This window comes from Pseudophaeobacter sp. TrK17 (assembly GCF_042192375.1).
Taxonomy (GTDB): Bacteria; Pseudomonadota; Alphaproteobacteria; order Rhodobacterales; family Rhodobacteraceae; genus Pseudophaeobacter.
Genome location: NZ_CP071700.1, coordinates 3,979,495 through 4,204,132, shown reverse-complemented (window position 1 = coordinate 4,204,132; position 224,638 = coordinate 3,979,495). Strand labels below are relative to the sequence as shown.

Annotated in this window: 226 protein-coding genes, 1 tRNA gene and 2 riboswitches (2 of these 229 running past the window's edge); of the genes, 124 read left to right on the top strand and 103 right to left on the bottom strand. The window is 58.6% G+C overall.

Annotated elements, in window-relative coordinates:
* The 3 genes from JZI28_RS20060 to JZI28_RS20050 all read left to right on the top strand — a co-directional run.
* Window positions 1-58, top strand: the end of a protein-coding gene (locus JZI28_RS20060; protein ID WP_375698739.1) for an SAM-dependent methyltransferase. It extends 773 nt beyond the left edge of the window; the window shows 58 of its 831 coding nt (coding positions 774-831); the start codon falls outside the window, past its left edge; it ends in the stop codon at window positions 56-58.
* A gap of 153 nt (window positions 59-211) precedes the next feature.
* Window positions 212-1,273, top strand: coding sequence for a ferrochelatase (gene hemH, locus JZI28_RS20055; protein WP_375698738.1), 1,062 nt, complete (start codon window positions 212-214; stop codon window positions 1,271-1,273).
* A gap of 71 nt (window positions 1,274-1,344) precedes the next feature.
* Window positions 1,345-4,353 carry an aminotransferase class III-fold pyridoxal phosphate-dependent enzyme gene (locus tag JZI28_RS20050; RefSeq protein ID WP_375698737.1) on the top strand — a complete coding sequence of 1,003 codons (3,009 nt, stop codon included), beginning with the start codon at window positions 1,345-1,347 and terminating at the stop codon, window positions 4,351-4,353.
* A 124-nt stretch (window positions 4,354-4,477) separates the two neighbouring features.
* On the opposite strand, the gene JZI28_RS20045 is transcribed toward JZI28_RS20050, so the two are convergent.
* Both JZI28_RS20045 and JZI28_RS20040 read right to left on the bottom strand, forming a co-directional pair.
* Entirely contained in the window at window positions 4,478-4,660 is a 183-nt protein-coding gene (locus JZI28_RS20045) for a hypothetical protein (protein WP_009810308.1), read from the bottom strand.
* Window positions 4,661-4,797: 137 nt separating this feature from the next.
* Window positions 4,798-5,418 carry a L,D-transpeptidase gene (locus JZI28_RS20040; RefSeq protein WP_375698736.1) on the bottom strand — a complete coding sequence of 207 codons (621 nt, stop codon included), beginning with the start codon at window positions 5,416-5,418 and terminating at the stop codon, window positions 4,798-4,800.
* A gap of 167 nt (window positions 5,419-5,585) precedes the next feature.
* Here JZI28_RS20040 and JZI28_RS20035 point away from each other — a divergent pair, with 167 nt between their 5' ends.
* Window positions 5,586-6,077, top strand: a complete 492-nt coding sequence (locus tag JZI28_RS20035; protein WP_375698735.1) for a CAP domain-containing protein — start codon at window positions 5,586-5,588, stop codon at window positions 6,075-6,077.
* An 84-nt stretch (window positions 6,078-6,161) separates the two neighbouring features.
* Here the strand turns inward: JZI28_RS20035 and JZI28_RS20030 are convergent, their stop codons facing one another.
* The 8 genes from JZI28_RS20030 to JZI28_RS19995 all read right to left on the bottom strand — a co-directional run bounded on the left by JZI28_RS20030 (window position 6,162) and on the right by JZI28_RS19995 (window position 15,612).
* A complete protein-coding gene (locus JZI28_RS20030; RefSeq protein ID WP_353396406.1) occupies window positions 6,162-6,686 on the bottom strand; it encodes a murein L,D-transpeptidase family protein in 525 nt (174 codons plus the stop codon).
* A 65-nt stretch (window positions 6,687-6,751) separates the two neighbouring features.
* Entirely contained in the window at window positions 6,752-7,567 is an 816-nt protein-coding gene (locus tag JZI28_RS20025; RefSeq protein WP_375698734.1) for an ion transporter, read from the bottom strand.
* 39 nt (window positions 7,568-7,606) lie between these two features.
* Window positions 7,607-8,854, bottom strand: a complete 1,248-nt coding sequence (locus tag JZI28_RS20020; protein WP_375698733.1) for a class I SAM-dependent RNA methyltransferase — start codon at window positions 8,852-8,854, stop codon at window positions 7,607-7,609.
* A 100-nt stretch (window positions 8,855-8,954) separates the two neighbouring features.
* Window positions 8,955-10,802, bottom strand: a complete 1,848-nt coding sequence (locus JZI28_RS20015; protein ID WP_375698732.1) for an ABC transporter ATP-binding protein — start codon at window positions 10,800-10,802, stop codon at window positions 8,955-8,957.
* Window positions 10,799-12,637 (bottom strand): ABC transporter ATP-binding protein, encoded by a 1,839-nt coding sequence (locus JZI28_RS20010; RefSeq protein WP_375698731.1) that lies wholly within the window; start codon window positions 12,635-12,637, stop codon window positions 10,799-10,801. Before JZI28_RS20010 ends, JZI28_RS20015 begins: the two co-directional genes overlap by 4 nt.
* Before the next feature lie 230 nt (window positions 12,638-12,867).
* Window positions 12,868-14,037: a CCA tRNA nucleotidyltransferase gene (locus tag JZI28_RS20005; protein ID WP_375698730.1), complete on the bottom strand. Its 1,170-nt coding sequence runs from the start codon at window positions 14,035-14,037 to the stop codon at window positions 12,868-12,870.
* A complete protein-coding gene (locus JZI28_RS20000) occupies window positions 14,034-14,630 on the bottom strand; it encodes a CoA pyrophosphatase (protein ID WP_375698729.1) in 597 nt (198 codons plus the stop codon). Before JZI28_RS20000 ends, JZI28_RS20005 begins: the two co-directional genes overlap by 4 nt.
* A complete protein-coding gene (locus JZI28_RS19995; RefSeq protein ID WP_295449978.1) occupies window positions 14,623-15,612 on the bottom strand; it encodes an Hsp33 family molecular chaperone HslO in 990 nt (329 codons plus the stop codon). The genes JZI28_RS20000 and JZI28_RS19995 overlap by 8 nt, the downstream gene beginning before the upstream one ends.
* A 95-nt stretch (window positions 15,613-15,707) precedes the next feature.
* On the opposite strand from JZI28_RS19995, the gene JZI28_RS19990 reads away from it, so the two are divergent.
* Window positions 15,708-16,196, top strand: coding sequence for an NUDIX hydrolase (locus tag JZI28_RS19990; protein WP_375698728.1), 489 nt, complete (start codon window positions 15,708-15,710; stop codon window positions 16,194-16,196).
* Between the two features lie 341 nt (window positions 16,197-16,537).
* Entirely contained in the window at window positions 16,538-17,509 is a 972-nt protein-coding gene (locus JZI28_RS19985; RefSeq protein ID WP_375698727.1) for an IS481 family transposase, read from the top strand.
* Between the two features lie 18 nt (window positions 17,510-17,527).
* Here the strand turns inward: JZI28_RS19985 and JZI28_RS19980 are convergent, their stop codons facing one another.
* On the bottom strand, window positions 17,528-18,799 hold the full coding sequence (locus JZI28_RS19980; protein WP_375698726.1) for a PP2C family protein-serine/threonine phosphatase: 1,272 nt from the start codon (window positions 18,797-18,799) through the stop codon (window positions 17,528-17,530).
* A 171-nt stretch (window positions 18,800-18,970) separates the two neighbouring features.
* Here JZI28_RS19980 and JZI28_RS19975 point away from each other — a divergent pair, with 171 nt between their 5' ends.
* Window positions 18,971-19,294, top strand: a complete 324-nt coding sequence (locus JZI28_RS19975; protein ID WP_295449489.1) for an Hpt domain-containing protein — start codon at window positions 18,971-18,973, stop codon at window positions 19,292-19,294.
* Between the two features lie 204 nt (window positions 19,295-19,498).
* Here the strand turns inward: JZI28_RS19975 and ilvA are convergent, their stop codons facing one another.
* Both ilvA and JZI28_RS19965 read right to left on the bottom strand, forming a co-directional pair.
* On the bottom strand, window positions 19,499-20,725 hold the full coding sequence (gene ilvA / locus JZI28_RS19970) for a threonine ammonia-lyase IlvA (RefSeq protein ID WP_348154192.1): 1,227 nt from the start codon (window positions 20,723-20,725) through the stop codon (window positions 19,499-19,501).
* 80 nt (window positions 20,726-20,805) lie between these two features.
* Entirely contained in the window at window positions 20,806-21,558 is a 753-nt protein-coding gene (locus JZI28_RS19965; RefSeq protein ID WP_297341997.1) for a hypothetical protein, read from the bottom strand.
* 136 nt (window positions 21,559-21,694) lie between these two features.
* Here JZI28_RS19965 and JZI28_RS19960 point away from each other — a divergent pair, with 136 nt between their 5' ends.
* Entirely contained in the window at window positions 21,695-22,921 is a 1,227-nt protein-coding gene (locus JZI28_RS19960) for an argininosuccinate synthase (RefSeq protein WP_295449480.1), read from the top strand.
* Between the two features lie 322 nt (window positions 22,922-23,243).
* Window positions 23,244-24,590 carry an IS1380 family transposase gene (locus tag JZI28_RS19955; protein ID WP_040176196.1) on the top strand — a complete coding sequence of 449 codons (1,347 nt, stop codon included), beginning with the start codon at window positions 23,244-23,246 and terminating at the stop codon, window positions 24,588-24,590.
* A gap of 11 nt (window positions 24,591-24,601) precedes the next feature.
* On the opposite strand, the gene JZI28_RS19950 is transcribed toward JZI28_RS19955, so the two are convergent.
* Window positions 24,602-24,742: a hypothetical protein gene (locus JZI28_RS19950; protein ID WP_158441640.1), complete on the bottom strand. Its 141-nt coding sequence runs from the start codon at window positions 24,740-24,742 to the stop codon at window positions 24,602-24,604.
* A gap of 80 nt (window positions 24,743-24,822) precedes the next feature.
* On the opposite strand from JZI28_RS19950, the gene JZI28_RS19945 reads away from it, so the two are divergent.
* On the top strand, window positions 24,823-25,275 hold the full coding sequence (locus JZI28_RS19945) for a DUF1810 domain-containing protein (protein WP_375698725.1): 453 nt from the start codon (window positions 24,823-24,825) through the stop codon (window positions 25,273-25,275).
* Window positions 25,276-25,389: 114 nt separating this feature from the next.
* Complete coding sequence (locus JZI28_RS19940) at window positions 25,390-25,674, top strand: SCP2 sterol-binding domain-containing protein (protein ID WP_375698724.1); 285 nt, start codon at window positions 25,390-25,392, stop codon at window positions 25,672-25,674.
* 75 nt (window positions 25,675-25,749) lie between these two features.
* Here the strand turns inward: JZI28_RS19940 and JZI28_RS19935 are convergent, their stop codons facing one another.
* Window positions 25,750-26,463: an HAD family hydrolase gene (locus JZI28_RS19935; protein WP_375698723.1), complete on the bottom strand. Its 714-nt coding sequence runs from the start codon at window positions 26,461-26,463 to the stop codon at window positions 25,750-25,752.
* Complete coding sequence (locus JZI28_RS19930) at window positions 26,463-27,389, bottom strand: D-amino acid aminotransferase (protein ID WP_375698722.1); 927 nt, start codon at window positions 27,387-27,389, stop codon at window positions 26,463-26,465. Before JZI28_RS19930 ends, JZI28_RS19935 begins: the two co-directional genes overlap by 1 nt.
* Before the next feature lie 142 nt (window positions 27,390-27,531).
* On the opposite strand from JZI28_RS19930, the gene msrA reads away from it, so the two are divergent.
* Window positions 27,532-28,197, top strand: coding sequence for a peptide-methionine (S)-S-oxide reductase MsrA (msrA, locus tag JZI28_RS19925; RefSeq protein WP_295449464.1), 666 nt, complete (start codon window positions 27,532-27,534; stop codon window positions 28,195-28,197).
* 99 nt (window positions 28,198-28,296) lie between these two features.
* Here msrA and JZI28_RS19920 read toward each other — a convergent pair whose 3' ends face one another.
* On the bottom strand, window positions 28,297-29,169 hold the full coding sequence (locus JZI28_RS19920; RefSeq protein WP_375698721.1) for a ribokinase: 873 nt from the start codon (window positions 29,167-29,169) through the stop codon (window positions 28,297-28,299).
* A 4-nt stretch (window positions 29,170-29,173) separates the two neighbouring features.
* Complete coding sequence (locus JZI28_RS19915; RefSeq protein WP_348154204.1) at window positions 29,174-31,429, bottom strand: NADP-dependent malic enzyme; 2,256 nt, start codon at window positions 31,427-31,429, stop codon at window positions 29,174-29,176.
* Window positions 31,430-31,742: 313 nt separating this feature from the next.
* Between JZI28_RS19915 and JZI28_RS19910 the strand changes: the two genes are divergently transcribed.
* Window positions 31,743-32,591 carry a flagellin gene (locus JZI28_RS19910; RefSeq protein ID WP_375698720.1) on the top strand — a complete coding sequence of 283 codons (849 nt, stop codon included), beginning with the start codon at window positions 31,743-31,745 and terminating at the stop codon, window positions 32,589-32,591.
* A 143-nt stretch (window positions 32,592-32,734) separates the two neighbouring features.
* Entirely contained in the window at window positions 32,735-35,368 is a 2,634-nt protein-coding gene (mutS, locus tag JZI28_RS19905; RefSeq protein WP_375698719.1) for a DNA mismatch repair protein MutS, read from the top strand.
* A gap of 109 nt (window positions 35,369-35,477) precedes the next feature.
* Here mutS and JZI28_RS19900 read toward each other — a convergent pair whose 3' ends face one another.
* Entirely contained in the window at window positions 35,478-36,038 is a 561-nt protein-coding gene (locus JZI28_RS19900; protein ID WP_295449449.1) for a nucleotide exchange factor GrpE, read from the bottom strand.
* Between the two features lie 11 nt (window positions 36,039-36,049).
* A complete protein-coding gene (gene hrcA, locus JZI28_RS19895; RefSeq protein ID WP_295449975.1) occupies window positions 36,050-37,117 on the bottom strand; it encodes a heat-inducible transcriptional repressor HrcA in 1,068 nt (355 codons plus the stop codon).
* A 142-nt stretch (window positions 37,118-37,259) separates the two neighbouring features.
* On the opposite strand from hrcA, the gene rph reads away from it, so the two are divergent.
* From rph to JZI28_RS19875, 4 genes are read left to right on the top strand one after another with little or no spacing between them, the layout of a single operon-like run.
* Window positions 37,260-37,973 carry a ribonuclease PH gene (gene rph / locus JZI28_RS19890; protein WP_295449446.1) on the top strand — a complete coding sequence of 238 codons (714 nt, stop codon included), beginning with the start codon at window positions 37,260-37,262 and terminating at the stop codon, window positions 37,971-37,973.
* Window positions 37,970-38,584 carry an RdgB/HAM1 family non-canonical purine NTP pyrophosphatase gene (gene rdgB, locus JZI28_RS19885; RefSeq protein ID WP_375698718.1) on the top strand — a complete coding sequence of 205 codons (615 nt, stop codon included), beginning with the start codon at window positions 37,970-37,972 and terminating at the stop codon, window positions 38,582-38,584. Before rph ends, rdgB begins: the two co-directional genes overlap by 4 nt.
* Window positions 38,577-39,731, top strand: a complete 1,155-nt coding sequence (gene hemW / locus JZI28_RS19880; protein WP_375698717.1) for a radical SAM family heme chaperone HemW — start codon at window positions 38,577-38,579, stop codon at window positions 39,729-39,731. The genes rdgB and hemW overlap by 8 nt, the downstream gene beginning before the upstream one ends.
* A gap of 24 nt (window positions 39,732-39,755) precedes the next feature.
* On the top strand, window positions 39,756-40,109 hold the full coding sequence (locus JZI28_RS19875; RefSeq protein WP_375698716.1) for a YbaN family protein: 354 nt from the start codon (window positions 39,756-39,758) through the stop codon (window positions 40,107-40,109).
* Here JZI28_RS19875 and JZI28_RS19870 read toward each other — a convergent pair whose 3' ends face one another.
* The 7 genes from JZI28_RS19870 to JZI28_RS19840 all read right to left on the bottom strand — a co-directional run bounded on the left by JZI28_RS19870 (window position 40,110) and on the right by JZI28_RS19840 (window position 47,558).
* Window positions 40,110-41,006 (bottom strand): ParB/RepB/Spo0J family partition protein, encoded by an 897-nt coding sequence (locus JZI28_RS19870; RefSeq protein ID WP_375698715.1) that lies wholly within the window; start codon window positions 41,004-41,006, stop codon window positions 40,110-40,112. It lies immediately after the preceding gene.
* Window positions 41,007-41,020: 14 nt separating this feature from the next.
* A complete protein-coding gene (locus JZI28_RS19865) occupies window positions 41,021-41,830 on the bottom strand; it encodes a ParA family protein (RefSeq protein ID WP_295449431.1) in 810 nt (269 codons plus the stop codon).
* Window positions 41,823-42,443 carry a 16S rRNA (guanine(527)-N(7))-methyltransferase RsmG gene (rsmG, locus tag JZI28_RS19860; RefSeq protein WP_375698714.1) on the bottom strand — a complete coding sequence of 207 codons (621 nt, stop codon included), beginning with the start codon at window positions 42,441-42,443 and terminating at the stop codon, window positions 41,823-41,825. Before rsmG ends, JZI28_RS19865 begins: the two co-directional genes overlap by 8 nt.
* Window positions 42,440-44,314, bottom strand: coding sequence for a tRNA uridine-5-carboxymethylaminomethyl(34) synthesis enzyme MnmG (gene mnmG, locus JZI28_RS19855; protein ID WP_375698713.1), 1,875 nt, complete (start codon window positions 44,312-44,314; stop codon window positions 42,440-42,442). Before mnmG ends, rsmG begins: the two co-directional genes overlap by 4 nt.
* A 12-nt stretch (window positions 44,315-44,326) precedes the next feature.
* Window positions 44,327-45,613, bottom strand: a complete 1,287-nt coding sequence (mnmE, locus tag JZI28_RS19850; protein WP_375698712.1) for a tRNA uridine-5-carboxymethylaminomethyl(34) synthesis GTPase MnmE — start codon at window positions 45,611-45,613, stop codon at window positions 44,327-44,329.
* Between the two features lie 32 nt (window positions 45,614-45,645).
* A complete protein-coding gene (gene rho, locus JZI28_RS19845) occupies window positions 45,646-46,917 on the bottom strand; it encodes a transcription termination factor Rho (RefSeq protein WP_295449418.1) in 1,272 nt (423 codons plus the stop codon).
* A 185-nt stretch (window positions 46,918-47,102) separates the two neighbouring features.
* Window positions 47,103-47,558 carry a CopD family protein gene (locus JZI28_RS19840; RefSeq protein WP_295449416.1) on the bottom strand — a complete coding sequence of 152 codons (456 nt, stop codon included), beginning with the start codon at window positions 47,556-47,558 and terminating at the stop codon, window positions 47,103-47,105.
* A gap of 412 nt (window positions 47,559-47,970) precedes the next feature.
* Between JZI28_RS19840 and JZI28_RS19835 the strand changes: the two genes are divergently transcribed.
* From JZI28_RS19835 to dnaQ, 4 genes are read left to right on the top strand one after another with little or no spacing between them, the layout of a single operon-like run.
* Window positions 47,971-48,570, top strand: a complete 600-nt coding sequence (locus JZI28_RS19835) for a Maf family protein (RefSeq protein WP_375698711.1) — start codon at window positions 47,971-47,973, stop codon at window positions 48,568-48,570.
* A complete protein-coding gene (locus JZI28_RS19830; protein ID WP_375698710.1) occupies window positions 48,567-49,400 on the top strand; it encodes a shikimate dehydrogenase in 834 nt (277 codons plus the stop codon). Before JZI28_RS19835 ends, JZI28_RS19830 begins: the two co-directional genes overlap by 4 nt.
* A complete protein-coding gene (gene coaE / locus JZI28_RS19825) occupies window positions 49,397-50,020 on the top strand; it encodes a dephospho-CoA kinase (RefSeq protein WP_375698709.1) in 624 nt (207 codons plus the stop codon). The genes JZI28_RS19830 and coaE overlap by 4 nt, the downstream gene beginning before the upstream one ends.
* Entirely contained in the window at window positions 50,013-50,741 is a 729-nt protein-coding gene (dnaQ, locus tag JZI28_RS19820) for a DNA polymerase III subunit epsilon (RefSeq protein ID WP_353396457.1), read from the top strand. Before coaE ends, dnaQ begins: the two co-directional genes overlap by 8 nt.
* Before the next feature lie 77 nt (window positions 50,742-50,818).
* Here the strand turns inward: dnaQ and secB are convergent, their stop codons facing one another.
* The gene (gene secB / locus JZI28_RS19815) at window positions 50,819-51,304 is read right to left on the bottom strand and encodes a protein-export chaperone SecB (RefSeq protein WP_295449401.1); all 486 of its coding nucleotides are present in this window, start codon (window positions 51,302-51,304) and stop codon (window positions 50,819-50,821) included.
* A gap of 90 nt (window positions 51,305-51,394) precedes the next feature.
* Window positions 51,395-51,919, bottom strand: coding sequence for an FxsA family protein (locus JZI28_RS19810; protein ID WP_375698708.1), 525 nt, complete (start codon window positions 51,917-51,919; stop codon window positions 51,395-51,397).
* A gap of 116 nt (window positions 51,920-52,035) precedes the next feature.
* On the opposite strand from JZI28_RS19810, the gene JZI28_RS19805 reads away from it, so the two are divergent.
* Genes JZI28_RS19805 through JZI28_RS19795 form a run of 3 tightly spaced genes read left to right on the top strand, consistent with a single transcriptional unit; the run spans window position 52,036 to window position 54,364 of the window.
* Window positions 52,036-52,692 carry a Tim44/TimA family putative adaptor protein gene (locus JZI28_RS19805; protein WP_295449395.1) on the top strand — a complete coding sequence of 219 codons (657 nt, stop codon included), beginning with the start codon at window positions 52,036-52,038 and terminating at the stop codon, window positions 52,690-52,692.
* Window positions 52,689-53,765, top strand: coding sequence for a murein transglycosylase A (locus JZI28_RS19800; protein WP_375698707.1), 1,077 nt, complete (start codon window positions 52,689-52,691; stop codon window positions 53,763-53,765). The genes JZI28_RS19805 and JZI28_RS19800 overlap by 4 nt, the downstream gene beginning before the upstream one ends.
* Window positions 53,765-54,364: a Smr/MutS family protein gene (locus JZI28_RS19795; protein WP_295449389.1), complete on the top strand. Its 600-nt coding sequence runs from the start codon at window positions 53,765-53,767 to the stop codon at window positions 54,362-54,364. Before JZI28_RS19800 ends, JZI28_RS19795 begins: the two co-directional genes overlap by 1 nt.
* 27 nt (window positions 54,365-54,391) lie before the next feature.
* Here the strand turns inward: JZI28_RS19795 and JZI28_RS19790 are convergent, their stop codons facing one another.
* From JZI28_RS19790 to hslV, 4 genes are all read right to left on the bottom strand, one after another.
* Window positions 54,392-55,516, bottom strand: a complete 1,125-nt coding sequence (locus JZI28_RS19790; protein ID WP_297341596.1) for an alpha/beta hydrolase — start codon at window positions 55,514-55,516, stop codon at window positions 54,392-54,394.
* A 109-nt stretch (window positions 55,517-55,625) separates the two neighbouring features.
* Window positions 55,626-56,939 carry an ATP-dependent protease ATPase subunit HslU gene (hslU, locus tag JZI28_RS19785; protein WP_353396465.1) on the bottom strand — a complete coding sequence of 438 codons (1,314 nt, stop codon included), beginning with the start codon at window positions 56,937-56,939 and terminating at the stop codon, window positions 55,626-55,628.
* A gap of 12 nt (window positions 56,940-56,951) precedes the next feature.
* Window positions 56,952-58,022 carry a hypothetical protein gene (locus JZI28_RS19780; RefSeq protein WP_375698706.1) on the bottom strand — a complete coding sequence of 357 codons (1,071 nt, stop codon included), beginning with the start codon at window positions 58,020-58,022 and terminating at the stop codon, window positions 56,952-56,954.
* Between the two features lies 1 nt (window position 58,023).
* The gene (hslV, locus tag JZI28_RS19775) at window positions 58,024-58,614 is read right to left on the bottom strand and encodes an ATP-dependent protease subunit HslV (RefSeq protein WP_295449377.1); all 591 of its coding nucleotides are present in this window, start codon (window positions 58,612-58,614) and stop codon (window positions 58,024-58,026) included.
* Window positions 58,615-58,878: 264 nt separating this feature from the next.
* Between hslV and JZI28_RS19770 the strand changes: the two genes are divergently transcribed.
* Entirely contained in the window at window positions 58,879-59,070 is a 192-nt protein-coding gene (locus JZI28_RS19770; RefSeq protein ID WP_295449374.1) for a DUF1127 domain-containing protein, read from the top strand.
* A 69-nt stretch (window positions 59,071-59,139) separates the two neighbouring features.
* Here JZI28_RS19770 and JZI28_RS19765 read toward each other — a convergent pair whose 3' ends face one another.
* From JZI28_RS19765 to regB, 11 genes are all read right to left on the bottom strand, one after another.
* Window positions 59,140-59,505, bottom strand: a complete 366-nt coding sequence (locus tag JZI28_RS19765; RefSeq protein WP_375698705.1) for a Lin0512 family protein — start codon at window positions 59,503-59,505, stop codon at window positions 59,140-59,142.
* Window positions 59,502-59,852, bottom strand: a complete 351-nt coding sequence (locus tag JZI28_RS19760) for a Lin0512 family protein (protein ID WP_375698704.1) — start codon at window positions 59,850-59,852, stop codon at window positions 59,502-59,504. Before JZI28_RS19760 ends, JZI28_RS19765 begins: the two co-directional genes overlap by 4 nt.
* A 182-nt stretch (window positions 59,853-60,034) precedes the next feature.
* A complete protein-coding gene (locus JZI28_RS19755; RefSeq protein WP_375698703.1) occupies window positions 60,035-60,250 on the bottom strand; it encodes a DUF6500 family protein in 216 nt (71 codons plus the stop codon).
* A 70-nt stretch (window positions 60,251-60,320) separates the two neighbouring features.
* A complete protein-coding gene (gene trxA, locus JZI28_RS19750; RefSeq protein WP_039966187.1) occupies window positions 60,321-60,641 on the bottom strand; it encodes a thioredoxin in 321 nt (106 codons plus the stop codon).
* Window positions 60,642-60,703: 62 nt separating this feature from the next.
* Window positions 60,704-64,072 (bottom strand): double-strand break repair helicase AddA, encoded by a 3,369-nt coding sequence (gene addA, locus JZI28_RS19745; protein ID WP_375698702.1) that lies wholly within the window; start codon window positions 64,070-64,072, stop codon window positions 60,704-60,706.
* Complete coding sequence (addB, locus tag JZI28_RS19740; RefSeq protein WP_375700132.1) at window positions 64,069-67,023, bottom strand: double-strand break repair protein AddB; 2,955 nt, start codon at window positions 67,021-67,023, stop codon at window positions 64,069-64,071. The genes addA and addB overlap by 4 nt, the downstream gene beginning before the upstream one ends.
* Window positions 67,013-67,720 carry a nucleotidyltransferase family protein gene (locus JZI28_RS19735; protein ID WP_375698701.1) on the bottom strand — a complete coding sequence of 236 codons (708 nt, stop codon included), beginning with the start codon at window positions 67,718-67,720 and terminating at the stop codon, window positions 67,013-67,015. Before JZI28_RS19735 ends, addB begins: the two co-directional genes overlap by 11 nt.
* Window positions 67,720-68,727, bottom strand: coding sequence for an aminoglycoside phosphotransferase family protein (locus tag JZI28_RS19730; RefSeq protein WP_375698700.1), 1,008 nt, complete (start codon window positions 68,725-68,727; stop codon window positions 67,720-67,722). The genes JZI28_RS19735 and JZI28_RS19730 overlap by 1 nt, the downstream gene beginning before the upstream one ends.
* A complete protein-coding gene (tsaE, locus tag JZI28_RS19725) occupies window positions 68,714-69,247 on the bottom strand; it encodes a tRNA (adenosine(37)-N6)-threonylcarbamoyltransferase complex ATPase subunit type 1 TsaE (protein ID WP_375698699.1) in 534 nt (177 codons plus the stop codon). Before tsaE ends, JZI28_RS19730 begins: the two co-directional genes overlap by 14 nt.
* 109 nt (window positions 69,248-69,356) lie before the next feature.
* Window positions 69,357-70,913, bottom strand: coding sequence for a PAS-domain containing protein (locus JZI28_RS19720; protein ID WP_375698698.1), 1,557 nt, complete (start codon window positions 70,911-70,913; stop codon window positions 69,357-69,359).
* An 89-nt stretch (window positions 70,914-71,002) separates the two neighbouring features.
* Window positions 71,003-72,394, bottom strand: a complete 1,392-nt coding sequence (gene regB / locus JZI28_RS19715; RefSeq protein WP_295449342.1) for a sensor histidine kinase RegB — start codon at window positions 72,392-72,394, stop codon at window positions 71,003-71,005.
* Window positions 72,395-72,535: 141 nt separating this feature from the next.
* Here regB and JZI28_RS19710 point away from each other — a divergent pair, with 141 nt between their 5' ends.
* From JZI28_RS19710 to JZI28_RS19700, 3 genes are all read left to right on the top strand, one after another.
* Window positions 72,536-73,153: an SCO family protein gene (locus JZI28_RS19710; RefSeq protein ID WP_295449339.1), complete on the top strand. Its 618-nt coding sequence runs from the start codon at window positions 72,536-72,538 to the stop codon at window positions 73,151-73,153.
* Between the two features lie 95 nt (window positions 73,154-73,248).
* Window positions 73,249-73,803, top strand: a complete 555-nt coding sequence (locus JZI28_RS19705; RefSeq protein ID WP_027242086.1) for an ActR/PrrA/RegA family redox response regulator transcription factor — start codon at window positions 73,249-73,251, stop codon at window positions 73,801-73,803.
* 8 nt (window positions 73,804-73,811) lie between these two features.
* On the top strand, window positions 73,812-74,963 hold the full coding sequence (locus tag JZI28_RS19700; RefSeq protein WP_375698697.1) for a DUF563 domain-containing protein: 1,152 nt from the start codon (window positions 73,812-73,814) through the stop codon (window positions 74,961-74,963).
* Window positions 74,964-74,982: 19 nt separating this feature from the next.
* Here the strand turns inward: JZI28_RS19700 and JZI28_RS19695 are convergent, their stop codons facing one another.
* Window positions 74,983-75,579 carry an HD family hydrolase gene (locus tag JZI28_RS19695; RefSeq protein ID WP_295449330.1) on the bottom strand — a complete coding sequence of 199 codons (597 nt, stop codon included), beginning with the start codon at window positions 75,577-75,579 and terminating at the stop codon, window positions 74,983-74,985.
* Window positions 75,580-75,861: 282 nt separating this feature from the next.
* Here JZI28_RS19695 and ahcY point away from each other — a divergent pair, with 282 nt between their 5' ends.
* Window positions 75,862-77,253 carry an adenosylhomocysteinase gene (ahcY, locus tag JZI28_RS19690; protein WP_297341714.1) on the top strand — a complete coding sequence of 464 codons (1,392 nt, stop codon included), beginning with the start codon at window positions 75,862-75,864 and terminating at the stop codon, window positions 77,251-77,253.
* Window positions 77,254-77,671: 418 nt separating this feature from the next.
* On the top strand, window positions 77,672-78,013 hold the full coding sequence (locus JZI28_RS19685; RefSeq protein WP_295449324.1) for a DUF2853 family protein: 342 nt from the start codon (window positions 77,672-77,674) through the stop codon (window positions 78,011-78,013).
* Between the two features lie 336 nt (window positions 78,014-78,349).
* Here JZI28_RS19685 and JZI28_RS19680 read toward each other — a convergent pair whose 3' ends face one another.
* From JZI28_RS19680 to tsaD, 5 genes are read right to left on the bottom strand one after another with little or no spacing between them, the layout of a single operon-like run.
* On the bottom strand, window positions 78,350-78,745 hold the full coding sequence (locus tag JZI28_RS19680; protein WP_375698696.1) for a DUF1761 domain-containing protein: 396 nt from the start codon (window positions 78,743-78,745) through the stop codon (window positions 78,350-78,352).
* A gap of 46 nt (window positions 78,746-78,791) precedes the next feature.
* Window positions 78,792-79,214, bottom strand: a complete 423-nt coding sequence (locus JZI28_RS19675) for an EVE domain-containing protein (protein ID WP_375698695.1) — start codon at window positions 79,212-79,214, stop codon at window positions 78,792-78,794.
* Complete coding sequence (locus tag JZI28_RS19670; protein WP_295449315.1) at window positions 79,214-79,486, bottom strand: YciI family protein; 273 nt, start codon at window positions 79,484-79,486, stop codon at window positions 79,214-79,216. Before JZI28_RS19670 ends, JZI28_RS19675 begins: the two co-directional genes overlap by 1 nt.
* A gap of 1 nt (window position 79,487) precedes the next feature.
* Window positions 79,488-80,450, bottom strand: coding sequence for an NAD(P)H-dependent glycerol-3-phosphate dehydrogenase (locus JZI28_RS19665; protein WP_375698694.1), 963 nt, complete (start codon window positions 80,448-80,450; stop codon window positions 79,488-79,490).
* Window positions 80,447-81,544: a tRNA (adenosine(37)-N6)-threonylcarbamoyltransferase complex transferase subunit TsaD gene (gene tsaD / locus JZI28_RS19660; RefSeq protein ID WP_348153942.1), complete on the bottom strand. Its 1,098-nt coding sequence runs from the start codon at window positions 81,542-81,544 to the stop codon at window positions 80,447-80,449. Before tsaD ends, JZI28_RS19665 begins: the two co-directional genes overlap by 4 nt.
* A gap of 75 nt (window positions 81,545-81,619) precedes the next feature.
* Here tsaD and JZI28_RS19655 point away from each other — a divergent pair, with 75 nt between their 5' ends.
* The 10 genes from JZI28_RS19655 (at window position 81,620) to JZI28_RS19610 (ending at window position 94,806) form a co-directional block, all read left to right on the top strand.
* Window positions 81,620-82,384 carry a uroporphyrinogen-III synthase gene (locus tag JZI28_RS19655; RefSeq protein WP_375698693.1) on the top strand — a complete coding sequence of 255 codons (765 nt, stop codon included), beginning with the start codon at window positions 81,620-81,622 and terminating at the stop codon, window positions 82,382-82,384.
* Between the two features lie 53 nt (window positions 82,385-82,437).
* The gene (locus JZI28_RS19650; protein WP_375698692.1) at window positions 82,438-83,784 is read left to right on the top strand and encodes a COG4223 family protein; all 1,347 of its coding nucleotides are present in this window, start codon (window positions 82,438-82,440) and stop codon (window positions 83,782-83,784) included.
* A gap of 10 nt (window positions 83,785-83,794) precedes the next feature.
* Window positions 83,795-85,312, top strand: a complete 1,518-nt coding sequence (locus JZI28_RS19645; RefSeq protein WP_375698691.1) for a heme biosynthesis protein HemY — start codon at window positions 83,795-83,797, stop codon at window positions 85,310-85,312.
* A gap of 173 nt (window positions 85,313-85,485) precedes the next feature.
* A complete protein-coding gene (locus tag JZI28_RS19640; RefSeq protein ID WP_375698690.1) occupies window positions 85,486-87,108 on the top strand; it encodes a GMC family oxidoreductase in 1,623 nt (540 codons plus the stop codon).
* Between the two features lie 19 nt (window positions 87,109-87,127).
* Complete coding sequence (locus JZI28_RS19635; protein ID WP_297339318.1) at window positions 87,128-88,747, top strand: long-chain-fatty-acid--CoA ligase; 1,620 nt, start codon at window positions 87,128-87,130, stop codon at window positions 88,745-88,747.
* Between the two features lie 200 nt (window positions 88,748-88,947).
* Entirely contained in the window at window positions 88,948-89,781 is an 834-nt protein-coding gene (locus JZI28_RS19630; RefSeq protein ID WP_375698689.1) for a flagellar motor protein MotB, read from the top strand.
* Between the two features lie 123 nt (window positions 89,782-89,904).
* Entirely contained in the window at window positions 89,905-91,206 is a 1,302-nt protein-coding gene (locus JZI28_RS19625; protein WP_375698688.1) for a flagellar hook protein FlgE, read from the top strand.
* Window positions 91,207-91,249: 43 nt separating this feature from the next.
* Window positions 91,250-92,695, top strand: coding sequence for a flagellar hook-associated protein FlgK (gene flgK, locus JZI28_RS19620; protein WP_375698687.1), 1,446 nt, complete (start codon window positions 91,250-91,252; stop codon window positions 92,693-92,695).
* Between the two features lie 3 nt (window positions 92,696-92,698).
* Window positions 92,699-93,703: a flagellin gene (locus tag JZI28_RS19615; protein ID WP_297339320.1), complete on the top strand. Its 1,005-nt coding sequence runs from the start codon at window positions 92,699-92,701 to the stop codon at window positions 93,701-93,703.
* 2 nt (window positions 93,704-93,705) lie between these two features.
* Complete coding sequence (locus JZI28_RS19610; protein WP_375698686.1) at window positions 93,706-94,806, top strand: flagellar basal body P-ring protein FlgI; 1,101 nt, start codon at window positions 93,706-93,708, stop codon at window positions 94,804-94,806.
* Window positions 94,807-94,961: 155 nt separating this feature from the next.
* Here JZI28_RS19610 and JZI28_RS19605 read toward each other — a convergent pair whose 3' ends face one another.
* From JZI28_RS19605 to fliF, 5 genes are all read right to left on the bottom strand, one after another.
* Window positions 94,962-96,173 carry a GTP-binding protein gene (locus JZI28_RS19605; RefSeq protein ID WP_375698685.1) on the bottom strand — a complete coding sequence of 404 codons (1,212 nt, stop codon included), beginning with the start codon at window positions 96,171-96,173 and terminating at the stop codon, window positions 94,962-94,964.
* Window positions 96,174-96,385: 212 nt separating this feature from the next.
* The gene (fliP, locus tag JZI28_RS19600) at window positions 96,386-97,129 is read right to left on the bottom strand and encodes a flagellar type III secretion system pore protein FliP (protein WP_375698684.1); all 744 of its coding nucleotides are present in this window, start codon (window positions 97,127-97,129) and stop codon (window positions 96,386-96,388) included.
* Window positions 97,126-97,422: a FliM/FliN family flagellar motor C-terminal domain-containing protein gene (locus JZI28_RS19595; RefSeq protein ID WP_295449270.1), complete on the bottom strand. Its 297-nt coding sequence runs from the start codon at window positions 97,420-97,422 to the stop codon at window positions 97,126-97,128. Before JZI28_RS19595 ends, fliP begins: the two co-directional genes overlap by 4 nt.
* A complete protein-coding gene (locus JZI28_RS19590; RefSeq protein ID WP_375698683.1) occupies window positions 97,415-98,017 on the bottom strand; it encodes an ABC transporter ATP-binding protein in 603 nt (200 codons plus the stop codon). The genes JZI28_RS19595 and JZI28_RS19590 overlap by 8 nt, the downstream gene beginning before the upstream one ends.
* Window positions 98,017-99,690 carry a flagellar basal-body MS-ring/collar protein FliF gene (fliF, locus tag JZI28_RS19585; protein WP_295449265.1) on the bottom strand — a complete coding sequence of 558 codons (1,674 nt, stop codon included), beginning with the start codon at window positions 99,688-99,690 and terminating at the stop codon, window positions 98,017-98,019. Before fliF ends, JZI28_RS19590 begins: the two co-directional genes overlap by 1 nt.
* A gap of 119 nt (window positions 99,691-99,809) precedes the next feature.
* On the opposite strand from fliF, the gene fliL reads away from it, so the two are divergent.
* The 16 genes from fliL to JZI28_RS19505 all read left to right on the top strand — a co-directional run bounded on the left by fliL (window position 99,810) and on the right by JZI28_RS19505 (window position 116,219).
* Complete coding sequence (gene fliL, locus JZI28_RS19580; RefSeq protein WP_295449262.1) at window positions 99,810-100,334, top strand: flagellar basal body-associated protein FliL; 525 nt, start codon at window positions 99,810-99,812, stop codon at window positions 100,332-100,334.
* Between the two features lie 9 nt (window positions 100,335-100,343).
* Window positions 100,344-100,817 (top strand): hypothetical protein, encoded by a 474-nt coding sequence (locus JZI28_RS19575; protein ID WP_297339323.1) that lies wholly within the window; start codon window positions 100,344-100,346, stop codon window positions 100,815-100,817.
* Window positions 100,817-101,446: a MotE family protein gene (locus tag JZI28_RS19570; RefSeq protein WP_375698682.1), complete on the top strand. Its 630-nt coding sequence runs from the start codon at window positions 100,817-100,819 to the stop codon at window positions 101,444-101,446. Before JZI28_RS19575 ends, JZI28_RS19570 begins: the two co-directional genes overlap by 1 nt.
* A 76-nt stretch (window positions 101,447-101,522) precedes the next feature.
* Window positions 101,523-102,392, top strand: coding sequence for a flagellar motor stator protein MotA (gene motA / locus JZI28_RS19565; protein WP_295449254.1), 870 nt, complete (start codon window positions 101,523-101,525; stop codon window positions 102,390-102,392).
* Window positions 102,389-104,944, top strand: coding sequence for a hypothetical protein (locus JZI28_RS19560; protein ID WP_375698681.1), 2,556 nt, complete (start codon window positions 102,389-102,391; stop codon window positions 104,942-104,944). Before motA ends, JZI28_RS19560 begins: the two co-directional genes overlap by 4 nt.
* 490 nt (window positions 104,945-105,434) lie before the next feature.
* Window positions 105,435-107,468: a flagellar biosynthesis protein FlhA gene (gene flhA, locus JZI28_RS19555; protein ID WP_375700131.1), complete on the top strand. Its 2,034-nt coding sequence runs from the start codon at window positions 105,435-105,437 to the stop codon at window positions 107,466-107,468.
* Window positions 107,465-108,241: a flagellar biosynthetic protein FliR gene (locus JZI28_RS19550; RefSeq protein WP_295449245.1), complete on the top strand. Its 777-nt coding sequence runs from the start codon at window positions 107,465-107,467 to the stop codon at window positions 108,239-108,241. Before flhA ends, JZI28_RS19550 begins: the two co-directional genes overlap by 4 nt.
* Window positions 108,241-109,323, top strand: a complete 1,083-nt coding sequence (flhB, locus tag JZI28_RS19545; protein WP_295449242.1) for a flagellar type III secretion system protein FlhB — start codon at window positions 108,241-108,243, stop codon at window positions 109,321-109,323. Before JZI28_RS19550 ends, flhB begins: the two co-directional genes overlap by 1 nt.
* Window positions 109,323-109,727, top strand: a complete 405-nt coding sequence (locus tag JZI28_RS19540) for a hypothetical protein (RefSeq protein WP_295449239.1) — start codon at window positions 109,323-109,325, stop codon at window positions 109,725-109,727. The genes flhB and JZI28_RS19540 overlap by 1 nt, the downstream gene beginning before the upstream one ends.
* A gap of 266 nt (window positions 109,728-109,993) precedes the next feature.
* Window positions 109,994-110,773, top strand: a complete 780-nt coding sequence (locus JZI28_RS19535; protein WP_375698680.1) for a transglutaminase family protein — start codon at window positions 109,994-109,996, stop codon at window positions 110,771-110,773.
* A gap of 48 nt (window positions 110,774-110,821) precedes the next feature.
* On the top strand, window positions 110,822-112,249 hold the full coding sequence (locus JZI28_RS19530) for a circularly permuted type 2 ATP-grasp protein (RefSeq protein WP_297339926.1): 1,428 nt from the start codon (window positions 110,822-110,824) through the stop codon (window positions 112,247-112,249).
* Window positions 112,250-112,253: 4 nt separating this feature from the next.
* The gene (locus tag JZI28_RS19525; RefSeq protein WP_375698679.1) at window positions 112,254-113,195 is read left to right on the top strand and encodes an alpha-E domain-containing protein; all 942 of its coding nucleotides are present in this window, start codon (window positions 112,254-112,256) and stop codon (window positions 113,193-113,195) included.
* Between the two features lie 12 nt (window positions 113,196-113,207).
* A complete protein-coding gene (locus tag JZI28_RS19520) occupies window positions 113,208-114,005 on the top strand; it encodes a transglutaminase domain-containing protein (RefSeq protein ID WP_375698678.1) in 798 nt (265 codons plus the stop codon).
* A gap of 47 nt (window positions 114,006-114,052) precedes the next feature.
* Window positions 114,053-114,787: a peptidase gene (locus JZI28_RS19515; RefSeq protein WP_375698677.1), complete on the top strand. Its 735-nt coding sequence runs from the start codon at window positions 114,053-114,055 to the stop codon at window positions 114,785-114,787.
* A 235-nt stretch (window positions 114,788-115,022) separates the two neighbouring features.
* Entirely contained in the window at window positions 115,023-115,895 is an 873-nt protein-coding gene (locus tag JZI28_RS19510; protein WP_375698676.1) for an SDR family oxidoreductase, read from the top strand.
* A 12-nt stretch (window positions 115,896-115,907) separates the two neighbouring features.
* Window positions 115,908-116,219, top strand: coding sequence for a hypothetical protein (locus JZI28_RS19505; protein ID WP_375698675.1), 312 nt, complete (start codon window positions 115,908-115,910; stop codon window positions 116,217-116,219).
* A gap of 60 nt (window positions 116,220-116,279) precedes the next feature.
* Here the strand turns inward: JZI28_RS19505 and dxs are convergent, their stop codons facing one another.
* From dxs to JZI28_RS19475, 6 genes are all read right to left on the bottom strand, one after another.
* Entirely contained in the window at window positions 116,280-118,208 is a 1,929-nt protein-coding gene (gene dxs / locus JZI28_RS19500; RefSeq protein WP_375698674.1) for a 1-deoxy-D-xylulose-5-phosphate synthase, read from the bottom strand.
* Between the two features lie 40 nt (window positions 118,209-118,248).
* A complete protein-coding gene (locus tag JZI28_RS19495) occupies window positions 118,249-119,112 on the bottom strand; it encodes a polyprenyl synthetase family protein (protein ID WP_375698673.1) in 864 nt (287 codons plus the stop codon).
* A gap of 4 nt (window positions 119,113-119,116) precedes the next feature.
* Complete coding sequence (locus JZI28_RS19490) at window positions 119,117-119,368, bottom strand: exodeoxyribonuclease VII small subunit (protein WP_295449213.1); 252 nt, start codon at window positions 119,366-119,368, stop codon at window positions 119,117-119,119.
* Window positions 119,365-120,291 (bottom strand): histone deacetylase family protein, encoded by a 927-nt coding sequence (locus JZI28_RS19485; RefSeq protein ID WP_375698672.1) that lies wholly within the window; start codon window positions 120,289-120,291, stop codon window positions 119,365-119,367. Before JZI28_RS19485 ends, JZI28_RS19490 begins: the two co-directional genes overlap by 4 nt.
* Before the next feature lie 110 nt (window positions 120,292-120,401).
* Window positions 120,402-121,103, bottom strand: coding sequence for a response regulator (locus JZI28_RS19480; RefSeq protein ID WP_297339932.1), 702 nt, complete (start codon window positions 121,101-121,103; stop codon window positions 120,402-120,404).
* A complete protein-coding gene (locus JZI28_RS19475) occupies window positions 121,100-121,636 on the bottom strand; it encodes a MarR family winged helix-turn-helix transcriptional regulator (protein WP_295449205.1) in 537 nt (178 codons plus the stop codon). Before JZI28_RS19475 ends, JZI28_RS19480 begins: the two co-directional genes overlap by 4 nt.
* 170 nt (window positions 121,637-121,806) lie before the next feature.
* Here JZI28_RS19475 and JZI28_RS19470 point away from each other — a divergent pair, with 170 nt between their 5' ends.
* Window positions 121,807-122,673, top strand: a complete 867-nt coding sequence (locus JZI28_RS19470) for a branched-chain amino acid aminotransferase (protein WP_297339933.1) — start codon at window positions 121,807-121,809, stop codon at window positions 122,671-122,673.
* Window positions 122,674-122,826: 153 nt separating this feature from the next.
* On the opposite strand, the gene JZI28_RS19465 is transcribed toward JZI28_RS19470, so the two are convergent.
* On the bottom strand, window positions 122,827-123,255 hold the full coding sequence (locus tag JZI28_RS19465; RefSeq protein ID WP_295449201.1) for an organic hydroperoxide resistance protein: 429 nt from the start codon (window positions 123,253-123,255) through the stop codon (window positions 122,827-122,829).
* 121 nt (window positions 123,256-123,376) lie between these two features.
* Here JZI28_RS19465 and JZI28_RS19460 point away from each other — a divergent pair, with 121 nt between their 5' ends.
* Window positions 123,377-123,820 carry a MarR family winged helix-turn-helix transcriptional regulator gene (locus JZI28_RS19460; protein WP_375698671.1) on the top strand — a complete coding sequence of 148 codons (444 nt, stop codon included), beginning with the start codon at window positions 123,377-123,379 and terminating at the stop codon, window positions 123,818-123,820.
* A gap of 57 nt (window positions 123,821-123,877) precedes the next feature.
* Here the strand turns inward: JZI28_RS19460 and JZI28_RS19455 are convergent, their stop codons facing one another.
* On the bottom strand, window positions 123,878-124,819 hold the full coding sequence (locus JZI28_RS19455; RefSeq protein ID WP_295449197.1) for a DMT family transporter: 942 nt from the start codon (window positions 124,817-124,819) through the stop codon (window positions 123,878-123,880).
* Between the two features lie 96 nt (window positions 124,820-124,915).
* Between JZI28_RS19455 and JZI28_RS19450 the strand changes: the two genes are divergently transcribed.
* A complete protein-coding gene (locus JZI28_RS19450) occupies window positions 124,916-126,421 on the top strand; it encodes a malonyl-CoA synthase (protein WP_375698670.1) in 1,506 nt (501 codons plus the stop codon).
* Between the two features lie 25 nt (window positions 126,422-126,446).
* Here JZI28_RS19450 and JZI28_RS19445 read toward each other — a convergent pair whose 3' ends face one another.
* From JZI28_RS19445 to aroC, 3 genes are read right to left on the bottom strand one after another with little or no spacing between them, the layout of a single operon-like run.
* Window positions 126,447-127,391 carry an AEC family transporter gene (locus tag JZI28_RS19445; protein ID WP_375698669.1) on the bottom strand — a complete coding sequence of 315 codons (945 nt, stop codon included), beginning with the start codon at window positions 127,389-127,391 and terminating at the stop codon, window positions 126,447-126,449.
* The gene (locus JZI28_RS19440; RefSeq protein WP_375698668.1) at window positions 127,388-128,074 is read right to left on the bottom strand and encodes an HD domain-containing protein; all 687 of its coding nucleotides are present in this window, start codon (window positions 128,072-128,074) and stop codon (window positions 127,388-127,390) included. The genes JZI28_RS19445 and JZI28_RS19440 overlap by 4 nt, the downstream gene beginning before the upstream one ends.
* Complete coding sequence (gene aroC / locus JZI28_RS19435; RefSeq protein ID WP_375698667.1) at window positions 128,071-129,177, bottom strand: chorismate synthase; 1,107 nt, start codon at window positions 129,175-129,177, stop codon at window positions 128,071-128,073. Before aroC ends, JZI28_RS19440 begins: the two co-directional genes overlap by 4 nt.
* Window positions 129,178-129,429: 252 nt before the next feature.
* Window positions 129,430-129,526: riboswitch (TPP riboswitch) on the top strand.
* A 32-nt stretch (window positions 129,527-129,558) separates the two neighbouring features.
* On the opposite strand from aroC, the gene thiB reads away from it, so the two are divergent.
* From thiB to JZI28_RS19420, 3 genes are read left to right on the top strand one after another with little or no spacing between them, the layout of a single operon-like run.
* Entirely contained in the window at window positions 129,559-130,539 is a 981-nt protein-coding gene (thiB, locus tag JZI28_RS19430; RefSeq protein WP_375698666.1) for a thiamine ABC transporter substrate binding subunit, read from the top strand.
* Window positions 130,515-132,071, top strand: coding sequence for a thiamine/thiamine pyrophosphate ABC transporter permease ThiP (locus tag JZI28_RS19425; protein WP_375698665.1), 1,557 nt, complete (start codon window positions 130,515-130,517; stop codon window positions 132,069-132,071). Before thiB ends, JZI28_RS19425 begins: the two co-directional genes overlap by 25 nt.
* Window positions 132,058-132,750, top strand: coding sequence for an ATP-binding cassette domain-containing protein (locus tag JZI28_RS19420; RefSeq protein ID WP_375698664.1), 693 nt, complete (start codon window positions 132,058-132,060; stop codon window positions 132,748-132,750). Before JZI28_RS19425 ends, JZI28_RS19420 begins: the two co-directional genes overlap by 14 nt.
* Window positions 132,751-132,807: 57 nt before the next feature.
* Here the strand turns inward: JZI28_RS19420 and JZI28_RS19415 are convergent, their stop codons facing one another.
* Window positions 132,808-133,248 (bottom strand): 6,7-dimethyl-8-ribityllumazine synthase, encoded by a 441-nt coding sequence (locus tag JZI28_RS19415; protein ID WP_349387156.1) that lies wholly within the window; start codon window positions 133,246-133,248, stop codon window positions 132,808-132,810.
* Between the two features lie 86 nt (window positions 133,249-133,334).
* A riboswitch (FMN riboswitch) is annotated at window positions 133,335-133,540 on the bottom strand.
* Between the two features lie 149 nt (window positions 133,541-133,689).
* Here JZI28_RS19415 and JZI28_RS19410 point away from each other — a divergent pair.
* The 4 genes from JZI28_RS19410 to JZI28_RS19395 all read left to right on the top strand — a co-directional run bounded on the left by JZI28_RS19410 (window position 133,690) and on the right by JZI28_RS19395 (window position 137,213).
* Window positions 133,690-134,292: a glutathione S-transferase gene (locus JZI28_RS19410; protein ID WP_375698663.1), complete on the top strand. Its 603-nt coding sequence runs from the start codon at window positions 133,690-133,692 to the stop codon at window positions 134,290-134,292.
* A 207-nt stretch (window positions 134,293-134,499) separates the two neighbouring features.
* Entirely contained in the window at window positions 134,500-135,060 is a 561-nt protein-coding gene (gene petA, locus JZI28_RS19405; protein ID WP_295449171.1) for a ubiquinol-cytochrome c reductase iron-sulfur subunit, read from the top strand.
* A gap of 12 nt (window positions 135,061-135,072) precedes the next feature.
* On the top strand, window positions 135,073-136,404 hold the full coding sequence (gene petB, locus JZI28_RS19400) for a cytochrome b (RefSeq protein WP_295449167.1): 1,332 nt from the start codon (window positions 135,073-135,075) through the stop codon (window positions 136,402-136,404).
* A gap of 17 nt (window positions 136,405-136,421) precedes the next feature.
* Window positions 136,422-137,213, top strand: a complete 792-nt coding sequence (locus JZI28_RS19395) for a cytochrome c1 (protein WP_297338920.1) — start codon at window positions 136,422-136,424, stop codon at window positions 137,211-137,213.
* Window positions 137,214-137,370: 157 nt separating this feature from the next.
* On the opposite strand, the gene mtaB is transcribed toward JZI28_RS19395, so the two are convergent.
* Both mtaB and dapF read right to left on the bottom strand, forming a co-directional pair.
* Window positions 137,371-138,627, bottom strand: a complete 1,257-nt coding sequence (gene mtaB / locus JZI28_RS19390) for a tRNA (N(6)-L-threonylcarbamoyladenosine(37)-C(2))-methylthiotransferase MtaB (RefSeq protein WP_375700130.1) — start codon at window positions 138,625-138,627, stop codon at window positions 137,371-137,373.
* Window position 138,628: 1 nt separating this feature from the next.
* Window positions 138,629-139,453 (bottom strand): diaminopimelate epimerase, encoded by an 825-nt coding sequence (gene dapF / locus JZI28_RS19385; RefSeq protein WP_375698662.1) that lies wholly within the window; start codon window positions 139,451-139,453, stop codon window positions 138,629-138,631.
* A 201-nt stretch (window positions 139,454-139,654) separates the two neighbouring features.
* Here dapF and JZI28_RS19380 point away from each other — a divergent pair.
* Window positions 139,655-139,730: transfer RNA gene (locus JZI28_RS19380), tRNA-Lys, on the top strand.
* Window positions 139,731-139,993: 263 nt separating this feature from the next.
* Here JZI28_RS19380 and JZI28_RS19375 read toward each other — a convergent pair.
* Window positions 139,994-140,707, bottom strand: a complete 714-nt coding sequence (locus JZI28_RS19375; RefSeq protein ID WP_375698661.1) for a substrate-binding periplasmic protein — start codon at window positions 140,705-140,707, stop codon at window positions 139,994-139,996.
* A gap of 125 nt (window positions 140,708-140,832) precedes the next feature.
* A complete protein-coding gene (locus JZI28_RS19370; protein ID WP_375698660.1) occupies window positions 140,833-141,441 on the bottom strand; it encodes a 3'-5' exonuclease in 609 nt (202 codons plus the stop codon).
* 446 nt (window positions 141,442-141,887) lie between these two features.
* Here JZI28_RS19370 and JZI28_RS19365 point away from each other — a divergent pair, with 446 nt between their 5' ends.
* Both JZI28_RS19365 and JZI28_RS19360 read left to right on the top strand, forming a co-directional pair.
* A complete protein-coding gene (locus JZI28_RS19365) occupies window positions 141,888-144,077 on the top strand; it encodes a thiamine pyrophosphate-dependent enzyme (protein ID WP_375698659.1) in 2,190 nt (729 codons plus the stop codon).
* Complete coding sequence (locus JZI28_RS19360) at window positions 144,074-145,117, top strand: ACP S-malonyltransferase (RefSeq protein WP_375698658.1); 1,044 nt, start codon at window positions 144,074-144,076, stop codon at window positions 145,115-145,117. Before JZI28_RS19365 ends, JZI28_RS19360 begins: the two co-directional genes overlap by 4 nt.
* 226 nt (window positions 145,118-145,343) lie before the next feature.
* Here the strand turns inward: JZI28_RS19360 and JZI28_RS19355 are convergent, their stop codons facing one another.
* The 3 genes from JZI28_RS19355 to JZI28_RS19345 all read right to left on the bottom strand — a co-directional run bounded on the left by JZI28_RS19355 (window position 145,344) and on the right by JZI28_RS19345 (window position 148,234).
* A complete protein-coding gene (locus JZI28_RS19355; protein ID WP_375698657.1) occupies window positions 145,344-147,032 on the bottom strand; it encodes a DUF427 domain-containing protein in 1,689 nt (562 codons plus the stop codon).
* 235 nt (window positions 147,033-147,267) lie between these two features.
* On the bottom strand, window positions 147,268-147,969 hold the full coding sequence (locus JZI28_RS19350) for a hypothetical protein (protein ID WP_295452334.1): 702 nt from the start codon (window positions 147,967-147,969) through the stop codon (window positions 147,268-147,270).
* Window positions 147,941-148,234, bottom strand: a complete 294-nt coding sequence (locus JZI28_RS19345; protein WP_375698656.1) for a hypothetical protein — start codon at window positions 148,232-148,234, stop codon at window positions 147,941-147,943. The genes JZI28_RS19350 and JZI28_RS19345 overlap by 29 nt, the downstream gene beginning before the upstream one ends.
* A 251-nt stretch (window positions 148,235-148,485) precedes the next feature.
* On the opposite strand from JZI28_RS19345, the gene JZI28_RS19340 reads away from it, so the two are divergent.
* From JZI28_RS19340 to JZI28_RS19325, 4 genes are all read left to right on the top strand, one after another.
* Entirely contained in the window at window positions 148,486-148,962 is a 477-nt protein-coding gene (locus tag JZI28_RS19340; RefSeq protein WP_297338913.1) for a hypothetical protein, read from the top strand.
* A gap of 139 nt (window positions 148,963-149,101) precedes the next feature.
* The gene (locus JZI28_RS19335; protein ID WP_375698655.1) at window positions 149,102-149,719 is read left to right on the top strand and encodes a ribonuclease HII; all 618 of its coding nucleotides are present in this window, start codon (window positions 149,102-149,104) and stop codon (window positions 149,717-149,719) included.
* Window positions 149,720-149,830: 111 nt separating this feature from the next.
* A complete protein-coding gene (locus JZI28_RS19330; RefSeq protein WP_295452344.1) occupies window positions 149,831-150,934 on the top strand; it encodes a site-specific DNA-methyltransferase in 1,104 nt (367 codons plus the stop codon).
* A gap of 197 nt (window positions 150,935-151,131) precedes the next feature.
* Window positions 151,132-152,520, top strand: coding sequence for an adenylate/guanylate cyclase domain-containing protein (locus JZI28_RS19325; protein ID WP_375698654.1), 1,389 nt, complete (start codon window positions 151,132-151,134; stop codon window positions 152,518-152,520).
* Window positions 152,521-152,857: 337 nt separating this feature from the next.
* Here JZI28_RS19325 and JZI28_RS19320 read toward each other — a convergent pair whose 3' ends face one another.
* Complete coding sequence (locus tag JZI28_RS19320) at window positions 152,858-153,994, bottom strand: alkane 1-monooxygenase (protein ID WP_375698653.1); 1,137 nt, start codon at window positions 153,992-153,994, stop codon at window positions 152,858-152,860.
* 130 nt (window positions 153,995-154,124) lie between these two features.
* Window positions 154,125-155,228: an A/G-specific adenine glycosylase gene (mutY, locus tag JZI28_RS19315; RefSeq protein ID WP_375698652.1), complete on the bottom strand. Its 1,104-nt coding sequence runs from the start codon at window positions 155,226-155,228 to the stop codon at window positions 154,125-154,127.
* Window positions 155,229-155,312: 84 nt separating this feature from the next.
* Here mutY and JZI28_RS19310 point away from each other — a divergent pair, with 84 nt between their 5' ends.
* Together JZI28_RS19310 and JZI28_RS19305 are read left to right on the top strand one after the other, a co-directional pair.
* Complete coding sequence (locus JZI28_RS19310; RefSeq protein WP_295452354.1) at window positions 155,313-155,840, top strand: DUF721 domain-containing protein; 528 nt, start codon at window positions 155,313-155,315, stop codon at window positions 155,838-155,840.
* Window positions 155,837-156,508 carry a DsbA family protein gene (locus JZI28_RS19305; RefSeq protein ID WP_348153854.1) on the top strand — a complete coding sequence of 224 codons (672 nt, stop codon included), beginning with the start codon at window positions 155,837-155,839 and terminating at the stop codon, window positions 156,506-156,508. The genes JZI28_RS19310 and JZI28_RS19305 overlap by 4 nt, the downstream gene beginning before the upstream one ends.
* A 90-nt stretch (window positions 156,509-156,598) precedes the next feature.
* Here JZI28_RS19305 and lpxK read toward each other — a convergent pair whose 3' ends face one another.
* The 5 genes from lpxK to JZI28_RS19280 all read right to left on the bottom strand — a co-directional run bounded on the left by lpxK (window position 156,599) and on the right by JZI28_RS19280 (window position 162,592).
* Entirely contained in the window at window positions 156,599-157,597 is a 999-nt protein-coding gene (gene lpxK, locus JZI28_RS19300) for a tetraacyldisaccharide 4'-kinase (protein ID WP_375698651.1), read from the bottom strand.
* Window positions 157,584-158,768 (bottom strand): 3-deoxy-D-manno-octulosonic acid transferase, encoded by a 1,185-nt coding sequence (locus tag JZI28_RS19295; protein WP_375698650.1) that lies wholly within the window; start codon window positions 158,766-158,768, stop codon window positions 157,584-157,586. The genes lpxK and JZI28_RS19295 overlap by 14 nt, the downstream gene beginning before the upstream one ends.
* A 40-nt stretch (window positions 158,769-158,808) precedes the next feature.
* Window positions 158,809-159,615, bottom strand: coding sequence for a 3'(2'),5'-bisphosphate nucleotidase CysQ (locus tag JZI28_RS19290; RefSeq protein WP_297338905.1), 807 nt, complete (start codon window positions 159,613-159,615; stop codon window positions 158,809-158,811).
* Complete coding sequence (locus JZI28_RS19285; protein WP_375698649.1) at window positions 159,602-160,948, bottom strand: TldD/PmbA family protein; 1,347 nt, start codon at window positions 160,946-160,948, stop codon at window positions 159,602-159,604. The genes JZI28_RS19290 and JZI28_RS19285 overlap by 14 nt, the downstream gene beginning before the upstream one ends.
* A gap of 123 nt (window positions 160,949-161,071) precedes the next feature.
* On the bottom strand, window positions 161,072-162,592 hold the full coding sequence (locus JZI28_RS19280) for a DUF2125 domain-containing protein (protein ID WP_348153844.1): 1,521 nt from the start codon (window positions 162,590-162,592) through the stop codon (window positions 161,072-161,074).
* 142 nt (window positions 162,593-162,734) lie between these two features.
* On the opposite strand from JZI28_RS19280, the gene JZI28_RS19275 reads away from it, so the two are divergent.
* The 3 genes from JZI28_RS19275 (at window position 162,735) to JZI28_RS19265 (ending at window position 165,394) form a co-directional block, all read left to right on the top strand.
* Complete coding sequence (locus JZI28_RS19275; RefSeq protein ID WP_295452373.1) at window positions 162,735-163,484, top strand: SDR family oxidoreductase; 750 nt, start codon at window positions 162,735-162,737, stop codon at window positions 163,482-163,484.
* Window positions 163,481-164,095, top strand: a complete 615-nt coding sequence (locus JZI28_RS19270) for an enoyl-CoA hydratase/isomerase family protein (protein WP_375698648.1) — start codon at window positions 163,481-163,483, stop codon at window positions 164,093-164,095. The genes JZI28_RS19275 and JZI28_RS19270 overlap by 4 nt, the downstream gene beginning before the upstream one ends.
* A 102-nt stretch (window positions 164,096-164,197) precedes the next feature.
* Complete coding sequence (locus tag JZI28_RS19265; protein WP_375698647.1) at window positions 164,198-165,394, top strand: TIGR03862 family flavoprotein; 1,197 nt, start codon at window positions 164,198-164,200, stop codon at window positions 165,392-165,394.
* Between the two features lie 45 nt (window positions 165,395-165,439).
* Here JZI28_RS19265 and JZI28_RS19260 read toward each other — a convergent pair whose 3' ends face one another.
* The 5 genes from JZI28_RS19260 to JZI28_RS19240 form a co-directional block, all read right to left on the bottom strand.
* Window positions 165,440-166,033, bottom strand: coding sequence for a glutathione S-transferase family protein (locus JZI28_RS19260; protein WP_375698646.1), 594 nt, complete (start codon window positions 166,031-166,033; stop codon window positions 165,440-165,442).
* Between the two features lie 93 nt (window positions 166,034-166,126).
* Window positions 166,127-167,155, bottom strand: a complete 1,029-nt coding sequence (gene holA, locus JZI28_RS19255; protein ID WP_295452384.1) for a DNA polymerase III subunit delta — start codon at window positions 167,153-167,155, stop codon at window positions 166,127-166,129.
* The gene (gene lptE, locus JZI28_RS19250; protein ID WP_375698645.1) at window positions 167,152-167,676 is read right to left on the bottom strand and encodes an LPS assembly lipoprotein LptE; all 525 of its coding nucleotides are present in this window, start codon (window positions 167,674-167,676) and stop codon (window positions 167,152-167,154) included. The genes holA and lptE overlap by 4 nt, the downstream gene beginning before the upstream one ends.
* On the bottom strand, window positions 167,663-170,230 hold the full coding sequence (gene leuS, locus JZI28_RS19245) for a leucine--tRNA ligase (RefSeq protein WP_375698644.1): 2,568 nt from the start codon (window positions 170,228-170,230) through the stop codon (window positions 167,663-167,665). Before leuS ends, lptE begins: the two co-directional genes overlap by 14 nt.
* A 97-nt stretch (window positions 170,231-170,327) precedes the next feature.
* The gene (locus JZI28_RS19240) at window positions 170,328-170,816 is read right to left on the bottom strand and encodes a DUF3576 domain-containing protein (protein WP_375698643.1); all 489 of its coding nucleotides are present in this window, start codon (window positions 170,814-170,816) and stop codon (window positions 170,328-170,330) included.
* A gap of 392 nt (window positions 170,817-171,208) precedes the next feature.
* On the opposite strand from JZI28_RS19240, the gene JZI28_RS19235 reads away from it, so the two are divergent.
* Window positions 171,209-172,201, top strand: coding sequence for a porin (locus tag JZI28_RS19235; RefSeq protein ID WP_375698642.1), 993 nt, complete (start codon window positions 171,209-171,211; stop codon window positions 172,199-172,201).
* Window positions 172,202-172,322: 121 nt separating this feature from the next.
* Window positions 172,323-172,985 carry a YggS family pyridoxal phosphate-dependent enzyme gene (locus tag JZI28_RS19230; protein ID WP_375698641.1) on the top strand — a complete coding sequence of 221 codons (663 nt, stop codon included), beginning with the start codon at window positions 172,323-172,325 and terminating at the stop codon, window positions 172,983-172,985.
* 6 nt (window positions 172,986-172,991) lie between these two features.
* On the opposite strand, the gene JZI28_RS19225 is transcribed toward JZI28_RS19230, so the two are convergent.
* Together JZI28_RS19225 and ribA are read right to left on the bottom strand one after the other, a co-directional pair.
* Complete coding sequence (locus tag JZI28_RS19225) at window positions 172,992-173,513, bottom strand: L,D-transpeptidase (protein ID WP_297340775.1); 522 nt, start codon at window positions 173,511-173,513, stop codon at window positions 172,992-172,994.
* Window positions 173,510-174,598, bottom strand: a complete 1,089-nt coding sequence (gene ribA, locus JZI28_RS19220; protein ID WP_375698640.1) for a GTP cyclohydrolase II — start codon at window positions 174,596-174,598, stop codon at window positions 173,510-173,512. Before ribA ends, JZI28_RS19225 begins: the two co-directional genes overlap by 4 nt.
* 186 nt (window positions 174,599-174,784) lie before the next feature.
* Between ribA and JZI28_RS19215 the strand changes: the two genes are divergently transcribed.
* The 5 genes from JZI28_RS19215 (at window position 174,785) to JZI28_RS19195 (ending at window position 178,509) form a co-directional block, all read left to right on the top strand.
* Complete coding sequence (locus tag JZI28_RS19215) at window positions 174,785-175,471, top strand: response regulator transcription factor (protein ID WP_295452403.1); 687 nt, start codon at window positions 174,785-174,787, stop codon at window positions 175,469-175,471.
* 222 nt (window positions 175,472-175,693) lie between these two features.
* Entirely contained in the window at window positions 175,694-176,482 is a 789-nt protein-coding gene (locus JZI28_RS19210; protein WP_348153821.1) for an exodeoxyribonuclease III, read from the top strand.
* 237 nt (window positions 176,483-176,719) lie between these two features.
* Window positions 176,720-177,652: a tetratricopeptide repeat protein gene (locus JZI28_RS19205; RefSeq protein WP_295452409.1), complete on the top strand. Its 933-nt coding sequence runs from the start codon at window positions 176,720-176,722 to the stop codon at window positions 177,650-177,652.
* Between the two features lie 27 nt (window positions 177,653-177,679).
* A complete protein-coding gene (locus JZI28_RS19200; protein ID WP_375698639.1) occupies window positions 177,680-178,324 on the top strand; it encodes an LON peptidase substrate-binding domain-containing protein in 645 nt (214 codons plus the stop codon).
* Entirely contained in the window at window positions 178,321-178,509 is a 189-nt protein-coding gene (locus JZI28_RS19195) for a Trm112 family protein (protein WP_027242269.1), read from the top strand. Before JZI28_RS19200 ends, JZI28_RS19195 begins: the two co-directional genes overlap by 4 nt.
* A gap of 410 nt (window positions 178,510-178,919) precedes the next feature.
* Here JZI28_RS19195 and JZI28_RS19190 read toward each other — a convergent pair whose 3' ends face one another.
* Entirely contained in the window at window positions 178,920-180,146 is a 1,227-nt protein-coding gene (locus tag JZI28_RS19190; RefSeq protein WP_375698638.1) for a UbiH/UbiF/VisC/COQ6 family ubiquinone biosynthesis hydroxylase, read from the bottom strand.
* 154 nt (window positions 180,147-180,300) lie between these two features.
* On the opposite strand from JZI28_RS19190, the gene JZI28_RS19185 reads away from it, so the two are divergent.
* From JZI28_RS19185 to JZI28_RS19165, 5 genes are all read left to right on the top strand, one after another.
* Window positions 180,301-181,635, top strand: coding sequence for an amidase (locus tag JZI28_RS19185; protein ID WP_295452420.1), 1,335 nt, complete (start codon window positions 180,301-180,303; stop codon window positions 181,633-181,635).
* A 142-nt stretch (window positions 181,636-181,777) separates the two neighbouring features.
* Window positions 181,778-182,962 carry an aminotransferase class I/II-fold pyridoxal phosphate-dependent enzyme gene (locus JZI28_RS19180; RefSeq protein ID WP_375698637.1) on the top strand — a complete coding sequence of 395 codons (1,185 nt, stop codon included), beginning with the start codon at window positions 181,778-181,780 and terminating at the stop codon, window positions 182,960-182,962.
* 112 nt (window positions 182,963-183,074) lie between these two features.
* The gene (locus JZI28_RS19175; RefSeq protein ID WP_375698636.1) at window positions 183,075-186,188 is read left to right on the top strand and encodes a DNA translocase FtsK 4TM domain-containing protein; all 3,114 of its coding nucleotides are present in this window, start codon (window positions 183,075-183,077) and stop codon (window positions 186,186-186,188) included.
* A gap of 99 nt (window positions 186,189-186,287) precedes the next feature.
* Complete coding sequence (locus tag JZI28_RS19170; protein ID WP_295452427.1) at window positions 186,288-186,890, top strand: outer membrane lipoprotein carrier protein LolA; 603 nt, start codon at window positions 186,288-186,290, stop codon at window positions 186,888-186,890.
* A gap of 199 nt (window positions 186,891-187,089) precedes the next feature.
* Entirely contained in the window at window positions 187,090-187,644 is a 555-nt protein-coding gene (locus tag JZI28_RS19165; RefSeq protein ID WP_375698635.1) for a LysE family translocator, read from the top strand.
* A 66-nt stretch (window positions 187,645-187,710) separates the two neighbouring features.
* Here the strand turns inward: JZI28_RS19165 and JZI28_RS19160 are convergent, their stop codons facing one another.
* Both JZI28_RS19160 and JZI28_RS19155 read right to left on the bottom strand, forming a co-directional pair.
* Window positions 187,711-188,298 carry a lytic transglycosylase gene (locus tag JZI28_RS19160; protein ID WP_348153806.1) on the bottom strand — a complete coding sequence of 196 codons (588 nt, stop codon included), beginning with the start codon at window positions 188,296-188,298 and terminating at the stop codon, window positions 187,711-187,713.
* A gap of 60 nt (window positions 188,299-188,358) precedes the next feature.
* Window positions 188,359-189,246: an AEC family transporter gene (locus JZI28_RS19155; RefSeq protein WP_375698634.1), complete on the bottom strand. Its 888-nt coding sequence runs from the start codon at window positions 189,244-189,246 to the stop codon at window positions 188,359-188,361.
* An 85-nt stretch (window positions 189,247-189,331) separates the two neighbouring features.
* Here JZI28_RS19155 and hspQ point away from each other — a divergent pair, with 85 nt between their 5' ends.
* Entirely contained in the window at window positions 189,332-189,658 is a 327-nt protein-coding gene (gene hspQ, locus JZI28_RS19150) for a heat shock protein HspQ (protein ID WP_295452439.1), read from the top strand.
* Window positions 189,659-189,902: 244 nt separating this feature from the next.
* Here hspQ and JZI28_RS19145 read toward each other — a convergent pair whose 3' ends face one another.
* The 3 genes from JZI28_RS19145 to JZI28_RS19135 all read right to left on the bottom strand — a co-directional run bounded on the left by JZI28_RS19145 (window position 189,903) and on the right by JZI28_RS19135 (window position 192,633).
* On the bottom strand, window positions 189,903-191,480 hold the full coding sequence (locus tag JZI28_RS19145) for a gamma-glutamyltransferase family protein (RefSeq protein WP_375698633.1): 1,578 nt from the start codon (window positions 191,478-191,480) through the stop codon (window positions 189,903-189,905).
* Window positions 191,481-191,813: 333 nt separating this feature from the next.
* On the bottom strand, window positions 191,814-192,251 hold the full coding sequence (locus JZI28_RS19140; RefSeq protein WP_375698632.1) for an ATP-binding protein: 438 nt from the start codon (window positions 192,249-192,251) through the stop codon (window positions 191,814-191,816).
* 43 nt (window positions 192,252-192,294) lie between these two features.
* Window positions 192,295-192,633, bottom strand: a complete 339-nt coding sequence (locus JZI28_RS19135) for an STAS domain-containing protein (RefSeq protein WP_295452447.1) — start codon at window positions 192,631-192,633, stop codon at window positions 192,295-192,297.
* Between the two features lie 100 nt (window positions 192,634-192,733).
* Here JZI28_RS19135 and JZI28_RS19130 point away from each other — a divergent pair, with 100 nt between their 5' ends.
* From JZI28_RS19130 to JZI28_RS19080, 11 genes are all read left to right on the top strand, one after another.
* Window positions 192,734-193,906 (top strand): acetyl-CoA C-acyltransferase, encoded by a 1,173-nt coding sequence (locus JZI28_RS19130; protein ID WP_348153798.1) that lies wholly within the window; start codon window positions 192,734-192,736, stop codon window positions 193,904-193,906.
* Window positions 193,907-194,002: 96 nt separating this feature from the next.
* Window positions 194,003-194,458, top strand: a complete 456-nt coding sequence (locus JZI28_RS19125; RefSeq protein ID WP_375698631.1) for a GAF domain-containing protein — start codon at window positions 194,003-194,005, stop codon at window positions 194,456-194,458.
* Between the two features lie 233 nt (window positions 194,459-194,691).
* Window positions 194,692-195,261 (top strand): XRE family transcriptional regulator, encoded by a 570-nt coding sequence (locus tag JZI28_RS19120; protein ID WP_348153795.1) that lies wholly within the window; start codon window positions 194,692-194,694, stop codon window positions 195,259-195,261.
* Window positions 195,262-195,264: 3 nt separating this feature from the next.
* Window positions 195,265-195,894 carry a LysE family translocator gene (locus tag JZI28_RS19115; protein ID WP_348153793.1) on the top strand — a complete coding sequence of 210 codons (630 nt, stop codon included), beginning with the start codon at window positions 195,265-195,267 and terminating at the stop codon, window positions 195,892-195,894.
* Complete coding sequence (locus JZI28_RS19110) at window positions 195,891-196,274, top strand: GFA family protein (RefSeq protein WP_375698630.1); 384 nt, start codon at window positions 195,891-195,893, stop codon at window positions 196,272-196,274. The genes JZI28_RS19115 and JZI28_RS19110 overlap by 4 nt, the downstream gene beginning before the upstream one ends.
* 15 nt (window positions 196,275-196,289) lie before the next feature.
* A complete protein-coding gene (locus JZI28_RS19105) occupies window positions 196,290-198,737 on the top strand; it encodes an FAD-dependent oxidoreductase (RefSeq protein WP_375698629.1) in 2,448 nt (815 codons plus the stop codon).
* 77 nt (window positions 198,738-198,814) lie between these two features.
* The gene (locus tag JZI28_RS19100) at window positions 198,815-199,708 is read left to right on the top strand and encodes a homocysteine S-methyltransferase family protein (RefSeq protein ID WP_375698628.1); all 894 of its coding nucleotides are present in this window, start codon (window positions 198,815-198,817) and stop codon (window positions 199,706-199,708) included.
* Window positions 199,709-199,737: 29 nt separating this feature from the next.
* Window positions 199,738-200,745: a GlxA family transcriptional regulator gene (locus JZI28_RS19095; RefSeq protein ID WP_375698627.1), complete on the top strand. Its 1,008-nt coding sequence runs from the start codon at window positions 199,738-199,740 to the stop codon at window positions 200,743-200,745.
* A gap of 86 nt (window positions 200,746-200,831) precedes the next feature.
* The gene (locus tag JZI28_RS19090; protein ID WP_375698626.1) at window positions 200,832-203,282 is read left to right on the top strand and encodes an FAD-dependent oxidoreductase; all 2,451 of its coding nucleotides are present in this window, start codon (window positions 200,832-200,834) and stop codon (window positions 203,280-203,282) included.
* 234 nt (window positions 203,283-203,516) lie between these two features.
* Entirely contained in the window at window positions 203,517-204,767 is a 1,251-nt protein-coding gene (locus JZI28_RS19085) for a D-arabinono-1,4-lactone oxidase (protein ID WP_375698625.1), read from the top strand.
* Entirely contained in the window at window positions 204,764-205,936 is a 1,173-nt protein-coding gene (locus JZI28_RS19080) for an alanine racemase (protein WP_375698624.1), read from the top strand. Before JZI28_RS19085 ends, JZI28_RS19080 begins: the two co-directional genes overlap by 4 nt.
* Window positions 205,937-206,231: 295 nt before the next feature.
* Here the strand turns inward: JZI28_RS19080 and JZI28_RS19075 are convergent, their stop codons facing one another.
* The 8 genes from JZI28_RS19075 to JZI28_RS19040 form a co-directional block, all read right to left on the bottom strand.
* Window positions 206,232-207,209 carry a tyrosine-type recombinase/integrase gene (locus tag JZI28_RS19075; RefSeq protein ID WP_375700129.1) on the bottom strand — a complete coding sequence of 326 codons (978 nt, stop codon included), beginning with the start codon at window positions 207,207-207,209 and terminating at the stop codon, window positions 206,232-206,234.
* Window positions 207,122-207,409: an excisionase family DNA-binding protein gene (locus tag JZI28_RS19070; protein WP_375700128.1), complete on the bottom strand. Its 288-nt coding sequence runs from the start codon at window positions 207,407-207,409 to the stop codon at window positions 207,122-207,124. The genes JZI28_RS19075 and JZI28_RS19070 overlap by 88 nt, the downstream gene beginning before the upstream one ends.
* Window positions 207,410-207,423: 14 nt before the next feature.
* Window positions 207,424-208,092 carry a hypothetical protein gene (locus JZI28_RS19065; protein WP_375698623.1) on the bottom strand — a complete coding sequence of 223 codons (669 nt, stop codon included), beginning with the start codon at window positions 208,090-208,092 and terminating at the stop codon, window positions 207,424-207,426.
* Window positions 208,093-208,099: 7 nt separating this feature from the next.
* A complete protein-coding gene (locus JZI28_RS19060) occupies window positions 208,100-208,366 on the bottom strand; it encodes a hypothetical protein (protein ID WP_375698622.1) in 267 nt (88 codons plus the stop codon).
* Window positions 208,367-208,636, bottom strand: coding sequence for a hypothetical protein (locus JZI28_RS19055; protein WP_375698621.1), 270 nt, complete (start codon window positions 208,634-208,636; stop codon window positions 208,367-208,369). It abuts the gene before it with no gap.
* A gap of 82 nt (window positions 208,637-208,718) precedes the next feature.
* Window positions 208,719-209,003, bottom strand: a complete 285-nt coding sequence (locus tag JZI28_RS19050; RefSeq protein ID WP_027242532.1) for a hypothetical protein — start codon at window positions 209,001-209,003, stop codon at window positions 208,719-208,721.
* A complete protein-coding gene (locus tag JZI28_RS19045; protein ID WP_027242533.1) occupies window positions 208,993-209,274 on the bottom strand; it encodes a hypothetical protein in 282 nt (93 codons plus the stop codon). The genes JZI28_RS19050 and JZI28_RS19045 overlap by 11 nt, the downstream gene beginning before the upstream one ends.
* A gap of 229 nt (window positions 209,275-209,503) precedes the next feature.
* A complete protein-coding gene (locus JZI28_RS19040) occupies window positions 209,504-209,806 on the bottom strand; it encodes an XRE family transcriptional regulator (protein WP_375698620.1) in 303 nt (100 codons plus the stop codon).
* An 87-nt stretch (window positions 209,807-209,893) separates the two neighbouring features.
* On the opposite strand from JZI28_RS19040, the gene JZI28_RS19035 reads away from it, so the two are divergent.
* Entirely contained in the window at window positions 209,894-210,121 is a 228-nt protein-coding gene (locus JZI28_RS19035; protein ID WP_375698619.1) for a hypothetical protein, read from the top strand.
* A complete protein-coding gene (locus JZI28_RS19030) occupies window positions 210,118-210,441 on the top strand; it encodes a hypothetical protein (protein WP_375698618.1) in 324 nt (107 codons plus the stop codon). The genes JZI28_RS19035 and JZI28_RS19030 overlap by 4 nt, the downstream gene beginning before the upstream one ends.
* Before the next feature lie 32 nt (window positions 210,442-210,473).
* Here the strand turns inward: JZI28_RS19030 and JZI28_RS19025 are convergent, their stop codons facing one another.
* On the bottom strand, window positions 210,474-211,229 hold the full coding sequence (locus JZI28_RS19025; RefSeq protein WP_375698617.1) for an HIRAN domain-containing protein: 756 nt from the start codon (window positions 211,227-211,229) through the stop codon (window positions 210,474-210,476).
* A gap of 44 nt (window positions 211,230-211,273) precedes the next feature.
* On the opposite strand from JZI28_RS19025, the gene JZI28_RS19020 reads away from it, so the two are divergent.
* The 19 genes from JZI28_RS19020 to JZI28_RS18930 all read left to right on the top strand — a co-directional run.
* A complete protein-coding gene (locus tag JZI28_RS19020; protein WP_375698616.1) occupies window positions 211,274-211,696 on the top strand; it encodes a helix-turn-helix domain-containing protein in 423 nt (140 codons plus the stop codon).
* Window positions 211,680-212,336, top strand: coding sequence for a hypothetical protein (locus JZI28_RS19015; RefSeq protein ID WP_375698615.1), 657 nt, complete (start codon window positions 211,680-211,682; stop codon window positions 212,334-212,336). The genes JZI28_RS19020 and JZI28_RS19015 overlap by 17 nt, the downstream gene beginning before the upstream one ends.
* Window positions 212,337-212,530: 194 nt before the next feature.
* Window positions 212,531-213,106, top strand: a complete 576-nt coding sequence (locus JZI28_RS19010) for a hypothetical protein (RefSeq protein ID WP_375698614.1) — start codon at window positions 212,531-212,533, stop codon at window positions 213,104-213,106.
* A complete protein-coding gene (locus JZI28_RS19005) occupies window positions 213,103-213,882 on the top strand; it encodes a hypothetical protein (RefSeq protein ID WP_375698613.1) in 780 nt (259 codons plus the stop codon). Before JZI28_RS19010 ends, JZI28_RS19005 begins: the two co-directional genes overlap by 4 nt.
* A gap of 103 nt (window positions 213,883-213,985) precedes the next feature.
* Entirely contained in the window at window positions 213,986-214,366 is a 381-nt protein-coding gene (locus JZI28_RS19000; protein ID WP_375698612.1) for an HNH endonuclease, read from the top strand.
* 194 nt (window positions 214,367-214,560) lie between these two features.
* Window positions 214,561-214,935 (top strand): P27 family phage terminase small subunit, encoded by a 375-nt coding sequence (locus JZI28_RS18995; protein WP_375698611.1) that lies wholly within the window; start codon window positions 214,561-214,563, stop codon window positions 214,933-214,935.
* Window positions 214,922-216,589 (top strand): terminase large subunit, encoded by a 1,668-nt coding sequence (locus tag JZI28_RS18990; protein WP_375698610.1) that lies wholly within the window; start codon window positions 214,922-214,924, stop codon window positions 216,587-216,589. Before JZI28_RS18995 ends, JZI28_RS18990 begins: the two co-directional genes overlap by 14 nt.
* Window positions 216,586-217,866, top strand: a complete 1,281-nt coding sequence (locus JZI28_RS18985) for a phage portal protein (RefSeq protein ID WP_375698609.1) — start codon at window positions 216,586-216,588, stop codon at window positions 217,864-217,866. The genes JZI28_RS18990 and JZI28_RS18985 overlap by 4 nt, the downstream gene beginning before the upstream one ends.
* Entirely contained in the window at window positions 217,863-218,786 is a 924-nt protein-coding gene (locus tag JZI28_RS18980; RefSeq protein ID WP_375698608.1) for a S49 family peptidase, read from the top strand. Before JZI28_RS18985 ends, JZI28_RS18980 begins: the two co-directional genes overlap by 4 nt.
* A gap of 109 nt (window positions 218,787-218,895) precedes the next feature.
* The gene (locus tag JZI28_RS18975; protein WP_375698607.1) at window positions 218,896-220,203 is read left to right on the top strand and encodes a phage major capsid protein; all 1,308 of its coding nucleotides are present in this window, start codon (window positions 218,896-218,898) and stop codon (window positions 220,201-220,203) included.
* A 74-nt stretch (window positions 220,204-220,277) separates the two neighbouring features.
* A complete protein-coding gene (locus tag JZI28_RS18970; protein ID WP_375698606.1) occupies window positions 220,278-220,760 on the top strand; it encodes a hypothetical protein in 483 nt (160 codons plus the stop codon).
* Window positions 220,761-220,772: 12 nt separating this feature from the next.
* A complete protein-coding gene (locus tag JZI28_RS18965; RefSeq protein WP_375698605.1) occupies window positions 220,773-221,348 on the top strand; it encodes a hypothetical protein in 576 nt (191 codons plus the stop codon).
* A gap of 1 nt (window position 221,349) precedes the next feature.
* The gene (locus JZI28_RS18960) at window positions 221,350-221,679 is read left to right on the top strand and encodes a head-tail adaptor protein (protein WP_375698604.1); all 330 of its coding nucleotides are present in this window, start codon (window positions 221,350-221,352) and stop codon (window positions 221,677-221,679) included.
* A complete protein-coding gene (locus JZI28_RS18955; protein ID WP_375698603.1) occupies window positions 221,676-222,125 on the top strand; it encodes an HK97 gp10 family phage protein in 450 nt (149 codons plus the stop codon). The genes JZI28_RS18960 and JZI28_RS18955 overlap by 4 nt, the downstream gene beginning before the upstream one ends.
* Before the next feature lie 4 nt (window positions 222,126-222,129).
* A complete protein-coding gene (locus tag JZI28_RS18950; RefSeq protein ID WP_375698602.1) occupies window positions 222,130-222,522 on the top strand; it encodes a DUF3168 domain-containing protein in 393 nt (130 codons plus the stop codon).
* Window positions 222,515-222,934 carry a phage tail tube protein gene (locus JZI28_RS18945; RefSeq protein WP_375698601.1) on the top strand — a complete coding sequence of 140 codons (420 nt, stop codon included), beginning with the start codon at window positions 222,515-222,517 and terminating at the stop codon, window positions 222,932-222,934. Before JZI28_RS18950 ends, JZI28_RS18945 begins: the two co-directional genes overlap by 8 nt.
* Window positions 222,934-223,287: a hypothetical protein gene (locus tag JZI28_RS18940; RefSeq protein ID WP_375698600.1), complete on the top strand. Its 354-nt coding sequence runs from the start codon at window positions 222,934-222,936 to the stop codon at window positions 223,285-223,287. The genes JZI28_RS18945 and JZI28_RS18940 overlap by 1 nt, the downstream gene beginning before the upstream one ends.
* Before the next feature lie 11 nt (window positions 223,288-223,298).
* Complete coding sequence (locus JZI28_RS18935) at window positions 223,299-223,583, top strand: hypothetical protein (protein ID WP_375698599.1); 285 nt, start codon at window positions 223,299-223,301, stop codon at window positions 223,581-223,583.
* Window positions 223,583-224,638: the 5' portion of a hypothetical protein gene (locus JZI28_RS18930; RefSeq protein ID WP_375698598.1), read on the top strand. 927 nt of this gene lie beyond the right edge of the window; only the first 1,056 of its 1,983 coding nucleotides appear in the window; the start codon lies at window positions 223,583-223,585; the stop codon falls past the right edge of the window. Before JZI28_RS18935 ends, JZI28_RS18930 begins: the two co-directional genes overlap by 1 nt.

Below are 224,638 nucleotides of genomic sequence, written 5' to 3'. Positions count from 1 at the left end.
TGCCAAGATGCGCCTGTCGGAGGCGCTGAAAGTGCCAGAGACAAAATTGCCCAAATAGGCCCGCAACCGCGCCAATAAGAAAAACAAATCACTGCGCCAATATGATCCAATTGGCCTTTGGCACCGTAACGTCATAGATTATGGCAAAGTGTGACCCACGCCATGGTTTCCACAAGCAACGCTTTGCCGCAAATACAGGACCACCGCCCCTATGTTGGATTCTTCCGCTCCCGCCACCTGCCCCGCCCACGCGCCAGCAGATCATCCAAAGATCAAAGGCGAAAAGGTCGGCATCCTGCTGGCAAACCTCGGCACTCCGGATGATTACAGCTATTGGCCGATGCGCCGCTATCTGGGCGAATTCCTATCGGACAAGCGGGTGATCGACTACCCATCCTGGAAATGGCAGCCGCTGTTGCAATTGATCATCCTGACCAAACGGCCATTTTCCTCGGGCGCGGCTTATAAATCGATCTGGAATCACGACAAGGGCGAAAGCCCGCTAATGACCATCACCAAAGACCAGACAGCCAAGATGGCTGAGGTGATGTCCCAGCGGTATGGCGATCAGGTCATGGTCGATTACTGCATGCGCTATGGCAACCCGTCGACGAAATCCAAAGTCCGCGCCATGGTTGAGGCCGGATGCCAAAAGATCCTGTTTGTGCCGCTCTACCCGCATTATGCTGGTGCCACATCCGGCACTGCCAATGACCAGTTCTTTCGCGCCCTGATGGAGGAAACCTGGCAACCGGCTGCGCGCACGATTCAACCCTATTTTGACCAACCCTCCTATATCGAAGCCCTGGCCCGCTCGGTGGAAGAGGCCTATGGTAAGGCCGACAAACGTCCAGACATTCTAGTGGTCTCCTACCATGGCATGCCAAAACGCTATCTGATGCAGGGGGATCCCTACCACTGTCAGTGTCAGAAAACCACGCGACTGCTGCGCGAGCGGCTCGGATGGGACGACACGCAGATCACCACCACGTTTCAATCGGTCTTTGGCCCAGAGGAATGGCTGAAACCCTACACCGTTGATCACGTCGCCACCCTGGCCAAAGAAGGCAAGAAAAACATCGCGGTAATGGCCCCGGCCTTTTCCGCCGACTGCATCGAGACCCTGGAAGAAATCAACGAAGAGATCAAAGAGAGCTTTGAAGAGGCCGGCGGCGAGGACTTCCTCTATATCCCCTGCCTCAACGACGACGACGACCATATCGCGGTGCTTGCCGGCGTCATCGAGAATAATCTCAAAGGTTGGCTGGACTAATCTCCCCTCCCTGGTCCAAATAGGATCCAATATTGGACTGCCAGTTTTCGGCAGACGGGGAGACGATTATAATGAACCTACAGCACTGGGCTGATGCCCTGAATTCCCATTGGGGCATCACCGCAGATCTGCGCCGCTTGGACGGCGAATATGATCTCAACTTCATGGCTACAGACACAGAGGGCACCGGCTATATCCTCAAGGCCATGCGCCCCGGCTGCGAGGCCTGGCTGGTCGAGATGCAGGTGCAGGCCTTTCAACATATCGCCACCCGCAACCCGGATCTGCCCTGCCCACGGGTGATCCCTGCCGCTGACGGTGCTGCCATGCTGTCTCTACCGGACGCAGAGGGCGCTGCGCGGTTGTGCTGGGTGCTCGAATGCCTGCCCGGCAAATGCTACGCCAATACCGCCCCCAAAACCCTGTCGCTGATCCATGAGGTCGGCGCGGTGCTGGGCGGCGCGGGCAAGGCTCTGGCCGATTTCCAGCACCCCGGATTGCAACGCGATTTCAAATGGGACCTGATGCGCGCCGGCTGGGTAGGCTCTGAAATCGACTCTATTGCGGAGCCCGCCAGACAGAGCCTTATTCGGGAAATCGACACTGATTTCGCCAAGTTAGAGCCTGTTTTGGCGACCCTCCCCAAGCAGGCCATCCACAATGATGCCAATGATTACAACATCATGGTCACGGGAGAGCTGACCGAGCCACGCCGGGTTTCGGGCCTGATTGATCTGGGCGATATATGCGCCGCGCCGCGTGTCTGTGACCTGGCAATTGCCGCCGCCTATATCGTGCTGGATCATACCGATCCCGAGGCGGCGCTGGCGGCATTGGTGGCAGGTTATCACAGCGCCTATCCGCTGAGCCCGCAGGAGGTTGATCTGGTCTATCCGTTGCTGCGAATGCGACTGGCAGTCAGCGTGGTGAATTCGACCCTAATGTCGGCGGAAAACCCCGATGACCCCTATGTGACCATTTCCCAGGCCCCCGCCTGGCGCTTTCTCGAAGGAGTGGATATCCACCCCGGATTACTGTCGGCGCGGCTGCGGGCCGCCTGTGACATGCCAGTCGTGGATGGTGCCGATCGTGTCATGCAATGGATCGAGTCTGAGCGGGGGAATTTTGCCAACCTCATGGGCGAAGACCTGTCTGATGCCCCCATGGGCTCGCTCTCGGTAGAAAACTCCACCTGGCCGCAGAACCCATTCCACATGCCCCTGGCCGAGGCCGCGCGGGTTGGGGAAGAATTCGAAGATGGCGGCAAGATCTGGCTGGGGTATTACCACGAGCCACGGCTGATCTACGCCGAACCCGCCTTTCGCAAAGGGCCCTACAAGGCCAGCAACCGGCGCACCGTACATCTGGCAGTGGACGCCTTTGCCCCGGCTGGCACGCCTATGTTTGCGCCCCTGGCGGGCGAAGTCTTTGTGGTGGAAAACCGCACTGGGCATCTTGATTATGGCGGGGTGATCATTCTGCGCCATGTGACCCCGGCGGGAGATCCGTTTTACACGCTTTACGGCCATCTAAACCCCGAATGCTGCTCCCGGCTCAAGGTTGGCGACCAAATCGAGCAAGGCGCCGCGTTCTGCCGCCTGGGCGATGCCAGCATGAATGGCGGCTGGGCGCCACATGTGCATTTCCAGCTGGCGCTGACCACCCAAGGGATCGAGGCCGACTGGCCCGGCGTTGGTGACCCGGACGAGATGTATCTGTGGCGGGCCGTCTGCCCCAATCCGGCGGCGCTGCTGAACCTGCCAGATGACAAGTGTCGCTATGAGCCCACCAGCAAGGAGGCGATCCAACAGGATCGCAAGGATCATTTTGGCGGCAATCTCAGCCTCACCTATGCTGATCCGGTGATGCTGGTGCGCGGCTGGAAACACCATCTTTTTGATGAATGGGGGCGCCCCTACCTGGACGCCTATAACAACGTGCCCCACGTCGGCCACGCCCATCCCCGCATTCAGGCCATAGCGGCGGACCAGCTGAAACGGATGAACTCCAACACCCGCTACCTGCACCCGGCGCAAACCGCCTTTGCCGATAAGATCCTGTCCAAGCTTCCGGACCATTTGGAGGTGTGCTTTTTTGTCAATTCCGGCAGTGAAGCCAACGAGCTGGCTCTGCGATTGGCCCGCGCCCATACTGGTACCAAAGGCATGGTGACGCCAGATCACGGCTATCACGGCAACACCACCGGGGCGATTGACGTCTCTGCCTATAAATTCAACGCCAAGGGCGGCATTGGCAAATCCGATTGGGTCGAGCTTGTCGAAGTTGCGGATGACTATCGTGGCAGCTATCGCCGCGACGATCCTGAACGGGCGCAGAAGTTTGCCGATCTGGTCGATCCCGCCATTGCCGCGTTGCAACAGCGCGGCCAGGGGATTGCCGGTTTCATCGCTGAGACCTTTCCCTCGGTTGGGGGCCAGATCATCCCGCCCAAGGGCTACCTGCCTGCGGTCTACGACAAGATCCGCGCCGCGGGGGGCATTTGTATCGCTGATGAGGTTCAGACCGGATTGGGCCGTCTGGGAGAGTATTATTTTGGCTTTGAACACCAGGGCGCCAGCCCTGATATCGTGGTCATGGGCAAACCCATTGGCAATGGCCATCCCATTGGCGTGCTGGTCACCACCCGCGCCATCGCCGACAGCTTTGCCAAGGGGCCTGAGTTCTTTTCGACCTTTGGCGGCTCAACACTGTCCTGTCGCATGGGCAAAGAGGTTCTGGATATCGTGGATGACGAAGCCCTGCAGCAGAACGCCCGCCTGATGGGCGCAGAACTGATCACGGGCCTCACGGCATTGCAGGACAAACACGCCAGCATTGGTGATGTGCGCGGCATGGGGCTGTTTCTGGGGGTAGAGCTGATCACCGAGGATGGGTCTGAGGCGACGCAGATCTGTTCCTATGTGAAAAACCGCATGCGGGACCATCGTATTCTGATCGGCAGCGAAGGGCCAAAGGACAACATCCTCAAAATCCGCCCGCCTTTGACCATTGATAGTGAAGGGGTCGAGATGATTCTGGCCGCTTTGGACAGCATTTTGTCCGAGGTCGCGCAGTCCTAGAAACCGGACTTGGGGCTGTTTCCGTGCTGCTCAGCACGGGCAGCCTCAGCGCTCCTAGACAGCAAGCGCACAATAAAAAAGGCGGTGATAAATCACCGCCTTTTTAAAGTCGTATGCACAGCAATTAGCTGCTTGCAACAGCAGCGCCAACCAGGACGAGCAGCAGCAGTGGCAGCAGGATGCCGCTGGAAGAGCTGGTTGCAGCTTCTTCGATTACTACGGGCTCAACGATTGGCTCAGCCAGGTTGCCAGCAGAAGCGGTGGATGCAGCGGCGGTCAGTGCGGCTGCGAGTACAAGTTTGTTCATGTTAACCTCCAGAATTAGCGCAGACCCAAAAATGGCCTACGCACCCAAGACTTACCTCGTGATTTTTTCTAACCAGTAAAGCCCCAAGATTGCAATTGCTTGTTGGTGTTTTCCAGCTTTCGAAACGCTGCATGTCGTCAAATAAGCAACACTTGCGTACCCACTTTCGCCATCTCAAACAGCTCGGCGATATGCTCGTTATAGAGCCCGATACAGCCATTGGAAGATCTGCGGCCAATCTTGCGCGTATCGTGGGTTCCGTGGATCCGATAGTACTTCCAGCCCAGATATAAAGCATGTGTTCCCAATGGGTTATCAGGGCCGGGGGGAATGTAGGCGGGCCATTCCGGATTGCGCTTACGCATATTCGGTGTCGGCGCCCAGCCGGGCCCGTCTACTTTACGGGTGATTGACGTTCGCCCCCGACGGGTCAGATCGTTTGACAGCGGCACAGATGAGGGGAAAAGTCTGTAGTTATTCCCATCTTCAGACCAGTAGTGCAGAGCGCGGCTGTCGATATCCACAAGAATCGCTCCCTTGCGCAGATGATCAAAGTACGGCTGCCAGCGTTTTGCCCGAAAAGCAGAGATATTTCGCTTTACCGGCGGTTCTGGTTCGGGCGGCGGGCGCAAGGGGTCAAAGGCTTGTTCTTCCTCAGGTTCTGGCGCCACTTGGGACAAGGCAGGTGAGGCTACCATGGCTGCAGTTCCAGCAAGGAACTGCCGACGGGAACCGCCGTTGAAAAAGGATCGTGTCATCTGAAATTTCCTGCTCATTATAATCCAGGCTGCCCACCATAGTATGGCCTGAAAGCCGCAGTCGCAAATCAAACCATGAAATATCTGGGCAGATTGGTGCAGGCCTGTTTGCGCAGCGACTGCTTGATAGGCTAAGTGCTTGGACGAATGATAGAGCGAGACTTGTGATGAAGCGTGTATTTTTATTTCTGATGGCCGCCACTCTGGCGCTGGCAGCGGCCTGCACGCCGACGACTGAAAACGGAAGCGGCGGCAAGGCTTACCGCATCCGAAACGCCGACAAGGTTCAGCTGCGGATGCTGGATTCGGTCAATGCGCTACGCCAGGCTGCGGCCGCACCAGCGATACAGCTTAACGCGCAGCTCAATGCTGCTGCTGCAACCCATTCTCGTGACATGTCGGTGCAAAACCGACCCTGGCACTTTGGCTCCGATGGGTCCTCCCCATTGGACCGGGTTGCGCGGACCGGATATACTGGCTCAGTTCTGGGTGAAAACATCTCTGAAACCTATGAAAATGAGCTTCAGACGCTCACCGCCTGGATGGAAGAGGCAAGCACCCGCGCGGTCATTTTGGACCCCAAGGCAACCCAGATGGGCTTTTCCTGGTTTCAGGAATCCAATGGCAAGATCTGGTGGACGCTGGTGACGGCCAACTAGGCCAGGAATCACCACAACAGAACAGCAAAAAGGGGCCACCAGGGCCCCTTCTTTTTTGGATGAATACAGGTGTTCTGCGCGGAACTATGCCCGCAACGCGATAGGTGTGCCGTCTCGGACCATGGCATAGATCTCTTCGATTTCTTGGTTGCGCACTGCGATACAGCCTGCTGTCCAGTCAGACACCCGCGCGGCCCGCTTGCGCTCTTTTTCGCTGTTCGGCTCACCGTGAATAAAGATCTCACCACCGGGGCGTTTGCCCAGCGACTGAGCATAGGCGCGATCGGCTGCGTTTGGATAAGAGATACCAAGGGACAGATGGAACGCGCTGTTGGGGTTGCGCCGGTCAATGCGATACAGTCCTTCGGGGGTTTTTCCATCGCCTTCGACTTGCTTGTGACCAAGCGGCGCAAACCCGAGGTCCATCTTATATTCCCGCAGGATGCCTTCGCCGTTCAACAAATAGACCTTGCGGGCGCCCTTGTTGACCACAACGCTGGTCACCTCTGGCCCGTGATAGGTCTTGAAACGGCTCACGTAATTGCTTCTGCCGCAGCCCGCCACTGCCAGGCTGGCAACTGCACTTAATCCAAATGCGCGTCTGTCCATGTGTTTTTCCTGTACCGCCTGCTCGTCTTTTTAGCGCCATACTCCGAATCGGCAAAATATCAAAATCACAACTTGCTGTCTGGTTGCTCGCCGGGCACGGATTCGGCGGATTTCACTGCCGCAAGCTGCCCCTCGATTGCCTTCAGGCGTTCCAGGACTTCGTCACGGTAGGCATCTGTCCGCTCCCCTTCTTCGGCTGAGTGCGCATCCTGCATCGAGTTTACAATCAGACCGACCAGCAGGTTCACCACCGCAAATGTTGTCACCATGATAAAGGGCACAAAGAACGCCCAGGCATGGGGATAAACCTCCATCACCGGCCGCACGATCCCCATGGACCAGCTTTCCAGCGTCATGATCTGAAACAGCGAATATCCCGATTGCCCCAAGGTGCCGAACCACTGCGGAAAGCTGGCGCCAAATAGTTTGGTCGCCATCACCGAGCCAATGTAGAAGATGATCGCCATCAGCAAAAAGACCGAGCCCATGCCCGGCAGCGCGGTGACAAAGCCCTCAACCACCCGGCGCAGGCTGGGGGCAACGGAAATCACCCGCAACACCCGCAGGATTCGCAAGGCGCGCAGCACTGAAAACCCCTGTGCACCAGGAACCAGGGCGATACCCACGATCACAAAATCAAACAGGCTCCAGCCGCTCAGGAAAAACTTGAAGCGCCGCACGATCAGCTTGAGCAGGATTTCGACGATAAAGACACCCAGGCAGATCTTGTCGATCAGATGGATCAGCTCACCGGCCCGCGCCATCGCAACTTGCGAGGTTTCCAACCCCAGGGTCACCGCATTGACCATGATCACCGCCATGATGAAGCGGGTAAATCGAGTGTCTTCCAAAAGTCCGTTCAGGCGATCAATCACAGTCATCAGAATCTATCCGGCTCTGCTCATCAGGGTAAAATTGCATCAGTCATCCAGCGTAAAGCTGGCAACAACTTCGGTATGGGCTGACCATCTGAACTGGTCAACAACCTGCACCCAGTTGAGCATATAGCCGGCTGCCACCAGGGTCTTGGCATCACGGGCAAAGGTCACCGGGTTGCAGGAAACATAGGCGATCACCGGTATCCGCGATTCGGCCAACTGCGCCACCTGGGCCTCGGCCCCGGCGCGGGGCGGGTCAATCACTGCCGCCTCAAAAAAGGCGCCAAAGGGTTTCAGGTCTTCGGGCAGCAGCGGATTGCGGAACAGATCCCGCACATCGGCGGTGAGCTTTTTCAGCCCCTTCCCCTGACGCCAGCCCAAATTCAGCGCCTCGATCATCGCGGGCTCGCTTTCCAGCGCCAAAACTTCGGCATGGGCTGCGAGGGGCAGCGAAAAAGTACCGCAGCCCGCAAAGAAATCAACGATGCGCTTGGCGCCTTTGGTGATCTCCAGAACGCCAGCCAGCAACGCGGCTTCGCCGTCACGGGTCGCCTGCAGAAAGGAGCCCGGCGGCGGACAGACCCGCGCGGAGCCAAAGGCTTGCAAGGGCGGTTGTTCCATCGCCACCTGCTCATCCTCCCAGGTCAGACGCGCAACCCCGTGTTGCCCCGCCAGTTCAGCAAGCGCGCTGCGCAGGGTGCTGTCCAATGGTTTGCCATCCCGCACCAATACGTCCAGCCCGGTTTCAGAAGTGGTGAGCGTCACAGAAAGTGGTGTCTTGCGGCTGGCGCCAGTCATCGCCAGGGCCTCGGCCAGGGGGATGGCGGCGATCAGATCCGGGTCCAGCAACTGGCAATCCGGGATCGGCGTGATCACCCCAGAGGCCCGCCCGTGAAACCCGGCCATGGCCCCCTTTTTGGTGCGCCGTACCGCCAGAGTAGCGCGGCGTCGCGTCTGCGCGGGCGAGGTATGGATGGGGCGGAATGTGGTCTCCACCCCCTGGGCCGCCAGCGCCTTTTCCACAATTCCCAGCTTCCAATCGGCAACAAACCCATCGCTGGCGTGCTGCAGCTGGCAGCCACCGCAGGATTTGTAGTGGCGGCAGGGCGCCTGAATACGGTGCTCGGACGGGGTCTCGATACGGATATCGGTCAATTGTGACCCCTCTTGCACGCCGCTCACCTGCTCGTCTGGCAGGGTGCGGGGGGCAAAAAGCGGGCCATGGGCGACTCCGTCACCTTGGTGGCCGAGTCGAAGGATGGTTGCTGTGGTTCTGGCTACATCTGTCATTCAGGCTAGATAGCGACTGCGGCCTAATGAAAAAAGGACAAAACCCGACAAACGCAGAGAAAGCCGGGTTTTATGCGTGCAGGCCGCGGTTTTGGCAAAATCACTCGGCGGCGGCGCTGTCCTCGGCATCGGTGCAGATAAACCCACCCGACTGGCGCGCCCAAAACTGGGCATAGAGCCCGCCCAAATCCAGCAATTCCCTATGGCTGCCAATTTCGGCAATCTGCCCCTGTTCCATCACGATGATCCGGTCCATTTCGCTCAGCGTAGACAGGCGATGCGCAATAGCCAGCACCGTCTTGCCCTGCATCACCCGTTCCAATGCGGCCTGGATCAGCGCCTCGACCTCGGAATCCAGCGCAGAGGTGGCCTCATCCATGATCAGAATCGGAGCGTCCTTCAGAATCGCCCGCGCCAGAGCAATCCGCTGCCGCTGCCCGCCTGACAGTTTGACCCCCCGTTCGCCAAGAAAGGCATCATAACCCTGACGTCCCTGCCCGTCTTCGAGATCGAGAATGAACTCATGTGCCTCGGCCTGTTTTGCCGCTGCGATCAGTTCTGCCTCGCTGGCATCGGGCCGACCATACAGGATGTTATCCCGCGCCGACCGATTGAACATCGCGGTTTCCTGAGTGACCATGCCAATCTGACCGCGCAGGGAATCCTGCGTCACCCCGGCAATATCCTGCCCGTCGATCAGAATCTTGCCACCTTCCCCGTCATAGAGTCGCAACAACAGCGACACGAGGGTCGATTTCCCCGCCCCCGAGGCGCCAACAATGCCCAGTTTTTCACCCGGTTTGATGGCGAGCGAGATATTGCGGATGCCGCCCATATCGCGGCCATAGGCAAAGGCAACATCATCAAAGCTAATCGCCCCTTCGCTGACCTGCAACGGCTCTGCAGTTTCGATATCTTCGACCCGATCAGGGCGGGACAGGGTCTTCATGCCGTTTTCGATCTCCCCCACATTCGAGTAGATCGCCATCAGGGTGAAACTGACCCAGCCGGTCATCTGGGCGATACGGATCGAGACGGCTCCGGCGGCGACGATATCGCCCTCGCTGGCCATACCGTTGCGCCACAACAGCAGGGTGGCGCCGATCAAAAGCACCGGCAAAAGCCCCGCAAGGGTCATCAAGCAAAACCGGAAACTGGCGGCCAAATAGCCAAAGTCCAGTGCGGTATCGCGGAATTTCGCCATCGCATCCTGGGCGCTGCGTTCCTCATGGGTGGCATGGGCGAACAGCTTTACCGTCTTGATGTTGGTGATGCTGTCCACCACCTGCCCGGACACCATCGCCCGCGCACCTGCGCGTTTGCCCGACCGTTGGCGCACCCGCGGCAGGAACCAGCGGATCAAGGCAAAATACCCCACCAGCCAGACCAAAAACAACAGGGTGATGCGGCTATCAATCGCCCCAAGCAGCGCCAGCGAGCCCAGCAATGAAGCCAGGGCAAAGGCCACCACATTGATCATCTCGGTCGCAACCGAGGTCACCGCCGAGGCCGTTTGCATCTGCTTTTGCGCAATACGTCCCGCAAAATCATCGTCAAAGAACCGCACCGACTGGCCCAACGTCCAGCGGTTAAGCCGCGACAACACCAGCGGGTTCACATTCGGCTGTACAATGATGGCATTAGACGCCGCAGAAAGCCCAAAAAGCACCGGGCGAACCAGCATGAAAAAGCCCAGCGCCCCCAGAATCACCAGGATATTGCCGCTGCTGAAAAACGCATCCGGCCCGCTGGCCAGGGCGGTGTCGATCACCAGCCCCAGGAAAAAAGCGGTTCCCGCCTCCATGGCGCCGGCAAAGGCAGAAATCGCCGCCGCTAGAAAAAGCATCGGCCAGGCTCCGGCCAGCACCCAACGCAGGAACCCCCCCAGTTGTTGTGGCGGTGGTCCCTTGGCCGGTTGGAAGGCGTCGATCAGATTGCCTAGTTTCATTCAGCTGCCTCGATATTCAAAAATCCGCCGGACTGACGCGCCCAGAACTGGGCATAAAGCCCTTGAGCCTGCAACAGCTCCTCGTGGCAACCTTGCTCTGCGATCTTCCCGTCATCCAGTACCAGAATGCGGTCCATCTGTGCGATGGTGGACAGCCGATGTGCAATGGCAATCACCGTCTTGCCCTCCATCATCCCATAAAGAGTCTCCTGAATGGCGGCTTCGACCTCGGAATCCAGCGCCGAGGTGGCCTCATCCAGCAGCAGTATTGGCGCATTCTTCAGGATCACCCGCGCCAGAGTGATCCGTTGACGCTGGCCACCAGAAAGCTTGACGCCGCGCTCGCCCACATGGGCCTCATAGCCACGCCGCCCCTGTGGATCCTCCAGATCCAGAATAAACTCATGTGCCTGCGCCTGTTTGGCTGCCGCCAGGATCTGCTCCTCGCTGGCATCCGGGCGCCCATAGAGCAGGTTATCGCGCACCGAGCGATGCAGCAGGGCGCTGTCTTGCTGCACCATACCGATATTGCTGCGCAGACTGTCCTGGGTGATGCTGGCGATATCCTGACCATCAATCAGGATCTGCCCTGCATCCGGATCGTAAAACCGCAACAGCAGTTTGACCAAGGTCGATTTTCCAGCACCCGAACGCCCCACCAGACCAATTTTTTCACCCGGCTTGATGGTCAGGTTCAACTGATCCAACCCGCCAGCCTCGCGGCCATAGTGATGCGACAGATCTTTTAGCACCACCTCGCCCTGGCTCAGACGCAGGGGTGCGGCATTGGCGACATCCACCAGATCAATGGGCTGGGCGATTGTCTCCATGCCCTCGGCCACCACGCCAAGCTGCCGAAAGAACGAAGTCAGCGCCCACATGATCCAGCCGGTCATGGCGTTCAGCCGCAGGGTCAGCGCCGTTGCAGCCGCCACCACCCCGGCAGAGGCAGACCCGATCATCCACAGATGCAGCGCCCAGCCGACAACCCCAACAATCAGCAACCCGTTCAAGCCCACCAGAACCCCGTCCATCACGGTGAAGATGCGCATTTCCTGCTGAAAGGTCTCGCGGGTCTTTTCAATCGCGTCTTTGGCATAGGAAAGTTCCCGGTCATCATGGGCGAACATCTTGACCGAATGGATATTCGAATAGCTGTCCACCACCCGGCCAGTCACGGTGGACCGCGCATCCGAAGCCGCCTGGCTGGCCGGTCCCACCCGCTGAATCGTCCAGCGCACAAGAACCCCATAAAGCACAAACCAGATCAGCAACGGCAGCATCAGTCGCGGGTCTGCCACCGTCAGCATGATTGCCGCGCCCACCAGATAGGCCAGCGAAAAGGTAATGGCGTCAAAGACCTGAAACACCACCTCGCCCGCTGCAGGCGGCGTCTGCATGATGCGGTTGGCAATCCGGCCGGCAAAATCATTCTCAAACCAGGACACCGACTGGCGCAGCACATGTTTATGGGCCCGCCAACGGATCAAGGTGCCAAAGTTCGGCAAAATGGCGTTGTTGAGCAGCAAGACATCCGCCAGCTGCAGCAACGGGCGCAACACCAGGATGAACAGCGCCACCAGGATGAGCTCGGTGCCATAGCTCTGCCAGACCTGCTCTGGTGGGTTGGACAGCAGATCAACCACCCGCCCCATGTAGTAGATCAGACCAATTTCGATTGCGGCCACCACCACCGACATGCAGGCAGTCAGGATAAACACAGCTTTGAACGGCTGAGAATAGGCCTTCAGAAAGGGCCAAAGCCGGGTCGGCGGTTGATCCGTTTCCGGATAGTCGCAATAGGGGTCGATAAGGTTTTCAAAAAAACGAAACATGACAGTGTGCTCCAGTTACTTGAGCAAATAGGGAATGCAAAAATGCAGACAAGAGGCGTGACCGTGCCCCCCTTCAAACGGGTGGTACGGCGTTAGCTAAACCAGATCCCGTAGTACATTCGCATTCCTCCCGGCATGATTGTTTTGGCTAAGGCAGAAATAGTCATAAATTCCATCGTCTGTCACCCTCAGATTTTTGGCCCGCATGGCAAAGCCCGGTGTCTGTGGCGTTATTTCAACTGTTGCAGCAGCTCTGCACGGTCCAAGGTAAACCCCGACGCGATCCAGGCTTGCTCGAGCTGTTTCAGGGCTGTGCCCAGCGCCGCACCCGAAAGATCAGGCATCAGATCAGCCGCTACAATCGGAAAGATCGCTTCGGCGCCACGCACCAAATCAGTCTCTAATTCAGGCGAAATTGGCTGTTCCAACAGTGCTGCTCGCAACAGGCAGGCACTGTGGGCCAGATCCCGCCCCAGCCGGTAGCTCAGCTCGGTCGCCGTGGCAGAGGCGCTGACGGCATCGCGCAGCTGCTCCAGCTGGCGGGCCTCTGCCTTGCTCAATCGCAAATGCCCCTGCATCTCAGCGCCGCCCAGCGCTGCCAGGCGCCGCACCGGATCAACCTGTGCACCGGCCTCCAAATGAATGAGCGGTGCCAGCGCCCGGTCATCTGCGCCCGGCAGAATTTGCCCCAACACACCGATCTGGCGCATCACTGCAATCGCCGGGGCTGGGTCGGGCGCACCGAGAAGTTTCAACAGCTCAGCCGTGACACGTTCCAGCGACAGCTGCGACAGCCCCTCAAGATTGGCAGCAATCGCGGCCAGAGCATCCGGGTCAAAGCCGGCGTCGGTGTCGCCATACCAGGCGTGAAACCTGAAATAGCGCAGGGTGCGCAGGTAGTCTTCGCGAATGCGGTGTTCAGCGGTGCCAATAAACCGCACCCGGCGCGCTTTCAGGTCTGCCATACCCCCCAGGGGATCGACGACTGTGCCATCGGGGCGCGCATAGATCGCATTCATGGTGAAATCGCGGCGCGCGGCATCCTCGGCGATCTCTTTGGAAAAGGCCACCACAGCGCGACGGCCATCCGTTGCAACATCTTTGCGAAACGTCGTCACCTCGTGGGGGATCTGGTTTTGCACCAGCGTCACCGTGCCATGGTCAATCCCGGTTGGAATCGCCTTGATTCCTGCGGCTTTGGCCAGGGCCACGACCTCATCTGGGGTGGCATCGGTGGCAATATCAATGTCGGAAACCGGCACCCCCATCAGGGCATTGCGCACACAGCCGCCAACAAATAGGGCTGCCGCCCCCCGCTCGGTCCCCTCTGCGGTCAAGGCCGCGCAAACAGCCTGGGTTGCTGGATCCGTCAGCCAAGGCTGCCCCGCCAATAGGGTCATTGCTGCAGTGCCCCGGCAAGATTGCGCAGCATCCGCGCCGTGGCGCCCCAAATATAATAGGGGCCAAAGGGCACCGTGTAATAATGCCGCCGGGTGCCACGCCAACTGCGTGAGGTCACGATATAATTGTCCGGGTCCAGCACATGGCTGAGTGGCACCGAAAAGACCTCGGCCACTTCCCCGGCTTCGGGGCGAATATCAAAGGGCTCATGCAGCAATGCCACCACGGGGGTCACCTGAAAGCTGGTGACGGTCTCGTGGCTGGGCAAAAGGCCGATGACCTCCGGCAGGTCATTGGGTAGACCAATCTCCTCCCAGGCCTCGCGCAGGGCGGCGGCAGTGACATCGACATCACCCTCATCCACCTTCCCACCGGGAAAGGCGATCTGGCCAGGGTGGTGTTTCAACGCCGAGGATCGTTTTGTCAGGATAACCCGTGGCGCGTCTTCCACCAGCGAGATCGCCACCAGAACCCCGGCTGGGCGCAGCCTGCGTTCTGGTGGAAGGGCGAGATCAGGGTTGAGATCAAAATCCGAAGATCCTGCCCCCTGATCCGCCAGCACGGCTTTCAGACTGCGCCGCAGCTCACTCATCGGTAGCAGTTTCCGCTTCAAAGCCAACTGTTTTTGGGTCCAGATCATAATGCGCACTGCAGAACTGACAGTCGGCTGTTACCCGGCCCTCATCCGTCGTCATGGTGGCAATATCCTTGGCCGAGTAGATCGACAGGCTTTGACGGACGCGATCCTCGGAACAGGTGCAGCCAAAATGGACCGCCTGCGCATCATAGACCCGTGGCTCTTCCTCGTGGAACAGGCGCAAAAGCAGCTCTGTTGGGGTCACTGAGGGACCAATCAGCTCCAGCTCTTCGACGGTGTTCAGCAGGGTGTTGACGCGATTCCAGTTTTCCTCAGCCTCGCCTTCGACCAGATCCGCAGCCCGGAGCGTGGCTCCGCTGCCCTCTGCATCGGCGGCCACAAAAGGCGAAGCCTTTGGCATATGCTGCATCATCACGCCACCGGCGCGCCAATGTTCGGCAACACCGGGGCTGGAGGATTTCCCATAGGTGAGGGTAAAGGTCGTCGGCAGCTGCTCGGACTGGGCAAAATAGGCGCCAGCACAGGCAGCCAGCGATTCGCCATCCAGCGCGGCAATCCCCTGGTAGGGTTTGGTGTCTTCGCCCTGGTTGATCATCACGGCAAAATAGCCTTCTCCCACCTGATCAAACGGCGCGGAATCGGTCAGACGCTCTGCATCAAAGCTGGCATAGGCACGAATGCGGGCCGGTTCGCCCTCGCTCGCCGGGGCGTAATAATCGGTGGCGATCATCCGCACCGGGCCCTTGGACTGAATCTGCAGCGACAGTTTCCAGCGCAGCTTGATCGTTTGCCCGATCATCGCGGTCAGCAGTGCCATTTCAGCCACCAGGGCCTCGACTTGGGGCGGATAGTTATGTTGTTTCAAAATGCCATCAAGCGCGGAATCAAGCCGCACCACACGGCCCCGCATATCAGATGCATCAAGCTGAAAAGGCAGGACGGTATCGTCCCATGCGATTTTTGATCCAAGAGTCATGTTTGATCCAACGGTCATGGGGGTTTCATTAGGAGCCGATGATTGGCATATCGAGCCTATATAGGGTTTTCCACGATAGAGTGAAGGGGGCGCAGATGATCAGACGGTTTGGCGCGGTGCCACGGCATAACCAGCGGTATCAGATGCGCCCCGGCGCCTATGCTATATTGCCGCGAAATGGGCGGTTTTTGCTGACCTGCCAGATGGACCCGCATCCCGATATCCAGCTGCCCGGCGGCGGTATCGATCCTGGAGAGTCACCCCTGCCCGCTCTGCACCGCGAAGTCTATGAAGAAACCGGCTGGTCCATTGCTGCACCTCAAAGGCTTGGAGCATTTCGGCGCTACACTTTCATGCCAGAATACGATCTCTGGGCAGAAAAACTGTGCCACATCTACCTGGCGCGCCCTCTGCGCAAACTGGGGCCGCCGACAGAATCCCAGCATGAGGCGGTTTGGATGTCGCCAGAGGAGGCGATTCAACGCCTGGGAAATGACGGTGATCGCCATTTTGCCACTCTGTTCTACAGCCGCAACCAAGCCAAAACACAGCCCAAATGCTCCCGCCCCTTTTTGAAGGGCTAACGCCAATCAACAGGGTTGGGCCGGGCAGCACGCCAAGGCGTGCTGCTGTTGGCGAGCTTTTCTCAGGGGAGCAGGGCACATTTGCCTGTTTTCACGTTTGCCTGTTTTAAAAACTCAAACCGACGCGCAACCGCAGACCGCATTTGCGGTCTGCCGGGCCCAACAAGAGCGGATTATCTTTGATAATCTGACGATTGGCGGGAGCTCCCCCTGGGCTTGAACAGAGGAATGCCGCTGATCTGAAGACCTAAGTGTTCCATCCCGGACGATCACATAGATCCTCGCCGATCCGCATTTTTCATGGCAAGATCGGTTTTCGGTGACATTCGGGAGGGCGCTTAATGCTGATCCATCTTCATAACCAAGCGACAACAACGCCTAAGATACGGGCTGCCATCCAGGCGAGCGACGAGCCTGCATGGGTTCTGGCTGAGCGTTTTGGCACAACCGAACAGACAGTTTGGAAATGGCGCAAGCGCGACAGTGTCCATGACCGTAGCCATACCGCTCATCGGCTGCAAACGACGTTGACGCCTGCTCAGGAGGCCGTTGTGGTTGCGCTGCGCAAGATGCTGCTAGTGTCGCTGGATGACCTGCTGGCCGTGGTGCGGGAGTTTCTGAACCCGGACGTCTCGCGCTCTGGACTGGATCGGTGTCTGCGGCGGCATGGGGTCGGCAACCTGCGCGATCTTAAGCCAAAGGCCGCCCGCCCAAAGCAGAGCGCCTTCAAGGCATACGAGCCGGGATATCTGCATATCGACGTGAAGTACCTGCCACAGATGGCTGATCAAACTTCCCGCCGGTATCTGTTTGTTGCCATTGATCGGGCTACACGCTGGGTTTTTATCCGTATCTACAGCAGCAAGACAGCGGCCAACGCGCGCCGCTTTTTGCGTGATCTAGAGCGGGCTTGCCCACTTCGCATCCGAACCATACTCACAGACAATGGAAAGGAGTTCTCCGACCGTCTCTTTGGCCTGCGCAAGCGCGAACAAAGCGGAAAACATGATTTCGACAAGCTCTGCGCCGAACTGGACATCGAACACCGTCTGACGCCGCAAAGATCGCCCCAAACAAACGGCATGGTCGAGCGCTTCAACGGTCGCATCGAAGACGTGCTGCAAAGCCACCACTTCCGATCAGGCGAAGAACTGGAGACCACGCTGCACCGCTATGTTTGGCTCTACAACCAACAGCTTCCGCAATCAGCCTTGGGCAGCAAGACGCCCTTGCAAGCGATGAAGCACTGGCACAAACTCAAACCAGAACTGTTCAACAAACTGCCATACTACCGTCCGGGATGTGACAGCTAAGGGGCCTCGCTTTTGCCCTCAGGGGCCCTCATATTCAAACAGAGTTGCGGACACATCGTCCTCTAGCCCGTATTCCTGCGACAGGATCTGAGTGAGGTTCCAGTACAGATCATCCAGGAATTCCTTGCCGCTCTGACGCGAATCGCATTTGCTGATCAGATCCAGCAGGCCTTCAACCTCGAGCATCTCGCCGTTCTCAAGCCGCGCTTCGGTAAAGCCATCAGAATAGAGCAACAGCCGGTCACCCTTCTCCAGAACCACTTCTTCCTGGCTATAACTGATATCCGGCACCAAACCGATTGGAACGCCACCTTTGCCCAAAAATTCGGTGCTGCCATCCCGTCGTAACAGCAAGGGATGCGGATGCCCCGCCTGCACCATCTTCAGCAAACCGCTGCGCAGATCTACGATACAATAGGCCATGGTGAAGTATTCTTCGATGCCGGTATCGGCAATCAGGCGAGCGTTCAGCAAACGGGCCACCTCATCCGGTTGACGCAACGCGTAGAACCGTTTGAACCGCTGCTCCATCCCGACATTCTGATCAAAATAGGTCGAAGACAGATAGCCCCCCAGACGGGCTGTCATCATCGCCGAGGTAATCCCGTGGCCGGACACATCAATCGAATAAAAGCCGATCCGATTCACCCCTGGGCAAAACATGCCAACCAAATCGCCACCGATATGGCCACAGGGTTTGAGCAACAGGCTCACGGTAGAAGACCCAAACTCCTTTGAGAGTTCGGGCACCAGAGATTCCTGTATCTTGCGGGCCTGAATGAGATCTTGGTCGATGGCATCGTAGACGCTCTGCAACTCATCCAGAGTGTCAGAAACGATTCGGTTCTTTTCTGACAGCTCTCGCTGCATTTTTAGGATACGTTCCCCTGCCGAAATCCGCGCCCGCAGCTCATCCGAGCTCACCGGCTTGGTCAGGAAATCATCCGCCCCGGCATCCAGACCTTCGGCCACCTCATTCTTTTCACTTTTGGAGGTCAGCAGGATGAAATAGGCATAGTTGTCTTTGGATTGTTCGCGAAAGGCCTGGCAAAATTCCAGGCCATTCATCCCCGGCATCATCCAATCGCTGAGAATCAAATCAGGCGGATCTTGCCGGCAAATCTCCATTGCTGCGGCTCCGCTTTCGGCCTCAACAACATCGAATCCCCATTTCTGCAAAGAGGCAACCAGAATGCGGCGCTGCAAACGGCTGTCGTCGACCACCAACACACGGTTGATAGACCCGCTCATAGCGTGTTCCTCGTTGTCCAGTGAACTGTCCGGCAGCACCCTCGGTACCTCTTACAAAATGATCGCGGTCTTCTATCTGCTGTCACTATCAGGGCAGACCTTTAATAGGATATGAATATTGAAAATTGTCTCTCGCCCCCTTTTTCACCTTAAATTTACTACATACAAACTAACTGTCTCTCTCAAACTGAAGGCAAATAGGAACACGCAATGATAGATTGGCCTCGGGTAAACGAGCTGAAAGACGAGATCGGTCAAGATGATTTCGGCGAAGTTGTGGAACTTTTTCTGGAAGAAGTCGAAGAAATTATCAAAAAACTTCGTGACGATGATCGCAGCCAGCTTGAACAGGACCTGCATTTTCTCAAGGGCTGCGCCCTAAATCTCGGGTTTGACAGCTTTTCAAAGCTCTGCCTGCAAGGTGAACGTCAGGCTGCTGAAGGCCAGGCCAGCGAAGTCGATCTGCCGGCGATTCTTGATATGTTTGAAGCTTCAAAACACAGCTTTCTCACGGAACTTCCCAATCAAGGCTAGTTTACATCACTCCGGTGTTTGACGTTTGTCACTTTAATTTTATCAAATTTTACAAAAATCTAACGCCCTTTCTTTGATCTGCGGACTGTAACCTGGGTTGGCCTGTTGCGGCCAGCCTGCCCGCCCTGCTGGCGGCCCCGGTTGCGGCAACCAGACGACGTCCTGTCAACCGGCATCACCAGGCCTCCCCCTCTGTGCCATCCTTCAAATCAGAAACTGAGCCAGAGTCTCATCATTGGTGATATCTGTGTAGGACATACCCGCGTCATCCAGCCGTGCTAAAAAGTCCGTAAAGTTTTCTGGCCGTTTGGTTTCGATCCCAATCAGGACCGAGCCAAAATTGCGGGCCGACTTTTTCAAATATTCAAATCGGGCAATATCATCCTCAGGCCCCAGAATGCCCAGGAACTCTTTTAATGCGCCGGGTCGCTGTGGCAGCCGCAGTAAAAAGTATTTTTTCACGCCAGAGTATCGCTGCGCCCGTTCTTTGACCTCGGGGAGGCGCTCAAAATCAAAATTCCCGCCAGAGGTAACGCAAACAACCGTCTTGCCCCGAATCCAGGTCCGCAGATCGCCCAGTGCTTCGATGGCCAAAGCGCCGGCTGGTTCCAAGACGATTCCCTCGACGTTCAGCATTTCGACCATGGTGGTGCAAACCCGGTCTTCAGGCAGCGCGATCACATCTGGCAAAGCCACATGTTTCAGCACCTCAAAAGGGCGCTCGCCCAGCCGCCCCACCGCTGCGCCATCAACAAAGGTATCCACCTTGTCCAAGGACACTGGGCGTCCAGCTGTCAGCGCCGCGCGCAGGCAGGCACCGCCCGCAGGTTCCACAAAAAGACTATGCACCCGGTCGCCAAACCAGCTGGTCACCCCGGCGGACATACCGCCGCCGCCCACCGGCAAAATCACATGATCGGGGACCCCACCCAACTGCGCTTCGATCTCTACTGCGATGGAGCTTTGGCCTTCGATCACATCTGGATCGTCAAAGGGCGACAAGAAATGCCCGCCTTCACGGGCGCACCACTCCTGCGCTGCCGTCAAGGTGTCGTCAAAATAGTCACCGACCAAATGGATCTCGACATTGTCACCACCAAACATCCGGGTTTTCTGGATCTTTTGCTGCGGTGTGGTCACCGGCATAAAGATCACGCCTTTGACGGCCATGTGTTTGCACATAAAGGCAACGCCCTGTGCGTGATTGCCGGCTGAAGCACAGACAAACAGCTCCTTGCCAGGTTGCTTGCGCATGGCATTAAAGGCACCACGGATTTTGTAAGACCGGACCGGGCTCAGATCCTCACGCTTGAGGTAAATTTCCGCCCCGAAGCGCTCGGACAGGTGGACATTCTTTTGCAGCGGCGTGGGCGGAAACACATCGCGCATCGCCGCCTCGGCCGCACGGGCCTGGGTCATAAAATCGGTCATATCCCTTGATTGGCGCAACCCCGCCCCCAAGGCAAGGGGGCAGGATCAAAGCATACCGAAGAATACCAATCCGGGCTTTGTCAGATCGGGCGGCCTTCGATGTAGTGACCATAAAGTGTGGTGAGGATGCTGACGTTGACCAAAGACATGACCAACAACACTGCATAGAGAACAATCGGCCCAATGATTGGCACCAACACAAACAGAGCCGCCATGATGTTCAGCAACAGTTGAAACAAGAAACCAATAAAAATAAGCCCAACAATGGTCCAGGTTTCGCCCGTGGTTGCCTCCCATGCTTCTTTGATCTTCAGTGACTTACCAATGGCCGCAGCAGGAAGCACCGGCAACAGGCGGTACAGCCCAACCACAGCAGAAAGCACCAGAATAATGGCAAAGACACCTGCTAGAACTGGTGACATCGCACTCAAGCCAAACATCACAATCGCCGCAGGTATCATCGCGATCATCATCAAGATCCCGAGCATAAGAGCATGCCCGATGTAAGAGAGAATGCGGTCAAACCGAAACGGCGGAACCCATCCCTGCGGGTATTCTTCCAGCAGCACAAAGCGGTGCCAGGAGGTCACGATCCACAACATCATGATCATCACAAACACCCAGGTGGCGAAGAAAACCATCCAACTATTGGCAATCAACAGCCCCAAAGCCTGCTCATCCTGAAGGACAGAAACAGACACTCCGATATATGAAAGCGCGGCAAAGACACCGACAAAAGCAATCACCACAGGCACCAGCCCAATCTGCAGGGCTTGTTTCAGGTTGCGAAACACCATCCCAAAGGAATGGGCAAAAATCGACCAAGACTTCATCTAAATTCTCTCCATCACAATACTGCGGCTTATGTCGCACGCTATGCGAGTGCGCAATACAGGAAAAGGCCAGTAAACCTTGCCCTCACGTTCGAAACCCGCTATCGCCCAGTCGATCTGACTGAGAGGAAATTCTATGTCCGCGCCCAAGAAAGTTGTGCTGGCCTATTCCGGTGGCCTTGATACCTCAATCATCCTGAAATGGCTGCAGACCGAATATGGCTGCGAAGTTGTTACCTTCACCGCCGATCTCGGCCAGGGTGAAGAGCTGGAGCCCGCCCGCCAAAAGGCTGAGCTGCTAGGCATCAAGCCGGAAAACATCTACATTGAGGACGTCCGCGAAGAGTTCGTGCGCGATTTTGTCTTCCCGATGTTCCGCGCCAATGCCGTCTATGAGGGTCTCTATCTGCTGGGCACCTCAATCGCGCGTCCGCTGATCTCCAAACGTCTGGTTGAGATCGCCGAAGCCACTGGCGCTGATGCCGTGGCCCATGGCGCCACCGGCAAGGGCAACGACCAGGTGCGTTTTGAGCTGGCCGCCTATGCGCTGAACCCCGACATCAAGGTGATCGCACCCTGGCGTGAATGGGACCTGACCTCACGCACCCGCCTGCTGGAGTTTGCTGAGCAAAACCAGATCCCCGTCGCCAAAGACAAACGTGGCGAAGCGCCGTTCTCGGTTGACGCAAACCTGTTGCACACCTCTTCTGAGGGCAAAGTGCTGGAAGATCCCGCCGTCATGGCGCCAGACTACGTCTACCAGCGCACCGTTCATCCCGAAGATGCGCCAAATGAGCCCGAGTTCATCGAAGTCGGCTTTGAAAAGGGCGATGCTGTCTCGATCAATGGTGAGGCCATGTCGCCCGCCACCATCCTGACCAAGCTGAATGAATACGGCGGCAAGCACGGCTGCGGCCGTCTCGACCTGGTTGAGGGTCGCTTTGTTGGCATGAAGTCGCGCGGCATCTACGAAACCCCCGGCGGCACCCTGCTGCTGGAGGCGCACCGCGGCATCGAGAGCATCACCATGGACCGTGGCGCCATGCACCTCAAAGACGAGCTGATGCCAAAATACGCCGAGCTGATCTACAACGGCTTCTGGTACAGCCCCGAGCGTGAGATGCTGCAAGCCGCCATCGACGCCAGCCAGACCCATGTCACCGGCACTGTGCGTCTCAAACTCTACAAAGGCTCCGCCACCTGCGTTGGCCGCTGGTCGGACCACACGCTCTACTCCGAAGCCCATGTGACCTTTGAAGAAGATGCCGGCGCCTATGATCAGACCGATGCAGCGGGCTTTATCCAGCTCAATGCACTGCGTCTTAAACTACTGGCCGCCCGCGATCGTCGCTTGAAAAAGTAAGTGGCCTTACACACTAAATTTTTGAAAGGGCCGCACCAATTGGTGTGGCCCTTTTTGCTACCGTTATCTGGCGAGATCAGAAAACTCATGATAGCAGCCGTGATTGGCTGTCCACCCACCCCCTAAGCCGCGACCGCATCCGAAATATTGATAGTTTCAAAGAGCGTCTGGCGCAGTAGTTCTGCATCCGCTAGGGTCTGGAAAATATCGGCGCAGACGGAGTTTGGGCCCGCATTTCCCAAGTAACTTGACGTTTTCGCGCCTCCAACGGCCACTAATGTGTTATATTTCAGTATGTTAATTTGGCTGAAGGTGGTGGATTATGGATCACCCAGAGGGTGCACGCGAAACGGGTGATGGGCGGCTCAGTTTTGACCGCCGGGTCCGGCTGGAGTTTCATGGTTCCAAGATCAGCTCGGACGGTGGATTACTGTTGTTCAGGGAATTGGATGAAGTGCTCGGCCTGCACGACATTGCGGGCGGATTTCTGAGAGACACGCGAACTGGCCACAATCGCCTGCACTCACTGGTCGGCTTGTTGCGCCAGTCGGTCTTTGGGCGGCTGGCCGGATATGATGATGTTAATGACGCGGACCGTTTATCGCTTGATCCGGTGATGCGGCAGGTCGTTGGAGGGCGTGCCGTTGAGGCCAAGGCCGCGTCTGCGAGCCAGATGGGACGGTTCGAGACCGAGGTGTTGGCGGCAACCGACAATCGCACTGTGCTGGCGGATTTATCAGGACACTGGATCGACCGGGTTCACAATCGCAAACCGCCCAAGTGGATCACGCTCGACATGGACAGTTCAGTCAGTCCCACCCACGGCGCGCAAGAAGGCACCGCTTGGAACGGGCATTTCGGCTGCATGTGCTATCACCCGCTGTTCGTCTTCAACCAGTTTGGCCATTTGGAACGCTGCGCCCTGCGCCCCGGCAATGTTCACAGCGCAGATGGGTGGGAAGAGGTTCTGAAGCCCGTCATCGCGCGATATGCGGATCGTCACCTGATGCGGTTCTTCCGGGGGGATGCTGCGTTCGCCATCCCGGAGCTATACAAAACTCTGGAACTGGAAAACTATTTCTACGCCATCCGCCTTCGGGCCAATCGCGTTCTTCAGGGCAAGATTGCGCATCTGCTCAAGCGCCCTGTGGGTCGTCCGCCAAAAGGCGTGAAGCGCATCTACGGCGACTTCCAATATCAGGCGGCATCTTGGGACAAACCTCGTCGTGTCATCGCCAAGGTGGAATGGCATCCCAGCGAGTTGTTCCCGCGCGTGGGCTTCGTGGTCACCAACATGCCGATGGAACCCGACTGGATCATCCGCTTCTACAACCAACGCGGCACCGCCGAGCAATACATCAAGGAAGGCAAGCAGGCGATCAACTGGACCCGTTTGTCCTGCAAAGGCATGGCGCAGAACGAGGTGCGGCTGCAACTCCATGCACTGGCTTACAATATCGGTGCCTTCCTACAGGGCACTGATCTACCTGATGAGATAGCCGACTGGTCACTGACAAGCCTGCAGACGCGATTGATCAAGATTGGTGCGAGGGTTGTGCGTCACGCCCGTGCAATCACCTTCCAACTGGCCGAGGTGGCTGTCAGCGGCGATCTGTTCAACCGCATCCTTGCGGCCATACATCGGCTGCGCGCACCGCCGGTTCCCTAATGACAACATCGTTAATCATAAAACCTGAACAAAAGCGGCTCAACCGGTCTATCCATACGGGGGTCGGTCAGACCAATATCCGGATCAACCTCGCCCCCGAGACCGGAAATCGTGCTCAGTTCGCGCGTCAGATGCCCGAACAACGGCACCATGGGTCCAAGAGGCTTGATAGGAGCGCAGAACAGCGGCAAGGTGGGCGGGAGGACGTTCCACTTGGGGAATGTCAGTTGGGATGACTGATCAAGAGGATGACCTCTTTGAAGATGATTTCGCGGAAGAGCTGGAGATGTTTGTCGAAGCCCAGGACACTGTCTGGGCAGATGTCTTGGCAGAGCTGAAATCCGGCAAGAAAACCGGCCATTGGATGTGGTTCGTCTTTCCGCAGCTGGCGGAACTTGGCCAGTCCCATATGGCGCAACTTTACGGCATCGAAGACCTGTCAGAAGCCACTGCTTTTCTAGGCCATGACGTCCTGCGCGCCCGACTGATCGAAGTTTCCGAGCTGATGCTCACACATCAGGATCAAGACCCTGCAGCCATTCTGGGCACCACAGACGCCAAAAAACTACGCTCCAGCATGACGCTTTTTGCCGCCACCCCTGGCGCACCCGATGTCTTCGCCGAGGTCCTCGCCACATTCTTTGCAGCCAGCCCCTGCGACGTGACCCTCGAAGCGATCGCCTAAACAGACTTTAATTTGGGCGTCCTGCCACTTCATCGGTTGCTTTCCCCATCGTCAAGGTTGCGAGCGAAGCTGCGCTCGCTTACCCCTTTGGTGACAGTCTCAAGAGGTAATCCGATGGCGCTACACGACATTGCACAAGGTATATCCAAAGAGCTTCAGGGCAAAAGTTTTGCAGGCTCGTTGAAGTTTGATTGTGGCAGCGACGGCGTGATTATTCTGGCAAATGGCACTGCATCAACCACCGACCGTGACACGGATTGCACCATAAAACTCTCTCAGGACAATCTGTTAAAACTGCTGACCGGAAAGTTAAATCCAATGACCGGTGTGATGATGGGTAAGCTCAAAATCTCCGGCGATATGGCCACGGCGATGAAGCTGGGTAAGCTGATCGGCTGAGCTTTCATCTTGCCCCAAATACCTTGGGGGGAGCGCCTTTGGCGCAGGGGGCAAAGCCCCCCACTCCTGCCCTGGTCAGATCTTTTGCGCTTTCATCGTCTCATAATAGGGCATGGCCGCCTCCAACACCGGACGTAAATGCTCCGGCACCTCTGGCAAAGGGCCTTCCCGCCCGGCAAACCCGGATGAGTTCCACACCGCACCATACCAAACCGGCGCCCATACGCCATCGTTGGGATGTCCGCCCGGGGGCCAACGCAGCATTTTGGACGAAAACGGCAGACCAAGCCTGTCGCAAAGCTGTTCCAGCTTGGTCGCTGGGTCGTCGCGGATATCGTGGCTGTCGACGACGACGGGGTCCTGGCCCCAGCTTCGGCACAGTTCAAACAGCTCTGCCTGCTGGCGGAAACCAATATCATCCAGCGTCGGGTTTTCCCGTTTCGCCGCATATGAGGCAATCACCCGCGCCGGATGACGGATCAGGAACACATTGGTCACCTGCCGCATCCAGTCACGCGGCACCCCGTCAATCATGTGCTGGGTCATGTGTTTTTGATAAAAATAGGGCTTTGCGGCCGGCACCGGCCCTACCAGCGCCTGTGCAACCTCGATGGCCTCTTGTAATTGGCTCTCCAGGATCTCTTCCCGCATGGGATGCTGCAAACCCGTCAGGGCTAGATAGGCCGCATAAAAGGGTTCATCCACCACCGCACAATCGCCGCGATTGCCAAAGGCATACATCATTGCAGTAGACAGGTTGCGCGGGCCAGACCACATGGCAATTCGCATCAGGCGCACTCCGCTTCGATCATCGCTTTATAAAGCCCCCGAATAAGTTCGGTGACCGGCCCCATTTCACCACTGCCAATCTGGCGCCCGTCAATATCTCCAACTGGTGTCTGAGCGCCAAAGGTCCCCGTTAGAAAGGCCTCATCGGCCCCATAGGTATCCACCAAGGAATAGTTTCGCTCAAACACCGGGATGTCATTGGCGCGGCACAGGTCGATGACCTTTTGCCGGGTGATGCCATTCATGCAGTAATCGCCAGTCGAGGTCCAAACCGCGCCCCTGCGCACGATGAAAAAGTTACAGGCGTTGGTGGTGTTCACAAAGCCATTCACATCCAGCATCAACCCCTCGTCAGCGCCAGCCTTTTCGGCGGCGATACAGGCGAGGATGCAGTTCAGTTTGGAATGAGAATTGAGTTTTGGATCCTGGGTCATCGGCAGCCCCCGCAGATGCGGTACCGTGGCCAGCCGAATGGGACGCGGCAGATTGGGCTTGGAGTGCTCCATGATGATCACCATGGTTGGCCCCTGCTGCGACAGCGATGGATGCTGGAAGGGGCGGGTTTTCACCCCGCGGGTGATCATCAGACGCGCATGGGCATCCGTGGTCATTTCATTGGCCTTTTGCGTGTCTAACACGGCCTGTTTGACGCCATCTCGGTCCAGACCAATATCCAGATCAATTGCCTTTGCCGCCTCGAACAACCGATCGAGATGTTCGTCGATAAAGGCCCAGGTTCCATTATACAGGCGCAGCCCTTCCCAGACGCCATCCCCCAGCATAAAGCCACTGTCATAGACACTCACCGTGGCCTGCGCCTTGGGGACGATTTGGCCGTTCAGATAGATCAGGATCTCTTCATTACGCTGGTCTTCTGTCGCCTGATGAGTGCTCATCTTCTCTGATTTTCTCGGGATGTCTTGCATTGGGGGGCTCCTTTTCCGGCACGCTAGAAGGATTGGATCCAATTTCCAAGCGGTAACTTGCGCTCACCTCCCCGTGACATTTGATGACACAGGGTTGAGCCAAACCCAAAGCCTCGGCAGTTTGGTCAAAACGGAGGTCAACATGCAGATTTTCAAAACCCTTAAACCCGTCGCCCTTACTGTATTTATGCTTCTCGCCCTCGTGTTGCGCGGCCAAGAGGCCGAGGCCCAAACCCAAGAGACGCTCACCCTTGCTGGGGGGTGTTTCTGGTGTGTGGAAAGCGATTTTGAATCAGTGCCAGGGGTGGTTGACGCCATTTCAGGCTACACCGGGGGGCACACAGTGAACCCGACCTACAGCGAGGTTGGTAAGGGAAACACGGGCCATTTTGAGGCGGTTGAAATTCGGTTTGACCCCAGCCGTGTCAGCCGTGCTGATCTTCTGGATATGTTTTTCCGCTCCATTGATCCCACCGATGCAGGCGGCCAGTTTTGTGATCGTGGAGAGACCTACCGTACCGCTGTTTTTGTCTCTAACCCAGGCGAAAAGGCCCTTGCTGAAAAAGCACTGGCCAAGGCTGAGGCGGAGCTGGGACAAAAGATTGTCACGCCAATTCTGAATGCAGACACCTTTTACCGCGCCGAAGACTACCACCAAGATTACTACAAAGGCAGCAAGTTGATCTTTACCCGGTTTGGGCCAAAACGTCAGGCTGCAGCGTATAAACGCTACCGTCAGGCCTGTGGCCGCGACGCACGTGTGCTGCAGCTGTGGGGGAACGCCGCGCCCTTTGCGCAAGATCATTAAGGAGACGAAGCTCGGGACGCAGAAAACGGGAAGCCCCCTCTTGCGCTTTGCGCAATTCTCCCCTGGGATATTTTTGCCCAAATGAAACCCTGCAGATAATTAAAAGCGGGCGCTTTGCACCTCTTTGAGATCAGGAATGACATCTGCCGTGCCGTGCCGTGTGACCATCAGCGCCGCTGCCCGCGCCGCAAGGGACATTGCTTGAGGCATCGGCAAGCCCCGGTCCAAGGCCGACAGCACATAGCCCGTAAAGGTATCACCGGCCCCTGTGGTATCAACTGGTGTAACCGGCAAAGCCGCCACATCCAAAGCCTGACCAGAACTGGCACTGTAATGGCGCGCGCCTTGGGCGCCGAGGGTGACAATCACGTCAGCGACGCCCAGCGCATTCGCAGATTGGCCCGTCACCTGTTGCAATTGCTCGGCCTCAACCTGGTTCAGAAACAACAGATCCAGGTAGGGCAGAACCTGGCGCACGGCCTGGGCGTCAAAAGGTGCGGCAGCATAGGCCACCCTGAGCCCCAATTCCCGGGCCATTTTTGCGGCTTCCGCCTGCAAATTGGTTTCGTTTTGCAGCACCAGAATATCGCCGGCATTGGCGGTGCTAAGCGCCTGACCAATCTGATCTTCTGAAATGGCCCGATTGGCACCGGGATAAAGAATGATCTGATTCTCACCAGCCTGATCCACCGCAATGATGGCGTGGCCTGTGGGCAGATCCAGCGTCGCAATCGAGCGGGTATCAACGCCATATTCCATCAGACGCGCGACCGCCCAATCCCCTTCGGGGCCAACAGCGCCGATGTGATGCACCACAGAGCCGGCGCGGGCGGCGGCGACCGACATATTGGCCCCCTTGCCGCCCAGGAACTGGTCCAATCCACTTGCCGCCAGGGTTTCACCGGCGACTGGCAGATGCGGCATGGTGTAAACTATATCCGCATTGATTGAGCCCAGATTCCAGATTGCCATGGCTTTACCCGATGTTGCAGGCAGCCAGGACCGCCATGTTCAGCACGTCATTGGCGGTGGAGGTGGTGGAACAGATCTGGATTGATTTATCGACCCCAGACAGGATTGGCCCCACAACCGTGGCGCCCCCCATTTCCTGCATCAGCTTAACCGAGATCGAAGCCGAGTGCCGCGCTGGCACGATAAGAATATTCGCCGGTCCAGTCAGACGCTGGAAGGGGTAGGCCTCTTGTGCGGCGGCATTGAGCGCCACATCGACGGTCATTTCGCCTTCATACTCAAAATCCACGCCGCGTTTGTCCAGTACGGCCGGCGCGAGGTGCATTTTCTCTGCCCGCTCCGAGACCGGATAGCCAAAGGTAGAGAAGCTGACAAAGGCCACCCGAGGATCAAGCCCCATATGGCGGGCAACGCCGGCAGCGCGCTCGGCAATATTGGCGAGATCGTTTTCATCCGGCCATTCATGCACCAAGGTATCGCCAATCAACACGATCCGGCCCTTGTGCAACAGCGCAGTTACGCCAGCGGCGCCATGGGCATTATCGGCATCAAACACATGGTTGATCTGGTCCAGAATATGCGCCGATTTGCGGGTCGCCCCAGTCACCAAACCATCGCCATGACCGTGGGCCAGCATCAGGGCCGAGAACACATGGCGGTCACGCCCCACCAGGCGATGCACGTCCTTGCGGTCAAAACCTTTGCGCTGCAGGCGTTTGTAGAGAAAGTCCTTATAGACATCAAAATGCGTGGTATTGGCGGCATTAACGATTTCAAGCTCACGCACGGCATCGGCGAGCCCTGCAACTTCCAGCTTTTGTTTCACGTCCTCGCTACGGCCCACAACCAGTGCCTTGCCAAAGCCAGAGCGCTGGTAGTTGACAGCAGCGCGCAGTACCCGTGGGTCATCGCCCTCGGCAAAGATCATCCGGCTTTGCGCTGAGCGTGCCCGCGCATTCAGCCCACGCAGGATCGAGGCGGTTGGATCCATACGACCTTTGAGACCAATCTCATAGGCTTCCATATCAATGATGGGACGGCGCGCGGCACCGGTATCCATGCCGGCCTTGGCAACGGCAGGGGGGATACGGTGAATCAAGCGCGGGTCAAATGGGGTGGGAATGATGTAATCGCGACCAAAGGTCAGCGATTTGCCATAGGCCAGCGCCACCTCGTCCGGCACGTCTTCGCGCGCCAGGGCCGCCAGAGCATGGGCACAGGCAATTTTCATCTCGTCGTTGATAGCGCGGGCATGGATGTCCAGCGCGCCACGGAAGAGATAAGGAAAGCCAAGCACGTTATTGACCTGGTTGGGGTAATCCGAACGTCCCGTCGCGACGATTGCGTCAACGCGCACCTCATGGGCCTCTTCCGGGGTGATTTCCGGATCGGGGTTTGCCATGGCAAAAATCACCGGATTGTCGGCCATGGATTTCACCATGTCCTGGGTCACAGCCCCCTTGACCGAAACACCAAGAAACACATCTGCACCTTCCATCGCCTGTTCCAGCGAGCGCAGTTCAGTAGTGACGGCATGGGCCGATTTCCACTGGTTCATGCCTTCGGTTCGGCCCTGATAGATCACGCCTTTGGTGTCGCAGACGATGCAGTTTTCGTGCCGCGCGCCCATGCGTTTCAGCAGTTCGATACAGGCAATGCCCGCCGCCCCTGCCCCATTCAGCACGATGCGTACGTCTTCGATCTTTTTCCCCGAAATATGCAAGGCATTGATCAGACCAGCGGCGCAGATCACGGCGGTGCCGTGCTGGTCATCGTGGAAAACCGGGATATCCATCTCTTCCTTGAGCTTTTGCTCAATGATGAAACACTCCGGCGCCTTGATGTCCTCCAGGTTGATGCCACCAAAGGTCGGCCCCATCAGACGCACTGCTTCGATGAACTTGTCCGGATCTTCGGTGTCCAGCTCGATATCAATCGAGTTCACATCGGCAAAGCGTTTGAAGAGAACGGATTTCCCTTCCATCACCGGTTTAGATCCTAATGCACCAAGATTGCCCAGACCCAGGACCGCCGTCCCGTTAGAGATCACCGCCACAAGGTTGCCCTTGTTGGTATAATCATAAGCGGTTTCGGGGTTGGCAGCGATGGCTTCGCAGGGGACCGCAACACCGGGTGAATAGGCAAGCGACAGATCGCGCTGTGTCGTCATCGGGACGGTGGCGTTGATCTCCCATTTGCCGGGGGTTGGATCCAAGTGAAAGGCCAGAGCCTCTTCGTCGGTGATCTTTGCTTTGGGCATGGGGTTTCAGCGTCCTCTCCTAGTCGCGCCCAGTCATAGCTCAGCCTTTCGCCCCCCTCAATCCGCCGCAGCAATATTTTCCTGCGGCGGTTTCACCTAAAATGCCGATAAAATGTGGAGGTATTCGCCACATTTCTGCCACATTTTTGCCAGCTCAGCGCTCCAATTTCTAACCAAGATCTTAACAGGTAAACCCAAGCTTAAAGCGGCTTCCTCAGTTTGCGCCAAGCAACTCACGTCAGAATGACCTATCGCCCCCGTGGTTTCAGGGGCAATTTTCTTGGCTAAGCGTTTAGTGTAAAAGGAAAAGTATATGACGAGTATTCAGTTTAACTCTGGCTCCTCGACGGCGCTGCAGCTTTTGGGCGGCGCGGTTCAGGAAAAAGAGCAAGCCCAGGAAGAAGTCTCTACCGGTAAGAAAATCAATTCAGCAAAGGACCAGGCTGCGCTCTGGGCGATTACTCAAGTGATGGAAAGCGATACAAGCGCCTATGCCGCAGTCTCTGACACACTGTCCCTGAACGAAGCGACCACATCTGTTGCCGCCTTAGGTGCCGAGCAAGCCACCGAGATTCTGACAGAAATGAAAGAACTGGCGATCCTTGGAACCTCCGGTCTGGTGGATTTTGCCAAACTAGAAGAGCAAATGGTCCAAAAGACAGAACAGTTGAACAATGTGATCTCTTCCACCCAGTTCAACGGCGTCAATCTGCTGAAGACGGATATTGACGGCACCGGCAATACCTCTTTGACGGTTCCAGAGGCCGTGTCACGCGACGGCTCCTCAGCGCTCGCCGGGTTGGCCAGCTTTTCTGTCGACAGTCTCGATTTTGAAGGCAGCGCCGATTTCGATATCAACAGCCGTACCGCGATCACCGACAGTGCTTCGGCCCTGACCGCTCTGGGTGAGATCGAGGGGTTCTTCAACTTTGCCAGCGAAGGCGCTGCCAGGATGGGAGCCGCCACCAGTCGCATCACCAATCAGAATGAATTCATTGGTAAACTGGCGGATGCGACGCGATCCGGCACCAGTGCCCTTCGGGATGCAAACATCGAAGATGCCGCCGCCAGGCTAAAATCAGCAAGCGTCGCGGTCCAGCTGGGCCAAACCTCGCTTGCCATCGCCAATGCCTCGCCTCAGACCCTGCTGGCGATCTCCTGATCCGTTTCAGACCTAGCACAACTCCTCCAGCGACCTTGTCCCGGCGTGTCTCTTCTCACCGCCGGGACATCTCGTTCTGATTTTGGTTTTCCTTCCCCGGCCCCCACTGTAGACATCCTGCATTCACCACCGGGAGAGCAGGAATGTCAGTTACGCCGATGATGGCACAATACCTCGACATCAAGGCACAGTATCCAGATGCGCTGCTGTTTTACCGGATGGGCGACTTTTACGAGATGTTCTTTGACGATGCGGTCAACGCCGCTGAAGCCCTGGATATCGCGCTGACCAAACGGGGCAAGCACGATGGCGAAGACATCCCCATGTGTGGCGTGCCGTTCCACGCCGCCGAGGGGTATCTGCTCACCCTGATCCGCAAGGGCTTTCGCGTTGCTGTGGGTGAACAGCTGGAAACCCCGGCCGAAGCCAAAAAACGCGGTGGCAAATCGGTGGTCAAACGCGACGTGGTGCGGCTTGTCACCCCCGGCACCCTGACAGAGGACTCGCTGCTCGAGGCCCGCCGCCATAACTTTCTCGTCTCCTATTCCGAACTGCGGGATGAATCCGCCCTGGCCTGGGCCGATATTTCAACCGGTGCCTTTCACGTCATGCCCATCAGCCAGGTGCGCCTTTCTCCGGAACTGGCCCGTTTGGCGCCCTCAGAGTTGATTGTGGCAGATGGCCCCACTTATGAAGCAACCGCACCCCTGGCCGAGGAATACAAAATTCCCGTGACTCCGCTGGGCAAGGCAAGCTTTGACAGCACCGCAGCGGAGAAGAGGATCTGCAGCCTGTTCGGCGTCAGCGCGCTTGATGGGTTTGGCAGCTTCAACCGCGCTGAAATCTCGGCCATGGGAGCCCTGATCGACTATCTGGAGATCACCCAAAAAGGCAAACTGCCACTGCTGCAACAGCCGGTGCAGGAAGCCGAAGACCGTGTGGTGCAGATTGACGCCTCCACCCGCGCCAGCCTGGAACTGACACGGTCGCTCTCTGGCGCCCGGGCCGGCTCTCTGCTCTCGGTGGTGGATCGCACCGTTACCCCCGGTGGCGCCCGGCTGCTGGAACAACGCCTTTCCAGCCCCTCGCGAAACCTGGACGTGATCAATGCCCGGCTTGCAGCGCTCGACTTTGCGGTAGACCACGATCAGCTTTGCGAAGACCTGCGCGATGCCCTGCGCAAAACCCCGGACCTGGACCGCGCCCTGTCGCGACTGGCCCTGGAACGTGGCGGCCCGCGGGATCTCGCTGCCATCCGCAACGGCCTGGCCCAGGCCAACGCCATCGCTGACAGAAACGCCAGCGAAGACCTGCCACCGCTGGTCAGCGCCGCCACGACGGATCTCACCGGATTTGAGGCTCTGTTGGATCTGCTGGAGGCCGCCCTGGTGGCCGAGCCACCGCTTTTGGCCCGCGACGGCGGCTTTATCGCCGCCGGCTATGATGAAGACCTGGATGAGGCCCGCACCCTGCGCGACGAGGGTCGCTCGATTATTGCTGGCATGCAGCAGGAATATGCCGCCCATACCGGCATCACCTCGCTGAAAATCAAACACAACAATGTGCTGGGTTACTTCATTGAAACCACAGCCACCCATGCGGAAAAAATGCTCTCTGCGCCGCTGTCGGAAAAATACATCCACCGCCAAACCACCGCCAATCAGGTGCGGTTCACCACGGTTGAACTCAGCGAGATTGAGACCCGGATCCTGAACTCAGGAAATCGCGCGTTAGAGATTGAAAAGCGGCTCTATTCTGCACTTTCGACTGCAATCATGGACCAGGCTGCGCGCCTGAACGGTGCCTCACGAGGCCTGGCGGAGCTCGATCTGCTGACCGCTCTGGCGGATCTGGCGCGCGGCGAAAACTGGGCGCGGCCGCGCGTCGATGCCTCCCGTGCCTTTGCCATCACCGGCGGGCGTCACCCGGTTGTGGAACGCGCCCTGCGACAACAGGGCGGCGATACCTTTGTAGCCAATGATTGTGATCTCTCGGCCACCACCGGTGCCGCTGTCTGGCTTTTGACCGGTCCCAATATGGCGGGTAAATCGACCTTCCTGCGGCAAAACGCACTGATTGCTCTCCTGGCCCAGATGGGCAGTTACGTACCAGCGGAAACCGCCCATATCGGCCTGGTCAGCCAGCTGTTCAGTCGGGTTGGAGCCTCAGATGATCTGGCGCGGGGCCGCTCGACCTTTATGGTGGAAATGGTAGAAACCGCCGCCATCCTCAACCAGGCGGACGACCGTGCTCTGGTCATCCTCGACGAAATCGGCCGCGGCACCGCCACCTATGACGGGCTCTCCATCGCCTGGGCGACGCTGGAACACCTCCACGCGGTGAACCAATCCCGTGCCCTCTTTGCCACCCATTATCACGAATTGACCCAGCTTTCGACCACGCTGTCCGGCGTCGAAAACGCCACGGTCTCGGTCAAGGAATGGGAAGGCGAGGTGATCTTCCTGCACGAAGTCAAAAAGGGCGCCGCAGATCGCTCTTACGGGGTGCAGGTGGCGCAGCTGGCCGGCCTGCCAACCAGCGTGGTGGCCCGCGCCCGCGATGTGCTGGACCTGTTGGAACAAGGCAGCCGCGAAGGCGCAGGAGCAAAGATAAAGATCGATGATCTGCCCCTCTTTGCCGCTGCCCCGCCTCCACAACCAAAACCTGCCGCTGGTCCCTCCCCTGTTAACCAGCTGCTCAGTGACATTCACCCGGATGAGCTTTCCCCACGTGAAGCCCTCGAGGCGCTTTACCGCCTAAAAGAAGCAAGCAAATAACCATAAAATAAAAAGAGCGGCTGCCGATTGGGCGCCGCTCTTTCATCTTACCAAAAATACCTGCGCCGCAGGCACGGGTCCCAACGGACCCGTTCCCTTACAACTGCCATCAGGCCGGAGTGGAGGACACACCAACCTGGGCCGGCCGCAACAGCCGGTCATGCAACATAAAGCCCTCAGCCGAGACCTGAATGATATCGCCAGCCTTGGTGCCAGGCACCGGAGCCTCAAACATCGCCTCATGCACCTGCGGGTCAAAACGATCGCCAACCTGGGGTGACACAACCCGCACCCCGTGTTTTTCAAACACACCAACAAGTGCGCGCATGGTCAGCTCAACACCCTCGATAAGCGCCGCAGAAACTTCTTTCTGCTCATCCGTGGCGGATTCAACCGCGCGCTTCAGGTTGTCAAACACCGGCAGCATATCACGCGACAGTTTTGAACCGCCATATTGCTCCGCTTCGCGACGGGCCTTGTCACCGCGTTTGCGGGAGTTTTCGGCATCCGCCAGCGCACGCATAAACCGGTCTTTATACTCGTCCCGTTCTGCCCGCAGCTCATCCAACTCAATTGCAGCATCGTCCATTTCAGCCATTTCCGCCGCCAGCTCTTCCGCTTCGACATTTTCGATGTCGTCCAAAAAATCGTCGTTTCTGGGCTCTGCCATTTTTTCAACCTCTAGCTCCGGTCAGAAAGCAATTTCCCAACCAGTTGCGCCGTGTAATCCACAATCGGCACAATCCGTCCGTAATTCAGGCGAGTCGGGCCAATCACCCCAACCGCGCCAATGATCTTTCGATCCGAGTTCATATAGGGAGAGACCACCAAAGAGGAACCCGAAAGTGAAAAAAGTTTGTTCTCTGAACCGATAAAAATGCGCACACCTTCACCGTCCTCGGTCAGTTCAAGAAATTCAGCAATATCTTGCTTGCGCTCCAGGTCATCAAACAGGCTGCGAATAAGATCGAGCTCCTTTGGCACTCCACCACCCTCGCCCAATAGATTCGCCCGTCCCCGCACGATCAAACGGGCCTGTTCATTGCCGTCATCTTCCCAGGCGGCCAGCCCGCTTTCGATCATGTCCTGCGCCAGAACATCAATTTCCTGCCGCCGCGCATCAATCTCTTTCTGCATGTCGCGCCGTACGCCGCTCAGGGTCCGCCCTTCAATCAGCGCGTTGAGAAAATTTGCCGCCTCGCGCATTGAACTGGGGGTTTGACCCGGTGGTGGGGTGAACAGGCGGTTTTCCACATGACCGTCGGAGAACACCAAAACCACCAGCGCTCGATCCTGTGCCAACGACACAAATTCGATATGGCGGATTTCGCTTTCCTGTTTCGGCGTCAGCACCAGGGACGCACCCTGAGTCACCCCGGACAGGGCCGCGCCCACCCGATCCAACATGCCACCAACATCTCCGGCGTTCTTGCCTAAAGTGGCATCAATCTTTTCCCGGTCATGGGCCTTCAGATCCTCAACCTCCAGCAAGCCATCGACAAACATCCGCAGCCCGCGTTGGGTGGGAATGCGGCCGGCGCTGACATGAGGGCTGTCCAGCAATCCAAGATACTCCAGATCCTGCATCACGTTGCGCACCGTCGCCGCGCTGACCTTCTCATTGAGGGATCGCGTCAAGGTACGGCTGCCAACCGGTTCGCCACTTTCAAGATAGCTTTCAACAACCACCCGGAATACCTCCCGGGAGCGATCATTCATGTCACTCAGTATCTCTTTGGCATCTGTCATCTGTAATTTTTCGATCATTTCTGGCTGGAGAACACCCTGTTTGCCAATTTGCATTAAAGAGCGATCAGGGAAAAGGTCAATCATGCTTGCATCCCCGCACTCCCGGCGGCTATCGGATGGGCAGCAAAAAGAAGGATAGCCCATGCGCCCCTCAAAGAGAGACCTAAATGAAATGCGCGCCGTGTCGATCGAGACCGGCTTTACCAAACATGCCGAAGGATCCTGCCTGATAAAGATGGGTGATACGCATGTTCTGTGCACCGCCAGCCTGGAACCACGGGTGCCACCCTTCATCAAAGGCTCCGGTCTGGGCTGGGTCACTGCGGAATACGGCATGCTGCCTCGCGCCACCAACACCCGTATGCGTCGCGAAGCCGCGTCAGGCAAACAGGGTGGCCGCACCGTTGAAATCCAGCGCCTGATTGGCCGTGCCCTGCGCGCCGGCGTTGACCGGGTTGCCCTGGGTGAGCGCCAGATCACCATCGACTGCGACGTCTTGCAGGCCGACGGTGGCACCCGCTGCGCCGCGATCACCGGTGGCTGGGTCGCCCTGCGTCTGGCCGTGAATAAACTGATGAAAGCCGGTGACGTAAAAATTGATCCGCTGATGGATCCTGTCTCGGCAATTTCCTGCGGCATCTATGCCGGCCAGCCGGTGCTTGATCTGGACTACCCAGAAGATTCTGAGGCCGGCGTTGACGGCAACTTTATCATGACCGGTTCTGGTAAACTGATCGAAGTGCAGATGTCTGCCGAGGGCTCAATCTTTTCCCGCGATCAAATGAACCAGCTGATGGATCTGGCCGAAAAAGGCACCTCAGAGCTGGCAGCCCTGCAAAAGGCAGCCTGCGCATGAGCCGCAAGTTTGAAGGCGACCAGATTCTGGTCGCCACTCACAACGCAGGCAAGCTGCAGGAGATCACCGAGATCCTTGCGCCCTTTGGCGTCAAGGTTGTCGGCGCAGCCGAGATGAACCTGCCGGAACCGGAAGAAACCGAAGACACCTTTGTCGGCAATGCCCGGATCAAGGCACATGCGGCAGCACAGGCTACCGGCCTCCCTGCCCTGTCCGACGACAGCGGCATCACCATTGATGCGCTGGATGGCGCCCCCGGTGTCTATACCGCCGATTGGGCCGAAACCGGCAATGGGCGTGACTTTATGATGGCAATGACTCGCGCCAATGATGAAATCACCGCAAAAGGCCCCAATGCTCCGCGCAGCGCCCAGTTCCGCTGTACCCTAGTTCTGGCCTGGCCCGATGGCCATGATGAAGTATTCGAAGGCGTCATGGCCGGCGATCTGGTCTGGCCCATTCGCGGTGAAGCTGGGTTTGGTTATGACCCGATGTTCATGCCCGAGGGCTATGACGTCACCTGCGCCCAGATGGACAAGGCCGAAAAGAACCGCATCAGCCACCGTGGCCGCGCGGTCAGCGCCTTTATCAAAGGCTGTTTTAGTGGATGATTGGCGAAATGGGGGCTTTGGCCTATATGTGCATTGGCCCTTTTGTCAGGCCAAATGCCCCTATTGCGACTTCAACAGTCATGTCACCGCAAATATAGACCAAAAACTCTGGGTTAGAGCCTACCTGAGTGAGCTCAAAAGAGTCTCACAGGGGATGGAGGGTCGGGTTCTTAACTCTATCTTCTTTGGCGGTGGCACCCCCTCGCTGATGATGCCTGAAACCGTCGCCGCCGTGATTGAAGGCGCACGTGAAATATGGCCCTTTGCCAATGACATCGAGATCACTCTTGAAGCCAATCCAGGCTCTGTTGAGGCAGGACGTTTTGCCGGCTATCGCGACGGCGGCGTCAACCGTATCTCGATGGGCATTCAAGCGCTCAACAATGAGGACCTCCGCCGCCTTGGGCGTATCCATTCCGTGGAGGAGGCCCGCGCCGCCTTTGACATTGCCCGCACCTGTTTTGACCGGGTCAGCTTTGACCTGATCTATGCGCGTCAGGGACAGGACCTGTCCCATTGGCAGCGCGAACTTTCCCAAGCCCTGAATATGGCGATTGACCATCTGTCGCTCTATCAGCTCACCATCGAAGAAGGCACCGCCTTTGGTGATCGCTACGCCCGTGGAAAACTGCGCGACCTGCCCACAGATGACACGGCAGCTGACATGTACCAGGCCACACAAGAAATCTGTGCCGCCCATGGCATGCCCGCCTATGAGATCTCCAACCACGCCCGCCCTGGTGAGGAATCCCGTCACAACCAGATCTATTGGCGTTATGGCGACTACCTCGGCATTGGTCCGGGGGCCCATGGCCGCGTCACACGCAACGGCCAGCGCTATGCCACCGAAACATATCGCGCCCCCGGCGCCTGGCTGAAAGCGGTGGCCGATGGATCCGGGGAGAGCCTGTGCCAAGCCCTGCCCCGTGAAGATACCGCAATTGAGTACATGATGATGTCGATGCGCCTTGCCGAAGGCATGAACATCCCGCGCTATACGGCACTGTCGGGTCAGGCCCTGCCACAGGACCGCGTTGACGACCTTGTTAATCTTGGCATGGTAACTACATCGGATCAGGTAATTCGCGCGACAGATCAGGGCCGCGCAGTCCTGAATGCGGTGCTTCGGGAACTTCTGGTTGATTGACCAAATTGAAGTTGGATTAGACAGATGAGATTTCTCTATGCCGCGCTTGGGTTACTGTCACTCGGTCTGGCCATCATAGGTATCGTGCTGCCACTTCTGCCCACCGTGCCTTTTCTTCTGCTGGCGGCCTTCTTCTTTGCCAACTCATCCGAACGCCTGCATTCCTGGTTGATCAACCACCGCACATTTGGCCCCATGATCCTGGATTGGAATGAACGTGGCGCCATTCGTCCAGCCGCAAAAAAGGCGGCAACCGTTTCGATCGCCGCCGTTCTGTTGCTATCTTTTATACTGGGAGCGCCCTCCCATGTGGTGCTCATCCAGGTTGTCGTCCTGACAGCAGTCCTGACCTTTATTTGGACCCGCCCTGGCGCCTGACTATTTGCTCAGGATGTTACAGATTTCATCCAGCTGATCGAGCGTCTCATAGCTAATGGTGACAGATCCGCTTTCGCCACCTGCCTTGTGATCAATCGACACCTTCATCCGTAGAATGGCAGAAAGATCGCCCTCTAACGCCTTGGTATCTGCATCCTTATCTGTTGGCCGTGGCGACCTGCGCGGAGCCGCAGAAGCCTGAAGCCCGGCGGCATCCTTTTTCACCAAAGCTTCCGTAGCCCGGACCGACAACCCGCCTTTAACAATCTTGCTCGCCAGTTCAGAAGCATTGTCCGAGGTGATCAAAGCCCGCGCATGGCCCGCTGACAGTTTACGGTCATTGACCAGGGCGCGCACGTCCTCTGGCAGGTGTAGCAGCCTAACCAAATTGGCAATATGGCTCCGGCTCTTCCCCAGTGCCTCTGCCATGCGTTCCTGGGTATGGCCAAAGCGTTCCATCAGCTGTTTATAGCTCTGGGCTTCTTCCATTGCATTCAGATCAGAGCGCTGGATGTTTTCAATGATGGCAACTTCCATCATCTCAACATCGGAATAGTCCCGAATAAGAACCGGAACTTCGTGCAGCTGCGCTGCCTGCGCCGCGCGCCAGCGCCGCTCACCCGCAACAATTTCATACATGTCGCCGTCCCGAGGTCGCACGATCAGGGGCTGCAGGACCCCCTTTTCCTTGATCGATGCCGTCAGATCATCAAGATCCTCTTGCAGGAATTGACGGCGCGGCTGATCAGGGTTGGCAATCACCTTCTCGATGGGGACCAGAACCTCTGCGTTTCGTGCGGCCTGCACTTCTGTGCTTACCGGCTCCGAATTCACATCTGCCATCAAGGCAGACAGGCCACGGCCCAATCCGCGGGGTTTGTTTCTTTTCTCTGACATTTTCTACTCCGCTCTCAAGCCGCGACTGTTTGGTTATTCGATATCAACTCTTGCGCCAAAGCACGGTACGCCTTTGCCCCTAGGGAGTTGCTATCATAGTTGAGCACTGGCAAAGCATAGGACGGAGCCTCGCTGACCCGCACATTGCGCGGGATTTTTGTTTGAAAAACCAGATCGCCCAGATTGTCCCGCGCATCCTGTTCAACCTGCTGCGACAAGTTATTGCGCCGGTCAAACATCGTCAAAACAACGCCTTCAATCCGAAGATCAGGGTTGGCCGATTGCCGGACTTCCCGAATTGTGAGCAACAATTGCGACACACCTTCCAGGGCAAAAAATTCACTCTGCAAGGGGATCAGCACCGAATGGGAGGCTACCATCGCATTGACGGTCAAAAGGTTAAGAGAAGGTGGACAATCGATCAGCACATAATCCCAATCGTATTCGTCCATCGCCGTTTGCCGCAACGCATCATGCAGCAAGAAGCTCCGCTTTTCATTGGCAAAAAGCTCAATATCAGCGGAACTAAGGTCAACAGTGGCGGGGATCACGCAAAGGTCTTCGATTTCCGTAGTACGAATCACTTCATTTAGTGGGGCGTCATCAACCAACAGATCATATGTAGTGGCATCTCGATCCGCACTCTCGATGCCCAAGCCGGTAGAAGCATTTCCCTGGGGGTCCAGATCCACCACCAACACTCGCAGTCCTGTCTCAACCAAAGCGGCCGCGAGGTTGATTGCTGTTGTTGTCTTACCCACCCCGCCCTTCTGATTTGCAACCGCGATAATTCGAGGCCCCTCCGGGCGGGATAAATCAGGCACGAGCGACTCCCTTGATCTTAAGAATAACTGCTTCAGTCTCAGTCAAACTTGTAATTGGTTCAACGTCGAATCGCCATCGCTGAGCTGCCTTATCCACTTCTTTTTTCCAGTTCGCCCCTTTGGGGAACACAGATGTACCGCCAACTGCCAGGTGGCGTTGTGAAAATTCAAGAAGAGCATCTAGGTCAGCAACCGCACGCGCGGACAGTATATCTGCATTCTGTGGCACAGCCTGTTCAATCCTCTCGGTCAATACAGAAATTGAAACCCCACATTCCCGCGCCGCAGTTCGCAGAAAAGCCGATTTTCTCTGATCGCTTTCGATCAACGTAACCTTGGTTTTTGGCGATCGTTCTGCAGCCATGATGGCGACAACAATTCCCGGGAACCCGCCGCCGCTGCCGATATCCACCCAACTCTCACCTGCATCTTCTACGCTGGTGAAGACCTGTACCGAATCTACGATATGCCTCTGCCAAAGGTCTGTTAGGCTACTTTTGGAGACCAAGTTTATTCGCGGGTTCCACTTTAGCAGAACCTCCTCGAATTTTTCTAACCGCTCTATTGTTTCACGTGAAACATTCAACTGATCTAACAGAGCTTTCTCGCTCATCCAAGTTTCTCCTGTGAACGCATATTCTTTCGCAACCGTGCCAACACCAGAGCCAGCCCTGCTGGCGTCATCCCATTGATACGACTGGCCTTTGCCAAGGTCTCAGGTCTTGCGACGGTCAGTTTCTGTTGTAGCTCCGCCGAAAGACCTTCGATAGCTGTATAATCAAAATCGTCTGGGATCACATGGCCTTCGTCACGCTTGACCGCTGCGATCTCTTTCTCCTGACGCGCAATATAGTGCACATATAGCGCGTCTCGCTCCAATTGCCGCATTGTCTCTACATCTGTATCAGCGAAATCTGGCAGCAAAGGGATGAGATCTTCAAACCCCACATCAGGGAAAGCGAGAATTTCAAAACCTGTTCTCTTGTTCCCGTCCTGATTGACGTAAATCCCCGCTGCCGAAATCTGCTTTGGTGTGAATACAGCAGCTTCCAGACCGTTTCGGGTGGTTTCCAGACGGTCCAGCTTTTCCGAAAAGGCTACCCTTCTCTCTTCAGAGATGCACCCTGCCTCTATCGCAAGAGGTGTTAGCCTTTGATCCGCATTGTCGGCGCGCAGGGAGAGACGGAATTCAGCACGCGAGGTAAACATGCGGTAAGGTTCTGTAACGCCATGCGTGGTAAGATCATCAACCATGACACCAATGTAGCTGTTGGACCGGCCAAACATAACCGGCTCTTTATCCCGACATTTGGCGGCAGCACTAAGTCCAGCAACCAAACCTTGCGCAGCTGCCTCCTCATATCCTGTAGTGCCGTTGATCTGCCCCGCTAGATATAGGCCTGGCACATCTTTAAGCGATAGATCCAAGGAGAGCGCCCGCGGATCAATATAGTCATATTCGATCGCATACCCCGGCTGCAGAATTTCTGCCTTTTCCAATCCAACAATTGAACGAACGTAATCCGACTGTACATCCACTGGTAGGCTTGTCGAAATTCCGTTTGGATAGACGGTGTGATCCGTCGCCCCCTCGGGTTCCAAGAAAATCTGATGCGAGGTCTTATCTGCAAATCGGACAATTTTGTCCTCGATTGAAGGGCAGTACCTGGGACCAACACCATCAATATGCCCGCCATACATGGCTGATCGAGAAAGGTTCTCCCGAATAATGTCGTGGGTTTTTTCATTGGTGTGCGTAATGCCGCAGATAACCTGCTTGGCCGACAACGCCTTAGTCATGAAGGAGAAGAAGGTGGGATCCTCATCTCCTGGCTGTCCTTCGAGGATATCCCAGTTGATCGTGCGCCCATCCAGGCGCGGTGGCGTGCCGGTCTTTAGTCGACCCATCGGCAGTTCAAAGCTGTCCAACCGTTCTGCCAGTTTTACCGAAGGTCGATCCCCCATTCGGCCACCAGGCTTTGACACATCGCCAATATGGATCACCCCCCGTAGGAACGTGCCAGTCGTTAGGATTACGAACCTGCTGTGAATTTCACTTCCATCTGACAGAACCACGCCGCCCACTTTAGCGCCCTGCATCAAAAAATCTGTCGCTTCCCCCTCAATGATCTCAAGGTTCTCTTGGGATTCTGTTCTTTTGAGCATTTCACGACGATAGATACCGCGGTCAGATTGCGCACGGGGACCTTGAACAGCGGGGCCTTTGCGGCGGTTGAGCAGTCTAAACTGAATACCGGCAAGATCAGCTACTTGCCCCATTACGCCATCCATCGCGTCAATCTCGCGGACAAGGTGGCCTTTACCCAGGCCACCGATGGCCGGATTGCAGGACATCACCCCAATACCATCGCGTGTTAATGTGATGAGGGCTGTACGCGCGCCCATGCGCGCAGAAGCATGGGCTGCCTCGCTTCCTGCGTGACCTCCACCAATGACAACAACATCAAAATCTGAATGTTTCACGTGAAACACTCCCTATTTTCCAAGACAGAAACTTGAGAAAATCTCATCAAGGAGATTCTCGACGCCAACACGACCCACGAGCATTTCAAGGGATCGAACAGCGGACCGTATATCTTCAGCGGCAATTTCATAGAACTCCGATCCCCGTTGCAAAACAAGCTGAGCTTCGGTCAAACTGTGCATTGCGGCAAGCATCATCTCACGGTGACGTGACCGGGTGGCAACGCCAACCTGAGTGGAGCGATCCTTCAATGTATCAGAGATATGGGAAACCAGGCGATCTACGCCCTGCCCTGTCTTCCCGGAAATGGAGCTATCCGAGTCCTGCCGCATATCAGCCTTGGGCTGAAGACGGATATCCCCGGGCTGCATTTTCAAATCAATCGCTTCATCCGGTTCTACCAGAAAAACACGAAGATCGGCCTGTTCAGCGCGTTTGCGGGCAAGCTCAATTCCGATGCCTTCAACGTGATCGTCAGTATCTCTGAGGCCGGCAGTATCCAGCAGTGTCACCGGTAACCCGCCAAGATCCATTCGAACTTCAATCACATCCCGCGTCGTGCCGGCATATTCTGAAGTGATAGCCGCCTCACGACCTGCTAACATATTGAGAAGCGTAGATTTCCCAACATTTGGCGCGCCGATGATTGCCACCTCAAAACCGTCTCGAATGCGCTCTGCAATTTTAACGCCTTCGGTCTCTGCCTGCAGGTCCTGGGCGACTGCGCTCAGCAGGGCTGTCACCTCGGGTGTGACATCCACCGGGACGTCTTCATCGGCAAAATCTATGGTCACCTCAATCAGCGATGCTGCCCGGATGAGATCCACCCGCCATCTTTCGGCCAACTGTCCCAGACCACCAGACAGAACCACCTGAGCCTGCTTACGCTGGGCTTCGGTTTCCGCGTCAATCAGATCTGCCAGGGCTTCGACCTGTGCCAGGTCCAATTTGCCATTTTCCAACGCCCGCCGGGTGAATTCACCAGGCTCTGCCAGACGAAGATCAGGGGTTTTGGTCAAACGGTCCAGAACTGCCGAAACCACGGCAGTACTGCCGTGAACCTGAAATTCGACAATGTTTTCTCCGGTAAAGCTGGCCGGCGCCGCAAAGCTAAGAACCAGAGCCTCGTCCAGCTGACTGCCGTCAAGATCCAGAAGGCAGCGCAGCCCCCGCCCTTTTGCGGGCAGTGGATGGTCACAAATCTGATTGGCTGCGGTCAGTGCCAGAGGGCCAGAAATGCGAATGACTGAAACTCCAGCCTTCCCCTGTGCGGAGGCCAGTGCAAAGATCGTGTCCATCTTGGCCTTCCTCTTTAACTGGCCTTCGCGCTTTAGGTGTTCATCGAATCAAAGAAATCCGCGTTGGATTTGGTTTGCTTCAACTTGCCCAGGAGGAACTCGACAGCGTCGGTGGTGCCCATGGGGTTGAGGATCCGCCGCAAGACAAAGGTTTTGGCCAGATCGGCCTTGTCCACCAAAAGCTCTTCTTTCCGGGTACCGGATTTGAGAATATCGATGGCAGGATAGACCCGTTTATCGGCAATTTTGCGATCCAGAACCAGTTCAGAGTTACCGGTCCCTTTGAATTCTTCAAAGATCACCTCATCCATACGGCTGCCGGTGTCGATCAGTGCGGTTGCGATGATGGTGAGCGAACCACCCTCTTCGATATTCCGGGCTGCACCAAAGAATCGCTTGGGGCGTTGCAGGGCATTTGCATCCACACCACCGGTCAGAACCTTGCCAGAGGAGGGCACAACGGTGTTGAAGGCCCTACCAAGTCTTGTGATCGAATCAAGCAGGATAACTACATCTCGCTTATGTTCGACCAATCGCTTGGCCTTTTCGATCACCATTTCCGACACTGCAACGTGGCGTGTTGCGGGTTCATCAAAGGTAGAGGAGACAACCTCACCTTTGACCGACCGCTGCATATCGGTGACTTCTTCAGGGCGTTCGTCGATCAGCAGAACAATCAAATAGCACTCTGGGTGGTTCTGTTCGATCGAGTTTGCGATGTTCTGCAAAATCATCGTCTTACCGGTGCGTGGCGGCGCCACAATCAACGAACGCTGGCCTTTACCGATAGGCGCAACCAGGTCGATCACCCGGGCTGAGCGATCCTTGAGCGTTGGATCTTCGATTTCCATCTTCAGACGCTCATCCGGGTACAGTGGCGTCAGGTTGTCAAAGGCGATCTTGTGACGCGCTTTTTCAGGATCTTCAAAGTTGATCTTGGTGACGCTGGTCATGGCAAAATAGCGTTCTGCCTCCAGCGGAGCCTTGATCTGGCCTTCGATGGTATCGCCAGTGCGCAGCGAATGTTTGCGGATCATTTCCGGCGAAACATAAATATCATCCGGTCCCGGCAAATAGTTGGCCTCGGGTGAGCGCAGGAAACCGAATCCATCCTGCAGCACTTCCAGAACGCCATCACCGCCAATTTCCCAGCCTTCATCTGCGCGTTCACGCAGAATTTGGAACATCATCTCGCCCTTGCGCATGGTCGAGGCGTTTTCGATCTCTAGCTCCTCCGCCATAGACAGAAGGTTTTTTGGGCTTTGCGCCTTGAGATCAGAAAGATTGAGGGATTCGACGGTCATTAACATATGGCCTTTTTGCCCCGGCTATTTGGGGAGAGCGATTATTATCAAGTTCGGAGAACACGAGGGCCCGGACGGGCCTGTTGGACGCCATACATAGGGGGTGAGACCTCGTAAGTCAAACCCTCTCACAGAGGCTTAAAGTCGCTCTGAGCCCCGTCCAGAGCGGCCATGGGGCGGTTGTGTCAGAACTTGAAGATCACCGAGATGACAATCACCACCATCAAAAGCGTCGGGACTTCGTTCATCAGGCGGTAGCGTCGCCCAGTGAACCTGTTTTTCCCTGCAGCAAAGTCCCGCTGACGCATCAAAAGCCAATAGTGGAACCAGGTCATACCAATCACCGCCAGAGCCTTGCTCCAGGGCCACACAGAGCCCCAATCGACCAATCCAGGCGTCGCCGCCATGAACAGCCCTGCCCCCCATGTCGCCATCATCGCTGGGCGCATGATGAAACGGTGCAATTTATGTTCCATGGTCACAAAGATCGACAGGCTTTCAGGAACCTTCTCAGCTTGCTCCACGTGATACACAAACAGCCGTGGGAGATAGAACAAACCCGCCATCCAACTGAGCACCGCCATAATGTGCAGCGATTTGGCATATGGGTAGAGGGTGAACATCCAGTCTGTCAGGTCCATCGGTCTCTCTCTCACGCTTAGATGACCCACCCTTATAATAATAAAGAAAGATTTAAAGGATGATGTTTTTGTAGGGACAAGGATTTCAGTGGATTATTCAGTTTTTCACCCGCTTATCCCCAGTGGGGAAAACTAGCCGGCCTCATTGCCGCCACATTGGTGACACTTTGATTAACACCCTTATGAATAAGGATAATTAACGAGTTGTTAACCTAGATTACTGTGGGGATAACCTTTGGAGGAATCGGGGACGAACAAGATATCCCGACTTCAGAAGTTATCCCAATCCCCGGCGGAGGAATCAGCGCGCAGTTTGGTGGAATTTCCCTTTTCCCTGTGCACTTGCCAAAATCTGGGAAAACCATACAAACCATCCTATAAACTTTCGCATCTTTTCCATGGGGTTTTCCACATGTCTGCCCACATCCTGCTGGCTTCTGGTTCCGAGATCCGAGCGCAGCTTCTGCGTCAGGCTGGTGTGCCCTTTGAGGTCCAGGTCGCCCGCGTTGATGAAGAAGCGATCAAAGCGGCGCTTTTGGCCGAAGCCGCTGATCCGCGCGATATTGCCGATGCCCTGGCCGAGGCAAAGGCGCGCAAGGTGAGCATGAAAACCCCCGGCCCGCTGGTCCTGGGGTGTGATCAGGTGTTGGATTTTGAAGGCAGCTTGCTGTCCAAGCCCAAAAGCGAAGAAGAGGCGCTGGCCCAGCTTAGCGCCATGCGCGGCAAACGTCACATGCTACTGTCGGCTGCGGTGATCTACCGGGATGGGGAACCGATCTGGCGTCATGTTGGTCAGGTGCGGCTGCGAATGCACAACTGTTCGGACAGCTATCTCTCCTCTTATGTGGCGCGCAACTGGCAGAGCATCCAGCACGCGGTGGGCGCTTATAAGTTGGAAGAAGAAGGCGTACGCTTGTTTTCTAACATTGAAGGGAGTTACTTTAATGTTTTGGGTCTACCTCTGGTAGAACTTCTCAACTACTTGGGACTACAGGGTGTCATTGAACAATGAGTGATAAAAAAATCCCTCTGGCCGGTGTGATTGGCTGTCCGGTAGCGCATTCCAAATCGCCGCAGTTACAGAGGCACTGGCTCGAGACGCATGGCATCGCTGGGCATTATATCCCGATGCATGTGGAGCCGGAAGACCTAGAGACTGTGATCCGCACCCTGCCAAAGGCGGGGTTTGTTGGCGTCAACGTCACCATCCCGCACAAAGAAGCGGTGATGAAGATTGCGGATAAAGTCACCGACCGGGCCAAATTGATGGGTGCGGCCAATACCGTGATCTTTCGCAGTGATGGCAGTATCCTGGCCGATAACACCGATGGCTATGGCTTTATCACCAACCTGCATCAGGGCGCGCCGGATTGGGTTCCGGGCAGTGGCCCTGCAGCGGTTCTTGGGGCTGGTGGGGCCTGCCGCGCGGTGGTGGCATCGCTGATTGAGGCCGGAGTGCCGGAAATCCTGCTCTCCAATCGCACCCGCGACCGTGCTGAGCAGCTCCAAAAGGAATTTGGCAAGCGTATTCAGGTTGTTGACTGGGTTCTGGCCGGCAACATTATCGAAGAGGCAGCTTTGGTGGTAAACACCACCTCGTTGGGTATGGTGGGAAAACCGCGCCTGCGGGTGCCGTTGGATGGGCTAAGGCCACATATGGTGGTGACCGATCTGATCTATTCCCCACTCAAAACCGACCTGTTGCAGACCGCCGAAGATGTCGGCTGCACTGTGGTTGATGGTTTGGGCATGTTGCTGCATCAGGCGGTGCCGGGATTTGAACGCTGGTTTGGCCAGCGCCCGGATGTGGATGACGCGACCAGGGCGGCGGCTTTGCGATGACATTTTATCTTGGGCTGACGGGTTCCATTGGCATGGGCAAAAGCACCACCGCAGCGATTTTTGCGCAGGCGGGTTGCGCCGTCTGGGATGCTGATGCTGCGGTGCATCGGCTGTATGCAATCGGCGGCGCGGCTGTTGTGCCCCTGCAGCAGGCTTTTCCATCGGCGATTGTTGATGGCGCGGTCAGCCGGGAGGCCTTGAAACAGATTCTTGCCGCTGATCCCGCAGCTTTTGCGCAGCTGGAGGCAATAGTGCACCCGCTGCTGGCAGCGGACCGTCAGATGTTCAAAGACACTGCCACCAGCGATATACTGGTTTTTGATATTCCACTGCTGTTTGAAACCGGTGGTGAGGCCGCGATGGATGCGGTGGCTTGTGTTCGGGTCGACGCCGCTACGCAGCGCGCCAGGGTGTTGGAGCGGGGCACCATGACAGAGGCCCAGTTTGAACAGATCCTGGCAAAACAGATGCCCATTGATGAAAAATCTGCCCGCGCGGATTATGTCATTGAAACGGACACACTGGACCATGCAAAGACTCAGGTAAGCGCGATATTGGACCAGATCAGACAGACCCAGGCGAAACCGGCTTTGGGCGGAAAGACATCAGCAGATGCGTGAAATTGTTCTCGATACCGAGACCACCGGCTTTGACCCGTTTTCCGGCGATCGGATCGTCGAAATCGGCGCGGTTGAGCTGCTCAACCACATGCCAACCGGCGAGACCTTTCACGTCTATATCAATCCCGAACGCAGCATGCCGCAGGAAGCTTTTGGCGTGCATGGCATTGGTCCCGACCTGTTGGAGCCGCCGCAAAAACCTGAAAAAGGCCAGGTCACCCTGCGGGATAAGCCTGTTTTTGCCAAATTTGGTCAGGCTTTCTTGGATTTTGTGCGTGATTCCCGGATGGTGATCCACAACGCCAGCTTTGACATGAAATTCCTCAATGCCGAGCTGGACTGGATGGGCCTGCCCAAGCTGCCGATGGAGCAAGCGCTGGATACATTGGCGATTGCCCGCAAACGCTTTCCCGGCTCGCCGGCGACGCTGGATGCCCTGTGCCGACGGTTCCAGATTGACAACAGCAACCGGACCCTACACGGCGCCCTGCTCGATTCCGAAATTTTGGCAGAGGTCTATCTGGAGCTCATCGGGGGCCGTCAGCCGGACTTTGGCCTGTCGACCAATGCCTCCTCTGGTGGGCAGATGGCTGAAGATTGGCGCCCTACCCCGCGCCCTACCCCGCTGCCATCGCGCCTGACAGCGCAGGAGGCAGAGGCCCATGAGGCCTTTGTTGCCAAGATGGGTGAAGATGCCCTTTGGAACCAAAAGCCGGCCTAGGTCTAATATACCTCAGAGCTACAAAAAAACGCCGCTGACCAAAGTCAGCGGCGTTTTTGTTTTGGTGTCAGTGCAGATTACTGCTGCGGAGCGGCGTCGGCCTGACGGCGCGCCAGTTCGTTGCGGTAGATCGCAACAAAATCGATATTGTCCAGGTTCAGCGGTGGGAAACCGCCGTCACGGGTGACATCCGACACGATGCGCCGCAGGAAGGGGAAGGTCATGCGCGGGCATTCGATCAGCAAAAAGGGGTGCAGCTGGTCTTCTGGAACGCCTTCAATGTTGAAAACGCCGACATATTCCAGTTCCAATACAAACAGAACGTCGCCGTCCTCTTTGTTTTTGGATTCGATATTCAGCTTGGTCATGACCTCATACTGGTTCTCGACCGAGCGTTTCTTGGCATCCAGATTGACCGCAACGCTGACGTCGGGCTGAACTTCGCCACCGGCCCCTTTTTGGGCCATGACGTTTTCAAATGACATATCACGGATATATTGACCCAGAATATTCATCTGAACCTGGGGCTGTTGTGCGCCCCCGTTTGCGCCATTTTCGGCCATTGAGATACTCCTAAAATTTTGTTTAATCCGTGCTTAACAGCTTGGTTCCGGTATCTCAACGGCTAGGAAGATCTGCAAAGACGGCAGGGTCTATTTTGGTCCTTCAACCCAGCCCGAAGGTTTTTTTCCGGGACGGCTTGGCGTTATGTCTTCAAAATCCCCATCAATGATGTCGCCGCTTCCAGCGGGGTGGTCCCTGTGGGGATGTCCGCGCTCCTGTCCTGGCCGCTGCCCATGCATGGCGCCGGATCCCATCTGGAACTGCGACACTGTTACCCGCTTGCTGATATAGTGATACACCGCAATCCGCACCGGGGGCATCAACAGGGCAAAGCCAATGGCGTCAGTGAAAAATCCGGGCGTGAGCAGCAGCGCACCAGCAAACAGGATCATCGCACCATGGGCCAGAGGTTCAGCCGGATCCGACAGGTTTTGAAATGAGTTACGCATCTGTCCCAGCGCCAGCCGCCCCTGCGACCGCACCAGGGCAGTTCCCAGCACTGCAGTCAGCACCACAATGGCCAATGTCGGCCATAGGCCAATGGCGCCGCCCACCTGTATGAACAGGCCAATTTCAATAAGTGGCACCATCAGAAAGGCGAGAAAAATATACATATAGCGGTTTCCTCTGAACAGACGCTGGACGGTAGACTTGCCACCCCCGACACCCTACATAAGGAGAGATCGCCCAGGTTTCAAACCGGGCTTGGAATATCCAGCGAGAGGTTCTTATGGAGTCGCCTTTGATTAGTCTTTTGGTTTTGGCCGGTATTGCGGTGTTTTTGATCCTGCGTCTCAGAAGCGTTCTGGGCACTCGCGAGGGTTTTGAAAAACCAGCCGTTGCCCCCTCGCAAAAGCGCAGCAGCGGACCTGATCTCGAGGTGATCGAGGGCGGACCAGACCGCGACATCACAGACTATGTCGAAGAAGGATCGCAGCCGGCAAAGGCTTTGGCGGCAATGAAGCGGGTGGAACCTTCGTTTCAGGTGGGCGAATTTGTCCAGGGCGCCCGCAGCGCTTATGAAATGATCCTGATGGGATTTGAACACGGTGAGCTGAACGATCTTCAGGGCTTTCTGGCCGAAGATGTGTTCGACAGCTTTGTCGAAGCCGTTGCGCAGCGCGAAGATCAGGGCCTGACCATTGAGGCTGAGTTCATTGGCGTGCGGGAAACCGCCGTGGTTGATGCGATCTTTGATGAGGCAAGCGGCGTGGCAGAACTGACCATGCGGTTTGTCGGCGAGCTGACCTCGGTTGTGCGCAATCGTGAAGGCGAAATCGTCGAAGGCGATGCCAAAGCGATCAAACGCCAGAAAGATACCTGGGTCTTTGCGCGCAGCATGGGCGGTGATGATCCGAACTGGCAGTTGGTGGCCACGGACGGATGAGTGCAGTGCTCCGGGATTTTTTCCGGGCAGCGGTTCTTGCGGGGGCTGCGATGACGGCCAGCGGCGCAGGTGCCGAAACCACTTACAAAATGTTGGATTTCTCTCAGCTGGATGGCTGGGAGGAAGACAATCATGCAGCGGCTCTGAAGGTATTTCTGGAGACTTGTCCCGATCTCAAGGATCAGGACTGGCAAAACCTGTGTGCCTTGGCGCAGGCTCAGGCGCAGACCTTGGCGCAGGAACAGGGCAAAGCCGGGGCGCGTAGTTTCTTTGAGTTGTTCTTTCGACCCGTGTTGATCGAGGATGGAACGCCGGGTCTGTTCACCGGCTATTTCGAACCCGAGCTGGAGGGCTCGCGGTATCGCACGTCGCGGTTTCGCTACCCGGTTTACCGCATGCCGCCCGAAGCAAAGCGCAGTAACCCCTGGCTGCCGCGTCGCGATATCCTCACCGGGCCGGTGATGCAGGGGCGGGGATTGGAAATCGCCTGGGTGGATGACCCGGTTGAGCTGTTCTTTCTGCAAATTCAAGGGTCCGGCCGTATCCGGCTGAGTGACGGCGGTACGATCAGGATCGGCTATGGTGGTGCCAATGGGCATCCCTATCGGTCAATCGGCGCCGAAATGGTCCGGCGTGGGATCTACAAGGCCCATCAGGTCAGTGCTCAGGTGATCAAGGCCTGGGTGCGGCGCAATCCGGCTGCCGGCCGCGAGTTGTTGTTGCATAACCCCTCTTATGTCTTCTTCCGGGAAATCCGCAAAATCCGTCCCTCCAAAGGTCCGGTTGGTGCCATGAACAGGTCGGTGACGACGCTGCGCACGCTGGCTGTTGATCCCAAATACACGCCGCTTGGTGCGCCGGTCTGGATGGAAAAGGGCGGTGAGACAAAAATGCACCGCTTGATGATTGCGCAGGATACGGGATCCGCTATTAAAGGCGCGCAACGCGCCGACGTTTTCTACGGCACCGGCGACAGTGCAGGCCAAGCGGCAGGTCGGCTGCGCGATCCGGGCCGGATGGTGGTTCTGTTGCCAATTCAACGCGCCTTTGCGCTGGTACCGGATGAATACTAATGAGCAGGCGCAAGCTGACTTCCGAAGAGGTTGAACTCTGGCATCAGGTGGTAGAGCACACCGAGCGCCTGCATCCGGGCAGCCATTCCTCGCCGCCCAGCCTGCCCTTGCCCAAGCCAAAACCAGCAAAGGCGCCTCAGGTGCGCCCTGAAAGCTTCTTGGAGGCTTTTGAGCTGGGAAGTAAGGCAAAACCAAAACCGCAACGGCATAGTCTGAAACCAACGCCAGCCAAGGCGCTGGCTGCAAGCCCCTTGCAGATGGATGAAAAAGCCTTTCGCCGGATGAAACGTGGCAAATTGAAACCCGAAGGGAAACTGGATCTGCACGGGATGCGGGTGGATAGCGCCCATCCGGCGCTGACCCGGTTTATCCTGTCTGCACAGGCCTCGGGCAAACGTCTGGTTCTGGTGGTCACGGGCAAGGGTAAAGATCGCGATGAGCCCGGCCCCATCCCGGTACCGCGTGGTGTGTTGCGCCATCACGTGCCGCAATGGCTGGCGCTGCCGCCACTGGCGCAGGCTGTTTTGCAAGTGAGCCAGTCCCACGTCACTCATGGGGGCGAAGGCGCGTATTATGTCTACCTGCGTCGCACCCGTTAGGCCAGGGTCAGGATCTTAACCACCAGTTCAGCGCTCGCCGCCGGTGAGGGTGAACAACACGGCCTCGCCCACATTTGTTTTACCTAGACCAGCGCTTGGCACAACTTTGGTGAACTCCGCTACATCATGGGGTCTGGCATCAAAGGCTTTTTCGGTGACCTGTGCCTCAACCAACAAGGTCAAAAGCGTGGGCGATGTGGCCGCAACAAAATGACCAGATTCCGCATTTTCAGAAAAGGCAGTTGTGTCGATAATATCTATGGGCAGGTCTGACACCGCCTCGATGGAGCTGAGACTGCCCAGGCGCTCGCGGCTATAGGTTCCGCGAATACGTCTGGAGATGTTGAGAATGGTATCTTTGCTCGACACAAAGACGACAAAGGGTTCAGGCACCTTGTTGAACTGCCGTATCTGACTGCGAAACACATCCAGATCCAGGTCCGGCGAGATCAGGATGACCCCGGCTAGGTTCTGCTCTGCCCAATTTGGGGATCTGATTTCGATCTGCCGCAGGGCCTCCATTGTCAGGACAGAGCCCATGGAATGGGCCACCAGGATGATCCGCCGCGCCTCTGAGTTTTTCAGGCGACGCAAAAGCTGCTCCAACCCATCGCGGGCAAACATCACGCTATCGCCGTCATAGGCATAGCCCAAAGGACTGCCCAGGCTTGGCCAGGAATACACCACCGTTGCGCCCGGCGTATTCAGATCATGGGTAAGCTGGGCCGCACGAAAAGCGGTCTCGGCCTGGGTGCTGTTGTATCCATGCACAAAGACAACCACGTCCCGGCTGTTGGCAGGGGACTGACGCAGCACAGCATTCAGGCGGCGGTCAAAATCACCAGGGTTTTGAAACCGGTGACGCGCGGCCAGGGTGAATTGGGTTTCTGGGTCTGGGTCAGCATATCCGAACTCCAGTTTTCCCAGCGTGTGATTTGGCGGAATGGAGACTGTCAGCTCCAGCAGGCTGTTGTCTTCGCTTCGTTCCGGGCCAAAGGATCCATCTGGCAGTTCAACCCGGTTTGTGGCGACAAATATGGTTTTGGGGGTGCCAAGCTCCAATGCCTCGGGGGTGACCGGAGACAGGCTGCGATCGGTGCAACCCAGGGTCAGACAAAGGCTGAGACCAGCAGCCAAACGGAGGAAAATCATAAATAACCTTTGGTGAAACATGCCGGATAAACTGGCCATAGGCTAGCAAGCCTACAGCCAGATGAAAATACATCTCTGTTGGGGGACAGCCCCGGCGCTACACCCTTTGCTACAGCACGTAGCGACTGAGGTCGCTTTTGCTGGCCAGCTCGCCCAGGTGTTTGCTGACAAAGCTGGCATTGACGATGATCTTTTCGCCGCCCTGCTCCGGGGCATTAAAAGACAGATCCTCAAACACCCGTTCAATCACCGTATACAAACGACGCGCGCCGATGTTTTCCACAGAATGGTTTACCTCGGCTGCGATCTTGGCCAGCGCAGAAATGCCATCTTCGGTAAAGGTCACCTCGACATCTTCGGTTTTCATCAGCGCAGTATATTGCAGGGTGAGCGCATTGTCGGTTTCGGTCAGGATGCGGACAAAATCGGCTTCGCTCAGGCTGCGCAAATTGACCCGGATCGGCAGACGCCCCTGCAATTCTGGCAACAGATCAGAGGGTTTGGCGACATGAAAGGCACCGGAGGCAATGAACAGGATGTGGTCGGTTTTGATGGGACCATGTTTGGTGCTGACAGTGGTGCCCTCGATCAGCGGCAACAGATCCCGCTGCACACCTTCACGGCTGACATCGCCGCCGCGGGCATCTGATCGGGCGCAGACCTTGTCGATCTCATCCAGAAAGACAATGCCGCTTTGCTCTACGGATTCAATGGCGGCGCGGTTAACGACCTCATCATCCAGCAATTTGTCAGCCTCGTCGCCGATCAGCACATCATAGCTTTCGGCAACGGTCATCTTTTTGCGCACCGTACGCCCGCCCATTGCCTTGCCCAGCAGATCGCCGATGTTGAGCACCCCCATATTGCCGCCGCCAGGCTGGCCGGGGACATCAAACATATTGCCCATCGGGTTGGAGCTGTCAGCGACATCCAGTTCGATCAGCGCATCGTCAAGCTGCCCTGCACGTAGTTTTTTACGGAATACTTCGCGGGTGATTTCGCGGGCATCCTCGCCGGCCAGGGCGCTGATGACCCGCTCTTCAGCGGCTTTCTGAGCCTTGGCCGTGACGTCTTCGCGCATGAAGGCACGGGTCTGAACGATGGCGCTGTCCACCAGATCGCGAATGATCTGTTCCACGTCGCGGCCCACATAGCCGACTTCGGTGAATTTGGTTGCCTCCACCTTGATGAATGGCGCCCGGGCCAGCTTTGCCAGCCGGCGCGAGATTTCGGTTTTACCGACACCGGTGGGCCCGATCATCAGGATGTTCTTTGGGTATACCTCGTCGCGCAGATCGTCTGACAGCTGCTTACGGCGCCAGCGGTTGCGCATGGCTACAGCCACTGCGCGTTTTGCATCGGCTTGGCCAATAATAAAGCGGTCAAGTTCAGAAACGATTTCGCGGGGGGTCAGGTCTGTCATGGGATGTCCCGTTTAGTGAGAGGGAGGCAGGCGGTGCAGCGGCAACACTCCAGCCAAAGGAGAGAGCAAGGCCGCCCGGATCCGGGCCCAGAAGGCACCAAGGATCACCAGGAAGAAGCCAAGCAGAAGGACGGTCATAGCGGCACCCTCGCCGTCAAAAACGGTGCCGGCCAGGGTCACGCTGTAGCCGATTGCGGCGATGAGGAAAGACCGGCGGTCAATCACAATGGCCACCAGGGCAAAACCCAGCAGCACCGCAACAAGTGTCATCTGGGCGCTGGAGGTGCCGCTTTCCAGCAGGCTGAGCGCGATGGTGTTGACCAGTGCGGGGGCGGCAACAACATGCAGCCAGAACCCCTGTGCCGCGCGGCGGGTGACACGATGAGGATCGCTGAGGTCAAACAGCATCGCCACCGCAAAGACGGCAATCCCAACGGCTAGGGTCACCCAGGCAAAGGGACCAGAGGCGGAAAACAGGAAGAAGTCGCTGATCCCCTCCGGGCGGCCCGCTTGTTCTGCTGCCACCATCAGGGTCAGCGCAAAGACGCCAAGGGCAATCAGCGCCATGGCAAAGGGCACGCGGAAGCGCAGCCAGAACAGCGCCACCGCAGCAGTGGTCAGCGCCATTGGCAGCGGCAGGCTGGAAAGATCGTTCTGCGCCACCATAAAGGGCTCGGAAAAGAAGGCGGTGATGCCGGTCCCGGCATTTGCAGCCCATAAAAGAGACAGGGCAATGGCCGGGGCGATCATGCGGCGACGGCGGATAAAATACTCGGCAAAGATCCACAGCACCACGGCCCCCAGAGCCGCAGAGGAGATGGTTTTCTCGACATACCCCCCCAAAGAGCCAGCGATATAGGCAGCGGTGACCGCTGCCCAGCCCGAAGCCAGGATGAGCATACCGATGACGATGAATATCTCGTTGAACCCTTTGAACAGCTCAAAGGGTTCATCACCCGGTGCCAGATCTTCGCGCGCACCACGCCGGCTATGAGACATCGCCAGCAATGAGGCCGCCTGGGCCTCGCTGATCAGGCCAGATCCAACGGCGGCGCGAATGTCGTTCTGGTCGATCTGGCTCACATCAGCTCTCCGAGGTGGTTTTATCTGTGCCAGTTTCGGCAGCGATGCTTTCGACGGTCAGTTGCCCATTTGTATAGACGCAGATATCAGCGGCAATCGCCATGGCGTCGCGGGCAATGGCTTCGGCGTTGCGGTCACTGTCCATCATACCACGGGCAGCAGCGAGGGCAAAATTCCCGCCCGATCCAATAGCGGCCACATTATTTTCTGGCTCCAGCACATCCCCTGCCCCGGTGATCACCAAAAGCTCGGTGCCGTCGGTGACAATCAGCATGGCTTCGAGTTTTTGCAGGTATTTATCGGTGCGCCAGTCCTTGGCCAGTTCAACACTGGCCCGCGCCAGCTGACCCGGCGAGGCTTCCAGCTTGGCCTCCAGCCGTTCCAGCAGGGTAAAGGCATCTGCGGTGGATCCAGCAAAGCCAACGACAACGTCAAAGCCTCCTGGGGACAGACGACGCACCTTGCGGGCGGTGCCTTTGATCACGGTCTGCCCCAGCGAGACCTGACCATCGCCGGCAACAACCACTTCATCACCCTTTTTGACACCAATAATGGTGGTTCCGTGCCAGCCGGGAAATTGATCATCTGCCATTTATGCCTCCAGTTTTGTTGCCTTCTATATGGATCCATCTCCGATCCGGTACAAGGCTCGGTCGGGGCGGCCTGTTTTCCCGGCTTTCAGCATGATGCCCAATCAGCATGACGCCTAAAGAGGGCGTTAATAAATTGCTTACTTGCTATGCACAGAACGCAAATCAGGGCTGTTTAATGGGCAATTGTAGGACTCAGTAAGCCCTCCTACATGGGGCGTAGAAACAGACAACACGAACACACACGAATTTAAAGGACTAGTGCAATGACGACCGCAAACCTCCATGCGCCGCTGGGCGCAGTCTCCGTTCTTCGTTTGGTTGACGGAATCATGAATTTCAAAACCAACCTGGTTGAGTGGAATGAATCCCGTCAGACCCGCAAAGCGCTGTCGCAGCTCTCTGCGGCACAGCTGGAAGACATCGGCGTGACCCGCGCGGATATCGACAAACTGTGAGACCCACAGACCGGGTGCAGAAGCACCAGACGCGATAAGCCGCTCCAGTTTGGGGCGGCTTTGTCTTTTTCAGGAGCTGAGCTTGTAGCTGGCAGACTGATCCGGCAACCAGGCTTCAATCGCGGCCGTGGCCACCACATGCACCCCATCGGACGCGGGGTCAGTGACATTCAAGCCGCCTTTGACAGCCCGCACTGTGGCGCGTCCGCGTGGCAGATCCTGTGCCACAAGATCACAATCCACCTGCGCCGGATCCTGCACCGCAATGGTGACATCAACCCGCATCTCGCCATGATCAATGCCCAGCTTGGAAAACAGCGTGATCGAGGAATGGTGCAAGGCATCCTGCACCGCACGGCGCGCTGCCTTGGTGTAGTCCTGACCATATAGATCGTTGCCGGTGCCCATTTCTAAAATGATACGTTTTTCGCTCATGACTGGCGCTCCATATCAAAGGAAACAATGACTGCAGCATTGGCAATGATGGTCACGCCCGCGCCATCAGGTTTTGCCACGTCCAATCCGCCCTTTGTCACCGTGATATTGGGTTGGCCATAGGGAAAGATTGCTTTCAACGCCGCCACATCCACCAGTTCCGGTTTTTCCAGACCAATTTCCGCATCAATGATCATGGCTTCTTTGGGGAAATCAAACAGCTCTGCGATGCTTACCGAATTATGCCAGAGCGCATCCTTGATCGCGCGCTTTGCTGCCTCGGTGTAATCCTGCCGTCTGAGCGAGCTGCCCATTCCGAATTCCACCAATACTCTTGTCTTGGCCATGGCTGTCTCCCAGTCGTTTTCTTCCGCCACTCTCCGCGCCACGGCCCAAAAGAAAACCCCATATCTTCATTTGGCCAAAAATATCCCGGGGGAGCCGCCTGCGGCGACGGAGACAGGCCCCCTGCCTGACGAATGCGCACAACGATCTGGCCAGATCAGCGAGGCTCAGGCAACGGCCCGCATCATATGGCCCGCATCATATCGCGAATTTTAACCGCCTTTTCAAAATGGTCCAGCTTATGGTTACGGATCCACCAGGTTGCCACCTGCATCAACAGCTCAGGGTCATCGTTTTTGTTCTTGAAAAAGGCGTAAAAGGACAGACCAACGCCCTCCCCTTTCTTGGCGATCTTATCGCTGCAGGTGGTAATGGCCTTTTGGCGAAATTCCGGTGTCATAAAACTGTCCTTGAAATGAAAAAGACGCCCCCATCCGGGGACGTCTTTCGAAAATTCTGTGCTGATCGGATCAGATGGACTCGTTGATCCAGCTCTGCAGCGCGGCCTTGGGGGCGGCGCCGGCACGGTTCGACACAACCTGGCCATCCTTAAAGATAAACAGCGCCGGAATGCCGCGCACGCCCATGGCAGCTGCGGAGTTCGGGTTGCTGTCCACATCCACTTTGACGACTTTTACCTTGTCGCCATACTCTGCCGCCAGCTCTTCCAGAGCGGGGCCGATCTGTTTGCAAGGACCACACCATTCGGCCCAGAAGTCCACCACAACGGGGACTGCGGAATTCTTGACTTCGGCGTCAAATGTTTCGTCGGTGACGGCTACGGTGGACATGGGAATGTCTCCTGAGATCTATGGCAACTGGAGTTGGAACCTAGGTAGAGCGTAACAGATCGTCAAGGTTCCAACACCTCCTTGAGCGCATCTGTCACAAGATCGTGCGGCAGGCTCATCAGGCTGGCGGTGCGGGTCCACAAAAGCGCAGTCTCAATCTGGCGGCCCGGGTAGATCTGCGTCAGGGCATGGCCATAGGCCGCCATCTGTCGCAACAGGCCCTTGGGGCAGTGTCGCGCGCTTTCGGGAACCTGCGCATTGGATTTGAAATCCACCGCCAACACCCTCTCGGGCGTTACGATCAGCCGGTCAATGATACCATAAAGGCGCTGCTCTCCCAGCTGGGCTGTGATCGGCACCTCTGCCAGGGTCTCAGGGGCAAAAATGGATGCCAGCGCCGGGTTTTCCAGAACCGCGCTTGCCTCAGATAAAAGCTCCTCCCGATCAGCGGCTTCTGGCAGCAGGCGCTTGGCCAGGGTCTGCCAGTCGGCACGGGGTGTTTGCGGCAAATACTCCAGCAGCAGATGCAGCCTGCTGCCACGTGCCATGGCTTCTTCCTCGTCCAACCCCTGATCCCCGGGCAAGGCCTTGGCGCCACCTAGATCGGAGGGTTTGAGCGTCTGCGCCGGCGGCAGATAGCAGGGCGCTGGTCGGGTAAAGACCTCGGGCAACACTGACGCGGATTTTTCCGCCACCTCTCGGGCTACAAAATCCAGCCCGTCCCAGTCGCCATGGGCCAGCCGCAGGCCCTCGCCGCCGGGCAGATCGCAGGTGGTGGCCCCGCCTTCGCGCATCGCCGCCTCGACCCGCTGATACCAGCTGTCGCCCTCTTTCGACAGCGTTCCGGCTGTGGCTACAATCAGCCATTTCTCGGCGCGGGTCAGTGCCACATAGAGCAGCCTGAGCCGTTCGTTCTGCTGCTTTTCCTGCGCCGCCTCGCGGGCAGAAAACAACAGTTCTGGCATCTGATCCTTGGGCAATTTCCACACAGGGGTGCCATCCGCCACCATGATTTCCGCATCACTGGGGGCGTTGCGTTTGGCGGTATCGGGCAGGATCACAATTGGCGCTTCCAACCCTTTGGAGCCATGTACCGACATCACCCGGATCATATCACCCGAGGCGCCCATCTGGCGTTTGATCTCCAGATCATCGGTCTGCATCCAGACCAGAAACCCGGTGAGGCTGGGAATATCAGAGCGTTCATAGGCCAGCGCCTGAGACAGCAGCGCATTGATGCCATCCTCGGCCTCCGGTCCCAATCGGCCCAGCAATTTCTGCCGCCCCTGGTGGCGGGTCAGGATGCGTTCGATCAGATCAAAGGGCCGCAGGAAATCGGTCTGATCGCGCAGGTCATCCAGCACCGCCAGGGTGTCTGGAAACTCTTGGCGCCGGTCGCGCAGGGCCGGCCACAGATGTTTGCCGCTGCGGCGGTGGGCCAGATCAAACAGCATCTGTTCGGACCAGCCAAACAGTGGCGACTTCAGCACCTCGGCCAGGGCCAGCGAATCCTCTGGTGTCGCCAAAAAGGACAAGAGCGCGGCGATGTCCTTGACTGCCAGTTCTGCCCCGACTTTGAGCCGATCTGCGCCGGCAATGGGCAGCTCGGCATTCTTGCAGGCGCGGATGATCTCGGAAAACAGCTCAGACCGGCGTTGCACCAGAATAAGAAAATCACCTGCATGTACCGGACGGCGCTGAAAGGTTCCACGGGTGGGGCCATCCTCGGGGATGGTCACGCCGCTGTCGATCATCGCCTTGATCTGGCCGGCAATGCGTTCCGCCAGAATAACCGTGTGATGGCGGCTGCCGGGGCGATCCACCGGGTCGGTCCAATCACTGTCATCGTCGTCGTCGGTTTTGTCCACGGCAGGCCACAGGTCCACCCTGCCAGGCAGGTCAGATTTAAAGGCACGGTGCAGGGCGTCGCTGTGGAACCCGGCGCGCGGGCTGTCCTTGAACACCAGATCTACCAGCCGCAGAATTGCAGCAGAGGAGCGGAAGGAAAACTCCAGGGCGGCGTTTTGCAGGTTTGAGCCGGATTCGGACAGGCGATTGGCAAATTCCACCTGCATCCGGTCAAAGGCATCCGGGTCAGCGCCCTGAAAGGAATAGATTGACTGCTTTTTGTCGCCGACCACAAAGATCGTCCGCTCCACATCTGAGCGCGCGCCGATCCCGGCGGTGAATTCCTGGGCCAGCTTTTCGATCACGTCCCATTGCACCGGGCTGGTGTCCTGGGCCTCATCCACCAGAATGTGGTCGATGCCCCCGTCCAGGCGGTACAGCACCCAGGCGGCCACCGCCGGATCGTTCAACAACTGGCGGGCGTTGAGGATCAGGTCATCAAAGTCGAGCCAGCCACGCTGCTGTTTGCGCGCCTCATATTCTGGCAGGAAGGCCTGGGCAAACTGATGCAGGTCGTGGGATTTTCGCGCCGCCACCAGGGCCAGCCGTTTGGCGCGGGCGTCTTCCACCCGCAGCATCAGCGGCTCTAGCTGGTCCATCAGGCTGACATTTGCTTCGCGCAGCTTCTTGGTGGGGAATTTGCCAATCTTGGCTGTAAACGGCTCAGCGGCGCCGGCCCCTGTCAGAAAGATGTCTTCCAGTGTGGCCAGATCACCCAGTGTCGGGGTGGTGATCCCCGCCAGTTTGGCAGCGGCGCGTTGATCTGTGGTGCCGCCGGTTTCCAACATGGCGCGGGTGCGTGACAGCAGCTCTGCCTCGCCGCCTAGATACACCAGCGCCTCCAGCGCGGCCTGATCAAACCCATCGGCAAGATCAAACCGGGCCAGCAATGCAGACCAATCCAGTTTTGTTTCGAACTCGGCGCGGCGCTGACACAGGGCGGCGGTGAGGTCTTCAAAATCGCTGCCGCCAACATGGCGCGCCAGCGGTTCTACCAGATGCGCCAGCTCTCCCTTGGCCATGTCCTCGACAATCTCGGCCCGCAACAGGGATGCGGCGCGGTCTTCCATCTCGGAAAACTGCGGGCTGACGCCGGCCTCCAGCGGGAAACGCCGAAGCAGGGAGGAGCAAAACGAATGGATGGTCTGGATCTTCAGCCCACCCGGGGTTTCAATCGCGCGGGCAAACAGGGTGCGCGCCTGGGCCAGATCCTCAGAAGCGGTATTGGTTTCCCCCAACTCGCTGAGCGCAGCGGTGAGCTGATCATCGCGCAGCATCGCCCATTCCCCCAGCCGCTGAAACAGACGGTTCTGCATCTCGCTGGCGGCGGCCTTGGTATAGGTGAGGCAAAGAATATGCTGTGGCTGCACACCTTTGAGCAGCAGTCGCGCCACCCGGTCCGTCAGAACCTTGGTCTTGCCCGAGCCGGCATTGGCCGCCAGCCAGGTGGAAGCGTCAGGCCGGGCGGCGCGAAACTGCGCCTCAGAGGCGGCATCGCGGTGTTTTGGGGCACTGCTGCTCATGTCAGATCCTCGGGTTCGGGCGTGGCGCTGCGGTCCCATTCGCCAAACCGGGCCAGGTGGTCATAATCGCCGGCAATGTCATCGCGGTGCACCATGCGGCGGCTGGAATAGCCCTGGTCCTGTTCAAAATAGGCACCAATCAACTGTTTCAACTCTTCCCAGATCTTGGCCGGGGGCTGATCCTGTAGCGGCGCAGGCACTTCTTTCAGGGTGCTGCCCAGCCCGATAAAGGCGGCGCGGGCGACCTCGGCGGGGCCGATCTCCTTAAAGGCGCCTTCTTCGGCCATGGCGGCCTCGATCAGCAGCTGTTTTTCAAACTTCTTTTGTTGCGCTTCGGAGGGGGGGGCGCCGGTTTTGTAGTCATAAAGATGCAAAAAGCCGCGATCGTCCTGATCAATGCGGTCAGCGCGACAGGCGATGGTGAAATCCAAAGGCTGCAACCGGGCCTCGCCCAGGGCTTCCAGTTTTAGGGGTTTGCCGCGGGACTGTCGGTTTTGCTCCGCCAGGATGAAATCCCCTGCCAGGCGCTGGATCCGGCTGAGCCACAACATCCGCGCCACCGGCCAGGGCACATCCCGCTCCAGCAGGCTGCGGGCGGTTTCAATCAGGTATTCAGGGGTCAGGCGGCTGGGGTCTTCCAGGCTGTCGCGAATGAACACCTCAAAAATTTCATGCACCACGATGCCACGCAGCAGGGCATCTGGTTCCTGCACCAGCGGGTTCAAAGGCTTTAGGCGCAGCACGTGTTTGGCGTAGATCGCATAAGGGTCACGGATCAGGCGTGGGATTTCGGTGATGGTCAGCCGACGCGGGCGGCTGGCAACGGGCGGGCGCGGGGAGGGGCGTGGGGCACTTGGCAACTCGGTTGGTTGTTCCAAAGCCTCTGCCCAGCCTAGCCATTCCTGCCCACGTTGCCGCATCGCATCCAGGGCCGCTTTCCCGCCCTGATCCGGCAGCCCGGAGAGCAGGTTTGTCAGGCGGTTGAGCCAACGGGAGGCCACTGTGTCGGCCTCATCCGAGCGGGCGGCGCGGGTCAGCCAGACCTCGGGTGCGGCAATGGCCTGCTGGAAATCATGCGCCGACAGGCCAATACGGCGTTCGGGCAGCAGCAATCCGGCCTGATGGCGCAGCTGTCGGTTCAGCCAGGGATCGGGTTTGGCCGCTTCCGGCCAGCTGCCCTCATTCAGGCCGCCCAGAATCACCAGATCGGCACCCTGCACCCGGGCCTCCAACGTGCCCCAGATCATGATAGATCCATAGGGCGCGTCGCGGTCCCGCACCTCGCCCTGGGACAGGATGGCGGACAAAAGATCGGCAAAATCACGGGCTGACATCGCGCCGCCATAGGCAGCCTCAGCCTCCAGGTTGGAAAAGACCGCGCGCGCCTCTTGCCCGGCTTTCTTATCCCACAGGGTGCCGCATTCCCCCTCTGCCAGCACCTGACTGCCGGCGGCAATGGCCTCGGCGCGGGTGCGCAGCAGCGCCACCCAATCGGTCAAATGCAGTGTTTTGGCGACCTGCTGGTCGGCAAAGTTTTGCGACAGCCACTCCGTCCAACCGGGCGTCAGGGCGCGGTCCGTCCCAAAGGCTTCAAAGCTTGCCGCATCGGGAAAGGGCGGGCCATTGCGGCGCAGGTCCAGCTCAAAATCACGGGTGTGGCGCAGATGTTCGCCGCGCGCCGCAGCGGCGCTGGCGCCATCATGGGTGAGCGGATGTTTCAGCAGCGTGAGCAATGCATCCGCCGTGAGCGGCCGGCAAAACAGCTCTGCCACGTGGCGCAGGAAACGCCCCGGAGGCGTCAGCTGTAGCGGCAGGCCGGCGGAATCATCGGGCAAGATGCCCCAGCGATCCAATGCGGCGGACACCAGCCGGGTGAGCATACGATCCGGCGAGATCAGCGCGGCGGTTTTGCCGTCCTCGGCGGCCTGGCGCAGGCGCAGGGCAATCGCCAGGGCCTCGGCACGGGGGTTTGCAGCCTCCACCAGGGTGACATCGGCGCAGGCCTCGTCCAGTTCGGTGAGCTTTGGGCCTTCGCTCATCCAGGCGTGGGTGACGGGGGCGGGGCGCAGGGCCAGCGAGACCAGACGGTTGCGCGCTGGTGACGCGGGCTGATCCGGGCTCCAGCGCTGCACATCGCCGGGGTCCATGTCGAGATCCGCCACCAATTTGGCAAAGCGGTATTGCGGGTGGTCTTCGGAGGTGAGCGCATCGCGCAGGTGGTGCCAGACCTCGGGTGGTTGCTCAAAGTCAAAACCAGGCAGCACCACCGCGCCCTGGGGCAGGCGGGCGATGGCTTCCATCAGCATATGCGTGGTCCCGCGCGAACCCGTAGAGCCGGCCAGGATCACCGGATGCTGCGGCGGATCCACTTCCCATTTGGCGATCAGGGTCTCGACCATCTGGCGTTGCCGGGCCTGAGTGTCGACGGTGTCGCTATGTAGATCAACAAACTGGTCGACGATGCCGATAAACTGCTGTGCCCGTGCCCAATGCCCGGACATATCAGAGATATCCAGGTTGCGAATGACCTCGGTACTGACGCCCTCGCTTTGCATTTCATCGACCAGATTGGCCAGGCTGTCCGACAGACCATAGAGCGAGGACCGCGCTGCCAGATCGGGCTGGGCATCCAGCAGTTTGGCGATGAGCTGTGACAACTCCAACCGGCGGCGCAGCGGCGGCAGTGCCGGGGGCAAACCCTGCAGGCTGGCCTCGCGCGCTAGGTCGGTGAGCAGACGCATGCGTGGCAACAACAGGGCCGGGCCTTCCTCAAACAGGGCGCGGCAGCGGCGCATCATCCGCGAGGTATTCAGGATAACCTCGACCCGGGCCAAGTTTTCTGGCGGCAGCGATCTGCTGCGCTGGATCAACCCCTGGGCCAGGGCGCGGGGGAAATCAACGCCGTTTGGAACGGCAAAGACGCGTGGGCTGTCCTGAGGTTCAAACAACATCATTGGCAATCAGATCCTCGGCAATGGCGATCCCTTCGGGATGGCCCACATCGCACCAGTGGCCCGGATATTCCACCGCAAACAGATGGTCCCGGCTGGCGATATCGTTCCACAAAAGGTTGAGGGAAAACACATCTTCTTTAATCCGGTGCAGCCCTTCGGTTTTGAGAATCTGCACGCCGCCATAGACCAGATCTCCACCCCGGCTGATGCGGCCCTCGCTGTCGCTGGTGAAATCGCCGCTGCCTGTGCGGCCGCGGCAGCGGCTGATCGGGATACAGACCAATAGTGCGTCCATCCGCGCCGGATCCCAGGCGTTCAGCGCCACCTGAAATGGGTTTTGCCCTTTCCAGATCACATCGGTATTGGCGGTAAAGACGGGGTCCGTCCCCAGCAGCGGCAGCGCCTGACGCAGCCCGCCGCCAGTATCGAGCACCTGCGGGTTCTCATGGCTCAGCAGCACCGCCTTGGGTGCGAGATGCGCCTCCAGGGCCTGCGGCAGATAGTGCAGATTGGCAACAATCCGTTGTGGTTGGATCGCCTGAGCCAGCTGTAGCGTATGGTCGATCAGCGGCTGGCCAGCGACGGGAATCATCGGTTTGGGACAGGTCTGGGTCAGCGCCTTCATGCGGGTGCCAAAGCCGGCGGCAAAAAGCATCACATTGGGGCAGCTGTGGGGGGAATTTGCGCCGTTCATCAGCGCAGCTTTGCCAGGTTTTCAGGGGTGGGAGCAGGCAGTTTTGGCAGCAGCCATTGCGCCAGAGGGGCGAGAGCAGGGTGCTCCAAGCCGTTGATGACATGGGTCCAGACCCGTGGCATCAGCTCCAGATATTGCGGTTTGCCTAAATCCTGTGACAACCGTGCAAAAACACCAAGAATGCGGAGGTTACGCTGGACGCCAATCACCGCATAGGCACTGCGAAACCCCGAGTCGTCCAATCCGGTGGCCTGCAGGTAACGGTTGATCATCTGCGCCTCGATGGCGGCTGGCACATCACGGCGGGCGTCTTGCAGAAGCGAGACAAGATCATAGGCGGGATGTCCGATTAGGGCGTCCTGAAAATCAATCACGCCGACCTGAGCCAACCCGTTGCGTTCTGGAAGATACATCAGGTTTTGCACGTGAAAATCCCGGTGCACAAAAACCATGCTCTCTTTCACGGTGTCGCGCAGGATATCCTCAAACTGGTTTTCAAACCGGGCTTTCATGTCCGGGTTTGCCGATCCGGTGATGGCGTCGCAATAGCGCTCGATCACCAGGCAGGACATCTCGGCCATGCCGCGGGGCCCCAGAGTGTCCAGGCCGGACAGGGGAGTTGCGTCTGAGGCTTTGTGCAGTTGGACCAGAAAATCGGTGGCCAGTGCATAGAGCTGTTTTTCCTGACTGGGGTCCTGTTCAAGCACCTCGTAGAACCGTTGATCGCCCAGATCTTCGGTCAACAGAAGGCCGTTATCCGCATCCTCGCTCAGGATGGCGGGGGCGCTGACGTCAAGGGAGCGCAGGTAATTGGCGATGCGGACAAAGGGGCGAATGGTCTCGCCACTGCCCGGGGGGGCATCCATCAGGATCAAGCGGCGGCCATCCGGGCTGGTCAGCCGCTCGTAGCGGCGCGCCGAGGCATCGCCGGCCAAGGGTGCACGGCTCCAGTTTCCCCGGCCAGCGCGGTGCAAAAATGCCAATATCTGGCTGTCACGGTCTGTCATGTGCAATCTCATCCATGCGGCTTTGCCATTTGGCATCGCTCCAGGTCAGGGTCAGGTGTCGGCAATCTTCCTCTGCCGGATCAAGCGAGAACTCCAGGTGCAGCGCATGCGTCGGTGTCAGCTCGGCCAGACGATCGGGCCATTCAATCAGGCAGATGGCGTCATCAAAGGCCTCGAACAGGCCAAGTTCCTCAATCTCTTCGAGGGCAGAAAGACGGTAGAGATCCGCATGCCACAGCTCACCTGAGGGGACCTCATAGGTTTGCACCAAAGTGAATGTGGGAGAAGGCACATCTTCGGGATGTGTCATCAGCGATTGGATCAGACTGCGGGAAAAATGGGTTTTGCCTGCCCCAATCGGCCCCTCCAGCAACAGACTGTCGCCGGGGTACAACTGTGCTGCAAGCTGTTTGGCCAGCTGTGTTGTTGCCTCGGGAGAGGTCAACTGACAGGAAACTGGACTCTGTGCCGGTGTTGCAGAGGGCGGGTCAGAGAGGGCTGGATCACTGGGTTTGGTCATGGCCGTACAATGCCTCTGGGCTGCACGGGCTGCAAGCGCGAAGGGCGCAATCACCTGGTTGATGATCGCGCCCTTCTGGGTCCTGGATTTTGCCGACCCGCCGTCGTCGTCAGACAGAGCCGCTTTGATCAGTGATGGCGAACTTTTGTTGTTCTTTTGGCGGCAGGCCCGGCTCTGGGGTCTGAAAGCTGACCATGGTTGCGCCGTTCTGGATCGCAGTCACCTTGCAAAGCAGCGGCGTGCCGTCTCGCAGCTGCACCCGTGCCCACCAGGGTGTGCGGCCATCGCTGCCGGCAACAAAGTCGCGGATTTCTCCCCAGACGGGGGTTGCGCTGCAGGTGTCTTGCCAAATGCGGGCGGCATCCATGATGGAAACCTTGGCAAAGCTGGAATCGGGGTCCATTTTCCACAGCGAATGGTAGGTCTCATTCGAGAAGGTCATGGTGCCGTCATTGGCAAAAACTGCAATGGCTTCGCCCATCTGGTCCATGATCGACTGGCCCATTTCCAGCTCAGAGCGGAACTGACGGGTCAGGGTGACCTCTGCGGTGATGTCTTCAAACAAAAAGGCAATGGCACCATCGGGGTGGGGACGTCCAGACACCGAATAGACAGAGCCCGAGGGCAGCGACCATGTTTCCTGATAGCGACCTTCGGCGGCGGCCTCGAGCAGGTCTTCGATCTGGTGGCGCCAGCTGGAATAGTTCTTTGGCTCGGGCATCATGCGCTGGTCGCGCAGCCGATCAAAAAAGGTCATCAAAGTTGGCCGCGAGCTGAGAAAGCCGGCGGGCAGGGCGGTGAGATCAATCAATACCGGGTTGAACAGCACCAGCTGTCGGTTGCGGTCAAAGATTGCCAGCCCGATGGAGAGCTGGGCAAAGGTTTTTGCCAGTGTCTGCACAAAGTTGCGCTGGGCGACCTCGGCATCGACCACGGCGTTCACATCCACCGCATGGCACAGCCAGCCGGCTTCGGTTTCGGTGGTGGAGATATTGTACCACAGGCGTTTGGTGCTTTCTGGCATCGGGATCGAGATCCGTTCGGCCTTGCCGCTCTTTTTCGGCTCATCCAGATTGTCGAACATCGGTTCCGAGAATTCAGCGTCGCGGCCGCGAAGTTTATGGCTGAGATCATCATAGGCCAGGTTGGACCAGGTCACGGCGCCTTCGTCGGATTGCAGCCAGACCGGATAGGGGGCCTGATGGACTGTAGCGCGCAGGGTGGTGAGCTCTTGATCCAGGCTTTTGTTTTGTTCTTCCAAGGTGCTGCGGCGCAGCTGCACACGGGTGATGCCGTCAATCCATTCACAATGTGCTTCGCGGCTTTCGGCCGAGGCGGTGCCAGACAGAACCAGCGGCCCCACATCCTTGAGAAAACCGGGGCTTTGCGGCAGGCCGGGGTAGTTCCGGGCCAGTTGGTCCCGCAGCATGTTCCAGCTGAAATGTTCCGCGTGTTCACCGATGAATTTGCGTGCACCAGAGGACCAGCCAATCAGGTTGGTGTCGTCAAAAAGAAAGACGGCATCCGTGCGCCCGTCGCCGACCAACAGATCCTGCTCCATTCCTTTGGAACGCTGTTCGGGCGACAGCCACCAGACGGCTACGGCTGCAGTGGCGCAGCAAAGTGTGGCCAGCATCAACCACTCAATCGAGATGATGTTCTGCATATTTTTCTGCCTCTAGTCTGGACTGGTTTTCCCTATGATGGCGCGGAAATGGTTAACTGTAGTTTAATTAATTACCTAAAAATGAATAGTTAAACTTCGATCCATTTATTTTCTCCCTTAGGTACAGCATTTTCACCCACCAGGGCGTCAATTTTCTCACGCGGCCAGGTTACGTTGACAATGGCCCCGCGCCGCTCCGTTGGATGTGGCAGTGGTTTACTGGCGCCATTGGCAAAGGTCAGCTCGGCTCCGGTACGCTCTAACAAGGTTTTGGCGATGAACAATCCCAAACCCATGCCCTGATACTCGGGGCGCTGTTTTCGATCACTTTCGCTGCGTCGCCGTCGCATAAACGGATCGCCAATGCGGCCAATCAGATGCGGTGGAAACCCGCGCCCGTCGTCATAGATATGCAGGCAAATCTGATCGTCGTTCCAGGTCGCATCAATCCACACTCTGGTGCGGGAGAAATCGACGGCGTTTTGCACCAGATTGCGCAGCCCGTGAATGATCTCGGGTTTGCGCAAAATAGTTGGATGCTGAAAACTGCCATCTTCCAGCGGACCTTCATCAAACAGGATCTCCCTGCCGCGATTGAGATGGGGCTCGGCGGCTTCGTGTATCACCGTCGACAGCGGCGCCTGGCGCAGATGCAGGTCATCTTTGCCAGCCCGGCCCATGTCACGCAGGATATGGCGACAGCGCTCTGCCTGTTCGCGGATAAGCTGGGCGTCATCGCGCAGGTCGGGATGGTCTTCCAGTTCGTCAATCAGCTCTCCGCTGGCCAGCTTGATGGTGGCCAGTGGGGTGCCCAGCTCATGTGCGGCAGCAGCGACGACGCCGCCCAGATCTGTGAGCTTTTGTTCGCGCGACAGGGCAAGCTGAGTGGCGGCGACCGCATCAGACATGCGTCGCATTTCTGTACTGATGCGAAAGGAGTTGGCACCCATGAACAAAATGGCGATGACGATGGCGGTCCAATTGCCAAAAATAAAGATGTCCGGGATGCGCAGGACAAAGCCCTGCGCCGTGCGCAGCGGCATGTGGAATTCGGCCATCAGGGTGACCAGAATGATGGCAGTGCCGCCAATGATCAGGGTCGACCGAAGCCCCATCATCGCAGCGGAAATGGTCACAGGCGCAAGCACCAGCAGGGCAAAGGGATTATGCAGCCCACCTGTGAGGTAGAGAAGAAAGCCCAGCTGCAGCAGATCGAACAGCACCATCAGAAAGTTTTCAAACTCTGACAGGCGTTTATTTTCAGGAAAGACAAAGATCGCCAGCAGATTGCTGATCACCGAAACACCAATGGCCAAAAGGCACAGGCCGAGATCCAGTTGCAGATTGTAAAGCAGCTGCGCCACGGTGATGGCGATGAGCTGCCCTGCAATAGCGATCCAGCGCAGCATAATCAGGGTCCGCAGCCGGATCCAATGGCTGCGGTCTTCTCCCTGCATGAGGCCAAATTCTGTGTCGGGCATGCGAAAGCTCCTGGAGCTTGAGATATTTTACGACGGCTCGCAGACCTGTGACCATCTCGCCCAGTTGCATTGCCTGAGTTTCTTGATAGGTCTGGCGGCGAAAACGATCAACTCTCCTCCTCCAACATAAAGTGTGATCACATGGCTCGCCTCTACTCTCTTCTTGCTGTTGCATTTATCGCTGCCCTCGCTGGGGGCACTTGGTTTTTCACCCGTGGTGGGGAGACGGATCAGTTTGCACAATGTCGTGGCAGCACGATCGCCAGCGGTGGTGATGCCATTGGTGGCCCGTTTGAGCTGGTTAATAGCAAGGGCGAGACGGTGACGGACAAAGACGTCTTCACCGAGCCGTCGATTCTGTACTTTGGCTACACGTTCTGCCCGGATGTCTGCCCACTGGATGTCTCGCGCAATGCCGAAGCCATTGACGTTCTGGCTGAGCAGGGCATCAGTGCCACGCCGGTTTTTGTCTCCATCGACCCAGAGCGCGACACCCCCGAAGTGGTGGGCGATTTTGCCTATAACATGCATGAAAAGATGATCGGTCTGACGGGTTCTCTGGAGCAGATCAAGGCGGCGAGCCGGGCCTATAAGACCTATTTCAAACGCCAGCCCGGCGATGACGGTTATTATCTGGTGGATCATTCGACCTTTGCCTATCTGGTGCTTCCAGAAATTGGCTTTGTCGATTTCTTCCGCCGCGATGAAACCCCCGAACAGATTGCGGACAAGGTCAGCTGCTTTGTCGAAAACATGTAACAGCGGATGAGCTGTTTGACCTTCCTGCCCGGGTCGCTAGTATCAAATTCAAGAATGTGCTTATAAATACGCGCAAAATTGGCGGAGAACCGGGTATGGCCGAGAACGCACTGCAGGATATTGGACCAGACAAGTCACTTTTGCTTGTTGATGATGACGAACCTTTTCTGCGGCGGTTGGCCAAAGCTATGGAAAAACGCGGTTTTGAAGTAGAAACCGCTGGTTCCGTAGCCGGCGGGCGCGCCATCGCCACCGCCCGCCCCCCGGCCTTTGCCGTGGTTGATCTGCGGCTGGAAGATGGCAATGGGTTGGATGTGGTCGAAGTGCTGCGTGAAAAGCGCCCTGACAGCCGGGTTGTGGTGCTGACCGGATATGGCGCCATTGCCACCGCAGTTGCTGCGGTGAAAATTGGCGCGACGGATTATCTGTCCAAACCTGCGGATGCGGCGGATATTATGAATGCCCTGCTGAGCGGCGACGACGAATTGCCGCCGCCCCCCGAAAACCCGATGAGTGCCGACCGGGTCCGGTGGGAGCATATCCAGCGCATCTATGAGCTGTGTGACCGCAATGTTTCCGAGACCGCGAGGCGGCTCAATATGCACCGCCGGACGCTGCAGCGTATTCTGGCAAAACGCAGCCCTCGGTAGGGATCAGAATGTCAAACAACACCAGCGGACCGGAAATTGATCCGGATGGCCAGCCTCTGCCAACGGGAGGATGGTCCGAAGAGCTGCTGAATCTGGCGGACGCCTGTGTGGTGCCCCCCAAGATCAGCGCTTTGGTGCAGCCAGCTGGGGTTTTTTACGCAGATGGCAGTTATTGCCCGGAGGCGGCGCTCTGGCGCAAGTTTCGCCCCATTACCATTGAACCGGAACGGCCCAAAAGGGTGCGGGAAACCCTGCAGGGACGCTGGCTTTGGGGCGGGGTGCTTTGGGCTCATTTTGGCCATTTCCTGGTCGAAAGCTCTTCGCGTCTGTGGGCTTTGCCCAGTGTCGAAGAGGATATCAGAGGCATTATCTTTATTCCCAAACGTCCCAAAGTCGGCAAAGAGGTGCGCGGTTATCATCGTGAGTATCTCTCACTGTTTGGCACGGATTTGCCTATTCAGGTTGTCGACAGGCCAACCTGTGTAGAAGAGCTGGTGGTGCCGGGGCAGGGCTTTGGCCTGGGTAAAATCACCGTTGGGACGCGCAAATTCCGTCGCGCAGTGCATGACCGTTTTGCCACCCACATAGAGCCCGAAGGCCCGGAAAAGATCTATATTTCCCGCTCAAAACTGGGCCTGGGCAAGGGCGGGTTGTTGGGGGAAGAACAGCTGGAAACCCTGCTTGAGGGCGAAGGCTATGAGATCTTCCATCCTCAGGAACACAGTCTCACGGTGCAGGTTGCCCGTTACAAGGCCGCCAAAAAGGTGATTGCCGCCGATGGCTCTGCGTTACATCTTTTTGCCATGGTTGGCCGGCCTGACCAAGAGGTGGCGATGATCCTGCGGCGCAGTTCCGGTGCCAACAATCTGTTGGCAAAACATGTTGAGAGTTTTTGCAAATGCAATCCGGTGGTGATCGGTGGGCTGCGCGCCGAATGGGTGCCTGAAAAAGGCGGCAAATCCAGCCGGTTGAGCTTTGGTGAATTGAATCACAAGATCATTGGCGAAACCCTGTCGCGCCTTGGTTTCATCTCTGAAACAGCTGAGTGGCAGGTCTTGTCCGAGGAAGAGCGCGACCAGATTTTGCACGAAAAAGGTCTCGGTGGGCAGAGCGGTTTTGTCGAGGCCAAGCCAAAGCGCAAAAACAAGAAACCTGACTGATCCGGGCGTTGTTGCGCTGTTACAGATTGCGCAACAGATCTGCATGGCGGGCGACAAAGGCCTGACGCACCTGCAGCGGCGGCCGCAGATCAATGGCCAGCCCGGAAATGACTTCGGGTTTGGGGCGGCCAAACAGCTTGTTTGCTTCGGATTCGGAAAACCCGGCAATCTGTACCGCCTCCATCCAGGCGCTGACCTTATCCGCCCGTTTGATTTGCGCTTTGATGGTTTTTGGCAAAAGCGCTGGCAGACCAAATTTGATGTGAATGGCGGAGGTCAGGCGCTGATCCAGCTCGCTATAGCCCGGCCCAACGGCGGCTTTCACAGGAGAAATCATGTCGCCGATGACATATTCAGGCGCATCATGCAGCAGAGCTGCCAGCTGCCACTTCACCGGCGCCTTGGGGTACATGCGCGAAAACAGCACCTCTACCAGCAGCGAATGTTCTGCAACCGAATAGGCAAAATCGCCGTGCGTCTGACCGTTCCAGCGGGCCACAAAGGCCAGCCCATGGGCAATATCGCTGATTTCGATATCCATCGGGGTCGGGTCCAACAGATCCAGGCGGCGGCCTGAAAGCATACGTTGCCAGGCGCGGGCGGGTTTAGCAGGCATGGGTAAAGTCCGGTGGTAGGGCGATTGCCCCTGCCTAGCGATTTGGGTCCCGCTGTGGAAGCGATTTTATGGGGGCGACGAGGCTATTTCAGGTCGAGGTCTTGCCGGATAGCCTGCACGCGCCGGGGTGGCTTTCCAACCCGGGGCTGCGGCGATGAAAATAAAAATTTCATCAGGAAACGCGGGCTCTGGGCAGAGAATGCCCCTATATTCGTTGCTTATAAACCATTGCAATGTTACCTGCGGCGACAAAGTGAACTCGTAACCAGAACGGAGCGGACCATGGCCGAGGATTATATTGTAAAAGACATTGCGCTTGCTGAGTTTGGCCGCAAGGAATTGGACATCGCAGAAACCGAAATGCCGGGCCTGATGTCGCTGCGTGCTGAATACGGTGAAGAAAAGCCGCTGAAGGGCGCGCGCATCGTTGGCTCGCTGCATATGACCATTCAGACAGCTGTTCTGATTGAAACACTGGTGGCGCTGGGTGCCGATGTACGCTGGGCGTCCTGCAACATTTTCTCGACTCAGGACCACGCCGCTGCCGCCATCGCGCAGGCCGGTGTTCCCGTGTTTGCCATCAAGGGCCAAACCCTAGTTGAGCATTGGGACTATCTCGACCGCTCCTTCATGTTCCCAGAAGGCGCCAACCTGATCCTCGACGATGGTGGCGATGCAACACTCTATGTGCTGCTGGGCGCCCGTGTGGAAGCAGGTGAGACCGATCTGATCGAAGTGCCAACTTCGGAAGAAGAAGAAGCCATCTTTGCCCAGATCAAAAAGCGTATGGCGGCAAGCCCCGGCTGGTTCACCAAGACCCGCGAAGCGATCCTGGGTGTGTCCGAGGAAACCACCACCGGTGTTCACCGTCTGTATGAACTGCAGAAGAACGGCCAGCTGCCCTTCCCTGCGATCAACGTAAACGATTCGGTCACCAAGTCGAAGTTCGACAACAAATACGGCTGTAAGGAATCGCTGGTTGACGGCATCCGCCGCGCCACCGACACCATGATGGCCGGCAAGGTTGCCGTTGTTTGTGGCTATGGCGATGTTGGCAAAGGCTCTGCCGCTTCGCTGGCTGGTGCTGGCGCCCGCGTCAAAGTTACCGAAGTTGATCCGATCTGCGCCCTGCAGGCCGCCATGGACGGTTTTGAAGTTGTGCGTCTGGAAGATGTTGTTTCCAGCGCTGATGTCTTCATCACCACCACCGGCAACAAAGACGTGATCCGCATCGAGCATATGCGCGAGATGAAGGACATGGCGATCGTTGGCAACATCGGTCACTTTGACAACGAAATTCAGGTCGCAAGCCTGAAGAACCACAAGTGGACCAACATCAAAGAACAGGTCGACATGATCGAGATGCCTTCGGGCAGCCGTCTGATCCTGCTCTCCGAGGGTCGTCTGCTGAACCTCGGCAATGCCACCGGTCACCCGTCCTTTGTGATGTCGGCGTCGTTCACCAACCAGGTTCTGGCTCAGATCGAGCTGTGGCTGCGTGGTGATGAGTACAAAAACGAAGTCTACATCCTGCCAAAGCACCTGGATGAGAAAGTTGCCCGTCTGCACCTTGAGCGCATCGGCGTGAAACTTTCGAGCCTGACCCCTGAGCAGGCCGCCTATATCGGTGTGACCCCAGAAGGTCCCTTCAAGCCCGAGCATTACCGCTACTAAGATCCCTAATAGGGCATCGCCTGACCCTGGGTGGGGGCGTAAGCGCCCTCCCGTGGGGAGGGTCGGGCGCTGCCCGGCCGGTCAGCCGGGCCTGACATTTTGAGCTTGTTACAAAGAACGCCACCCAAGAGAATCTTTGGGTGGCGTTCTGCATTTCAGTGCCTTTTTGAACGCGCTGTTTTGCCCAAGCGATATTCTCAGCAGCTTCCATGTTGAAATGTAAGTTTGCGATGTCTCTGTTGCTTGCTGATCCCTGTTCGCACCTTGCTGCCTAGCATAAGAGCCCCAGAGTTCTTTCAGCGGGGAAAAGCAGGCGAATCTTTTCCTTTGTCTCTCGGGCGTCTGGCGTTAGGCTTATGTTAAGCCTCTGCAATTTCTTGATTTTGGCCGACCACAACACTGTAGCTGGAGAACGTTTATGGGTAAGAGAGACGATCTGATCGCGCAATATGCTGATGATCTGAAAAACAAATGCGGTATGGAACCCGATATGGACCTGCTGACCAAGGTCACCATTGGTTGTGGTCCTGCGATCTATAATGCCGACGCCTCCACCGTTGCCTCCAGCCAGGAGAGCGAGCTGGAAACCGTCAAAGACAACTTCCTGATCAAAAAGCTGGGCCTGGCGGACGGGCCAGAGCTGATGGAAGCCATTGGCAAGGTTGTTGAGACCTATGGCAAATCCGAGCGCAACAAATATCGCGCCGTCGTTTACTACATGCTTACCAAGCATTTCGGCAAAGAATCCGTCTACGGCTGAGGTGGATTTGTCAGTATTTATATCCTAATATACTGTTTTAATTGTTTAAATTTCAGGGCTTTAGGATCCAGACACCCGGCAATATTGCCGGGTGTTTTGCATTTGAATGGTATTGTCCGGGCATTGGGTTTGCCAAAACAACTGCAAGTAAGCTACCACAGAGACACCAGCCAGGATGGCTAGGACGGAATTTTCATACGCGTGTGGTGGACTGTGGAGCACGCGGGGCGGAAGGGAAGATCCTACTGTTTGGTTGGATCTTCCCTTTTCTATTTTAAAGGCTTTGGGGCGCTGTTGTGACAGCCGACCCTGGCGCGGTTTTGCCCGGCCTGGTTGTCAGAACAGCGACAGCACCAGGCCGATAACAGCACAGGCCAAGGTGGCATAGCCACCATCAATCACTGTCAGTTTGACCGGGCGCCCTGCATAAAGGTTGTTCAGCGCAATCCAGGACGTGATGAAGAACAATCCCACGCCAAATCCCGCGACAACACCGGCCCCGGCGCTGCTGATTCCCGATATGGTAAAGACATGGCGCATCATGCCAGCGACAACCAGTTGCAACACAAAACCGATCGCAAATGTCAGCACAGTCTGGCCGCTTTCAGGCTTGCCATCGGTCCCGCGCCTTATCCCGGCGGCGACCATCCAGGGTTCTGCCAGGATCCCGTAATAGACCGCGCCCAGGGCAAAACCTGCTGCGGCGGCCACCAGAACATTCAGAATTTCCACAGTTACTCTCCCATAACCAGATCAGGTTATGGTCAAGATTGTCAGATCAGTCCGCTTCTGTCTGCCCCATGGCACAGACCAGCTGCCATTCCTCCGGGCTGACCGGTTGTACCGACAAGCGGGAGCTCTTGACCAGACTCATCTCTTCCAGGCGCGGGTCCGATTTGATTTGATCCAGAGTCACGAGCTGGGAAAAGCTGCGCACAGCCCTGATATCGACGCAGTCCCAGCGATCATCCTCGGCAGTACTGTCGCGATGTGCTTCGGCGCAGACCTCAACGATACCCACCACCGCTTTTTCCTTTTGCGAATGATAGAAAAAGCCCCGGTCGCCCAGGGCCATCTGGCGCATGAAGTTGCGGGCCTGGTAATTGCGCACGCCGTCCCATTCTTCGCCCTGCGCGCCCTTGTCTATCTGGTCCTGCCAGCTCCAGGTCGAAGGTTCCGATTTGAACAGCCAGTAGCGCATCAGCCGATGACTTTCTTCCAGGTGATCAATTCAACCGCCTCAAACAGACCGGCCTTGTTATACGGGTCCTCTGCGGCCCATGCCTCGCCCGCGGCCATATCCTCAACGTCGAGGATAACCAGTGATCCGGCCATTTCACCGTTTTGGTCCAGCAGGGGTCCTGCCTGTGCAACAACGCCGGTGTCTTCAATATAGGCAAGGTGCGCGGCGCGGTTGTCCACGCGGGTTTGCAGGTGATCCGGCTTGTCACGGGCGATCAGGGCTATCAGCATATTATTCCTCTTTCAAAGGGCGTGCCAGCAGTTGAGCGCCGGCAGTGGCAATCGTCAAGTCACCATTCAGTAACCCAACGACGGTCTCGGTCAGGGGCATATCCAGCCCCATAGTTTTTGCTTTGGCAGCGGTGGCGCGCGCGGTGGCGGCACCTTCGACGGTGATGCTTGGATCAAACCCGTCGCCCCGGCCAATGGACAATCCCAATTGATAGTTGCGCGACAGGGGGGAACTGCAGGTTAGGGTAAGATCGCCAAAGCCTGAAAGCCCGGCCAGGGTTTCCGGCTTTGCCCCACAGGCCAGCGCCATACGCTGCATTTCGGCATAGCCCCGTGTCATCAGGGCGGCGCGGGCGCTCTCGCCCAATCCGGCGCCAATGACGGCGCCACAGGCAATGGCGATGATGTTTTTCAGCGCCCCACCCAATTCGGCGCCGCTGGTGTCGGTGGTACGGTAAAGCCGCAGATTGGCGGTGGTGAGCTGCTGTTGCAGCTGGTGACCCAGCTCGGCATCACCGCAGGCCAGAGTCAGGGCCGTGGGCAGGCCCCGGGCAATATCAGCGGCAAAACTGGGGCCGGTCAGCAAGGCGGGTTTGGCAGCGGGCAGGACTTGGCTGATTACCGCAATGGGGCCAAGGCCGGTTTCCAGCTCTATCCCTTTGCAGCAGGCCACCAGCACCTTACCCGTCAAATCAGCGCGATGGGCCTGCAGCACGGAGCGCAGTTTTTGCATGGGGACCGCCAGCAGCAGCACCTCTGCCTCGGTCGCCTGGCTGAAATCACTGGTCGGGGTTAAACGCGCTGGCAAAGGGACATCGGGCAGGCGCGCTGTGTTGCAGCGCTGCCGCTGCATATCCGCCACCTGAGCACTGTCGCGGGCCCATAGGGTAACTGGCGTTTCCTTTGCCAGGGAAATGGCCAGGGCGGTGCCAAAGGCGCCGGCGCCCAGCACGGAAATTGTCATGCCTTGGCTCCTTTGCGGCCTGATCCCAGCATGGCGGGGCTGGTTTGATCCAGCGGCCAACGGGGGCGGGCGGTCAGATCCATGCCGTCACGCGCCCCGGCCCGGAACCGCTCTAGACCTGCATAGGCGATCATTGCGGCATTATCCGTACACAAGGCTAGCGGAGGCGCGGTAAACTGGGTGTTCAGCTCGTCACAAACAGTCTCTAACGCGGCGCGAATGGCGGTATTTGCCGCCACACCGCCGGCCACGGCCAAGGTCGGCGTGGTGGGGTTTTCCGCCAGGTAAATGGCCAGCGCCCGGCGTGTTTTGGAGGCCAGGACATCCGCCACAGCCGCCTGAAACCCAGCACAGAGATCGGCGCGGTCCTGCCGTGTCAGGCCGGATTTTTCATCGACAATCTGGTCGCGCATCCGCATTAGCGCTGTTTTCAGCCCGGAAAAGGACAGGTTGCAATCCTGTCGCTGGATCAGCGGGCGGGGAAAGCGGAAGCGTTTGGGGTCGCCCGTCTCGGCCTCTTTTTGCACCGAAGGACCACCGGGTTGCGGCAGGCCCAACAGTCGCGCGGTCTTGTCAAAGGCCTCGCCTGGGGCGTCATCAATGGTGCCGCCCAGCCGGGTGAAATCCTCGGGGCCACGGGCGATCAGATATTGGCAGTGACCGCCAGAAACCAGCAGCATCAAATAGGGATAGGCCACATCATCGGTCAGCCGCGGGGTCAGGGCGTGGCCGGCCAAATGGTTGACCCCCACCAGCGGCAGACCGGTGGCGGCGGCAATGCCCTTGGCACACATCACGCCAGACATCACCCCGCCAATCAGTCCCGGCCCGGCGGTAACGGCGATGGCATCCAGATCCTGCAGGGTTACCCCGGCAGCCTGCAGCGCATCTACTACGCAGAGATCCAGTTTTTCCGCATGGGCGCGGGCGGCAATTTCGGGGACAACACCGCCAAAGGCGCTGTGCAGTTCGGTTTGGCCAAAGACGATGGAAGACAGCACCTTGGCGCGTTTACCCGGCTCTTGCCGCACCACGGCGGCGGCAGTATCGTCACAGCTGCTTTCCAACCCCAAAAGTGTCAGGCTTTGTGTCATGGTCTACCCGTTGCATCAGATTGCTGGTGGAGCTAGCACCTATACGTGATGCAAACAATCCCAGGAGCCCAAAGCATGCCTGACGCCCCGGTCTCTGGATCCCGTAGCAAAATGCCCAAGGTTGCCCTGTTGATGACGCGGCCACAGGAGGGCTCTTTGCGGTTTGTGGCGCAGCTGCCTGCGGAGATTCTGGCACAGTTAGAGGTGATTCATGCACCGCTGATGCAGGTGACGCCGCTTGCCACAGCGGTTGACCTCACGGGCTACCAGGGCGTGATTTTCACCTCCGCCAATGGGGTGGCCGCTGCCCGTAGCGCCCCCGCCGCGCTGCCCGCCTTTTGCGTTGGGCAACGCACGACCCAAGCCGCTGAACAGGCAGGGTGGCAGGCGCGGTATTGTGGTGCCTCCGCAGCAGAGCTGATTGCGCATCTTGCCAAAGCCAGACCTGTCACGCCCCTGCTGCATCTGCATGGGCGCCATACCCGTGGCGATATAGCGCAAAAGCTGACCAGTGCTGGTCTGCCCTGTGAGGGGCAGGTGATCTACGATCAGCAGCTTTTGTTGCCCAGAGAGGAAGCAAAGCAGCGTATCCTGGCGCAAGACGCCGTAATAGCGCCGCTTTTTTCACCACGAACTGCGCGGCATTTTGCCTGTCTGGGGCTGGATCAAGTTAATTTGTCTTTGATTGCGTTGAGTCAGGCCGTTGCGGCTGAGCTGAAGGGTTTGAACTACAAGGACTTGCAGGTAAGTAGGACGCCAGATGCCAGTAGTATGGCTGTGATGGTCCGCGATGCCGCAGTTCGATTGACGCACCTTGAGGGTGGCAATCCGGCGCAGTAGGGTCGGGGCATTGTAGGGCGTTTAGGTGATTTGAGAATCGAGGGGAGGCCGGTGTGGCTGACAAGACAACTGCGGATGAAGTGACCAAGCCTGCGGCTGGCACGCAGGACCCTGGGGCAAAAGATGCACCAATCTCTGAAACAGAGAGCGCGGTTGCTGAGGATCAGATCACAGCCGAGGGGGTTGATCAGGACGCGGATGACGCGGTGATCTCTTCTGAGACTGAGACTGAGACTGAGACTGAGACTGAGACTGAGACTGAGACTGAGACTGAGACTGAGACTGAGACTGAGACATCAGAAGATATCGTCGAGGCCAAAGACCAGGAAGACGTGTCTTCTGACGTGACTACGCCCCCCGCAGCTCAGCCCGAAATTGAACGCATCATCGAAAAACGCGGTGGCTTCGGCGCGGCGCTCCTGGGTGGGGCCGTGGCCGCTGTCTTGGGTTTTGCGGTTGGCCAGGGCGGGCTTCTCAACTCGGTATTGCCGAGCAGCCTGCTGGGATCCGCTGGCTTTGATAAGGCTTCTTATGAGGCCGATATGGCGGCTCATGCAAAGGAACAGGCGGAGATCAAGGAGCAGCTTGCTGCGCTGCAGGGGCAATTGGGCGGTCTTGATCTGCCAGATCTGGCGCCTTTGCAGACCCGGCTTGATGAGCTTGAAACTACTGTAGAAACCCTGCGCGATGATCCGGCATCCGGATCTGCAAGTGCAGATGAAATCGCCGCTTTGACCGCCAGATTGGATCAGATTGAGGCGCGCCCGCTCACCGATGCGGCCTCCCCCGAGACGGTTGCCGCCTTTGAGGGCGAGTTGGCCAAGCTGCAACAAAGCCTGGCCACCCAGCGGTCTGAGGTCGAAGACATGCTGGCTGAGGCCCGTCTTACGGAACAGGCAAGTTTGGAATCGGCGCGTATTGCCTCGGCGCAATTGGCCTTGGCCAAAATTCGCATCTCGCTGGATGCCGGCGGCAGCTTTGCCGCGCCATTGGCTGAGTTGCAGGGATTGCAGGTCTCGGTTCCTGCCGCCCTGTCCGGCAGCGGTGACGCCGGTGTGATCCCGCTGTCTGGCCTGCAGGCCAGCTATCCGGCCCTCGCCCGCGAGGCATTGGCCCTGGCGCGGCAGGACAGCGCAGGAAGCGGTAGCCTGATGGACTACGTCAACCGCCATCTGGGGGCCCGTTCGGTAACGCCACAAGACGGCGACGGGGCGGACGCCGTGTTGTCCCGCGCCGAGGCTGCTTTGCAGTCCGGCTCAATCGCCGATGCACTTGCAGAGGTAGAGACCCTGCCCGCGCCCGCCCGCGCAGTCTTTGCTGATTGGCTGGCCTCCGCGCAAACTCGTCTGGCAGCGATCGCCGCTGTTGATCAACTGGCCCAAAGCCTGAACGCAAAATAAGGAAGCCGCCATGCTCTGGTCATTGTTGAAAATTCTGGTCTTTGTTGCCCTCGTGGCCTTGCTTGCCTTTGGAGCGGGTATTCTGATGGAAACTGCAGGCGGGGTGCAGATCACCGTAGCGGGGACCGAATACACCCTGGGGGCGCTGCAATCGGTGCTGGCGCTGGGTCTGTTGGTGCTGGGGGTCTGGATCTTCCTGAAGCTGCTGACCCTGCTGATCGCCACGCTCAAGTTCCTCAACGGGGACGAAACGGCGATGTCGCGCTATTTTGACAAGGGACGCGAGCGCAAGGGCTATCAGGCGCTGTCCGATGGTATGATGGCGCTGGCCTCTGGAGAGGGGCGTCTGGCGCTGACCAAGGCGTCAAAGGCGGCGCGGTATCTGGATAATCCGGAACTTACCGACCTGTTGACGGCGCAGGCGGCGGAAATGGCCGGCGACACGCATAAGGCCGCAGAGGCCTATAAGCGCCTGCTGAGCAATCAGACCACCCGCTTTGTCGGGGTGCGCGGCATCATGAAGCAAAAGCTGTCCGAGGGGGACAGGGACACCGCGCTGCAATTGGCCGAAAAGGCCCTGGCACTGCGTCCCAAACACGAAGAAGTTCAGGACACGTTGCTGCAGCTTCAGGCCCAGGCCGAAGACTGGGCGGGGGCGCGTAAAACCCTGTCCACCAAGCTGAAATCGGGCACGCTGCCGCGCGATGTGTTTAAACGTCGCGATGCGGTGCTGGCGCTTTCCGCTTCTCGTGGGGTTATCGACGAAGAGGCAACAGTCGCGCAGCGCGAGCAGGCCATTGAGGCCAATCGACTATCGCCCGATCTGGTTCCGGCAGCGGCGATGGCGGCGCGAGCCTATCTGGCGCAGGGCAAGAAACGCAATGCAGTCAAGGTGTTGAAAAAGGCCTGGGAGGCACAGCCGCACCCGGACCTTGCCCATGTCTTTGCCGAGGTTGAGCCAGAAGAGACGCCTGCGCAGCGGGTGAAACGTTTTGACCAGCTGGCGCGGCTGAAGCCACAGGATGACGAAACCCGGCTGGTCATGGCCGAGCTGCATATCGTCGCCGAAGATTTCCCCGAGGCGCGCCGCGCGTTGGGAGATCTGGTGGAACGGGCGCCGGATGCGCGGGTGCTGACGCTGATGGCGGCGATTGAGAAAGGCGAGGGCGCTGACAATGCGGTGACCCAGGCCTGGCTGGCGCGGGCCTTGACGGCGCCGCGGGGGCCGCAGTGGCTGTGCAACAACTGCAACCATATCCACGCCGATTGGGCGCCGGTTTGTGAACATTGCACCAGCTTTGACACCCTGAGCTGGCAACGCCCGGAAACCCCAGAGGTCGCCAGCGCCACCGGTGTCCATATGCTACCGCTGATCACCGGCGCAGCAGCTGCAAGCAACGCGGCCTCGGGCGCTGTGGTGGTGCAAGACATCGTTGATGTTGAGGAGATCGATGCCAGCGCTGAGGCTGATAAGGCGGATGACAGCGCCGGTTCAGAAGAAGGCGGCGAGGCCCAAGCCAAAGCATAAAGACTTCACAAAGCAAACCGGGGGTGCAGGCGCGCAGGTGCCAGTTGGCCCCCCGGTTTCTTCCCCGTAAGCCATCTGTTTGGGTATAGTCCAGATTTACGCGGTGTAAGTCTGGACAGATACTGCTGGCTTGGCTCTGCTGCCACCCACAGGGTTGTAAGGGGAGGAACGCAATGAAATTTGACTATGTAATTGTTGGAGGTGGCTCTGCCGGGGCGACATTGGCTGCCCGTTTGAGTGAGGATTCTGCCACCACGGTCTGTCTGATTGAGGCCGGCGGTAAGGGGGACGGTATTCTGGTGCGCGCTCCGGCTGCGGTTGTTGCGATGCTGCCGGGGCGACCCAAGATCAACAACTGGGCCTTTGAAACGGTGCCGCAGCCGGGGCTGAATGGCCGCAAAGGCTATCAGCCACGGGGCAAGGCCCTGGGCGGGTCGAGCGCCATCAATGCCATGCTCTATGTTCGTGGCCATGCCAAGGACTATGACGAATGGGCCGATCTGGGCTGTGACGGCTGGAACTGGGACGCGGTGTTGCCCTATTTCAAGCGAGCCGAAAATAACGAGCGCGGCGGCGATGCGGTGCACGGGGACAGCGGGCCGCTGCAGGTCAGCAATCAGAAATCCCCACGCCCCATCACCCGCGCCTTTGTCGAGGCCGGTCAGGCGCTGCAGATCCGCGAAGTCGCCGATTTCAACAGCGGCGATAACGAGGGCATTGGCGAATACCAGGTCACCCAGTTTCATGCCCAGGATAAAAACGGTGAGCGGTGCTCGGCGGCGGCAGCCTATCTGCATCCGGTGATGGACCGCTCCAATCTGACGGTGCTGACCAAAGCCCATGCCACCAGGGTGCTGTTTGAAGGCAAGCGCGCCACCGGCATTGCCTATCACCAGGGGGGACAGGACAAAGAGGTCATGGCGCAGCGCGAGGTGCTGCTTTGTGGGGGCACATTCAATTCTCCGCAACTGCTGCAACTGTCGGGCGTTGGCCGGGCTGAGGATATCGAACCACATGGCATCAAGATGCTGCACGAGCTGCCCGGAGTGGGCCAGAACCTGCAGGATCATCTGGATTTCACCCTGGCCTACAAAAGCAAGGATCGCGACAACTTTGGCATATCCCTGCCGGGCAGCCTGTCTTTGCTGAAACATATCGCGAACTGGCGGTCTTCGGGCCAGGGCATGATTGCCACCCCCTTTGCCGAAGGCGCGGCCTTTCTCAAGACCGAAAGCCATCTGGAGCGCGCGGATATACAGCTACATTTTGTCATCTCCATCGTGGATGATCATGCGCGAAAACTGCATATGGGCCATGGGTTTAGTTGTCATGTCTGTGTGTTGCGGCCAAAATCGCGGGGTTCGGTCGGGCTGACCTCCGGTGATCCCATGGCGCCGCCGCGCATTGATCCGCGGTTCCTGTCGGATCCCGAAGATCTGGCCGTGCTGATCAAGGGCGCGCGCAAGACGCGACAACTGATGCAAACCGCGCCGCTGTCGGGCTACATCCACAAAGAACTCTTTATCAAAGAAGAGCCGGATGACGCAGCGTTGGAGCAGCACATCCGGGCGCGCTCGGATACGATTTATCATCCGGTGGGAACCTGTAAGATGGGGCAGGACGACATGGCTGTTGTCGATCCGGATTTGAAGGTGCGGGGCCTGGCGGGGCTGCGCGTTGTAGATGCCTCTGTGATGCCGCGGCTGATCGGGGGGAATACCAACGCCCCCACCATTATGATTGCAGAAAAGGCTGCGGATCTGATCCGTGGCCATGCAGCGCTGGCTGCAGAATAATTTGGAGGAGACAGGCGAAATGCTTGGCAAGATGATGCACAATCCGCTGACGATCAGCTCTTTGATTGAACATGCGGGGCGCTATCACGGCGAAACCACAGTGACCTCGGTCGAAACCTCTGGGGAGGTGGTGCATTCCAGCTGGGGCGAGGTTGAGGCCAACGCCCGCAAACTGGCCGCCGCGCTGGAGCGTCTGGGCGTGGCCCAGGGGGACCGTTGCGGTACCATTGCCTGGAACAACCAGCGGCACCTGGAAATCTATTTTGGTGTCGCCGGCGCCGGTATGATCTGCCATACGATCAACCCGCGCCTGAAACCGGAGCAGCTGATTTATATCATCAATCATGCTGAAGATCAGGTCTTGTTCATTGATGCCACCTTTGTGACCGCGGTGGGTCAGCTGAAGGAGCACTTCAAAACCGTCAAACACATTGTGCTGATGGGCCCGCGCGATGAAGCCGCCGCCGAGGCTGTGCCGGGTATCCTGTTCTATGACGAGCTGATTGCCGCCGAAGGTGATGCGTACAGCTGGCCAGAGCTGGATGAAAACATGCCGTCGAGCCTGTGCTATACTTCGGGCACCACCGGCAATCCCAAAGGGGTTCAATATACCCACCGCACCACCGTGCTGCACTCGCTGGGGGGCAACCAGCCGGATGGGCTGGCGATCTCGGCGCGGGATACGGTGATGGCCGTGGTGCCGATGTTCCACGTGAATGCCTGGGGCGTGCCCTATATTGCCGCTGGTGTTGGCGCCAAACTGGTGTTGCCAGGGCCAAACCTGGACGGCGAAAGCCTGGTCAAGCTGATCGACGGTGAGCAGGTGACCCTGGCGCTGGGCGTTCCAACCATCTGGATGGGACTGTTGCAGGCACTGGAAAAGACCGGCAGCAAGGCCGAGAGCCTGACCCGCACCGTTGTGGGGGGCTCGGCGCTGCCAACGGTGATGATCCCGGCCTTCCGCGACAAATACGGGGTGGAGCTGATCCATGCCTGGGGCATGACGGAAACCAGCCCGTTGGGAACGATGAACCATCTGCTGCAAAAGCATCATGATCTGTCCGACACCGAAAAAGGCGCCATCCGCGAAGGCCAGGGCCGTCCACCCTATGGGGTCGAGCTGCGTATTGTCGACGAATCAGGCCATGTGTTGGCCAATGATGGGGAAACCCAGGGTGAGCTTCAGATCCGTGGCCACTGGATTATCGACACCTACTTTGGCCAGGACAAAAGTGCCCTGACCATGGATGGCTGGTTTGACACCGGCGATGTCGCCACCATTGACGGCGATGGCTACATGATTATCCGCGACCGCTCCAAGGATATCATCAAGTCCGGCGGCGAGTGGATTTCGACGGTGGAGCTGGAAGATATTGCCATGTCGCACCCCGGTGTAGCGCAGGCCGCTGCCATTGCGGCGCAGCATCCCAAATGGGATGAACGCCCGGTGGTGATCGCAATCAAATCTGACGCGGATCTGACCGAGGCTGATCTTCTGGCCCATTATGAGGGTCGTGTGGCCAGCTGGCAAATCCCGGACAAGGTGGTTTTTGTGACTGAACTGCCGTTGGGCGGGACCGGTAAGGTGCTGAAGAATAAGCTGCGCGAATCGTTTGGCTCTATCCTGATTGAGTCCTAACAGAACTGACCTGCGCCCCAGCAGCCAAAGCCGGGGCGCAGTCATCTACCTTTTTTGTCCGCAGCCCTGACCCTAGCAGGGCACTGGGCTATGCCACCTCCCTGTTTATAAGCCTTAACTGCCGGCAAGTTTAATTGTTAAGGGCCAGTTAGCACCCCACCTGATATTCCATGAATGGGTGAAAAATAGTGGTGGTGGATATGAGCGCACAAAATGGTATGGCGCCTATTATCATCAAGAAGAAAAAAGTCGTTAGTGGCGGTGGCCACCATGGGGGCGCCTGGAAGGTGGCCTATGCAGACTTTGTGACAGCCATGATGGCGTTCTTCTTGTTGATGTGGCTGTTGAACGCAACAACTGAAAAGCAACGTAAGGGTCTGGCGGATTACTTTTCGCCATCGATTCCGCTCAGCCGGATTTCTGGTGGCGGCAATGGTGCCTTCCAGGGCGACAGTATGTTTACCGAAGACATCCAGCCGCAGTCCGGCACGGGGGCTTCTGACATCAATCCGATGGATGCGCAGAAAGCCCAGGGTCAGACCGGCGTCAGTGATGCCGAGAAAGCCGAGGAAGACAGCAAGTTCCGCGCCATCGAAGAGCAGCTTCAGGGCCGCGGTGGTGAGAGCATGGTTTCGGTTGAGATGTCACGCCACATCATTACGCGTGTCACCGATGAAGGTCTGATTGTCGAGCTGTTTGAGACAGATGGGGTCAATCTTTTTGCCGCCGGTGGCGCGGAGCCGACTCCGTTGTTCCGTGACCTGGTGCGCATGGTGGCGCGGGTGAGTGGCAGTGTGACCAATAACATTGCGATCAGCGGGCACATTCAGTCGCATCCGGTTGTGCTGGCACAGAATCCGGTTTGGGAAGTGTCTCATAACCGGGCAAATGTTACCCGAACTCTGCTCGAATCGGGTGGTATGAAATCCAGCCGAATCCATCGGATTACGGGGCATGCGGACAGAAAACTGGCAGTGAAAAATCCGATGGCGGTCCGGAATAACCGGGTGGAAATCATCCTCTTGCGTGAATGAACCCTATATAACTCACCCTCGGGCGGCGCAGTATAAATTGCATTTTATCTGTTAGCCGCCCGTTAAGTGCTGATGCGCTAGCTGTTGCTCCAAGAACGACTTATTGCAGCAGAAAGGCGCAACATGACCATTTCTTCCGCCCTGAATGCCGGTGTTTCCGGATTGAGTGCAAACGCGAGCTCTTTGGCCGCAATTTCGGACAATATCGCGAACTCCTCCACAAGCGGGTACAAGAGAGTAGAGACAGACTTCCAATCCATGGTGGTCGGCTCTTCTGGCGGCAGGTATTCTGCGGGCGGTGTTTCCGCCAGCAATATGCGCCTGATTGACCAGCGCGGACCTCTTGTCGGAACCAACAATGCAACCGATCTGGCTGTAAGTGGCCGTGGCATGTTGCCCGTCGCCTCCCTGACCGAAGTGCAGGGCGACAATGGGTCTCCAACCATGTTGATGACCACAACCGGGTCCTTCCGCACCAATGACGAAGGTTATCTGACGACAAAATCAGGTCTGGTCCTGCTCGGCTGGCCTGCCAACCCGGATGGTACAGTGTCAGACGGTCCACGCGACACAGCCGAAGGGCTGGAGCCGGTTCAGTACAACATGAACCAGCTGACGGGCGAGCCGACAACAACTGTTGGTCTGGGGGTGAACCTTCCCGCCACTGATACCGAGGCCGGCAGCGCGGGTACTGTGCGCAACATGACGGTTGAATATTATGACAACCTTGGCAGCTCGCAGACACTGGGCATTACCTATACGCCAACGGTTCCTGCAAGCGGCAGCTCGAACGAATGGACCATGCAAATCACCGATAGCGCCTCTGGCGGCGCGGTGATTGGCGAATACACCATGACGTTCAATGACAGTCGTACTGCGGGTGGTTCACTTGCCTCGGTCACGGCGGTTTCGGGCGGTGCCTATGATCCGGCAACCGGCAGCATTGTGGTCAATGTTGATGGCGGGCCGATGGAAATCAAAGTCGGCACCATTGGTGAGAGCGATGGGTTCACCCAGCTTTCTGATACCTTTGCACCGGCTTCGGTCACCAAAAACGGTTCCGAAGTCGGCACCATGGTTGGTGTCGAAGTTGACCCGCAGGGCTATCTCCGCGCCAACTATGATTCCGGTGCCAGCCGTGTGATTTACAAAATCCCACTGGTGGATGTTCCCAATCTGAATGGTCTGAAGTCGCTTGATAACCAGACCTATCTGCCCTCGTCGGACAGTGGATCCTACTTCCTGTGGGACGCGGGTGACGGACCAACAGGGGAAGTTGCCTCTTATTCGCGGGAAGAATCAGCCACCGATGTGGCGACCGAACTGACGGATATGATCAAGACGCAGCGGGCCTATTCTTCCAATGCCAAAGTGATCCAGACCGTCGATGAGATGCTTCAGGAAACCACCAACATCAAGCGATAAGCGTCGCTGATACTTTGACTCCGGCTTAGAAAGAGCGCCTGACATGTCTATCACAAGTGCACTTAACTCCGCGATGACCGGACTGACCGCGAATGCGCGGCTGTCCCAAGTAACTTCGGAGAACCTGGCCAATGCGCTAACGCCTGGCTACTCCTCTCAAAAGCTGAACCTGTCCACCAGCCAATATGCGGCTGGTGTCAGGATCGGGGATGTGGAGCGCAATGTTAATCCGGCATTGCAATCCACCACCCGCAAGGCGGAAGCTGAATATGCTAAGATCGGAGTCTACTCGGATTTCTATTCCCGGATGTCCAACTTTGTTGGCACCGTGGACGACAATATGTCGATCTCTACGCAGATCTCAAACTTTGACGCGGCATTGGTCGAAGCAACCTCACGCCCGGATTCCACCGAGCGGTTGCACGATCTTTCGGTAAAGGCGAACTTGATTGTTCAATCCATTACTGACGCAGCCGACGGGTTGAACAATCAGCGGCTTGCAGCTGAATCCTCGATTGATCTTCAGGTTGACCAACTGAACAGCCAGTTGAAAGAACTGGAAAAGCTGAATGCCCGTATTGTTGTTGCTCAGGCGACAGGTGGTAGCACCACAGCAATGGAAGATCAGCGAGATCTGTTGATTGATACCGTGAACCAGGCGATCCCGGTCAACGTCGTGCAGCGGGATCAGGGCCGGGTTGCTCTGTTCACCGTTGGGGGTGTCGCCTTGCTGGATGGTCGGGCATCAGAGCTGAGCTTTGACGCCAAGCGCACAATCGAGCCACAGATGACCCAGGACAACGGGTTGTTGTCAGGGCTGGAGATCAATGGCCTGGCGATGGATACCTCTATCAACGGGCCGTTGCGGGGCGGCACCTTGATTGCGGCCTTTGATATTCGCGACAATGTCGCGGTTGAGGCGCAGAATGATCTGGATGCCGTAGCCCGCGATCTGGTGGAGCGCTTCCAGGATCCGGCGTTGGATGCCACTATTGGCCTGACCGATGCGGGGATCTTTACCGACAGCGGCGGTGCCTTTGATCCCGCTGATACAGTGGGCCTGGCGGCGCGGCTGGAATTGAATGATCTGGTGGCCATGGACGGTCAGGCAGAAACCTGGCGTCTGCGGGATGGGCTCTATGCTGCCACCGAAGGCGATCCCGGTGATGCCAGCCAACTGATCGCCTATTCAGAAGCCATCAGCGAAAACCGGACGGTTTCGACCACCAAGTTGGGCACAATTTCTTCGGATCTCAACACGCTGAGCGCCTCTCTTATGTCGCGGTTTGCCCGAGACAGTGACAGCGCCAACAATTCGCTAAGCTTTGCTGCCACCAGTTACACCGAGCTGGCTCAGGCAGAGCTGGCCCTTGGTGTTGATTCGGACGCCGAGCTGCAAAACATGATGCTCATCGAGAATGCCTACGCAGCAAATGCACGCATGCTGTCGACCATTGATGACATGATGGAATCTCTTCTGAGGATATAATGAATGATCTATAATTCCTACGGCGACCTGACCACTCATAGTTTCCTGCGCAATCGCAATGCGGAACTAAAGCTGGATCTGGCGACGCTGTCACAAGAAGTTTCCACGGGCAAAAAATCAAACCTGACTGCAGAGTTGGGCGGTGACTTTTCCTATCTGGCCGATATCGAAAACAATCTGAACCGGATCGAAAGCCAAACCGTCGCCACCAACGAAACGAAACTCTTCGCCCTGAGCATGCAGAGTAATCTGTCGCGTATTCAGGAAGGAACGCAGCTGATGCGTGACGACATTATTTCTGTCTCCACCACGCTGAACGCGGCCGACGCGGAGCAGTTCGCCAAGGAGGCCAGTCGTCAGTTGGACGCGGCAATCAGTTCATTGAATGGTTGGGCTGGTGGACGCAGCCTGTTTTCCGGCACGGCGACGGGAACATCACCGCTGAATGATGCCGACACAATGATGAGTGAACTGGTGCTTGAAACGGCCGGTCTGACCGATGCGGCCGATATTATTCAAGCGGTGAAAGACTGGTTTGCAGACCCCGCCGGATTTAACACGTTGATGTACAATGGGTCGACCACCGATCTTTCCCCGGTCGAAATTGGCGATGGAGAGACGGTATCGCTGTCTCTGCGGGCCGATGACCCGGACCTGACCCATTCCTTGCAGAGCTTTGCGATCCTTGCCCTGATGGATGAACCCGGTCTGGCGCTGTCAGATGAAATCAAAATCGACATGACCCGCGCAGGCATGACTGAAATGGCTGACAGCAGCTCTCGTTTGGTTGAGGCGCAGGCGGATATCGGCTTTATGGAATCTCAGCTCGAACGGGTCAGCACGCGCAATCAGGCCAGTAAAACCAGCCTCGGCCTGGCCTTCAACGACATTGTTCTGGCCGATCAGTATGAAGTTTCCTCCAAGTTGAAGTCGACAGAGACCCAGTTGGAAATCCTTTATACGGTGACTGCGCGCAGCGCCCAACTCAGCCTTGTAAAGCACATGTGATGATGAAATTTTTTCGCCTTTTGATCGCCTGCCTGCTGCTGCCGACTTTGGCGCAGGCCAATGCAATTCGCCTCAAGGATCTTGTCGAATTCGACGGGGTGCGCGGCAACGATCTGGTAGGCTACGGTCTGGTGGTGGGTCTCAATGGAACCGGGGACGGGTTGCGAAACTCGCCCTTCACCGAAGAGATCATGACCAACATTCTGGAACGTCTCGGGGTCAATGTAACCGGCGAACAGTTCCGGCCGAAAAACGTGGCAGCGGTCTTTGTGACCGCAACCCTGCCGCCCTTCGCCCGTGTTGGCGGCACTGTGGATGTTACGGTGTCGGCCATTGGTGATTCCAAAAGCCTGCTGGGTGGCACCTTGATCATGACGCCGCTGAACGCCGCTGACGGTCAGATCTATGCGGTGGCGCAGGGAACTATTCTTGCGGGGGGGGCCGTTGCCGAAGGCGATGGCGCCAGCGTTACCCAGGGGGTTCCGACCTCTGGCAATATCCCTTCGGGGGCGCGGGTAGAGCGCGAGATCGGTTTTGATCTGTCGTCGCTGTCGACCATGCGTCTGGCCCTGCGGGAGCCGGATTTTACCACCGCAGAGCGGATCGAACGCGCGGTGAATGATGAATTTGGCCGTGGCGTTGCATTGATGCGCGATTCCGGCACTGTCGAGATCGACATCAAACGCACCAATGCGCGCTCAACCGCCCATGCTGTCGGGCGGATGGAAAATCTTTTGGTGGAACCGCAGCGCAAGGCCCGTGTGGTAGTTGATCAGCGCTCCGGAACCATTGTGATGGGCAGCGATGTGCGGATTTCTCGGGTGGCGGTGGCTCAGGGCAACCTGACGCTACGGATCGAAGAGGCACCGCTGGTGTCACAGCCAAGTCCCTTTACTGATGGCGAAACAGTGGTGGTGCCGCGTACCAATGCAGCCATCGACGAGGAAGAAGGCGTGCAGCTGGCTGAGGTGCGCGAGACCACATCCCTGTCAGAGGTGGTCGCAGGTCTCAATGCGCTGGGCGTGTCGCCCCGTGACATGATTGATATCCTGAAAAGTCTGAAAGCCGCAGGTGCATTGCACGCCGAGTTTGTGGTGCGCTAAGCCACGACAGACTGCCTAAGCTACAGAAGAAAGTCCCGGATCGTCGCAGACGGTCCGGGACTTTTTATTTTGAGGTTTTAGATCTTCAGATCACGCTGCCAATAGCGCAGCCCGCAGCATAAGGCATTGCCCGACATCAAAACGGGTCACCGGCATCAGCGCTGTCCCCATTGTGGAAAAGGATCTGCCATATCGGTCCAGGCATCGGGGTGGAAATCCGTTGTATTGACCAAGGCGTCATTCAGCCGGGCACTGATGGTTTCACGCTCCAGCCCGGCGCCAATGAAGACCAGTTCCTGGCGCCGATCCCCCCATGGCTCTACCCAGTTGCGGGCAATTTCAGCCTGCGCCTGTGGGTGGTCGGGCAGGCGGTCTTGCGGTACCGAGGCCCACCACCGGCCCAGGGGAGCCACTGAAGACAGCGCCCCGGCGAGGCTGAATTCGGCCGCCCAGTCTGGCCGGGTGGCGATCCAGAAATGTCCCTTGGCACGGATCACCCCCGGAAGTGCACCGTTCAACACCGCATGCAGTTTTTGCGGATCAAAGGGCGCACGGGCGTGAAAGGCGAAGGATTCGATGCCGTATTCTTCGTCCTCGGGGGTGTGGTTGGCAAAGCCATACAGCTCTTTTGCCCACATGGGGTGTTCATGGGCGGTGTCAAAGTTGAACAGGCCGGTGTCGAGAATGGCATCAGCCGCCACGTCAGAGCGATCGGTTTCGATAATCCTGGCGTCACCATTCAGGGCACGGATGATCTTGCGCGCGTTTTCTGTGCGGGATGCGCCTGCATCTGTAACCTTGTTGAGGATCACAACATCGGCAAATTCGATCTGTTCGGTGAGCAGGCTGACCAGACTGCGGTTGTCTTCTTCGCCCAGCGATTCGCCGCGGTCGTTGAGAAAGTCATGGCTGGAGAAATCCTGTAAAAGGTTCACCGCATCAACCACGGTGACCATAGTGTCGAGCCGTGCCACGTCAGACAGGCTTTGGCCCTGGTCGTCGCGAAAATCAAAGGTCGCCGCCACGGGCAGCGGTTCTGAAATTCCGGTGGATTCGATCAGAAGATAATCAAAGCGGCCTTCCTGGGACAGTTTGCGCACCTCTTTGAGCAGGTCATCGCGCAGGGTGCAGCAGATACAGCCATTGGACATTTCAACCAGGGTTTCTTCGGATCGCGACAGTTCGGTGCCCTCGCGGACCAGATCGGCATCGATGTTTACCTCAGACATGTCGTTGACGATGACGGCAACCCGCCGCCCATTGCGGTTGTTCAAGACACGGTTGAGCAATGTGGTTTTGCCTGCCCCAAGAAAGCCGGACAGAACGGTGACGGGAAGGCGGGTATCGGATTGGGAGGTGTCGCGCATGGAACAGGGATCCTCGGCTTTTTGCTAGGCGGGTGAAAGGGATGAATAATCTAATGATGTTATATCATAACATTTGCAAGAAAATTCTGTACCGCCAAAACAATCTTGGGCAAAGACCAGCGCACACAGGACAACAGCCCCGGCACTGGGGCCGGGGCTGTAAGCGCAGAATGCTGTAGGCACCCTGTGGGATTTATGTCTTATTTTAATGGCTAGGGATAATAGCTGCGCACCAGGGCAGTTGCGATCAGGCTCCAGCCGTCGGCGACCACAAAGAACGCCAGTTTGAACGGCAGCGAGACCACCGCCGGTGGCACCATCATCATCCCCATCGACATCAGCACCGCAGCCACCACAAGGTCAATCACCAGGAAGGGCAGAAAGACCAGAAAGCCAATCTGAAAAGCGCGGGCAATTTCAGACAGCAGAAAGCTGGGGATCAGCACGGAAAGCGGCGCCTCCGGGCTGGGATTCATGGCTTCCATATCGGGGCGCAGATCGGAAATCGCATAGAAGGTATCGGGATCCAGACGATTGGCCATAAAGGCACGAAAGGGTTCCAGCCCCCGCATCAGGCCGGTTTCAATGTCGATCTGTTCTTCGATCAGAGGACTGATGCCGACCTGCCAGGCCTCGGTAAAGACGGGTTCCATGACAAAATAGGTGAGAAACAGCGCCAGGCTGATCATCATCATATTGGGTGGCGCCTGCTGCAGGCCCAGACCCTGGCGAAGGATCGACAGAACCGTCACCAGGAATGGGAAACAGGTGATCATGATCAGCAGACCAGGGGCCAGGCTGAGCACGGTGATCAACAGGATAAGCTGGATCGAACGGGCCGAGATAGATTGCCCCTCGGCGAGCGACAGGCTCAGCTCCTGCGCCATTGCCGCCTGCGGCAGTATCAGGGCTGCGCAGGTGACAACAAGAGTGAGGATTAGGGCTGTGCGTGTCATCCCAGGCCGTTTTGCAAATCGGCGATCTCGGTCAGGCGAACCGCCAATTGACCAGCCTGATCGCCTTCCATTTCTTCGAGCTGACCCCGGGCGACCAAACGGTCCCCGACATATAGGTCAACGGGATCCTCGACGCGTTTATCCAGCGCCAGAATTGAGTTCTCACACAGACCCACGAGGTCGCGGACCAGGGGGCGGGCCTTGCCAACTGAAACCACCACCTCGACGGGAACAGAAACAAATGGGTTGCTGGCGTCGGTGGCCTGCTTCTTGAGATCGTCGGCGTCATCCATACTGGCTGTCCTCTCTAACGTGGTAGGTGAAGGCTTCTATTGAGTCCTGAATGGATTCAACCAGCCCCGAACTGTTGATTTCGCGTTCCGAAGTTCCGGCCCGCAGATAGGCCTGCCCCGGGGCCAGGTTTTCGTCTTCCTGGACCTGAACCGGAGTGGCAAAGGAATCGGGTAGCAGGGAGCGCACAGCAGTCCCCTCCCCGGGCGACACAAAGATGCTCATCGGTTGATCCGTGTGCATCTTGGCCATGTCGGTCATTTGATCGACGATATGGTGGCCAAAGGTCGCTGCCATGGTATCGGGCAGCACGGCACTGGTCAGGACCTTGAACATAGGGTCCAGCGATTCGATCAGCTGTGCCTGCGCTTCTTTGTAGGTGAAGTTCAGATCCTCCAGCGAACTCGTCAAAGTGGCTGAAATATGTGCTGTCTCTTTATCCTTGGCCGTCACCGCATCGTCCCAGCCGGCGCTGTAGCCCTTTTCATAAGACACAGCCCGTTCTTCCTCGATCAGCTCTTCCGAGAGTTCCGGGAAATCCGTTTGTTGAACGAAGGTTGCAGGACTAAAATCTTCTAGTAGGTGGGTAATTCCCATCAGACCCGTTCCTCATTTTCTTCCAGCCATCCGCGCAGGATCTGGACAGTTTCTTCTTGGCGTTCGCCAATCATTTCACGCAGGCGATCAACCGGGTTCTCGCCGCCACCTCCGAGGGCTGGCAGGCCACCCATGTCGCCCATGCCACCCATGTCACCCATGCCGCCGAACTGGCCGCCGCCATCCTGAATTTCACCATCCAGGGCGATATTGGAGCCAAGGTCCGGGTTCATCATAAAGTCCCCCATACCAGGTGCTGTTCCCATGGCGGGCAGGTCAGGCAGCCCCCCCATTGGGTCCATACTCGGGGCGCCAAGCGCTGGAACGCCTTCGCTTTTTCCTGCCAGAATTGGCCGGACCACAAAGAGACCGAGAATCAGGGTCACAATGGCAAGGGCTGCCATCTGAATAAGCCCCATGGCGTCAAAGTAGACGTTGTCCATAAAGGAGGAGGTGGCCTCGGTGCCCTGGGGTTCGATGCTGGGCAGATCCATCGACTTAAGGGTAATGACATCGCCGCGGGCCTCGTCAAACCCGATCGCCGCCGAGATCAGCTCGCGCAGGGCGCCCAGCTCTTCTTCGGGGCGCGGTTCAAACACAGATTCGCCCGCGTCATTTGTTATCGTCTGACCATTGATCAGGACCGCAACGGTCAGGCGTTTGATTGCACCTGGGCCGCGGATGATTTCCTTTTCGGTCTCGGAGATTTCATAGTTCACCCGCTCACGCGTTGCAGTGGTGTTGTTCTTTGACCCCTGGCCCGAAGCGGCATCCCCATCCGGGATATTCGAGGCCACGGTGACCTCGCCGGATTGGTTGCTGGACACATCGGCACGTTCTTCGACATCTGTACTGATGGCGACACGGCTGGCGGGATCAACATGCTTTTCGCGGATCGATTCGGTGTCGGTGACGGTATCGACGCTGACCTCGACCACGGCATTGCCGTGACCCACGCGGGCCTCAACCAGGCGCATGACCCGATCCCGAATCGATTGTGAGCGATCATCGGTTCCAGCACCGGCAGCAGCCGCGGCTTCAGGAGATCCGATCAAAGACCCATTGGCATCAATCACAGCAACATTATCCACCGCCAGTCCGGTGACGGCGGAGGCAACCAAAAAGCGAATCGCATTGGCCTGGGCTGGGGTAATCGGGGATCCCAGAGGCACGACGGATACGGAGGCTGTTGGATCCACAGTGCGTTGAAAAGGATTGGCGCCAGTATTGGCAATATGGACGCGGGCCTGGCTGATATGGGGGCTGGCAACGATGGTCCGGGCCAGCTCTCCTTCTTTGGCGCGCCAGTAGGCCGCATCAAACATCTGCGATGTTGTGCCAAACCCGGTTAGCGAATCGAGCAGCTCGTAGCCACGACCGCCATTTGCAGGCAGGCCTTCGCTGGCCAGTGTCATGCGCAGCTCATCGCGGCGATCAGCGGGGACATATATAGAGCCACCGCGAACTTCGTATTGTGTATTGGCCTGTTCCAGTGACCGTACTACATCCCCAGCCGAGCCAGCTTCGAGCCCAGCATAGAGTAATTTCATGGTTGGCTTGCTCGCCACATGGGACATGGCAAACACACTCGCAATCACCGCTACTGTGGCGCCAACCACAATGAGCCGCTTACGCGTATCCAACCCGGTCCAGACATTCTTGATCTGCTGCACTTTAACCTCCGTCGCACCGGCATTCTGTCCGGCGTGATCCCTTTTTGACCGAGGGGCCTTAACATTCGGTTAGTTCCTCAGGGGTTATGAAGGCTTTGCACGACGTTTTAGGGAAAGCCATGACAGACGCTGTAGTGAATGCGGAAGAAGACGCACCGGGTAAAAAAAGCAAACTGCCTCTCATCATTGGGGTCGTCCTTGCACTTGCAGGCGGCGGTGGTGGTTTTTTTGCAGTTTCGTCAGGGCTTCTTCCCTTTGGTAAATCCGCAGAGTCCGAAGAGACTCATGCGGCTGTAGAAGCGCCAGAAGGCGTAGATAGTGGTGAGACGGCGGAGGATATCGCCAAGCTTGCCTTCATCGAGATGGAACCAATTGTGATTACGCTGCGCAAAGCAAGCGGCATCAAACACTTGCGGTTCAACGCACAATTAGAGGTGGACGCGCTCCACCAGGCCGAGGTCGAAAAAGTCCTCCCCCGTGTAGTCGATGTACTGAATAGCTATCTTCGCGCTCTGGAGCTGGAGGATCTGTCTGATCCGATGGCGCTGCCAAGGCTGCGCGCGCAGATGCTGCGGCGAATCAACATAGCCACCGGACAGGGGCGTGTGCGTGATTTGCTGATCATGGAATTCGTACTGAACTAGGAGAACGGGATGGACCTTATTGCTGATATCCTGCTTGCGGCGGGGGCCCTTGGGGCCGGATTTTACTGTTTGGTGCTTTCGCGCCGGTTGAAACGGTTCAATGACCTGGAAAAGGGCGTCGGCGGAGCCGTTGCTGTACTTTCCTCGCAAGTAGATGACTTGAATAAATCTTTTGCCTCGGCGCGGCAAATCACTGAGGGCTCGAGCCAGGCGCTGGATCAGCTCACCGGGCGGGCCGAATCGGTGGCGCAGCGGCTGGAACTGATGATGGCTTCGATGCATGACATGCCGGAAGCAAATGTCGCAGCCCCGCAGCCCCGCCGGGCTGTCGCCCCTGATGCGGAAGAAAACGATGCTCTGGCTGTTGCCTATGAGACCGAAGCCGCCCCAGAGGCCGCAGTAGAGACACAGGCAGAAGATCCAAACAAAGCGGCCGGCGTTATGTTTGTGCGTCACAACCGCGATAAGAATCGGGTGGCGTGATGACTGCAAAACAGCCAAAGACCAAAAAGCAAAAGAAGCCAGGTCGTAGCCGGAGCAGCGCCTTGTTCTTGTTGTCGCTGCTTTTGATCGGCTCGGCGCTGGTGCGTCTGGGCATGGAGGCCGGTCCGGCAATCGCGCGGGAAGTTTCCAATCTTCAGAACGGCGAAGACCAAGAGCCCGCCCATGGCGGCCAGATGCAAAGCCAGGGCATGCCGTCTTCTGCTGAGCTGCAGGCGATGCTGGCAGCCTTTAAGGAGCGCGAAGCGGCGCTTGAGCTGCGCGAAGCTGAAATCGAAGACCGCATGAAGGCTTTGGGAATCGCTGACGATGCCATTGACCGGAAACTGGCGGCCTTGGAGAAGGCGGAAGAAGAGCTGCGGACAACATTGGCATTGGCCGATGGCGCCACAGAGGCTGATGTTGACCGTCTGACCACTGTTTATGAACAGATGAAACCAAAAGAATCGGCAGCACTGTTTGAAGAAATGGATCCCAATTTTGCGGCGGGTTTCCTGGCACGTATGCGGCCAGAGGCTGCGGCTGGTATCATGGCCGGTCTGAGCCCGGAAGCAGCCTATACAATCAGCGTTGTGATGGCTGGACGTAACAGCGGAGTTCCCAAGGAATAACTTGGGCTTCGCGCTCAGGCTTTCTTAATCCGACTCGCCTAAGTTTAGAAAAAGCAATGAAATTTGGAGTGACCCTATGGTCGGAATAGCAGGCATCCTGGTAATTTTTGTCATGGTATTCGGTGGGTATCTACTGGCCGGCGGCAAGATGGGGATTATTCTCAAGTCGCTTCCCTTTGAGATGATGATGATTGGCGGTGCCGCAGTGGGTGCCTTTCTGATCAGTAACGATATGGGCGGCATCAAACACACCCTGAAAGACCTCGGGAAGGTCTTCAAAGGGGCCAAGTGGAAATCCGATGATTATCGGGATCTCCTTTGCCTTCTGTTCTCGCTGATCCGTATTGCCCGGGCCAACCCGGTCGAGGTGGAGCAGCACATTGAAGACCCTGAAAATTCCTCGGTCTTCAACAAATACCCCAAGATCCTGGCAGATGGCGAAGCGGTGAACCTGATTTGTGACACCATGCGCTCTGCCTCGATGAACTACGATGACCCGCATCAGGTCGAGGAAGTTCTGGAAAAACGCATGGAGGCCAATCACCACCATGCGCTGCATTCCAGCCACGCTCTGCAAACCATGGCAGACGGTCTTCCGGCGCTTGGGATTGTTGCGGCTGTTTTGGGTGTTATCAAAACCATGGCCTCGATCGACCAGCCGCCAGAGGTTCTGGGTAAGATGATTGGTGGCGCGCTTGTTGGGACGTTCCTTGGGGTTTTTCTGGCCTATGGTCTGGTTGGTCCCTTTGCTGACAAGGTAAAAACCATCACCGAGGAAGACTCCCACTTTTACAAATTGATCCGCGAAGTGCTGGTTGCGAATCTTCACAACCATGCGGCTGCGATCTGTATCGAAGTTGGTCGCCAGAACACGCCTTCGCATATTCGCCCCGGTTTTTCTGAACTGGAAGAAGCCCTTAGATCGGTAAAACAGGACGCAGCATGATTTGGCGCGCATTTGCGATAGCCGCCACAGCGTTGGCGGCGGGCTCCTCTGCCCAGGCTGAGACCATCATCGCCCGCTCAGGCGAGCATGATGGCTTCTCGCGCCTGGTCATGCGCCTGCCGGATGGGGTGCAGTGGACGCTTAACCAATCTGGGCGTACCGCAAGCCTAAAAATTAATTCGTCTACCGCTGTATTTGACACCTCGCGGGTTTGGAACCTGATCCCCCGCGATCGTCTGCAGGGCCTGACACAAAGCGGCCCTGGTCAGCCTCTGCGGATGGAATTGGGCTGTGACTGTGAAATCCAGTCCTATCTGCAAAGGGATGGCTATCTGGTTGTCGATATCACAGATGGCAGCGGTGCGCCGGTGGCGTCCAATCCGGTACAGAGCAATTTTGGCGCTTTGACGCTTGGCTCTCCGGTGGAATCTGTCGCCCCAGAGCCGTCCAGGGTGCCTTCAGCGGTTGCTGGATACCGGTTCAACCTGTCCCAGGGGGCTATCGCGGATGCCCGCATGGCGTTGAATCTGAAATCTGCCATCAGTGCTGATCGCGGCGGACAAGTTAGCCGACAACAGCCAGAGCCCGAACCGGAACCTGTCAAGACGACCAAGGAAATGATTGCCGAGTCCGCTCGTTTGGCTGAACCCGAACCGGTCGGGTCGCGCGGTGCTGCGGTTCTGGCTGCTGGACTGGATGCGGAACTGGGTCTGAACCAAACACCGGCCACCCCGGAACCTGTGGCAGAGGACGAGGCCGCAGCGCAAGAAACTGCGGAAGTCTTGGATGAACTGCCCGAGATGAATTTGCTACTCAATATGGATGAAACCGCGCGGGCTGCGGCGGTGAACGCTTCAGAGCAGCGGTTGCTGCAACAGATTGGCAGGGCAGCGAACCAGGGTTTGCTGGATGTGGCACGGTCAGGGGATGCGGATGGCAGTCGGCCATTGGAGCTGCTGGGGCGGGCAGATCGCCCCCTGAACCCGCTGGACAATATTTCTGTGACCTCGGCCATCGACCGCGAGACCGGGTTGATTGCGCGCGCGACCACGGATTCCAACATTGATGACCACTGTCTGCCGGATCGCCGAATCGCTATTCACACCTGGGGCAACGACAGCCCCTTTGCGGATCAGCTTGGCCCGTTGCGTGGTGCCTTGGTGCGTGAATTTGATGACGTAAACCCAGCTGGTGTGCGGGCTCTTGCCAAGCTTTATCTCTACTTTGGCTTTGGGGCCGAAGCTCGGAGCATGTTGTCGATGCTGCCAGAAGAACGGATCGACGCCGAGCAACAGGCCACGCTTATGGCGATGGCAGATCTGATGGATGGCAAAGGGATCGGCATCAATCATCCGTTTTCGGGGCAGCAGGGTTGCAATGGGCAAACCGCGCTTTGGTCGGTGCTGGCAGATGGTAACATCCGCAAAACGGCCAATACCGATGCAATTCAGCAGGCCTTTGCCAAGCTGCCTGTGCATCTGCGGGTGAATTTTGGCCCCCGTCTCAGCTCGATGTTTGCTGAATCTGGTGATCTTCATATTGCCGAAGCGATTTTGCGCTCCGTCAGCCGCACAGGGGCGGAATTTGTGCCGGAGATCAACTTGGCCGAAGCCGCAATTGCAGAACTGGAAGGCGATACCGAGGTGGTGGCAGAAAAGCTCACCGAAGAGGTCGCCGAGCGTACTGAAAGCGCGCCCACGGCTTTGATTGATTTGATTGAGCTCAGCTATAACGAACGCAAAGCCCTGTCTCCGGATGTGCCAGAGCTGATCGCCTCCTATGAACTGGAGAGCCGCGATACCCCTCTGGGTGGGCCTCTGCGCAAGGCCGGTGTGGTGTCCCTGGCCTTGACCGGAGAGTTCGCGCAGGCTTTTGACAAGTTGAACCAGGTCACCCGGCGCGATGGGCCAGCGGCGCGGGCTGATGTGCTTGATCCGCTGATGACACTGCTGACCGAACGGGCAGATGATGTGACCTTTCTGCAGTATGGTCTGGTGTTTGCCGGTCAATCGACCGCCGCCGAAGCTGGCCCGGTGGCTGAGCTGATGGCACGTCGCCTGCTGGATCTGGGGTTTGCGGAACAGGCGCAGTCCTTGCTGCAGAAACTGGCGCTGGAGCCTGAAAACAAGGATCGCCGCCTGATGATGGCCGAAACCGCGCTGGCGCTGGGCAAACCCCATAACGCGCTGGTGGAATTGATGGGGCTTGAGGGATCGGAAGCCAATCGGATGCGGGCCGCAGCCCTGTGGCGCAACGGTGAATTTGCGCGCTCTGGCGAGTATATGCTGGGAGAAGACAGCAACGCGGCTGCCCGTGGCTTCTGGCACTCGGAAGACATGGAGGCGATCGAGACCATGGCGCCTGCTGAGGATGCGCCCTTTGGACAGGTTGCCACGGTGACCAGCCAGATTTCCGAAACCAGCCAGGATCCCGAAGGTCTGTCGCCGCTGGCCCATGCACGGGCTCTGGTCGAGAGCAGCATCGGCACCCGTGACAATATTCTCGACCTGCTCAATAGGGTCGATTCTGCAAATGCCCCCCCTGTTGAATAGGGGCCAGGCTGAATAAGGGCCAGTTCGGGGCGCTTTTGACGTGTTGATGAAGTTGCGAAAGGCCGCCTCTTGGGGCGGCCTTTCGCTGTCCTGCTAACACTTTGTCAACTGTCTGAAACTACCTTGGATTTTAGATTAATCCGCGATTGGACAGGCAGAATGCCGTTAGCTATCAGAACTTCAGATCGACGCATGTCGCGGTCTTTGAACCACAGGTCTCCCCCTGCCGCCTCGGGGCGGCAATTTGGGGCGATATCCAGTGCTGCTCAGACCGGGGCAAAATATGCCGTGGTCTTGAAGGGGACACCTTTCAAAACTTTTGAACGCAGGGCCTGCGCCGGAAGCTCCACCCCGTGTGGGGGGCTTTGGCATGTCCGCAAAGACCACATCGTCCTCAACAGCCTGATTGCTCCAGAACAAGAGAATGCTCGTGCCTAAATTTACCGTTCAACAGCTTTTTAGCCCGACAGTGCTTTTGGCGCTGGCTCTGATGGCGATCATCGTGATGATGATCCTGCCCATGCCAGCCTGGGTACTGGATGTGGGCCTTGCCGCGTCATTTGGCCTGGCGATCCTGATCTTCACCATTACCCTGTTCATCGAGCGGCCGCTGGATTTCTCGTCCTTCCCGACGATCCTGCTGGCCTCCTTGATGCTGCGCCTGTCGCTGAACATTTCGTCAACCAAGCTGATCATCGGCCAGGGTCATACCGGCACAGATGCGGCCGGCGATGTGATCCAGGGCTTTGCTCAGTTTGTCATGAGCGGCAGCGTGTTTCTGGGTCTGGTGACCTTTGGCGTTCTGCTTATTGTTAACTTCATGGTCATCAACAAGGGCGCGGCCCGGATGGCCGAAGTTGGTGCACGTTTTGCCCTGGACGGGATGCCGGGCAAACAGATGGCGATTGACGCCGACATGTCGGCAGGCGCGATCGACCATGCCACCGCCAAGGAACGCCGCGAGAACGACCAGAAAGAAACCACCTTCTTTGGCTCGCTGGATGGGGCGTCGAAATTTGTCAAAGGGGACGCGGTTGCCGGTCTGCTTATTACGCTGTTGAACCTGGTGATGGGTCTGGTGATGGGCGTTATTGTCCACGGGATGCCAGTTGCGACGGCTTTTGAAACCTATGCAATCCTGACTGTTGGGGATGGGCTGGTTTCGCAGATACCATCGGTCATCATCTCGATTGCTGCGGCGCTGTTGCTGGCCCGTGGTGGGGCCACCGGCGCGACCGATATCGCGCTGATGGATCAGTTTGGCAAACACCCGGCGGCCCTGGCCACGGTTGCGGTGCTGATGGTGATGTTTGCGCTGGTCCCTGGCCTGCCGTTCCTGCCCTTTGTTATCGGGGGGGCGGTTCTGGGCTTTGCGGCCTATCGTATTCAGGTGAAAATCAAGGCCAAAGAAGACGCCGAAATCGAAGACGAGATGGAGGAAACCGCCAATCCAACGCCGAGCAAGGCGCTGGGCGATATCCTTGATCTTGACGATTTGCACCTGGAGTTTGCCCCGGATCTGGTCAGCATGGTGCTGGATGCCGGCACCGGGTTGGACGCGCGTATCGCCAACATGCGGACCCATATTGCCACCAGCTTTGGCCTGATTTTGCCAGAAATTCGCCTCACAGATCAGGCGGATCTGGTGCGCGGAACCTATGTGGTGAAAGTGCAGGGGGTCGAACAGGTGCGGGGGACGCTACACCCGGATATGGTCCTGGCCTTGATGCCCGACAACCATAGTGCGCTGCCCCCAGGGACGGACGTAACCGAACCCGTATATGGCGCGCCAGCCCGCTGGATTAATGCGGCGCAACAACAGGATGCTGTTCTTGCTGGGGCCACGGTCGTGACCCCGCCGGAAATACTGGCAACGCATCTTCTGGAAGTGATCAAGCAGAACTTTGCCCGCTTGCTGACCTTCAAATCCCTGCGCCGCCTGCTGAATGAAATGACCGAACTGTCGGATCCGTTCCGCGCCGAAGCCAACCGCAAGCTGCTGGAGGATCTGGTGCCTGACAAGGTGCCATTGGATACCCTGCATGCGGTCCTGCGCCTGCTGTTGGAAGAGCGGGTGTCGATCCGCAATATTCCTCTGATTCTGGAGGCCATTGCAGAGGCACGCATCCACTCTACCCTGCCAGAGGTAATCTGCGAACAGGTGCGTCAGCGCCTCGGTTTCCAGCTGGTTGCCGAGATGAAACGCGAAGATGGCACCATCCCGCTGATCCAATTGGCGCCAGAGTGGGAGGATACCTTTTCGACCTATCAGGTGGATGTCAGCGCCGGCAATCTCGATGTGGCCCTGCCGCCTGATATGTTCAACCGCTTGGCAGAGGGTCTGAGCGAGCGCCTGAACACTGTGACAGAACAGGGCGTCTTTGCCGCCGTGGTGACCTCTACCCGCCGCCGTCGCTATCTGCGCACCATTCTGAAATCCCGTGGCATCACCAATCCGGTGCTCTCGTTTGAGGAAATTGGTCTGGAAGCCCGCCCCGCATTGGTTGGAATGGTTGCCGCATGACACTGCTGGATCTGCCTCCAGAGTTGCGGGCGTTTCTCGGAGCGAGTTTCTGGCATTTTGCCATTGTCTTCTTGCGGGTTGGAGCCATGACCTCGGTGCTGCCGGCCTTTGGCGAACAATATGTTCCGATGAATATTAAGCTGGCGATTGCCGTTGCTTTTACCTTTGTCGTGGCGCCGGCCTTGCCCCTGTTTCCAGAGCCGACATCACCGCTGCATTTTGCCGGTTTAGCCACCAGCGAGGCCATTGTTGGCCTGGCCTTGGGGATCTCGGTGCGGCTGTTTCTCATGGGGTTGCAGATCGCTGGCACAATTGCAGCGCAAAGCACCTCCCTGTCGCAGGTTCTGGGCAATATCGGCGCCGATTCCCTGCCGGCAATGGGGGCAGTGTTGCTGGTGTCAGGCCTGGCGCTGGCGGTGATGATGGGGCTGCATGTCCGGGTGGCGGAGTTTTTGATCTATTCCTACCAGATTTTTCCGCTCGGCGATTACCCTGCGCCCGCCGGTTTTTCCGAATGGGGCATACACCGGATCGCCCGCGCGTTCTACATGGCCTTCACCCTGGCGGCGCCTTTTCTCATTACGGCGGTGATCTACAATCTGGCGCTGGGCGTGATCAACCGTGCCATGCCTCAGTTGATGGTGTTCTTTGTTGGTGCGCCGGTAATCACCTTTGGTGGACTGTTCATTCTGATGGTTGCCAGCCCGATGATCCTGGATGTCTGGATGCGCGAGATGATGACCTTTTTTGCTGATCCCGGAGGTGGCCTGTAATGAGCGGCGACGACGATTCAGACAAGTCATTTGAGCCAACGGAGGCCAAGCTGCGCAAAGCGCGGGAGAAAGGTGAGGTTGCCAAATCAACCGACCTTTCCGTCGCCGCCGCCTATATGGGGTTGGTCGTCGCCTTATATGCGGCTGGCCACGGTATGGTGACCGAATTCGGCACTGTGTTGATGTCAATTATCGACCAGCCCGACCGGCTGGCGAAACAGCTGTTTTCCGGCAATGGAACGCCACCGGTTGGCGGCATGATTGCGGCACTGGTCTGGCCTTTGCTGCCGCTGTTTATCATTCCCTTTGTGCTGGTTCTGTTGTCCATCGTCGGCCAACGGGCACTGGTCTTTGCGCCGAGCAAGCTTGAACCAAAGATGTCGCGGCTTTCGATTATTTCCAACGCCAAGAACAAGTTTGGTCGTGCTGGGCTGTTTGAGTTTGGCAAAAGCGCCTTCAAGCTGATGATCTATTCGATCTGTCTTGGGGTTTATCTCAATAACCGGATGCCCGAGATGATCGCTTCGTCGGCAACCGGGGCCTCTTCGGTGATCAAGATGCTGGCAGAGCTGGGAATGGAGTTCCTGGTGATTGCCTTGCTGATCTCGATCACCATCGGGGTGGTGGATGCGATTTTCCAGCACGATGAACATCGCCGCAAGAACATGATGTCACGCAAGGAAATCCAGGACGAAAACAAGGATGCCGAAGGCGATCCCCATATGAAGGGTAAGCGCCGTCAAAAAGCCATGGAAATTGCCACGGGTCAGATGATGGCTGCGGTGCCAGAGGCCAGCGTTGTGATCGTCAACCCGACCCACTATGCGGTAGCGCTGAAATGGGAGGGCGGTGCCGGTACGGCGCCGGTCTGCGTGGCCAAAGGTGTGGATGAGGTCGCGGCGACCATTCGCCGGATCGCCAATGAAAACGCCATTCCGATCCACAGTGATCCGCCAACGGCGCGGGCACTTTACGCCACCATCGGGATCGGTGACGAGGTTGAAGAAGAATATTATGCACCGGTGGCCGCGGCGATCCGCTTTGCTGATGAGATGCGGGAACGCGCCAAGGGAGGTCTGTGATGAAACAAAAGATGGCCATGCTCAAACAGATGGCTGCTGTCACCGAAGCGCAGTATCTGAAAGAACACGCCAAAATCAAACCCATCCTGGACCAAGAGGCGCGGCTGCGTGGCCAGTTGACCAAATTGGAGGCCCAGGTTCGTGAGGCCCGTTCAGAGGCTGATAGCGACATGCCGATGAAGGCGCTGGGGGCTGATCTGTTGTGGGAGGGCTGGCATTTGAACACACGCCGCAACCTTAACATGCAGCTGGCGCAGGTCACCGCCCGCAAACTGATGGCGATGGATCGTCTGCGCCAGACCTTTGGCCGCAAAACCGCCGTGGGTGATATGGCAAAGACTGAAAAACGGCGGCTGAAAACAGCCCGCGCAAAATCCCTGGAGGCGCAATTGCTCGGGCTTTGAGCTCCTGCGGCAGCCTTTGCTCGGCTGACCGGGGCCAAGGCGATATGCTGGGTCTAATAAGAACAGCCGGAGCAAACCTTTGCCTCATGTTCAGCCAGCGACGGGCCCGAGCCCAGAGAGAGCAAGTTGCCGTTAAGCGGTGAATGTCTGCTTGGACGTTTGGGTAACCGAGCCTGCGTTCTGGCCGCTGTTTGAAAATGCATCGACACTCAGGGCGGAAAGTGTGAGCCTGCTTGTCTTGCGTTTTTGCTTTGGAAGGATACGTCTTGCTTCTATCGATCCAGGCCCATCTCATCTACAGATCTGAGCACCCCTGCGATTTATTGCTGCAGATCGAGGCGGCGCAGGATACCGAGCAGCGCTTGCAGAACACGCAATTTTGCCTCTCACCCGTTGTTGAAACCAGTATTGTTTCCGGTGAAGAACAGGTCGGAACAAGGCGTTGGCTCCGCGTGGCCGGTGAATTTGAATGCATGTATCAAACGCAGGTCGTGGTGGATCGAAAAACAGCTGTATTGGCTGAGCTCGCGGCCACAGAGCTGCGCCAGCTTCCCAGCGAGGTCACAAAGTTCCTTATGCCCTCACGATATTGCCATCCAGAAGACTTCGCCAATTCTGTCCCAGCTTTGTTTGGGGCGGCCTCTGGTGGCCGGTTGATTGTGGCAATGTCCGATTGGATAGAGAATCAATTCACATATGACAGCTTTGCAAGCCATGGTCTGACAACCGCAACGGACAGTTTTGGGGCTCGTGCAGGCGTTTGTCGCGACTATGCACATGTTTTGATCGCAATGGCGCGTTCCGTGGGTATTCCCGCCCGATTTGTGAGTGCCTATGCACCAGATGTTACGCCCCAGGATTTTCATGCTGTGGCAGAGGTTTATCTAGAAGGTCAGTGGCATTTGGTTGACCCGACGGGCATGGCAAAAGCGAGTGAAATTGCGCGCATTGGTGTGGGCAGAGACGCTGCAGACGTCTCTTTTATGACGTCCTACGGCAGTATGTTGCTCAAAAAACAGGCAGTTAATGTGGCGCGCAGCGTATAATTCAACACTTCCATTTGCCAAACCTTCATAAACCCTTAACGTGTTTCTATGGATTTAGAACGTCTCCACTTTGATGAAATGCTTTTGGGTTCAGATGGCGTCCGCGCTCCATACGCCGAATACCAAAAGTGGTTTGCAAACGAAGACCCTGCGCGTCTTTCAAAGAAATCAAAGGAAGCCGAGGCGTTTTTCCGACGCACAGGCATCACCTTTAATGTCTATGGCCAAGCCGCCGCCCAAGAACGTCTGATCCCGTTCGACTTGATCCCTCGCATTATTGCAAACCGCGAGTGGACCAAATTGTCCAAAGGGATCAAGCAACGAGTAGGTGCAATCAATGCCTTTTTGCATGACATCTATCACCGACAAGAAATTCTACGTGCGGGGATCGTGCCGACCGAACTGATTTCGCGCAATGAAGCGTTCCTGCCGCAGATGATCGGGTTCACGCCACCGGGTAAAGTGTACACCCACATCGTCGGCACCGATCTTGTGCGCACGGGTGAGGATGATTTCTACGTGCTCGAAGACAACGCCCGAACACCGTCGGGTGTGTCTTACATGCTCGAAAATCGCGAAACGATGCTGCATATGTTTCCCGAACTGTTCAGCCAGATCAAAGTTCAGCGCGTGAGCGACTACCCCAAAAACCTGCGGCGCTCGCTTGCGGCCTGTGCGCCCGAGCGCTGCGCTGGCAAGCCCACTGTGGCCATTCTGACGCCAGGAATTCACAACTCCGCCTATTTTGAGCATTCGTTTCTGGCTGATCAGATGGGCGTCGAGCTGGTGGAAGGGCATGATTTGATGGTTGTGGACGGCCACATCGCGATGCGCACGACCAAGGGCTATAAGAAGATTGATGTGCTGTATCGCAGGGTCGATGATGATTATCTTGATCCACTGAATTTCAACCCAGACTCTATGTTGGGTGTGCCGGGGATCATGGATGTCTACCGTGCCGGAAACATCACCATTGCCAACGCGCCAGGGACGGGCATTGCTGACGATAAAGCGATCTATTCCTACATGCCCGACATCATCGAATTTTATACTGGTGAGAAGGCAATTTTGAAAAACGTCCAGACCTGGCGGTGTTCAGAAGCGGACTCGCTGGCCTATGTCCTGGATCATCTGGCAGAGCTGGTGGTGAAAGAGGTTCACGGATCGGGCGGGTATGGGATGCTGGTTGGGCCAGCAGCCAGCAAGAAAGAGCTGTCATCCTTTGCTGCCAAACTGCGCAGAAACCCAGGCAACTATATCGCGCAGCCGACCTTGTCTTTGTCGACAGTGCCCATCTTTGCCAAAAAAGGGCTTGCGCCGCGTCACGTTGATTTACGGCCCTTTGCCCTGGTGTCACCGGACAGTATCAACATCGCCCCGGGCGGTCTGACCCGCGTGGCATTGAAGGCCGGTTCCCTGGTGGTCAACTCCAGCCAGGGTGGCGGCACCAAAGATACTTGGGTTCTGGAGGACTAGCAGGATGCTTGGAAAAACCGCTGGTGGTCTCTATTGGATGTTTCGCTTTTTGGAACGCTGCGAAAACACCGCACGCCTTGTCGAAGCCGGGTTCCGCATTGCGCTGACGCGATCCAATGATCCAGCCTCAGAATGGAAATCCGTTGTGACCACGGCGGGCGCCCGTAGCCATTATGACGCAAAATATGATTCCTACGAGGCGGCATATGTGGTGGATTTCCTGCTGCGAGATCCCGGCAATCCGTCGAGTGTTCTCTCAGCTGTCGAAAAAGCACGAACCAACGCCCGTATGGTTCGAACCGCGTTGACCACAGAAGTCTGGGAAGCGGTCAATGAAGGCTGGATGGGCCTGAAAAAGACCCTCAAGTCACCTGTAAAAGAAACGGACCTGCCAGCTGTGCTCGGAGAAATTCGCCGCCATAGCGCATTGGTCCGCGGTGCTATGCACGGCACCATGCTGCGCAATGATATTTATGATTTCACCCAAATGGGCATCGCATTGGAACGGGCAGACAATACGGCACGGATCATTGATGTGAAGTATTACACATTGCTACCGTCATCCAGTTTTGTCGGATCCGCTTTGGATAATGTGCAGTGGGAAACCATTTTACGCTCGGTTTCTGCGCACCGGTCTTTTCGCTGGCTCAATGATGAAAACATGACGCCCGCCAGCGTCGCTGATTTCCTCATTCTGGATCCCCGCTTTCCACGGTCCCTGTCCTTTTGCAGCCGAATTCTGGAAGAAAGTCTCGGATTTCTCGCCAAGGATTATGGCACCCGTCTGACATGTCACGACATGATCAGCGCACAGCGCGACAGGCTGCGTGCGCACACGATTGCAACGGTTTTTGACGAGGGGCTGCATCAATTCATCACAGCCTTTATCGACGATATCAACGCGATCGGGCAGCAGATTGAAACAGACTATCGGTTCATCGGATAAGCGTTTGAGACTATGAAACTGGAAATCTCACATACGACCAAATACACCTACGATGCGCCGGTGTCTTATGGCTTGCAACAAGTGCGCTTGATCCCGACGTCCACCAAGCATCAAACGGTTCTGGACTGGAATGTCTCGATTTCCGGCGGGGTTCAGGAGCTTGAGTTTCAGGATCAATATCAAAACCAAACGCTATTGGTTCAAGCCAATGCAGGCACGACGGAAGTCTCTGTTCAGGTCTCAGGCGTGGTCGAAACCCATTCCTCTGATGGTATTTTCGGCAAAGTTTACGGCAAGGCGCCGCTTTGGCATTTTTGCCAAACAACGCCGCGCACCACACCTGGGCGCGGCATTCGCAAGCTGGCCAAACATATAAAGGCCAAAGGCGATACGCTGAGCGATCTCCACGTATTGTCACAGGAAATTCTTGCAGCGGCCCCGTATGGCGAAGCAAACACCTTTGCAGGAACCAGCGCCGAAGAGGCGCTGAAGGCCGGTGGTGGCGTTTGTCAGGACCACGCGCAGATCTTCGTTGCAGCGGCGCGGGTGGCAGGCATTCCTGCGCGCTATGTCAGTGGATATCTCATGATGGACGACCGGATCGATCAAGATGCCAGCCACGCCTGGGCCGAGGCCCATATTGAGGGGCTGGGATGGGTCGGCTTTGACGTCTCCAATGGTATTTCGCCGGATGAGCGATATGTCAGGATCGCAACGGGCCTTGATTCACGGGATGCGGCGCCAATTACGGGCATTCGCAGGGGAGCTATGGACGAGACGATGATTGTATCGCTGCAAATTCAGCAATAGATACGGTACACTGTTTCGAACTCTCTACCCCGTACTGGACCAAAACAATGACCTATTGCGTCGGACTACGATTGAACAAGGGCTTGGTTTTCATGTCCGACACCCGCACCAACGCAGGCGTAGATAACTTCTCGGTTACGCGGAAAATGTTCACATGGGATGTTCCCGGCGAACGGGTCATCACGCTGATGACATCGGGAAACCTTGCAACTACCCAATCATTGATCAGCCTTCTAGAGGAACGGTCAAAGGTCACAACGGAACGCAGCCCCTCCATATTGGAACTGCCGACGATGTTCGAGATCGCCCGGCTTGTTGGCTCGACATTGCGAGAGGTGATTGCCCATAGCCATTCCGAGGGCCAGCAAGCATCGTCAAAATTCAAAGCCTCGGTGATTGTAGGGGGCCAGATCAAAGGCGGGGCACCTACGATGTTTATGATTTACCCCGAAGGCAATTTTATTGAAATCACTGACGACAATCCGTTTTTCCAGATCGGCGAAGCCAAATACGGCAAACCAATCCTTGTACGGGCCTACGATCCCGAGATGTCATTTGAAGACGCTGTTAAGCTGCTGATCGTCTCGTTTGATTCAACAATAAAGGCCAATCTGTCTGTTGGGCTGCCCCTTGATCTGCACGTCTATTTCCAAGACAGCTTTGTCGCCACCCCCAGGCCACGGATCGAAGTGGACGATGCCTATTACCAAGCGGTCTCCTCAAGCTGGGGTGACGCCCTGCGCAACGCGCTGGCGCAATTACCTAGCTATCAGATCGACTGAGCAGATATCTAAAGCGGCATTGCGCCAACAAAGAGGACGGTGAGCAAGCTCCGCAGAGCAGCAGGTCGTGGCGGTCTCTTGCCGGGTGAATGTTGGTGTGCAGGAATGCCCGCTCTCCTGCTTATTAGCACTGTTTTGCTGGCCCACTTCAGGAAACGCTGATGACGGTTTGAAAGAGCGGCGCGGGGGCGAAACAAGTCTTGCACCCTCGCGTGGTTCTGCCCAAATAGAGCCTATGCAGAAAACGCTTCTTTGTCTTGGATGTGGATATACAGCGCGCCACCTGGCGTCGCAGCTGTTGGCGCGCGGCTGGCGGGTGATTGGCACCGCGCGGGAGCCGGTTGCGGTCCCAGGTGTGGACATGCTGACCTGGCCGGGAGAGGATATTCCTTTGGCCGGGGTGACCCATGTGCTCAGTTCTATCGGGCCAAATGAGCGCGGCGACCCTGTTTTGGCTCACTTGCGCGACGAGATAGCTGCTGCGGCTGCCCATTTTGAATGGGTCGGGTATTTGTCGACCACAGCGGTCTATGGCGACCGGGACGGCGGTTGGGTGGATGAAACCACACCGGTTGCGCCGACCAGCGAACGCGGCACCTGGCGCAGCCTGGCAGAGCAACACTGGCAGCAGATCCCTGACCTGCCGCTGCATATCTTTCGTCTGGCGGGGATCTACGGCCCTGGGCGCGGCCCCTTTGCCAAGCTGATGGCGGGCAAGGCGCGGCGCATTGTCAAACCGGGACAGGTGTTTTCCCGCATTCATGTGGATGACATTGTGCAGGCACTGCTGGCCTCGATTGATCAGCCGAACCCGGGCGGGATCTATAACCTTTGCGATGATGACCCGGCCCCGCCACAGGACGTTCTGGGCTACGCCGCAGAGTTGCTGGGCCTGCCCGTGCCCGCCGAGGTGCCCTTTGATGAGGCCGGCATGACCCCAATGGCGCGCAGTTTTTACGGCGAGAACAAGCGCGTCCGCAATAATTGCATCAAAGGTGAGCTTGGGGTCGAGCTGCTGTATCCAAGCTACCGAGAGGGGTTGCAGGCGGTGCTTGCAGCAGAAGATATGGAGCGCTTTGTGCCCCCTTCGGAGCCGCCAGCGTTGTAGCAAATGGGGATTATGCATCTGTTCTTTGTGCTGCTGAATTTCAGAACACTTGGGCGGCTCGGTGCCCGGATCAACTGGAAGCATCCCAGCGTTTTGGACCAGCTTTGGGAGCAACAACCATTTGCGAGAAAATTTGACGTTGTGTGTGGTTCCGCGGTGTTTTCCAAGCGGGCGGTGCTGTTGAATTTTGCAGTAGTAAACCCAGAGAAACTGCCGGTCTATTTACTGGGTGACGATCAAATTGCGGAGCAGATACAAAAACTGAACGCGGGTAAGGCCGCGTCTATCTATCGGTTTTTCTGCAAAATGTCTGGATACGACTAGGCGAGGTGGTTCGGTCGAACCTGTCCATCAAGGCAAGTTCTGTCCTCGTGTTTTCCAATTTTACGCCCGCTTCTCTCCAATCGACGCAACGCCCAATACTTCCAGCACCTTGGCTTCGATTTGGGGGGCGTTCATCGCGGCGGTCTCGTACATGTCTTTGGGGCTGGCTTGGTCGATAAACGTATCGGGCAGCACCATGGAGCGGAATTTGAAGCCCGCGTCGAATACGCCCTCATCTGCCAGCAGCTGCGCCACATGGGAGCCAAAGCCGCCTACGGCGCCCTCTTCAATGGTGATCAGCGCCTCGTGGTCGGCCACCAGATTCAGGATCATCTCACGGTCCAGCGGTTTGGCAAAACGGGCGTCGGCAATGGTTGGCGTGATGCCCTTGGTCGACAGGGCTTCAGCGGCCTTGCGGGTTTCGCCCAGACGGGTGCCAAAAGAGAGCAGCGCCACGCGTTTGCCCGTTTGGATCATCCGGCCCTTGCCGATCTCCAGCAGTTGCGGCTCTTCCGGCATTTCCACACCTTCGCCCTCGCCACGGGGATAGCGGAAGGCGATGGGGCCTGCGTCATGGGCGGCGGCGGTATGGACCATATGCACCAGCTCTGCCTCGTCGGCGGCGGCCATCACCACCATACCGGGCAGGTTGGACATAAAACCAATGTCGAAGGAACCGGCATGGGTGGCACCATCGGCCCCCACCAGGCCAGCGCGGTCGATGGCAAAGCGCACGGGCAGGCGCTGGATGGCGACGTCATGCACCACCTGGTCATAGCCACGCTGCAAAAAGGTGGAATACATCGCACAAAACGGCTTCATCCCGCCGGCCGCCAGCGCGGCGGCAAAGGTGACGCCGTGCTGTTCGGCTATGCCCACGTCAAAGCAGCGTGACGGATAGCGTTCCGCCATCAGCGACAGGCCGGTGCCATCGGGCATGGCGGCCGTGACGGCGCAGATCTTGTCGTCCTTGGCGGCAAGTTTCACCAGCTCATCGCCAAAGACACCTGTGTAGGAGGGCGCGTTGGAGGGGGCTTTTTTCTGCTCACCGGTGACCATGTCAAATTTTGCGGTGGCATGGCCCTTGTCACGGGCTGTTTCAGCCGGGGCATATCCCTTGCCCTTTTTGGTCAGCACGTGGATCAGGATCGGCCCGCGCGCGCGGGCCTTGACGGTGCGCAGCACTGGCAGCAGCTGATCCAGATCGTGGCCATCAATAGGGCCGATGTAGGAAAAGCCGAGGGATTCAAACATGGTGCCGCCAACGGCCATGCCTTTGAGCATGTCTTTGGCGCGTTTGGCGCCTTCGCGGAAGGGTTCCGGCAGCAGCGATGCGGCGCCCTTGGCAACGGCTTTCAGCTCTTGGAAGGGTTCTTCGGCATAAAGCCGTGACAGATAGGAGGACAGCGCGCCAACCGGCGGTGCGATGCTCATCTCATTGTCGTTGAGGATGACGATCATGCGCTTGTCCAGATGACCAGCGTTGTTCATCGCCTCAAAGGCCATGCCGGCCGACATCGCCCCATCGCCAATCACTGCAATTGCTTCGCCCAGACCTTCGGGCACCACGCCGCCCAGATCGCGGGCCACCGAGAACCCCAGCGCCGCAGAGATCGAGGTGGAGCTATGGGCAGCGCCAAAGGGATCATAGGGAGATTCGGAGCGTTTGGTGAAGCCCGACAGCCCGCCCTTGGTGCGCAGGGTGCGGATACGATCACGGCGTTCGGTCAGAATTTTATGGGGGTAGCTTTGATGCGAGACATCCCAGATTAGCTTGTCCCGTGGGGTGTTGAACACCGCATGCAGCGCCACGGTTAGCTCTATCACGCCCAGCCCCGCACCCAGATGGCCACCAGTGGTTGAGACCGCCGAAATGGTCTCTTGCCGCAGCTCATGGGCCAGCTGCACCAGTTGGGCATCACTCAGCCCTTTCATATCCGCAGGGCGCGCGATCTGGTCCAGAAGCGGGGTAGTGGGCCGGTCAGACATGATGTTTCCTTGTGGCGGGCGGGGCAATCGGGCCCCGGTGTCAGCTGTCACGCGCAATAACGAAGCGGGCGGTCTGCTTCAAGGTTTCTCCAGCGACCCCATAGGGAGCCAGGGCGCTGCAGGCCTCGTCGACCAGATCCCGAGCGCGCTCTTTGGCAGGCTCCAGTCCCAAGAGCGAGACAAAGGTCGCCTTGCCGGCAGTGGCATCTTTGCGCAGGGCCTTGCCAACCTTTTCAGCGTCTCCTTCCACATCCAAGATGTCATCGGCAATCTGAAATGCAAGGCCAAGAGCGGTTGCATATTGCCACAGAGCGCGGGAATCGTCGCCGGCAATCACTGGCCCAACGGTGGCAGACCAGTTGATCAGGCAGCCGGTTTTACGGTCCTGCAGGCGGGTGATCTGTTCCAGGGTCAAAGGGGTTGTGGCGGTTTCTGCATCAATATCCAGCATCTGCCCCTGTACCATGCCAGAGCGGCCAGCGGCGCGGGCCAGGAGCCGGATGAGCTCCAGCGCGTTGGGGCCGAATTTTGCATCGGCCAACAGATCAAAGGCCATGGTTTGCAGGGCATCGCCTGTCAGCACCGCTGTTGCCTCGTCCCATTTTTTATGGACCGTCGGCAGGCCACGGCGCAGATCGTCGTCATCCATGCAGGGCAGATCATCATGCACCAGCGAATAGGCGTGAATGCATTCAATCGCGACGGCCGCATCCAGGGCGGCTTCGGCATCAACGCCGTGCAGGCGCGCACTTTCCAGGGCCAGAAATCCGCGCAGCATCTTGCCGCCCATCACCGCATGCAGCATTGGCTGTCCCAGGGTGGACTGCACAGGAATAATCGCGCTCAAGCGGGCAGAGATCTCTTGTTGCGCCTGTTTCAGCGCCACGGTGAACGAGGCAGCCATGCTGTTAGCCCGCGTCCAGAGCCTGGGTTGCAACCGGTGTGCCGCTGGCGTCCAGCGTCAGGGAGGCGACCTTCTCTTCGGCGCGCTTCAACTCATCTTCGCAGCGTTTCTTGAGCTTGGCACCCCGTTCATACAGCGCGATCGAGGCATCCAGTGCCACATCGCCGCGTTCCAGTTGGCCAACCACAGTTTCCAGCTCGCGCATGGCCTGCTCAAAGCTCATCTCTTCTACGGAGGGGGCGGTGGGTTCGGTCATGTCGCTGCCTTTATCAATTCTTCCACATGTGCGCGCGTGGCCTGCGCTAGGGCGTTCAGATCATATCCGCCTTCCAAAGTCGAGACGATACGGCCCTGACACAGCTCCTCTGCCAGAGCGCAGAGTTCAGCCGTGAGCCAGGCAAAATCGGTCGTGCTCCAGTTCAGACTGGCCAGCGGATCATCGCGGTGGGCGTCAAAGCCGGCCGAAATGATTATCAGCTCTGGTTTAAAGGCGCGCAGCCGTGGAAAAGCCTGGCCTTCATAGGCGGCGCGCATTTCAGGGCCAGCAGAATCGGGTGCCAGTGGCATGTTGAGAATTTGGCCATATGCGCCGTCTTCATCCACCCGCCCTGAACCGGGCCACAGCGGCATTTGCTGGCTGGTGACAAACAGGGCGCGGGGCTCGTCCCACAATAGATCCTGGGTGCCGTTGCCGTGATGCACGTCAAAATCCACCACCGCGACTCGTTTCAGGCCGTGATGATCCAGGGCATGTTTGGCGGCCAGTGCAGCGTTCCCAAACAGGCAAAACCCCATGGCGGTCTCTGTTTCGGCATGGTGTCCCGGTGGGCGAATGGCAGCAAAGGCGTTTTGAACCTCGCCTGTCAGTACCAGATCCACGGCGCGTACCGCAGCACCGGCGGCGCGAAAGGCCGCGTCTAGTGAACCGGGGGACAGGAAGGTATCGCCATCAATCTGTGCATAGCCTTCGATTGGGCGGGCGCTGCGCAGGGCGCGCAGATGATCCACAGGATGGATGCGCAGGACGTCATCCTCGGCCGCCATCGGCGCGGCAACACGTTTCAGATCCAGTGTTTCCAGCGCGTGTAGGACGTGTTCAAGGCGGGCCACCTGTTCGGGGTGCCCCTCTGGTGTGTCATGGCGCAGGCAATCAGCGTGGGTGATCAAAGCGGTTGTCATTTTGGCATGTTCCAGAGCGTCAGAGTGAACAACAGGGGCAGCATTGCCCACAGGGTGCCAGCAAAGGGATCAGTTAGAAAGGGCGAGCCTTTCGGAGCGACGGTCCCTGATCAATCAGGCGCAAGCATATAGCCGGCACCGCGGACAGTTTGCAGGTATTGCGGCTGTTTTGGGTTCGGCTCGATCTTGCGGCGCAGCCGGGTGATCTGAACATCCACAGCGCGCTCCTGTGCCTGGCCACGGTCCCGGCCCAGATCTTCGACCAGTTTGGCACGGCTCACGGGGTCTCCGGGGCAGGCCGAAAAGATCTTCATCAGTTGGCTTTCGGTGCCGGTCAACCGCACCAGATCATTGCCCTGCCACATCTCTCCGCGTTCGATATCATAGCGGATGTCGCCAAGATGCAGCACCTTGGGGGCGCTGTCCTGCGCCGAGGTGTCCGGCACCCGGCGCAGGATCGCATTGACCCGCAGCAGCAGTTCCTTGGGTTCAAAGGGTTTGGGCAGATAGTCATCCGCGCCGGCCTCAAATCCGGTGATACGGTCCTCTGTCTCGCCCTTAGCGGTGAGCAGCAGGATTGGCGTGGTCATGGTTTCGCGCAGGGATTTGGTCAGCGAGATACCGTCCTCGCCCGGCATCATCACATCCATGATGATCAGATCAAAATCGAGCCCGGCCAAGATCCGGCGGGCATGGGCTGCGTCCCGTGCCGCAGAGACCAGAAACCCGGCCCGCACCAGAAATTTCTTCAGCAATCCGCGAATGCGTTCGTCATCGTCAACAATCAGTAGGTGCGAGTCAAAGGTGGTCATGATCCGGTTTCCCGCAGATTGATATAGGCCCGGCGCATATCTGCATCCATCATCGCCTCCAATACCTTCTTGAACCCCTGGACGGCCTCGGGTCCGGCATCCTTATAGGCGGCGCGCATGCGGGCGCGCTGGGCATCCGAAAGCTTGGCCTCCAGCTGTCTGCCTTCCTCGGTGAGGTGCAGGTGGCGTTCGCGTTTGTCGGTGACCCCGACCCGGCTTTCGACCAACCCATCGCTGATCAGGGTGCGCAGAACCCGGTTGAGCGATTGTTTGGTGACGCCCAGGATGGTCAGCATGTTGTTTACCGTGGTCCCGGGGGCGCGATTGATAAAGTGAATGGCGCGGTGATGGGCACGCCCATAAGACATCTGTGCCAGAATGCGGTCGGGATCGGCTGTAAAGCCGCGATAGGCAAAGAACATTGCCTCGATCCCCTGGCGCAATTGTTCATCGGTCAAAAACAACAGGCTTTCGCCGCCATAGCCCTGGCTGGATCGCCCCATTGACCGTCCGCTTGAGCTGCCTTCTGCCATGGTGCGTTTCCTCTGCTCGCCGTGCGTCCCTGCCGGTCAGTTTATGTCAGCTATATTGACATTCCAAGAGTGAAGATGTATCGAATCGCAGCTTTGGCGCAACAATATGTCCACTTCGGTCATATTTAGCGCAACTTATGAAAATACAACTGCTTTGAGGAGGCTGTGGCATGGCTGGATATGATGATCGTGACGGCTTTATCTGGATGGACGGAGAGCTGGTCGACTGGCGAGATGCAAAGGTGCACGTCCTGACCCATGCGATGCACTATGCGTCTTCGGTGTTTGAAGGTGAGCGCGCCTATAACGGCAAGATCTTCAAAAGCCGCGAACATTCCGAGCGGCTGATTGCCAGTGCTGAGGCGCTGGACATGCCGATGCCCTATTCGGTGGATGATATCGAAGCCGCCAAAGAAGAGACCCTTAAGGCCTCGGGGCTGCAGGACGCCTATGTGCGGGCTCTGGTCTGGCGCGGCTCTGGCGAAGACATGGGTGTCGCCTCGGCGCAGAACCCGGTGCGCATGGCCGTGGCAGTCTGGGGTTGGGGGGCCTATTATGGCGATGCCAAGATGCAGGGCGCCAAACTGGACATTGCGGAATACAAGCGCCCCAGCCCCGAGACAATCCCGGTGCATGCCAAGGCGGCGGGTCTTTATATGATCTGCACCATTTCCAAGCATAAGGCTGAGGCCAAAGGCTGTTCGGATGCCCTGTTCATGGATTATCGCGGCTATGTGGCTGAGGCGACCGGCGCCAATATCTTCTTTGTGAAGGACGGCGAAGTGCACACGCCGCTGGCAGATTGCTTTCTCAATGGGATTACTCGTCAGACCGTGATTGCGATGCTCAAGGAAAAAGGCATCACCGTGCATGAACGTCGCATCCTGCCCGAGGAGATGGAAGGGTTTGAACAGTGCTGGTTGACCGGCACCGCGGCTGAGGTCACCCCTGTTGGAGAAATCGGCCCCTACACATTCGAAGTCGGTGAGATGACGCGCGACATCGCTGCAGCTTATGAAGCGATGGTGCGTAGTTAATCGCAGCTGCTGTTGTTAAAATGAAAAAGCGCGGAAGATACCTTCCGCGCTTTTACTGTATGAGCATCTGGCGATGCGGTTGCCGCCTGTGGCCGCTTCATATGGCCAATAATATCCCGAACGCGAGGCAGAGCCTCGCAAATTACTTCGGCCTTATTGAACTTCTGTTGTCACCTCGACGTTGCCCTGTATCGCATTGGAGTAGGGGCAGATCTTGTGACCTGCTTCGACGATGCGTTCGGCCTGGGCCGCGTCAAGCCCGGGCAGGGTCACAACAAGGGCGACACTCAGACCAAAACCACCCTCGGGTTTGGGGCCAATTCCCACATTTGCAGTGACCGAAACCTCGGCGGGAACCTTGGCCAGGCTTTCATCCTGCGTCGTGGCAAATTGCATGGCGCCAATGAAACAGGCGGAATATCCGGCGGCAAAAAGCTGCTCTGGATTGCTGCCTTTGCCGTCCCCGCCCAGGGCAGGTGGCGCCGCCAGAACCAGATCGAGACCAGATTCTGCAACTGTGGCGCGGCCATTGCGGCCTCCGGTGGCTGTGCCTTGGGCGGTATAAAGAGGGGAGATGCTCATGGTGGTGTCCCTGTTCTGAGTTTAATCGTGCAAGAGTATATCGTGTGCGATTTATATTAGGTCTAACCGGGGTCAGTGGCAAGGGGTTGCAGTTTGATCGTGTGCGATTTACCTGTCGAGGATGACGCACCGACCCCTTCACCTTGATGACCTGCTGTGCTTTGCGCTCTATTCAGCCAACAATGCCATGGGGCGGCTGTATCGGCCGCTGTTGTCGCAATATGGGCTGACCTATCCGCAGTATCTGGTGCTTGTCGCCCTGTGGCAGCAGGACAGCCAGAAGGTGAATGATCTGGGCAGCGCATTGAACCTGGAGTCAAATACGCTCACGCCTTTGTTGAAACGCATGGAGGCGGCCGACCTGATCACGCGCAAGCGTAACCCTGAGGATGAGCGCAGTGTGATTGTCTCATTGGCTGCTAAAGGTCTTGCCTTGCAGAACGAGGCGGCAACTATCTCGCGCTGTATTTTGGACGCGGCGGGGGATGATCTGGCTGACCTGATTTCGTTACGCGACAAGATCCAGGAGCTGGCACTGCGGTTGAACGCAAAGAGCCAGACCTAAAAGAACGCGGCCTTCGCCTGGCGCTGGCGAAACCTGAGCCGGGAGGGCAGGGCGGGCTTACCCGCCTTTGGGGTCGGTCAGTGATTTGGCCTTGCCACGGACCAGGCCAAGGCGGCTTTCACGCCAGATCACCAGAATATTGCCCGCAATCACCAGGCTGGCCCCTGCCAGCATCACAAGTGTTGGCAGTTCTGCAAACCAGACATAGCCAAGGACAATCGCAAACAGCATCGAGACATAGTCATAGGGGGCCAGCATCGACGCAGGTGCAAAGCGGTAGGACGAGGTGATCAGGATCTGCGCCACGCCGCCGATAATCCCGGCGCTGATCAACAGAAGAAGTGTCGTCAGATCCGGCATGACCCAGCCAAACGGCAGGGTCAGCAGCGACAGCAGGGATGCGGTGACGGAAAAGTAAAACACAATTGCGGCAGTTTGCTCTGTCATCACCATCCGGCGAATGTGAATTTGTACAAACCCACGCGCCACTGTGGCGCCAAGAATCAGCATGACCCCGACAAAGGCGGTGCTGGACATATCCATGCCGCTGGACAGCCGCGGATAGATCATGATCAACACACCGAGCAGGCCAATCCCAACAGCACTGATACGTACCAGGCGTATGCGCTCTCCCAGAAAGACGGCGGCCAGGATCAGGGTAAAGATCGGCGTCGCATAGCCAATGGCCGTGACCTCTGGCAGGGGCAACATGCCCAGTCCCATAAAGGTCATTGCCATCGCCGAGGTGCCAACCAGACCGCGCATCACATGTCCCATGGGGCGCGTGGTCTTGAGCCCGTGTTTCAGATCACCGCGCATGGACAGCCAGACAACAATGACGGGAATGGCAAAAAAAGAACGAAAAAACACCGCTTCGCCGGCTGGAACCACATCGGACACCGACTTGATCACGGCAGAGAGGCCGGTAAACAGCCCAATGGCAGCAACCTTGAGGGCGATGGCAAGCAGAGGTCGATGCGATGTTAAGGATGTGGCCATGAGCAGGACCCTGCGCCCCTGCGACAAAAAGATCAATGGGTTGATTTCCCTATCAGCCCCGGCGCAGATTGCGCCAAAAGTTGAGGAGCCCTTTCAATGTATGATGAAAACCATTTGATTTCACAGCTATATGCGGCCTGTGAAGGGCATGAAACCCGCAACTTTGCGACCTTTCCGGCCCGTGCCAGCGTCACTTTTGGAGAGCTGTTTGCCGGCGCTGAGCGCACTGCGGCGGCCCTGGTGGTCATGGGCGTTCAGCCCGGCGACCGGGTGGTGGTGCAGGTTGAAAAAACCATCGAGGCAATCCAGCTCTATCTTGGAACAGTCATGGCGGGTGGGGTGTTTTTGCCGTTGAACACCGCCTACACAGTGCCGGAGGTGGCTTATTTCCTGGGCGATGCGACGCCTCGCGTGTTGGTCTGCGACCCGGCGCGGCGCGATGAGATGGAACAAATCGCTGGCGCGGCGCGGGTTGTGACGCTGGATGGCACGGGGCTGGGCACGCTGACAGATGCCGTGGTGGGCCGCGGGCGGTTTGAACCGGTGCCGCGCGGGCCAGATGATCTGGCGGCCATTCTGTATACTTCGGGTACCACCGGGCGCTCCAAGGGGGCGATGCTGAGCCACGATAACCTGGCCTCAAACTCGCTGACCCTGCGGGACTATTGGCAGTTCACCGACGCGGATGTGTTGATCCACGCCTTGCCGATTTTTCATACCCATGGGCTGTTTGTGGCCACCAATGTCGCGCTGTTTGCCGGTGCACGCGTGGTGTTTCTGTCTGGGTTCAACGCGGATCAGATTCTGGAGGCGATGCCACAGGCGACGGCCCTTATGGGGGTGCCAACCTTCTACACCCGCCTGTTGCAGGATCCGCGCCTGACACCGCAGCGGGCGGCGAATATGCGGTTGTTCATTTCTGGCTCGGCGCCGCTGCTGGTGGACACCCATGAGCAGTGGCAGGCCCGCACCGGGCATCGCATTCTGGAACGTTATGGGATGACCGAAACCAATATGAGCACTTCCAACCCCTATGAGGGTGAGCGTCGCGCCGGTACAGTGGGCTTTCCGCTGCCCGGCGTTGAGGCCCGTATTTTGGACCAGGGGCATGAGGTCGCCAGTGGTGAAACAGGCGTGCTGGAAGTGCGCGGGGCCAATGTGTTTCAGGGCTATTGGCAGATGCCCGAAAAGACCGCAGAAGAGCTGCAGGCAGATGGTTGGTTCATCACCGGTGATCTCGCCCGGCAAGACGCGGATGGCTATATCACCATTGTGGGGCGGCAAAAGGATCTGGTGATCACTGGCGGCTTTAACGTCTACCCCAAAGAGGTCGAAAGCCTGATCGACGATCTGCCCGGCGTGCTGGAAAGCGCCGTTATTGGCGTGGCTCATCCCGATTTTGGCGAGGCGGTGGTGGCCGTTGTTGTGCCCGAGGCGGAAGGGAGCATCACTGCCGCAGCAATCGCCCAAGCGCTCTCTGTTCGGTTGGCCAAGTTCAAACAGCCCAAACAGATCGTGCTGGTGTCCGAACTGCCGCGCAATACCATGGGGAAGGTGCAGAAAAAGGCGCTGCGCGAGGATTACGCCGATTTGTACGCCTAATAGGGGGCGGTCAAGCTTCTGTCTGTCAGGTCAAAACCCACAACAAACCAGTTAGCGTAACAAAGGCGCAGCTGGTCCCGGTGAGCATGGCCAGACTGGCGGCGCCCTCCAACCCCTGGCGCTGGGCCAGGACGGTATAGATGCCAAACATCGGCATCGCCGCCGACAGGATAACCGCGCTGTGCAGCGCGGGTGGCAGGGTGATCAGCCCCAGTGCCAACAGGACGGCAGCCACCAGCGCGACCAGGGCTGGATGCAACAGCAGTTTGGAGGCACTGATCTGTGCCGCAAGCGAGCGATTGCCATGCAGCGGCAGCCCGACAAGCGAGCCGCCTATGACGATCAGCGCAACAGCCCCAGCAGAGACAGCAAACATATCAATAGACCGCATAAGGGGGCCGGGCAGCGCTATACCAATAATCGACACCACCAGCCCCAGGGCGAGACCGATAAGCATGGGCATTTTGGCCAGATCCAGCAGGATACGTCGCAGTCGTGGCAGCAACGGCTGATCAACGCCTTTGCCTGCCAGCTCCACCAAAATCAGGCAGACCGGGACCAACAGCAGGTTTTCCACCAGCAGGTTCAGCGCCAGAATGATCCCGGCCTGGTCAGGAAAGGCCAGTAGCATGATCGGATAGCCAACGAAGGCATTGTTGGGGCAGGTGGAGCCCATGGCCCCCAGGGCGCGGCGTTTGGGGTCGGTGCCGCGCAGCGTGAACAACAGATAGGACAGCATCACCGTTGCCAGCCCGCCAAGGGCATAGACCACGACATATCCGGGTTGAAAAACCTCCACCGGGCTGCGTGCCGCTACCGCGGAAAAGATCAAGGCAGGCAGGGCGATATTCATCACATAGCGGCCTAGTACGCGCATATCGCCCGGGCTGAACCAACCTTTCCAGACCACCAGATAGCCCAGTGCCAGGGCGACGTAGATGGGAAAGGTGATGGCGAGAATGTCGATCATTTCAGCAGCGCCGCCCAGTGGTCTGGCAGCTCGGTGTCCATTTCCTTGGCCAGTTGCCGCAGATAGGCCAGCATCAGCCGCGCGCGTTTGCGGGCGATCTTGCGGCCCTTGTCGGTGGCCATATCACCGGGAAGTTTCAACAGTTTCAGATGCCAATGATCAATCGACCAGATCTGATCATCCAACGGCCGGTTGGCGGCAAAGGGATCATCAGGATCACAGAGCGGCCGGTCAATTGTCCCCGCCACCATGAAGGTGCGCGCGATGCCAACAGCGCCCAAGGCATCCAGCCGGTCCGCATCGCGCAGGATCAGAGCGTCCAGACTGTTGGCGGGCAAGCCGGCGGAAAAGCTATGGGCTTCGATCACGTGTTGCACGGCGGTGATTTCATCGCCGCTATAGCCCAAACCCTGCAGAATAGGCTCCGATTTTTCCGCCGACAGCTTTGAGGCCGTCTCGCGCTGGGGGTGATCCTTTGGCAGGTTGACCAGATCATGCAGATAGGCCCCGGCGATCAGTATCCGCAGGTTGGCCCGGTTTGGGGATTTTTCGTTTTCGTCACGGGCAATCCGCTGCGCATTGGCCCAGACCCGATCAAGATGAGCGATGTCATGGGCCGGATCCTGCGCCATCTGCACCTCTGAGATGCGGCGGAGCTGGATCTGCAGCTGGGTCAGGCTCATGCGCCGATATGGCCCTGGTTGCTGCCAATCTGGCCGCGATGCAGCAGCAGATGGTCCAGGATCACACAGGCCATCATTGCCTCGGCCACCGGCACGGCGCGGATGCCAACACAGGGATCATGGCGTCCCTTGGTGATCACCTCGGCGGCGGTGCCATCCTTGCGGATTGACTGGCGTGGCGTCAGGATCGAAGAGGTCGGTTTGACGGCAAAGCGTACCACAACATCCTGGCCGGTAGAGATCCCCCCCAGAATGCCACCTGCATGGTTGGAGGAATAGACCGGCTGACCATCGTTGCCCATGAAGATTTCATCGGCGTTTTGCGAGCCCTTCAGACGGGCGGCATTCATGCCTTCGCCAATCTCCACCGCTTTGACGGCGTTGATCGACATCATGGCGGCTGCCAGATCGGTGTCGAGCTTATTATAGACCGGCGCGCCGATACCGGCGGGCACTCCACGGGCGACCACTTCGACCACGGCGCCAACGGAATCATGGGCTTTGCGCAAGCCCTGGAGGTAATCCTCCCAGTCTTGCACCGCACCGGCATCGGGGATCCAGAAATCATTCTGGCCGATCGCTTCCCAGTCAAAGCGGGAGCGGTCGATCTCCATCTCCCCCATCTGGGTCATGTAGCCGGTGATCTGCAGATCCGGGACCAGCGCCTTGATGGCTTCACGTGCGACGCCACCCGCAGCTACGCGCGCTGCAGTTTCGCGGGCCGAGGAGCGACCGCCGCCGCGATAGTCGCGATTGCCGTATTTCTGGAAATAGGTGATGTCGGCATGGCCGGGGCGGAAGGTCTGGGCGATATCGCCATAGTCCTTGGAGCGCTGATCGGTGTTTTCGATCATCAGCTGGATTGGCGTGCCGGTGCTTTTGCCGTCGAAGACGCCGGACAGGATCTTCACCGCGTCGGGTTCGTTGCGCTGGGTGGTGTTCTTGTTCTGGCCGGGGCGGCGTCGGTCCAGCCATTGCTGGAGCATCTCAGGGTCCAGCGGAACATTTGGTGGGCAGCCGTCCACGGTTGCCCCCAGCGCCGGTCCGTGGCTTTCGCCCCAGGTGGTGACGCGGAAAAGATGGCCAAAGCTGTTCATCGACATGTGCTGGGATCTCCTTTGCGCGTTGTGCTTAGCGAGGCGCGGCCCGTGGCTCAAGGGGTATTGCGGTTCGATGTCCCCAGCGTGCCATTAAGAAGAGATGCCAAAGGGGGCGCCGCTGCCGCCGCCGTTGGCGACACCCTCGGGGTGTTTTTGGTCAAATGCAGCCGGGGAAAGGTGAACTTGGCGCGGGTGCGGGGCGGTCAGGTGGGTGCAGGGTTGGGCTTGCCTTTAGGGTGGTTGAGACCTAGGACAGAGGGCACCTCGGGGTGCTTGGGAGATCCAGGCTGAGAACAGACCCGTTGAACCTGAACCGGCTAGAACCGGCGGAGGGAAGGTTTCGGAGTTGCTCCACCCTTGCCCGATGCCGCAAAGGAGGATGCCATGAAGTATTCTGTTTTTGCAGCAGCACTATTGGGAGTGTCGGCAGCATATGCTGATACGCCCGAGCTGACTGTCTATACCTATGACAGCTTTGTTTCCGACTGGGGCCCTGGTCCTGCGGTGGAAAAAGCCTTTGAGGCCCAGTGTGACTGTGATCTGAAACTGGTTGCTGCCGGCGATGGCGCGGCACTGCTGGCGCGGGTCAAACTGGAGGGCGCGCGCTCGGACGCGGATGTGGTGTTGGGGCTGGATACCAACCTGACGGCGGCTGCGGCGGCAACCGGGCTGTTTGCCGAACACGGTGTGACGGCGGATTACAGCCTGCCCCTGGCCTGGGAAGACGCAACCTTTGCCCCCTATGACTGGGGCTATTTTGCCTTTGTGCACAACGCAGATGCGGTGTCCGTGCCGACGGATTTCAAGGCGCTGGGCGCCAGCGACATGAAAATCGTCATTCAGGATCCGCGCTCATCGACGCCAGGGCTGGGCCTGCTGATGTGGGTCAAGGCGGCCTATGGCGACGACGCTCCGGCGATCTGGGCGGAGCTGGCGGACAATGTGGTGACCGTGACCAAAGGTTGGTCCGAAGCCTACGGTCTGTTTCTGGATGGAGAGGCCGACATGGTGCTCTCGTATACCACCTCGCCGGCCTATCATCTGATTGCCGAAGAAGACGCCACAAAAGCTGCTGCCGCCTTTGATGAAGGCCATTACATGCAGGTTGAAGTTGCTGGCGTTTTGGCGGCCAGCGACCAACCAGAGCTGGCGCGTGACTTTATGCAGTTCATGGTCTCTGAGGGGTTTCAGTCAGTGATCCCCACCACCAACTGGATGTATCCATCGGTAACCCCAGCGAGCGGCCTGCCTGAGGGGTTTGAGACCCTGATTACCCCGGTCAAATCGCTGCTTTTGCCAGCGGATGAGGCTGCAGCGCTGCGCGACGGTGCATTGGGCGAATGGCTCGACGCGCTGAGCCAATAAGCGCGCTTCCCGGTGCTGGCGCGGCCCTGTTTGTGGCCGCGCTGATCCTGGGGACGCTTGCGGCGGTGGCATTGCGCGCCGAGACCGGTCGGGGCTTTGCCGCCAGTGACTGGGCGGCGCTGCGGTTTACCCTGACCCAGGCGATATTGTCGGCAGTCACAAGCGTTGGCCTGGCGATTGGCCTGGCGCGGGCTCTGGCGCGGCGGCGGTTCTTTGGCCGCAGCGCATTGATCACGCTGCTGGGGGCGCCGTTTATTCTGCCGGTGATCGTGGCCATCCTGGGATTGCTGAGCGTTTTTGGCCGGGCGGGCTGGATCAGCCAGCTGTTGATGTTCTTTGGGCTGGAGCCCTTGCAGATCTATGGGCTGCATGGGGTGGTCTTGGCGCATGTGTTTTTCAACTTGCCGCTGGCGACACGGTTGATTTTGCAGGGCTGGCAGGAGATCCCGGCGGAACGGTTTCGTCTGGCGGCGCAGCTGAACGCCGGCCCGCGTGCCATGTGGCAGCTGCTGGAAGCGCCGATGCTGCGGCGGGTGGTGCCCGGTGCCCTGGCGGTGGTGTTTGCCATTTGCCTGTCGAGCTTTGCCGTGGCGCTGACGCTGGGCGGTGGCCCGCGGGCCACCACGATCGAGCTGGCCATCTATCAGGCCTTTCGGTTTGATTTTGATCTTGGTCGGGCGGCGCTGTTGTCAGCACTGCAACTGGTGCTGACCGGGGGGGCTGCTTTTGTGGCGCTGCGGGTGGCTGACAATGATGGCGCCGGCGCTGGGCTGGACCGGGTTTTGCGGCGTTGGGATGGGGATGCCCCTCTGGCGCGTGGCCTGGATGTAGCCTGGATTGTTGGTGCGGCGCTGTTTTTGATCCTGCCCTTGTCGGCGGTTGTTGTCTCTGGGGTCTCTGGTTTGTTGCTGCTGAACGCTGGGGTTTGGATGGCGGCGCTGACCTCGGTGCTGGTAGCTGGTCTCAGTACCCTAGTGTTGCTATTATTGGCACTGCCGATGGCGGCGGCGGTGGCGATGGGGCGCAGCACATTGATTGAGGTCGCGGGCATTTTGGGACTGGCAGCCTCGCCCCTGGTTATTGGTACGGGGTTGTTTATCGTGATCTACCCTGTTGCTGATCCCTTTGCATTGGCGTTGCCGGTGACGGCGCTGGTCAATGCAGTGATGGCACTGCCCTTTGCCCTGCGTATTCTGGTGCCGCAGGCCCGCGAGGTGATGATGCGCTATGGTCGGTTAGCGATGTCGTTGGATATGGCAGGCGGGCCGTTTTTGTGGCGGGTGTTCCTGCCACGGATGCGGGCGCAGATTGGCTTTGCCGCCGGGCTGGCAGCGGCGCTGTCGATGGGGGATCTGGGCGTTATCACCCTGTTTGCCGACCCCGAGGTGGCCACCCTGCCGTTGCAGGTCTACCGCCTGATGGGAGCCTATCAGATGCAGGCGGCAGCCGGGGCAGCGCTGTTGTTGCTGTTGCTGTCGATGGGCGCATTTTGGATACTGGATCGCGGAGGTCGTTGGCATGCTGAGGCTTGAAAGCTGTGAAATAGCAAATGGTGCCTTCATCCTGCGGGCGGATCTTGAGATCAACAAGGGGGCAAAGCTGGCCATTATCGGCCCCTCGGGGGCGGGAAAATCCACCCTGATTGAGGCGATTGCCGGGTTTTTACCGCTGCCTCAGGGGCGTATTCTTTGGCAGGGCGAAGATCTGACGAATTTGCGACCAGGGCAGCGCCCTGTGGCGATGCTGTTTCAGGATGGCAACCTGTTTCCCCATCTTACCGTGGCGCAGAATGCGGGTCTGGGGCTGCGGGCCAATCTGCGCCTGTCCAGTGCAGAACACGCCCAGGTGCAGAATGCGTTGAGCCGCGTTGGGCTGGCGGATCTGGCGGCACGCAAACCGGCGGCCCTGTCCGGTGGCCAACAAAGCCGGGTGGCTCTGGCGCGGGTTTTGCTGCAGCGGCGCGATATCTTGCTGCTGGATGAACCCTTTGCCGCCCTTGGGCCTGCCTTGAAGGACGAAATGCTGGATCTGGTGGCGGAAATTGCCGATGAGACCGGCGCCACGGTGCTGATGGTCAGCCATGACCCCAAAGACGCCCGCCGCATCGCTGAACAGGTGGTTCTGGTGGCCGAGGGGGAAGCGCAGCCTCCACAGGCCACGGCGGCGCTGCTGGATAATCCGCCCCCGGCGCTGAAGACCTATCTGGGCTAGGGGCAGGCAAGTGGACCAAGCGTAGGCCCACTGCCGTTTGCAGGATCAGGTTCGATATCAGGCGACAACGGCTAGAGTTTGGCGCGATTTGGCGAGCATCAGCGCCGCCTGGGCAGCTTCGCGGCCCTTGTCGATAAAATGCGCCTGATAGATGGCGTTGTGGTGATCGGTTTCCTGATACTGATGCGGCGTCAATGAGACCGACAGCACTGGCACGCCAGTATCCAGGCCCACACGCATCAATCCGTCAACCACGGATTGGGCAACAAAATCATGGCGGTAAATGCCGCCGTCGACCACAAAAGCGGCGCAGGCGATGGCGGTGTAGCGGCCTGTTTTGGCCAGATCCTGGGCCATCAGCGGCATTTCAAACGCGCCGGGCACGTCAAAGACATCTACCTGTTCGGCGGGGATAAGTTGGGTGAAGCCAAGCAAAGCCTGATCTACGATATCGGCATGCCATTGTGCCTTGATAAAGGCGTAGCGGGTGTGTGTCATTGGTATCTCCTATAGGTTTGACACGTCACCCAAGGCGATAACGAACGGCATGGGCGCACCTGGCCATAGCCAAAAGCACTCCTGTCGCACGTTCTCTTCCATCCGGACTATGACCGTCGGCTCTGGAATCACACCAGATCTGCTGACACTTTTGCCCATGTTCCACAATTTATCCAAAAACCGGTTCCCACTTTTTGGATCGTGGAGACGACAAAAGCCGCTCGCGGGCTCGCAAAAGGAAACTCCCTTGCATACCGCCGGTGGGGAATTTCGCCCCGCCCTGAGAACAGCGCGACATTGCCAAGAAGTTGCACGGTGCGCAAGATGTGAAGCACAGATATGACGTAGGGCGACTTGCAATGCGCGCACAGCCTTTGTGCGTGCGGGCTTTCCATTTGACACCAAACAGCTAGGCTGCGGCCAATCGACAAGGAGAGCGCGATGAAACTGCATTATGCCCCGACTTCCCCCTTCGTTCGCAAGGTGATGGTCCTGCTGCACGAGACGGGGACCCTGGACAGTGTGGAAATACACAATGTTGCAACCACGCCCTATGCCCCCAGTTCAGATGTCCAGGCCAGCAATCCGCTGGCAAAAATCCCGGCGTTGGAACGCGATGACGGGCCGGCGCTGTATGACAGCCGGGTGATTTGCGAATACCTCGATGCACGCGCCGAGGCTGGGCTATATGCGGCGCGCTGGGATAGCAAAGTCCTGGAAGCCACTGCCGATGGCATGATGGATGCCGCCGTTCTGATGACCTATGAAAAGCGCCTGCGCCCCGAGGCACAGCAATCCCCCGAGTGGATCCAGGCCCAGCTAGGCAAAGCTCTAGGAGCCTGTGCGGCGCTCAATGCGCGCTGGATGAGCCACCTGCAGGGGCCTTTGGATATGGGGCAAATCGCAGTGGGCTGTGCGCTTTCTTACCTGGATTTCAGGCATCCCGACGCCGGTTGGCGGGTTGGAAACGAGGCTCTGGCAGATTGGTTCAGGGATTTCGAATCGCGGCCTTCCATGCAGGCTACGCGGCCGCCGGAGGGTTAATTCTTTCTTTAAAATGCAGGGGCTGAGGCAGGTCTGCTGTGGCTTTGAGAGCGCCGTTTGAAAGAAACTTCAAACTGGAGTGCCCTGTGCGGCTTTGACCGCTGGACGAAAGCGCCTCACCCAGCTATGACCCGCCTGAGTCACCGCGTTTATCGTGGTGCATGCGCATGTTTGCCCTAAACGGGCGCTGGAAATGGAGAAAACCTCGTGTCCCACGCAGAAGACAACGAAGGAACCCGGAGAGATTTCCTCTACTACGCCACTGCCGGCGCCGGGGCAGTGACTGCGGGTGCCGCTGTATGGCCCCTGGTCAATCAGATGAACCCCTCGGCTGACGTCAAAGCTTTGTCCTCGATTCTCGTGGATGTCAGCGGTGTAGAAGTTGGAACGCAAATTAGTGTGATGTTCTTGGGGAAACCCGTGTTCATCCGTCGTCGTACCCAGGCTGAGATCGACGAAGGCCGCGCGGTTGATGTTGCGGGCCTGATCGATACCGCTTCGGAAAACCCCAACAAGCCTGGCACCGATGCTGCGGACCAAAACCGCACCATGGATGAAAACGGCGAGTGGCTGGTGATGATGGGTGTCTGCACCCACCTCGGCTGTGTGCCGCTGGGCGATGGTTCGGGCGATTTCAACGGTTGGTTCTGCCCCTGTCACGGGTCGCACTACGACACCGCTGGCCGGATCCGCAAAGGCCCCGCGCCCCAGAACCTGCACGTGCCCGTCGCTGAGTTCACCGACGCAACAACCATCAAGCTGGGATAAGGAGACTAACATATGTCCGGTATTCCGCACGACCATTACGAGCCGAAGACAGGCGCAGAAAAGTGGCTGCATAGCCGCCTGCCCATCGTCGGTCTGATCTACGACACCATCATGATCCCTACCCCCAAAAACCTGAACTGGTGGTGGATCTGGGGCATTGTTCTGGCCTTCTGCCTGGTGATGCAAATTGTCACCGGTATCGTCCTGGTGATGCACTACACCCCGCATGCCGACATGGCTTTTGCCAGCGTTGAGCACATCATGCGCGACGTGAATGGCGGCTATATGCTGCGCTACCTGCACGCAAACGGCGCCTCGCTGTTCTTTGTGGCGGTCTACATCCACATCTTCCGCGGTCTCTTCTACGGTTCTTACAAGGCCCCACGTGAGATCACCTGGATCATCGGCATGATCATCTACCTGTTGATGATGGCCACCGGGTTCATGGGCTATGTTTTGCCCTGGGGTCAGATGTCCTTCTGGGGCGCGACCGTGATCACCGGCCTGTTTGGCGCCATTCCTTTTGTGGGTGAAGCACTGCAGACATTTCTGCTGGGCGGACCTGCGGTGGACAACGCCACCCTGAACCGCTTCTTCTCGCTGCACTATCTGCTGCCTTTTGTTATTGCGGCGCTGGTTGTGGTCCATATCTGGGCCTTCCACACCACCGGCAACAACAACCCAACCGGTGTTGATGTGCGCAAGGGCTCGAAAGAGGAAGTTAAAAAAGACACCCTGCCGTTCTGGCCCTATTTTGTGATCAAGGACTTCCTCGGTCTGGCCGTGGTTCTGGTGATCTTCTGGGCCATCGTCGGCTTTATGCCAAACTACCTGGGCCACCCCGATAACTACATCGAGGCAAACCCACTGGTGACGCCGTCGCATATCGTTCCTGAATGGTACTTCCTGCCGTTCTACGCGATCCTGCGGGCCTTCACCTCGGAAGTCTGGGTTGTTCAGATTGCATCCTTTGTGACCGGTGGCATTGTCGACGCCAAGTTCTTTGGGGTTCTGGCGATGTTTGGCGCGATCGCCGTAATGGCGCTGGTGCCTTGGCTGGACACCAGCCGGGTGCGGTCGGGTCGTTATCGCCCGATGTTCAAATGGTGGTTCTATCTGCTGATCTTTGACTTCTTTGCCCTGATGTGGCTGGGCGCGATGCCGGCAGAAGAGCCCTATGCATCGTTCTCGTTGATCGCATCGGCCTATTGGTTCGGCTACTTCCTGGTGATCCTGCCGATCCTGGGTGTCATCGAGAAGCCATTGGCAGAGCCTGCTACAATCGAAGAAGATTTCGACGCTCACTATGGCGAGAAATCTGACGCAGCCACTCCTGCCGAGTAAGAGAAGGACAGCTACCAATGTTGAAGAAACTCGCAATCGGTGCCGCCTTCGCTCTGGCCCTTGCCCCTGTCGCATCTCATGCGGCAGGTGGCAGCGGCCACGTCGAGGACTTTCAGTTCTCGTTTGAGGGACCATTTGGCGCCTATGATCAAAATCAGCTGCAGCGCGGCTTGCAGATCTACACCGAAGTCTGCTCTGCCTGTCACGGGCTGAAGTTCGTACCCCTGCGCACCCTTGCTGACGAGGGTGGTCCTGCACTGCCTGCCGATCAGGTGCGCGCCTATGCGGCTGAGAACTTTACCGTCTATGACCCGGAACTGGACGAGGATGTCCCTGCCAAGCCGGTAGATCACTTCCCTGCCAATACCGCCGCCGGCGCCCCTGACCTGAGCCTGATGGCCAAGGCTCGCGCCGGTTTCCACGGCCCCTATGGGTCCGGTATGAACCAGCTGTTCAAAGGCATCGGTGGCGCGGAATACATCGCCTCCTTGCTGGACGGCTATACCGGTGAGGAAAAGGAAGAGGCAGGCACCCTGTTTTATGAGAACACCGCCTTCCCGGGTGGCTGGATCTCGATGGCGCCGCCGCTGTCGGATGAGCAGGTTGAATTTGCCGATGGCCATGACAACACCGTGCATCACATGGCGCAGGATGTTGCGGCGTTCCTGATGTGGACCGCCGAGCCCAAGATGATGGCCCGCAAGCAAAGCGGTTTTGTTGGGGTGCTGATCCTGACCGTTCTGTCGGTTCTGCTTTATCTGACCAACAAACAGCTCTGGGCACCGCACAAGGGTAAAAAATCCGCCTGATAGGCTGATTTCACCAGACATAAAACGGCCCCTGCAAGTCACCTTGCGGGGGCCTTTTTGTTTGATCAGGCGGCTGCGGGGCGCAGGGGCGCTGCCCCTCTGGGCGTGAACGCCCATTCACCCCGAGGTATTTAGTGCAAGATGAAAGGTGGGGGGCTCAGGCGGTGAGATGGGTATCGTTGATACCGAGGATGTGGGTGGAGACGATTTTGCCTTCGCTCTGGGGTTTGGAGAATTTCACTTCGGTGAACTGTTCGGTCCGACCCATATGGGGGTTTTCCATCAAGACCTGATGGGTTTTGCCGATCTGGGTGGCGAGGTGTTTCTGGACTTGGGCGTCACCAGCTGCGCGCAGTCTGGCGGCGCGTTGCTTGATGGTGTTGCCGTTGATTTGTTTGGGGATCTTGGCCGCAGGCGTGCCCTCTCGTTTTGAATAGGGAAAGACGTGCAGCCATGTAAGATGACAGTCTTCGACCAGCGCCAGTGAGTTTTCAAAATGCGCCTCGGTTTCGGTGGGAAAGCCGGCGATGATATCGGCGCCAAAGGTCATATCGGGGCGCAGGCGCCGGGCCTCTTCGCAGAACCGGATGGCGTCGTCGCGCAGGTGGCGCCGGGCCATACGTTTAAGAATCATGTCGTCGCCATGTTGCAGCGACAGATGCAGATGCGGCATCAGACGCGGTTCCGTGGCGATGGCCTGCATCAGGTTGTCATCCACTTCGATCGAATCAATGGAGGAAATGCGCAGGCGCGGCAGGTCCGGCACCAGTTTGAGGATCCGCATCACCAGATCGCCCAGTTTTGGCTGCGCAGGCAGATCGGCACCCCAGCTGGTGAGGTCAACGCCGGTCAGCACCACTTCGTTATAGCCCTTGTCCACAAGCCGCTTGATCTGGTCCACCACCACCCCGGCGGGCACGGAGCGGGAATTGCCGCGACCATAGGGGATAATGCAGAAGGTACAGCGGTGATCACAGCCATTTTGCACCTGCACATAGGCGCGGCTGCGGGTGCCAAAGCCGTCGATCAGGTGGCCGGCGGTTTCGGTTACCGACATGATGTCATCGACCTGGACCTTTTCCGTCTCGCCGATGAAATTGGCGGCCATGCCATGCCATGTTTCTGGCTGCATTTTTTCGGTATTGCCCAGAACGGTATCGACCTCTGACATCTGTGCAAAGGTTTCGGGTTCGGTTTGGGCCGCGCAGCCGGTGACCACGATGCGGGCCTCTGGGTTGTCGCGGCGCAGGCGGCGGATTTCCTGGCGGGATTTGCGCACCGCCTCTGCGGTGACGGCGCAGGTATTCACCACCACCAGATTTTCCAGGCCAGCGGCCTGAGACAGCTCTTTCATTGCTTCGGTCTCATAGGCGTTGAGACGGCAGCCGAGTGTGGTGAACTTTGGCGCTGACATGTCAGAGACTTTCGAGAAAAGCGGCGGTGAAACTGCCGGTGAAGACATGCATGGTCGGTCCGGTCATCCAGACGCCATCGCCGCGCCAGTCGATCCAGAGTGTGCCACCGTCCAGATCAATCTGGACCTTGCGCCCCGTCAGGCCGCGTCGGGCGGCGGCCACGGCGGTTGCGCAGGAGGAAGAGCCAGAGGCCAGGGTAACGCCCACACCGCGTTCCCAGACGCGCATGCGGATGTGATTGGGGCCAACAAGATGGGCGACCTGCACATTGGTGCGCTGCGGGTAAAGCGGGTGATGTTCGTATCTGGGGCCAAACTCTGAGAGCGGGATGAGATCGGCATCTTCGACAAAGAAGGTGCAATGGGGGTTGCCCATACCGGTGGCGGTTGGGGCGCCCTCGATGGGCAACTCCAGGGTGTCGGTTTCTTCCCGCAAGGGAATGTCGCGCCAGTCCAGCTGCGGTTGCCCCATGTTGACCGAGGTGAGCCCGCCGCCGACGTCGCAGGCGAATAGATCGCCGCGATCAGTGGTGAGGTGCAGATCGGTCTTGCCGCTTTCCTGCATCAGGTGGCGGGCAATGCAGCGGGTGGCATTGCCACAGGCCGCTGAGGTGGAGCCATCGGCGTTGTAAAAGGTGAGATGCGCGTCCCCCTTTCCCTGTTCAATCAGCGCCAACTGATCAAAGCCAACGCCAAATTGACGATGGGCGATTCCCCGCGCCAGGGCGGGGGTGATTTCCAATCGATTGCTCCGCGCGTCAACAACAACAAAGTCGTTGCCCAGCCCGTGCATCTTCATGAAGGGAAAAAGGGGTTCTGAATACATGCTCATATCGGCCATATAGACCTGTGGTGAAAATGAATCCAGTCTGTGACGCATAAAGTTCAAAAAAGGGCTTGACCCGTTCCCCCGCGAACCGTAGATAGCCGCCAATCGGAACGGCAAGAACGACACGGACTGGCCAGACGATAGCAAATTAAGCGCTTGATCCTCTTGGATAAATCACTTAGACCGCGACTATAAAGTGGGCCGTTAGCTCAGCTGGTAGAGCAACTGACTTTTAATCAGTAGGTCGATGGTTCGAACCCATCACGGCTCACCACTTTATCAAAGCCTTAGGCGGAAACGCCTGAGGCTTTCTCTTTTTCAGCACGGTGCAGAAGAACGTCTCATGGGAAACCGGGGTGGGGTTGTACAGGGTACAAACTTCTGAGTTTTCACGATTGACCAACAGTGGCAGCGTGATTTGTCAGGCTCAAAAATACCACCAATGGATTAGAATAGGCACGACTGGTAAGAGCGCAGCAAGGGGGACGAAAAGCCCTACACACGGGCTTTTCGCATCTTCAAATAACAAGGCGCGGCTTAGAATGCGGCGTTGAACTGGTCCCGCAATGCGCGGCCTGCGTCTGAGTTTTCAAAGCAGATATGAAGCCCATGTTCCGCCAATGGGACGGGGTTGAACTCCAGTCGTTCAGCAAGCGCGGGCATATCGGCAAGCAGGTGCGCCATGACTTCGCGGTCGATCACAGCGGCATCGATGCGACCAGCGGCAACCTTTTTGAGGTTTGCGTCATCGGCGGTCACTTCCTGGGTTTGGAGTTCCCCATTGGCGACCATGGCGTCGAAACGGGCCTCGTTCAGATAGCCGGACACCACACCAATGGTGTAGCTGGTCAGGTCGGCGTGGTCAGACCAGGTGATCGGCGCGTCGATCCGCTGGGCAAAGCCAACCGGGCTGGTGCCAAAGGATTTGGAATACAGGCAGCGATCGCCACCTTTGTCGGCATCATCCGCTTCGGAGTAATATTCTGGATAGACGCCAAGCCACGCCGGGTCTTTGGCGGCCAGGTTCACCGCACGGTTCCAGGGGAAGACCTGCACGGTGGTTTCGATGCCGGCGCCGCTCAGAATTTCGATAACCCGGTCGGTGCTGGTCCCAGATCCATCGGAATTCACATAGGGCGGCCATTCCAGGGTGGTGAGTTGCACAGGCTCCGCCATTGTTTTTGACGCCATGAGGGACGCAGTACACACAACCGCTGCCGCGAGGGTCAGGGTTTTACCAATTAACTTCATACGTATCTCCGCGATTTGTCGCCCTGTTTGGGCATTCATTGCGGGAGCAACGCTATAGGGTTTCCCTGAATTTCTGGTGAATCCCTTGGTGGAGTGTCTTTGGGGCAGGCTTCATTGGCTGCGTCTTAGGGGGGATCAAGCGGGAGATTGAACTGTGCTTTGCGCGCGGTGCCGCTGATCGCATCAAAGCTCTTGCCCAGCCGGTCTTCCGCCAGCAGGACCACCTGCGCCGCGGCGCGGGCATCTTCCCCGGCGTCGTGGTGTTGAAACGGCAGCCCCAGTTCCCTTTTTAGGTTGCCCAGCCCGTGCCCACCGTTGCCTTTGAACTCAGGCCAGGCCCGGCGGGCAATCTTGACGCTGTCGCTCCAGCTTAGATCTGCATTGGGCAGGCGATAGGCACGGCAAGCTGCGCTGATGGCCCTGCTGTCAAAGCTGCTGTGCTGCACCAGATGATGTAGTTCTAACAGCGGCTTCAGCAGTTCCCATGCCTCTGGAAAGCAGGGGGCCTGGGCGACAGTTGCTGCATCAATGCCGTGTAATTCGGTGTTGAAGGCGGCAAAGCTTTGCTCGGGGTTTACATAGGTTGTGTAGGTTTCGATGTGGCTGTCCGCACGCACACAGGCAATGCCGATCTGGCAGATGCTGGCGCTGTCACGGCTGGCGGTTTCCACATCCAGAGCGATGAACCGAAAGGGGCCAGCCGGCAGGGCTGCGGCGGTTGAATAACCGATCATTTCATTCGGCCCCATCAATGCCAAGACGATAGGCACGCAGTGACAGCAGAAGGCGGCACTGTTGGTGCAGCGCCGCGCTGTCGCTTCTGTCGCCCTATGGCGACCCCGTGGAACTCCTGTTCCCACAAAGTTCTGAGAGCCATATCGACAAGGGTAGGCCGGTAAGAGGATTCGGCGCGGGGCATTTTGATCCTTGTGTTGGAATGATCGGTCCGCTGGCGGCATCGCACCCTGTTTCCAGGGTTGATGAGTTGCCCGATGATGAGGCGCTCTGGTGACAAAAAGAAACTCACCACCGTTCATGGCGATCCAAGGCTGGCAGGTCAAGCTGTAGGGGCACGACAGCCCAATCCATGCCAAAATCGCATGAATTGGGCTGATAATCTCATTGGAATTCATGTCTGGTTTGCCTGATAACTGGGACGAAACAGACAAAGGGATAGCCAATGGACCGCGCTCAGATCGTGCATCAAAACTTCCTGGATCGGGTTGCCTCCGGCGCCCTGCCGCAGGGCGCGGCGCCAGCGGCGGGGCTGGCACCTGAGCAGGCGGTGGGGATCTACCGGGCACAGGTGCTGAGCCGGGCGTTGGATATTACCAGCCGGGCGATGCAAAAGGCGGGCCAGGGGTTTTATACCATCGGCTCTTCCGGGCATGAGGGCATGGCGGCGGTTGCCCGTGCGCTGCGCCCCGATGATATGGCGTTTTTGCACTACCGCGATGCCGCCTTTCAGATTTCCCGCGCCGATCAGGTGCCGGGACAACGCATTGCCTGGGATATGCTCTTGTCCTTTGCCTGTTCATCTGAGGACCCAACCTCGGGCGGGCGGCATAAGGTGCTGGGGTCAAAGGCGCTGATGATCCCGCCGCAGACCTCGACCATCGCCAGCCACCTGCCCAAGGCGGTAGGTGCTGCCTATTCCATCGGTGCTGCCAAACGCCATGCGCCCGAACATCAGCTCATGCGCGACGACAGTATTGTCATGTGTTCTTTTGGCGATGCTTCTGCCAATCACTCCACCGCGCAGGGGGCGATCAACACGGCCGGCTGGACCTCGGTGCAGTCAACGCCGCTGCCGCTGTTGTTTGTCTGTGAGGACAACGGCATCGGCATTTCGACCAAGACACCCCAGGGCTGGATCGAGACCTCGATGCGCGCCCGCCCCGGTATCAAATACTTCAAGGCGGACGGGCTGGATATCTACGCGGCCCATGCGGTGGCACAAGAGGCCGCCGATTATGTGCGCCGCCGCAAGAAACCCGCCTTTTTGCATCTACGCACTGTGCGGCTCTACGGTCATGCCGGCGCGGATGTGCCAACAACCTATTTGCCCAAATCCGAGGTCGAGGCAGACGAGGCCAATGATCCGCTGCTGCATTCGGTGCGCCTGTTGGACCAGGCCGGCGCTTTGCCCCGGGCAGAGGCGCTGACGATCTACACCGAGACCTGTGCCCGGGTGGAACGTATCCGCGCCGAGGTGGTGACACGTCCGCATCTGCAAAGCGGCGCCGATGTTGCGGCCAGCCTGATCCCGCCCACCCGCGCCTGCGCTGCCAGCAATGGACCCAGCGCAGCGGACCGCGCCACTGCTTTTGGCGGCGATATGCGGGCGATGTCCGAGCCGCAGCCGATGTCGCGGCTGATAAACTGGGCGCTGACCGATCTGATGCTGGCGCATAGCGAGATCGTCATGATGGGCGAAGACGTGGGCCGTAAGGGTGGCGTTTACGGCGTCACCCAAAAGCTGCACCAGCGCTTTGGCCGGGACAGGATGATTGATACGCTGCTGGATGAGCAGTCGATTCTGGGACTGGCCATTGGCATGGGGCACAATGGTTTTGTACCGATGCCGGAGATTCAGTTCCTGGCCTATCTGCACAATGCCGAAGACCAGCTGCGCGGCGAGGCGGCAACCCTGCCGTTTTTCTCCAATGGTCAGTTCAGCAACCCGATGGTGCTGCGCATTGCGGGCCTGGGCTATCAAAAGGGTTTTGGTGGCCATTTCCACAATGACAACTCATTGGCGGTGTTGCGCGACATTCCGGGGATCGTGATTGCCTGTCCGTCGGATGGGGCCGAGGCGGCGATGATGTTGCGCGAATCCGTTCGACTGGCGCGTGAAGAACAGCGGGTAGTGGTTTTTGTCGAACCAATCGCGCTCTACCCGATGCGGGACCTGCACGCGGCCAAGGATGGCGGCTGGATGCGGACCTACCCAGCCCCTGATCAAAGCATCGCTTTGGGTGAGGTGGGTCAGCATGGGGCGGGGACGGATCTTGCCATCGTGACCTATGGCAATGGGCGCTATCTGTCGACCCAGGCCCAGGCCGAGCTGGAGGCGCGGGGCATAAAGACCCGCATTGTTGATCTGCGCTGGCTGGCACCGCTGCCGGCAGAGGCGCTGCTGGAAGCGACCAAGAGCTGCAAACATGTGCTGATCGTCGATGAATGTCGCACCACCGGCAGTCAATCCGAGGCGCTGATGGCACTGTTTACGGAGGCCAGAGACCGTCCTGCCGCGCGCATCGCCGCCGAGGATTGTTTCATCGCCACCGGCCCGGCCTATGCCGCCACGCTGCCCTCAAAAGACAGCATTCTTGCCGCAGCCCTGGACCTGGTAGGAGCAAAACCATGACCCGCACCGCCGTTCTGATCTGCCCCGGCCGGGGCACCTACAACAAGCCCGAGCTGGGCTATCTGCACCGCCATCACGCTGATAAGGCGGCGCTGTTTGCGGGTTTTGACGCGGCGCGGGCCGCATTGGGACAGGAAGAGGTCACCGCCCTGGATGGGGCAACGCGGTTTTCGGTAGGGAAATACTCGCGCGGGGATATTGCCTCGCCGCTGATCTATGCCAGCGCTTTGGCGGATTCGCAGTCACTGGCGGAGGATATCGAGGTGGTTGCGGTCACTGGCAACTCCATGGGCTGGTATATCGCGCTGGCAGCCGCCGGGGCGCTGGCGGCGCAGGATGGGTTTGAGTTGGTGAACACCATGGGGACCTTGATGCAGGAGCATCTGATCGGCGGGCAGCTGGTCTATCCCTTTACCGGTGATGACTGGCGCCCAGATCTGCAGCGCAAGGCCGAGCTTTTGGCGCTGGTGGCGCAGATTAACGGCCGCACCGGGCATGTTCTGGCGCTGTCGATTGATCTGGGGGGGATGCTGGTGCTGGCCGGAGATGACGCTGGTCTGGCTGCCTTTGAAGCTGCGGTGCCGCAAATCGCAGATCGTTTCCCCATGCGGCTGGCCAACCACGCCGGATTTCACACAGCGCTACAGGCGCCGGTGGCCGCTGAGGGGCGCAAACGCCTGGATGGCGCCATGCTGACGCAGCCCGCAGTGCCGCTGGTGGATGGGCGCGGGGCAATCTGGCAGCCGGGGTCTACTGATCTGGCCAGTCTTTGGGACTATACCCTGGGGCATCAGGTGGTGGAGAGCTATGATTTCACCCGCGCAGTGCAGATCGCAGCGCAGGAATTTGCGCCGGATCTGTTTATCGTCACCGGCCCTGGCACCACGCTGGGTGGGGCTGTGGCGCAATCGCTGGTGCATCAGGATTGGCGGGGTATGACGGACAAGGCGGCGTTCAAGGCGCGGCAGGCAGAAGAGCCGCTGTTGATCTCCATGGGGGATGATAGGCAACGATCTGTGGCGACTGCTCCTGCTTCGTAGGTAGGCTGTCGCTGCTGTCCGGTTTGAGATGGTCAAACCAGTCGGATCAGGTAAGCGGACAGCCTGACAGGCAAGGGGGGGGCTCCCGCGCGCCGGGCCTGTTTTACTGACGCAAAACCACCCGGCCCTTGGGCCCGGCGCCGCCCGTTCCGGGCGGCGCGCCAGCACCTGCGGCAGGCGGTGCGCCTTGTGATCCCGTCTATTTTGGGCAACTTCAATTGCGCAGCTATTTGATGACTTTGATGGGAACGGGCGGTGGGCCACCTGGTTCGGGCTGGGGCTTACGGTCTGGCGCGGTGAGGAAGGGCGCGAGAGCGTAGCTTTCGACTGGTTGGCTGACATTGTGCAGGCTCAAGGCACCGAGAGGTGTGGCGTTTTGGCAGGAGCCTGGCAGCGAGTTCTGGCTGACCACGATCTGATGGCCCAGCGTCTTGCCATAGTCGCCAAGGCGGGCCGCGATATTGGCAGCCTGGCCAATGACGGTGAAATCCAGCCGCTCCCGCGAGCCGACATTGCCATAGGTCACGGTGCCATAGGCAATACCGCTGGCACATTTGAGTTCAGGCAGGTCATGCTCGGCTGCGACCTCCGCCAGAGCCGGGACAATACTGCGGGCGGACTTCAGCGCCTGAGCACGGGCCTGATCTGCATCCTGACCGCTCTCCTCGCCGGCGGGAAACACGGCCAGAACCGCGTCGCCGATGAATTTCAGCACTTCGCCGCCATTGTCATGCACGATGGTAGAGGCGGTGTCGAAAAACGCATTCAGCAGCTTGATATAGTCATGCCGCCCCAGCTGCTCCTCCAGAAGGGTCGAGCCACGTAGATCGCAGAACATGATGGCGGCGTCGATCTCATCGCCTTCACCGCGGCGGATCTTGCCGCCCAAAACCCGTTCACCGGTGCGTTTGCCCACATAGGTTTCCAGCAGGGATTGGGCGTTTTCGCGCTGCATGAAGACCTCATAGTAGCGCGCCACCACGGCGGAACATTCAAAGATCAGACCCAGATTGGCGGTAGAGAACCCATTTGGGTGATCCGAGGCCACGGTGAGCACATTGATTCGCCCATCCGAGAAGGGCAGCGGCATGGCAACATAATCCGTTGCCCCGGCGGCGCGCAGGTCGCTGAGGATGGGGAAGGCATCGTCGCTGTCTTCGGTGTCGATACGATGGCGCACACCGCCCAGACCTTTGGAGACATGGCGCAACGGGCTGGCATTATAGGCGGGGTGTTCGTAGATTTCATAGCTGGGCGCATAGGTCGTCACCTCATCTGTGGCCTTCTGCCAGATGAAGTTTTTCCCCGCGATTTGTGGGTGCAAGGACCAGGCCAGTACCGATAGGCGCGACAGGTTCACGCCTTGCTCAAGCAGCTTTTCAGCAAAGGCCTTGGTAAACTCTGCTGGGGTGGGTAAAAAGGCAGCCTCACGTAGCAGCCAGTCGACCAACGGACCGGAGATATTGCCATATTCAGGTGGCGCAATCTGATTCGAGCCAAGGTCGATCAGGGTGTCAGGATCAGAGACGAAGCCCACATGGCCCGCGATCTGTGAGGCCTCTGGCAGGGTGTTCTCATAGATCCAGACGGCGTTGTCGACGCGACCATCCTCTAGTTTCAGGTCATGGTAGCAGGCGGTGCCTTTGAAGGGACAGAAGGTCTGCAGACCCACTTTTTTGGAGAGATCCACCACGAGATCATCGCGCGGAATGTAGATGGTTGGCTGTACCCGGGTTTCATACATCACCCGCGCGCGGGTGCTTTTGGCCAAAAGGCAACCACCGCGCCGCACCTGAACCTCGCCGCGCAGGGGCTCGACCAGAATGCCATAGCCATGATTTTGCGGGCCGCGATTTTGTGGCCCGGTACTGTTGGGGCCGGCACTGTTGGGGGGAGGCGGAACATGTGCGTTCATTCGGGGCGATCCTCTTGTCCCCCCGACGCCGAGAGGTCTGTTGAGCCCCGGACGCAACGAGAGACACCCCAGGGCGCCTCCCACAGGGAGGCAGCCCTATATGTGGGGCTTTGGAGGTGAATATCCAGTGGCTGGAAGGATCATCTGTGCACAGGGGATGTGTTTTGCTGCCAAATCCACCCCGGCTCGCCAAGTTGTGACCAGCACTTGGCGCGCCCAGACACAGGCAGGCAGGTCAGACCATGCGGATGACGTCTTTGCTGATCGCCAAGACATAGCCGCGTTTGGCAATGTTTTTGACCAGAAGTTCGCTCACCATCTGGTTGCCCAGAGTGTCGCGCAGCCGCTTGATCCGGGTGGCGCCGGCGGCCTCTTCGCAATCGCTGCTGTGCTTGCCGGAAATCACCGCCTCGATCTCGGCGCCTGACAGCACGTCATCATCCATCCGGGCCTCGGCCAGGGCAGAGAGTGTCTCCATCGCGGCGGCGGTCAGTTTGAACCCCATGTTGTTGAGGTAGACAGTGTGTTCCTCGCGACTGATCAACAGCTCGGTCACCTGAATACCCGATCGTTCGATCTGGGCCATGCGGCGGTTGAGCAGCAAGAGCATTGCCAGCACCACCAGAGCGACAATCATCATGGCGGTGGCAAAGACCAAGAGCACAAAAATCACCACCCGGTAGCTGGCCAGGGTATCGGCAAAGGCGGTGCCGGATTGGGCCAGGATCTCCAGCAGTTTGATTTCGGCCTGGGCGGTCAGATCGTTTTCGACAAAGAGCTGTTCCACCCGTGCGTTAAAGGCATTGGCGTCGGGCAGGGCCAGCAATAGCACTGTGCCGGTGATGGCCAACAGGGCGGCGATCAGGGCGATGCCAAAGGCGATGATACGGCTGCCTGCGGTGCGGGCCTCAGAAACGGAGAAAGTAGGATCCGGCATTGGCCTTCCTTTGTTGCAGGCCTTCGGGACCAAAGATCGCCATCACATTCAACAGGGTCCAGCCGGAGGCCGCAAGGCGGGACCGGATTTCCCCCTGCGCGGCGGCCTTGTTGCAGGCGCCCCGGATCTGGATCACCCCGTAATGCAATTTCAGCGGGTTGTTCTGCTTGGCCTTGTAATCGGCATAGCAATCGGCGGCCTGTGCGGGCGCAATCTGCGCCAACAAAGCAAAGCATATCAGCGGTATGGCAAGGGCGTGTTTCATCTGCACACCCTGCCCTGAAAACTGAATGAAATTCAATAACAACAGCCGTTTGTCCCATCGGTTATTCGATATCATGGCGCTGTTATTGCCTGTCTGAGCGGTGTTGGTCGAGTGTGAGGGTGCAGATTTTAAACCCGCCAACATCCCTGCCATTACCCCTGCCGACATCACGGCAGACATGGCTGAAACACAGCGGGTTGCCGCCCTATCAGGCGGCGCAACCAGACAGTAACACAATAGGAACCAATCCGATGACCCAGAGCACTCAGCCTAAACAACACCGTAAATTCATCGCCGTCATTCTGGCCGCAGCACTGGCCATCACCGGGGCCTCCTCGGGGCCTGCGCGGGCCGGGGATGACTTTGGCAAGGTGGTCGCAGGACTGGCGGTTTTGGGCATCCTGGGCGCGGCAATTCACGACCACAACACGCGGGACCGCCGCCGTGAGACTGTGACCCGGCCGCATCGCCCAAACCCAACGCCGCATCCCCGTCCGCTGCCACCGCGCTTTGGTCGCTATGATCTGCCGGCACAATGCGTGAAGTATTTTCCCAACTTCCGAAATGGCAAAAACCTGGTGGCGCGCGGTTGCCTGAAACGCAACTACAATCAGGTCCGTTCCCTGCCACAAAGCTGCAAGGTGACCTTCTGGAACGGTCGGAAAAATCGCACCGCTTACAAGCCCCGGTGCCTGAACAAGCATGGCTACCGCCTGGTCAATCGCTAAGGGGCACGCTGAAAAGTGACCCAAGTGCAACATGTCGAGCAGACTTGAGGGGGCCTTGGCCCCCTTCTTTTTGTGCCTCACAGCGGTCGGCTTGCGCCGAGAGCTTGCAAAACGGGATGATTTTGGGTCTGACAGGGACATGGAACAGCCAGACAACAGCCTAGAGATCGCCGCCCATGAAAAGGGCTATTTGAGGATTGCCGGAGTCGATGAGGTGGGTCGGGGGCCGCTTGCCGGTCCCGTCACGGCGGCGGCCGTGGTCCTGGATCTGGCGCAGCTGCCTGAAGGGCTGAATGATTCCAAAAAGCTGAGCGCAAAAAAACGCGCCGCCCTCGCCGCAGAGATCTGGGCCAGTGCCGAGGTTTCCCTTGCAGAGGCCAGCGTTGAAGAGATTGATTCCATTAATATTCTCCGCGCCTCGTATCTGGCGATGGAGCGCGCGGTGGCGGCCTTGGACCCGCCCCCGGATTACCTACTGATTGACGGCAATATGATCCCCCGCGACCTGACAATTGAGTCGGAAGCAGTGGTCAAAGGAGATGGCAAATCAGTCTCGATTGCAGCCGCCTCGATCGTGGCAAAAGAGGCACGCGATTTGCTCATGGTGGATTTGGCGCAACAGTTTCCAGGATATGGATGGGAGCGCAACGCCGGATATCCTTCAAAGCAACACCGGGAGGCCTTGGTCGAATTGGGGGTGACACCACATCATCGGCGCTCCTTTAAACCCGTACACAAGATATTGTATCAAGAGTGAACCGTAGAGGGCTGATCTAAAAAACAAATTGACCTCGAATCCCGGATGACTCATCCTGTGGATAACCAAAATGAGCGCAAAAATGCGCCGAGTGGTTTTGAGGCAGAGCAAATGACTAAAACAATGACGAAGGGCGCCGCGGCGCTTCCTTTAAACACGATTATTGACGGCGATTGTATCGATGTGATGGCCGGGTTGCCGGACAACTCTATCGATCTGATCTTTGCGGACCCCCCCTATAACCTGCAATTGAAGAACCAGTTGCACCGGCCCGACAACAGCAAGGTCGATGCGGTGGATGATCATTGGGATCAGTTCTCCAGTTTTGCGGCCTATGACGATTTCACCAGCCGCTGGCTGCACCAGGCCCGCCGGATCCTGAAGCCAAACGGCGCGATCTGGGTGATTGGCTCGTACCACAACATCTTCCGCGTCGGCACCGCGCTGCAGGACGAGGGCTTCTGGATTCTCAACGATGTTGTCTGGCGCAAGTCCAACCCAATGCCGAACTTCCGCGGCAAGCGTTACACCAACGCCCATGAGACGATGATCTGGGCGTCGAAATCCGAAGGTGGCAAATATACCTTCAACTATGAGGCGCTGAAGGCGCTAAACGAGGGTATCCAGATGCGCTCGGACTGGGTGCTGCCGATCTGCACCGGCCATGAGCGGCTAAAGGACGAGAACGGCGACAAGGCGCACCCGACGCAGAAACCGGAATCCCTGCTGCATCGTATCCTGGTTGGCTCCACCAACCCCGGTGACGTGGTTCTTGACCCCTTCTTTGGTACCGGGACCACCGGCGCTGTGGCAAAGATGCTGGGCCGTGAATTCATCGGCATCGAGCAGGAAGAAAGCTATCGCAAAGTGGCCGAAGAGCGGATCAAATCCGTGCGCAAATTCGACCGCGAAGCGCTGCAGGTCTCGACCAGCAAACGTGCCGAGCCGCGTGTGCCCTTTGGCCAGCTGGTGGAACGTGGCATGCTGCGCCCCGGCGATGAGCTGTATTCGATGAACCAAAGACATAAAGCCAAGGTGCGCGCCGATGGCACGTTGATTGGTGACAATGTCAAAGGCTCGATCCATCAGGTGGGGGCACATCTGGAAAACGCGCCCTCCTGTAATGGTTGGACCTACTGGTGCTTTAAGCGCGATGGCCAGACGGTGCCCATCGACGTGTTGCGCCAGCAAATCCGGGCTGAAATGCAGAACTAGCCCGCCCGACTGTTTTCAAACTTATCCAAGTTAACCACCGGTCCCCGAGCCTGCGTCACCCAATGTGGCGCGGCCTGAACATGGGGACCGCACCTTGCCCCGCCTGTTAGGCGGGGTTTTTTCGTGTTGCCTGCCAGTTGGAGGATGTATGTTGCCGAGGGACTGCCTATCTAGGGCACAGAAATAGGGATTTCCTGATGACTGACTCTGCTCTGATTTCGCCCAAGTCCAGATTGAATGATTTGTATCGGGCGACAGAGGTCGAAGACACTCCAGAGACGCAATATGTCTTGGCGGCGCTGGAAAACCACAAGCGTGAAGGCTTGGAACTGGCGGTGAAAGCGCGCTGGATTGCGATGACGATCTTTGCGATTTTTGTCGTCTCAGTGCACCCGCATTTTGAAGTCGCCTATCACATCGGCATCATGGCGCTGCTGTGCCTGAATGGCTGGTTTATCCAGCGTGTCGGGCGTGTTGGGCGGTCGCGCCTGGAGCTGTTCCTGATCTTTGTTGATTTGTTTTTGATGACCCTGGGGATGATCGGGCCGAACCCGTTGAGCGTCGATGCGATGCCGCTTGCGATGCAGTACAGGTTAGACAATTTCATCTACTTCTTTGTGATCCTGGCCGTTGGCACCATGGCCTATTCCTGGCGTACGGTGATTGCCATTGGGGTCTGGACCTTTGTGATGTGGCTGGGGGCGACGGCCCTGTCATGGTGGTTTTCCACGCCTGCTCCGGGGCTTACGGAGGCGGCGATTGATGCTTTTGGCGCTGATTCCGACTTGTTAAAATTCCTGGACCCCAACAGCTATGTTCCCCAGTTGCGCATACAGGAGGTCATTGTCTTTCTCATCGTTGCAATCACACTGGGGATATCGGCGCGCCGGACCAATACCTTGCTGTTGAATAACGCCGGGCTTGAACGTGAACGCGCCAACCTGTCGCGCTACTTTTCACCCAATGTGGTGGAGCAGTTGTCGCAGAACGACGAACCTTTGAAGCAGGTGAAGATCCAGAGTGTTGCGGTACTGTTCATCGATATCATCGGCTTTACGCGGCTTGCCGCCGGGCGGGATCCGCACCAGGTCATTGCCCTGCTGCGCGGGTTTCATGGTCGGATGGAGCGCGAGGTTTTTCGCCATAACGGCACGCTTGATAAATATCTAGGCGATGGGTTGATGGCGACCTTTGGCACCCCTTCCGCCGGAGAACGCGACGCGAGCAATGCCTTGGAATGTGCCTTGGCAATGCAAGAGGCCCTGGCGATCTGGAACCGGGAACGCCGCCGCATGGGCGAGCCGGAAATCCAAGCCGGGATTGGTATCCATTTTGGCGAAACCTTGCTGGGGGATATCGGGGCCAACCGTCTGGAATATGCGGTGATCGGGACAGCGGTGAATGTTGCAGCCCGGCTGGAAGAAATGACCCGGCGGCTAAAGACGCCAATTGTCATGAGCGATGCCCTGCGGCTGCAAGCTCAGCTGGAACATCCCAACTCTGAGATAACCCAGGGCTTTGAATGCCACCCAGAGCAAGAAGTGCGCGGTCTGGATGAGACGATGAAGGTTTGGGCAAAGAGATAATTGACTTGCAACCATGGGGTGCGCAGTAAGTTAATGTAATACCGCAACTGAGAAACTCCATGTTTCTATTTGGCTGCTTTCACAGCGCTAATGAAAATTCCCTTGGTTGTGTGGGTGGTCTTAAGATTTTGTAAGGGTTGCATACGTCAGTATGCCCTTGTTGCAGTGCAGCAAGGGAGTTGTCCGTCCAAACTCACTTCCGACCTGTGCCTCATTGAGACCCTTGCCAAGGGTCTTATAAAGAACACTGACCCTTGGGCCGGTCAGTGTTCTTTTTCCGTTTCAGGCCTTTTCCGATTCAGACCCTGGAACCCTGGCAGGATGAAGGGGTTTTCCCCTAGGCGCGCGGCATCGGGGTTTTGGCCTTGTTGTAGCTGCTCCAGTCGGTGATTTCGGGGTAATACATCTGACGCCAGCGCCGTACCCTTGGGTTCATCACCCGGCGCCACAGGGGTGGGATCATTGCCGCCACCGTCATCACCGGATAGCCATAGGGCAGTTGCGGTGCATCCGAGGGGGTATAATTCTGCAACAAGGGAAACCGCCGGTCCGGCCGGTAGTGGTGATCCGAGTGGCGTTGCAGGTTGATCAGCAGCCAGTTTGAGGCCTTATGAGCGGCATTCCATGAGTGATGCGGGCGGACATGTTCGTATTTCCCCTCGCCCAGGTGTTTGCGGGTCAGCCCGTAATGCTCCACGTAGTTGACCAGCTCCAGCTGCCAGATGGCAACGCCGGCCTGCACCAGGAACAGCACCAGACCGGTTACACCGCCAAGCAGCAGCGCCAGAATCAGCATGATGATCTGCAGCCCCCAGTAGCGGAAGAATGGGTTCTTGGCATGGGTCCAGGGCAGGTTCTTTTTGGCGAGCTTTTCACGTTCGGCCCGGAAGGCGGACTGCCAGCATTGTCGCAATACACGCGGATAAAACCGGTGAAAGCCCTCGTTATAGCGGGCAGTGACGGGATCGCGGGGGGTGCCGACATAGCGGTGATGCACCAAAAGATGCTCTGAGCGGAAATGCGAATACAGCACCATGGCCAGCAACAGATCAGCCAGGCTGCGCTCCAGTCGGTTGCGCTGATGCATCAGCTCGTGGCTGTAGTTGATGCCGATGGTTCCGGTGACCACACCGACGCCAAAAAACACCCCGAACTTTTCCAGCCCAGACAGATGGCCGGCATCGCTGACATACCAGATCAGGCCAAACAGGGTGAGAAACTGAAGCGGCACCCAGGCGGTGGTCAGGCTGCGATACCAGACCAGTTCCTCCTCCGGTGTTGCCGGGTCTGCATTTTCAAGGTTGAGCCCTAAAACGCCATCCAGCACCGCAAACAGATACCAGGTCACCAGCGGCGGCAGCAGAATGATCCAGCCGCCAAACAGGGCGGCGGCCCAGATCAGCGGCAACAGCAAAAAGGAGAGCCAGAAGGGCAGGGCGGATTGCCAGCGCGGCAGAATGTCAGCGGCGATCATCAATCAGTCTCCAAAATCAGTGGCCTAGACCAGGCCTTGTGAGATGGGCTGAGCCTAGGCCCGTTTTATGCGAAACCCAAGGGGGCTGAGCAGCGACCAAAGGAGACAGGGCGCAGGGCTCTGCCTTGCCTTACCGGTCTTTGCCCGGATTGAAATCCGATCCGGCCCACAGATCAAATACTTTGCGCATCACTGTTGGCAGATCCTGGGGGCGAAAGTCATGCCGCGACAGCAGCTCCTGCCCCGGCAATAGGTTATGTCCCGTGGGCAGCTCTGCCAGCTTGACCTGCAGGATCAGGTGGAAATGAGTGAAGGTATGGCGCACTTCGCCACCCAGATCCTGCCACTCCGCCGCAAAGGGCGGGCGCGGTGCTGGGGCCGCGTTCCACTCCGATCCGGGCCAGCCCAGCATGCCCCCCAACAGCCCCTTGTCGGGACGGCGCTCCAACAGCCAGGCGCCATCGGCGCTGCGGGCCAGATAGGCCACACCCAGCCGCGTTGGCTTGGGCTGCTTCGGGGTCTTCTTTGGCAGCTCGGGGGCGGTGCCGGCAACCCGGGCCAGGCACGGGCTGCGCCAGGGGCAAATGCCGCAGGCAGGATTTTTAGGGGTGCAGATGGTGGCGCCCAGATCCATCACCGCCTGGGCATAATCGCCGGGACGCAGGGGCGGCGTCAGGAGGCCGGCCTGCTCTTTTAGCACCGGTTTCACCGCAGGCAGTGGATCATGGATGTCATGCAGCCGTGCCATCACCCGCTCTACATTGCCGTCGAGCACCGTTTCCGGGCGATCAAAGGCGATCGAGGCTATGGCGGCGGCCGTATAGGGGCCAATGCCAGGCAGTTTCAGCAGCGCCTCATAGCTGTCAGGAAAGCGGCCATCCAGATCCTGTGCGACCACGCGGGCGCATTTCAGCAGGTTGCGGGCACGCGCGTAATAGCCAAGGCCGGCCCATTCGGCCATCACCTGGGCGTCCTCAGCAGCGGCGAGATCCTGCACGCTCGGCCAGCGCTGGGTAAAGCGTTGAAAATACTCCGTGACGGCGGCAACCGTGGTCTGCTGCAGCATCACTTCGCTGAGCCAAACCCGATAGGGATCGGGGCGCTGGCCACGGGCGCGATCCGCCGGAGAGACCCGCCAGGGCATCGCACGGGCGTTGTGGTCGTACCAGGTCAGCAACTGCTGGTTCAGGGCAGAGCTGTCCTCCACTTCTGGGGTTTTGTCCAAATCACGCATTCTTTACCCCTTGCTATCGTTGTTTTGATGACCACGTTACAACGACCCTTTACAATAGGGGGACCAGTCACGCAAAACCAGATTATGGCATTCAGACGCAGTACCACACGCGGGTTCTCCCGCACCTCCCGGCTCCTGTCGGATCAGATTCGCAAGGCAGGCGAAAGCCGTGGCTTTGCGGTGTCGCGTCTGCTCACCCATTGGGAGGAGATTGCCGGGGCTGATATTGCGGCGATTGCCCGGCCAGTCAAGGTTGGCTATGGGCGCAGTTCCTTTGGCGCCACCCTGACGGTGCTGACCAATGGCGCCAATGCGCCAATGCTGGAAATGCAAAAGGAACGGCTGCGGGAAAAGGTGAACGCGGTCTACGGCTACAATGCCATCTCCAAGGTTTGGATCACCCAGACGGCCCCTACCGGGTTTTCCGATGGCCAGGTGGAATTCACACATGCCCCCAAGGTGCAAAAGCTGGCGCCGGTTGATCCCCAGGATCAGGCCGAGGCCGCCCAGGCTGCCGAAGGGGTCGAAAATGACGATCTGCGCGCCGCGCTCGAACGATTGGGGCGCAATGTGCTGACAAAAAAGAAAACTGAACGAAAGAGGTATGAATGACCCGTCTTATGTCTGGTGTTTTTGCTGCGGTGGCGCTTGCTGCCGGGGCCTATGCGGTCAACGGCTACAACAGCCAAACCCGCCTGCCCGATCTTCCCCTGGTGGGGGCTGCCTCTGCACAAGAGGCCGAGGTTGACACCTCGACCATCACCGAAATGGTCATCGGCGCCGAAGATGCTCCCGTCACTCTGATCGAATATGCGTCCTACACCTGCATTCACTGCGCCAATTTCCACAAGGGCGTCTATCCGCAGCTGAAGGAAAATTACATCGACACCGGCAAGGTCAAACTGATCTACCGCGAGGTCTATTTTGATCGCTACGGTCTCTGGGCGTCGATGATTGCGCGCTGCGGTGGGCCTGAAAAATTCTTTGGCATCAGCGATCTGATCTATAAAGGCCAGTCCGATTGGACCCGCGCAGGTGGCGCAACTGAGGTCATCGATGCGCTGCGTAAAATTGGCGGCATTGCCGGGCTGGATAAAGACAGGGTTGAGGCCTGCCTGCAGGATGGCACCAAGGCACAGACACTGGTGGCCTGGTATCAGGAAAACGCGACGGCGGATGGTGTGGAATCAACCCCCTCTTTTGTCCTGAACGGCACCAAGGTCGCCAATCAGTCCTATGAGCAGTTCAAGGCCCTGATCGACGCTGAGCTGGAAGACTAAAGCGCTTTTATCAAAGTGACTATGCCAAAGCCCGGGGGAAACCTCGGGCTTTGTTGTTATGTGCTGTGGCGGCGCATCGCTGGCAGCCCTCTAAGGCGCCGGGGCAATTGCCTTGAGCTGATCCATCAGCGCCTGATCATTGGCGATCTTCAGTCGTACCGGCAGGGTGATCACCTTATGGCGGAAACTTGAGGGCAGGCGCACTGCGTCTTTTTCTGTGGTGACCAGCTGAGCACCGCGCATCTTGGAGTCGGCCTCCAACCGGGTCATCAACGCGGTGGACAGCGGCTGGTGATCATCCAGCGCCTCGGCGTGGATGATCCGAGCACCAAGGTCGCGCAGGGTATCAAAAAATTTTTGCGGATGACCAATGCCCGCAAAGGCAAGAACCGGAGTGTCCTTCCAGGGCATCCCCGTCTGCAGCGGCTCCAGCGCGGCCTGGACATGGGGCAGGTCTGGCAGGCTGGGCGACCACTGAGCGGCAAAGCGCGCTTGGGCGGCTTCATCACCGATGGAAAGCAGCAGATCCGCCCGGCGCAGGCCAGGCTGCACGGGCTCGCGTAGGGGGCCGGCGGGCAGGCAGCTGCCATTGCCAAAGCCGCGGGTGGCATCCGCCACCACAATCGACAGATCCTTGATCACACTCGGGTTTTGAAACCCGTCGTCCAGCACAATAACCGTGGCGCCCGCCGCCTCGGCGGCTTTGGCCCCTGCGGCGCGGTCGCGGGACACCCAGACCTCGCCAAAAGCAGCCAGTAGCAAGGGCTCGTCGCCGCAGTCCTGTGCCCGGTGGGAGCTGGGGTCAACTGCCACCGGTCCCTGCAAGGTGCCACCATAGCCGCGTGTGATCACATGTGGATCATGGCCCATGGCCCGCAGTGTCTCCAGCAGCCAGATCACGGTGGGCGTTTTGCCAGTGCCGCCGGCGTTGAGATTGCCGACACAGATCACCGGTACGTGGGCCTGGTACCCGGGTTGGCGCAGTCGTCTGGCGGTGGCGGCGGCGTAGACCCAGCCCAGTGGCGCCAAAACCAGGCGACGCAGATCAAAGGCTTGCGGGGGTTTGTTCCAGAACTCAGGAGGTCGCATCTTGGTCCTCGCGCAGGTCCAGGATGTCCTGAACTCTGTCTATCAGCTGATCGGTCATTTCTGCGCCTTCGGTCACTGCGGTCCAGCCGGCCAGTGCCCGTTTGGCCGCCATGTCCGGCGCGGAGAGATGAATCACCATCTTGGCCAGTGCCTGGGCGGTTTTGACCTGCTGCGTCGCCTTGAGCGGTGCAAGCTGGTCATAAATTACCCTGTGATGGCCGGTGCCCGGCCCGTGCAGAACAACCGATCCCAAAGCCAGCGCATCCAGTGGGTTTTGCCCCGGCATATCCAGAATCAGGCTAGAGGCGAGCAGGGTAATCGGAGCGAGCCGGTACCAAAGCCCCAGCTGGGCGCTGTCTGTGATCAGGATTTGGGTGTAGTCGTTCAGCTCTTCCCCGGCGTCCCAATCGGCGCATTGCAGACCACTGGCCTGCACCAGATTTCGGGCGCGGGCGCGGCACTCGGGGTTGTCCAGAGCGATAACCAACAGCATCCGATGCAGCAGTCGCAGCGCGGTGCGATGTGCGTCCAGTAGGGCGGGCAGTTCCTCCAGCTGTGCGCGGGCCGCCAGCCAGACGGGGCGACTGCCAAGATCCTGTTGCAGGGTGCTCAGCGCCTCCTGATCGCAGCCCGGCGGCACGGTGGAAAGCCGCAGGCGACTGGTCAGCAGGACCTGCTCAGGTGACATCTGTCCGCCGCGTAGCAATTGGCTTTGTACGGATTTTGAAGGGGTGAAAACCGCATCAAAGGTGCTAAAAATGCGATGGCGCTGATCTGGTAGCCAGCGCAGCTTGCGGGCGGGCATTTCGCTGTCCAGAATATCCACCAACAGCGCAGAGCCTCCCTGCTCTCGCAACTGGCGCAACAGCCCCCGGCGCAGGTCGCCGCCGGCCCAGAGGCACAGATCGGGACGCCAGTGGCTGAGAAAGGCCTTGGCCTCGCTGGTTTGGTCACCTGGTAGCGGTCCGAGCATAAAATCACAGCCGTCAACCCCGGGCACCGCGCCCATTTCGGCTTCCCAGGTGGCCAGGACCACCAGATCCGGGCGCATGGCCTTGAGCCGCTGACCAATGTCACAAAGTGCCAGAAAGCGCTCAATGCTGGTGGCATGCACCCACAGAATTTCTCCCGCAGGTCGGGCAGGTGCGGCGAATGTTTGCGGCTCTGTCATTGTTGCCCAGTCATATCTGCTGCGAGGAGGCCATTACCGGTCATTGCCCTGCAATGCCGGGACCTTTTGGGTCCAGGGCCTGCAGCAGTTCAAGATGCGTTGCAGGGGTTGCGGCGACAACCCCGTCCAACAGGGGCGTTGGATTGTTGAACAGCAAAGGCTTGTTCAACCGGTCGCTGATCAACCCGCCGGCTTCGCGCAGGATGAGATCACCAGCGGCAATATCCCATTCCCAGCTGCGCCGCAGGGTCAGCATGGCGCTATAGCCACCATCCGCCACCCGGGCCAGCCGATAGGCCAGCGAGGGGCGATAGCTGCGGTGAAAGGCGGGTGCGGCGCCTCCCAGCCAGTGCTGCGATGCTAGGTTTGGCTTGGCGGTGAGCACCTTTGTGGTACTCAGCGCCGTAGGCGCCGCCACACGGATCGGGGCGCCATTGCAAAAGGCGCCGCTGCCCTTGGCAGCGGTATAGAGCAAATCCCGTTGCGGCAGGTAGATCACCGCCGCAGTGATCTCACCACGATCTGCCACCGCCAGGGAATGCGCCCAGGTGGCGGAGCCTTCGGCAAAGCTGCGGGTGCCATCAATAGGATCAATGATGAAAACTCGGTCTTTGCTCAGCCGGGCGGCGCTGTCCTCGCTTTCCTCAGACAGCCAGCCGTAGTCAGGCCGCGCCTGTGGCAGCATGGTTTCGAGCATGGCATTGACCGCCAGATCGGCCTCTGTCACCGGGCCTTGGCCGTCGGGTTTTTCCCAGCGCTGCGCGGTTGGGCCAGAGTATTTGAGCGCGATTTCACCCGCGGCCCTGGCGGCCTGGATCAGGAGCGTGAGGTCTTCAGCTGCCGGCAAGGGTCATTCCTTCGACCATGAGCGAGGGCACCACCCGCGACAGGTAGCTGCGGGCGTCATTTGCCGGGGTAAGTGTTTTCAGCATGTCCCGCAGATTGCCCGCGATGGTGCATTCATTCACCGGATAGGCGATTTCGCCGTTCTCGACCCAATAGCCCGAGGCCCCACGCGAATAATCGCCGGTATTGGGATTGATGGTCGAGCCAATGAGCGATGTCACCAGCAGACCGGTGCCCATGCCCGCGATCAGCTGCTCGCGGCTGTGCTGGCCAGGGGTCAGCGCGATGTTCCAGTTCGACGGCGACGGAACAGAGCCAACACCTCGTGCCGCATTGCCGGTGCTTTGCAGGCCCAGTTTACGGGCCGAGGCCAGATCCAGGGTCCAGCCGGTCAGGACACCATCCTGAATGATGGCGCGTCGCCGGGTGGGCAGGCCTTCACCGTCAAAGGGGCGCGACCCGGAAATCCGGGCGCGATGGGGATCCTCAATGACGGACAGTGTTTCGGGCAGGATCTGTTCGCCCACCGCGCCCTGCAACCAGGAGGATCCACGGGCGATGGCGGCGCCATTGGCGGCGGAGAGCAGATGGCCAATCAGCGAAGACGAGACCCGTTCGTCAAACAAGACCGGATAGCTGCCGGTCTTTGGCCGACGGGCGTTGAGCCGCGCTACGGCGCGCTCACCTGCGAGGCGGCCAATGTCTGTCGCGCTGCGCAGGTCGTTCTGAAAAGTGCGGGAATCGCCATCATAGTCGCGCTCCATCCCGGCGCCGGTTCCGGCAATCCCGGTGCAGGACAGCGACCGGCCGGTGCGCTGGTAGCCGCCGGCAAAACCATTGGAGGTGGCCAGATAGATGGTGTGGTGGCCATAGCTGGCCCCTGCTGCCTGCACCTGGCTGATGCCCTCAATGGCGGCGCAGGCGGCTTCGGCTGCCAGCGCATCCTGTTGCAGGGCTTCTGGTGCGGGCTCGGCGCTGGGATCGCACAGCTCCAGCGCGTCCAGATCCCAGTTCTGGGCCAGCTGATCGGCGCTGGCCAGACCGCTGTAGGGATCCTCGGGGGCCTCGCGGGCCATGGCCACGGCGCGTTCGGCCATGGCGGTGAGGGTTTCCGGGCGGCTGTCAGAGGAGGACACCTGCGCCTGACGCTGACCTACAAAGACCCGCAGCCCCAAGTCAGTGCCTTCTGAGCGTTCTGCATGCTCCAGTTTGCCTTCGCGCACCTCGATGCTGAGAGAGCGGCCCTCGGTGGCCATGGCATCGACGGCATCGGCGCCGGCACGTTTGGCGGCGTCAATCAGGGCGTGGCAAAGCGCTTGGGGAGACTGGGTCATGGGCACCTACTGAATTTGGATTGCAACAAGAGCTAGCCAGACCGGCGTGCTGCCGCAAGGGTGTGGCACAAAAAAGGGCCGCGCGGGGCGGCCCTGATTGCTTATTTTTTGCTGAACAGGCGTTTATTTGATGCGCTGACCATTGGCGAGGATCTGACCGTCCTCGGAGACCTTGATTTCCGATGTCAGGGTGTCTTCACCTTCGCCGGGAACGCCAAACATGCCCATCATCATCCGCGCGCCCATGGCATCGCTGTCGCTGACCAGTCCCATTTTGATCAGGTTGTCGATCAGGCCATTGGCCCCTTCCAACTTGATATTGGCGGTGCCATCGGGGGCAGGCATACCATCAAAGGTCACCAGGTCTTCGTTGTTGAAGGTAAAATCACCGGTGCCGGTCAGCTTGGCGCCAGCGGCGGTTACCAGCAGTTGCTTGATGGTGACGGCGTTGAATTCACCCGGTTTTTGAGCGCCACGTTCCATGGCTTTCATCGATTCTGGGTCGAACATGTCAAACAGCAGTTTGCCCTTGCCGGCCAGATCCAGCACAATTGTTGCCGGATCATGTGGCAGGGTGCCGGTGGGATCAACCATGCCCCACAGCATGTCAGGAACCGCAAAATCACGCAGGGTGATGCCAAGGCCAAAATCCTGCTCTTCGTCAGACTGGCTTACTGGCATCAACAGTTTGAAGCCGGCTTCCGCCATGGTGAGTGCCAGCGGGAAGGGGATTTCCGACCCGGAGACATCTACCGAGATATCTTTCTGACCAACGTCATAGGACAAACCGTCCTTGCTCATGGTGACGCCAAAATCGCCGCCCGCAGAGGTGCTTTGCATGTCAAAGCTGTCAGATCCGGTCACCGAAATGGCACTATTGCCGCCGGTATAGGCAATCTTGGCATCAATGCTCAGACCCGCCTTGATCAGGTCAGCCATCTCCGGGCTGTCCAGACCGGATGGAATGGTGCTGACGGCCGTGCCTGTGATGTCGCTCATGCTGCCTGTGATGGTGCCGGCGTCGTCGGAATCCGGGTCTTGGAAGGCGATGTCATAGGCCAGTTTTGCCATCGACTGGGTTTGAGTATAGCTACGCTGACCATCAATCTGCATCACAGTCTTGGCGACCATATCGTTGATCACCACGGAGGCTTTCAGTGCATCCGCAGGCATCTCTTTGCCGTCGCCAATGATTTGGCCCAGTGTCAGGCTGGCCTGACCTATCGCATAGTCATAGGTCATAGCAGAGGTATCACCCGAGACCACCATTGGGCTGCCGTCATGGGAATAGAGGATCTCAGCCGAGAATTTTTCGCCGTCATCTTCCCCGGCAAAGGTCATCGGGAAATCTTTGGGCAGCATCACATTGACTGTGCCATCACCATTCTCGACAAACTGGATCTCGGGCATGGTCACGCCGCCGGTGCCGTCCTGTTCGGGCATCGGCATTGTCATCGAGATATCGCTGACGGTGAGCACATTGCCGGACTGGCTTTCGGTGCCGGTCACGGTGTAGCCCGTGCCTGTCATATAGGCTTTCCAGTCCGACCAGACATCCTGGGCGCTGACGTCAGCAAATGCGCCTTGGGCGGAGATAATCAAAACCGCAGCAGCGCCCGTGCCGCGCGCGAGGGAAACTGTCATAGGATAACCTTTCTGCATATAAGCAAATACAATGGCCCATATGGTCAACTGCATGTCTTTACCCGTCAAGGTGCCAAGGGCTGGACCGTTCCCCCTAAGCAGTTTACCACATTTGGAATTAGAGGACTTGGAGATTTAGCTGATGGATATCAAGGGCAAAACAGTTGTCATCACCGGTGCCAGCCGTGGCATCGGGGCGGATGCGGCGCGCGTTTTTGCGCAGGCAGGTGCCAATCTGGCCTTGCTGGCAAGGAGCACCGATAGTCTGGCAGCCCTCGCTGAGGAGCTCGGCGGAAACACGCTGGCCTTTGCCTGTGATGTCTCTGAACCCGCAGCGGTTGCAGCCGCACTGCAAAAGGTACATGCGGATTTTGGCAGCATTGACGTCTTGATCAACAACGCTGGCATCATCGATCCGATCGCCCGAATCGAAGATGCTGATCCGGCGGCCTGGGGCCAATTGATGGATATCAACATCAAGGGCGTTTTTAACGGCATCCATGCGGCCTTGCCGTTGATGAAATCGGGGAATGGCGGCACCATCATCAATATCGGCTCCGGTGCGGCCTATAGTGCACTGGAAGGCTGGAGCGCCTATTGCACCTCAAAGGCGGGTGTTTTGATGTTGACCAAGGCCCTGCATCTGGAAGAGGCCAGCAACGGTATTCGCGTACTCAGCCTGTCGCCGGGAACCGTGGCCACCGAGATGCAGCGCAAGATCAAGGCAAGTGGGATTAACGCGGTTAGCCAGCTTGACTGGAATGACCATGTGCCAGCGGAATGGCCCGCCAAGACCCTGCTGTGGATGTGCAGCTCGGATGCGGATGAATTTCTCGGCGATGAGGTCTCATTGCGTCTCGACCTGATCCGTCGCCGGGTGGGCCTGCTATGATCAATCTTGATATATCCGAGGCGGGGCTATGGACCGTCACCATTAACCGGCCGGAAAAGGCCAATTCGCTGACCTCAGATATGCTGGAAGAGCTTGTCGAAATCGCGACCCGGGCGCAGGCGGCGCGCGGGTTGATTCTTACCGGCGCTGGCAAGGTCTTTAGCGCAGGTGCCGATCTGGACGAGGCCCGCGCCGGGCTGGCGACCTCCACCGTTTGGGAACGCCTCTCGGCGGCGCTAGCGGCGGTGCCATGTCTCAAGATTGCGGCGCTGAACGGCACCCTGGCGGGGGGCGCCAATGGTATGGCGCTGGCCTGCGATATCCGTCTGGCGGTGCCTGGGGCAAAGGTCTTTTATCCGGTGATGAAGCTCGGCTATCTGCCCCAGCCTTCGGATGCCGGGCGCATGGCTGCGCTGATCGGTCCGGCCCGCACCAAGATGGTTCTGGCTGCTGGACAAAAGATCGAGGCGCCAGAGGCCTGCGCCTGGGGGTTGGTGGATCGGTTGGTCGAGCCAGAGGATCTGATGGCACAGGCGCAGGCCTTGCTGGCGGATTCGCTGGCGGCCAAGCCTGAAATCGCCAAGGGTATCCTAGATATGTGCCAAAGCTAAAGCTCGGAAGCGCGGGCCTCGTCTTTTGTATGGTCCTTCATTAGGTGCGCAGGCAGAGAGCTCTCCTGAAGTCAGGAGGCCAAAAGCGGGAAAGAGGCCGGGATGGATCAGGAACGGGTATGGGATGCGGTGGTGATCGGTGGCGGGCCTGCGGGGCTGATGGCTGCCGGTGAGCTTGCATCCCAGGGCCATAGGGTGCTGCTGGTTGAGGCCAAGCCCTCATTGGGGCGCAAATTCCTGATGGCAGGAAAATCCGGACTGAACCTGACCAAGGATGAGCCCCTGGCGCAGCTGTTGCCACATTTTGGCGCTGCCGCTGCATCCTTGGCGCCGATCATTGCGGCGTTTGACGCTGCCGCCATTCAGGACTGGGCGCGGGGCTTGGGTCAGCCCCTGTTCACAGGCTCCACTGGTCGGGTCTTCCCTGAAAAAATGAAAGCCTCGCCGCTGTTGCGCGCCTGGTTGGGGCAGCTGGATAAACTGGGCGTGACCCAGCAGACCCGCTGGCGCTGGACCGGTTGGCAGGGGGATAATCTGTGTTTTGACACTCCTGACGGGGCGCAGCAGGTCAAAACGCGCTGCACGGTGCTGGCGCTGGGCGGCGCCAGCTGGGCGCGGCTGGGCTCGGACGGGAGCTGGAGCGAAATTCTTGCGGCGCAGGGGGTTGGCCTGGAGCCATTCAAACCGGCCAATACGGGCCTACTGGTCGATTGGTCTGCGCACGTGCAGGGGCAGTACGGCCAGCCAGTGAAAGGCGTGAAATGGCAGGCAGGCAGCAGCGCGTCGCGCGGTGAGGCGGTGATCTCGGCGCGTGGGCTGGAGGGCGGCGGGATCTATACCGTCAGCGCTGCGGTGCGCGATGGCGCGGATCTGAGCGTGGATTTGCTGCCGGATCTATCCGCTGCAGAAATCACCAAGCGCCTGTCGCGCCCCCGTGGCAAAGCCAGCCTGGCCAATCATCTGCGCCGCAGCTTGAAACTGGGGGTGGCCCGCACCGCCCTGTTGCAGGAATTTGGCCGCCCGCTGCCGCAGGATCCAGCCAGTTTGGCGAATCTGATCAAGGCGCTGCCGGTGAACCATGTGGGCCTGCGTCCCATGGATGAGGCAATCTCCACCGCGGGCGGGCTCAGTTGGGCAGAGCTGACGCCGGATCTGATGCTGGCCAAACTCCCCGGTACATTTTGCGCCGGGGAGATGCTGGACTGGGAGGCCCCCACCGGGGGCTATCTGTTGACGGGTTGTTTTGCCACTGGCCGTTGGGCTGGTCAGGGCGCCGCGCGCTATCTCGCCACCCAGTAAAAGGCCTAGTCACAACTGGGTCGGCACAACTGGGCCGGGGCGCTGCTAGGTCTTGGTGAGGGCCGTAACCCGCTGATGCGCCGCCCGCCCACGCATGGCCTTGCCGTAGTCCAGCATCGCTTGGTTATCCACTGGAAACTTGGCGCCAAAGGCCCAGCTCAGGCAATGGGTCAGAACGATATCCGCCAGGGTAAAGTTTTCCCCCATGACAAAGGGGCCTTTGATCAACGGCGCGATTCGGTTGAGGTTGCGATTGAATTCCCACATCAAGCTGGGTTTCACATCTGCCACGCGCTGGTCCTTGGGCAGGGCAAAGCTGTGCCGCGCGGCGGTCCACAACACCGCGTCCAGCTCATCCAGAAACCGCTGGGTCATGGCATCTTGCTGCGCCCGCGCCAGCGTGCCGGCCGGCGCTGTAAGGCTGCCGTGTTTGTCCGCCAGATAGGTGATGATCGCGGTGGAATCGGTCAGCACCGCGTCCCCCTCAATCAGGGCAGGCACCTTGCCCGAGTCCGTTACCTTCAGGATTTCGGGGCTTTGTGGCAGGGCCGGGATCAGCTCATAGGGCTGGCCCAGTTCTTCCAGGGCCCACAGCACCCGAAAGCTGCGTGTCATAGGTGCGCCGACAACTGTATACATGATGGTCTCTCCCTCTTGGACGTTGGCGCCAAGATGAAGCCTGGGGGCGAGAGGTCAAGGCTGGAAAGGACATGTGACGCAGCGCGTACAGCCTTAGCGGGCGCGGCCCAGCATCGACAGCCGGATCAGCGCACGTTCCATCAGCGCCAGGGCCGGCGCGGTTTGCCCGGCTGAGCGCAGCATCAGGTCGGTGTCTGTCAGGATTGTCAGGCCCCGTTGCAACCGATCCGCGCCCCAGTTTTGCGCCTGGCGCAACACCCTGTCGCGGCGCTTGCCATAGAGCGGCGGCCGCAAACGGCCAATACCCTGCGCCGGACCGCCGGGATCGGCGGCAACAGTGTAAAGCGTGCGAAAATGTCGGGTAGCGCCAATACACAGTGTCACAGCATTGGTGCCTTGCGACTGTAATCTACTGATCAAGGGGCCAATTTCGGCGGTGCGCCCCTCGGCCACCACGTTGAGCACATCATCCAAGGCCGCCTCGGTGGACTGTGGCGCCACCGCCTGGATATCCTCCAGTGACAACGGCGCAGTGTCGCCGTGTTTATAAAGCGACAGCTTGTCGATCATCCGGGAGAAATCCCCGGGGCCAATGTCATTGGCAATATCAGTCAGCGCCAGCATGCTGTCATTTGGCACATCGCGGATCTGCGCCGCGCCCAGGATACGCTCAATCTCCGCCCGCGAAGGGGGATCGTCATAGATACCGGTGGCATAGGCATTTGAGTGGCTTTCAAACCCCTTGCGCAGCTTTGAGGTGGCTTTGAGCTGGCCGGCGGTGACGATAATCTGCGCGTCTCCCGGTTGCCATTCTTCGAGTGCGGCCAGGATCGCCGGGGCGGCGGTGTCGTTGGCCTCTTCCACAAAAACTGCGCGGGCGCCGGGGAAAAAGCCGACCGCCTTGACCGCATCCAACAACTGCGCGGGGTCTTTGCGCAGCTCGCTGCCCGGCATCCGGGCAAGGCGCATTTCTTCATCTGCGCCAGGCCCCAGCAGTGCGGCGAGCATCTGCTGGCGCTTTAACGCTACCCGCATGGCATCGGCACCATAGATCAGCAGCCCGGTCTTGGAGGGATCCGGGCGTTGGCAATAGGCGTCGGTGTCACGCGGCGAAAGCTTCATTCGGCGGCTGTGGGGGTCAGATCCGCTGAGGCCAGCAGGCGGGCTGAGATCTGATCCGCCAGAATGCGCATCAGGCGCTTATAGGCGTCGCGCTCCCCGGCAAGGGTTTCAACGGTTGAGCCAGTGGCAGAATAGCCGGTGAAGTTGGTCTCACTGCCGCTGGCCACCACCACCCCATCCGATTTTCGCGTGAGGCTGTAGCCCGCAGCGCCGATGATCGAATAGCGGGTGATCGAGTTGTCAGCTGTGATCGCCTGGCCGTCGGTTCTGGTGGTCAGGGTCAGGTCAAGTTGGTAGGCGCCACTGCTGGCGCGTCCCAGACGCTGTTCCAGATCCCGCACCAGGAAATAGGCATTCTTGTCGCCAGTCGAATCGGGCAGGTCGGGAAAGGTGATATCCACCTCCCCATAGAGCGCATCCCCGGTGCCCCCCGGTACATGCACCGGGGTAAAGCCACAGGCACTGACCACCACAGAGGCGGCCAGCGTTAAGATCAGCAAAGACTGTTTAAGCAACGACATTGACGATACGACCCGGCACCACGATGACCTTTTTCGGGGCGCCGCCATTCAGCGCCTTTTGTACAGCTTCGTGTGCCAGGGCGATTTTTTCAACCTCTGCTTTGTCGAGATCAGCCGCCACGGTGATTTCCCCACGGCGTTTGCCATTGATCTGGATCGGCAGGGTGACGCTGGCCTCGACCAGCATCGCCTCATCCGCCACCGGCCAGGGCGCTGTGGTGACCAGACCGGTCCCACCCTGGTGGGCCCAGATGTCTTCGGCAAGGTGCGGCACCATGGGGGACATCAGCTGCGCCAGCACCATGATGGCCTGTTTCTGTGCCGCTTGCCCCGCCTTGGATTTGGCCAGGGTATTGGTGAAGCCATAGAGCCGCGCGATGGAGGCGTTAAAGCCAAAGCTTTCAATGCCCAGGGTCACGTCGCGGATGGTTTTATGCATCTCACGCAGCAGGTCTTCGTCGCCCTGACCCGCTGTTCCGGGCTCCATCGCGGCAATCTTGTCGCAGAGATTCCAGACCCGGTTGAGGTGCTTGTAGGAGGCCTCGGCGCCGGAGGCGGTCCATTCCACGTCCCGTTCGGGGGGCGAATCGGAGAGGACAAACCAACGCGCAGTGTCGGCGCCGTAGGAGGAGATGATCGACAGCGGATCGACCACGTTGTTTTTGGACTTCGACATCTTGGCCGACGGGATGATTTTCACCTCGGCGCCGCTCTCTTTCAGGAAGGCGCCACCGTCGCGCAACTCCACCTCTTCGGGGTAGTGGTAGACGGGCCGACCATTGGCTCCCGTGCTTTGATAGATCGCATGGGTCACCATGCCCTGGGTGAACAGCGCGTCAAAGGGCTCTTCGCAGCCATCCGGCAGGTGGCCGCAGATCTTCATCGCGCGGGAAAAGAACCGGGCATAAAGCAGGTGCAGAATCGCATGTTCCACGCCGCCGATATACTGATCCACATTCATCCAGTATTCGGCCTCGGGCAGAATGGTGGGTGTTTTGGCATGTGGCGCGGTGAAACGGGAGAAATACCAGGAGGAGTCCACGAAGGTGTCCATGGTATCGGTTTCGCGTCGGGCCGGTTTGCCACAGGCGGGGCAGGCACAATCGCGCCAGCTGGGGTGACGATCCAGCGGGTTGCCCGGCACCGAGAAATCAATCGCCTTGCCGTCTTCGTCATAGGGCAGGGCGATGGGCAGGTTTTCTTTCTTTTCCGGCACCACGCCGCAATCGGCGCAATGCACCACGGGAATCGGGCAGCCCCAATAGCGCTGACGCGACAGGCCCCAGTCGCGCAGGCGGTATTTGGTGACGCCCTCGCCCCAACCGGCCTTTTCGGCGAAATCAACGGTGGTGTTGATGGCTTCTTCGCCGGTGGCCTCGGTGAGACCGGCAAAATGGTCAACCCAGCGGACTTTTTCCGATTTGGCAGGCACCAGGGCCTCGTTTGCAACCGGTGTTGCGTCTTCCAATGTGAAGAAGGCGTTTTTCACCGGCAGATCGTATTTGCGGCAGAAATCCAGGTCGCGCTGGTCATGGGCCGGACAGGCAAAGATGGCGCCGGTGCCGTAGTCCATCAGGATAAAATTGGCGATCCAGACCGGCAGTTCCCAGTCCGGGTTCAGCGGGTGTTTCACCCGAATGCCGGTGTCGTAGCCCAGCTTTTCAGCGGTCTCGATGGCCTCTTCGGTGGTGCCGCCCTTGCGGCATTGTGCAACAAATTCAGCTACTTCAGCGGATTTCGCTTCGAGCTCTTTGGCAATGGGGTGATCGGGCGAAATACCGACAAAGGACGCGCCCATCAGGGTGTCGGGGCGGGTGGTGTAGACGTCAATCGGATCACCGCCATCTGTGCGCTCAAAGCCAAACTGCAGACCGCGGGATTTGCCGATCCAGTTCTCTTGCATCAGGCGCACCTTGGCGGGCCAGTTGTCCAGCCCGTCCAGCGCGCTCAGCAGCTCTTCGGAATAGTCAGAGATCTTGAAGAACCACTGGGTCAGCTCGCGCCGTTCCACCAGCGCGCCGGAACGCCAGCCACGGCCGCCTTCGACCTGTTCGTTGGCCAGAACGGTCATATCAACCGGATCCCAGTTCACCACGGCGTTTTTGCGGTAAACCAACCCCTTGTCGAGGAAATCCAGGAACAGCGCCTGTTGCTGGCCGTAGTAATCTTCGTCACAGGTGGCAAATTCGCGCGACCAGTCGAGCGACAGGCCCAGGGGCTTCATCTGCTCTTTCATCGCGTCGATATTGGCGTAGGTCCAGTCCTTGGGGTGGCCACCGCTGGCCATTGCAGCGTTTTCTGCGGGCATGCCAAAGGCATCCCAGCCCATTGGGTGTAATACGTTATGTCCGGTGGACATCTTGTAGCGCGCCACCACGTCGCCCATGGTGTAGTTGCGCACATGACCCATGTGCAGCTTCCCCGATGGGTAGGGGAACATCTCGAGCACATAGTATTTCTCTTTCCCAGGTATGCGTTTGGCCTCAAAAATACCGGCCTCATCCCAGGCCTTTTGCCATTTTTCTTCGATTTTGGTGGCAGCGTAGCGCGACATCACGACAGGTCCTTTAAGAATGAAAACGCCGGGTGGTGACCCGGCGCATGTAATACTGTTGTTTTGATCTCTGTTCCAGAGCCGTCGTGACGGCCTGTCAGAGGTTCTTGTCAGCGATGCGCAACTGGCGGGCGCGTGACAGGATTGCGTCCTCGACGGCGCGGGTGGTCGATGCGCTGACAGGGCGGCCGCCCTTTGTCTGCAACGAAACATTCAGTGACCGCGCGTCCAGGGCCGGGTCTTTGATGTGAACCGTGGCGCGATAGGAACGGCCGCTGCCAGGAGGGGTGCCATAGCCGGTTACGATGACGCCGGTGAAGGGGTCAACCGATTGCACTGGCAGGAATTCCAGCACATCCAGGGTGGCATTCCACAGGTAGCGGTTCACCTGAACCTTCTGATCCGGCGTGCCGCCGAACAGATCCCAGATCGATGACTTGCTGCTTTGGGCAGTATCAACATCATTGTTGAATTCTTGAGGGGCTGTCCCACGGGGACCGGTTCTGTCAGAGCGCCCGCCACAGGCTGCTAATCCAAGGCACACAACTCCGATAAGAGTTGTCTTTACTATCTTATGCAGTGTCATCGTCACTCCCGGCGCCAGTATCTCGGCGCACTCCTACCGTATCGGCGGGTTGCGGAGCAAGGGGTTTAGCGATCTGCGCCAGCTTCCAGCGAATCGTGTGGGCAGACAGTTATATATGGGGCACAGCCAATTACGGGCAGACTTGTTATCATGGTGCTGCGCGGATTGTTGTTGATGAACGCGCTGCACAGAGAGCAAATCAGGCGGATTCAGAGGGGGAAGAGCCGGGGCAGGCTTAAGACTGTGGCAAAGCTGCACCATCCGAAAGAGCAATGCTGGCTGGCAGTTGGGCCGCTCTTGCCAAAACGGGGGTGAAAAAGCGAAACCCCTTGTCATACCCACACCGGATTCCCCGGTTTGGGCATCAGAATTGAAAACCGAGGGAAAAATCGATGAAAAAGGTTCTCTTCGCGACTACCGCGCTGATCGCCACTGCCGGCATGGCAGCTGCTGACGTCCGTCTGTCCGGTTACGGCCGCTTTGGTCTGGACTACAACTCCGCCAACGAGCGTGTTGCTGGCGTTTCCGAAACCAACATCACCAGCCGTCTGCGTCTGCAGGTCGACATGTCCACCGAATCTGACGGCGGCATTGGCTTCAACGCTCGCGTTCGTATGCAGTCCGAAAGCCGTGACGGCAACCCAGGTCAAAGTGCTCCTGGTGGCGACAATGGCTTCAACGGCGCACGTTTTGGCGTGACCTACGGCGGCCTGGCTGTCAACGTTGGCAACATCATCGGTGCTGTTGAAAACGCACCTGGTCTGTACGTAACTGGCGCTCGTTCCGCCGGCACAGGCATCGACGGCATGGGTTTCCACTCGCTGGTTATCAAATCCCGCACCGGTACCGCCTTCAACTGGGATGCATATTCCTCTGACGGCATGGGCGCAAACGGCCTCGAAGCTCTGTACTCCGTGGGCGGCTTCACTGGCCACGTGTCCTACAGCCAGCAAAACGGCGGCCTCGTTCTGGGTAAAGCTGGCGGCGAAGACCGTACCGGCATCATGCTGACATACTCCTTCTCGGACTACTATGTAACAGCTGCTGCTCAGTCTTCTTCGGTTGCTGCTAACGACATCACCTTTGTTGCTGCTGGCGGTGACTTCGGTGCATTCGGCGCACGTCTGGCCTACGGTTCCACCGACGCGGCTGACTCGGTTACCCTCGAAGGTAACATGGACATCGGCGCTGCTTCCAACATCCTGGTTTGGGTGAACTCCACCGACGTTTCCGGTGTTGTTACCGCAGCTGACACAGCTGACGGCACCTCCTTCGGCATCAACTACCAGTACGACCTGGGTGGCGGCGCTACCTTCGTTGCTGGCTATGTTGACGAAGCAGACGACGACAACCAGTTCCAGGCTGGTGTATACTTCAGCTTCTAAGCTGAACTTACGCTTAGCGTGAATTGGGGGCGGGCTCTTAACAGAGCTCGCCCTTTTCGTTTGGCTCTTAACATTTGCCGCCAAACAGTGTTGTTCTGGCGTCAAAACCGGAGGACGCTAAATGTCGCTGCAAGAAATAAAAACCCGTATCACCGCGGCAGAGGCTGCTGCTGACCGTCCCGCAGGATCGGTGACGCTGATTGCGGTGTCCAAGGTCCAGCCAAATACACGGGTCGCAGCGGTGCTAGACGAAGGTCAGCGCTGCTTTGGTGAAAACCGGGTGCAAGAGGCCCTGGGCAAATGGCCAGATTTTTCCCAGACCTATAGCGGGCTGGATCTGCATCTGATTGGCCCCTTGCAAAGCAACAAGGCGCGTCAGGCGATGGAGCTGTTCAACGCCATTCATACGCTGGATCGCCCAAAGCTGGCCAAAAGTATCGCACGGCTGGCGCAGGAGCTGGGCCACTGCCCGGATCTGTTCATTCAGGTCAATACCGGAGCCGAACCACAAAAGGCAGGCATCCTGCCGGAGGAGGCCGATGGCTTTGTCGCCGAGTGCCGTGGGCTGGATCTACCGGTCAAAGGCCTGATGTGTATCCCGCCGGTAGATGAGGCCGCAGCCGATCATTTCACCCAGCTGGCAGAAATTGCCGCCCGCAATGGGCTGGCGGGGCTGTCCATGGGAATGAGCGGCGATTTCGAGCAGGCCATCGCCCATGGGGCAACCCATGTGCGGGTTGGCTCAGCCATCTTTGGCGCCCGCGCTTATGATACGCAAGCCTGACCGAGCCTAAGCCAGATCTGGGACAATCACCCGGCTGCCCGGCTCTACGCGGGCGGCCAGCCACTGTAGATCGCGCCGATCAAAGGCGATGCAGCCCTCGGTCGGATATCCCGGACGGCGCCATTGGTGGATAAATATGGCAGAGCCCTTGCCGGGGGTGGCATTGGGCCAGTTCCAATCCAGTATCAGCACCAGATCATACAAAGGGTCGGCCCGGCGCAGGTGCTCGTGGCTGAATCCATAAGGCGCTGTGACCAGGGTGTTGTAGTGGCTGTCGTGACTGTCATCCGACCACAGATCACCGGGGCCAATCGGCCGGGCCCAGGCATTTGGTCTGGCCATGCGGTCCGGGCGGTACAGCATCCCGACAATGTGGTGCAGCCCGGTTGGCGTGGCCCCGTCGCCTTCGCGCTTGTTGCGCGAGATGCCGCCCTTGCCGATGCTGCAGGGCAACAGCCGTCCGGCAAAGCGCAGACCGCGCTTGGTCAGCACCAGATCTGCTGCAGAATAGGGCGGTGTGGTGGTCACAACATGTGACCCGATTTGGCGGCCTTGGTGGCCAGATACTGCGCGTTGAAGGCATTTTCGCCAACTTTAAGCGCCACCCGCTCGGTGACCTTGATGCCGGTTTTTTCCATCATCGCGATCTTGTTTGGGTTGTTGGTCAACAGACGCACCTGGGAAAACCCCAGCTCTTTCAGGATGGCAGAGCCAAGGCGGAAATCGCGTTCGTCATCTTCAAAGCCCAGGCGATGGTTGGCTTCCACCGTGTCAAACCCTTGATCCTGCAGGGAATAGGCGCGCATCTTGTTGGCCAGACCAATGCCGCGCCCCTCTTGGTTGAGGTAAAGCAACACGCCGCTGCCCGTCGCCCCCATCTGCGCCAGCGCCGCGTTGAGCTGCGGGCCGCAGTCGCATTTCAGCGATCCCAGAACATCGCCAGTGAAACAGGCCGAATGCAGCCGTGCCAGAACCGGCTGGTGTCGATCGGGCCGACCCACTTCGATGGCGTAGTGTTCTTCGGCGCCATCTTCGGGGCGAAACACATGCAGCCGACCAGCCTCGGCCGCCTGCATCGGCAGGCGGGCGGCAGCGACGGCATGCAGCGGCGAGCTTTGGCTCATCAGCGGTTCAGCGGCAGCCTGCGGCAACAGGGTGAGCCCATGGCTGACGGCAAACTGCGCGCCACTCTCCAGCGGCACCAACAATGCAGCGGGCAGCAGCCGCGCCGATTTCACCAGAGCAATGGCCAGACGGTGCAGGGTGGCGGAGCCCTCACGGGCGCTGACCAGGGGGCCTTTCATCGGCGCCTTCAGGTCATCCGCCGGATCTGCCAGCGCCTGGATCCAACCCAGATCTGCTGCGTCTGGCAGGTGGATGCGGGCGGTATCGCCATCATAGGCGCGGGCCTTCAGGGTCTCGGCGCGGCGTGCGGTCAGGGCCAGGGTGACCTCTCCCAGCGCCTGCATTTCGGTCAAGCGGTCCTGTGACAGGCTCTCGGCGGCGATCGCTAGGGCGGCTTGCCCCTCCTCAATCAGGACGACTGGCAGCCCCATGCGCAGATCTACCCGCGCGCGGGCCAAGAGTTCGATCATGGTGGGCATCAGGCTCATGCGGCAAATCCAGCATTGGGTGACATAAATACCGGCCTTTCCTAGGCTCAATTTCAACAGAAGTGAAATAATTCCTTTGCTACGGACACGACGGCGTGAATGTTTTGCAGCATATCTTGTCCTTTGCAGGGGGGAGGCGCATCTGTCAGTCACGCAAACAGGATCTAGAGGCGGGAGACCAGAACCATGGCGCAACTGAAGAAAATTCTACTGGTGGATGATGACGAGGATCTGCGCGAGGCTCTGAGTGAACAGCTGATTATGACCGAGGACTTTGATGTCTTTGAGGCCGAAAATGGCCAAGGCGCCATGGAGCGCGTGAAAGAGGCGCTGTATGATCTGGTGATCCTGGATGTGGGCTTGCCTGACACTGATGGTCGCGAGCTGTGCCGCCTGATGCGCAAGCAAGGCGTCAAGGCGCCGATCCTGATGCTGACAGGCCATGACAGCGATTCAGACACCATTCTGGGACTGGATGCCGGTGCCAATGACTATGTCTCGAAACCTTTCAAATTTCCGGTGCTTCTGGCGCGTATCCGCGCCCAGCTGCGCCAGCATGAACAATCCGAAGATGCGGTTTTTGTGCTTGGGCCCTATACGTTCAAGCCGGCGATGAAGATGTTGCTGACCGAGGATGAGCGCAAGATCCGGCTGACCGAGAAAGAGACCAATATCCTGAAATTCCTCTATCGCTCCACCGATGGGGTGGTGGCGCGGGATGTGCTGCTGCATGAGGTCTGGGGCTATAACGCCGGTGTCACCACGCATACCTTGGAAACCCATATCTATCGGCTGCGCCAAAAGATCGAACCGGATCCCTCCAATGCCCGTATCCTGGTAACGGAATCCGGTGGCTATCGTCTGATCAGCTAGCGCCTGTCTTTTTTCCCTCATCCCGCGCATGTCCGGGTTATGATGTGCACCTCCCTGTTGGACTGGGCCGGGCTTTATGCCCGGCCTTTTTTTGCGGCTTTTGGCTCTGTGCGTCCCCCAGGGGGGCAAACTGGATTTCACAAAAATCCCGTCTCTGCTCTCTTCTCGGGTTAGCAGCACTGTGATAGCGAGTGGCATACCCCTGCCAATCGGAGCATCTACATGGCTTTTTCCCTTGCGACCTGGAACATTAACTCTGTCCGCCTGCGCGAAGAGCTGGTGCAAAAACTTTTGCGCGAGGAAGGCCCGGATGTGCTGTGTCTGCAGGAGTGTAAAAGCCCGGTGGACAAGATCCCGACACAGGGTTTTGCCGATTTGGGCTACCCCTATATGGTTGCACGTGGGCAGAAGGGATATAACGGCGTCGCCATTTTATCGCGCTTGCCCATCGTGGAAGCCGGGGCTGAGGATTTTGCCAATCTCGGCCATGCGCGCCATATCGCGGGGCGGCTTGAAAATGGCGTGACTGTGCATAATTTCTACGTGCCTGCGGGTGGGGACAAACCTGACCGGGAGGTGAATGAGAAATTTGGTCAGAAGCTGGATTACCTGAGCGAGATGCGGGACTGGTTTAAGGCGGAGAAGCCTGAAAAATCCATTCTGGTTGGTGATCTCAATATCGCGCCGCGCGAAGATGACGTCTGGGACCACAAGAAAATGCTGAAGATCGTCAGCCACACGCCGGTGGAGGTGGATCTTCTGGCAGAGGTGCAGGAGGCCGGAGGTTGGGCCGATGTGACCCGCGCAGATATTCCTGAGGGGCTGCTGTATAGCTGGTGGAGCTACCGGGCCAAGGATTGGGACGCGGCTGACAAAGGTCGCCGTTTGGATCACGTCTGGGCCACCGGGGACATTCGTCAGGCAGCGCATTCCAGCCGGGTTCTGCGCGCCGCACGGGGCTGGGAAAAACCCAGTGACCACGCGCCGGTTTTTGCCACCTTTGATCTGTAACGTTCTTGAGGAACGGGGGCTCCCGCCCGTCGTTTGGGCATCACAGATGCCCGCTTCCCGTTGGGCCCGGCGCCGCGCCAGGGCGCGGCGCGGGTGCGCTGTGTTGAGGTCGGACACCAAGCGTCTTAGGCTGGCGAGAAATGACAGTGGGACCAGGGCGGAGAGAACTCCACTCTTGGTTTCTGTGTTCCGGCGCTCCATATAGGGGCCAAGCTTCAAACGGAGAAGATTGAGACAATGGATATTATTGGCGGAGCGGGCACCGCAGCCCCCGCAGGTGATGTGATCAAGGACGTCGGTGAGGCGACCTTTATGCAGGATGTGATCGAGGCCTCGATGCAGGCGCCGGTCATCGTTGATTTCTGGGCGCCCTGGTGTGGTCCTTGCAAGACGCTTGGCCCCGCCTTGGAGGCGGTTGTGACCAAGGCCAAGGGCGCGGTCACCATGGCCAAGGTCAATGTCGATGAAAACCAGCGCCTGGCCCAGGCTTTGTCGCAGCAGGGGTTGCCGCTGCAATCGATCCCAACTGTGGTTGCCTTTGTGGAAGGGCGCCCCATTGATATGTTTCAGGGCAATGTGCCGCCGAGCGAAATCGAAGCCTTTGTCAACAAGGCTATCGAGGCGGGTGGTGGCAGTGCTGACGGTGGCCTGAGCGAAGCCCTGGACGTTGCCGAGCAAATGCTGGCAGATGGTGACGTCGCGGATGCGGCGCAGACCTTTGCAGCAATTATTGGCGAAGATGACAAAAGCGCCGCGGCCTATGGTGGTCTGGCGCGGGCGCATATCGCGCTGGAAGATCTGGACCAGGCCGAAGCGGTTCTGAATGGCGCCCCGGCAGAGATTGCCGATGCTGCCGAGATCGAGGCGGCGCGGGCGCAGATCGAACTGGCGCGACAGGCGGAAAACGCCGGCCCCGTTGCCGAACTGGCAGCCAAAGTTGAGGCCAGCCCAGAGGATCTGGACGCGCGCTTTGAATTGGCGCAGGCCCTACATGCGGCCGGTGATGCCGAGGCGGCGGTGACTGAGCTACTGGAGCTGTTCCGCCGTGATCGTGAGTGGAACGATGGCGCTGCCAAGGCGCAGCTTTTCACTATCTTTGACGCGCTGCAGCCCAATGATCCGGTGGTTTTGAACGGTCGCCGCAAGCTGAGCTCATTGATATTTGCCTAATTGGGTCTCTGCCCTACAGTAATAGCCATGATGCATATCGCAGATCTGCCGGACACTATTGCTGTCTTTCCACTGCCCCGGGCGATTTTATTGCCCCGGGCCCGCCTGCCGTTGCATATCTTTGAACCGCGCTATTTGCAGATGTTCGAAGATGCGCTGAAGACCCCGGAGCGCCTGATTGGCATGATCCAGCCCTGCGCAGGCTCTGGGGATGCTGAGGCGCTGCAGGCCATTGGCTGCGCCGGACGGGTGACGCAGTTCTCCGAGACCGAAGATGGCCGCTATATGGTTACCCTGTCGGGCCTGTCCAGGTTTCGTATTCTGGGTGAAGTCAGCGGCTTTAGCCCCTACCGGCGATGTGACGTCAGCTGGACCGGGTTTGACCGCGATCTTGGCACTGCTGCCGAGACGGATACCGAGTTTGACCGTGCCGGTTTTCTGGCTTTGCTGGAACGGCTCTTTGTGGCCAAGGGGCTGTCAACGGATTGGGATTCTCTGAAAGAGGCCGAAGATGAGCTGCTGATCAACTCCCTGTCGATGTTGTTGGAATTCGAGCCAGAAGACAAACAGGCCTTGCTAGAGGCGCCCTGCCTTGCCACAAGGCGAAAAACCCTGGTGACATTGATCGAGTTTTCCCTAAGGGGCGGCGCAGATGAGGATATCTTGCAATGAGTGATACAAAACCGGTGACCTTTGATCGCCGCATGTTGGAGGCTTTGGTGTGTCCACAAACCCAAGGCACTCTGGAGTATGACGCTGAGGCGCAGGAATTGCTGTCCAGAGCGGCTAATCTGGCCTTTCCAATCCGCAATGGCATTCCGGTTATGTTGGTGGATGAAGCCCGCGCCATTGAGTAGGCCTACAGCAGTTCTTTCCTGTTGTTCTCGGCTAGATCGCTCTGGTCGTTCTGTTCTGGGATGAGTTCTGTCGTTTGAAAACTGCCTTGGTTCAGGCTGTAGCAAACGCGGCTGTTGCATGGTTTAGCAGAAAAAAAGGGGGGGCTCCCGCGCCCGCAGGTGCCCCTTTGGGGCGCCTTGGCGGCCTTGGGCCCGGCGCTGTGCTTACGCACAGCGAGCGCGCAGTTTGGGCCGTTGTGGCTTTGACGATCTATCGGCAGTGGTGCCGGCGGTCAGGGTGGCTTTTAGCTACAGCTGTGAAACCCGCGGCCCCGCGCCTTGCCGTTAGGCAAGGCGCGGGGCCCAACCAGATCGCAACACCGCAGGTGTTGACGCGATGGGCGGGAGCCCCCCCTTGCCGGGGCGGTACGTCAAATGGCTTCACCTTTGAGCAGACGCGGCAAATCGCCGGTCAGCCCGGCAGCCTCGCGCATGAAACCACGTCTCAGACCGGGCAGGTTGTTGACCAGCCCCATCCCCAGATCCCGGCCAAGGCGCAGCAGTGGGTTGTCGTTGGAAAACAATTTGTTGACCATATCCGTGCCAGCGACAAGCGTCGCGGTGTCAAAGCGGCGCCACTGTTGGTAGCGGTCCAGCACCAGCGAGGATCCGGCATCTTCGCCACGCCGCCGGGCCTCGGTCAGCACCTCCGCCAGGGCACCAACATCACGCAGCCCTGCGTTCAATCCCTGCCCGGCAATGGGATGCATGCCATGGGCCGCATCGCCAATCAGCGCCATCCGGGCGCCAGTAAAACTATTGGCGATGGTCAGGTTCAGCGGATAGGTGAAGCGTTTGCCCGCCAGGGAAATCTCGCCGAGGAAATTGCCAAATCGCGGCTTTAGCGCGGTGATATAATCGCTGTCATCCAGCCCCTGGATCGCCTCGGCCATCTCGGTCTTTTCGCTCCAGACTATCGAAGAGCGATTGCCCGGCAGCGGTAAGACCGCCAGTGGGCCGGGTTCCATAAAGAACTGATGGGCAATGCCGTGGTGCGGCTTTTCGTGATCAATGGCGCAGACCAGCGCGGTTTGGCCGTAGTCCCAGCCTGTACGCTTGATCCCGGCGCGCGCGGCGGTGCCGCTTTTGCGCCCATCTGCCCCCACCAGAATGCCGCCGCGCAGGGTGTCACCACTTGCCAAAGTCAAGGTAACGCCGGTCTGGTCCGTGTCTTGGGCCACCACGCGGGCACCGTTGATCAGGGAAATGCGGGGCTCCTCCTCCAGCGCCTTGAGCAAGGCGCGGCGCAGATAGCGATCTTCCAACATATAGCCCATCGGGCCTTCTTCGATCTCGCGGTGATCAAAGTGCACAAAAAACGGCGCCGCCCCTTCGCCGGCATGGCCATCGCTGGCTTTGATTTCCAGCATTGGCTGGGCCTGCTCGGCCACCTGCGGCCAGATGCCGATCTGCGCCAGCAACCGCTGCGAGGCCAGGGCCAGGGCATAGCCGCGGCCGTCAAAGCCTTCATCCTCAAACCCACCGCGCGGCAGGGCGTCGACAACGGTGACGCTATGGCCGGTTTGTGCCAGGGCCAAAGCCAGGGCGGGGCCGTTCAAGCCGCCACCAACGATCAAAATATCGGATGTGTTTTTCATAGCTGGCAATATGCGCCGATTGGCGGAATTGTCCATGGCAGTGGATCAAAAGCAGGCAATTCTCAGCCGCTTTGCGGGCTTGTTTCGTCTCTTCGGGATTGTACCAGTTTGAGCAGAGGGCTACCGTCCTGAAAAATCAAACGGAGGGATGGCAATGCAGGACTGGCTAAAGATGAGCGCCGCAGATCTGGGGCGGGGAATTGCAGCACAAGAGATTGATCCAGTTGCTTTGGCGCAGTGCTATCTGGCGGCCATCGACAGCCATCCGCATCGCGATCGCATTTACAGCACGGTGACCCCTGAGCGCGCTCTGGCTGAGGCCGAGGCCGCAGCCGAGCGGGCGCGGGCGGGGCTGCGCCGCTCCCCGCTTGATGGGGTGCCGATCAGCTGGAAAGACCTGTTTGATTCTGCGGGGGCCGGGACCGAGGCGGGCTCGGCGCTGCTCAAAGGCCGGGTGCCGGATCAGGATGCCCTGGTTCTGGAAGTTGCGACCTCCATGGGGGCTGTGTGCCTGGGAAAAACCCATATGAGCGAGCTTGCCTTTTCCGGGCTGGGGCTCAATCCGGTGACAGCAACGCCGCCCTGTGTCAACGATGAGGCCGCAGTGCCGGGGGGCTCGTCCTCTGGCGCCGCAGCCTCGGTTGCTTTTGACCTGGCGGCAGGGGCCATTGGCTCTGATACCGGGGGGTCGGTGCGCATTCCCTCGGCTTGGAACGATCTGGTGGGCCTGAAAACCACCGCCGGGCGGATTAGCCTCGAAGGGGTGGTGCCGTTGTGCCTGAAGTTTGACACCATCGGCCCGCTGGTGCGCTCGGTTGAGGATGCCGGCCTGTTTTTGGGGTTGCTTGAGGGCACAGCTGGCCCCGATCTGCGTGGCGCGACGGGTCTTGAGGGGCGCCGATTTGCGGATCTGCAAACGATTGCGCAGGATGATCTAGATCCTGTAGTCGCCCAAAGCTACGCGGATGCGCTGCTAAAACTGCAGCAGGCGGGCGCCGAGATTGTGCCGCTGGAAGTGCCCGAACTGGTTGAGCCCATGGGGCTCAGCGCTATTTTGTTCACCACCGAGGCCTATGGGCTGTGGAAAGAGGTGATCGAGGCCAGCCCCGAGGTGATGTTTGACAAGATCCTGGAGCGTTTCCGCTCTGGCGCAGGGTTTTCCGGGCCTGACTACGTTGCCGCCTGGGGGCGGCTGGAACAGGCCCGCATGGCCTGGGATCAGGCCACGGCTGGCTTTGATGGCGTCCTGTCCCCCAGCTGCCCGATTCTGCCGCCCAATCTGGCGCGTTTGGAGCAGGAGGAGGACTACTATGTGCAGGCCAATCTGCTGACCCTGCGCAACACCCGCATAGGCAACCTGATGGGCACCTGCGGGCTGAGCCTGCCTACGGGCACCCCCAGTTGTGGTTTGCAGGTCCTTGGCCAACCCAACTGTGAGGAGGCTTTGCTGCGGGTTGGCATGGGGATCGAAGCTGCCCTGGCAGTTTAACCCCGGGGCAGCCAATCGCCAAAGTCTGGCCGGAATGCCACAAATTTGCCCAAGGCCGCATCCTGCGGCTGGACGCATTGGCTCTTGCTCTGTAATTTGACTGCAAACGGGGCGCGAATGATCCCGAATTCGAGGCACAGCTATGAATTTCCCTGACCGGTTTGCGAACCTGCCAGCCTATGCGTTTCCGCGTCTGCGGGCGCTTTTGGACCATCACGCGCCTGGCGGCGATGTGGTGCATATGACCATTGGCGAGCCGAAACACCAATTTCCCCAGTGGGTGACGGATGTCATCGTTGAAAACGCCGCTGGTTTTAACAGCTATCCGCCCAACGATGGTTCGGATGACCTGCGTGGCGCGATGGCGGGCTGGATTTCCAACCGCTACGGCGTGGCCATGGACCCGGCGACGCAGATCATGGCGCTGAATGGCACCCGCGAGGGGCTGTATAATGCTGCCATGGCGCTGTGTCCTGAGACAAAGAATGGCGAAACACCGGCGATCTTGATCCCGAACCCGTTTTATCAGGTCTATATGGTGGCCAGCCTGTCAGTCGCGGCTGAACCTGTGTTCCTGTCGGCCACGGCTGCGACAGGCCATCTGCCAGATTATGAGAGCCTGCCGGTTGAGCTGCTGCAGCGCACCGCGATTGCCTATATTTGCTCTCCCGCCAACCCCCAGGGCGCGGTGGCGGATCGCGCCTATTGGCAGCGGCTGATCGCCCTGGCCGAAAAACATGATTTCTGTATTTTCGCCGATGAATGCTACAGCGAGATTTACCGCGATACGCCGCCGCTTGGGGCGCTGACCGTGGCGCAGGAAATGGGCGCGGATCCCGAGCGGGTGGTACTGTTCAATTCGCTTTCCAAACGTTCAAACCTGCCGGGGCTGCGGTCGGGGTTGATTGCCAGCGGGCCGGAGAATATCAAACGGATCAAGCAGCTGCGGGCCTATTCCGGGGCACCACTGCCGGGACCGTTGCAGGCTGCCGCGGCAAAGGTCTGGGCGGATGAGGCCCATGTGGTGGAAAACCGGGCGCTTTATGTTGAGAAATACGCCATTGCAGATGAGGTCTTTGCCGGGTTGGAAGGGTACGTCTCTCCCCATGCCGGGTTTTTCCTGTGGCTGCCGGTTGCGGATGGAGAAGACGCCGCGCTGAAGCTGTGGCAGCAGACTGGCGTGCGGGTCTTGCCGGGGGCCTATCTGGCCCAGGGCAGTGGTGACGAAAACCCCGGTAAAGGCTATATCCGGGTGGCGCTGGTGGCCGCGCCTGAGGTGACACGGGAGGCGCTGAGTAAGCTGCGGCGCTGTCTCTACGACGACTGAATGACTGCGATTGTCTGCCGGAGCGGGGGCATCGCCAATACAAAAGACAAACCGATGATCCGATCCTGTGGTACAATTCAGGGCACATCGGCAACAATGAACCGAGGTAGGCATGGCATTTCAAACCCGCAGCAGGGACCCCCTGCTTGACAGTTCGATGCAGGCGGCGATCGAAAAGCGTGGCAAGGAGCTGATTGGAATTTTTCTGATCGCGCTTGGCTTGCTTGTGGCTGCAATGGTTGGTTCCTACACCCCGGATGATCCCAACTGGATGGTCTCTACCGATGCGCCGGTGCAGAATTGGATGGGCCGCCCTGGGGCCTCGATTGCAGCACCGCTGTTCCTGATTGTGGGCTGGGCCGCCTGGAGCCTGGCGCTGACGCCACTGGCCTGGGGGCTGCGTTTTTTGTTCCACAGTGGCGAAGAGCGCGTGCTTGGCCGGATGATCTTTGCGCCGGTTTTGTTGGCGGTGGCCTCGATCTATGCGGCGACGCTGGTGCCGGACGCCGATTGGAAAACCACCCATAGCTTTGGGCTGGGTGGGCTGTTTGGCGATACCGTGATGGGGGCCTTGCTGACGCTTTTGCCGGTGAGTTCGCATTTTGCGGTGAAATTGATGTCGCTGCTGATGGCCATTGGCATGTTGTCCCTTGGCGCCTTTGTGGCTGGGTTCAGCCGCGAGGAGATCAACCGCGCCGGCCGCTATCTGACCTTGGGCTTTGTGCTGATCTACGGTGGCATTGCCAGCCTGCTGGGGCGCGGCGCTACCAGCGGTTTTCGGGCTGCGATGACCCTGCGCGAACAGCGGCGTGCCGCCAAATTGCAGGCCGAAGAAGAGGCCTGGATCGCCGAGGACACTGACGCGCAGATGTTTGAGAGCTATCCCCAGGGCGGTGATGCTGAGGCGGGGATCGGTGACGATGATTTTGTGGTGGAAAAACCCGAAAAAACCAGCCTGTTTTCCCGTGTGCCAGGGCTGATGCGCCGGTCTGACCCCGACGATATCCCAGATCAGATGCCGGAACCTGAGCTGGTTGAGAATGCACAATCTGGGGAATCCCTGCTGTCGGGCGACGCGCGTATTTCGGAAAAGATCGCCAGCGCGGTGCGCATTCGCCGCGCGGCCACCCAGGCAGCTGCGAGCAATGACGCAGATCTGCCCCTGACCAAGGGGCGCGGCAAGCGGGCGGAGCCTTTGCTGTTCAATCCCAATGCTGCCACGAATGGCCTGCCCCCCGAGCCGCCGTTGACCGCAACCCACGCCATTCCCGCAGCACCGGGCGCTACAGCATCGATGGCGGCATTTGTGCCCTCTGCCCCAGAGCTGCAGGCGGAACAGGGCTATGACGCGACACCTGTTGAAACCGGATCTGCAGATACCGGACCTGAGTACGCAGAGCCCACAGCAGACCATGCCGAAGCTGAGACAGCGCCAATGGAGCCAAGCGCGGTGATGGGGATGCCCTCTGAATTGGCGCCGGACCGAGTTGTTTCAGAAGAACTGCCCGCAGGCCGGGTCATCAACCGTGAATTTGGCGCGCCCGCAAACCCCGCTGCGGCACAGCAGGCACCAGAGCCGGTGGAATATGACATTCCCGTTGCCACCCCGCGCAAGGCGGTGGTCGAGCAGCCGCAGCGCAAGCCGGTCCAGCCTTCGACCCGGGCCAAGGCCGAGGCGCAGCCTGGTCTGGCCTTTGAAGACAGTGCATCGGACTTTGAACTGCCGCCGCTGTCGTTGCTCAGCCATCCCAGTGGGGTCGAACGGCACCATCTGAGCGATGAAGCCCTGGAAGAAAATGCCCGGATGCTGGAAGTGGTTCTGGATGACTACGGCGTCAAAGGTGAGATCGTCTCGGTGCGCCCCGGTCCTGTTGTCACCATGTATGAGCTGGAACCCGCGCCGGGTCTCAAGGCGTCGCGTGTGATTGGTCTGTCCGATGATATCGCGCGATCCATGTCGGCGCTGTCGGCGCGGGTGTCTACCGTGCCTGGGCGCACTGTCATCGGCATTGAGCTGCCCAATGAAAAGCGCGAGATGGTGAACTTCCGCGAAATCCTGTCGAGCCGTGATTATGGCGATGGCACGCAGAACCTGCCGCTGGCGCTGGGCAAGGATATTGGCGGCTCCTCGATGGTGGCCGATCTGGCTAAGATGCCCCACTTGCTGATCGCGGGGACCACCGGCTCTGGTAAATCGGTGGCGATCAACACCATGATCCTGTCGCTGCTGTATAAGCTGTCACCGGATGAATGCCGCCTGATCATGATCGACCCCAAGATGCTGGAACTGTCTGTCTATGATGGCATTCCCCATCTTTTGTCGCCGGTTGTGACCGATCCCAAAAAGGCGGTTGTTGCCCTGAAATGGGTGGTGGGTGAGATGGAAGATCGCTACCGCAAGATGTCCAAGATGGGCGTGCGCAACATCGCCGGCTACAATGGCCGCGTAAAAGAAGCCCTGGAAAAGGGCGAAATGTTCAGCCGCACCGTGCAGACCGGGTTTGACGATGACACCGGCGAACCCGTGTTCGAGACCGATGAATTCGCCCCCGAAGCGCTGCCCTATATCGTGGTCATCGTCGATGAGATGGCGGATCTGATGATGGTTGCCGGCAAAGAGATCGAGGCCTGCATTCAGCGTCTGGCGCAGATGGCGCGGGCCTCTGGTATCCACCTGATCATGGCCACCCAGCGCCCGTCGGTGGATGTGATCACCGGCACCATCAAGGCCAACTTCCCCACCCGGATTTCTTTCCAGGTGACCTCGAAAATCGATAGCCGTACGATCCTGGGCGAGATGGGCGCCGAGCAGCTGTTGGGCATGGGCGACATGCTTTATATGGCGGGCGGCGCCAAAATCACCCGCTGCCATGGGCCCTTTGTGTCGGATGAAGAGGTCGAAGAGGTGGTGAACCACCTGAAACAGTTTGGCCCGCCGGAGTATATGGGCGGTGTGGTCGAGGGGCCGGATGATGACAAGGCCGAAAACATCGACGCGGTTCTGGGGCTGAATACCGGTGGCAACACCACCGGCGAGGATGCGCTTTATGATTCCGCAGTGCAGATCGTGATCAAGGACCGCAAATGTTCGACCTCCTATATTCAGCGCAAGCTGGCTATTGGCTATAACAAAGCCGCGCGCCTGGTGGAGCAGATGGAGGACGAGGGGCTGGTCTCTCCGGCCAACCACGTGGGCAAACGGGAAATCCTGGTGCCGGAGCAGTAAGCCTGGGTGAAAATCGGCTTTCCCAATCAAGAAACCGCGAGGTCGGCCCGCAAGCGGGGCGGCCTCTTTTTTTTCCGCTCCAAGGATTATCTAACGCATATGAAAAAACTTCTTTGTATCTTGGCGCTGGGCGTCACAGCGTCGCTGTCCGGGACCTTGGCCTGGGCTGACGAAAAGCTGAGCCTGGATGAGATTTCCGGCTATCTGAACGAGATGAAGACCGCCACGGCGAGCTTTACCCAGATCAATGATGATGGGTCGCTGACCACCGGCAAGCTCTATCTGCACCGTCCGGGCCGGATGCGGTTTGAATATGATGGGACCGATGGTGGCACAGTTGTGGCCGGCGCAGGCGCGGTGCGCATTCACGACCCCAAATCCAATCAACCGCCCGAAACCTTCCCACTTCGCCGCACTCCGCTGTCGATTATCCTGGCCAAGCGGGTCAATCTGGATCAGGCTAATATGGTTGTCGGCCACGGCTTTGACGGCACCTCGACTGTGGTACAGGCGCAGGACCCGGAAAACCCGGACTACGGCAGTCTGGAGCTGATGTTCACGGATGCGCCGGTGGAGCTGCGCAAATGGGTGGTGCATGACGGGGCCGGGGGCAAGACCACCGTGATCCTTGGTGCGCTGGAAACCGGGATGCGCCTGCCCTCAACCCTGTTCAGCGCCGGTGGCGGTGGCAATTCACCCTAGAAACGCCAAAGACCGGCCAGGTGAGGCAGAGTGGATATTGCCTTGCGGCGGAAATTCTACATGGGGTCTGCCGAGCTCTCTTTAGATCGCCTTAAGTGTTTGATTTATCTCTCTGACGGAGGAAAAAATGTCATTTGAAGCTTGGCTGGCATTTACGTTGATATCTGCTGCAAACATCATAACACCAGGTCCTGCGATCTTGAATACGATCCGACGGGCCGCGCAACTTGGCTTCAAACAATGCCTGCCGACGATTGCTGCAAACGCGGCCGGTCTCGCTGTCGCGGGTTTTGCATGTGCGTTCGGCGTCGCCGCATTTGTTCTTGCCTCTGAATGGCTGTGGTTCCTGTTTCGCTGGGCGGGGGTTCTCTATCTTGCCTATTTGGGGCTGCGCCTGATTTTTGTCCGCGAAACGCTTGACCTTGGCCAGTCAGCATCCGCGCCACCATCCGTATCGACCCGGACATTGTTTCTGGAGGCGTTCACTCTGGCCGTGTCCAATCCCAAGGCCGTTCTTTTTTATGTGGCGATCTTTCCGCAGGTCATTCAGCCGGACGCGCCAGCCGGGCCGCAGGCGCTGGTGCTGGTGTCCACATATTGTGCGATATCCCTCGCCTCGCTGACGACCTATGCGGCACTAGCGGGGGTGTTGCGGGAACGCTTTCTGACACAGTCCAGATACCGAGGGTTTCGGATTTTGTCCGGGATGCTGCTTCTGGGGTTTGCCGGAAAGCTGGCAAAAGAAGTTCGCTAGGTCTCAGGCGCCGAGCTGCCGTTCTAAGCAGTGCGGAGAACGACAGCCTGGTGTGTGTGACCTAGATCAGCGGGCGCGACGGCAGGTGGCAAGCTGGGCCTGGTACATCTGCGAGCGGGCTTCGACCTTGCTGGCGACCCGCAGCAGCCAGCTTTTTGCTTTGTAGGTTCCGCGTGCATAGCCGGTGTGACCGTCGTGATAGGCCAGGTACTGGTTGCGCGCGTCATAAAGCGGGATGCTGTTCTTCTCGAGGCTTTTGTTCATATACCAGCCCATAAAATCGGTGGCATCCTCGATCCGGTCACGTTTTGCGCGGCGCCGTCCGGTGTCGCGTTTGTAATCCTCCCAGGTGCCGTCCAAAGCCTGGCCATAGCCATAGGCGCTGGATTGCCGCCCCATGGGGATCACCCCCAGCAGGTATTTATGGGGGGTGCGGGCATTACCACGGAACGCGCTTTCCTGATGGATGGTGGCCATTTGCACATGGATGGGCACGCCCCAGCGGCGCTCGGTGGCGCGAAAGGCGTGCAGGTATTTGGGCCGCTCCTTGATGATGGCGCACGCGTTTTCCAGATTGCGGGGTGGGGTATTGGGACCACCTCCGCAGGATGCGACAACCAGAAGAAGGGCGAGTACGACGATGATTCTGCTCATTGCCTCTGCCTATTCGTTATATTTTTTTGTCATTCTAGCCTGTTTGGCCATCCGTGAAAATCACAAATCAATCAAAAGTGACAGCACCAGCGGCAGGGCCGCAATCGCCATCAGGGTCGAGACCACCACCAGCCCGGCAACCGCTTCTGCATCAGCACCGAATTTTTCAGCCAGCAGATAGGAGGTGACGGCGACGGGGGTGGCCAGTTGCAGGACCAACACGCCAAAGGCGATCTGATCCAGGCCAAAGGTCCACCCCACCCCCCAGCCAATGGCGACACTGGCGATGAGCTTGGCAAGAGACAGCAAAACCGCCAGCCCAGTTTTGCCCGGCGTCAACCGGGCGATGGCCACGCCCAGTGTGATCAGCATCAAGGGGATGGCCATTTGGCCAATGAGATCCAGCGCATTGGTCAAGAATTTGGGGGTCTGCCAGTCTTGCCACAAAAACAGCGCGCCCAGCAAAGTGGCCCAAACCATTGGTTCGCGCAGGGCCTTGGCGCCGCCGCCCTTGCCCGCCACCAAGGACAGGCCGAGGGTAAAGGACAACACCGCCGATACGGCCAACATGACCACCGCATAGCCAAGGCCCGCCTCGCCAAATGCAAACAGGGCCAAGGGGATGCCAAGATTGCCGGTATTGCCAAAAATGAAAGGTGCCAGATAGGTTTGTCGGTTCAGGCGTCCCGTTTTGATCAGCACCGAACCCACCAGGGCGAGCAAAACATGGCCCAAAATGGCAGCGATAACAAAGACCCCAAGCGCAGACTTGTCGAGCTCGGTTTTCATCAAGGCAGTGAAGATGAGTGCCGGGACCGCAAGGGTCATCGCCAGGCGGGTGACAAACTGAATGCGGTATTCAAATCCCAGTTTCACCCAGGCAAAACCGACACCCGCGAGCAGGAAAACGGGGGCGGTAATTTCAAGCACTGTTAAGGCCAGGTTCACAGACTGTTTCCTCGAAAATTTGTCTCAAGAGTTGGACATCTGCCAGTGTTTCACGTTAGTAACAAGTCACGGAGACAGTCTGCCAATGCTAAGAACACGTGCAAAATATAATCTGGGACAGGTTGTCCGTCATCGAAAACACCCGTTTCGCGGTGTGGTCTTTGACGTCGATCCAGAGTTCGAGAACACGGAAGAGTGGTATGAAGCCATTCCCGAAGACAGCCGTCCGGTGCGGGATCAGCCGTTCTACCATCTGCTGGCAGAGAATGATCAGACCTACTATGTGGCCTATGTCTCTGAGCAGAATCTGGTTGCGGATTATTCCGGTGAGCCAATCAGCCACCCGGACTTGCCAGAGATGTTTGATCAGTTTGATGGGGCGGCCTACGCCTTGCAGTATCAGCTCAACTGAACGCCCCGGATCGACCATCCGCTTTTCTGTCACTCGTTTTGAAACCTGGCTCCGGCTGTGGTCCCCCCTCTTCTCGGGCGGGTTCTGATACAGGTCGCGCTAGGCCGACCTGACAGGTGTTTTGCTGGGCTTCTGACTGGCAATTTCACGACTGGCAATTGCACGGGTGTTTTACCCGCACCGACCCCCAGGTCTGGCGCGGGTGCGCGTTTTTCAATACGTCTTGGTCAACTGCCCGCTGGCCTCAATAGCCGAGGGCGCAGCCATCCTTGCGCGGGTCGCTGCCGCCTTCCAACAGCCCATCAGGGTGGATCTTGATCGCCTGAGCGCCGCCAATGGCGGTGTCCGGGATTTCAACCTTATGACCCAGATCGCTCAGGTCTTGCCGCGTTTGATCGCTGTAGCCCTGTTCAACTTTGAGAACGCCGTTATCGGAGAAGCTGCGGGGGGCATCAATTGCGGTCTGCGCATCCATGCCAAAGTCCTGCAGGTTGGATACAAACCGGGCATGGCCATTGGGCTGATAGGCCCCACCCATCACCCCAAAGGGCATCATCACCCGTCCCTGATGCCGGAGCATGCCTGGGATGATTGTGTGCATTGGGCGCTTGCCACCTGCCAATTCGTTTGGGTGCCCCTGCTGAAGGGTAAAGCCGGCGCCCCGGTTTTGCAGCAGGATGCCGAATTTCTCAGAGGCAAAGCCCGAGCCAAAGCCATGAAAGATCGAGTAGATCAGCGAGACTGACATGCGATCTTTGTCTACCACGGTGATATAGATGGTGTCTTTGTGGATGGCTTCGGTAAGCGGAGCGGCAGCCGCCATGGCGCGCTTTGGGTCAATAAGCGCAGCAAGCCGGCTGGCTGTTTCGGGCGATAGCATATGGTCGAGCCGCTGCATATGCGCCGGGTCAGCCAGAAACCGGTTGCGCGCATCATAGGCCAGCTTGGCGGCTTCGGCCTCGATATGGGCGCGTTGGGCGCCCAGAGGGTCCAGGGCTGCGATGTCAAAATGTGAGAGGATATTGAGCATCAGCAAGGCGGTCGCCCCCTGACCGTTGGGGGGATGCTCAACCAGATCAACGCCTTTGTAGTTGGCCGAAACGGGGGTGACGCGGTCGCAGGCGGCGGCGGAAAAATCTGCCACCTGGTGGGTGCCTCCCGCGGCCTGAAGTGTCGCAACCATGTCTTCGGCGATTTCACCGGTGTAAAAGGCATCGCGGCCATCGCGCGCGATGCGGCGCAGGACTTCGGCCTGGCCGGGGGCACGAAAGATCTGGCCAACCTTCGGAGCCTTGCCATCAAAGAGGTAGGCCTCGCGGGCCGTGCCCTGCAGGGTGGCGGCATCATTTGCCCAGTCAAAGGCAACACGTGGCGCCACCGGGACGCCAGTTTCTGCATACTGAATGGCGGGGGCAAGCAGGGCATCCAGGCCAAGCTTGCCTTCGGTTTCCGCGAGATGGCAGAAGGTCTCGATCGCGGTGGGAATGGTGACGGCATCGGCGCTTTGCAACGGGACGCTGGTCAGGCCCTGATCCCGCAGTGCCTGGGCCGTGGCACCTGCCGGCGCCCGCCCCGAACCATTCACCGCCTGAATTTCATCGCTGTCGCTGCGCGAAAAGAGCACAAAGCAATCGCCGCCAATCCCGGTCATTTGTGGCTCGCATATGCCGAGAAGAACGGCCCCGGCAATGGCGGCATCCATGGCGTTTCCGCCGCGTTTCAACACATCAATAGCAGCGCCAGTTGCCAGCGGGTGCGAGGTTGCACAGAGACCGTTCTGGGCAAAGACGGCAGAACGTCCGGGAGATTGAAAGTTGCGCATTGACCACTCCTGTTAGGCTGCCCGGCAAAGTAGTGACCCTGATTGAAATGACAATGAGATTTTGTGATTCCGCCGGGTGATACGCAGCCCTGCGTGGGCGCAATCTGGCACGTCTGGACTAAGGGGGAGGATTGTCCCTGGCGTCGTACGATCGGTGGGGGCTTGGATGTCCGACGCCAGGAGAAGCTATGTCAGCTACGGGTTAATCAATGCCTGAGACCTGGGGCGAGAGTGGGTCGGAAATGTGGTGCTTTTGCGGCGCAGGTTCGCCCCGTGCCCCGCTCTTGTGTGATCCAATGATCTGAGCTGAGGCTTGCTTGTATGGCTCATCAGCTAATTTTGTTTGGCCTGCATATCAAAAAACAGCGATAACTGGTTGCTGTCGGCCTGTCTTTCGTAGTGCAGGCGACAGGTTAGCGCACGAATAAGATGCCAGCCAAATCCCCCCTCCGGCAGCGTCTCCATGGGGCCGCTGATATCAGCGGGCAGGCCGACTGGCAGCTCGCCGTTGGGCAGCGGAGGGCCGGTGTCACTGATGCAAATTTTCAGTTCGTCCGGCGACAGATCGCATTGGATATAGATTTCGCCGTCTGAGAGGTCAGAATAGGCGTGCTCTACGATGTTGTTGACAGCTTCTGCCAGGGCTATTTGCACATCTCCGGCCCGGTTCACCGGCAGATCAATATCGCGCAGTTGTTGCATCACCGCCGAGATACAGGATCTGGCGCCTTGTTCGGTTGCTTTGAACGAACATGCAAAAGTCTCAGCCATTCATTTCTCGCTTCCCGCCCCTATGCGGTCGGTTGGACAGAACTCAGGTGTTATTTGCACTGACAGCGTCATTCAAAGAGGCGTAGAGATTGAAAATTGTATCCATGCGGGTCAGGCGAAATACTTTTTCTACCATTGGTGTGGGCCCAGCCAGGTCCAGACGGCGGTCGCGCCCCAATTGCTTCATGGCGGCGACAATGGCGCCCAATCCGCTGGAGTCGATGAACTGTACCAGTGACAGGTCCAGAATGACGCGGTCGGGTCCGCTTTCGGTCTCTGACCGCATGTCTTCTTTGAATTGAATTGCCATGGCTGCATCGATGCGATCCGCATTTACAGTCACAATTTGTGCACCATTGGCCTCTGTACTTGTCAGGCTCATAGTGATCCCCCAGGAAAGTTGTCTCAACGTATTTATACCAGTCTAGACCTCAATCCTTAGCATTCAGTATGTTTATTGGCGACGATTGGAGGAATATCTGATGAAAAATGTTGTGATTGCCGGCGCGGCGCGCACCCCTATGGGTGGATTTCAGGGGGTCTTTGAAGCCCTGCCCGCATCTGAGCTGGGCGGGGTCGCCATCAAGGCGGCGCTGGAAGGGGCCGGCGCCAAGACCGTTGATGAGGTGCTGATGGGCTGCGTTTTGCCAGCAGGACAGGGCCAGGCGCCCGCACGGCAGGCAGGTTTTGCCGCCGGGCTTGGTGAAGAGGTTCCGGCAACCACGCTCAACAAGATGTGTGGCTCGGGCATGAAGGCGGCAATGATCGCCTATGACCAGATCGCCCTGGGACAAACTGACACGGTTGTTGCTGGCGGTATGGAGAGCATGACAAATGCGCCCTATTTGCTGCCAAATCAGCGTAGTGGCGCGCGAATCGGGCATGGCCAGGTCATTGACCACATGTTCCTGGATGGGCTGGAGGACGCCTACGACAAAGGCCGCCTGATGGGCACCTTTGCCGAGGACTGCGCCGAACATTACCAGTTCACCCGTGAAGCACAGGATGACTATGCGCTGAAGTCGCTCTCCAATGCTTTGGCTGCGCAAGAAAGCGGAGCTTTTGAGGGTGAAATTGCCAGTGTTACGATGAAAACGCGGAAAGGCGAAACCACCAGCGCAGCTGATGAACAGCCCGGCAATGCCCGTCCCGAAAAGATCCCAACACTGAAACCGGCCTTTCGCAAGGACGGCACCGTGACTGCGGCCAATGCTTCGTCGATTTCCGATGGGGCGGCGGCTCTGGTTTTGGCCTCAGAAGAGGCGGCAACCACCCAGGGCCTCACCGTGCGAGCCCGCGTTCTGGGCCACGCCAGCCATGCTCAGGCGCCGGGCTGGTTCACCACCGCGCCGGTTCCCGCTGCCAAAAAACTGCTCGATTCAATTGGCTGGACCGTAGAGGATGTCGATCTCTGGGAAGTGAACGAAGCCTTCGCCGTGGTTCCCATGGCCTTTATGCATGAAATGGGCATCAGCCGTGACAAGGTGAATGTGAACGGCGGCGCCTGTGCGTTGGGCCATCCCATTGGCGCATCGGGCGCGCGCATCATTGTGACGCTTCTGAATGCTTTGGAAAAGCGTGGGTTGAAACGCGGCGTTGCGGCGATTTGCATTGGCGGTGGCGAAGGTACGGCCATTGCCATCGAAGTGGTCTGATTGCCATTTGGACAAAAATATCCTCGGGGATGAATTGACCCGGAGGGGCAAGAGGGGGCAGAAGAGCCCCCTCTTTTGCTTTTAAAGGACAGTGACATGGCTGTGGATTACAATACCTTGTCCAAGACACTTGCCTCTCTGACCGAGGGTGAGGATGACACTGTGGCGCTGATGGCCACTGTTGCCTGCGAATTGCATCACAGCGATGATCGATTTGACTGGACCGGGTTTTACCGCGTTGTCGCGCCTGATCTATTGAAGATCGGCCCCTATCAGGGCGGCCATGGCTGTTTGCAAATCCCGTTTTCGCGCGGTGTTTGCGGTGCGGCGGCGCGCAGTGGGGAGGCGCAGCTGGTGGCGGATGTCGACGCTTTCCCCGGGCATATCGCCTGCGCCTCTTCTACCCGGTCTGAGTTGGTGCTGCCGGTGTGGAATGCGGCAGAGCAGTTGATTGCGGTTTTGGATATCGATAGCGACCAGGCAAATGCCTTTACCCTGGACGACCAGCAGCAATTAGCTGCGATTTTACAGCAGGTATTTGCCAGGGCTTGAGGGAGGCACCCGCAAGAGGGGCTTTGCCCCTCGGCCTGCGGCCTCACCCCAAGGTATTTTTGGAAAGATGAAAGCCGAAAGGGCGCGCGCCTGTTCGCGCCGTCTTTTGGCGCCCATTGCTACGACGGGGCTGCGAGGGATGTGAAAAAAGGTTTGAAAATTTCACCAGATCGGCACATAGTGAAAAAATAGGTGAAAATTTCACAAGCATTTTGCAGACGGAGATCTCAGCCGTGACCAGTCAAGCCCCGCAACCGGCCACTTTGGGTGCAGATATTCGAGCCCTGCGCAAGGCGCGCGGGCTGACGTTGACTGATATCGCGGGAAGACTGGATAAATCTGTTGGTTGGCTGAGCCAGGTGGAGCGGGATCTGTCAGAACCTTCGATTTCAGATCTGCGGCAACTTGCCAGTTGTCTATGCGTGCCAATGTCGATGCTTTTTGCCCATACGGACGCCCCGGCAAATGAACATGGCTATATTGTTCGGGCGGGATCACGGCGGCCCATGGGCTCGGGTGAGGAGGGGCTGATCGAAGAGCTGCTTTCGCCTGATCTGACCGATGATTTTGAAATGGTGCATTCTACGTTTCGGCCCCATTCCAAGATGCAGAAACCGGCAGACCGTCCGACCCAAGAGGTGGGCTATATGATCTCGGGTCGGCTGGACCTTTTGATTGACCAAAAGCCCTTTACGGTTGGGCCTGGCGATAGCTTTCGCATCAAACATCAGCCCTACCAATGGGCCAACCCCTACGATGAGCCAGCCATTGCGGTCTGGGTTATCGCGCCGCCGGTCTACTGAGCGATGAGTTTTGAGGCCTGGACCATATTTGTAGTGTTCTGGGTGGTCTTTGTGACCACTCCGGGGCCAAATGCGGTGAATTGTATCAGCAATGGTATGAGTTTGCGCTTTTCCAAGGCGATGCTTGGGGTCCTGGCGATCCTGACACAGGCGGTGTTGTTTCTGGTGCTCTCGGCACTGGGAGTGACGGCCCTGATTGCCGCGTCGCCAACCGGATTTTTTGTCGCCAAACTCGTAGGCGCGGCATTTTTGATCTTTTTGGGGCTGCGCAACTGGCGCAATGCCAGCACGCCCACCCCAGCGGTGGAGCGGCCTGCGCGCCATGTCTATCTGCATGCCCTGGCGGTGGCGGTGATCAACCCCAAAAGCGTCGCTGGCTATCTTGCGGCCTTTTCCCAATTTGTGCAGCCGGATGTGCCGATCTGGCAGCAGATGGGGGTGATCATGCCCACAGCGCTGGTGCTGACCACGCTCAGCTATACTGGCTTTACCCTGCTGGGGATGATGATGGGCAAGGCGGCGCTGAAGGCGGTGTTCAACATCTGGATCCGCCGGGGGCTGGCCCTGTGTTTTATTATCTACGGCGTGCTTCTGGGCGCTAGCAGTATGCCGCAAGCGGAGGTGATGCGATGACGGATCATGTGACCAGGGGATCCTGCCTGTGCGGCGATATCCGGTTTGAGACTGCGGCGGAGCCACAGGGGGCCTCGATGTGCCATTGCGGCCAGTGTCGCAAGCAATCTGGCGGCATATGGTCTTCGGCCTATGTGAAGGACAGCGCGCTGACCATTTCTGGCCCCGTGCGCTGGTTTGAGGCCAGCCCACAGGCCAAACGGGGCTTTTGTGGGCGCTGTGGGTCCTCCTTGTTCTGGAAGGCCCATGACGAGGACACCACAAGTTTTGCCCTTGGCGCTGTTGAGGCGCCCACGGGGCTGAGGATCGAGAAACATATCTTTGTGCGTGACAAGGGCGATTTCTATGAGATCGCCGATGGTGTTTTGCAAAAAGACTAAGGCCGGGGAGCAAACATGTCTGATTTTCCAACCAAGGCCCGTGTGGTCATTATCGGCGGCGGCGTGATTGGCGCCTCTGGTCTTTATCATCTGGCCAAGAAGGGCTGGAGCGATTGCGTGCTTTTGGAAAAGAACGAGCTGACGGCGGGCTCTACCTGGCATGCGGCGGGCAATGTGCCGACCTTTTCGACCTCCTGGTCGATCATGAACATGCAGCGCTATTCGACTGAGCTTTATGCCCGCCTGGGAGATGAGGTCGATTATCCGATGAACTATCACCAGACCGGGTCGATCCGTCTGGCGCATTCCAAGGAGCGGATGCAGGAGTTTGAGCGCGCCTGTTCCATGGGCCGTTATCAGGGCATCGAGATGGAGATCTGGACGCCCGAGCAGGCCAAAGAGCACTATCCATTCCTGGAAACCCATGACCTGGAAGGGGTGCTGTGGGATCCAAGTGATGGCGACATCGACCCGGCGCAGGTGACCCAGGCCCTGGCCAAAGGCGCGCGCGACATGGGGGCCAAGATCATTCGCTTTTGTCCCGCCACTGGCGTCACCCAGAAGGCAGACAAGACCTGGATCGTTCATACGGATAAGGGCGATATCGAATGTGACTATGTGGTCAATGCTGCGGGGTATTACGCCCAGCGCGTCGGTGAATTCTTCAAACCCTATGGTGGGCGCACAGTGCCGATGATGGTGATGTCGCACCAGTATCTGTTGACCGAGCAGATTGATGAGGTAGAGGCCCATGTCAAACAGACCGGTAAGAAACTACCGCTGATCCGCGATGTGGATGTGTCTTACTATCTGCGCCAGGAGAAGAACGGCTATAACCTCGGCCCCTATGAGCCCAACTGCCGGGGTCACTGGATGACGGATGATGACCAGATGCCGGAGGATTTCTCCTTCCAGCTTTGGCAGGATGATCTGGACCGGATCGAGGATATCGTTACCGATGCCATGGCGCGGGTGCCGTTGATGGCAACCTCCGGGGTCTCCAGCGTTATCAATGGCCCGATCCCCTATGCGCCCGATGGCCTGCCGCTGCTTGGCCCAATGCCCGGTGTCGACAACGCCTTTGAGGCCTGCGTCTTTACCTTTGGCATCGCCCAGGGCGGCGGTGCCGGCAAGGTTCTGGCGGAATGGATTGTCGATGGTCAAACCGAATGGGACATGTGGTCGGTCGATCCGCGCCGTTACACCGATTATACCGATCAGGACTATTGCGACCAGAAAGGCATGGAAGTTTACGGCAACGAATATGCCATGCACTTCCCGCACCACGAATGGCCTGCTGCGCGGGACAAAAAGGTCAGCCAGGTGCATGGGCACCTCAGGCAACTGGGCGGACAAATGGGCGCCTACAACGGTTGGGAACGGGCCAATTGGTTTGCCAAAGACGGGGATGATACCTCTGAGGCCGCCACCCATACCTGGGGTCGCTCCGGCCCCTGGCAGCAGCGCATCAAGGAAGAGTGCGAAGCGGTGCGGGACGGGGTTGGCGTCTTGGACCTGCCGGGCTTTTCGCGCTTTAATCTCGAAGGGGAGGGCGCGGCTGAGTTTCTGCGCGGTCTGGTCACTGGCGGGCTGCCCAAGGTGGGCCGAATGAACCTGGTCTATTTCTCCGACGATCGCGGCCGTATTCTGACGGAAATGTCCTGTCTGCGTCACGGCGAGGATCACTTTACCATGATCACCGCAGGGTCGGCCCAGTGGCACGATTTTGATGTGCTGAAAAAGGCACTGCCGACCGGGCTGACGCTGAGTGACCGCACCACCGAATTTGCCACCATGATCGTCACCGGGCCAAAATCACGCGACCTGTTTGCCGGTATCTCTGACGCTGATCTGTCTCTTGGTTGGTTGACCCACCAGACGGCCACGGTTGCAGGTCAGCCGGCCCTTTTGGCGCGGGTGTCCTATGCGGGTGAGCTGGGCTGGGAGGTGCATTGCGCCAATGCCGATCAGGCGGCGATCTATGATGCGCTGCTGACAGGCGGTGCCAAACCCTTTGGCATGTATGCGCTGAACGCCCTGCGGATCGAAAAGGGCTACCGCAGCTGGAAAGGCGATCTGTCCACCGATTACACCCTGCTCGAAGGGGGCTTGGGGCGTTTTGTCAAACTCGACAAGCCACAGGAGTTCCCCGGCAAAGCGGCGATCCGCAGTGAGCTGCAGCAGGGATCAAAAAAGGTCTTTGTGACGCTGATTGTGGAGGCAGGCGAGGCTGATGCACCCTATATGTCCTGTATCTGGAAAGATGGGGAAATTGTCGGAGAGACCACCAGTGGCGACTATGGCTATCGCGTCGATGCCTCGATCGCGCTGGGCATGCTGCGCCGTGACCTGGCCCTGCCGGGCACCGAGGTCGAGGTCGAAATCTACGGCGAGAAATGCCGCGCCATTGTTCAGGAAGATCAGCCCCTGTGGGATCCCACTAACGCTCGCCTGCGTGCCTGATAGGGAATACTGCCGTACAAAAGACCAAAATGATGGGGCGGCAGGCTGGTCCTGGTGCCATAAAAGAGAAGACGCTTATGCAGATCACCTTGTTGGATGGCTCGGTTGGCCAGGAAGTTGTCAAACGATCCGGGGAGCGGCCAACGCCGCTTTGGTCGGCTTCGGTGATGATGGATCAGCCGGATTTGGTCGGCGCGGTTCATGGCGACTATTTTGCTGCCGGGGCCAGTATTGCCACCACCAATACCTATACGGTGCACCGGGATCGTCTGCTGCGCGCTGGGCTGGAAGACCGCTTTGAAACGTTGCTGGACATTGCCATGGCACAGGCCAAGGCCGCACGGGATGCCTATGGGGGCGGACGCATCGCCGCTGCCTTGGGGCCGCTTGGGGCCAGCTATCGGCCTGATCTGAACATCCCGCTGCAAGAGGCAGCGCGGCTGTTTGCGGAACTGGTGCGCCTGACGGAGGACACGGCTGATCTGTTCCTGATCGAAACGGCCTCGTCACTGGCGCAGGCGCGCGGCGCCCTGATGGGCTGTTGGGCAACCTCCAAGCCGGTCTGGCTGGCGGTCTCGGTGAAGGACGATGACGGCAGCCGCCTGCGCTCGGGTGAGCCCTTGCAGGACCTGGCGCCGGTGCTTGCAGAATTCCAACCCGCCGCCGTTTTGATCAACTGCTCCCGCCCCGAGGTGATTGGCGCCGGGCTGGAGATCCTCAAACGCTTTGACCGCCCCTTTGGGGCCTATGCCAATGGCTTTACCGGCATCACCGACGGGTTCCTGCAAGAGGCCCCTACGGTGGACGCGTTGCAGCAGCGGCAGGATCTGGGGCCGACTGAATACGCGCAGTTTGTGATGGGCTGGGTGGCCATGGGCGCCACGATTGTGGGGGGCTGTTGCGAGGTTGGCCCCGGCCATATTGCCGAGCTGGCCCACCAGCTGCGCGCGGCCGGACACGAGATCATCTAACCTGAGATCTGCAAACGGGGAGGCGTGACATGACACAGCAAAAGGCGACAGGCGCTCCGACCTCCCCGCCGCGCGTCTGGACGGTGGATATTCTGTTGGCCGAGGGCTTTGTGCTGACAGAACTGTCCGCCGTGGCAGAGACCCTGCGCATCGCCAACCGGGTGTTGGCGCAACCGCCGTTTCGGATCTGCTTTCGCTCGGCACAGGGCGGACAGCTGTCCTGCCGGGCGGGGCTGCTGGTCGATACCGATCCCTATATTGATCGCCCCGACGCGGATTTTGCCTTTGTTCTGGGCAATACCGACCCGGACCACCCGGCGCTGTCCCTGGGGCGGGTGCTGCAAGGCTACACCAGCCGGGGGGCGCGGGTCTTTTTGTTGGCAGAGGCCGCCGCGCGCTATCTCAAAGATCAAGGCAGGTGCGGGGCCACCCATTGGGAAAACGCCGCGCTGCTGCGCGAACGTCAGGGCCTGTTCGAGGCCAGCCACGCGCTGGCCAGCGAGGATGGCCCCATCATCACCTGTGCCGGAATGGGGGCCACCACTGATATCGTGCTGGCCTTGATTGGGCGGCTCACCTCGGCGGCCGCGCAGGTCAGCGTCGCCAATATCATGCTGCACGAACAGGTGCGGGACTATTCCTCCTTGCAGCCTTTCTCTGGGGCCAGACCGACGATCACTGGCGACCGGGATCTGGACCATGCCATCCGTCTGATGCAGGCCAATATCGAAGAGCCACTGCCCATTGGTGAGATCGTGGCGGAGCTGGGGGTTTCGACCCGATCGCTGGAGCGCAAGTTCAGGACCTATCTGGCCACCACCCCCAATGGGTTCTACCGGGAAATGCGACTGAACAAGGCCAATAACCTGCTGCTGAACACCACCATGAGCGTGCGCGAAATTGGCCTCGCCTGTGGGTTTCAGAACGGATTTTCCACCCTGTACAAATCGGTCTTTGGAATCACCCCCTTTGTGCTGCGCAAGCGTCGTCGCCTGGGGACAGATCAGCCGCCGGATTTTCAAAACCTCGGAGAATAGCCCTGGGTAACTGGCGCTTTTGGCACCTTTTGTGACGCCTGCCTGTGATAATCTGAGTGGAATTCAGGTTCTTTCGGAGTGCTGACATGAGCGAACTTCCAACTCAGGCCCGTGTGGTCATTATCGGGGGCGGCGTTATTGGCTGCTCGGTTGCCTATCATCTGACCAAGCTGGGCTGGACGGATGTGGTGCTGCTGGAGCGCAAGCAGCTCACCTCCGGCACCACCTGGCATGCTGCCGGTCTGATCGCCCAGCTGCGTGCCACCGCCAATATGACCAAATTGGCCAAATACTCCCAAGAGCTCTATGGCGGGCTGGAACAGGAAACCGGTGTCGCCACCGGCTTTAAACGCTGTGGATCGATCACTGTTGCTCTGACCGAGGAACGCCGCGAAGAGATCTTCCGCCAGGCCGGTATGGCGCGGGCCTTTGGTGTTGATGTGGAAGAAATCTCACCTCAGGAGGTGAAGGCAAAATATGAACACCTGAACATTGGTGACGTGAAGGCCGGCGTCTGGCTGCCCAAGGACGGTCAGGGTGATCCGGGCAATATCGCCCTGGCGCTGGCCAAGGGGGCGCGTCAGCGTGGCGCCCTGATCAAGGAACGCATCAAGGTCACTGGCCTGTCAAAGACTGGCCGCCGGGTGACCGGGGTTGACTGGATCAGCGATGATGGGGCGAACCAGGGTCATATCGCCGCCGATATGGTGGTGAACTGTGCTGGCATGTGGGGCCACGAGGTCGGTCGCATGGCGGGGGTGAATGTGCCGCTGCATGCCTGCGAACACTTCTATATCGTCACCGAGGCCATCAAGGGCCTGACCCAGCTGCCGGTGCTGCGGGTGCCGGATGAATGCGCCTATTACAAGGAAGACGCGGGCAAGATGCTGCTGGGCGCATTTGAACCCAATGCCAAACCCTGGGCGATGACAGGCATTCCCGACAGTTTTGAATTTGACCAGCTGCCGGAAGATTTTGACCATTTTGAACCCATTCTGGAAAACGCCTGCAATCGAATGCCGATGCTGGCCGAGGCCGGGATCCACACTTTCTTTAACGGGCCGGAGAGCTTTACCCCCGATGACGCCTATCATCTGGGCCTGGCGCCCGAGATGGACAATGTCTGGGTCGCGGCGGGTTTTAACTCCATCGGTATTCAATCCGCTGGCGGCGCTGGCATGGCGCTGGCGCAATGGATGGATGAGGGGCAGAAACCCTTTGATCTGGGCGATGTGGACATCTCGCGGATGCAGCCTTTTCAGGGTAACAAGCATTACCTGTTTGAACGCTCCAAAGAGACCCTGGGACTGCTCTACGCAGATCACTTTCCCTATCGGCAAAAGGCCACCGCGCGGGGGGTGCGCCGCACACCGTTCCATCATCACCTGAAAGAACAAGGCGCAGTGATGGGTGAACTGGCCGGCTGGGAGCGCGCCAACTGGTTCGCCAATGCGGGCCAGACGGCGGAGTATGAGTACAGCTGGAAGCGGCAGAACTGGTTTGAAAACGCCGCAGCCGAACACCGCGCCGTGCGCGAAAACCTCGGCATGTATGACATGTCGTCGTTTGGCAAACTGCGCGTCGAAGGGCCTGATGCTGAGGTGTTCCTCAACCATGTGTGTGGCGCCAACCTGTCGGTGCCTGCGGGCAAGATTGTCTATACCCAGTTCCTCAACACGCGGGGCGGCATCGAGGCCGACGTCACCGTCACCCGCCTTTCGGAAACCGCCTATCTGGTGGTAACTCCGGCAGCGACCCGCCTGGCGGATGAAACCTGGATGAGGCGTCATGTGGGCGATCACCGCGTGGTCATCACCGATGTAACTGCGGGCGAAGGCGTCTTGGCGGTGATGGGACCAAATGCCCGCAAACTGCTGGAGCGTGTCTCTCCCAATGATTTCTCAAACGCAGTGAACCCCTTTGGCACCGCGCAGGAGATCGAGCTGGGCATGGGGCTGGCCCGGGTGCACCGGGTCACCTATGTGGGGGAGCTGGGCTGGGAAATCTACGTGAGCGCGGACATGGCAGGCCATGCCTTTGAAACCCTGCACGCTGCTGGTCAGGACATGGGGCTAAAACTTTGCGGTATGCATATGATGGACAGCTGCCGGATCGAGAAGGGCTTTCGCCACTTTGGCCATGACATCACCTGCGAAGATCATGTGATTGATGCGGGGCTGGGCTTTGCGGTGAAAACCGACAAACCGGCTTTCATTGGCCGCGACGCGGTGCTCAAGCGCAAGGAAATTGGCCCCAAAGCGCGGCTCTTGCAGTTCAAACTCAGCGATCCTGAGCCACTGCTGTACCACAACGAGCCGCTCCTGCGGGACGGGGAGATCGTCGGCTATATCTGTTCGGGCAACTATGGTCATACCCTGGGGGCGGCCATTGGCATGGGCTATGTGCCCTGCGAGGGGGAGACGGCAGCGGAGGTGCTGGCCTCCAGCTATGAGATTGAGGTCATGGGGGTGCGGGTACAGGCCGAGGCTTCGCTCAAACCCATGTATGACCCAAAATCGGAGCGGGTGAAGGTCTAACCCAAGGGCGGGCAAAGCAGGCCATGGCTTTTGCTTTGCCCCGACCAGACCGGGTGATTTGGCCCACGTGGTCCACTCCTTGGTCATGTTTCACCGGTGTTTGTCCTGTGGTCTTTCGTCAGCATCAGAGAGGTATGCTTGACGCATGGTCAGCATTGTTTGCACACCGGGGGCTGCGGCTAGACTAGGCTAGGCCAAAATGCGGGTCTGATAACAATAAGAAGGGGGAGGCCGATGTGGCGGAACTGGTCTGGCTGTGAGACCTCAGAGGCGGCGGTTGTGGCACCGCGCACCATTGAACAGCTGCGGGAGGTTCTGGCAGCCCCCGATAAGGTTCTGCGCCCCGTGGGGGCAGGGCATTCCTTTACCCCCCTGGTGTCTGGGGGCGGGCGCATTCTTGAACTGAGCCAGATAAATACGCCCACCGTCCTGACGAGCGCACCGGGCCGCGCGCGGGTCAATGCCAATGCCCGGCTACATGACCTGTCAGCTGCTCTGCAGACCAAAGGGCAGGGGTTCCGCAATCTCGGAGATATCAATGTCCAGACCCTGGCCGGGGCCATGTCGACCGCCACCCACGGCACCGGACGGGATCTGCCCAGCATCGCGGCGGAAATGACCGGTGCCCGGCTGCTCTCGGGCAGCGGTGAGCTGGTTGAGATCGCGGCAGAGGATCTGCCGGGGGTTCAGGTCGGCCTTGGTCTTTTGGGGATCTTGCTGGAGATTGAACTGAATACCGTTCCTGCATTTAATCTGCGCCGCCGTGTTGGGGTGCGGCCCTTTGAGGTGCTGTTGGAGCAGATGCATGGCAACTGGTCGGCGCATCGCTGTTTTGAATTCTTCCTGTTGCCCCATAGTGGCAAGGGGGTGCAGATTTCACATGACGTTACCGAGGCCGCGCCCAGCAAACCCCCGCTTGATCTGGATGCGCTGGGGTTGCAGGTGATGAAGGTCGCCAGCGCCCTGCGCCATCTGCACCCCAAAGCGCAGCGCGGGGTTTTGGCGCTGATGTTGAAACTGCAGGGGGAGGAGGACTATGTCGGCGAAAGCTGGCGTGTGCTCAGCTCGACCCGTGCCATGCGGTTTAATGAGATGGAGTATCACCTGCCACCGGATGTTGCCGAACCCGCATTGCGCGACATCATCGCGTTGATCGAGAGGCGCCACCCAGATGTCTGGTTCCCGATTGAGGTGCGCCAAACCGCCGGAGACACTGCCTGGCTGTCACCCTTTCAGCATGGCCGCCGGGTCTCGGTGGCGGTGCATATGCATGGGGGACAGGATTACACCGGGTTCTTTCACGATTGCGAAGCCATTTTCCGCAGCGCTGGCGGGCGGCCCCATTGGGGTAAATTGCACAGCCTGCAGCGGCGGGATCTCGAAGATCTCTATCCTGATCTGGGCAAGTTTGACGCGCTGCGCGCCCGGCTCGACCCCAAGGACCGCTTTTTGTCCCCCGCCCTGGCCCGGATGTTTCGCCCATGAGCAGCGCAGAGAGCCTGCCAGATTTTGCGCTTTGGGATGGGGCGTTGCGGCAAGCAGGCCAGACCCTGCCCTGTCTGGTGCTGGACCGTGGGCGCTTTGTCACCAACCTGGCGCTGGCCCGCAGCAGGGCACAGCCCGGTACCGGGCTGCGGGTGGTGGCAAAATCGCTGGCCGCGCTGCCAATGCTGGATCTGGCGGTGCAGCAGCTTGGCGCCGTGGGTGTGATGACCTTTTCTTCGGCCATGTTGCACAGCCTGTTGCAGGAACGTCCCGCGCTGGACCATCTCATGGGGAAACCCCTGCCCGTCGGCGCCGCTGCCGAGGTTCTGACGCAGCAGGCAAAGGCCCCGGATCAGGTGATTTGGCTGCTTGATACCGTGGTGCGGGCACAGCAATATGCAGAGCTTGCCCAGTCCCGCGGTATCCGCCTGCGGGTGGCGATAGAGCTGGACGTGGGGTTGCATCGCGGCGGTGTTGAGCCCGCCGCCTTTGCCGCGCTGCTGTCACAGATCCAGCAAATGCCAGAGCTGCAGCTTGAGGGGGTAATGGGCTATGAGCCGCATTTGGACAAGCTGCCGGCACCGCTGCGCAAGCGATCCATAGCAGCGGTCGAACAGGCGCTGCGTGGGGCGGCGGAGCTGATGAAAAAACGGGGGGTTACCGGGCCGCAGGGGGCTGCACCACTGGTCAATACCGGCGGCAGCCTCACCTTTGATCGCTACGGGGCGGGACAGGGGGTCAGCGAAGTCTCGCTAGGGTCCGTGCTGGTAAAGCCGCAGGATTTCACCCGCCCCGCAACCCGTGGGTTTCTGCCTGCGATGTTCATCGCCACACCAATTCTTAAATACCGCGCCAACAACCCGTTGCCGGGGCTTGACGGATTAAACCACCTGCTGACCTGGCGCCGCCGCGCCAACCTGGCCATCTATGGCGGCTATTGGAAGGCCTCGCCAGTCTATCCCCATGGCTACGGCTATTCTGGGATCTTTGGCCGCTCCTCAAATCAGGAGGTCTGGTCCGGCCCGCAACTCGCGGCGTCTCCGGTAGATCACTTTGCCTTTTTACACCCCAGCCAAAGCGAGGCGGTGATCCCCGAGTTCGGCGAGATCCTGGTGCTGTCAGAGGGCCAGATCACCGAAACCTGGCCCGCGCTGAGCCCACGTCACTAGCTTGCTGCCTTCCCCACGCAGCTTTGGCGCGCAGGATGATGCCGGTGGACAAGATGATGCGGGTAGAAATGTGTTTGCAGGACCTGCATGTGGCGCTGCTGTGTTCAATAAAACCAAAGACACTGGCGACCCCGGCAGGATTCGAACCTGCAACCTGCCCCTTAGGAGGTGGTAGAGGGCGCTACAGATCAGTAGGTTAGCTACAAAAAAGCAATGTTGAAAACACCTGAATACTGGAGTTTTGCAGCCCATTCTTAGCTAGGCAGGTTCAGCGAACCAAAGAGCATACCCTCTGTCAATCCGTCTTACCCCTACCGCTGGCCTCTTCCACCAATCCGAGATCTAAAGCCCCTGCCGCGCGGCGTAGGTAATCTGGTGAAAACTGCGCATAGGTTGATCTGGTTACGGACGGATTGGAGTGCCCAAGGTATGACGCCACCTCTTCAATTGGAACGCCAGCCTCGACCATAAAGCGGCCAGCGGTACGCCGCAGGTCGTGCGGTGTGCAGTGTTCGATCCCGGCGCGTTTTACTGCGGCATTGAACCCGGTCTTGATTGAGCCAACCGACCGGCCACCCCATTCAATAACAAACGGAGAGACTGAAGCTGTCTGTGCTGTGTGGAGGGCAGCTATTAGAGTGTCATTGATAGGAACTGTGGCACGGCCCTTTTTCGGACCAATCTCGTCCTTGGCTAGTTTGATTACCCTGCTTTCCAGGTCAACACGGTCCCAGGTTAGTTCCAACAATGCCCCTATCCGGCCTGCAGTGGTGAGCATGAGCAAGATTGCCAGCTGAATGTGTGGATCCACTGCGGCTAAGATCAAAGCGCTTGCCTCTTCTCGGGTCAGGTATCGGCTGCGTGGAGGCGGCATCTGTGGGAGTTCGATGTGCGGCGCCGCGTTGATCAGGCCTCGTTTCTCGGCCCATTTCACGGTGGCGCGCAAGCAGTTCATTTCAGTGCGAATTGTTCCATCTTTACGGCCTTTGGCGCGGCGTGTTGCAATGTAAGCACGACAATCCTCAACTGTGATTTGATCGGCTCCGAAGTGTCCGAAAACGGGCAGAACGTTTTTGCCGACTTGCGCTAGTTTCGATGCTTGTCGCCGTTCTCCCATGTCCTCCTGATATGCAGCCCAGGCTTGGGAGATGGTGACGCCACTCTCAGGCGCCTGTGCAAACAGGATCAGTTCGCGTGCTTCTTTCTCTGCCTCCTGGCGCGTGTTAGCCGCAAGGCGATAACGTCGCCTGCGCCCGTCATCTTCGTTCCAGATGACGACCCAGCGTCCTTTGAGGCGTCCAAGTCGATAGTCGCGCATTCGTGTTTCTCCACTGTTTTGGCTGCAATTCGGTAGCTTTTCCCCACTCGAAAAGCGGGTAGTTGCCCATTTCGGATCATGGCGCGCACAGTTTCACCGGAACACCCCCAGCGTCTGGCTAGGGTGTCAGCGGTGAAGGGGGTTTCTGTTTTCATCATGCTGCGGCCTCTCACAAATTTAAGGGGTTCATCTTCTGGGCGGTGGCGTGGCGCCCCCACTGATCTGCCATGGCATTGGCAATGCCTGGGAATGTCTTGCTGCGGATCTGCCAGCGCAGTTTGCCCGGTGGGGCGCGGTGGATGGCAGACCAGAGTTTGTGGGTCTCTGTGCCTTTCTCAGGCGGTGTCAGCTTGTTGGTGGGGGTGAGCTTGGGTAACCCGCGCAGGTAAAGCCCTGTGGCCTTGAAAGCAGGCTCCCCAAACCACCAGGGCTGCACATGCTGGGCGGCGGGCTGAAAGTTCTCGATCCGCTGTTTTGCGTGTTTGTGCATCACTGGGTTCTCCACCGCGACGCGCGCGATCGGCGCATTCCAGCAGGCTGAAAACAGCGCGGCGCCTTCATCGAGGTCAGCCCACATCTCTGCCAGGCTGCGTCCCTTTGGTGGCTGGTGCAGCCAGCGTACGCCGCTGTTGCACAGCCGGGTGCAGGGCGGGTGCATCACGGCCAGCAGATCCCAGCCCATATCCAGCACCTCGCGCACATCGCATTGCATGTGGCGGTTGCTGCGGTCCTGCGCGGGCAACAGATCACAGGACCAGGCGTCATGGCCGCGATCGAGAAACGCCCGGCGCACCGCGCCGCTGGTTTCGCAGCCGATCAGAACTTTCAACTGTTTCATGGGGATCCTAGTCTTTTCCTGCGGCACGTCGCATGCGGCGGATACTGCGCCGCATGATGCCGGCGCGTTCTTCACGCATGGCTGCAAGCGCCAGTTCTTTACGCAAGATCCGGCTGTGAAGGCGCGCAAGGCGTTCAAATTCTTCCGGGGTGGCGTGATGCATCCAGGGCGCGCCAAGGCCGAACGACTTTTCTTGTCGAGGGGCTGGCATCTCTGCCTGTACAGCAGCAGCCAGTGCACGGATGAAATCAGTCGGGGCGTGTTTTGTCGGCATTTATCCATGCTTTCTGGGGGCTTGGATGCGGCCAGACCAGATCAGAAAATCGGTGTGCATATTCTCAAACCGCTGGCGCGCAGCGGTGTCGGTTGCAAGCTGGCGGCGGCTAGTGACCTGGCAGACGGTGCGCAGATGTTCCGTGGCGGCTGTCGGGCTGAACTGGCCACCGGGAAAGCCATTGCGGGTGGCGGCGTAGCGCTGAAAGGCCACGTCATTGGCCAGCATGGCGGCGCGCTGCGGTGCCTTGTCCTGGGTGATCTGCTGCATGGGGGCCTCCTGTTGTCTTGATAGGGCGCGGCGGGTGTCGGTGAGTGATGGGCTTTGAGTGCCGCGCCCCATTGGGCAGCGCTCACGCTGCCGGTGTCGGGCATGGGGAAGAGTGCTGAGCGACCGGGGTTTTGGCAGCGGCGGCGAGCCAGGCTGATAGCGCGGCATAGTTATCACTGCCAATTTCGCAGATTCCGAGGAGGTCTGCGCGGTGGGTCAGGGTCTCTGGTTCCCACCAGTCCTGCGGATCATCGCTTGGCGGCGTGATGGTGCCGCCAAGGTCAAGGAACCGCAAAAGCCGCTCAACGCCGTGGTATTGCTTCAAATCCTGCGCAGCTGCGCGGATTGCCGGAAAATCAAGCGGCATGGGGCGGCAGGCCACAATAGCCCTTTGTAGCGATCAGGTCGCGGACCCTCTCAGAAACACGATCCAGGGTTTGATCGATCGGCTCTGGCGTTGGGGGCGGGCAGTCCACGATATGCTGCGGCCGCAGCCTGCTGGGGTCAAAGCTCTGCCCGCGCTCTGCCTTGAGCGCGGCCCAGGCCGTGGTGAATACGGTTGTGTCGCTGAGGAAATCCTCTGGATGAGAGGCGATCCCGCGGGCGGTCTGAATGACTTCTTTTGGAAGGTCTTGCATCTAATTCTCCTTCGGTTGATGGAGCTTAGATAGTCCGAAAAAAATGGACCAGTCAATAACGTAGTTCAAAAAATTCGGATAAATATTTGCTTGGCGTTTTGGTTTGGGGTGATGTAGGTGAGAACAAAAATAGAACATTGGAGGAATCAAGACAACATGGTATTGTTCGTCGCAGCGAGGCTGCGCCGGTTAGGTATTGACCTGAATTGGGTGTTTGACCCTTTGGGGGCTATGCGCTTTGCAGTGCGCCGAGCAGTCGATCCTGGACGTCCTGGGGGAGCTGAGAAAAGTCGCCATGAAGGATAAAGTTAAAGTCTATGCGATGTTGCCTGTAGTAATAACGCATTGTCTTCAGGCCGGGGGCGCCACGGCTCTCCTGCGAGTGAAACGTTGTCTTCTTTAGTCCTAGCTCTTTGGCGACTTCCAGTTGCTGCATGCCAATAGACTTGCGCGCTGCTAACAGGCGGGTCCTGATTGCTTCTGGGCTAATGTCACCTGTGAGGGCGAGCCGTTCTTTTTGTTCGATGTCCATGGTAATTGAGTACCCTAAATCCGAATAAAGTGAACTTTCTGTCTGTCGGATCTTGTTGGTACGCAAATATCGGACTATGCAGGGTGCATGACCACTCGTACCCTGATCCAAGCTTTGGGTGGATATCGCGCCGTCGCGATGCGCCTGAACAAAAAACCAACAACCGTGCATACCCATATGCAAGAGGGCGTGATGCCTGCTGCCTGGTATGATGCGTTGTGCAAAATGGCGCGAGAGCAGCAGGTGGATGAACCATCGCGGGCTCTTTTCTCCTTTCTGAAGGTGACGCCGACCCAGAAGGAGGACGCCGCATGAGCCGCCCGCGTCTAACCCTGATTGTAAGCAATGATCTGTCATGTGCTGAGGCTGGCACGACCCAGGGGCAAAGCTCTTGGTCAAAACAGTTGGACCCGTACCGGCTGAAGGTCGAGGCGCCGGATCTTTGGTCCAGCTACTTCCGGGCGCGGTTTAACAGCCCGCGTGAGGTGGCGCTGTTCTGCGATGTCAGCTTCCAGGCTGCGCTGAACTGGTGGGGAGCGGTAACGTCCCCGGCCAGCCACATCGCGTTGCTGGTCATGCTGACAGATCCTGCCGCGCCGGGTTTCTTTGGCGCGCAGGTGGGGCAGGCGGCATGAGGGCCGCACGATTGGAGCTTGGGTGCGCCTTTTTACCCAGCCTTCGCGAGTTTTTTCCTCATCGCGGCATTGGGGCCAGTCAAAAGCACGTTGATGAAGCAGCTCTCCCCAGTGCGCAACTTGCCGATTTTTTTGATCTCAATACCGATGGGCATGTCTTTCGGATGCTGGTGGTTCAGTTCAGCGGCCACTGTCGCGGGGATGTAGCCAATGGGCAATGCTGGAGCCCCTGGGGCTGTATGACCAAAAACTCGAATAGCGTTTGGGTCATGCGGGTTGTCGGGTTCTCTTTGCAGGGAGGCAAATGCCTTGGAAGGGTTGGCTATTCGGATGAAATCGTTGGTGAGTGTCATCTCAGCAGAAAGGCCTGCCAGGTTGATGTTCCCATATCCCTTGAGCGCGACAAATCCTTTCATGCGTTTGCTAACAATATTTGGAAAATGCGTTATTTCCCATTTAGATTGGTAATCTCCCTCTTCATTGAAAAGATTGTCTTCGAAATCGTTATCCTCGCCGAGTTCGTGCGCTGCTGTGTGACCTCCGTGTCGCGGATTGTCTTTCGTAATGTATCTTTCCCATTTTCCAAGGAGACCCGCGAGGGCGAACATGGCCAGTGCGGCCAAGAACAACCAGATAATATACATTCTGTAATCCCTTTCGAAAGTCATTGGCGTGTGACGGAAGGTGCAGGCAATCGGGGTGGCAAACAAGCCTTGGTTGTCTGTAAAAACACTGGGGCTGCGGATCGCTATCCGTTGACGGGTGTTTGGATGCGTGGAGGTTGGCATTTCGAGTTTGGCCCCTTGTCACTGTTCTGGGCGGTTGTTGACTGATGCAGGTAAATCCAAGCAGGGCTACCGGGCACAGACCGGCATCAGAGCCGACGGTAGCCATTCTGGGCATCGTGCGCGGCTATTACCATCTGCAGGTCGGTGAAATGGTTGGGCCCTGTTGTGCGCGTCGGCTGGCCTGGCCGCGCCAGATCGCCATGGCGCTGGTCCGCCAAAATGCCAATTGCAGCCTGCCGGAAATTGGCCTGCGGTTTGGCTGGCGGGATCATACCACGGTGATGCATGCGCTGCGGGCTGTCGCGGATCGGCGCAAAGCGGATCGCCAAGTCGCGGCTGAGTTTGTCGAAATTGAACGTCGGGTCGAGTTGGCCCTGGGGCAATCCTATGTCCGGCGTGAGCATATCTGGGGCAAGCCTTTTGCCTCTGTCAGAAATGGAAGGGGGACCAATGTCGGATTTGATTAAAGGCCAGAATGAACCAGCGGATGTCTGGCCGTTGCGGCGGGGCGATACCCTGTCTTCGCATGACTGGTTCCCCTTTTTTACTCACCGGTTCTTGGGGTCTCGCTTTCTAAGCCGTTGCGTGATGACCGGGCGGCGAGAGGATATTGGCTCGGCCATGATCCTTTGGGCCGAGTCCATGCGTCAGGATCCGGCTGGGACGTTGCCACCTGATGACATTGATTTGGCCGATCTGGCCCGCTTTCGATCAATCGAGGATTGGCAGCAGGCCCGCACAAATGTTCTGTACGGCTGGGTATCGGTTCTGGTTGAGGATGCGCGCACGGGCGAGTTTGAGACCCGCCTGGGGCATCCTGGCATGCTCGAGGAAATTGTGCAGGACATGCACAAGCGCAAGCGGGGGCGCGATGCAGCCCGCGTTGCTGGCCGGTCGGCTCTCAAGAAGCACAAGATCCGCACCAAAATGCGGGACATGGGCGTTCAGGAACACATCATCAAGGATGATCGCGCCATTACAGCCCTAGCTGAGCACTTCGAGCACTCGGAGCTATACATCACCCCCGACAACGTGCGCGCGGCCATGGCAGAGGTGCTTGGTTACACGGGCGAGGTTACCCCCATTAGCGCGGCGCGGGATCGGTGAAATTCAACTGCAATACAACTGAAATGAAGTGAAATGATTTCACCTAGATTTCAGTACGATTTCGGCCTGCAGGTGAAATTGCCCTACAGGACAGAACAAAAAAAAACAGAAAAATACAAAACACCTTACTGGCCGAAAACCGAAAGGCTGGTGGGTGTGGATAGCCCGGAAGCATTGAGAAAAGGAAAGAGGCGATGGCATCGGATTTGAAAGAGGCAAAGCAACGGGTGCGGGACCATCTGGTGCAGCCGTTGACCCGTTTGGGGTTGCGGCGCACCTCTGGCGTGACCGTGGCGCAGTTTGATGCAACGATTGATGAGCTGTGTGGTCGCTTGTCCTACATGACCGCTATCAACCTGGATGCCTTGGCAGAGCAGGCCTCAAGATTGGCCGGTGGGAAGGATCGCTCACTGTTTCCCAGTGCGTCAAAAATTCTTGCCTGGGCTGCGGATATCCAGCCGCCAGAGGATAGCGCGTCTCCCCTGTTGATTGCTGTCTTCTCTGGGCCTTTGGGAAGCCAGGCTATGGCGGAGGATTGGGCACCTGAGCTGCGCTCCTACGTGCGCAAAGAGCGGATCTGGCCAAAGGGTTTGGCGCTTGATGCTATCAAAGAAAGAGCTAGGGAAGCGCGCCGCCGGTTGGAGTTGATCGAGGAAGATCTGAGGCGAGGTCGCGCACCGAACCCCGTTGACCTGGATATGCAGGAAAAACGAGTAGCGGCGGCTGAAAAGTGCGCGCTGATCATGGGGCAAATTGAGGTGAGTAAATGAGCGAACAGGTGGTGATTGTGACCTCGGCAGGGGTGGCCCGGTTGCAGGATGAGGCCGCGCGGATTGCCGATATCAAGGCGCGCGGATCTGTACCGTTCGAGTGTGGCCCTGCTATCCCGGTGGCTCCAGGCCGAGGCCCCATGATGCGCTTCACCCCGCGCGAAATGCGCCAGACCGAAGGCGGTGGCTATGTCTCCATTAAGACAGGTGAGGCGGGACGGGATGCGGCGCGGGTAGCCGACGCGTTCGATGCGATGGAACGGGCTGCAGTCAAAGCGCACCAAGCGGCAGAGGCAAGGCGAGAAAAGGCAGGCCAGAATCCAAAGAGCTATGAACCTTTGTTTACGCCGGGCCAGATCAGCGCTGCGCGGGACTATGCGGCACTTGTCGAGAGGGTCATGGCATCGGGCGTCAAGTGTTCCTCGCTTGAGGCAATCCATTCTGGTGGCGGTGGTAGTGGCGATCGAGAGGCCGCGATCTTTCGGGACTTCCAGCGCTTGCGGGCGCTGCATCGCCGCATTGGCGATGGGTTGGCAAAAGAGGTTAGACGGATCAGGCCATCGGTCAATGGTGGCGTGAAGCGCAGGGCTATCTACGTGCGCAAATTGGTGGACATGGTTTGCCTCGGTGATATGTCAATTCTTCAGGTTCTTCACGCGCATGGGTGGTCAAAAGATGGTGGCGCATCAAAGGCTTTGCGGCTGTCGCTCTGTTCGGCTCTTGACCGAATGCAGGGATATGATTTGGCCAAAATGAAAAAGGGTGTTGACACTTAACCCACCCGCAGAGCATGAATAGTACATCATCTACAAAAGCGCCCACGGGAAACCGGCGGGCGCTTTTGCATTGGTGGCTTTCAAACAGAGTTGGGATTACCCGATGGCGCGATCAAAGATCTGCGTTGCTGCAGGTTGTGATGAGATCGCATTGCCTGGGCTGTCGCATTGCGAAGAGCACGAGGCGGCGCGCAAGGCAAAGCTGAAGGCTCGGCGCGCGGTGGCGCAGACCTCGCCAGCGGCCATTGCGGCTCGGCGTTTGTATGCAGATCCGAAATGGAAAGCGGCGCGGCTCGTTCACTTGCGGGCCAATCCAATCTGCGCTGATTGCGATGAGCTGGGCGTGGTTGAGGCGGCAACGGATGTGGATCACATCACGCCGCATAAGGGCGATCGGAAACTGTTCTGGGATCGCAAGAATTGGCAGAGCCTTTGCCACTCTTGTCACAGCCGTAAGACCGCTCGTGAGGTGTTCCACCGATAGGGGGGGTATCTCAAAACTGAGGCCCCGCAATACAAACCGGCGGGATAACCTTTTTTTACGCGACTGGGAAATTGGAGAGAAAAACCCACTTTGGAAAGGAGGGATGAAGGATGAAGGGACGCAAGCCAGATCTGCAAAATGTCATCCCCATGAAGGGGGATATCCAAAGAGAAATACCGGCGGCGCCGGACTTCATGGATGATCTCGCCCGTGATGTCTGGGATGAGCTGGTGCCGGAACTGGTGAAGAAAGAACGGATGGAACCGCTCTTCAAATATCAGTTTGCGAGCTACTGCGTGGCGGTGTCAAATTTCATTTCCTCTACCAATACGGTGGCGATGGAAGGCCAGTTTTATGACACTGGCAAGGGGCGCAACGGCAATCAAAAGCGCAAGCATCCAGCGCTGACCTTGCAGGAAACGGCGGCAAACACGATGCGGAGAGAGGCTGCTCTGTTTGGTTTGAGCCCAGTGGATGAGGCGCGGCTGGGGGCTGGAAGCCAAGGCGAGTTGTTTGATCAAGTAATGGCGCAGCTGAATAAACCTACTGGAACCAATGGAACCGATTGACCACCCTGTCAGCCGCTATGCGCTGGGAGTTGTTGAGGGGGGTCTGGTTGCGGGCGATCTGGTGCGGATGGCCTGCGAGCGCCACCTGATGGACCTGGAAACCGGCGCTGATCGCGGGTTGTACTTTGACTGTCAGGCAGCCAGCCGGATTATCAACTGGGGTGGCATGCTGCAGCACACCACGGGGCCGATGGCAGGCCAGCCGTTGAAGCTGGAGCCTTGGCAGGAGTTCCGCCATGGGTCTGTCTTTGGTTGGAAGCGATCAGAAACTGGCCTGCGCCGGTTCCAATCCACCTATCACCAGGTGGGTAAGAAGAACGGCAAAACCACGGATACGGCGGTGCCGATGCTCTACACCCAGTTGTTCGATGGCGAGGCTGCGCCGCAGGGGTACTGCGCCGCGACCACAAAGAACCAGGCGGGGCTGTTGTTCAAAGAAATGAAGCGGATGATCAAGCGATCGCCGCTGTTGCGTGAATTCATGGATGTCTCGCGCACTGCGATCGAGACTGCCAAGACGGATGGGCTGATTGCCTGCCTCAGTCGGGATGGCGATTCCTCGGATGGGATCAACCCCAGCTTTCTGGCGCGGGACGAAATGCACCGCTGGACCGATCGAGAGCTGGCGGACACGATTGTCGAGAGTATGATTGCACGGGCGCAGCCGATTGATTGGGTGATTACTACGGCGGGGCAAGACCGGGCGTCGCTTTGTGGTGAGCTGCGCGACTACGGTGAAAGCGTGTTGCGCGGGGCGGTGCAGGATGATGCTTTCTTTGGCTACATCGCGGAGCCGCCTGCGGATTGTGATCCAGCAGATCCGCAGTTCTGGGCCATGGGTAATCCCAATCTGGGAGTGAGCAAAAAGATTGATGCGATGCAGTCAACGCTGAAAAAGGCGCTGGCGATCGCGGGGCGCATGCCCAACTTCAAGCGCTTTCATTTGAACCTCTGGACCGAGGGTGCGGAGACCTGGATTGCGCGGGATATCTGGGACAAGGGGATGGCCTGCGCGCCATTCGATATTGAAAGCCTGTTTGGCCGCAAGGCCTGGGTCGGGCTGGATCTGTCCAACAAGATCGACACCACGGCGATCGTGATTGCGGTGCCGGTGGATGGGCTGATCTACCTGGTTGCCTTCACCTTCCTGCCAGAAGGGCCCAAGGGATTTATTCAGCGGGCGCAGTCGGAAAAGCGGGAATATGTCGGCTGGCGTGATGAGGGCTGGCTGGAGATCCACAAGGGCGGGACTATTGATGAGGATGAGCTGGCCACCCGGCTGGAATGGATCCGGCAGCATTTCGATCTGCAAGAGGTGGCCTATGACCCCTGGGGCATGAAGTACCTGGCCGACAAGCTGGACAAGCGCCGGTTCCCGATGGTGGAGCACCGGCAGGGCTATCAGTCGATGTCAAACCCGATGAAGCGGTTTGAAGAAAAGGTAATGGAAAACAAGATCCGCCACGGTGGCAATCCAATGCTGGCCTGGCAGGTTGGCAATGTTCACCGGGATGAGGATGCCTCGGAGAATGTGAAACCGAACAAAAAGAAATCATCGGGCCGGATCGATGCGGCAGTTGCTGCGATCATGGCGGTGGGGCGCGCCGAGGCGGGCGAACAGAAACGCAAATCGCGGGAAGTCGAGGTAGTATGAAATTCTTTGGTTTGGATCTTTCGCGCGGTTCAGATGAGACTGTTGTGCAGCGGGTTGAGCCGCCTGTGATCTCTGCTGAAGCGTGCACCTCTGGCACCATGAAACCTGAACCTTGGTTATCTGACGTCGGCTGGGGCGGTTCCGGCGGGCGGCTGGCCAAACACCTGCCGCGTGTTTCGCCGCTGCGGGGCGAACAGCATGCTACGGTGTTTGCCTGCTGCAACAATATCGCTGGGGATCTGTCCAAGGTGCCTCTGAAAATCTGGCAGCGCAAAGGCGACGGGCAAGAGATGCGGGTGCGCGATCACCCGGCGGCCTATCTCTTAAATGTCGAGGCCTCGGAGGGTGTGCCGGCCAAGGTGATGCGTCTGGCGCTGATCTATGCCTGGGCGCTGCGTGGCAATAGCTATGCTTACGGCCCGCGCGATCGCGGCGGCGAGTTGGAGCTGATCGAGGTGATCAATCAAGATGCCTGCACGATGCTGCGCTCTGGTCGGTCGCGGTTCTATGATTTTACCGATGGGGCAGACGTGCAGCGCCGCGCGCCCAGCCGGTCAATGGTGCATTTGCGCTATCTGGCGCTTGATGGCTGGACCGGGCGGTCGCCTTTGCAGGTTGCCACTGAGAGCGTTGGATTGGCCTTTGCTGGGCAAGAGGCGGCGGGCAGGTCTGTATCAGGAGCGCATGCCAAGGCCTTTTTGAAACTGGGCGAAGGCTATGAAGATGATGCGGCGCGGACCCGGAATGCGCGGCGGCTAAAGGACCACATCACCAATCCCAACTCGGATGGCATTCCGGTCTTGGGGCCGGAGGATGATATCAAAAGCCTGGATCTGACGGCTGCTGACCAGGAGCTGCTGGCCAGCCGCAAGTTTGACCGCGAGCAATTGGCGGCGATCTACCGGATGCCCCCCAGCAAGCTGCAGATGCTGGAAAACGGCGTGAAGGCCAATGGCGAGCAACAGGCGATCGACTATCTGACGGATTGCCTTTTGCATTGGTCTGGGTTGGCAGAGGAAGCCCTGGCGATGTCGGTGCTGACGCGAGGCGAGAGAGACAGGGGAATGTTTCTGCGCCATGACTTTGGCGCGTTGCTGCAGCCCACAATCAAAGATCAGATCGAGGCGGTGACTAAGGCGGTTGGCGGACCGATCTATACTCCGAATGAGGGGCGTCAAAAGGTTGGTCTGCCGCCCACTGTGGACGGCAACACGATGAACCCCGCGCCCAACATGACCCGCAAGGATGCGCCAAACCCGAAAGGAAAAGAGCAATGACACAGACCACAATAGCGGCCCTGGTTGGCGCGGCACCGCTGGCGATTTGCGAGCATGGCTTGCCCATGCTGGCAATGGATCTGCCAAAAGAGGGCGCTGTGGCGCCGTTCGAGATCTCGGCCTTGAGCGGCGAGGCGATCCAGTTTGAACGCGGCCAGCGGTTTGCGGTGCATCGCGGCGTTGCCTTTGTTCCAGTGCGGGGCGTGTTGACGCCAAATTCTGCACTGCTGGAACGCTATCTTGGCTGGGCCACCTATCACGGGTTGGCGGAAACCATGGCAGCGGTCACTGCCAGCGATGAGGTGCAGGCTACGATTATGCTGTTTGATACGCCGGGCGGCTCAGTGATGGGCATTCAGGCTGCAGTTCAGGCGGTTCGCATCGCAGCCTCAGTCAAGCCGGTGCATGGCCTGGTGCATCCGCTTGCGGCCTCGGCAGGTTATTGGCTGGCCAGCCAGTGCAGCGATTTGAGTGCAACGCCTGGATCTTGGGTCGGGTCGGTTGGGGCCATGGCCACAATGGCTCAACCAATGCAGCCGGGATCCGGTGGTGACCAGATCTTTATTCAGACCTCGGCCCATGCCGGGGCAAAGCGGCCAGACCCTTCCACGGATGAGGGCAGAAACCTGACGCAGATGCGCCTGGATGAAATGGAAGGCGAGTTCCTCGCGGCGATCTCCGCAGGGCGCAAGATTGAAGTTGATAATCTCCCAGGACGAATGAGCCGCACGGAAAATGCGGAGGACGGCGGCGACGTGTTTTGGGGCGCGGATGCCATCAGCCGCGGGCTGGTGGATACAGAAGAAACTCTGCCCGACTTTCTGGCGCGCATCGGCGCGCTTTATGCGCCCAAACCGCGCCCCAAAACACGGGCTGCCATGGCACTGGCCGAAGCCGCCCAGGCGCAAGCCACCCTTTAAATCTCACGATTAGTCACCGGCACCCCTGCCTGTGTTCACCTCGCGCATTTGCGGCGGGGCCAATTGGGCTGCGCTTCTGCAGCCTTTCCATGACGAAAAGGAAACCAACATGGATATCAACGATCTGCGCCGCATGCTGAAGGCGGCGGCTGAAAATATGGGCACCACGGCAAAGGTGCTGGATGATCTGGAAGTCAGCGGCACCGCTGAGGACAGCACGATCGAGACCGCCACCGCAGCATTTGATGCGGCCAAGAAAGAATTCGACGGGTTGAAGGTCCGCGTCGCACGGGCTGAGGAAGTCGAGGCAGCCAAAGCCAGCACGGCAGGTTCCGAGCAGAACACCGCAGGCACTGGCGGCGGAAGTCTTCAGCCGGGCCAGGTTGCGAAGGCTGATGACAAGGGCGCTGATACCGGCCTGATCGTGGCGGCTTTGGCCAATTGCAAAGGCAACAAGGATCAGGCCGTCACCTTCCTGGAAAGCGAAGGTCACAGCGGTATTGCGGCGACCCTGTCCGGGGCAAGCGATGGGGCTGGCGGGATCTTGATCCCGCGCGCTCAAAGCGCTGTGCTGGTTGGCTTGCTGACGCCGCGTGTGGTTGTGCGCAAGCTGGGCGCACGGGTGCATGATATGCCAGCGGGTGCGCTGCGCATGGGTCGGGTCGCCTCGGCTCCTACTGCGGGCTACATCGGGGAAAACGCGCCGATTGTGGAGAGCGAACCCAGCTTTGACAAAGTGGATCAGGACTTCAAAACCCTGACCGCGCTGGTGCCGATCGGCAATGCACTGTTGTCGCATTCCAGCGCCAGCGTCGGGGCAACGGTGCGGGATCTGCTACTTGATTACATGGCCCTGCGCGAGGATCTGGCTTTCATTCGCGGCGATGGCTCTGGAGAAACCCCAAAGGGCCTGCGCAACTGGTGCTTGCCTTCCAATCTGCGCCTTGCGGTGGCCAATACGCCAGCCGTGGTTGAGGCAAACCTGCGCTGGATGGTGAGCGTGGTTGAGGATGCCAATGTTGCCATGCAGCAGCCCGGTTGGATTATGCGTGGCGCAACCAAGCATTTCCTTGCCAGCTTGCGGGATCCTTCTGGTGCGAAACTCTATCCGTCGATCGAGGCCAGCAATACTCTGCATGGCTATCCGATCGAGACCACCTCCCAGGTGCCAAACAATCTCGGTCTTGGCTCTGATACTGAGATTACCTTTGCCGACTTTGGCGAGATCATGATTGGCGACGATCAGGAAATCCGGGTGGCGTCTTCTACTGAGGCCTCCTTTGTGGATACCGGCGGCAATACGATCTCGGCCTTTCAGCGTGATCTGACGCTGATGCGGGCGGTCTCGCGGCACGATATCGCTCCTGCGCATGATGAGGCGATCTCGGTGCTGACCGGCACCGGCTGGGGCCTCTAGGCGCGCCTGACCTAAGCGACAGTGGGGCGGCCTAGCGGTCGCCCTTTTCTATTCCTGAGATTTGGAGACGTGAGATGACACGCATTCTGGTGCAATTCCTTGCGGGATATTCCCGCTACAACAAAGGTGAAACCGCAGCGTTTGATGAGGAAAAGGCCAAACAGCTCTGCGCTGGGACAAGCGCTGTCGCGCGGCTTGTTGGGCCTGTGAAACAGGTGACTGCACTCACTAGTGAAGACATCGATCTGCTGGAAAGCGATCGGCAGGAGCTGGCCCAGGCTGGCGAGAATATGGCGGATCAATTGGCGAGTGTTGAGCGCCGCGAAGAAGAGCTGCTGGTTGGTCTGTCTGGCCTTGAAGAGCGCGCAAAGAATCTCGCCTCGCGTGAAGCGGCTTTGGTTGAACGTGAGAAAGAGCTTCAGGCGGCGCTAGACGCGGCGGTTGAACCCGATCCCGTGAAAGAGCCAGCGAAGGAACCGACTGAACAGATTGAACCTGCAGCGGTGGCCAAAGAGAAAGCGCCTGGTGCGCCACCAAAACAGGGCGCAAAAAGCTAAGGGGCACGAGTTATGCGGGTGATTGAAGCGGGTGAAATTGCTGCTGGTGTGGATCTGGCTGACTTCAAGCGGTCGATCCACTTTCAGTCTGAGGATGCTGGGGATGATGCGGCACCGCAGTTGGCGCTGGAATCGGCGGAGGCCACTGTGGCAACCGCAACCGGTCGCCCGCTTACACCGCGCCGGGTGGAATTTGTCGTCACGCGTAGCGCGTGGCGGCGGTGGTGGTTCCCGGTGCTGCCGGTGCAAGAGCTGGTTGGGCTGGCGCTGGATGATGGTGCAGGTGGCTGGATTGATCAGCCATTGGCCGGGGCCTGGGTGCAGCAGGCGCATGATGAGCCGCAGCTTGTTCTGGGCGACGCCTGGGCGGGGCATGCTGTGCATTCCGAACTGCTGCGGGTGCAGGCCAATGTTGGCGGCGCAGATGCGCCCACTGCGAAGCGTTTGCGGCAGGCGATCTTTTTGCTGGCCAAGGAATGGCTGGAAGCCGGGATCTCGATCGAGAATGAGGACGTGCCGCGCATGTCCTTTGGGGTGCGCCTGCTGATGAAACAGGCGCGCTACCGTCGCCCCTGCGAGGTGGCTTGATATGGGCGGACGTTTGGACACACGCATTCAGTTTCTGAGCAAAGCGCAGGTGGATGATGGGCTGCGGCGCGAAGACGTGTATCAGCCGCACGGCCAAAAAGTCTGGGCCTCTAAGGAGGATGCAAGCGCTGATGAGGTGTTTCGGGCGGGGCAGGATGCGACGCACCTGGTGGCGCGGTTCAGGGTTAAGAAAACCGCCTTCACCTCATCGATCACTGCGGCGCATCGCCTGAGATCCGGGGCGCAGGAATTTGAAATCCTGGGCATCAAGGAGGTTTCGGGCCGTGGTCGGATCCTTGAAATCACCGCCATTGCCAAGGTGTCAGCATGAGCATGGATATGGAGCTGGAAGGGTTCAGTGAGCTGGAGGATGCGCTGGATGATTTGAGCCGCGCAGCTGGCAAGGGCGTGTTGTGGCGGTCTTTGAAGAAAGCGGCGCAGCCTCTGGCGGATCTGATGGCGGATGCGGCGCCGCGTGGTCAGGGCGATCTGCAAGAGAGCATTGCGGTCAGCAGCAAGCTGTCAAAGCGGCAGGCGGCAGAGCATCGGGCGTTGTTCCGGGATCAGCGGGCGGCGGTTGAGATGTTTGTGGGGGCGGGGCCATTGCCGCAGGCAACCCAGTCAGAATTTGGCAATGAACATCAGGCGCCACAGCCCTTTGCGCGGCCTGCCTGGGATCAGGATCAGCAGGCGCTGCTTGAGCGCTTGGGGGGGCATCTCTGGGCGGAGTTTGAAAAGTCACTGGCCCGCGCGCAGCGCAAGGCCGCGAAAGGATAGGCCCATGCAAATTGAACTGCGATCACTGCTGCGCGGAGTGCCGGCGGTGGCCGCTCTGTGCGGTGTGCGGGTGGATTGGGGCAAGCGGCCCCAGGGCGATCCGTACCCGGCCATTTGCCTGCATCTGATTGGCGATCGCGAAGGTCACACGCTGCAGGGGCCGGACGGGCTGTCACAGGGGCGGGTGCAGGTTGACTGCTACGCAGAGACATCTGGCGAGGCTGCGGCAGTGGCCCGCGCGGTGCGCGGTGCCCTGAATGGCTATCGGGGCGGCGGCTTTCGGGGCGTGTTCCTTGAGGGCCAGCGCGACAACACAGAACGCGGATCAAATGAGCCTGACCGGGCCGCCCGCGTTTCAATGGATTTTTTGGTAAACTGGAGAGAAAGCAATGCCTGAGGTAGATGCAGATATTGGATATAATTCCACATTTGGGATGGCGGATGTTGAGGCGGGGCCGTTCCCGGCAATCGCTGGGGTGGTCAGCATTACCCCGCCAAACAAGTCGCGGGATGCGGTTGAAAAGACCCATCTGAAAAGCCCTGATCGCTACAAGGAATTCATCGCCGGGATGAAGGATGGCAGCGAGGCCAAGATTGGTCTGAACTTTGCGCCCTCGGTTGCGGTCACACTTGATGCGGCTTTTGAGGCCGGGGCAAAATGGTGCCAGATCACTTTCCCGGATGAGACGACAACGCTCACCTTCAAGGGGGTGATCACCGGGCTGGAATTTGGCGAATTGACCAATGACAAGATGACGGCAACGCTGACGGTGAAACCCAGCGGCAAGCCAGTTCTGGCGGTGGCATGATGGCCAACCGTTTCATTGGTGAGACCACTGCCCAGGCGGATGGTAAGAGCTGGACCCTGCGCTGCGATTTTAACGCGATGGCCGCGTTTGAAGAGGCGACCGGCAAGGATGCCATGACGGCTTTTGAGGCGGCGGAGCAGGGCGATGTCTCTGTACTTGATCTGCGGCACCTGGTGCGCGCCTGTCTGCTGCGCCACCATCCCGACGCCACATTGTGCGATGCGGGCGATGTGCTGAGCCATGATCTGAGCGTGGTGCAGCGGCTGATTGAGGGGGCAATGCCCACGAGTGGCGAGGCCGCAGAGTTGGGAAACGGCCAGCCGGTGACAGCCCCGGTGACGGCGCCGGGCTGAACTACATCAAAATGTTAGAAGCCTATGTGGCCGCTGGGTTCCCGGATCCGGCGGCTTTCTGGTCTCTGACGCCGCGCCTGTACCTGGCCCTGATGAAGGGGGCGGGTCAGCGCTTGGAGCGCGAGCATAAGGATCGCGCCTGGCAGGTCTGGCATATCGCGGCGCTGTGTCGGGGCGATGCGCTACCTTCTTTCGATGAATTCCTGGGCGCTGGCCCTGTTGAACCCCAATCGCCTGAGACCCTGCAGGCGATGTGCGAACTCCTGGCGCGGAGCTGGGGAGCAGAGGAGATCTGATGGGCAAATCTGTTATTGGGGCGCTGCGGGTCAATCTGGGGCTGAACAGCGCCAAGTTTGAACGTGGTGCCAAGCGGGTGAAATCCCCCCTGGCCGCGATGAAAAAGCAATTCCTTGCGGTGGCGGCGGTGGCTGCTGCGGCAGGGGGGGCGATCACGGCCATGGCCTTGGCGGGGGCGCGGGATCTGGACCGGGCCGCAAAGTCTGCCCGGCGCCTCGGCGCCTCGATCGGGGGCTTTCGGGCGCTGGAGCTGGCGGCTGGCGAGGCGGGTGTGAGCCTGTCGAACATGACCAATGACATCCAGACCATTGACCGCGAGATTGCTTCGATCGGGAAATCCGGCAATGCGCAGCGGGCGCTGGATGCACTGGGGATCTCGGCTGAGCAGCTCTCTGGGTCAGACGCAGATGAAAAGCTGGCGCTGATTGCCGATCGGGTAAAGGCGCTGGGGCTGACTACCGGCGAGACCACATCGATCCTGCGCGACCTTGGGGTGCGCAATCGGGAAATGGTGCTGCTGATGCTGAACGGCGGGGAAGCTATTCGCGCTGCGCGCCGCGATGTTGAGGACTATGGGCTTGCGGTCAACTCAGTAGATGCGGGCAAGATTGAGCAGGCCAATGACCGCATCGCGCGGCTGGGCCTGGTGACGCAGTACCTGGGCCAGCGTCTGGCGTTGGAATTGGTGCCTGCCCTGGGACAGATGGCACAGGGGATCACCAACAGCCTGCGCACAGGTGGCGCACTGCGCGGGGTTCTGGACGGGTTGGCGGCCAATGTGAAGCGGCTCACCACTTATTTGGCGGTGGCGGTCACCGGCTTTGGGGTGCGCTATGTGGCGGCCTTGGTTGCGGCGAAGCTGGCAACGGCCACGCTGTCCGGGGCGCTGGTGTTCCTGCGCGGTGCCTTGATCCGTACCGGCATTGGTGCGTTGGTCGTTATTGCGGGGGAGTTGGTCTATCAGATCTCGCGGATGGTGACTAAGGTCGGGGGCTTTGGTGAGGCTTTGTCGCTGCTGAAAGGTGTCGCGGCAGAGGTTTGGGACCGGATGATG

Excerpts from the sequence above, each read along its gene's own strand:
- lptE (WP_375698645.1), bottom strand. The coding sequence starts at position 167,676 with ATGTCGTTGCTTAAACAGTCTTTGCTGATCTTAACGCTGGCCGCCTCT.
- JZI28_RS19450 (WP_375698670.1), top strand. The coding sequence starts at position 124,916 with ATGTATGATGAAAACCATTTGATTTCACAGCTATATGCGGCCTGTGAA.
- JZI28_RS19790 (WP_297341596.1), bottom strand. The coding sequence starts at position 55,516 with ATGATTTTCCTCCGTTTGGCTGCTGGTCTCAGCCTTTGTCTGACCCTG.
- petB (WP_295449167.1), top strand. The coding sequence starts at position 135,073 with ATGTCCGGTATTCCGCACGACCATTACGAGCCGAAGACAGGCGCAGAA.
- regB (WP_295449342.1), bottom strand. The coding sequence starts at position 72,394 with ATGCCCGACACAGAATTTGGCCTCATGCAGGGAGAAGACCGCAGCCAT.
- fliL (WP_295449262.1), top strand. The coding sequence starts at position 99,810 with ATGACAGACGCTGTAGTGAATGCGGAAGAAGACGCACCGGGTAAAAAA.
- JZI28_RS19070 (WP_375700128.1), bottom strand. The coding sequence starts at position 207,409 with ATGAAAACAGAAACCCCCTTCACCGCTGACACCCTAGCCAGACGCTGG.
- JZI28_RS19835 (WP_375698711.1), top strand. The coding sequence starts at position 47,971 with ATGTCTGCCCACATCCTGCTGGCTTCTGGTTCCGAGATCCGAGCGCAG.
- JZI28_RS19350 (WP_295452334.1), bottom strand. The coding sequence starts at position 147,969 with ATGCCGGATCCTACTTTCTCCGTTTCTGAGGCCCGCACCGCAGGCAGC.
- JZI28_RS19130 (WP_348153798.1), top strand. The coding sequence starts at position 192,734 with ATGAAAAATGTTGTGATTGCCGGCGCGGCGCGCACCCCTATGGGTGGA.
- JZI28_RS19910 (WP_375698720.1), top strand. The coding sequence starts at position 31,743 with ATGACGAGTATTCAGTTTAACTCTGGCTCCTCGACGGCGCTGCAGCTT.
- rph (WP_295449446.1), top strand. The coding sequence starts at position 37,260 with ATGCGCCCCTCAAAGAGAGACCTAAATGAAATGCGCGCCGTGTCGATC.
- JZI28_RS19700 (WP_375698697.1), top strand. The coding sequence starts at position 73,812 with ATGTCAAACAACACCAGCGGACCGGAAATTGATCCGGATGGCCAGCCT.
- JZI28_RS19735 (WP_375698701.1), bottom strand. The coding sequence starts at position 67,720 with ATGAACGGCGCAAATTCCCCCCACAGCTGCCCCAATGTGATGCTTTTT.
- JZI28_RS19410 (WP_375698663.1), top strand. The coding sequence starts at position 133,690 with ATGAAACTGCATTATGCCCCGACTTCCCCCTTCGTTCGCAAGGTGATG.
- JZI28_RS19185 (WP_295452420.1), top strand. The coding sequence starts at position 180,301 with ATGCAGGACTGGCTAAAGATGAGCGCCGCAGATCTGGGGCGGGGAATT.
- JZI28_RS19170 (WP_295452427.1), top strand. The coding sequence starts at position 186,288 with ATGAAAAAACTTCTTTGTATCTTGGCGCTGGGCGTCACAGCGTCGCTG.
- addB (WP_375700132.1), bottom strand. The coding sequence starts at position 67,023 with ATGTTGTTTGAACCTCAGGACAGCCCACGCGTCTTTGCCGTTCCAAAC.
- JZI28_RS19515 (WP_375698677.1), top strand. The coding sequence starts at position 114,053 with ATGACCTATTGCGTCGGACTACGATTGAACAAGGGCTTGGTTTTCATG.
- JZI28_RS18995 (WP_375698611.1), top strand. The coding sequence starts at position 214,561 with ATGGATGATCTCGCCCGTGATGTCTGGGATGAGCTGGTGCCGGAACTG.
- mutS (WP_375698719.1), top strand. The coding sequence starts at position 32,735 with ATGTCAGTTACGCCGATGATGGCACAATACCTCGACATCAAGGCACAG.
- holA (WP_295452384.1), bottom strand. The coding sequence starts at position 167,155 with ATGAAGCTTTCGCCGCGTGACACCGACGCCTATTGCCAACGCCCGGAT.
- flgK (WP_375698687.1), top strand. The coding sequence starts at position 91,250 with ATGTCTATCACAAGTGCACTTAACTCCGCGATGACCGGACTGACCGCG.
- JZI28_RS19480 (WP_297339932.1), bottom strand. The coding sequence starts at position 121,103 with ATGACCACCTTTGACTCGCACCTACTGATTGTTGACGATGACGAACGC.
- JZI28_RS18975 (WP_375698607.1), top strand. The coding sequence starts at position 218,896 with ATGGATATCAACGATCTGCGCCGCATGCTGAAGGCGGCGGCTGAAAAT.
- JZI28_RS19445 (WP_375698669.1), bottom strand. The coding sequence starts at position 127,391 with ATGATCGACATTCTCGCCATCACCTTTCCCATCTACGTCGCCCTGGCA.
- mnmE (WP_375698712.1), bottom strand. The coding sequence starts at position 45,613 with ATGGACACGATCTTTGCACTGGCCTCCGCACAGGGGAAGGCTGGAGTT.
- JZI28_RS19990 (WP_375698728.1), top strand. The coding sequence starts at position 15,708 with ATGATCAGACGGTTTGGCGCGGTGCCACGGCATAACCAGCGGTATCAG.
- JZI28_RS18990 (WP_375698610.1), top strand. The coding sequence starts at position 214,922 with ATGGAACCGATTGACCACCCTGTCAGCCGCTATGCGCTGGGAGTTGTT.
- JZI28_RS19145 (WP_375698633.1), bottom strand. The coding sequence starts at position 191,480 with ATGCGCAACTTTCAATCTCCCGGACGTTCTGCCGTCTTTGCCCAGAAC.
- JZI28_RS19060 (WP_375698622.1), bottom strand. The coding sequence starts at position 208,366 with ATGCCGACAAAACACGCCCCGACTGATTTCATCCGTGCACTGGCTGCT.
- JZI28_RS19795 (WP_295449389.1), top strand. The coding sequence starts at position 53,765 with ATGAGCAGGCGCAAGCTGACTTCCGAAGAGGTTGAACTCTGGCATCAG.
- JZI28_RS19830 (WP_375698710.1), top strand. The coding sequence starts at position 48,567 with ATGAGTGATAAAAAAATCCCTCTGGCCGGTGTGATTGGCTGTCCGGTA.
- JZI28_RS19095 (WP_375698627.1), top strand. The coding sequence starts at position 199,738 with ATGACACAGCAAAAGGCGACAGGCGCTCCGACCTCCCCGCCGCGCGTC.
- JZI28_RS19525 (WP_375698679.1), top strand. The coding sequence starts at position 112,254 with ATGCTTGGAAAAACCGCTGGTGGTCTCTATTGGATGTTTCGCTTTTTG.
- JZI28_RS19490 (WP_295449213.1), bottom strand. The coding sequence starts at position 119,368 with ATGACCGAACCCACCGCCCCCTCCGTAGAAGAGATGAGCTTTGAGCAG.
- JZI28_RS19090 (WP_375698626.1), top strand. The coding sequence starts at position 200,832 with ATGAGCGAACTTCCAACTCAGGCCCGTGTGGTCATTATCGGGGGCGGC.
- leuS (WP_375698644.1), bottom strand. The coding sequence starts at position 170,230 with ATGTCGCGCTACGCTGCCACCAAAATCGAAGAAAAATGGCAAAAGGCC.
- JZI28_RS19665 (WP_375698694.1), bottom strand. The coding sequence starts at position 80,450 with ATGACAATTTCCGTGCTGGGCGCCGGCGCCTTTGGCACCGCCCTGGCC.
- JZI28_RS19595 (WP_295449270.1), bottom strand. The coding sequence starts at position 97,422 with ATGGATGACGCCGACGATCTCAAGAAGCAGGCCACCGACGCCAGCAAC.
- JZI28_RS19375 (WP_375698661.1), bottom strand. The coding sequence starts at position 140,707 with ATGAAGTTAATTGGTAAAACCCTGACCCTCGCGGCAGCGGTTGTGTGT.
- JZI28_RS18935 (WP_375698599.1), top strand. The coding sequence starts at position 223,299 with ATGTTAGAAGCCTATGTGGCCGCTGGGTTCCCGGATCCGGCGGCTTTC.
- JZI28_RS19215 (WP_295452403.1), top strand. The coding sequence starts at position 174,785 with ATGGCGCAACTGAAGAAAATTCTACTGGTGGATGATGACGAGGATCTG.
- JZI28_RS19200 (WP_375698639.1), top strand. The coding sequence starts at position 177,680 with ATGATGCATATCGCAGATCTGCCGGACACTATTGCTGTCTTTCCACTG.
- dxs (WP_375698674.1), bottom strand. The coding sequence starts at position 118,208 with ATGTCTGACCGGCCCACTACCCCGCTTCTGGACCAGATCGCGCGCCCT.
- JZI28_RS18960 (WP_375698604.1), top strand. The coding sequence starts at position 221,350 with ATGGGCGGACGTTTGGACACACGCATTCAGTTTCTGAGCAAAGCGCAG.
- dapF (WP_375698662.1), bottom strand. The coding sequence starts at position 139,453 with ATGTATTCAGAACCCCTTTTTCCCTTCATGAAGATGCACGGGCTGGGC.
- JZI28_RS19935 (WP_375698723.1), bottom strand. The coding sequence starts at position 26,463 with ATGCGAATTGCCATGTGGTCTGGCCCGCGCAACCTGTCTACTGCAATG.
- JZI28_RS19810 (WP_375698708.1), bottom strand. The coding sequence starts at position 51,919 with ATGTATATTTTTCTCGCCTTTCTGATGGTGCCACTTATTGAAATTGGC.
- JZI28_RS19320 (WP_375698653.1), bottom strand. The coding sequence starts at position 153,994 with ATGATCGCCGCTGACATTCTGCCGCGCTGGCAATCCGCCCTGCCCTTC.
- JZI28_RS19065 (WP_375698623.1), bottom strand. The coding sequence starts at position 208,092 with ATGAAACAGTTGAAAGTTCTGATCGGCTGCGAAACCAGCGGCGCGGTG.
- JZI28_RS19495 (WP_375698673.1), bottom strand. The coding sequence starts at position 119,112 with ATGGCTGCCTCGTTCACCGTGGCGCTGAAACAGGCGCAACAAGAGATC.
- JZI28_RS19955 (WP_040176196.1), top strand. The coding sequence starts at position 23,244 with ATGGATCACCCAGAGGGTGCACGCGAAACGGGTGATGGGCGGCTCAGT.
- JZI28_RS19730 (WP_375698700.1), bottom strand. The coding sequence starts at position 68,727 with ATGACAGACCGTGACAGCCAGATATTGGCATTTTTGCACCGCGCTGGC.
- JZI28_RS19085 (WP_375698625.1), top strand. The coding sequence starts at position 203,517 with ATGTGGCGGAACTGGTCTGGCTGTGAGACCTCAGAGGCGGCGGTTGTG.
- JZI28_RS19640 (WP_375698690.1), top strand. The coding sequence starts at position 85,486 with ATGAAATTTGACTATGTAATTGTTGGAGGTGGCTCTGCCGGGGCGACA.
- JZI28_RS19175 (WP_375698636.1), top strand. The coding sequence starts at position 183,075 with ATGGCATTTCAAACCCGCAGCAGGGACCCCCTGCTTGACAGTTCGATG.
- JZI28_RS19655 (WP_375698693.1), top strand. The coding sequence starts at position 81,620 with ATGCCTGACGCCCCGGTCTCTGGATCCCGTAGCAAAATGCCCAAGGTT.
- hslV (WP_295449377.1), bottom strand. The coding sequence starts at position 58,614 with ATGGCAGATGATCAATTTCCCGGCTGGCACGGAACCACCATTATTGGT.
- JZI28_RS19610 (WP_375698686.1), top strand. The coding sequence starts at position 93,706 with ATGAAATTTTTTCGCCTTTTGATCGCCTGCCTGCTGCTGCCGACTTTG.
- JZI28_RS18980 (WP_375698608.1), top strand. The coding sequence starts at position 217,863 with ATGACACAGACCACAATAGCGGCCCTGGTTGGCGCGGCACCGCTGGCG.
- JZI28_RS19720 (WP_375698698.1), bottom strand. The coding sequence starts at position 70,913 with ATGCAGAACATCATCTCGATTGAGTGGTTGATGCTGGCCACACTTTGC.
- JZI28_RS19110 (WP_375698630.1), top strand. The coding sequence starts at position 195,891 with ATGACGGATCATGTGACCAGGGGATCCTGCCTGTGCGGCGATATCCGG.
- JZI28_RS19100 (WP_375698628.1), top strand. The coding sequence starts at position 198,815 with ATGCAGATCACCTTGTTGGATGGCTCGGTTGGCCAGGAAGTTGTCAAA.
- JZI28_RS19465 (WP_295449201.1), bottom strand. The coding sequence starts at position 123,255 with ATGAGCATCTCCCCTCTTTATACCGCCCAAGGCACAGCCACCGGAGGC.
- JZI28_RS19395 (WP_297338920.1), top strand. The coding sequence starts at position 136,422 with ATGTTGAAGAAACTCGCAATCGGTGCCGCCTTCGCTCTGGCCCTTGCC.
- JZI28_RS19505 (WP_375698675.1), top strand. The coding sequence starts at position 115,908 with ATGCATCTGTTCTTTGTGCTGCTGAATTTCAGAACACTTGGGCGGCTC.
- JZI28_RS18965 (WP_375698605.1), top strand. The coding sequence starts at position 220,773 with ATGCGGGTGATTGAAGCGGGTGAAATTGCTGCTGGTGTGGATCTGGCT.
- JZI28_RS20005 (WP_375698730.1), bottom strand. The coding sequence starts at position 14,037 with ATGACCCTATTGGCGGGGCAGCCTTGGCTGACGGATCCAGCAACCCAG.
- JZI28_RS19370 (WP_375698660.1), bottom strand. The coding sequence starts at position 141,441 with ATGATCGGTTATTCAACCGCCGCAGCCCTGCCGGCTGGCCCCTTTCGG.
- JZI28_RS19015 (WP_375698615.1), top strand. The coding sequence starts at position 211,680 with ATGTCGGATTTGATTAAAGGCCAGAATGAACCAGCGGATGTCTGGCCG.
- JZI28_RS19040 (WP_375698620.1), bottom strand. The coding sequence starts at position 209,806 with ATGGACATCGAACAAAAAGAACGGCTCGCCCTCACAGGTGACATTAGC.
- JZI28_RS19160 (WP_348153806.1), bottom strand. The coding sequence starts at position 188,298 with ATGAGCAGAATCATCGTCGTACTCGCCCTTCTTCTGGTTGTCGCATCC.
- JZI28_RS19005 (WP_375698613.1), top strand. The coding sequence starts at position 213,103 with ATGAGCGAACAGGTGGTGATTGTGACCTCGGCAGGGGTGGCCCGGTTG.
- JZI28_RS19270 (WP_375698648.1), top strand. The coding sequence starts at position 163,481 with ATGATCAATCTTGATATATCCGAGGCGGGGCTATGGACCGTCACCATT.
- JZI28_RS19455 (WP_295449197.1), bottom strand. The coding sequence starts at position 124,819 with ATGGCCACATCCTTAACATCGCATCGACCTCTGCTTGCCATCGCCCTC.
- JZI28_RS19035 (WP_375698619.1), top strand. The coding sequence starts at position 209,894 with ATGACCACTCGTACCCTGATCCAAGCTTTGGGTGGATATCGCGCCGTC.
- JZI28_RS19575 (WP_297339323.1), top strand. The coding sequence starts at position 100,344 with ATGGACCTTATTGCTGATATCCTGCTTGCGGCGGGGGCCCTTGGGGCC.
- JZI28_RS19080 (WP_375698624.1), top strand. The coding sequence starts at position 204,764 with ATGAGCAGCGCAGAGAGCCTGCCAGATTTTGCGCTTTGGGATGGGGCG.
- JZI28_RS19765 (WP_375698705.1), bottom strand. The coding sequence starts at position 59,505 with ATGAGCGAAAAACGTATCATTTTAGAAATGGGCACCGGCAACGATCTA.
- JZI28_RS19190 (WP_375698638.1), bottom strand. The coding sequence starts at position 180,146 with ATGAAAAACACATCCGATATTTTGATCGTTGGTGGCGGCTTGAACGGC.
- JZI28_RS19345 (WP_375698656.1), bottom strand. The coding sequence starts at position 148,234 with ATGAAACACGCCCTTGCCATACCGCTGATATGCTTTGCTTTGTTGGCG.
- JZI28_RS19760 (WP_375698704.1), bottom strand. The coding sequence starts at position 59,852 with ATGGCCAAGACAAGAGTATTGGTGGAATTCGGAATGGGCAGCTCGCTC.
- JZI28_RS18950 (WP_375698602.1), top strand. The coding sequence starts at position 222,130 with ATGCAAATTGAACTGCGATCACTGCTGCGCGGAGTGCCGGCGGTGGCC.
- JZI28_RS19675 (WP_375698695.1), bottom strand. The coding sequence starts at position 79,214 with ATGCGCTACTGGCTGTTCAAATCGGAACCTTCGACCTGGAGCTGGCAG.
- JZI28_RS19540 (WP_295449239.1), top strand. The coding sequence starts at position 109,323 with ATGAAACAAAAGATGGCCATGCTCAAACAGATGGCTGCTGTCACCGAA.
- JZI28_RS19870 (WP_375698715.1), bottom strand. The coding sequence starts at position 41,006 with ATGTCAGAGAAAAGAAACAAACCCCGCGGATTGGGCCGTGGCCTGTCT.
- JZI28_RS19440 (WP_375698668.1), bottom strand. The coding sequence starts at position 128,074 with ATGAGCCTGACCCAGCTGCAGATCCAGCTCCGCCGCATCTCAGAGGTG.
- JZI28_RS19125 (WP_375698631.1), top strand. The coding sequence starts at position 194,003 with ATGGCTGTGGATTACAATACCTTGTCCAAGACACTTGCCTCTCTGACC.
- secB (WP_295449401.1), bottom strand. The coding sequence starts at position 51,304 with ATGGCCGAAAATGGCGCAAACGGGGGCGCACAACAGCCCCAGGTTCAG.
- ahcY (WP_297341714.1), top strand. The coding sequence starts at position 75,862 with ATGGCCGAGGATTATATTGTAAAAGACATTGCGCTTGCTGAGTTTGGC.
- mtaB (WP_375700130.1), bottom strand. The coding sequence starts at position 138,627 with ATGTCAGCGCCAAAGTTCACCACACTCGGCTGCCGTCTCAACGCCTAT.
- JZI28_RS19115 (WP_348153793.1), top strand. The coding sequence starts at position 195,265 with ATGAGTTTTGAGGCCTGGACCATATTTGTAGTGTTCTGGGTGGTCTTT.
- JZI28_RS19425 (WP_375698665.1), top strand. The coding sequence starts at position 130,515 with ATGGCTCGACGCGCTGAGCCAATAAGCGCGCTTCCCGGTGCTGGCGCG.
- tsaD (WP_348153942.1), bottom strand. The coding sequence starts at position 81,544 with ATGACACAAAGCCTGACACTTTTGGGGTTGGAAAGCAGCTGTGACGAT.
- JZI28_RS18955 (WP_375698603.1), top strand. The coding sequence starts at position 221,676 with ATGAGCATGGATATGGAGCTGGAAGGGTTCAGTGAGCTGGAGGATGCG.
- JZI28_RS19030 (WP_375698618.1), top strand. The coding sequence starts at position 210,118 with ATGAGCCGCCCGCGTCTAACCCTGATTGTAAGCAATGATCTGTCATGT.
- JZI28_RS18985 (WP_375698609.1), top strand. The coding sequence starts at position 216,586 with ATGAAATTCTTTGGTTTGGATCTTTCGCGCGGTTCAGATGAGACTGTT.
- addA (WP_375698702.1), bottom strand. The coding sequence starts at position 64,072 with ATGAGCAGCAGTGCCCCAAAACACCGCGATGCCGCCTCTGAGGCGCAG.
- JZI28_RS20030 (WP_353396406.1), bottom strand. The coding sequence starts at position 6,686 with ATGGACAGACGCGCATTTGGATTAAGTGCAGTTGCCAGCCTGGCAGTG.
- JZI28_RS19695 (WP_295449330.1), bottom strand. The coding sequence starts at position 75,579 with ATGCCTGCTAAACCCGCCCGCGCCTGGCAACGTATGCTTTCAGGCCGC.
- JZI28_RS19140 (WP_375698632.1), bottom strand. The coding sequence starts at position 192,251 with ATGGCTGAGACTTTTGCATGTTCGTTCAAAGCAACCGAACAAGGCGCC.
- ilvA (WP_348154192.1), bottom strand. The coding sequence starts at position 20,725 with ATGACCGATTTTATGACCCAGGCCCGTGCGGCCGAGGCGGCGATGCGC.
- lpxK (WP_375698651.1), bottom strand. The coding sequence starts at position 157,597 with ATGCGACCTCCTGAGTTCTGGAACAAACCCCCGCAAGCCTTTGATCTG.
- JZI28_RS20020 (WP_375698733.1), bottom strand. The coding sequence starts at position 8,854 with ATGACAGATGTAGCCAGAACCACAGCAACCATCCTTCGACTCGGCCAC.
- JZI28_RS19950 (WP_158441640.1), bottom strand. The coding sequence starts at position 24,742 with ATGGTGCCGTTGTTCGGGCATCTGACGCGCGAACTGAGCACGATTTCC.
- JZI28_RS19265 (WP_375698647.1), top strand. The coding sequence starts at position 164,198 with ATGGATCAGGAACGGGTATGGGATGCGGTGGTGATCGGTGGCGGGCCT.
- JZI28_RS19460 (WP_375698671.1), top strand. The coding sequence starts at position 123,377 with ATGACGCACCGACCCCTTCACCTTGATGACCTGCTGTGCTTTGCGCTC.
- JZI28_RS19570 (WP_375698682.1), top strand. The coding sequence starts at position 100,817 with ATGACTGCAAAACAGCCAAAGACCAAAAAGCAAAAGAAGCCAGGTCGT.
- hemH (WP_375698738.1), top strand. The coding sequence starts at position 212 with ATGTTGGATTCTTCCGCTCCCGCCACCTGCCCCGCCCACGCGCCAGCA.
- hspQ (WP_295452439.1), top strand. The coding sequence starts at position 189,332 with ATGCTAAGAACACGTGCAAAATATAATCTGGGACAGGTTGTCCGTCAT.
- JZI28_RS19025 (WP_375698617.1), bottom strand. The coding sequence starts at position 211,229 with ATGCCAACCTCCACGCATCCAAACACCCGTCAACGGATAGCGATCCGC.
- coaE (WP_375698709.1), top strand. The coding sequence starts at position 49,397 with ATGACATTTTATCTTGGGCTGACGGGTTCCATTGGCATGGGCAAAAGC.
- JZI28_RS19360 (WP_375698658.1), top strand. The coding sequence starts at position 144,074 with ATGACCCGCACCGCCGTTCTGATCTGCCCCGGCCGGGGCACCTACAAC.
- JZI28_RS18945 (WP_375698601.1), top strand. The coding sequence starts at position 222,515 with ATGCCTGAGGTAGATGCAGATATTGGATATAATTCCACATTTGGGATG.
- JZI28_RS19945 (WP_375698725.1), top strand. The coding sequence starts at position 24,823 with ATGACTGATCAAGAGGATGACCTCTTTGAAGATGATTTCGCGGAAGAG.
- JZI28_RS19285 (WP_375698649.1), bottom strand. The coding sequence starts at position 160,948 with ATGACCCAGTCTCCCCAAGCGCTTTGCCACGCCCTGATTGACGCCGCC.
- JZI28_RS19055 (WP_375698621.1), bottom strand. The coding sequence starts at position 208,636 with ATGCAGCAGATCACCCAGGACAAGGCACCGCAGCGCGCCGCCATGCTG.
- flhB (WP_295449242.1), top strand. The coding sequence starts at position 108,241 with ATGAGCGGCGACGACGATTCAGACAAGTCATTTGAGCCAACGGAGGCC.
- JZI28_RS19180 (WP_375698637.1), top strand. The coding sequence starts at position 181,778 with ATGAATTTCCCTGACCGGTTTGCGAACCTGCCAGCCTATGCGTTTCCG.
- JZI28_RS19670 (WP_295449315.1), bottom strand. The coding sequence starts at position 79,486 with ATGCTGATAGCCCTGATCGCCCGTGACAAGCCGGATCACCTGCAAACC.
- JZI28_RS19365 (WP_375698659.1), top strand. The coding sequence starts at position 141,888 with ATGGACCGCGCTCAGATCGTGCATCAAAACTTCCTGGATCGGGTTGCC.
- JZI28_RS19840 (WP_295449416.1), bottom strand. The coding sequence starts at position 47,558 with ATGGACCTGACAGACTGGATGTTCACCCTCTACCCATATGCCAAATCG.
- aroC (WP_375698667.1), bottom strand. The coding sequence starts at position 129,177 with ATGTCGATGAACAGCTTTGGCCATCTTTTCCGCGTCACCACCTGGGGC.
- JZI28_RS19705 (WP_027242086.1), top strand. The coding sequence starts at position 73,249 with ATGGCCGAGAACGCACTGCAGGATATTGGACCAGACAAGTCACTTTTG.
- JZI28_RS19280 (WP_348153844.1), bottom strand. The coding sequence starts at position 162,592 with ATGACAGTTTCCCTCGCGCGCGGCACGGGCGCTGCTGCGGTTTTGATT.
- JZI28_RS19045 (WP_027242533.1), bottom strand. The coding sequence starts at position 209,274 with ATGCAAGACCTTCCAAAAGAAGTCATTCAGACCGCCCGCGGGATCGCC.
- JZI28_RS19195 (WP_027242269.1), top strand. The coding sequence starts at position 178,321 with ATGAGTGATACAAAACCGGTGACCTTTGATCGCCGCATGTTGGAGGCT.
- JZI28_RS19230 (WP_375698641.1), top strand. The coding sequence starts at position 172,323 with ATGTCGCTGCAAGAAATAAAAACCCGTATCACCGCGGCAGAGGCTGCT.
- JZI28_RS19240 (WP_375698643.1), bottom strand. The coding sequence starts at position 170,816 with ATGACACTGCATAAGATAGTAAAGACAACTCTTATCGGAGTTGTGTGC.
- JZI28_RS20050 (WP_375698737.1), top strand. The coding sequence starts at position 1,345 with ATGAACCTACAGCACTGGGCTGATGCCCTGAATTCCCATTGGGGCATC.
- rdgB (WP_375698718.1), top strand. The coding sequence starts at position 37,970 with ATGAGCCGCAAGTTTGAAGGCGACCAGATTCTGGTCGCCACTCACAAC.
- JZI28_RS19420 (WP_375698664.1), top strand. The coding sequence starts at position 132,058 with ATGCTGAGGCTTGAAAGCTGTGAAATAGCAAATGGTGCCTTCATCCTG.
- JZI28_RS19510 (WP_375698676.1), top strand. The coding sequence starts at position 115,023 with ATGCAGAAAACGCTTCTTTGTCTTGGATGTGGATATACAGCGCGCCAC.
- JZI28_RS20010 (WP_375698731.1), bottom strand. The coding sequence starts at position 12,637 with ATGTTTCGTTTTTTTGAAAACCTTATCGACCCCTATTGCGACTATCCG.
- JZI28_RS19645 (WP_375698691.1), top strand. The coding sequence starts at position 83,795 with ATGCTCTGGTCATTGTTGAAAATTCTGGTCTTTGTTGCCCTCGTGGCC.
- JZI28_RS19210 (WP_348153821.1), top strand. The coding sequence starts at position 175,694 with ATGGCTTTTTCCCTTGCGACCTGGAACATTAACTCTGTCCGCCTGCGC.
- JZI28_RS19605 (WP_375698685.1), bottom strand. The coding sequence starts at position 96,173 with ATGCGCGACACCTCCCAATCCGATACCCGCCTTCCCGTCACCGTTCTG.
- JZI28_RS19020 (WP_375698616.1), top strand. The coding sequence starts at position 211,274 with ATGCAGGTAAATCCAAGCAGGGCTACCGGGCACAGACCGGCATCAGAG.
- JZI28_RS19325 (WP_375698654.1), top strand. The coding sequence starts at position 151,132 with ATGACTGACTCTGCTCTGATTTCGCCCAAGTCCAGATTGAATGATTTG.
- hrcA (WP_295449975.1), bottom strand. The coding sequence starts at position 37,117 with ATGACAGATGCCAAAGAGATACTGAGTGACATGAATGATCGCTCCCGG.
- JZI28_RS19295 (WP_375698650.1), bottom strand. The coding sequence starts at position 158,768 with ATGACAGAGCCGCAAACATTCGCCGCACCTGCCCGACCTGCGGGAGAA.
- JZI28_RS19330 (WP_295452344.1), top strand. The coding sequence starts at position 149,831 with ATGACTAAAACAATGACGAAGGGCGCCGCGGCGCTTCCTTTAAACACG.
- JZI28_RS19975 (WP_295449489.1), top strand. The coding sequence starts at position 18,971 with ATGATAGATTGGCCTCGGGTAAACGAGCTGAAAGACGAGATCGGTCAA.
- JZI28_RS20000 (WP_375698729.1), bottom strand. The coding sequence starts at position 14,630 with ATGAGTGAGCTGCGGCGCAGTCTGAAAGCCGTGCTGGCGGATCAGGGG.
- JZI28_RS19310 (WP_295452354.1), top strand. The coding sequence starts at position 155,313 with ATGGCATTCAGACGCAGTACCACACGCGGGTTCTCCCGCACCTCCCGG.
- JZI28_RS20015 (WP_375698732.1), bottom strand. The coding sequence starts at position 10,802 with ATGAAACTAGGCAATCTGATCGACGCCTTCCAACCGGCCAAGGGACCA.
- JZI28_RS19485 (WP_375698672.1), bottom strand. The coding sequence starts at position 120,291 with ATGACAACCGCTTTGATCACCCACGCTGATTGCCTGCGCCATGACACA.
- rsmG (WP_375698714.1), bottom strand. The coding sequence starts at position 42,443 with ATGAGCGAGAAAGCTCTGTTAGATCAGTTGAATGTTTCACGTGAAACA.
- JZI28_RS19770 (WP_295449374.1), top strand. The coding sequence starts at position 58,879 with ATGACGACCGCAAACCTCCATGCGCCGCTGGGCGCAGTCTCCGTTCTT.
- JZI28_RS20025 (WP_375698734.1), bottom strand. The coding sequence starts at position 7,567 with ATGACTGTGATTGATCGCCTGAACGGACTTTTGGAAGACACTCGATTT.
- JZI28_RS19275 (WP_295452373.1), top strand. The coding sequence starts at position 162,735 with ATGGATATCAAGGGCAAAACAGTTGTCATCACCGGTGCCAGCCGTGGC.
- hslU (WP_353396465.1), bottom strand. The coding sequence starts at position 56,939 with ATGACAGACCTGACCCCCCGCGAAATCGTTTCTGAACTTGACCGCTTT.
- JZI28_RS19050 (WP_027242532.1), bottom strand. The coding sequence starts at position 209,003 with ATGCCGCTTGATTTTCCGGCAATCCGCGCAGCTGCGCAGGATTTGAAG.
- JZI28_RS19635 (WP_297339318.1), top strand. The coding sequence starts at position 87,128 with ATGCTTGGCAAGATGATGCACAATCCGCTGACGATCAGCTCTTTGATT.
- JZI28_RS19615 (WP_297339320.1), top strand. The coding sequence starts at position 92,699 with ATGATCTATAATTCCTACGGCGACCTGACCACTCATAGTTTCCTGCGC.
- JZI28_RS19685 (WP_295449324.1), top strand. The coding sequence starts at position 77,672 with ATGGGTAAGAGAGACGATCTGATCGCGCAATATGCTGATGATCTGAAA.
- JZI28_RS18970 (WP_375698606.1), top strand. The coding sequence starts at position 220,278 with ATGACACGCATTCTGGTGCAATTCCTTGCGGGATATTCCCGCTACAAC.
- JZI28_RS19205 (WP_295452409.1), top strand. The coding sequence starts at position 176,720 with ATGGATATTATTGGCGGAGCGGGCACCGCAGCCCCCGCAGGTGATGTG.
- JZI28_RS19710 (WP_295449339.1), top strand. The coding sequence starts at position 72,536 with ATGGCTCGCCTCTACTCTCTTCTTGCTGTTGCATTTATCGCTGCCCTC.
- JZI28_RS19135 (WP_295452447.1), bottom strand. The coding sequence starts at position 192,633 with ATGAGCCTGACAAGTACAGAGGCCAATGGTGCACAAATTGTGACTGTA.
- msrA (WP_295449464.1), top strand. The coding sequence starts at position 27,532 with ATGCAGATTTTCAAAACCCTTAAACCCGTCGCCCTTACTGTATTTATG.
- JZI28_RS19920 (WP_375698721.1), bottom strand. The coding sequence starts at position 29,169 with ATGGCAATCTGGAATCTGGGCTCAATCAATGCGGATATAGTTTACACC.
- JZI28_RS19805 (WP_295449395.1), top strand. The coding sequence starts at position 52,036 with ATGGAGTCGCCTTTGATTAGTCTTTTGGTTTTGGCCGGTATTGCGGTG.
- tsaE (WP_375698699.1), bottom strand. The coding sequence starts at position 69,247 with ATGACCAAACCCAGTGATCCAGCCCTCTCTGACCCGCCCTCTGCAACA.
- JZI28_RS19260 (WP_375698646.1), bottom strand. The coding sequence starts at position 166,033 with ATGTATACAGTTGTCGGCGCACCTATGACACGCAGCTTTCGGGTGCTG.
- JZI28_RS19475 (WP_295449205.1), bottom strand. The coding sequence starts at position 121,636 with ATGGCAGAAGGCAGCTCAAGCGGACGGTCAATGGGGCGATCCAGCCAG.
- rho (WP_295449418.1), bottom strand. The coding sequence starts at position 46,917 with ATGACCGTCGAATCCCTCAATCTTTCTGATCTCAAGGCGCAAAGCCCA.
- JZI28_RS19915 (WP_348154204.1), bottom strand. The coding sequence starts at position 31,429 with ATGCCCAAAGCAAAGATCACCGACGAAGAGGCTCTGGCCTTTCACTTG.
- JZI28_RS19590 (WP_375698683.1), bottom strand. The coding sequence starts at position 98,017 with ATGGGAATTACCCACCTACTAGAAGATTTTAGTCCTGCAACCTTCGTT.
- JZI28_RS19960 (WP_295449480.1), top strand. The coding sequence starts at position 21,695 with ATGTCCGCGCCCAAGAAAGTTGTGCTGGCCTATTCCGGTGGCCTTGAT.
- JZI28_RS19340 (WP_297338913.1), top strand. The coding sequence starts at position 148,486 with ATGACCCAGAGCACTCAGCCTAAACAACACCGTAAATTCATCGCCGTC.
- fliP (WP_375698684.1), bottom strand. The coding sequence starts at position 97,129 with ATGACACGCACAGCCCTAATCCTCACTCTTGTTGTCACCTGCGCAGCC.
- JZI28_RS19470 (WP_297339933.1), top strand. The coding sequence starts at position 121,807 with ATGGCTGGATATGATGATCGTGACGGCTTTATCTGGATGGACGGAGAG.
- JZI28_RS19985 (WP_375698727.1), top strand. The coding sequence starts at position 16,538 with ATGCTGATCCATCTTCATAACCAAGCGACAACAACGCCTAAGATACGG.
- JZI28_RS19415 (WP_349387156.1), bottom strand. The coding sequence starts at position 133,248 with ATGACACACACCCGCTACGCCTTTATCAAGGCACAATGGCATGCCGAT.
- JZI28_RS19930 (WP_375698722.1), bottom strand. The coding sequence starts at position 27,389 with ATGCAAGACATCCCGAGAAAATCAGAGAAGATGAGCACTCATCAGGCG.
- trxA (WP_039966187.1), bottom strand. The coding sequence starts at position 60,641 with ATGTCCACCGTAGCCGTCACCGACGAAACATTTGACGCCGAAGTCAAG.
- thiB (WP_375698666.1), top strand. The coding sequence starts at position 129,559 with ATGAAGTATTCTGTTTTTGCAGCAGCACTATTGGGAGTGTCGGCAGCA.
- JZI28_RS19000 (WP_375698612.1), top strand. The coding sequence starts at position 213,986 with ATGGCGCGATCAAAGATCTGCGTTGCTGCAGGTTGTGATGAGATCGCA.
- JZI28_RS19900 (WP_295449449.1), bottom strand. The coding sequence starts at position 36,038 with ATGGCAGAGCCCAGAAACGACGATTTTTTGGACGACATCGAAAATGTC.
- JZI28_RS19800 (WP_375698707.1), top strand. The coding sequence starts at position 52,689 with ATGAGTGCAGTGCTCCGGGATTTTTTCCGGGCAGCGGTTCTTGCGGGG.
- JZI28_RS19235 (WP_375698642.1), top strand. The coding sequence starts at position 171,209 with ATGAAAAAGGTTCTCTTCGCGACTACCGCGCTGATCGCCACTGCCGGC.
- JZI28_RS20035 (WP_375698735.1), top strand. The coding sequence starts at position 5,586 with ATGAAGCGTGTATTTTTATTTCTGATGGCCGCCACTCTGGCGCTGGCA.
- JZI28_RS20040 (WP_375698736.1), bottom strand. The coding sequence starts at position 5,418 with ATGACACGATCCTTTTTCAACGGCGGTTCCCGTCGGCAGTTCCTTGCT.
- mutY (WP_375698652.1), bottom strand. The coding sequence starts at position 155,228 with ATGCGTGATTTGGACAAAACCCCAGAAGTGGAGGACAGCTCTGCCCTG.
- motA (WP_295449254.1), top strand. The coding sequence starts at position 101,523 with ATGGTCGGAATAGCAGGCATCCTGGTAATTTTTGTCATGGTATTCGGT.
- JZI28_RS19560 (WP_375698681.1), top strand. The coding sequence starts at position 102,389 with ATGATTTGGCGCGCATTTGCGATAGCCGCCACAGCGTTGGCGGCGGGC.
- JZI28_RS18940 (WP_375698600.1), top strand. The coding sequence starts at position 222,934 with ATGGCCAACCGTTTCATTGGTGAGACCACTGCCCAGGCGGATGGTAAG.
- JZI28_RS19875 (WP_375698716.1), top strand. The coding sequence starts at position 39,756 with ATGAGATTTCTCTATGCCGCGCTTGGGTTACTGTCACTCGGTCTGGCC.
- ribA (WP_375698640.1), bottom strand. The coding sequence starts at position 174,598 with ATGAGCCTGATGCCCACCATGATCGAACTCTTGGCCCGCGCGCGGGTA.
- JZI28_RS19105 (WP_375698629.1), top strand. The coding sequence starts at position 196,290 with ATGTCTGATTTTCCAACCAAGGCCCGTGTGGTCATTATCGGCGGCGGC.
- JZI28_RS19305 (WP_348153854.1), top strand. The coding sequence starts at position 155,837 with ATGACCCGTCTTATGTCTGGTGTTTTTGCTGCGGTGGCGCTTGCTGCC.
- JZI28_RS19335 (WP_375698655.1), top strand. The coding sequence starts at position 149,102 with ATGGAACAGCCAGACAACAGCCTAGAGATCGCCGCCCATGAAAAGGGC.
- dnaQ (WP_353396457.1), top strand. The coding sequence starts at position 50,013 with ATGCGTGAAATTGTTCTCGATACCGAGACCACCGGCTTTGACCCGTTT.
- JZI28_RS19530 (WP_297339926.1), top strand. The coding sequence starts at position 110,822 with ATGGATTTAGAACGTCTCCACTTTGATGAAATGCTTTTGGGTTCAGAT.
- JZI28_RS19520 (WP_375698678.1), top strand. The coding sequence starts at position 113,208 with ATGAAACTGGAAATCTCACATACGACCAAATACACCTACGATGCGCCG.
- JZI28_RS19940 (WP_375698724.1), top strand. The coding sequence starts at position 25,390 with ATGGCGCTACACGACATTGCACAAGGTATATCCAAAGAGCTTCAGGGC.
- JZI28_RS19550 (WP_295449245.1), top strand. The coding sequence starts at position 107,465 with ATGACACTGCTGGATCTGCCTCCAGAGTTGCGGGCGTTTCTCGGAGCG.
- JZI28_RS19630 (WP_375698689.1), top strand. The coding sequence starts at position 88,948 with ATGAGCGCACAAAATGGTATGGCGCCTATTATCATCAAGAAGAAAAAA.
- JZI28_RS19995 (WP_295449978.1), bottom strand. The coding sequence starts at position 15,612 with ATGACTCTTGGATCAAAAATCGCATGGGACGATACCGTCCTGCCTTTT.
- JZI28_RS19965 (WP_297341997.1), bottom strand. The coding sequence starts at position 21,558 with ATGAAGTCTTGGTCGATTTTTGCCCATTCCTTTGGGATGGTGTTTCGC.
- JZI28_RS20045 (WP_009810308.1), bottom strand. The coding sequence starts at position 4,660 with ATGAACAAACTTGTACTCGCAGCCGCACTGACCGCCGCTGCATCCACC.
- flhA (WP_375700131.1), top strand. The coding sequence starts at position 105,435 with ATGGCGATCATCGTGATGATGATCCTGCCCATGCCAGCCTGGGTACTG.
- JZI28_RS19010 (WP_375698614.1), top strand. The coding sequence starts at position 212,531 with ATGGCATCGGATTTGAAAGAGGCAAAGCAACGGGTGCGGGACCATCTG.
- JZI28_RS19625 (WP_375698688.1), top strand. The coding sequence starts at position 89,905 with ATGACCATTTCTTCCGCCCTGAATGCCGGTGTTTCCGGATTGAGTGCA.
- JZI28_RS19755 (WP_375698703.1), bottom strand. The coding sequence starts at position 60,250 with ATGACACCGGAATTTCGCCAAAAGGCCATTACCACCTGCAGCGATAAG.
- JZI28_RS19355 (WP_375698657.1), bottom strand. The coding sequence starts at position 147,032 with ATGAACGCACATGTTCCGCCTCCCCCCAACAGTGCCGGCCCCAACAGT.